This window comes from Streptococcus sp. 2_1_36FAA (assembly GCF_000161955.2).
GTDB lineage: Bacteria > Bacillota > Bacilli > Lactobacillales > Streptococcaceae > Streptococcus > Streptococcus gordonii.
Genome location: NZ_KI391976.1, coordinates 466,256 through 652,197 on the forward strand (window position 1 = coordinate 466,256; position 185,942 = coordinate 652,197).

A 185,942-nucleotide genomic window follows, 5' to 3' on the forward strand; every position below is an offset into this window, starting at 1 on the left:
CAATGTGCCATACTGTCCAGTACCATGAGTTTGGATCATAAGTAGCAGTTTGAGGTTTAAAGGCTTGATAAGTATCTTGAACGTTACCATAGAAAGGTACATATGGTGTGTTACGTGATGGTCCTAAACCGAGCCATACTTTACCACCAAAAGATTTTGGCAACTTCGGATCAATTTGATAAACATGGGCATCGATAACATTTTCATTACCAAGAGCATATTTGTATTGATCTTTCCGAACAGCATCATTTGCCCCATTGTCGCCTTGTTTCTTGACCCCAATTTGATCATCAGGTATAAAACGACCATTCAAGTGTTCAAAGCGGTTCCGTTGCAAAGCAAAGGCATCTTCAAGAGTAAATCTCTTGTTTGGATCAGTTGGAGAGCGGAAGAGTTCATACTCATCATCTTCGTAAGTAATTTTAGATTTAGGATCAAGAAGTGTAATTCCTGCATATGTACGAGAACGATCCCCTTCTGCGTATTTTTCAGGTCCATATGATTTAGCAATGTGGAAATTACCATCTTTATCTGTCTTGTAGTTTCCTGCTTCTTGGGCTACTTTTTCTACATCTTTAGAAGCAATAACATTTTCTTTGTCATTCAAATCAACATGACCAAGGTAATAGGTATTAGCAAAAACTGCGTATTTATCTTCTGGTACCTTCACTGCTACATATTGGTGGCCAGATAAGATTTCCATGTACCAAGTTTCTTTTTGGTCTGCAACAACAACAGTATTTCCTTCAGCAGATCCCTTTTCTTCGATGACTTTTGCAAGCAACTCAATTGCTTCACGAGCTGTTTTTGCACGAGGCAAAATAACATCCAGCATCGCAGCTTCTGGAAGACCATCTGCCTTCAGAGGATCTTTTGCAAGTACTTTTTTATTTGGAATTGCTGTAACTGTAGATGTCATTGAAACACCTGCTTCATTAAAGCCATGTTCCCCGAAAGCACCGTTACTACCATCGCCACGAGCAGAATCATAAGTTGCAGTATATTTCATTTCGTTGGCAGCATGTGGATAAGTGAAACCATTAGATTCATCTACAATCTGGTCTCCTTCCTTATAGTTCTTTCCTTCCACAACAACATAGTTTTTATTGTGTTTCCCACCATTGGGATAGTAAGGATAGTCTTCCGTACGGCCAAACATGGTTGAACCGTCAGCTGTCAACTGGCGACCAAAAATAAAACCACAACAAGCTTGAACCGCTTGGATAGGCAACATGAGGATCGCCATCACAGCAATGACAACTTTGAATGTTAACTTCTTCATCGCTAACTCCTTTTTATTTTTTTTGAAAGTCCTAGACTCCCTATATTTACAACCATAGTATACTCCTTTGATCCCGTATTTGCAAGCGCTTTCAAAATTGTTTATTTATACGTTTTACAGATGTAAAATAGGGAAAACATACACCTAGAAATATAAACATTTTAGAAGTTTACTAATTTATTTCTGCTAAAACTAATTAAGAGTCCATTTTATAAAATATTGATACATCAAATTATTGAAATTCCTTATTTCATCAAAAGTTATAATTATAAAAAAACACCGCTATTTAAAGCGGTACTTAGCTTAATTTTCTTAAAAAATTGGTCTTTGAAAAGTCATAAAAATCAAAATGGCTACTAATCCCAGATAGACTATTAGGGCTAAAAATCTTTGTGGCTTACTAAATGCATTGCGTTCGCCTGAAACTGGTAGAATCACCGCACCTAAAGCTCCACCAACAAGACCACCTAAGTGACCAGAAAGACTGATTCCTGGTAAGAAACTCATGATTAGATTGACAGCCAGTAGGCTCATATAGGATTGCCCCAACTGCTGAAGATAGTGGTTTCGTGTGGCATAGCGCAGAACGACGACTGACGCAAAGAGACCGAAAAGCGATGTAGAGGCTCCTGCAGCCAGACTGTTTGGTGAAAAATATACGACGAATAGATTCCCCATCACCCCAGACATGAGATAGAGCATTAAGAATTTCCATGGTCCGAAAATATCTTCTATCTGACGGCCAAGGAAATACAGAGTAAGCATATTGACCACAAAATGCTCTAAACCAATATGGACAAAAATAGCAGCAAAAACTCGCCAAAATTCTATAGGCATCTCTTGGATTGTATAGCCATGTACTGCCCCAAAGCGATACAAGGCTTCCGTACTACTATATTGGAAACCGTAGAAAAGAAACATTAAAGCAAAGACAAGGCTCGTTATGATCAATAAAATACTTGTCACTGGGTAGTTTCTATCGTAGATTTGTTTCATATATGATTAACTCCTTTACCGAGACATCATGCAGATCCGGCTTAAAATTCGCTAGCTGAATTTGATAAAGAGTGCTGACACTAGCTCCAGCAAAATCAGCTAGATAGCGGTCATAGTAGCCACCGCCGTAACCAATCCGAAAGCCTTGAGAATTGAAGGCCACACCTGGCACATGAATCAGATCAATCTCCGTCTTATCGACAGCATCTTCGCTTATCGGCTCCATAAGCCCAAAGGAGCTTTTTTGTAGGCAACTTTCATCATAATCCACAAATATCATCCGACCCTGGCCATAGGTTTTGGGCACTAAAACCCGCTTGCCGTCCAACTGAGCCTGCTTGATAAAGTCTGCGGTAGAGACTTCATGTGGCATAGAAAGATAAGTTGCGATGACTTTAGCTTCTTGATAAGCTCTTGACTGGAGCATGTGATGGGTCAGCCAGTTATCTGCCTGCTCTTTTTCTTTTTCTGAAAGACTCTTCATCTGGTTCAGTACAGTTTGTCTCAGCTCTTTTTTCATGCAACGCGTTCCTCTTTTCTTATCTGTCATTGACTTTATAATCTAGGAATTTCCCAATCTTTTCAATAGCAAAGGGCAGTGCCGCCTCATCCGGTGTCATCTTTGGATGATGAAGGGCATAGGGACTGTCCACTCCTAGCCAGAACATGACGCCCTTGACCTTGCTGAGTAGATAGCCAAAATCCTCACCTGTCATCGCCGGAGCAATATCAATCAGCTCCACTCCGTCTTCCTTCTGGAAAAAGTCCATCAGTTCACCTGCCAGATCAGGATGATTTTCTACAGGCAGATAACCACCTTGCTTGAGCTCCAAGTCCAATTCCAGACCGAAACCTTGGGCTATGCCCTCTGCTATTTCTCGTAAGCGTTTCTGGGTCAAGAGGTTCATCTCCTGAGTCAGAGTCCGAATGGTACCATGCAAAAAGGCCGTTTCTGCGATGACATTGTTGGTTGTGCCAGCATGGAGCGAACCAAAGGTTACAACCGCTCCCTCGATAGGATCGACATTGCGGCTGACAATGGTCTGCACCTGGGTGATAAAGTAGCTAGCCGCAACCAAAGCATCATTGGCTTCATGGGGAAAAGCTGCATGGCCCCCCTTCCCCTTAAAGGTCAGCTTGACTTCACAGGTACCAGCAAAGAGGGTTCCTCTGTTAGTGGCAATATCACCAACTTTGAGATCCGGCCGCACATGAAGTCCGTAAAATTCATCTGGCAGCCAATCGCCAAAAGCATCGTCTTCATACATGAGCATTCCGCCAGCTTCATTTTCCTCAGCAGGCTGAAAGAGAAAGAGCAGATTGTGGGTAGGCTGAGCGCTCACAGCTTGTTCCAGCAGACCTAGAGCCACCGTCATGTGCATATCATGTCCGCAGGCATGCATCCGACCTTCATGAGTACTGGCAAAGTCCAGGCCTGTAGCCTCCACAATCGGTAGACCATCGATATCTGTCCGCCAGCCAATCGTCTTATCCGGTGAACTTCCCTTGATAAAGACCAAAATACCAGTCCGCCAAGTTCGGATTTCCACAAAGTCTAGACCTGCTGTCAGGCCATCAATGACCTGCATCAGGTAGGCATGAGTCTTGTATTCTTCCAGACCGATTTCTGGTATCTGGTGTAAATCACGGCGAATTTTTAGATAATCAAGCATTGTTTCTTTCCTTTATTGTCTTGTCAAACCAGATAAAATCTGACCGCACCCAATCAACTTCGGGCGCGGCACTGTTATTTATGCAATATTAAAGTGTTCGAAGAGCGTCTTCTAGAGCTGTCTTCTGCTGGGTCTTCTCATCAATGGTCTTGATAATTCGAGCTGGAACACCAGCAACCACTACATTTTCAGGAACATCCTGAGTCACAATCGCACCAGCCGCAACAACGGAGCCACTGCCAATTTGTACACCTTCAATCACAACCGCATTGGCACCAATTAGCACATTGTCTCCGACCCGAACTGGCTCTGCGCTAGCTGGTTCAATCACACCTGCTAGAACTGTACCTGCACCGACGTGGCTGTTTTTTCCGACAATAGCTCGGCCACCCAGGATAGCACCCATATCAATCATGGTTCCAGCGCCAATCTCTGCACCAATATTAATGACTGCTCCCATCATGATAACAGCATTATCCCCAATTTCGACTTGGTCACGGATAATAGCACCTGGCTCGATACGGGCATTGATGTCGCGCTTGTCCAAAAGTGGCACAGCCGAGTTACGAGCATCTTGCTCAACGACATAGGTCTTATTTTCCTCTAAGTTCACTAGGAGGGGCTTGATTTCTTCCCAGTCTCCAAAAAGAACATTGCCTAACTTCACAACAGACCAAGGAATGGTACCGTGCAATTCTCCGTTAAAGGTTACCTTGACGGGAGTCTTTTTCTTGGCGTCAGCGATAAATTTGATGATTTCTTGAGCATTCATTTTAGTAGCAGACATAATAGCACCTCTTTGTTCTTTCTATTTTTGATCTAGGAAAGAGGCAAGTCTCTCCTAGCTATCTAATGTTTTCTATTATAACATAATTCGGTCAGTCAGTTTGAACTTTACTAGACATCGAAATCGTTTTTGGATTCTTGGACCTTTTTTAAATGAAACTTTCCATCCTTGTCCCTTGCAAATTCCAAAAGGACGAAGGTTTTATCCTTTGTTTGGTAGGCCATATTCAAAATAGAGTAGCCTTCAATGTTCGATTTATAATACCTTTTGGGAACTCCCACTTGATCAACTATCTCTATATCCGTGATGCCTTTTTCTTCATCTGGGCTAATCCCTCTAAGAAAGGCAAGCCTCTCATCCGTCAGATATTCTTTTTGAGTAGTATCATAAGAAACACTGACAAGATGTGGACCAGAACCTCTGTTCCAGAATTGAATAACAGCCACGCCTCCGCCTTTTAAATTATAAGTCAGTGATAGCAATTTGTCCTTTTTGCCCACTTTCATTTCGTTGCTAGTTTGGGCTAAACCATATTGACGAACAAAATCAGAGACGTGAAGGTTTCTAGTCCCATCATTTTCAATCTTATACTTTACAAAGTCAATCCTCTCCCAATCCAAAGCCTTAGCATTTGGAGAACTATACTTTGACTCTGCTCCCATTGCCTGATCATCTTTATGAGAATTGAGTCCCTTCCCAATTAAGATAAAGAGTCCTATAACAAGCGTTAATACTGCTACAGCAATTAACTTTGAAGAGAAACGAGAAGTCGGTTTAATCCTTTGTATTCTTGCTTCTTTAGCCTTTGATTGATGATCTAAATTCCTAGAACCTAAATTTTGTTTCAGTTTCGGTTTTTGTACGTCCTTGGAATTCAATTCCGATATTGGTGTAGCTGGCTTCTCCGAAATGGCTTCATTTGTTGGTTTGGCTTCCTCATTGCGCTTTGATGCAGGTACCGAGCCAGGCATTTCATTAGAATTTCTTCTAGAAGATTCTTTTGTCTTGCCAAATCGTTCCTTATGTTCTTTTCGTAGTTTGTCTAAGTCTCTTTTTTCCATTCTCTTATCCTTTTTCTCCCTTAAACGAAATCAATATCCTTCTATCTAGTTCTCTATCTCCATATATATTCTAGTCCTTCTCAGATGCTCCAAGTAAATATCGCTTCGTTATCAACATAATTAAAAATCTATCTCAATAGTGCTACATCTCCCCTGATTGTAACATATAATCAAGGAAAGGAAAACTTCCACTTCTTAGATTTACTGGGCAGATTAGTGAATCAATTTCAACTAAACAGATAAAGACCTGGAATTTCCATTCCAGATCTTTCAAAAAATTTTATTCAAACTTTAAGCTACTCGCTCCTCATACCCTATCAGGAATCTCCAAGTGAACGAGAATAAGTCGCTTTTTAATCGGCTCCTTTTTTAGCTAAAAGGAAATCTCCATCTGCCTGTTTAACAAAGGTCAACTTGTACTCATCCGAACCCGATGAGTTGAATTGAATCCTCATTTTGGTAATTACTTCATCTGTTTCAATATCTTCCCCTGCAGACACCATCAGAGATGAGACTGCATTATCCCCGATGACTTCCTTATAGGAAACCCCGCCTTTACCTGTTTTTGGATCTCCCACTTTCAGCTTATCATAATAATCAGAGGGCATATAAGCGGCTTTAGCCTTTCTGTAATCACCTGAATAAGAAATATTTTGTAAGTAGTAGCGATCGCCTTCCTTCTTAAAAGCAAGCTCCATTTCACGAATTAAGCGATAGTAGAAACTATCTTCATCCTGGTCATAATCATCTAACTCGCCCCACTTTAAATCAATTCTATCTCTTCGAAACGAACCTTTTATAGCCTTACCATACTCATCAAGAATATCTTCTATGGGAGTTCCTAAATCTGGCTTATCGTAATAACCGAACTTAAGAGCAGCGAGATTATTGATATCCCAACTAAATTCTGACTCTTCGGGGTCGATATATTCAGCAGCCACATCTCTTTTTGATTTACCCGTATCAGCTTTTAAATTGATGATTGGATAGAGGCGCTTGGTCAGATTCATATCCCCTGTAGAATAACCAAAAATTAGACCAACTATCAGCCCCAAAACCGCAAAACCTGTGATACAAATAAGCATTCGCCTTTTTCCTGCTTTCTCTTGATCACGATTTTCAGGCACGTCAAATGGTATCTGTGATTGATTTATATTCATCTTTCATCTATCTCCTCTATCTTAATCTCGTTCTGTGCCAATGTATAAGAATTCCCCATTCGGTTGTGCTAGGAATCGTAATGTCTTATAATCATCATCAACTTCATAGAATACCCTTGCAATCACTCGATTAGAAATATACTTTTCTCCATTAGCAGTAATATCGTTTTCCGTTTCAATTTGGATAGATTGTCCATGTTTTTTCAATAATTCTGATAAAGGAGTCCCTCCCTTGCCTGTTTTTGAATCTCCTTTTTTCAGACTTTTAAACTCTTCATTTGTCAATTTATAATCTTTTGAATTGTCAGTATCCTTTTCATCTTCGTCTTCATCTTCTAGTTTCTGCTTGTCTTGGAATTCGCCTAGTGCATAAGATTGGACATGCTTTAAATAATAATTGTCACCTGATTTTTCAAAATACATAGTGACGCTTTGACTTTTTGAAGACTTCGATCTATCCCAAGAAAGTTTAATCCCCTTCTTTTCATAATCTACACCAGAAGCCAAACCATAAGTATTAACAATTTGATCTGCAGTTAATCCATGACCATCCTTATTGTTATACTTCAACAAGCCAAGATCTTTAAGAGAAAAAGTAAAAACAACCCTGTCTTTCTCTGTGATAAAGCCAGTTTCTGTATCTTTAGTTTCTGCTTTAGCTCGTTCTAGCCGTTTATATCGTCGGGTATCAGCTTCAGACTTGAATGATTGTCCCCAAAGATAGCCAACACCTCCACCAATCAGTCCAGCAACAAAAGCAGCAAGGACTGAGAAAGTGATCAACTTAATCCAACCGCGTTTAGCTTCCGATTGAAGTTCTTGATGATTTTCCTCTTGAGAAACTAAATTGTTTTCTTTCTGATCAGGCTCTTGATCGGTTTGTCCTTCTTGCGATTTAAAAGGCTTTTTGTCCTCTGTTGTCATAACATCTCCTTTGCTAGCAATTTTCGCCTATTACTCTCCTCACTTTTCGTGAATAAAGTCAGATGCGCAAAATTTAAATATAATAGTTCTAATATATCATAAAATCACAAGATTGGCCAACGCCCCAAAAGATAAAGGGTCCTATACAAAAAAGACCTCTTTCGAGGTCCTTTCATTTGTCTATTAAAGGCGTGCGTTCAATTCTTTGCTCAATTCTTCAAATCCTGGTTTACCAAGAAGGGCAAACATGTTACGTTTGTAAGCTTCAACACCTGGTTGGTCAAATGGGTTGATGGCATTCAAGTAACCTGAAAGGGCGATAGCCAATTCGAAGAAGTAGATAGTGTATCCAAGAGTGAAGGCATCTTGCTCAGGAAGAGTTACGTACATGTTTGGCACGTCACCGTCAGTGTGGGCAAGAAGAACACCATCAGTAGCTTTTTTGTTAACGAAGTCAACGTCTTTTCCTTGAAGGTAGCCAAGGCCGTCAAGGTCTTCTTCCAAAGTAGGGATGATCACGTTCTTACGTGGTTTGTCAACACGAACAACTGTTTCAAACATGATACGAGTTCCTTCTTGGATAAATTGACCCAATGAGTGTAGGTCTGTTGAGAAGTTAGCTGAAGTTGGGTAAATACCTTTTTGGTCTTTTCCTTCTGTTCAGGCACACCTTATGGATGCATCTGCTGGAAATTCCCTTGCACTGGCTGGCTAGTTTGATTGACTTCAAGCTCTTTGCGCTTGACCTTGACCGTCTTTTTCTGGCATGCTTTTATCCTTATAAATTTTGTTGATTTGTCATATTGCGAAAACATTGAAAAACAATGACAAATTTTACAATATTAAAACATAAATTATTTTCCCTATCAAAAAGGGAGTGGGAAAGAACTTCAAACAAGTTAAAAAGTTCATCTTCCCACCCCCGCACAGTTGATCAGGCAATCTTTGGGGCTTAAAAAGCGAAGGAAGATGCCAATCAACCACCGCGTCATCTATTTTTTCTAATTTAGACCCAGAAGCCTGGACTTTTTGTCCAAGCTCTGAATCAATTTTTTTGACTTTTATGTTTCTAAATTGCTTGATTTTAAATTTTGTTATGGTCAAGCAGTTTCGAAAATCTGAATGGTAGAGTCCTTTTCAATTACTACTGCTTGGTCTGCTGCAACATGGAGAGTGCCCGGCAGGCTGCCCTCTTTTGAACCATCAAAAGAAATCGTGATATGGCCCAGTCCAGTTAAATTTTTTTCTACTACATTTCCTACGGCAGTAATCGAATATTCCTGACTATCTACCACCAGCTTTCCACCTTCTAGTATTGCACCTAGAAGATTTTTGTTATCGATTTTAAAACAATACTCTGCTAAGTCTTCCGGAGCTTCTTCTCCAAACAAAATGAGCATATTGGCATCTTGAATCATATTCTGAGCTTCAGGCCCCACTTGAATTACTTTAGCTTCAAAAATTTTCTTCATCTAATTCCTATTCATCCTTTCTCAAATCTGTCATAAACTTATGCTTATAGATAAGTTTAACATAATAGTTGCTATGTTTACGTGCATCTATCAAAGGTTTACTGATAAAGGCCAATACTAGCTATCCAAGCTACTAGCACCCGCGGAACACCATTGAGAAAGCGTGAATAAAGCACAGAAGGGACACCAACCTCAACTGTTTCAGCCTTGGCTTCAGATAGACCGAGTGCTACAGGAATGAAATCACAACCGTTTTGAGTGTTGATAGCAAATATAGCTGGCAGAGCCATTTGGGGCGGAATATTCCCTTTGCCGATTTCAACTCCAATTAAGGTTCCAATAATCTGACTGATAACAGCTCCGGGGCCTAACAAAGGAGATAGGAATGGCAAGGAACAGATAAAGCCAATCAAAATGAGTCCCCAGATGTTCCCAGCTAGGGGAACCATTAATTTTGCCAGCCAATTTCCAACACCTGAACCTTGAATAACCCCAATCAGCAAGGAAACAAAGGCCATGAAAGGAATGATCGTGTTGAGCATTGTTTGGATGGCTTCACGAGCAGCCTGGTTGAAAGTCGCAACGACCTTCCCAGCGCCCATCCCAATTCTTGCTACAATACTTGTTTCAGCTTTTTGCTCTGTAATTTTTTTACTAGTATCGTAAGTTGGCTTTTCTGTTACCACAGTTGTCGCTTTTTCGTCTTCATTAGCAGCAGAAATTTGATTAAGGCCAACTGCTGACACATAGATTTCCTCGGTTATATATTGAGCTAGAGGCCCACTTTTCCCTGTAGCTACAATATTTATTGTAGGGATCCCCTTTTTAGGATAAATACCACAGCGAAGAGTACCGCCACAATCCACGATTGCTAAAGCAATTTCCTCATCTGGGATAGAAGTTTTAAACCCATTAACAGCTTCCATACCGGTCAAATCAGCAATTTTATCCACAATATCTGGCTTTTCTCCTCCGCCAGTGATATAGATGAATTTATGCTTAGCTTCACTAGGTGTAATGACCAAAGGTCCTCCGAAACCGCCATTTCCTTTAACAACTTTTATACTCTTATATGACATAATTTCACTCTTTCTATAAATCAAATGTTTTACTCAAGGTAACACCTTGCTGTTTTGCTACATAAGCAGTTGTAAAATCGGTCACCCAACCGCCTACAAAGTTCATGACAAGCCCAACAAGCATGTAACGAATGGCTAAGTCCATTTGACTTAAACCTAAAGTTTGAATTCCTGTTGCAATTCCCATCCATACAAACAATTCCCCAGGATTGATATGCGGAAATACACCATTTGAAGTATGGCAGAACTGCATCTGAGCTGCTACAAAACTAGGTTTATAATATTCTGGTAAGAAACGTCCCATACTGATTGCCATCGGATTCCCCAGCATAAAGGCTGAAATGAAAGGTAAAATCATATACCGGCTAACAGGATTTTTGGCAGAAATCTTAGCCAGGGAATTGACCTTCTCTTCTCCCAAGAAAGCGATAAGGGTATTCATTGCAATCAATAGCATTAAGACAAGCGGTACAATATTTGTCATCCAGCTAATAAAGGTTTCTCCACCTAATTGGAAGAGTTTCATAAAACTCTCTGCAAAATTTGTAATGTGATTCATAAGGAACTCCCTTTCTTATTTTTTTTAAATAACTGTTTAATAGATAATTGTAAGTAATTCGCATAAAAGCCGAATCCCAGAAAAGAATCAGATGAACTTGTCTCTTTCTCAATACCTGCCTCATGCCAAAGATAGACTTTTCTAGCATCTTCTATGGCTGATTGCATCAACTTATTTTCTTTTCTCACAAGAGGATTATACTTGTCAAAATAATGGATGTCTTCTCCAACATAATCGTCCATATTTTGAAAACGTGCTAAGATTGTGACTCCTTGCATTTTGCTAGCTTTAAGAACCCGACCGTTTTCATCAACCGCGAACATGACAATCGTACCGGATTTGATTCTTCCGGACTTCCTGCCAATCGCTACGCGCCCCAGTCTTCGGAGCATCGTATAGGTCTTATTGAAGTCTTTGAGTTGCTGCCAGCCGAGGAACATTTGAAATATATAAGCTGCCATGACAAATACAGCGAAAATTATTAGCGAATTCATTAAAATACTCCTTTGCTCTTAGAAAATGATAGAAACTCTGTCTCTGTTTCTACAGCCCTCAAAGCTTCTTTTAGAGAAGGCTCTCCTGCAATTCGAAAAATGTCGTCATACAATTCCAGCAATTCACTCTCCATTTTGCTTTCAATTTCTGAGGGAATGGCGACTAGAAAGATAAATTCAATCCAATCATCTCCTTTTTGATAAGGCTCTTCTAGCTTTCCAAACATTAAAATAGTCTTTGCATAACCCTGGTTAATTGTATGGGGGAAGGCAATTCCTCCACCAAAAATGGTTGATTGTTTTTTCTCCCTATCAATTATCCGATTTCTAAAACCTTCATCAATCATCTGAAGTTTCTCTAACAATGCAACCATATTTAGCAAGTATTGCTGATAGGTTTTTTGGGGACTCAACCGAAGAAAACGTAAGCTGACTGTTTCTAGATTTTTTTGATGAAAAGCATTGGCCCTCTGCCATTCTTCCCGCAGCCATTGATCATCAAAAAGATGATTAACTTGAATGACTGGAGATTTAGAATCTTTATATTTTAGAGGAACTGTCGTAAAAATCGCGAAATAGTCCTGATTCAAATCCAGATTAAAATCCTCTTCAGAATACTGAGTAATGTCTACATCATTTCCAAGGATTCGTCTGAGTTGCTGAATAATCATCGCAGCAGTTCCTCTTCCTGTTGTGCAAACTACTGCTATCTGCTTGCGAGAACCATTTACAACAGAGTTTTGCTTTCTTAAAATCATTTCAAAATACAAAGCCAGATATCCGATTTCAGATAATTCCAATTCAGAACCAAAAATTGCAGACAGTTCTTCTCCAGCAATTTTCGCCATTTCAAAAGCAAAAGGATATTGAGTTTGAACCTCGCCATGGAATATATCATTAGCTTGCACATGGAAAATCAGTCGATTGATTAAGGGGCCTAGATGAGACTTGATTTCTTCAAATAATTCTTCATCATCAAAGTTAACCAACATTGTTTCTTTGACTTTCTTGACAATCCCTTGAAAAATGTTTGCAAGCTGTTCAGATTGATAAGACGGCTTGCTTAAAGTGTCAATAAAACGGATATTAAACGGAAAACACAAAAAGTCTATTTCAAACTGACTGAGGGAAATCTTATAAGTCATCTCAATATGATAGATTAATTTTTCAACCAAAGGTGTCTCTGTTAAATCATTCCTATAGTAAGGAATAGGGCAACTCAACACCCTAGATGCATAAATACGCTCCACCATAATTGAAATTGTCTTTCGAAGGAGTTCCTTTGTTTCTTTCGGGATTTTATACTCCTGGAGTAGCGTCTCCAGAAAAGAAGATGTTGCCTCGGTGAGTGTCTTTCCTTCAAAGTAAGGGGCCACTTGGTGAATATAGAGCAAGCGCAAATTCAGCTCGGACCCCAAGACCTCCAGCCCACGGTTGGGCTTTCCTGAAATAGTGATAGAGTAACTCTCTGCCAAAGATTTTACTTGTTTTAAATCCTTATTAAGGGTACTTCTACTAACACCTGCCTCCTCAGCCAAGTCGTCAATAAGAAGAGGGGAGGTTGACTTAATTAAACGTTTTAGTAAATAGGCAATTCTTTTACTGGAAGAATTGAAGTCACTCTCCCGTTTTAAACTACCAGATAAAATCCTTTCCAACTCAGTATAGTCATACACCTCTAACATTAACTTATCATCTTGTGAGATAATCTGGATACTCGGAGCCAAAACATCATTTAATTGTTGGATACTCTTTTGCAAGGTTTGCATACTAATATCCAGCTCTGAGCGCATATCTACCAAGGAATAAGTTGGCTGTGAGACCATTTTTTCTAAAATGTTATACCATCGATTTACTATGGTCAACTCTCTTCCTCACCTTCATTTTTTTAACCGCGAGTTTTCCCCCCGGCAATATTTGTAGTGACTCCAGTTATATAGCTAGAACGGTCTGAAATATAGAATGCTACAAGGTCAGCTACTTCCCGTAGTTTACCACTTCGTCCCAAAGGAGTTGTTGAAGTTGAAGCATAACCAGCTCGAATATCTTCTACCGTCTTTCCACGGGTATAAGCAAGAGCTTCCTCATAAGAAAGAGTTCGAAGTCCCGTAGCTTCCATAATTCCTGGAGCAATTCCAACCACACGTACACCATGCTTACCCAGCTCTTTTGCCCATGAACGAGTGTAACTATAGACTGCTGCTTTTGTGGCAGCATAGGCACTTTGTCCTTCAGAACCTTCCAAGCCTGCTTCTGAAGCCATGTTCACAATTACACCTTTTCCATTTTTCACTAAAATACGTCCCACTGCCTGACTAACCAGATACAAACCTTTTTGATTAATCATCGTTACTTTTTCGAACGTCTCATCGTCCAATTCGTAAGGACCTTTAGGATTTTCTGCATCGATTAATAATCTAGGGATATTAATCCCTGCATTATTGACCACTGCATCAATATTGCCAAATCTTTCAACTATTTTGGCAACACCCTCTTCTACTTCAGAGCGAGAAGTTACATCAACTTTTACAAATAATAGATTTGGATGACGCAAATCGTTGTCGCTAAGATCGAAATTCGCTACATTGACACCTAATTCCAGCAATTCTTCAACGATTGCCTTACCGATCCCAGATGACGCGCCAGTCACAAGAACTGTTTTGCCTTTTATGTTTAACCAATCATTCATTTTGATACCTCTCAAATTTTATTTACAAGGCAATTATACAGCGCTTTCATAAAAGAATTAAGACACTCTTTTTTATACTGTTCAAAAAAATAATAAACTAATTATGAGGCTTGTACTAAAAAATCCACAAGAAATGAACTTGTGGATCTCTTTTTATACTCTAAATGAACTCAAGGCATATAAGAATCAAAGGCGTGCATTCAGCTCAGCACCCAGCTCTTCAAAGCCTGGTTTTCCAAGAAGGGCAAACATGTTTTTCTTATAAGCCTCAACTCCAGGCTGGTCAAATGGATTGATACCATTCAGGTAGCCAGAAAGAGCAATAGCCAACTCAAAGAAGTAAATAGTGTAGCCCAAAGTGAACTCATCTTGCTCAGGCAGTGTCACAAACATATTTGGAACTCCACCATCAGTGTGTGCTAACAGCACTCCATCTGTAGCTTTTTTATTGACAAAGTCAACATCTTTTCCTTGCAAGTAGCCAAGACCGTCCAAGTCTTCTGCCAATTCAGGAATCAGCACATTTTTGCGAGGTTTATCTACACGTACAACTGTTTCAAAGAGGATACGGGTACCTTCCTGGATAAATTGTCCCAGAGAGTGCAAGTCTGTTGAGAAGTTGGCTGAAGTTGGGTAAATCCCTTTTTGGTCTTTCCCTTCTGACTCACCAGCCAGTTGCTTCCACCACTCAGAGAAGTATTGTAGAGATGGTTCATAGTTAGCTAGAACTTCTGTCAGATAACCTTTACGGTACAAGATATTGCGTACAACTGCATATTGATATGCTTCATTTTCAGCCAACTTATCAGAAGCATAAGCCTTGCGAGCAGCATTTGCTCCTTCCATTAACTTGCTGATATCAGCCCCTGCAGCTGCGATTGGCAAGAGTCCCACTGCTGTCAATACTGTAAAACGACCACCTACACTATCAGGCACTACAAAAGTATCCCAGCCATTAGCATCTGCTTCAACCTTAACTGCACCTTTAGCGCGGTCTGTAGTTGCATAAATCCGTTTATTTGCTTCTTCCTGACCATACTTCTTAACCAAGAGTTCTTTGAAGACACGGAAAGCAATAGCAGGCTCTGTAGTCGTTCCTGACTTAGAAATAACGTTGACAGAGAAATCTTTGTCTGATACATAGTCTACCAAATCAGCCAAATAGCTTGAAGAAATAGAATTTCCAGCATAGAGGATTTGAGGTGCCTTGCGTTCTTCCTTGCTTTGTAGATTTACAAAAGAATTATTCAAGAAATCAATAGCTGCACGAGCTCCTAAATAGGAACCACCAATACCGATTACGATCAATACCTCACTATCAGATTGGATTTTAGCAGCAGCCTTTTGAATACGAGCAAATTCATCTTTGTCATATTCTTCAGGCAAGTTCAACCAGCCAGTCATTTCTGCCCCAGGACCTGTACCATTTCGCAGAGCAGAATCTGCAGCAGTCACTTGAGGCTGCATATAATCTAGTTCATGTGGTGCTACAAATTTATCTAACACCTTTGAGTAGTCAAATTTAATATGTGACATGTTTATCCTCCAATTGTTCTTTTCTTTTATGATAACGCTTTAAGAAAAAATAAGCAAGTGCTTTCACTATTTTAAAACGTTTACATTTTATATTCTATACTATTTTTCTAAATAAGCTAACCTTAGGACATAACCGAGAGCACTCGTTTGCGTAAGACAACAAATTTTAGGCCTATTGAGAAGAACAATTTTGATTGACAAGAAAACAAATACGCTTCTTAAGATTGGATGTCAGCTGAATTCATTTCAGGTCCGTTCAAACTAGATTCGCTGCTCCAATATTCATCTGCACCTTTTAGGCTTGATTCATTATACTTCGGAACCTAGTTCTCACTTTGTTCGAACTGCGTCAATGCACCTAAGTTCATCCGCGTCCGTTGGACTTGATTCACTAAGGGCTATCATAGGTTTACAGCTTTTTCCCTAGCGGGAAAAACTGCATCCATTGCTCTAGGATTCTTCTGCGTCCCTTGGACTTGACTCATCAAGAGCAATAGAAAAGAGCACACAGTTCACTTCGCTTAGGGCTGCTGGATTCCTCCCCTGACCCGCTTCACGCAGAACTGTTGCTCCATGAATAGTATATCATATTTTTTTACTTTTGGCGACGATTTCTGAAAAAATCTTGCATGATTTGAGCGCACTCTTCTTGGAGAACACCTGTCTCCACCTCCACTCGGTGGTTTAGTCGTTCATCCGTTAAAATATCATACAGGCTACCAGCTGCACCAAACTTTTGATTTGATGCTCCGTAGACAACATGGGGTATGCGCGCTAAACCGATTGCTCCGCTACACATGACACAAGGTTCAATGGTCACAAAAAGTGTTGTATCCAGCAAGCGCCAGCTATTCTCATGCTGATTTGCCTCTTCAATAGCCATGATTTCCGCATGCATGACCGCCCGTTGCAATTCCTCACGTGCATTATGCCCGCGACCAATAATCTGACCGTCTCTAACAATGACACATCCGATTGGAATTTCATCATTTTCCAAAGCAATTCTGGCCTCTTTTAAGGCCTCTAGCATAAAATATTCTTTTTCCTCTTTACTATAGTTCATAAGTTTTTTCTTATCTTTCAGATTCTCTTTTGCTCTATTATAATGTTTAGAACCAAAAAAAGCCACCAAGAATCTTGGGGGCTTTTTAGGAGATTATGAAAAATTTTAGGATAGGTATATCATAAACTCCCTTACTTAAAGAAAACTTAAAGTTTTTTAGAAATTATCAAAAGCAGTCGCTTCTATATTTTTTTGTTTTTCTACTAGAAAATAATCATCGGATTGATTAATAAGTAAATCCGCATCTTTTTCATAGATCTGATAAAAGCGCCTATATTGCTCTCGCCGAGCTAGATGCGTCTGCTTTATCCAATCTGGTCTGCGCTCTCGAACAGCCACATCACGAGCCAAGCGACGCTTTAACTCAGTCTGATCATCTGTGTAAAAGCAAATCGATAAATCAAACAAACTTTCAGGCAAAAAGGCAGCCGACATCCCTTCTACTATTAGAATTGGCTTTTGAGCTGATAAACGCAAACTGGATGACCAAGTTGTACCAATGGTCAGAATATCCAGACCAGACTGCAAGGCGCAAATATCTCGCTCCAGACTGCTTAGTTCATGAACCGCAGGGAGACAGGCTGTTACTTTTTGATGAGGAAAATCTTTGGAACTGAGCAAATCTCGATAGTCTCCAGTAATTACATAAGGATCTGTTTCCAGCAGATTGGCTCGTTCCTCACCCAAGGCTAGTTGGAGTTTTCGAGCAAAAGTTGACTTGCCTGAAGCACCATGACCATATATACGTATAGTATGTTTTTGATCTGCTATCAGATACGCTGTCAAGCTTTCCAGCAATTTTTCTTCATCTGACATGACCTCTCCTTTCAAATGGAGATTTTAGAAATTTCGATTGGATCGATTATAGCCGTAGCGTTCCATAAAATCTTCACGGAATTCTAACAAATTATCATCCATAATAGCTTGGCGAACTTTCTTCATAAGGTTTACTAAGAAGTAAAGATTGTGGTAACTTGTCAAGCGAAGACCAAATGTTTCGTCAGCCTTGAGCAGATGGCGGATATAAGCCCGCGTGTAATTGGTACAAGTGTAGCAATCACAGTTATGATCCAATGGCGTGAAATCTTCTTCAAACTGGGCATTTTTGACGACTAGGCGTCCTTCACTAGTCATACAAGTGCCGTTTCGGGCAATGCGAGTCGGCAAAACGCAGTCAAACATATCCACACCACGGATAACACCATCGATCAAGCTATCTGGCGCACCTACTCCCATAAGATAGCGGGGTTTGTTTTCAGGTAGTAGAGGAGTTGTGAAGTCCAGCACCGCATTCATCTCTTCGTGAGACTCACCAACAGCCAAACCTCCAATAGAGTAGCCTGGGAAATCCATGCTGACCAAGTCTTGAGCAGATTGGCGGCGCAAATCTTCAAAGCCAGCTCCTTGAACAATACCAAAAAGACCCTGATCATGAGGACGGCTGTGGGCCTTGAGTCCACGCTCAGCCCAACGGCTGGTCCGCTCAATAGACTTCTTGACATAGTCATAAGGCTGGTAGAACTGCGGGCATTCGTCAAAGGACATCATAATGTCACTGCCTAGATTATTCTGAATAGAGATAGCCTTTTCTGGTGAGAGAAACATCTTGGAACCGTTGAGGTGGTTTTTGAAGGTTACCCCTTCTTCTGTGATATTGCGACTATCAGCTAGAGAATAGACCTGGAAACCACCGCTATCGGTCAGAATAGGCTGGTCCCAGTTCATGAACTTGTGCAGACCACCTGCACGGGCAATCAGTTCATCGCCCGGCCGTAGCCAGAGATGGTAAGTATTGGCCAAGATAATACCCGACCCCATTTGCTTGAGCTCTTCAGGGGACTGAGTCTTGACTGTCGCCTGAGTGCCAACCGGCATAAACATAGGCGTCGGAAAGGTCCCGTGAGGTGTAATAATCTCTCCCAGACGGGCACCTGTGTGCTTTTCTTTTTTGATCAATCGATATTGAATCGGTGAATCTGACATTTTTACCTCCGATGCTGGGAAAGACAGTCCCAGATCTTATTTTCTGTGGAAAATTCCACAAGATACTGTATGATTTTATCAAAAAAAGCCCTGTCTGTCACGGGGTATGATATAATAGATAGCATTACTGGAGGTTTTTATGAATTTACGTCAACTGAGGGCTGAAGCCCGTCTCCTACAGAGGAAAATACCAGGACTCCTACTTCTCTTTTTCATCCCGATTATGATCTTGTTGCTGAGCAACTTTTTGGGTGATTCGCAAGAGGATTTGATGGAATATTTCGCGTCGATAGATCTAAAACAGGCTTTCTATCTTGAAGTCAGTCGCGGTCTTTTCTCTCAAGTAATCAATTTCGTCATCTCTCTTTTTATCATTTCAGCGTCCTATGCTTTAATTGATTTGTTGCGCAGACAAACTGAACAATTGAAGTTTTCGGACTCTCTGCGTGCTTTTTCCAATCAAATCTTTACTCCCCTTGTACTTACTTTGTTTTGCAAGCGTCTGATTTTGTTTTGTTGGAGTATTTTACTTTGGGTTGGCTCTGTCATTTCTATATTTACGAGCTACCGCATCCTCTATATCTACAATCAAGCTCCTAATAATCAACTGTCTGATCAAGCTATTCAGCAGATTAGCAACTACTCGCCTTCTCTGTTTCTGGGCTTGCTTCTCGTTACTCTAGGATTGATTATCTCCCTTCCTCAGCGTTATGCTTATTCGCAAGCTGAGTTTATTCTTTACGATCAACTTAAAGAAGGAACTTACCAAGGTCCGCTTCAAGTCCTTCGTCAAAGCCGGCTTATGATGAAGGGATACAAAGACAAACGTTTTATGCTGGATGTGAGCTTTATCGGCTGGCAGGTTTTAATGTTTCTGACCCTTGGTCTTGCTGGAATCTATGTTATCCCCTATATCCATACTAGCTCCGTCCTCTTTTATGAGCAATTAAAAGCCCTAAAAAAATAAAAGCAACTCTGCTTGAGTGTACTGACCCCAAAAAGTTAGACAGTAAATCTAACCGATTAGGGATAGTTCATCAGGCAGAAGTGCTTTTTGTTTGTACGCTATTTTAAGCCAGCTCGACTTTAAAGACCAGTGGCAGGTTAGTCTCAACTTCAGACAAGAATATCCGTAAACCTTGAGAAGTTTGCTCCCATTTCAGTGCTTTTTCATAGCCCAGCAAGGAGACACTTTTTATAATACCGTGGAAACGAGAGGCGGGATTTTCCCTTTCATCCGCCAAGGCTTCTACTGTCAGCCATTGATCCATAGCCGGCTCCATTGCAAATACATAAACAGAACCTCCCTTGGCTGTAAAACGGAAATCTTGATGAGTATAGGTTACGGTATCACCATCAGAAAATGGTCCACTAGCCGGCTGTGTCGGCCCTTCTCCAAATTGTCTCCAAGCATAGGAGTCATATATCGCTGGCCCATTCACCTCCAGCCAAGTCCCTATTTCCTTTAAGATAGCCTGATCTCTCTCAGGAATCGAACCGTCTCCTTTAGGTCCGATATTGAGCAGGAGATTCCCATTTTTAGAAACTACATCGATCAAGGTTTGGATGATTTCTTTAGCAGATTTATAATCCAGCTGCTCTGTGTAGCCCCAGGAATTACGTGCGATAGCTGTATCTGTCTGCCAAGTGAAAGGCTGTATCTCCGCAAAGCCACCGCGTTCCATCTCGACAATCCCAGAGCCAAAAGCCAGGGCATCGTGCTTGTAACAAATACTAGCTGGCTTACCGGTCGCAGCTCCCAAATTATAATAATAGGCCGCAAAAAGTTTCAAATATTCTTTAAAGGCTGTATGTTGAATCCACCAGTCAAAGTACAAAATCTCTGGCTGATAGTCTCGGACAAGCTCACAGGTCCGCAAGAGCCAATCATCTAAAAATTCTTGATCAGGATAGGGCTGACCAAATAAATCATGGTGATCTGGCTCTGGCATAGCTGGCCAATATAGTTCATCTCGGCTGACTTCCTTAGCGATGTCACTATCGAATTCTTTCCCATGTGAGAAGAAAAAATGATGCTCAGCCCGATGGGAAGAAGTACAGAAATGAAGATGGGCTTGATCTGTTGCCTGCTTTAACTCCTGTAAGATATCCCGCTTTGGTCCCATTTCCACACTATTAAAAGGTGATAGCTGACTTTCATAAAGCTGGAAACCATCATGATGCTCAGCTACTGGAAAAATGTAGCGCGCCCCAGCCATTTTAAAAATCTGTACCCACTCCTCCGCCTGAAATTTTTCGGCAGTAAATAGAGGAATGAAATCCTTATAACCAAAATCCTTGTGGGACCCATAGGTTTTGACGTGATGTTCAAACTCTGCTGTACCTTGGATGTACATATTACGAGAATACCACTCACTCCCAAAAGCCGGTAGACTATAAAGCCCCCAATGGATAAAAATCCCAAACTTAGCTCCTTTGAACCAGTTGGGCACCTGATAGGTCGCAAGAGAATCCCAGTCTGGATAGAAAGGCCCTTGATTGGCAACTTTTTTGATTTCTTCTAAGCTAATCTTCATTACTACTGCCTCATTAGTTTATTTTAAAACGCTTTCTTTTATTCTACCAGTTTTTTGAAGAAGAAAGAGTCATTTTACAAAAAAATAATCCAAAACAACCCTGTGAGCAAACTTTCCGCTAAAATAGAGAAAAAGGAACAGCAATCAATCCTGTCCCCTGTTGTTATATTGTCAGCAAGATGAGTATTTCGGAAAACCACTCGCACCACGATTCTCATCATTCAATACATCAATTCGCTACGCGATAATAGGGATGTTGAGATGCGTAAGTGAAATCTTGCCCAACTAAAATGCGTTCTTTCGGATTTTCATTTCCAGTATCATAAAGGCGAGCTCCTTTAGGAATGGCTGTGAAGGAGGCAATGTGATGTCCAGCTTTATTAGCTAGAATAGCTGTGTATTTGCCTTCAAAAATTTGACCATCCACTAAAGTATAGTCGCTTGACTCATTTCCTCTATAAGTATGGGACAGCAAGCCATTTGCATCAAAGACTAATTGGTTGCCTAAATCGTCTTGCCAAGTACCAGCAATACTAGAGTAATCACCGTTTGCAAGTGTTTGAATATCCATTCCTGCTATCTTTGTTTCAGAATTCGCCTGAGTCTTTGAGCTTGAAGTAACTTCTTTCTCCTCAGAAGAAGCTATATTTGCACTTGAATTGGTTTCCTTTGCTTCGTCTTTCGATTCGGAAGAGTCTGTTAAAGAGCTTTTGCTTTCTGACTTGCCTTTTGATACCGACTGGCTAACTTTGCTAGAGCTAGCTGTCTCGGACTTTTGTTGATTTCCGCAGGCACCCATAAAAACAAGTGTTCCCATTGCGAAAGTAGCACTCATGATCCATCGGATATTTTTCATAACAGTCTCCTTTTGTAACATAAGAAATATTTTGTAACATTATTGTAATCTATTGAAATAATTTTGTCAATATTTTATTTAATTTTTTCTCAAAAATTTATCTGCAATTTATGAAATACCTTTTTAATACAAAAAACAGGAGTTCCTCCTCCTGTGTTTCGTTTCAAATTTTCTCTAAATCTTGACAAATTCGCTGAAAAGCTGTCTCAAGCGAATCTTCATCTGTGAAAAAGACTTCCTCTTCCCAGCCTAAGAAGTCTCGGTCTTTCCACCAGCGCTTCATTTCGGCTGGGGTAAATTCTTCTTGTTTAGCTCTGGTCTGATGACGGCGGACCGTTTCTTCAAAAGTCAAATCATAGTAATACGCTAGAGTCTGAGAACCAAATAAATTCCGCAAACACTCTAGCATCTGTCCATAAATGTCTGTCTCATAAAACCCTTCTACCAGAACCAGCAGATCATGTTCGTAGCCGAAGTGGGCCAGTGTCTCCGTCAGGTCAATAGACAAATTTCCCGGCTCGACTTTTTCCTTGAGCATGTCCCGTCTAATCGTATCCTGCGCAATCAAGAGAGTACCTCGACCGTAGTGAGCCTGTAGTTTCTTGGTTAGGCTAGACTTGCCAGAGCCGGAATTTCCACGAATGATAACTAACTTAGCCAACTTATTCGCCCAGAATCAAGCGGGTATGCTCGCGTTTAATGCAGCGGTCCATGACAATATCATCCCGACCGGCTTTCCGTAAAATCTGCTCAGCTTCTTCATTCTCTAAGCCCAACTGAGCCCAGAAAATCTTGGCATCTGCTTCCAGAAAATCACGCGCTACATCTGGCAAAAATTCACTGCGGCGGTATACATTGACAATATCCACTGGGAAAGGAATGTCTTTGAGACTAGCATAAACGGTCTCACCAAAAATCTGACTGCCTGCTGCCCGCGGATTGACTGGGATAATGCGATAACCTCGCTCCTGCATCTCCTTGGACACACGGTTGCTGGTCGTTTCCTCACGGTCTGACAGACCAACAACAGCAATCACCTTGCTGTTTTCCAGATAATGCTTGACAATGGCATCACTGGGATTTTGAAAATGATAAGTCATAGGCTTCCTCCTTATTCATAATAAAGTTGGATAGTTTTGTCGTATTCATGTTTTAACAGAATCTAGGCTAAGTACCGTGTGAAAAAGATAAGCTTCCTCGCATTCATCGAATGCTGTGTCAGCTTTCTATTTTCACTTTGTGTTTTACGCCCTTGATATCTTATTTTGCCTCGTACCAAGTTTGGCCGGCATTTTCATCAGCCACTAGTGGAACGGCTAGCTCAATCGCGGCTTCCATGGTTTCTTTGACTAGCTGGCGGACGGCTGTTAGCTCGTCATTGGGCACTTCCAGCACGATTTCATCGTGTACCTGCAAGAGCATGCGCGACTTGAAATTCTCCTCTGTCAGAGCTCGATCCAGATTAATCATGGCGACTTTGAGAATGTCTGCGGCCGATCCTTGGATGGGGCTGTTAATGGCTGTGCGCTCCGCAAAATTTCGGATGTTAAAGTTGCGGGAATTGATGTCCGGCAAAGAGCGACGACGATGGTAAATGGTCTCTACATAGCCCTTATCACGCGCTTCACGAACGATGGTTTCCATATAATTCTTGATACCAGGGAAACGCTCAAAATAGGTCTCAATGTAGTCCTTAGCAGCCTTGCGGGAAATACCCAGATTATTGGCTAGGCCAAAGTCGGAAATTCCATAGACTACTCCGAAGTTGACAGCCTTGGCATTGCGGCGGTCATTAGGTGTCACATCCTCTGTCTTTTCAATACCAAAGACCCGCATGGCGGTAGCCGTGTGAATATCTTCTCCATGTTGAAAGGCAGCAATCAGATGCTCGTCCTGCGAAATGTGAGCCAGCACCCGCAGCTCTATCTGGGAATAATCCGAACTGAGAAGTACGCTGTCTGCCCACTCTGGCACAAAGGCCTTGCGAATGAGGCGCCCCTGCTCCAGGCGAACGGGGATATTCTGCAGGTTCGGGTCAACCGAGGACAGGCGGCCCGTCTGAGTCAAATCCTGAACATAGCGAGTGTGAATCTTACCGTCAGCCGCTATCGCCTCCTGCAATCCGATGATATAAGTGGACTGGAGCTTGCTGATTTGACGGTATTCCAGAATCTTAGACACAATCGGTGCTATCGGTGCTAAACGCTCCAGTACGTCAACCGCTGTCGAGTAGCCCGTCTTGGTCTTTTTGGTGTATTCCAGCGACAACCCCATATCTTCAAAGAGAATGGTTCCCAGCTGTTTGGGCGAGTTAATATTAAACTCCTGACCAGCCAGATCATAAATCTCCTGCGTTAGACTTTCCAGTGTCTTTTCATTTTCCACCTGCATGCCTTGCAGGGTTTCCCGCTCAACCTTGATCCCTGCAATCTCCATCTTAGCTAGGACAAAGGCCAGCGGTTGCTCCATTTCAAGCAACAAATCCAGCTGATCGTGGGAACGGAGCTGGTCTTTCATTGGCTCTTCTGTTTCCAACAACACTTGAACCTTACGAGCTAGATGCTCAAAGAGCTGCTCTTGCTCCGGCAAAGCTCGCTTGGCTCCCTTGCCATAAACCTCGTCATCAGTCGGCAGAATTGTTTGGCCGTAGAGGCGAGCAATAGTCGCCAGCTCATTATCCTCGACCGTCGAAAGCAAATACTTGGCTAGGCGCGCATCAAAGGAGGCTGCTGGTAGTTCAATGCCGTAATGACTGAGCAGTACCTTGGTCCGCTTGAGGTCGTAGGTTTTTAGAGCTGTTTTTGCCAAAAATTCTTGAAAGAGAGGCTGCTGCAGTAAATCGCTGGAACCGACATAAATCTGACGACTATCGCCCCAGGCAAGACCGACAATCTCTTCCTTATGGTAGTTGTCGCCCAAAATTTCAAAATAGAAGAATTGCTCTGGTGCCAGCATATCCGCTGTCACCTCAGTCACTTTGGTAAATTCAATTGGTTTGACTTCTACTGGTTCCTGACCAGTTCCTAGCTGAGCCTTGAGCTGCTTGAAGCCCATCTCGTCGTAGAACTTGCTCAGGGTCTCTACCTGTGGCCCCTTGTAAACCAAATCATCCAGTCCGATTTCGATCGGAGCCTGAGTATTGATGGTTGCGAGGGTCTTAGATAAGAAGGCCTTGTCCTTGTCATTAATCAGATTTTCCTTCATCTTGGAAGCCTTGAGCTGGTCGATGTTTTCATAGAGATTTTCCAAAGAGCCATACTCCAAAAGGAGCTTGAGGCCAGTCTTCTCACCGATCTTGGTCACGCCAGGGATATTATCCGACTGATCGCCCATCAACGCCTTGAGGTCAATAAACTGCTCTGGTGTGATGCCCATCTTTTCCATGAGGTAGGCTGGGGTAAATTCTTCGAACTCGGCCACACCTTTCTTGGAAATCTCCACCACTGTATTATCATCCGTCAGCTGAATCAAGTCTTTATCGCCGCTGACAATGGTCACATCGTAAGGCACAGCTGTCTTTTCAGCCATCTTGTCCAAGGTTCCGATGATGTCATCCGCCTCGTACTGAGCCAAGTCGTAGTAGTGAATGCCTAGGTGGCTCAGCATTTCACGGATAAAAGGTAGCTGCTCACGAAATTCATCCGGTGTCTTGGCCCGACCTGCCTTATAATCGGCGTACATCTCGGTCCGGAAGGTCGTCTTGCCAGCATCAAAAGCTACTAGGACATGGGTCGGCTGCACGCGCTCCAAGAGATGATTGAGCATAAGGTGGAAGCCATAAATGGCATTGGTATGCAGGCCCGATGGACTCTTGAAACGGTCAATTTGATTGTAAAGCGCAAAAAAAGCGCGAAAAGCAACGGACGAACCGTCGATTAATAATAATTTGTTCTTTTTTTCCATAGGTTTATTATAACACGAAAGGCGGACAAAGACAGAAAAGGCGGTGTGGAAAATAGAAAGTGATTTTAACTACTCCTCTGTGTTATAATAATAAAAACTAGGAGGTAAGAGATGTTTCCAATCCGTATTACAACTCTTATGACTGAAGAAGTTTATAAAAGATTTTCTTGGGCTATTCTCGTGCGACGAAAAGGATTTGTATTATACATAATCATACTGATAATCGGGCTGTTCGCCTACGTGATGTTCAGTCCGTTAGAGAAAAAGATAATATCTATCATATTGGCTCCCCCTATTTGCGCCTCTATGTACTATTTTGGCATGAATTATCAGATAAAGAGGGCCTATCAAAAAAATCCTTTATTTCAGAACATGGAGGTCACTCTGATATTTGACAGAGAGTCTTTTGTAGCTCAGAATAAGCGCAGAGAATTTCACTATACCTATGATGATATTGTCAAAGTCATTATGACAAAGCAAGATTTTTATATCTTGATAGGGGAGAACACTGGTTTTGCAATTGAAAAAAAGAACTGCACACCCGAGGCTCTTGAGTTCTTGTTAGAACTTCACATTGAAAATATGTAAAAGAAAAAGCAGGCTAGACTGACAGTAGATCAGCTCTGGTCTGCTTTTTATCTTGTAAATAATTGCTTGATCTCCACCAACTTCTCGATTTTCTGATTGATTTCTGGTCGGTAGTCACAGAAGTTAATGCTCTGGATGCCACTGTTGAATGCGACATCCACATCCAGGGTCCGGTCGCCGATATAGTAGGTTTTCTGCTTATCCAGGCCATATTTCTCGAGTAGATAGTCAACCCCTTCTGGGTGGGGCTTGCGCTCAAAGCCGTTGGCTGTTGTGATGATTTCTGTAAAATAGTCATGAATACCCAAGTCTTGTAAAATTTGATGGGCATTGAGTCCCTTGTGGGTATAGACGAACTGGGCAATGCCCTGCTCTTCAGCCCAAGCCAGTATCTCCTCAGCTCCTTCCATCAGATGGACTTGAGCATTCTTCTCTTTTAGGCTTGCTCCACGAAAGGCATTCATTTCAGCAGCATCTAGGCCCTTCTCAGATACCACTTTTTCCAAGAGCTTCTGGACAGAGTGCTTTAGGATATAGCTGTGGATACTTTCTCTATCAAAGTCCAGACCATAGTGAGCATAGGTTTCTTCAATCCCTGCCAAAATAGCATCGTAGGAATCCAGCAAGGTACCGTCCAAATCCCAAATAAACGCTGTTTTCATGTGATTTCCCTCATTTTTCTGTCAAATAAAACTTTTAAAAATAGCCAGCGGAAGCCATTGTCCAAGAGTGTCCCAGCCCAGACTCCCGGAAGGCCCAAGCCAAAGGTCACACCCAACAAATAGCCTGATATGATGCGAATCAGCCACATGCCAATAGTCGTAGCATAGAAGGGCAGTCTAGCATTGCCCAGACCCTGCCAGAGAGCTGTGTAAATCACGGTTCCCACTGCCATGGGAGTCCCCAGTAGGGAGAAGAGGATGACTAAAAGACTAGCTGTGATAGCTCCGCTATTGTCCGTATAGAGCAAGGTCAGTGGCCGACCAAAAGCAAAAATCCCTAGAGCCACGGGTAGCATACAAGCAAAAGATAGCCAGAAGGTCCGCTGACGAATTAGAGCGACCGCTCGCATATCTCCCTCACCAACCGCATGGGCGACCAGCATGACTGTTGCTGTTGCGACCCCAAAGGCAGGCATATAGTTAAACTGAGTCAGAACTTCACCAATGGCATTTCCTGCTACTGCTTCCGTGCCAAAGGCGACCACAATGGCAATAATCACCACGTCACCCGCCCGCATCATGAGACGCTCTCCTGCAGCTGGCAAAGACAGGCGTAAGAGCTCTCGATCTAAGCCCCAGCTCCAGTGGATCGCGGACAAATCCAGCTCTCGCCAGAGAATGACCACACCGATCAAACGAGCCAGCACCGTTCCCAGCGCTACACCGACAATACCAAGCTGAAAGACGTAGATCCCTAGGCCGGATAAGAGGGCATTGAGCACATTTGTTAGAAGACTGACATACATGGGAAATCTAGGATTGCGCGTGACCCGCACCAGCGCTCCAAAACTAGTCATCAAGCCTAGCAGAACAATAGTCCCACCAACCAGAGCCAGATAAAGACCCCCAGCTTCAGCCACCGCCTTTTCTGTCCCTAAAAGATCCAGCATCTGCCTGCCAAAGAGTAGAGAAATCAGCCCCAACAGAAGGCTCAAAAGCAAGGTCAGCTTGATAGCTTCAGCTGTATGATAAGCTAGATTTTCCTTGTCTCCCTGAGCCAGAGTCTTGGAAATGAGACTTGAAATAGCAGCCCCTAAAGCGATAAAAATTGCTTGATAAATAGTAATAATATTGCTGGCCACCGAGACACCAGAGATTGCAATTAGCCCAAGACTGGCTACCAGATAGTTGTCTACCATACCCATGAGCATTTGCAAAAAGTTCTCCGCCATTGCCGGCAGGGCGATATTCATGATTTTTTTATAAGTCGTCATAAAGAAAATTCTTCCTTTTAAGCATAAGCTACTTCACCTTTCCATAGGACATCTCAAGAAAAAATCAGCCAGATATCTAGCTGATTTTAGGCTTTCTAAGCAATATTTATAATCCTAAGTAATCCTCAACCGCTGCCTGCATTTGGTCTGCAGCAACCGTCGTTTTGTGGCGAACCGGTGCTGTTTCTAAGCCATCCACTGCTGGTGGAAGGGCTACGCCAGAAAGTTCGTGCAGTTGGCCCAAAGCCTCGAAGTCACTAAGTCCTGTTTGATCAGTCACAGCTTCAACGGCTACAACTGGGAACTTGTAAGGACTAGCGGTAGACGCGATAACAGTCTTGCGCTGATCACCTGTCTCTGCCAAGTATTTTTGATAGACAGCGGATGCAACGGCAGTATGTGGGTCTTCGATGTAATCAGATGCTTGATAGACCCGCTTGATTTCAGCAGCTGTTTCTTGCTCTGTCGCATAATCAGCCGCAAAGAGCTCTAAAATCTCAGCGTCAAAGTCTGTCAGTTCATACTGTCCATGCTCATTTAGGGCAGCCATCAGGGCAGCTGTTTTCTCAGCGCTATTACCAGACAGATGGAAAATCAAACGCTCCAAGTTAGAGGAAACCAGAATATCCATGGACGGACTAGACGTCACCTTGAAGCTCCGTTTCTTGTCATAAACCTGAGTCTTGAAGAAGTCCGTCAGGACATTGTTCTCATTCGAAGCACAGATTAGCTTGCCAACTGGCAGACCGATTTGCTTGGCATAGTAGGCCGCCAAGATATTACCAAAGTTCCCTGTCGGAACTGTAAAGTTAACCTGGTCGCCCGATGTGATTTCTCCCGTCTTCACTAGCTGAGCATAAGCATAGACATAGTAAACAATCTGAGGCACCAAACGGCCGATATTCATAGAGTTAGCTGATGAAAACTGGAGTTTGTGCTCCAAGAGACGAGCTCGTAGGTCTGTGTCATTGAACATATGCTTGACATTGGTCTGGGCATCGTCAAAGTTGCCGTCAATGGCCACCACATGCGTATTGGCACCTGTCTGCGTTGTCATTTGCAGCTCTTGAACCTTGCTGACACCGTCTTTGGGATAAAAGACAATAATTTCAGTCCCTGGAACGTCCGCAAAGCCTGCCATAGCCGCCTTGCCTGTGTCACCAGAAGTTGCCGTCAAAATGACAATTTTGTTTTCCAAGCCGTGCTTTTTGGCCGCGGTTGTCATCAAGTGAGGCAGGATGGACAAAGCCATGTCCTTAAAGGCAATGGTCGCTCCGTGGAAAAGTTCTAGATTATACTGACCATCCAGCTTGACCAAGGGAGCAATCGCTGCATCATCAAACTTGCTGTCGTAGGCATGGTTGATACAGTGGTCCAGCTCCGCTTCAGAAAAATCATCTAAAAAAGCAGATAAAATCAACTTGGCTACTTCCTGATAAGAAGCGTCTTTGAGCTTGGCAAAGTCCAAATCGACCTGCGGATAAGTAATAGGTGTAAAAAGGCCTCCGTCTGTTGCCAAACCTTGCAGAATCGCCTGGCTAGCTGTTACTCTATTCTTTTCGTCACGTGTTGATTGATAAACTAAAGTCATTCTTTCTTTTCCTTTATCTGTAATTCGTTTTATTATACCAAAATTTATCAGAAAATTCTCGCTTTTTCACAAAGAATATAAGAAAAAGCCCATTTCTGGGCTTTTAATTGTCTTATTTATTCATTCATAGATACGTGCACGTGGTCGTAATGGTTTTCAGTCACACTACCACGGTCTGGCATTTGGTTCCAAGTATTGGCTGGACCGTAAATGCTATCAAATGGTGCATAGAATTTCTGTTGCCAGATAACATAAGAGATTCCTCTTCCGGTCATGTTAGAAGTAACATCAGCTGCAACCTGATTTCCTAACTCAGTATTGTTGCCAACGATAAAGTCAGCTGCCAAGCCCTTACCATGATCTCCGCTATCACCTGGACGATAAAGACTGAATTCTGTAATTCCATATTTAGCTGCTATTTCTTCTTTCAAAGCAGCAGTCTGTGGTCTCAAACCTTCATTAGCAGCGTTATTGCTTGTTTGAGTTGCTACAGCTGGGGCAGTGTAGGTTGGAGATTCAATATTAGTTACATCTTGGTTAACCTGCTCTTGGTCTAATTGAGGGGCCGCTTGCGTTACAGCTTCTGCTTGAGTTGCCTCTGGCTGAGCTGGGGTCGCTGGAGCAGCTGGTTCAGTGATAGGCTCAGCAGACTGTGGTTCACTCACTTCCGCAGCAGCTGCCACTTGACTTGAAGCAGCTTCTGGAGCTGATTGAGCTTCTGCAGGAACTGCTGGTGCATCAGATGACGCTTGTTCTTCTACAGGGGCTGGAGCCACTGGAGCATCAGTTACTGGGGCTGCTGGAACTTCAGCATTTGCTTCAGTTGAAGGAGCCGTAGTTTCGGCAGGAGCTGCCTCAGGCTGAACTGGAGTTGCTGGAGCTGGCTCAGAAACAGGTCCTGTTACAGCTCTTGTTGCTTGTGGACTTGTAATTTCTACACCAGTTATTTCGTTTTTATCATTTGTCGTAATATTTAAAACCGTATTTGGATAGATTAGATCAATATTAGCAATCGCGTTAATATGAGCCAGAACATTTACATCCAAGTCAAATGCTTCCGCAATTGTTCCAAGAGTATCGCCATATTGGACTGTATAAGTCTGTTGATTTTCACTACTAGTAATGTCAGCTTTGATTTGATCAACTGTCCTAGCTGTCCAATTTTGTGATTCCTCTTCAGCATTGGCTGTTATCAATGGGAACACCGACAAAGCTACTGTTGAAGCGAATAGCATTTTTTTATTGATTTTCATATGTAAAGTACACCTTTCTTCATTCATACTACAAATCTCATCTTAACATAATTTCCCCAAGAATAAACCCTTTTTCATCCGATTTAATCGAACTGTCTGACCTTTGTAATATAGAGACGCACTTGTAACATATCCTCAATAGTTAGTAATAAATATACAAAAAATAGGACAGCTTTACTTCTTAATAAAAAGCGATTATACATTGGTATATCAAAGCATTAAAAATGATTAATAGCTTTTTATTTCAGATTTTCACATAGTCAAAGAAAGGCTAAAATAAGCCTAAAAACTCGGAAAAAAGAGAACTGGGCTTGAATTCATCGAATCCATCGTCCAGTTCCTATTTTTTTATTCAGTTTTCTTTATTTTTTTGTATTCTGCGAAACTGACCCCGACCTAAGCTCTTGGCAAAAAAGATAAAATCTCCTAGAAGCTATCGCTTCTCCGTCTATTTTTGCTGTGAATATATCTATTCACTCTGGATTATCTCAGCTAAATCGAGCTACGTCTAAAAACTCTGAAAAAAGAGAACTGGCTCGGATTCATCGAATCCATCGTCCAGTTCTTATTTTTTATTCAGTTTTCTTTATTTTTTGTATCCTGCCAAACTGAACCCGACCTAAGCTCTAGGCAAAAAAGATAAAATCTCCTAGAAGCTATCGCTTCTTCGTCTATTTTTGCTGTGAATATATCTATTCACTCTGGATTATCTCAGCTAAATCGAGCTACGTCTAAAAACTCGGAAAAAAGAGAACTGGCTCGGATTCATCGAATCCATCGTCCAGCTCCTATTTTTCAGTCGTTTTTTTAACGCCTACGCATCTTACTTCACCTTCATCATTCGGACGAGGCTGGCTCGTTCGGCTTCTTCTAGCTTCATCTCGATGTAGTAGATGGTTTCTTTGAGGTCAGGGATGGTAGCATACTCTAGTCCATTGACCCGGCGGCGGGTTTTCTCGATTTCATCCGCCATGAGCTGGCAGCTTTTCTCAATTTCAGCCAGTCGCAGCAGGTCCGGAAGCAGATCGCTCATACTTTCAATGGTTTCATCCATCTGGCTGTTAGACGCCACATAGCTATAAACCACGTCTCCCTCGTCATCACCATAGGGATTGTCAATATGGGCGTGCATCTTGGGCACGCGCACACTCATGATATTCTCAGTCTCCACATGTAGATTGACTTCCCGCATGGGCACAGCGAAAATCTCCTCGACCATGAGATCGCTCTCCAGCGCCTTTGCCATGACAAAGTCCTGCAGGTGACCGACCAGAGCGGATTCGACCTTTTGGCGGAGCTGATTGTTCTCACGGACAGACTCAATGAAGCGCCGCATCAGCTCATCCCGCTTGTCCTTGAGCAATTTATGCCCACGGACAGCCGTTTTGAGACGGGCTTTTAAGTTATTCAGCTCCATCCGAGTCGGCTTGACATTGAGTCGCGTCATCTTTCTTCCTCCTTGGTCTGTGGCAGGTATTGGTCAATCATATCGTCCTTGATCCGCTTAAGCTCTGTTCTTGGTAAGATGGATAGGAGTTCCCAGCCCAGATCCAAGCTTTCCTCGATGGTTCGGTTGGTCTGGAAACCTTGATTGATGTATTCCTGCTCGAATCGGTCGGTAAAGCGCACATAGAGCTTGTCCGTTTCGGACAGGGCAGATTCCCCCAGAACGACAGCTAGTTCCTTGGCCTGCTTACCTTGCGCATAGGCAGCAAATAGCTGGTTCATAGTTGCGGCATGGTCACCTCTGGTCTTGCCCTCACCTGAACCCTTGTCCTTGAGACGAGATAGAGATGGCAGGACATTGATGGGCGGACGATAGCCGCTGTTGTAAAGGTCGCGTGAAAGGATAATCTGACCTTCCGTAATATAACCTGTCAAGTCTGGAATCGGATGAGTAATGTCATCCTCTGGCATAGACAGGATCGGAATCTGCGTCACCGAGCCTTTCTTGCCAACTAGACGACCAGCCCGCTCATAAAGGGTGGACAGGTTAGTATAGAGGTAACCCGGATACCCACGGCGGCCCGGCACTTCACGCCGAGCTGCGGAAACTTCCCGCAGGGCTTCACAGTAGTTAGTCATGTCAGTCATGATAACCAGAACGTGCATGTCCTTTTCATAAGCCAGATACTCGGCTGCTGTCAAGGCAATCCGTGGCGTCGCAATCCGCTCAATAGCTGGGTCATTAGCTAGATTGATAAAGAGCACCGAGCGGTCAATGGCTCCTGTCTCCCGGAGGTCATTCATAAAGAACTCGGCTTCTTCAAAGGTAATCCCCATGGCAGCAAAGACCACGGCGAAGTTTTCATCGGAGTTAAGCACGGTCGCCTGACGGGCGATTTGAGCTGCTAATTCCTTGTGGGGCAGACCAGAGCCAGAGAATACTGGCAATTTTTGTCCCCGAACCAAAGTATTGAGGTGGTCGATGGCTGAAATACCGGTCTGTATAAACTCATCTGGATAATCGCGAGCTACTGGATTGATGGCTTGACCGTCAATATCCAGATATTTTTCTGGCAGGATAGCTGGGCCACCATCAATCGGCTTGCCCATCCCATTGAAAATCCTGCCCACCATGTCTTCTGACACTGGCAGCTCTAGCGGACGGCCAGTAAAGCGGACCTTGGCTTTTTCCAGATTGATACCGCTAGATCCCTCAAAAAGCTGGACCATAGCCTTGTCTTCCTGGACTTCCAGGACCTGGCCCTGACGCTTGCTACCGTCATGTAGCTGGATTTCTACCAATTCATTGAAATGCACGCCAGCGACTTGGTCGACAATCATCAGAGGGCCGACAACTTCACTGACGGTGCGGTATTCTTTAATGACGCTCATTGTCTAGTCCTCCTTGGGCAAGAATCTGGTGCAGGGTTTCCTCGATAGTCTGACTGAGGGCTTGGATTTTTTCTAGCTGGTCTTCATGTATAAACTTGCTGCGGGCAATTCGGTCACGCAGCTCCACCGTTCCTTCCATGATTTCCCGGAAATAAGCTCCCAGCTCCAAGGCACGATTGGCCTCCGCATCGAAGGTCAGGATATTGCTCAATAAAGCCACCTGCTTTTTGAAAGAAGTATAGGTGTCCACATCATCAAAGGCATTCTGCTGCAGGTAGTCCTCGCGGATCATCTTGGCTGCATTCATGGTCAGCCGGTCCTTTTCAGACAAGGAATCCAAGCCCACCAAACGCACGATTTCCTGCAGTTCACTTTCCTTTTGCAGGATATTCATGGCCTTGGTCACCTTTTCTGCCCAAGCAATCTTCTCATGCTGGTCGATATATGCTCCCACTTCGTCTAGATAGAGCGAGTAAGAGCTCAACCAGTTGATAGCTGGGAAATGCCGGCGTTGAGCCAGCTGTGCATCCAAGCCCCAGAAGACCTTGACAATCCGCAGGGTATTTTGCGTTACTGGCTCAGAAATATCTCCACCTGGAGGTGATACGGCTCCGATAGCGGTTATAGAGCCTTCGCGCGCAGTTGAACCGAGCGTCTTGACCCGGCCAGCCCGCTCGTAATACTCAGCAATCCGGCTGCCAAGATAGGCTGGATAGCCTTCGTCACCTGGCATTTCTTCCAGACGGCCGGACATTTCCCGCAGGGCTTCTGCCCAGCGAGAGGTGGAGTCCGCCATGATGGCCACGGAATAGCCCATGTCACGGAAGTATTCTGCGATCGTAATCCCTGTGTAAATCGATGCCTCCCGAGCCGCTACTGGCATATTGGAGGTGTTTGCAATCAGCACCGTCCGCTGCATGATGGATTGGCCAGTTGATGGGTCAATCAGTTCTGGAAATTCATTGAGTACATCGGTCATCTCATTGCCACGCTCACCGCAGCCGACATAGATAACGATGTCAACATTGGCAAACTTCGCCACCTGGTGCTGAACCACAGTCTTACCAGCCCCGAATGGTCCTGGTACGGCTGCTGCTCCGCCTTTGGTCACTGGGAAGAAGGTATCAATGACCCGCTGACCCGTCACCAAAGGCTCAACTGGAATCAGCTTCTGAGCAAAAGGTCGCCCACGACGGACCGGCCATTTTTGCATGAGAGTCCCTTTAAAGACAGACCCATCCGCCTGCTCAATCTCGTAAACAGTTTCTTCAACAGTGAAACTGCCAGCTGAGATATTAGCCAAGCGTCCACTGACGCCGACCGGCACCATGATGCGGTGCTCCACCAGATTGGTCTCCTGCACTGTTCCCAGAATATCGCCAGCCTCAACTGTATCTCCGACAGACAGACTTGGAACAAAGTCCCATTTAGTCTCTCGGTCTAGATTTGGCAGTTGGACACCGCGGACGAGGAAGTCACTCTTCGTGATGGTTTGGAAACGCTCCAAAGGCCGCTGAATCCCGTCAAACATCTGAGAAATCAGACCTGGTCCCAGCTCAACGGACAGAGGACTTCCAGTCGTGATGACCGGCTCTCCCGGACCCAAGCCAGAAGTTTCCTCATAAACCTGTATAGAGGCTTGGTCCCGCCGCATTTCAATAATTTCACCGATCAGCCCCAAATCGCCAACTCGGCAGATATCCTGAATATTCGCTTCCTGCATCCCTGATGCCAGCACCAGAGGACCAGAAACTTTGATAATCTTTCCTTGACTCACAATCTTCCTCCATTCTTGGGAGATTTTTCTTGCTTCTCAATAAAAATCGAAGCTTAAACTAAGTTAGATACGGACCTAGTTTGAATTTCATTTTCAAAGAGTATTATTTGATTCTTGCCGCGAATTTAAAATCTTTCTTAGCTAACTCTAGGGCAAGTATTGTTTCTTTTTATTTTAAAAATCAGATAAGGCTTTTATTTGCTGACCGTTTACGTCAAAATTGTCTGGGCTAAGCCATTTTTCTAGACGACTCTTGACGGCCGGCCAATCCGTGTCAATCATAGACAGCCAGTCCGTATCTCGGTTGCGCCCCTTATAGACAATAGCCTGACGAAACCTACCTTCATAAGTGAAACCAAGCCGCTCTGCTGCTCGCCTTGAAGGCTGATTGAGGGAGTCGCATTTCCATTCATAGCGACGATACTCCAGCTCTTCAAAGACATAGCGTGCCAGTAAGTACTGGGCTTCTGTAGCCAGTCTGGTGCGCTTCAGCTTAGGCGAATAGGTCACAGCTCCCACTTCAATGACACGGTTATTTCTGTCAATCCTCATCAAGGCAAAAGTTCCTAGAGCTTTACCGCTCTCCTTGTCCACAATCGCATAGTGAAAACGGTCCTGTGCTGCCAGCATCAGATCTAGCTTCTGTGACCATTCTGCCTGACTTTGGGCAGGAGTTTGAAAGAGATAGGTCCACATATCCACAGGAGAATCCGGACCATACACTTCATACAAATCCGTCCCATGCTTATCCTTGGACAAACGCTCGATAATAACATACTGGCCTTCGATTCGCTCCAGATTGGGCAAGTCCCCCGGCTGAAAATCCAGTAGAGCATCCCCAATGGGTTGGCCTAGTTCATTCATTCGCATAAAAACCTCACAATATATCTTGTCCGACAGCCTTTTCGACATTTTCATGAATCCGCGAAAGAGCCAGTCCCGTGCTCCCCTTATGGGTAGGAATAAGCACAAGAGCAGGAATCTCCAGCTGGTCATAGTAGGCCAGGGTTTCTGGAATATCCGCAGCCATATCCTCCGTCAGATAGATAATACCGAAATCTTCGCGAGCGAGCCGACGCAGGGTATTGACCGTCTCCTGAGCTTCTTTTACTGGAAAGGTCTGAAAACCAATCAGCTTAAATGGGAGAATAGTATCGCGATTTCCCACGACAGCAATCTTGTAGCTAGTCTTGTCCATAAATCGGTCGCATCCTTTCTCTGATAAGCTCTACTGGCAGCTGATTATCCATTCCGGTCAAAATCAACCGCAGATTCTTGACTTCCAGCTCCTTACCCAGCAAATAGCGGGCCAAAGGGAGCGGACCATCTGTCTCAAACTGACCAGCCGCCAGCAACTTAGCCTGCAAGAGGTCCGTTAGATATTCTAACTCTACTGTCGTCAAGGTCTGGTTCCGCATTTTTTCCTCATAGGCGCGAAGTTCCAGATCGTAACCGCAGGGATTGACCTGGCTAAACCAAGTCAAGAAATCCCCCTGCTCTGCCATGGCAATCCAGTTGGCAGCAGAGAGGCTCCCTTCATCAGACAGGAGCTGCCTCATAAAGCTGCGCGGTTTCTCCAAGCCAACAGCCCGCTTAACGGTGATGGCATTGTAAAAATCAATGGTCAGATTCACCAGCTGCAGCAGATAGTCATCTTCCAATTCCTGTGTCAGGCGCTTGAGATGCTGGAAATAAGCCATGTCCATGCCAATCTCCAGCACGCGCACATCCTGATAATCCTGGTATTCCTGCCAGGTCGCAAGCACCTCATCCAGCATGAAATCTGGACAATACTCAGCCGAAAAAGCCATAACTAGGTGCTCTAAAACCTCCAGAGAATAGGTCCCCACCGGCATCAGCAAATGCTCCAGGGACTGACCTGTCGCCCGACCCTTGAGAAAAACTTTGAGGTTGTGGTAAGTATAGCGGAGCGTGAAAATCTCCACTAACTCCTTACTTGGACTAATCTCAAGCGCCCAATTATAAACGGAATACAAATGCTTCATCAGTACTTGCTCAATGGCATTGAGATCCTTAATCGCTTCAGCATCCATGGCATAGACCGTTCCCTGCAGAAGAGCTGAACTGCTGTCAGCATCGTCAGCCTGCAGCAACTGTTCATATTGCTGGGGCGTCAAAAAGGAAGCCTCCTGCACACTAATGGCTGTATTGACTTGAGAGAAGCTTGTTTCACTCATGGTCCGCCTCCTATTCTGCCTGGTCTTTGAAAATATCCTGAGCCAGACGGTAGCTTTCCTCCTGCCAGACTGAGTCCAACAAGTCACGATAGAGATAACTATCATCCACCCGTCCTTGGCTCAGCACAAAGCCTGCTTGATCGGCTATAAACTGGTCTGAAAAATGCACTTGCGGAAAGACCTTTTTCAAGCCTTCCAACTGGCTGGAGTTAAATTTCTCAGCTGATAGAGCACCGAAAGTCAGTGTCAATTCTTCCTCTGGATATTTGGCCAGGACACTCTTTAGAAAATGCTCTTCTTCAGCTAGTGACCAAGCCGACATCTGAGCATAGGCTTCCTCAAAAAGCTCTCTGAGAACCCGCTGCTTGATGACCAGAGTAGACTGGCGCTTTTGATTTTCCAGCTGCTGAATATCGCGCTGACTACGCCGGCTGATTTCTTTCAGCTGCTGCTCCCGCTGTCCAAGCTTTTGCCGAACCAGCTGGGCCTCACGTTCCTTGGCTTCCTGTTCTATTTTCTCAGTAGCCTCGGCCAAAAGCAGACGCCCCTTCTCGTGAGCCTGCTCCAAGACAGAAGCTTTGAGATCTGATATGTCAGACATAAAAGCCTCCTTACTTCACATTCAGAACCATGATGAAGGAAACAACGAAGGCCAAGATGGCGTAGGTTTCAACCATGGCCGCGAGTATTACCCCTTTCATGACCTCTTCCGGACGCTTGGCCAAAATCTGAATACCAGCTGTCGCCACTCGTCCTTGATGCTTGGCTGAAAAGTAACCGACAATGGCAACTGGCAAAGCAGCTAGGAAATAAGCTACGCCTGATTGCAGAGCCAATTCTGGCTTGATATTAAAGAAGACGGTAATCCCGATAACAAAGCCGTAGAGACCTTGGGTACCTGGCAAAAGCTGTAAGATCAGAGCTTGAGCGAATTTTTCCGGCTGTTCTTTCAAGAGGGCTACTGCTGCCTGACCTGTGCTTCCAACACCCAGAGCTGAGCCCATTCCGCTGAGAAAGACCGCCAAAGCTACTCCCAGACCTGCAAAAAAGGCGCCGCCGTATGTTCCAAAATATGATGCTAAATGTTCCATGATTTACTCCTATGAAAATGCTGTAATTGTCGTAAAACCAACAGCTAGTTAAATGAATGATACTTGTTTTGATGTTTTAGAAAGTGTTTTTCTAAAGATGAGCTTCTCATCTATTACCATAGTGTCTAATCTTTATTTCTTACTTTGCTGAACGTATTTCTCACTAGGCTTGAGCGGAGTGAAAGGCTTACCGCCTCCGTCGTAGAATTTCCCGAAGAATTCCACGAAAATCAAACGCGCTCCGTGTACATAACCGGACAGAAAAGATAGAAACATATTGACCAAATGCAGGGCAATAAAGAGCAGAATGCCGATGCTAAAGCGAGCGACAGGTGGAAAGAGGCTGACAATCAAGTTAAAGGCCGAGCCAATGCTGGCTCCTGAAAGCCCCAGAGCCATCAGCCGCGTAAAGCTGACAAGATCTCCTACATAACCGCTGACATTGTAAAGATTAAAGAGACCTGACCCCAATCCTGCCAAGCTCTTAGCACTGACAATGGATACTGCCAGTATGCCCAGAGCATTGATGATAGCCAGCCACTGACCAATCGTTGCAGCAAAGGCCAAGGATGGGAAGAAATTTCCCAAGGCCAAGAGTAGCAGCCCCAGCAAAATCAGCACCCAAGCAAAGCCTGCATTATAAGCTTCTGCATAATCCTTGAGGCGGATATTTTTCAGACCGCTGAGGAAGAGGCCCGCCAGCACCGTAACAAAACCAAAGACAACCGAAATAACCAGAATCGTCATGGCATCGGAGCTGGTGCTAATCAGAGCGAAGGGCAGTTCAAAGCCAAAGAAAGAACCATAAACCAGTCCCCAAATGATGACTGCCACACCCAGCAGGCGGAAGAATCGTAGATTCTTAGCCAGTCCCGGCTTAACATGCAAGAAGTGCAGCGCCAGACTGGTGCCTACAAAGAGTAAAAGGCCGTAGCCGATGTCAGCGACCATCATGCCAAAGAATACAAAATAGAAGAGGGAAACGACAGGGGTTGGATCCTTGTCACCATACTTAGGCAGGGAATACATCTCCGTCACTAGCTCGAAGGGCTCCACCAATGCATTGTTTTTAAGCTTTGTTGGAACCTTATCTTCCTCGTCCTCTCGAATCTCTCTGACCTGAATGAGAATGCTCTGGCCAAACTGCTCTGTCAAGCAAGTCTCAAGAGCTTGCACTTGATTGCTTTCGATCCAGCCTTCCAAGGCTGCCAGATTTTGCGTACTGGCTAACTGATTTTTACTTTCTTGACGGGAGGAGAGATTGCAGAGATAATCAAGCTGAACCTTGAGCTGGTCCAACTCATTCTTGGAAGCTGCCAGACTCTTGGTCATAGCATCTGCCACTGCCTTCTGCTGTCGAATGTTGGCCTTGAGCTGGGCTACCCGCTCAGCAGGCAGTTCCGCATGGTCGTACTCAAAAGGCTTAAAGCCATACTCTTTCAAGATTTTGCGAACATCTTCCAGAGAGCCTGTCTTGTAAAAAATAAGAACCCCATGCTCTGTATCATCAGTAAAGACTTCCTGAAACTTCAGGTCGGGATGTGCTCTCAGGGTCAGGCGCAGAGCATCGTCGTCGGTATTAGGAATCGTCCCAATCAAAGCTCCCAGATGACTGAAAGTCGCAGCTGCTTGCGGTGTTAGCTCCAGCGGCTCCCACTTCTCCAGCGCAGCCACTTCCAAACGGTCTGCTTCTATCTGTTCCTTGGCCTCTTGCAAGACCTTGAGTTGCTTACTGATTCCTTCCAGCAACGCCCCCTCATCGCGAGCCTTCCCTGCCTGCTCTAAAGCAGCAAAGGACAGCTCCAAAGGCTCTTCTTTTAAGGCTTCCAGCAGTTTCTTTTTGGGCATAAAGGGCTCCAGATCTGCAATCAGTCTCTCCAGTTTTTCCTGACGACTGAGCAAATCCTGCCGAGATAGCTGCCGATCCGGCCGACCGACTAAATCCTGTTCAAAGGCTGCCTGCCAATCCTCTTCCTGCCGCAAATCATGAATCTGAACCGACTCTAAACCCTGTAGGTAAAAGAGAAGCTGGTCTAGCAGTTCCTTGGGCAGGAGCAGAGACAGTTGCCGCATTTGACTAATGGCCATAGGCTTCTACCACCTTCTCTACAATGGCTCGCGCCAAGTCTGCTTTTTTGTCTGTCAGCGCAGCCTCAACCTTGTCCTCATTTTGCTGGGTTGTCTGCTCCAAGTCTTGCTGCAGGAGCACCAACTTTTGCTGGGAACTCGCTGTTAATTCTTCTGCCAACTTCTGCGTTTCATCATCATAGGTCAGACCCAGTCGTCTGAGATTTTCATCTACTTGCTGTCGCAGCTCCTGAGCCTGCTTCCTGTAGCCCATCAAAACTTCTTCTGCAGCAGTTTCAATTTCCTGCATTTTTTCAAGTGTTTCATTGGCCATCTATTCACCCCCTCGTTTTCAAAAACCTTCGAAAACGGATTTTAAAATCTGCATTCCTGACCGACTAGCCAACCATCTGGCAAGGTTATCTTCTGGAATACTGCTTCGTACTTGCATAAATTATAACATATTCTTTCTGAAAACATCTTTTTCAAACAGAGTTTTTCTCCTGATTCAGAAAATGTCGAACAGCGCCTAATCGTCCGGCTTCATTCCCTAGGGCTGCTGCCGCCAACTCTCTAGGCAAAAAGCGCTGATCTACTACTTGCTGCTTCATCAAATTTTCAAGACGTGGCAGAATAAGCTCAGATCTAGCTAATATCCCGCCACCGACAATCAACACCTCTGGATTTAGAATATAGGACAGGGTTAAAAGACCTTTAGCTAGGCGACCCAAGAATATATCAAGTGTTTCCTGCGCCAGCTTATCTCCTTGGTCTACCGCCGCAAAAAAACTACGCCCAGTATGGCCCTGCTCGCCTGTCTTTTGGCTGTATAATGCCAACAAGGCAGTTGTTGAGGCCAGGGATTGCCAGTCCTGTCCATCTTCCATGGGCAGATAGCCTACCTCACCAGCAGTATAAGTGGATCCATTGACAATCTTTCCATCATTGATAATGCCGCCGCCAATGCCTGTACCAACAGTAATCATAACTGCAGAAGCATGACCTTTGGCAGCGCCTAGCCAAGCCTCACCTAGAGCAGCGCAATTAACATCATTTTCAATCGCAATCGGTAAACCAAATTCTTTTAAAATCCGACTACGGAAATCCGTTCCAATATAGCCTGGAATGGTATAACCGGCGTAACTGATTTTCCCAGCCTGGCTGTCAACTACACCAGCAGATGAAATCGCTACTCCATCTAGCTCAAACTTCTCCTTATAAAATGCTATTAACTGGCAAACCTGCTCTAAAATCTGATTCGTTTTCTTTTCAAAATCGATCTCAGTAGTAACTTCTCGAAATTGATTTAGACTACGTCCATCAGACTGATAGAGATCTGCTTTAATGGTTGTCCCACCGATATCTATTCCAACAATATTCACGATTCATGCTCCTTATCTTCTTGATTTTCTTCTAAAGCTGAAAGTGTATTTGTAAAGATTTGGCTGCGATGATCTCGGTCTAAATCCATATAATAGGCATAGAAAATATCCATCACAACTAAAACCGGAAACTGAGGAGAGATATTATTGCCCTGTGCCAAGTGCTTCTTGACAGCTACTAGGACCAGTTCATCACACTGTTGCCTTAAGTCGTCGCTGTTATTGGAAGTTACCAGCACAGTCTTGGCTCCGACTTTTTTGGCATTCTGAATAGCCTGCGTGATAATTTTAGTCTCACCAGATATGGAAATACCAATAACTAGACAGTCTGGATTCAGCATAACCCTATTCATCCGAATCATATGGTCGTCCGTAATGGCCTTACAAACCATTCCTAACCGCATGAAGCGAAATTCCATTTCTCGAGCTACCAAGCCTGAACTTCCCTGCCCATAGATATAGACTCGACCAGCATTGTTGAGCATATCCCCCACGCGCAGGAACTGTTCTTCATCAATCAAGGAAAAAGTCTTATTGAGCAATTCGCCATAATCAGACAAGACATTTCTGGTCAAATCCCGACTAACATTTTTACTTTCTGAACTGGATTCCTGAAATTCAAAGATAAACTGCCGATAACCTGAAAAGCCACATTTTTTAGCGAAGCGAGTCAGAGAAGGCACAGAGACATAGAGTCTCTGAGACACAGCCTGAGCCGATAGATCAGCTGTCAGCGCCTCAGCAGACAGAAAATAATCTGCAATCTTCTTTTCCAGGTGTGTCAGACTACCGTATACAGACTCAATCACTGGCAAAATGTTTTTTTCCAAAGAAACCATCAGACTTTCTCCTCCTGCAACTATTTTCTTTATTCTACCACTTTCTCAAAAGTAATTCCAACCCTTCCTTGCTAGAATTCTCCAGCAGAAAATAAAGTTCAAAGCTGACAAAAAAGCTGGGGGCAGCATGTTAAGAACAATACGTCTTTCTCATCCCGCCCGCAGCCTTTTATACAATTTTCACTTTAAAAACAACCTTACGGATGGGGCCTGCTTCTTCAGCTATCAGTCCAGTCTTATGGGCGTCATTAGGATCCAGCAAGAGCAGACTGCCAGGAGTAAATATCAGGTCAAACAAAGCTGGGCCGGACATCTGCTGCCAGTCTCCTTCTGCATCATAATCCCCTTCTTTCATATTGGACAAAAAGTTATAGTGGATGCGCTCCTTTCCTTCAAAAATCAGATGCACATCGTAAAATTCCCTATGACTTTCCCAGACCCGTTCATCGTCGGTCGTAGTCGTCATTTCAATGACATTGTAAAAGAAATCATCAGACACAGGATGGTTGCCCTTTTTATCTTGGCTTACATCATGAATCTTTAAAAATTCTAAGACTTTTTTTAAGGCAAGATGCTGAATGTCTCTCTCAACAGCTGCTCCTTTATATTGAACTAGTTCCATTAGTGACGTACCTCCCAAGATTTATCTGCGTGAATGCTTGCAATATCGTAAACTGTTGTATTCTCTGGCGCAGCCTTGCCTCCAGTTAAGACGGAAACCACATAGCCTACAACCAAAGAAACAACAATTGAAATCAATGAATAAGCCCAGATACTCACCGCTTCTGCTGGCAGAGCGTACTTAATGACTAGCAGGACAATACTGGAAGCGATCATAGCCGCATAAGCTCCCTTGAGGTTGGCACGTTTAGTAAAGATTCCCAGAATAAAGATTCCTCCCAAGACACCCAGCACCAAACCCATAAAGCCATTGAACCAGACATAGGCTGAAGAGATACCAGTATGAGCCATCACGATTGAAACTACTGTGGAGAAGATTCCTACACCCAGAGAAACATATTGAGCAATTTTAGTCCGTTTCTTGTCGTCCAGATTGCTGGACACAACATCTTGAATATCCAGAGTCCAAGAAGTCGCCACAGAATTAAGACCTGTAGAAATAGTAGACTGAGCTGCTGCATAAATTGCCGCAATCAGAACACCGGTCACTCCAACTGGAAGACCATAAGCAATAAAGTACGTGAAGATTTGGTCTTGAGGAATAGAGCTACCCTCGCTACCTGGATGCTGTACTTGATAATAGACGTATAAACCTGTACCAATCAGATAAAAGACAGAGGCGATAAAGATTGATAAAACTCCATTCGTAAACATCATTTTATTGAGTTTCTTCACATTCTGAGTTGTTGTAAAGCGCTGAACGATATCTTGCGAAGATACATAAGAGGACAAAGTATTGATACCAGAGCCCAAGATAATTAGGAAAATAGAATCTTTCAGCAAGTTAGGATTGAAAATAGTTTCTTTTCCTGAGATAAATTTACCACTGGCCAGCTCACTAGCAATATCGCCAAAGCCACCCTTTAGATTAGCAATCAGGAAGAAAAGCCCTACAACTGTACCAATCAAGAGTACTGAACCTTGGATAAAGTCTGTCCAGAGAACTGACTTGACCCCGCCAGTATAGGAGTAAACAATGGCAATCGCACCCATCGCGATAATCAAGATATTGACATCAATCTTCGTCAGAGTAGCCAGAGCCACTGAAGGTAGATACATAATGATGGACATGCGGCCGATTTGATAGATGATGAAGAAGACAGCTGACAAAGCCCGCAAGGCCTTAGAACCAAATCGTTTTTGCAGGTAGTCATAGGCTGTATCAATATCCAGACGTGCATAAATCGGCAAGAAGAAACGAATAGCCACTGGAATGGCAAAAATCATACCCAACTGGGCAAACCAGAGCAGCCAAGTCCCTGCATAAGAGTTCCCTGCCAGTGTCATAAAGGAAATCGGACTTAGCAATGTAGCAAAAATGGAAACAGATGTTACATACCAAGGCACCGTTCCATCACCTTTAAAGAACTCTTTACCCTGCATCTCCTTTTTCGAGAACAGCAAACCAGCTACCAGAACAACTAGTAAATACACAATCAGAATAATCATATCGATTGTGGTAAAACCAACATTTCCCATAGAATTTCTCCATTATTATTCATCCCCAGAGCGTGGGGTGGGCAGGCTTAGACTGCCCTAGACTCTAGTGTCACACTCTTTATATTACAAGAAGTCTTCTCTTACCTGCTTAATCATAGCGGCTGCTTCTTTAGCAATCGCATAGTCTCCCTCAGATAGAGGCTCTAACGGTGCTCGAACAGAACCAATATCCAAGTCTTCATTGAGACGAAGAATTTCTTTCATAACAGCATAGAGATTTGCTCGACCGCTGACCATCTTATAAATCACACTATTAATCGCATGTTGCAGTTCTTTAGCACGATCCAGGTCTTTGTCAATGATGAGCTGGTTAAGCTTCAGGAAGAGGTCAGGCATCACAGCATAGGTTCCACCAATTCCGGCCTTAGCACCAATAACTCGACCGCTGATAAACTGTTCGTCTGGACCATTAAAGACAATATGATCTTCCCCACCTTCTGCGACAAAGATTTGAATGTCTTGAGTCGGCATAGAAGAATTTTTAACCCCAATAACTCGTGGATTTTTACGCATTTCTGCATAGAGGGCTGGTGTCAGGGTTGTCCCAGACAGCTGCGGAATATTGTAGATGACAAAGTCAGTATTCGGAGCCGCTGCACTCATATCGTTCCAGTACTTAGCGATAGAATAGTCCGGCAAACGGAAGTAAATAGGAGGAATAGCAGCGATGGCATCAACACCCAAACTTTCAGCATGCTTAGCCAGTTCCACACTGTCCTTAGTGTTGTTGCAAGCTACATGGGCGATAACTGTCAGTTTACCCTTAGCCACTTCCATGACATTTTCTAAAATTAATTTCCGGTCTGCTACACTGAGGTAAATACACTCACCAGAAGAACCATTAACATAGACACCCTTAACTCCCTTATCAATAAAGTACTGAGTCAAAGCGCGAACACGTTCTGGGCTTACTTCCCCTGCTTCATCATAACAAGCATAAAAAGCTGGAATGACACCTTCATATTTTTCTAATTTTGACATATTCTTCCTCTTTTCTATTCTTTCGTTGCGTCTGCAAACTTCCTTGTAATCAGCTGCGGCCGTGTAATGGCAGATCCAACTACCACACTAAAGGCTCCCAGCTCTAGAACCCTTTTCACCTTTTCAGGGCTATCAATATTCCCCTCAGCAATCAGAGGGTGCTGAATCTCAGCTAAAGCTTTTCGGATGATTTCAAAGTCATTGGCTTCAATCTTATCTCCCTGGCTCTGACTAGTATAGCCCACCAAGGTTGTTCCGATAAAATCAAATCCCATTCGATCAGCTTCCAGCATCTCGTCAAGAGTTGAACAATCAGCCATCAAAAGCTGCTGAGGATATTTTTCTTTCACTTTCTGGAAAAATGCTTTTAAACTCTCTCCTTGAGGTCTACTAGAATTTGTCGCATCTAAAGCGATAATCTCCGGATGGGCTTCCATCAGCTCATCTACTTCCACCATAGTTGGTGTAATAAAAGCTTGAGCGTCTGGATAATCTCTCTTGATAATCCCAATAACTGGCAAATCCACCGCTTCTTTAATCGCCTTGATGTCTATAACCGAGTTAGCCCGAATTCCGCTAGCACCTCCTTCTTTGGCCGCCACTGCCATACGAGCCATGATAAAGTCGCTATGTAATGGTTCGTTTGGTAGAGCCTGACACGACACAATTAACTTATGTCTCAACTCTTCCATTTGATTCCTATCCTCCTTACTCATTATTTGTAAGCCCTTACATTCATTATCTTAACATTTATTGCAATTAGTTTCAATATGTTTTTATTTTTAGAAAGTACTTTCTCTTCAATCCTTCTGTATTACCATTTAATGACTAATTCATCAGAACCCAAACCACATATTCATAAATCCCTTTAAACATTTCAATATTTTTTGGAAAAACGAAAAGAACCTGATAATCGTAAAATCCTATATAGTAGCATGGTTGATAACATCTATTCTTTGAGGCTACTTGAAAATTTTTATGTTTATCTTCTTGCCTTACTTTCTATACATAACAAAGCTCAAATAAGATATTTAAATTTTTTTACTTTCTTTTTCATTTTTCTCATCTTCCTGCGAATAGTTAAGTGTAAGCAAAATCGCTTAACAAACTGTAAAGGAGTAGCAAGATGTTTTTATTACCACTTTTCTGGCCTCTATTTTTCAAAATCTAAAAGATTGGAGATAATAATGAAAGAATTCAAAGAACTAACCAAACAAGAGTTAGAAGAAACAAGTGGCGGAGTTGCCATGCCTGCCTTATGGTTTTTTAGACGCCAAGCCCCTTCAGGAAATCGACGGTCCTCTAGATTTGCACTTCTCATTCTCTAGACCATAGATGAGATAAGGCTCAACCGCTAGTCCTAAAGCTAGCTTCACTTCTACCAACTTAACAGTTGGCAACCTATATAATAAAGGAGAATATACAATGGAAAATATGACAACAATTGAAAACCACTACCTAGCCCTAACTGAAGATGAATTGATGAATGTGGAAGGGGGAGAATTCTTCACTGCTACTATTGCGGGTATTGCTGTATGGAAAATTGGAGTAGCAGCTCTATCTGGACTAAGCCTAGGTTATTTAATTAACCGCTAAAACCCTATACTTATATAAAAGGAGAATAACATGAGTAATTTCAATAGCATTGATAAATATGAAACACTAACTGAGACAAGCTTGGCAGAAATCCAAGGTGGTGATTTAGGAGTTTTAGTCGGAATTTTCGCTGCTGCATATGTTATTGGTAGTGACTTAGCTAGACGAAAAAAATAGACCATTATGTTATCTAAAAAAGAAATAGTTATAACTGTCTTGTATCTTGTCTATGTCATTTTTTATGTATTAAACGATATGCATGTTCTGAAAATTGGCAACCTTCCTAATCTATTAGTTCCAACTATCCTATTTTTCTGTCTAAGGTACGAATTCAGACGAAATAGGGAACATAAAAGAAAGCCTGTGTCCAAAGACATACAGTAAACTACTGCTGGATTTGATCCAAACACCATTTCAGTTGATGTTTGCCAATCAAAAGCCAGCCTATTAATCTAAACAAACCAGATGAGCAATATGAACTCATCTGGTTTTTAAATTCATTAACCAGGATAAAAGAAGTTACTCCATTCAGATAAAATCATCCTATTCTCAACTTTTCAACAAGCAAAACTGTCTACAAACTACCAAACAAGGGGCCAAAATCTAGATAAGATCTGCTTATTGTTATCATTCCATAAAGCCCTTTTGGGGAATATTGAAACTCTTTTGCTGATCAATATACGAAAATCCCTCACTCATGCGAGCGAGGGATTTTTTTATGATCTTTACAGGAGTTTTTCACTCCTTCAGCCATGTACTTATTTACGACGTCCTGGACGTTCTTTGTAACCGTAGTAAGAATCTTCAATGATTTCTTGCATATGGTCAACCATTGGAAGACGTGGGTTAGCTGGAGAACATTGGTCTTCATAGGCAAGGAAGGCCAATTCACGAGAATGTTTCTTCCATTCTTTTTCATCAATTCCTTGAGCCTTGAAGTTCATTTGGATACCAACGCGCTCACCAAGTTCGTAGACAGCTTTTGCGTAAGATTCCACACCTTCTTCTGGAGTTGAAGCCGGTAAGCCAAGCATGCGAGCGATATCTTGGTATTTTTCATCAGCACGGTAGTAGTTGTACTTAGGCCATGTCGCTGTCTTAGCTGGACGTGTACCATTGTAACGGATTACGTATGGCAGCAAGATAGCATTTGTACGACCGTGGATTGTATGGAATTGCGCACCAATCTTATGAGCCATTGAGTGAGAAATACCCAAGAAAGCATTGGCGAAAGCCATACCAGCAATAGTTGAAGCATTATGCATCTTTTCACGTGAATGGAAATCTGCATTCTTCACAGAGCTTTCAAGATTTTCAAAAACAAGTTTGATTGCTTGAAGGGCAAGACCATCGGTGTAGTCGCTGGCCATTTGAGATACGTATGCTTCTGTTGCATGAGTCAATACGTCCATACCAGTGTCCGCAGCAACAGATCCTGGAACTGTTAATACCAAAGCAGGGTCTACGATGGCTACAGTAGGAGTCAATGAGTAGTCAGCGATTGGGTATTTACGGTTGTTAGCCTTATCAGAGATAACTGCAAACGGTGTTACTTCAGATCCTGTACCAGATGTTGTAGGGATCGCGATAAACTTAGTCTTCTTACCAAGCAATGGGAACTTAAAGGCACGTTTACGAATATCCATGAATTTTTGAACAAGGTCACGGAAGTCAACTTCTGGTTGTTCATAGAAGAGCCACATTACTTTAGCTGCGTCCATTGGTGAACCACCACCAAGTGCGATGATTGTATCAGGTTTGAAGGCACGCATGATCTCTGTACCACGTTCAACTGTTGTGATATCTGGATCTGGTTCTACGTCTGCAAAAATTTGATAAACAACCTTATTACGACGAAGATCGAGTTGTTCGATGATGCGATCTAGGAAACCAAGCTCTACCATAGCATGGTCTGTAACGATCATGACACGCTCAACGTCACGACATTTTTGAAGGTATTGAATTGAGTCACGTTCAAAGTATGTTTTTGAAGGAAGTTTCATCCATTGCATGTTATTTCTCCGTCTTCCGACTTTTTTGATGTTCAAGAGGTTGATGGCGCTGACGTTATCTCCAACTGAGTTGTGTCCGTAAGAGCCACATCCAAGTGTCAATGATGGCAAGAAGGCATTATAAACGTCCCCAATACCACCGAAAGTAGAAGGTGAGTTACAGATAACACGAATAGCTTTAACTGCTTTACCAAATTCTTTAGTCAATTCTTCATCTGCAGTATGGATCGCTGCTGAGTGACCAAGACCATTAAATTCAACCATTTGGCGAGCCTTGTTAATTCCGTCTTCACGACTATCAGATTTCAACACAGCAATAACTGGAGATAATTTTTCACGAGTCAATGGCTCTTTTTCGCCAACTTCTTTACATTCTGCAGCAAGGATATTGGTTCCTTCAGGAACTGTAAATCCTGCTTGTTCTGCAATCCAAGCTGCTGGCTTACCTACGATATCTGCATTGAGCTTCGCACCAGCGCAGTTCTTGCTGTTGGCTTTCACACCGAAGCAGAATTCTTCAAGAAGAGCTTTTTCTTTTTTATTTACAAAATAAGTGTGGTAAGACTTGAATTCTTCTACAAATTCATCGTAAATTTCTTTGTCAATGATAACAGCTTGCTCAGATGCACAGACCATACCATTGTCAAAGGACTTAGACATCACGATATCATGAGCTGCCTGACGGATATTCGCTGATTTTTCAACATAAGCTGGTACGTTTCCGGCACCTACCCCAAGGGCTGGTTTTCCGCATGAATAGGCAGCCTTCACCATTGCGTTACCACCAGTTGCAAGGATTGTAGCCACTCCTTCATGGTTCATAAGAGCGCTAGTTGCTTCCATAGATGGTTGGGTAATCCATTGCACACAGTTTTCAGGGGCACCTGCTGCAATTGCTGCATCACGAACGATTTGAGCTGCATGTGCAGATGATTCTTGTGCAGATGGGTGGAAAGCAAAGACGATTGGATTACGAGTCTTCAATGAAATCAAAGACTTAAAGATTGCAGTTGAAGTTGGGTTGGTTGTTGGAGTAATCCCACAGATAACACCAACTGGTTCAGCAATCAAAGTCAAGCCTGTTACATCATCTTCTTCAATAACGCCAACTGTCTTCGTGTGACGCATGTTGTTTACAACGTGTTCACAGGCAAATAGATTTTTTGTCGCCTTATCTTCAAAAACTCCACGGCCAGTTTCTTCATAAGCATGAAGCGCCAATTCTCCATGGGCGTCAAGTGCTGCAACAGAAGCCTTAGCTACAATGTAGTCGATTTGTTCTTGGTCCAATTTGCGCATTTCTTCAAGAGCAACCAAGGCCTTTTGTATTAGCTCATCTACATGCTTTTCAGCTGCAAGTTTCTTTTCCTCAGGTGTCACAGTTTTTTTATCAGCCATATTTTCCTCCATAGCTTTCAAGGAATTTATCCTTTGTTAATTTTTTCACAATTTCATTATAACCCATTTGCTTTCCTTTGTAAACACTTTCGCTTACATTTCACAAACTTTTTTATTATTGTTTGTGAAATATATTTCAATCTCCATTTATTGCTGCGACTGCCTCTATTTTTTTGTGAAATCAAATTTTGTAATAATTTAATTTCACATAGATTTGTTTACATATTTTCACAGAAGCTTGTAAAAATTAGGTAAGCGCTTTCATATATTATATATAAAGAACCCGAATATCGGGCCTTTATATTCATCATTAAATTAAGGTTTGACAGGACCTTTATTAGCTTCATCAAGCGTAGCCTTGATTGTTTGAGCGTATAATTGACCACCTGCAGCAATGCTTTGTGACTCAGTGCCAAAGTGAACGTAATCCGTTCCATACCAGATAGCAGGATTATCAATAGCTGCTTGATACCAATCTGCTACGTAGACATAATCATATTTCTTCGCCAATTCCAATTGGTACTGCCGAGTTTTTACTAGATCACTATTTTCATCTCCGGCAACTCGTCCATCATATGGAGTCACTAAGATTAAACGGTGTCCTTTTGGAAGTTTTTCAACCAGTTTATTAAGCACTTCTTCGTAATTAGGAACTGTATTAGCTCCTAAAGCAAGGACTACATTTTGCAGAAGAACCTTGTTGCTAATATCTGTTTGATAAACCTCTAAACCTGATTCCAAATTTCGGCTGACAGCTGCATCCAATTGCACACCAGGAATAGCTTCTTGTAACCAGTCATTAGCTCGCAAAGCTACAGAATCACCTATCAAGGTCGTTCCAGGCGCCACATTGTAATCAGTAGCTGTTGTTTGATCCGCTTGGCTACGAGTTAATTGCATCTTACTATCCGCTTGATTTAAAGCATTAATCATTAAGTCTTCCTCAAAAGCTCCAACCTTAGGTGAAGTAAAGATGATAAAGAAGCAGATGAGTCCCAGAGGGATCAGACTATAAAAAATTGGTCTCGCAATTGATTTCACATCGAGCTTAATACCAAACAAATCTGGTTTTCTACCAGCTAATACAGGTTCTAAAATATAGAAGGAGACTGCTGCAAAGGCAAAGGATAGAAGAGTAGTTAATAATACTGCTCCTGCATTTCCCATCAGCTGACTGAAAATAATGTAAAAAGGCCAATGGAAGAGATAAACACCATAACTCGTATCAGCAATAAATGTGACCCAGATTGGCTCAGCCAGCTTCGGCGTCTTTTCATGGAGAACACGAGCTCCCAAAATCATGGCCAAGGCTGCTATCGTTGCCAGGAGAAAACCGACTAAATAAGTAAAGATATTATCAAAACGAAGCAGGAAGGTTAGAAGAATTAAGACAGCAAAACCACCACCAATAGTGGCTATCGTTTGCTTCATACTCCAAGATTGTTCTAGTTTCTTGAAATTTGCACCTACACTTTGAACACCCGAAACTGTAGCTAAAGCTGTCCCAGCAAAGAAGGGGAAGATATGTGTCCAGCTTGAAAAATAAAGAGAAGAAAAATTCTTAGTGAAAAAGCTACTTACAAACATGGACAGAAAACTAAATAAGAAAATCCCTGTCGAAATCAGAAAAATCATCCCCCGAAATTGGCCGAGGCTTCGACTTTTCTTCGCTAGGAACCAAACTGCTAATCCCCACAAAATATAATAATGCACCTCAAGTGCTAAACTCCAAGTATGTACAAATAAATGAGGTACAAACTGACTTTCGTAGCTACCGCCCGATAAAATTTCATAGAAATTTGTTACAAAACCTAGGGCACCCGCTATCTGCGTTCCAATACCAGCCACAAAATCTTTGCGAATGAAGAGGGTAAATGGCAGAGTGATCAGAATCATAAAGACCAGAGGCGGAAAAATTCTATAGAAACGTCGTCTTAGAAATCCTAAGATATCAATTTCTTGACGTTTAGCAAATTCATCAATCAGGAGTGAGGTGATCAAAAATCCAGAAAATGCGTAGAAAACGTCCACCCCAATAAAGCCTCCAGGAAACACTCCCTGGAAGAAATGATAGAGTAGAACGAGAAGCAAACCTGCTATCCTTACTAATGAAAACCATTTAATGCGCATTTTGATAAATTCCTTGTTTAAACTTTCCTTTGTAAACGACCTTTTGCTCGGTTGTTAGAGTGCCTTGGCCGTCCGCTTGGCCTTTACTAAACTCACCTTCGTACTTCCAACCGCTCTTAGAGGTAAATTTCCCCTTGCCATCAAAGATTCCATTTTTGAAATCTCCTTCGTACTTATCGCCATTTTTGAAAGTCAAAGTTCCTTGACCATCCATCTTTCCATGAACCAGACTTCCATCATACTTAATCGCTCCCTTATCAAGAGTAAGCACTCCTTTATCTGGAATATTAGAAGTAAAAACTAAAATCGCAGACAAAGCAATTAGTGTAACAGCAGCTATCTCAAAATTTGTTCTTGTCAAATAGTGCTGGTAGCGATTATAAAATTCTTTTAATTTATCCATTTTTATCCATCCAAACGTTCCAGCCAGCGCTCACATCCCGCTTGAACCAACCGGTAAGTTTCATCAAAATCATTAGTATACCAAGGATCTGGTACACTTTTATCCATAAACTGATATATCTTATCCTGATATTTCCGAGGGGCCATCTTTTTTAAATCGGCCACATTGGAAGCATCCATACCAACGATATAATCAAAGAAGGCAAAGTCCTTTTCAGACATCTGCAGAGAAGTTTTTTCAACATCAAATATAATCGCATGCTCATTCAAAGCTGCTTGAGTTCCTTGGTGAATTGGATTTCCATGTTCCCAATTAGAAGTTGCCCGACTTTCAATATGAAATTTATCAGTCAAGCTTTTCATAACAAACTCAGCCATCGGACTCCGACAGATGTTGCCCAAGCAAACAAATACAATTTTCTTCATAGAAATACCTCTTCTTAATTATATCAGAAAATGACATTAAATAGGTTGCTGACCTCCAAAAAAACTGGACGCTTTTCTGCCAATTTAGCATTTTTCTTCCTTCCAATAAGCAGCAAAAGACCACCTGATTGGGTGGTCTTTTAGGGAGATTATTATGAAAAAGAAAAGTTTTAGGAGTTCAAGCTAAGTATTCTTAACTTACGACTACAGTATACTCGAGCCAACTTAAAATTATCTTAAAGCAATTTTAAGTTTCTTTTTCTGGCAAATAAATGTCCAACCTAAGCCACTTAGATTGCCATTTTTTCTTTTCCAAACGTTCTCTATAAAGTTTGATCCGTTCCTCATCCGCTAAAAAATGCGGTGTGGGTTTGACTTGAAAGTTAACAAGATCAGTCAAGCCATAAGCTGTGAATAACTCAAGATCATCATTTTTTAATAAACGTAAACCAAGAGCGGTACAGGTTTCTGGATATTTACTCATAGCGTCCTGTGAACTAGTATAAGGCTTAGTATTAGGACTATGAATATGCATATAAACTTGATTCTTTACTTCCCAGCTATAGAGTGGATAAGCTTCTCTCAAGCGCTTCTCAATTTGTAACGTCTCCTCATAAGAGACTGTCGGATCAAAGAATATCACATCTATATCTGTTTCAAAATCAAATTTTTCCCGACCTGTCAAATGATTCCAGATGAAATTTCTAACACTTCCAGCTGCCAGCCAGCTATCTTGTAAATTTAAGTCTCGAATAATCTTTACAATAGTCATTAGATGCTGATCATCATAGAAAAGGTCTAGAAGATTTTTCTCTTCTATTTCCATAAGCCTATTTCTCCATATATTCATAACCTAAATGTTCATAGGCTTTTCTAGTCGCAACACGACCAGTTCTCGTCCTCATGATAAAGCCCTTTTGAATCAAATAAGGCTCATACATATCTTCGACAGTTTCACGCTCCTCAGCAATATTTACTGACAAGGTACCTAGACCGACTGGACCACCACCATACATCTCAATCATCGTTCTCAGAATTTTTTGATCGACATAGTCCAAACCTTCATGATCCACATCTAACATGGAAAGAGCTTGATCTGTGATCGTCTCATCAATCAAACCATTACCCATAATCTGAGCATAATCCCGAACGCGCTTCAATAGACGGTTGGCAATTCGAGGAGTACCACGACTACGCAAAGCCAGTTCTTTAGCTGCTTCATGAGTGATATCCATCTCAAAAATTTCTGCCGTTCGCTCAACAATCTCAGTCAAATCAGCTTCTTCATAGTACTCCATGTGCCCTGTGATACCAAAGCGAGCTCTCAGAGGATTGGACAACATTCCTGCACGCGTGGTGGCACCTATGAGGGTAAATGGTGGCAAATCAAGATGGACACTACGATTAGCATCCCCTGAACCAATCATGATATCGATGTAAAAATCTTCCATAGCACTGTAGAGGACTTCTTCTACTGCCATTGGCAGACGGTGTATTTCATCGATAAAAAGAACGTCACCAGGCTCTAAATCATTTAAAATAGCAACCAAATCTCCTGCTTTTTCAATAACTGGTCCCGAAGTCTGCTTGATATTCACACCCAGCTCATTGGCAATCACAAAAGCCATGGTCGTCTTCCCCAGTCCAGGAGGGCCAAATAAAAGAGCATGATCCAAAGCCTCATCCCTTAGTTTTGCTGCTTCAATAAAAATCTTCAACTGATTCTTGACCTTATCTTGGCCAATATACTCCTGCAGATATTGTGGTCGAAGCGTGCGCTCCACCATTTCTTCATCCATCATTTGTTCATTATCTAAAATTCTACTCATGTCACCATTATATCAAAATATCATAGTTTAGGACTATTTTAAATAAAAAAGAGAGCGACAAACCTTTTTAATGAAGGTTTTTCATCGCTCTCTTTCTTTTTAAACCCAAAGATTAATTAACATTTTTAGTACGATATAAGAAGACTGAAGCTGCAAGAAGCAGGAAGCCAACAAGAACAGAGAAGACTGAAAACTCAGCTGTTCCTGTCTTAGGCAATTCTTTCTTCACTTCTTTTTTAGGTTCTTCCTTCTTAGGATCTTCATGCTTATCACCTGATGGTTTTGGTTTTTCTTCAGATGATGTTGGAGGTGTTTTAGCAGCATACGTATTGGTAAAGGTTGGTCCGTTACCAGTAACGGTCGCTACAAGTTTACCATTCGTATCATAAGCAACTTCTACAGTCACTTTGTGAACTGTCTTATCATAAGTCACACCTGCTTCATTACCAGCTTTTTCAGTAATAGTGTATTCATACTTACCTGGTGAAGTGAAGCTTTGTGCTTTAAAGGTTACTGAGCCATCCGCTTTATTCTTGGCAGTATCCACTACGTTACCTTGATAAGTCAACTCAAATTCAAACTGACCATCTTTCAGCTCTTTACCAGTCAAGACTTTGTTTGCTTGAATAGTTGCAGTGGCTGGAGTTGGTTGTTGCGGATTTGGAGTTGGCGGTGGAGTTGGTGCAGTGTATTTATTCACAAATGCTGGTTTATTGCCAGTAATTGTAGATACTAACTTACCTTGGCCATTGTCTGCAACCTCTACGGTTACTGTGTGGACTGTCGTATCGTAAGTAACATTCTCTTCATTGCCAGCTTTTTCAGCAACAGTGTAGGTATGTGTACCTGCTTCTGTATATGTGATTGATGGGAATACAACTTTTCCATCTGCAGCATTTGTTGCCGTGCCGATGACTTTGTCGCCTTCCTTCAATTCAAATTCATATTTACCTGCTTCTAATTCCTTTCCAACTAAAGTTTTTGTCGCTTCAATTGTAATGGTATCAGCAGCTGGAGCTGGTTTTGTATAAGTGTTAGTGAAAACTGGTTGTTCACTAGTGATAGTTGCTACCAATTGACCTTGGCCGTTATCCGCAACCTCCACAGTTACTTCGTGAGTATTTGTATCGTAGGTAACGTTTTCTTCCTTGCCAGCTTTTTCTGACACGAGATAAGTATGAAGACCTGGTCCTTTATACTCAATTTCTTTGAAAGTAATGCTGCCATCTGCTTTGTTCTTAGCGGTATCAACAAGATTTCCTTCAGAGTCTTTCAGTTCAAACTCATACTTATCTGCTTCAAGGGCTTTACCGTTTAGAACTTTTTTAGCTTCAATTGCTTTTTTACCTGGTTTTGCAACATAATCGTTTACAAAGACTGGTTTTTCACTTGTAACAGTCGCTTCAAGCTGACCTTGACCATTGTCCACAACCTCTACAGTTACTTTGTGTGAAGTTTTGTCATAAGTCACACCGGCTTCATTACCAGCTTTTTCTGACATAGTGTAAGTATAAGTTCCTGCCTTAGTGTATTCAATTTCTGGGAAACTAATCGAACCATCTGCAGTATTCTTAGCTGTACCAACGACTTTGTCGTTTTCTTTGAGCTCGAACTCATATTTGTCGGCCTCAAGTTCTTTACCATTTAAAACTTTTTTAGCTTCAATTACTTTTTTACCTGGTTTTGCAGCATAAGTATTGGTGAAGACTGGCTTCTCAGCTGGAACAGTTGCTTCAAGCTGACCACGTCCATTATCCGCAACATCTACGGTTACTGTGTGTGAAGCCGTATCATAAGTCACACCTGGTTCATTACCAGCTTTTTCAGTAATTGTATATGTATGAGGTCCTGCAGCAGTATACTCAATTGCTGGGAAACTAATCGAACCATCTGCTTTGTTTTTAGCTGTACCAACGACTGTATCGCCTTCTTTGAGCTCGAACTCATACTTGTCAGCTTCAAGGGCTTTGCCTTTCAAAACTTTAATTGCTTCAATAGTTGCTGTAGTTGGTTTGGCAGAGTAGGAATTCACAAATACTTTGTTGTCGTATTTGACACTTGCAAACTTTTCTCCATAGACATCTGTTACTGTAACTTCAGCATTAATCGTCTTGTTATCATAAACATAGCCTGGTTCTTTCTCATCCACTTCTTTGATTTGGTATTTGAAAGTACCAGCTGTTGAAAATTTAATGGCCTTAAATTTAACTTGTCCGTCTTTGTTGTTTTTGGCAGTTTCAACTACTTTGCCATCTGGATCAATCAATTGGAAGATGAATTCATCACCTTTCAATGTTCCACCATTCAGTTGTTTTGTAACTTCAAATTCAACTTCAGAAGGGCGAGCACCTGATCCAATTCCTTCAGTAGTTGTCAGAGAGGCAAAGCCATCCACATCATAAACACCATCTGATGTTGTCACTTTCACATTGTTGAAAGCTTTCTTGGTAGTATTATCAACTGGAGCAGTCAAACGAGTACGGTACAAAACATATAGACCTTGTGTACTCAAGTCACCATTTCCATTTGGAGTGATAGTGAAAGAGTTTGCACCTGTAACATTTACATGTGAAGCATCCAGTCTTGGACGAGCCTCAGCCTTATTCCACTCAGTAAAGTAATATCCAGTAATTTCACTCGCTAAGACTTGACCTTCAGGGATTGTATCCTCAATCTTAACTCCTGTAACAGGTTTTACGTAACGATTGATACGAATACGCCAGTTAACATAATTAGGATCATCAGCATCTTGGACACCCCACTTGGTATAACCAGTAGGATCATCATCTGGTACGATACGAGTCAATCTGTATGTCCCGGCACCAGGAATATCAATGCTGTATTCCTTATTTAACTCGACATCATCCGCCCAAACTACAGTGAATAAAGCAGTCAATTCACGATCTTCTGTCAGATTTTTGAAGTATTCTTCATTAGTGATGGTCACTGTAGCAGAATTAGTTGCAGCATTTGTCTGCAGTTCTGCGATTTTAGTGGCTCCATCCTTGGCGTAGATATCTGTCGTGATGTCACGCTCAACTTTAAACTCTTTTGGCACTTTATAAACCATAAAGTCCCCGTTCTTCAAAGTGGCAGAATCATCAAACTTGTAGGTCGGATTCAGATAAAACTTTCCTTCACCATACTTGGCACCATCAACCAACCGATTATTATTAATGGTTGGAGAGGTTGTCATCGTATAGCTGTTTGACGGTAATTCTTCCGCTTTAACTGTGTAACTTGTTTTTAGTAGAGGTATGAATACCGATACTATTAACAACAGCGTCATAAATGCATGAAAGAGCTTTTTATTCATCTTTTTCACAACATTTTCCTCCTTTATATTTGGGCACAATCCCTTACTTTATATTATATATTCTTCTATAACACTGTCAAGGATATTTCATCTAATTTTTATGCAATCCATACATAATAAACACGACAAATAAATTTTATACATAAAATCAAATATAAGGTCATAAAACAGCAGAAAAATGCGACATTTCTTCCTCTTTTTCTATATGCCTACTCCCTTTAACTAGGAAGCTCATGTCTTTATCCTTCGAAAAACAAAAAACCATCAGTCAGAATCAAGGCCTAACTGATGGGGCTATCCAAAAGAATTTTTTATTTATCTAAATGCCACACTTCATCATTGTATTGTTGAATCGTACGGTCAGCTGAGAAGAAACCAGCTTTAGCAATGTTTACAATAACTTTATCCAACCATGCGTCGCGGTTTTCATAGTCAGCAAGCATTTGCTCTTTGACTTTGATGTAGTCTTCCAAGTCAAGGAGAGTCATGAACCAGTCTTTGTTGATCAATTCGTTGTAAAGACGTTCCAAGCGTTCTTTCTTACCTACTGCAAGAACAGCATCACTAACGATGAAGTCAACCAACGGTTTGATAGCTTCACGAGCGTAAAATTCACTTGATTTGTAAGCAGATTTCGCATAAAGATCGATAACAGTTTCTGAATCTTCACCGAAGATGTAAATGTTTTCGTCGCCAACCAACTCAGCGATTTCCACGTTTGCACCATCCATAGTACCAAGAGTCAAGGCTCCGTTCAACATGAATTTCATGTTACCAGTACCTGAAGCTTCTTTGGAAGCAAGTGAGATTTGTTCTGAGATATCACACGCTGGGATAAGGAAGCTTGCTGCAGTAACATTGTAGTTTTCAACCATGACTACTTGCAAGTGTGGAGCTACTGCTGGGTCGTTTGCAATGACTTCTGACAAGCAAAGGATCAAGTGGATAATATCTTGCGCAATTGTGTAAGCAGGAGCTGCTTTACCACCAAAGAAGACAGTAATTGGACGAGCAGGAATGTTTCCAGCCTTGATGTCAAGGTATTTGTGAATCACATACAAAGCGTTCATTTGTTGGCGTTTGTACTCGTGAAGACGCTTGATTTGGATGTCAAAGATAGAGTTTGGATTGATTTCCACACCTTGGTGTTCTTTCAAGTGACGAGCCAATTTACGTTTGTTGTGAGCTTTGATGCTTTCCAATTTTTCCTTGACAGCAGCTTTATCTTCATAAGACAAAAGATTTTCAAGTTCTTCTGCTTCATGGTGCCAACCATTACCAAGAATTTCATCTAAATAGTGAGAAAGGCGTGGGTTAGCATGCATAAGCCAACGACGGAAAGTAATACCGTTTGTTTTGTTGTTGAATTTTTCAGGGTAGATGTCATAGAAAGCTTTCAACTCTGAGTTCTTCAAGATCTCAGTGTGGAGAGCCGCAACCCCGTTAACACTGTATCCATAATGGATATCCATATGAGCCATATGAACACGGTCATTTTCGTCAATGATTTGGACAGCAGGATCTTTGTAAACTTCCTTGACACGTTTGTCAAGTTCCTTGATAATCGGAACAAGATGAGGAACAACTTCTTCCAAGAATTCTAGCGGCCATTTTTCAAGAGCCTCTGCAAGAATAGTGTGGTTTGTATAAGCAGTCATTGACTTGACAATGTTTACAGCTTCGTCAAATTCCAACCCACGTTCTGTCAAGAGACGGATCAACTCAGGGATAACCATTGAAGGGTGAGTATCATTGATTTGTACAACTGCATAGTCTGCAAGATCATGCAAGTTGCTTCCTTTTTCGATTGCCTCATCAATGATCAATTGCGCACCATTTGAAACCATAAAGTATTGTTGGAAGATACGAAGAAGTTCACCTTGCTTGTCACTATCATCTGGGTAAAGGAAAAGAGTCAAGTTACGAGCAATATCTGTCTTGTCAAAATCAATTCCTTCTTCAATCAAGCTAGAGTCTACAGAATCTAAATCGAAGAGGCGCAAACGGTTTTTCTTTTCTGTCTTATAACCTGGTACATCAATGTCATAGAGTGTAGAAGTTAAAGTAAAGTTTGCAAAAGGCACTTGGTAGCTACGAGTAGATTTTACCAACCAGTTTTGATCACTCAACCAGAAGTTAGGGATTGTTGTTTGCTCATTGTTTTTTAACACTTGTTGGAAGAGACCAAAGTGGTAGTTCAAACCTACGCCGTCTCCATTTAAACCAAGAGTTGCGATTGAATCAAGGAAGCAGGCAGCCAAACGGCCTAAACCACCATTACCAAGAGATGGTTCTAATTCAACTTCTTCTACTTCAATCAAATCTTTACCTGCATCAGCCAATTCTTTTTTGACATCATCATAAAGGCCGAGGTTGATCAAGTTGTTTGACAAAAGTTTACCAATCAGGAACTCAGCAGAAATATAGTACAATTTCTTCTTTGAATCATTGACAGGTTTAGTTGCACTGTATTCTTTTGTATAGTTCAAAAGAGCAGTATAGAGTTCTTCATTAGTACAATCAGCAATTGTTTTTTGATACGCGTTTTGCACGTATTGCTGTAATTTAGACATTTTTTTCTCCTTTAGAATTCTGATTTACATTATTTTTGGGTTTAAGTTTTGTATTAATTCGGCGATAAATAGTTGTTAGAGAGAGCAACTCTGCCTCTACTTCTTTAGACAGTTCGTCTTCTGTCATACGCCATTGCCAGTTGCCACCAATAGTAGATGGCAAGTTCATCCTTGCAGAACCATCTAATTCCAGTAAATCTTGCATGGTTGCAATCGCCATATAGCTAACAGAAGCAAAGATTGTACGAAGCATAGCATGAGGAACTGTTTCATATTCTTTACGGTTAGTATAAACAGCTAGGTATTCCCGTGTCGGATCGTCAATCTCATCCTTATACCAGCCAAGAACAGTATTATTATCATGAGTTCCTGTATACATTACTGAGTTATGAGGTGCCAAGTGTGGACTATCAATGCTTTCGTCATCTGGATTGAAGGCAAACTGCAAAATCTTCATTCCTGGAAAACCAGTCTTCTCACGAAGCTCAATGACTTCATCAGTCATAAAGCCTAGGTCTTCCGCAATGATATTCAGTTCTCCCAAAGCTTCTTTCACAGCTTTAAAGAGAGCATATCCAGGGCCTTTTACCCACTTACCCGTTGCAGCTGTTTCTGAATCCGCTGGGATTTCCCAATAAGATTCAAATCCGCGGAAATGGTCAATACGAACGATGTCATAAATCTTAAAGCTTTCACGCAGACGCTCAACCCACCAAGAATAGCCATCTTTATCCATAGCTTTCCAGTCATAGATTGGGTTCCCCCAAAGCTGGCCTGTTTCTGAGAATTCATCAGGCGGACATCCTGCCACGCAAGTTGGTTTACCAACAGCGTCTGTTTTAAAGAAATGTGGTTGTGCCCAAACATCAGCACTGTCTGCTGCTACATAGATTGGCATATCTCCGACAATCTCAATATGATGCTTATTCGCATAATCTTTTAAAGCTAGCCATTGTTGGAAGAAGAAGTATTGCGTAACACGATGGTATTCCATCTGTTCGCTCAGGCGCTCACGGTAATCAGCCAAGGCCTCTGGCTTACGCAGGCGAATGTCTTCATCAGACCACTCTGTCCACGCCGCCAAATCAAAGTGCTCTTTGATTGCCATGTAGTCAACATACAGATCTAACCAGTTAGCATTGTCTGCAACAAATTTTTTATAAGCTTTCAAATCAGAGCTTTGAAGGAAATTTTTAACAGCTTTTTCCAATAGTGGACGACGTGCTTCGAATATCTTAGCATAGTCAACAGCTTTTGGATCACTTCCAAAATCCACACCATCTAAATCACTTTCTTGAAGCAAACCTTCTTTTATAAGAAGATCTAAGTCAATAAAGTGAGTATTTCCTGCGAAAGCAGAAAAAGATTGGTAAGGAGAGTCTCCATAGCTAGTCGTGCCTAGTGGCAAAATCTGCCAATAGCGTTGCTTAGTTCTTACCAAGAAATCTACAAAATCATACGCACTTTTCCCAAAAGATCCAATTCCGTATTTCCCTGGCAAAGAAGAAATATGCATGAGAACACCACTTTGACGTTCTTTCATCTTGTCACCTCAATATTTTTCTTAGTTAAAATCTACGTTTTGTTCAACGAAAACGTTTGCGTAGTTCGATTATATCTGTTTTTAGTTTTCTATGCAACCATTTTATAAAAATTTTTTCAATTCTTCAAGAGAATCATCTAACTTTTCTTTTTTTCTTCTATAATATTGACAAATAATTTGTCGGATAAAAAATATTTTTTTGATTTTTTGGAAAAATATCTTGCAAACGGTTACTTTTTGTGATATAATTTTTTCAGTTTAAGAAAACGTTTGCGTAAACTTAAATGTAAATTATTACTTTTTTTATTCTTAGGAGGAATAAACATGAAAAACAAAGCTCTTAAAAGTGCTGCTGTATTGGGTACTGTTGCTGTAGCTAGCTTTATTTTAGCTGCTTGTGGTAGCAAGGCTTCTTCAACTAAATCATCTGAATCTGGTGATAAAAACGTTACTGTTTATGTTGAAGAGCAGTACAAGGCTTACATGGAGAAAGCTGCAGCAGCTTTTGAAAAAGAAACTGGTTCTAAAGTTACTATTAAAACTGGTGACCAAATGGGTGGATTGGACAACCTTTCACTCGACAACCAGTCTGGTAAAGCTCCAGACGTTTTGATGGCTCCATACGACCGCGTAGGAAGCCTCGGTACAGATGGACAATTAAACGAAGTAAAATTAAGCAAAGATAGTAAGACAGATAAAACTACTGAATCTCTAGTAACAACAGAAGGTAAAACATACGGAGCACCTGCTGTTATCGAAACTCTTGTAATGTACTACAACAAGGACTTGATTTCAAAAGCTCCAACTACTTTTGCTGAATTAGAAGAGCTTGCTAAAGACAGCAAATATGCATTTGCTGGTGAAGATGGTAAAACATCTGCCTTCCTTGCTGACTGGACAAACTTCTACTACGCTTACGGACTTCTAGCTGGTAACGGCGGTTATGTATTCGGTGACAATGGTAAAGATCCTAAAGATATCGGTCTTGCTAATGAAGGTGCAATTAAAGGTATCGAATACGCTAAAACTTGGTATGCAAAATGGCCTAAAGGAATGCAAGATACTGAAGGCGCTGGAAACTTGATCCAATCACAATTCCAAGAAGGTAAAACTGCTGCTATCATCGATGGACCATGGAAAGCATCTGCTTTGAAAGAAGCTAAAGTAAACTATGGTGTTTCAACTATCCCAACTCTTCCAAACGGAAAAGAATACGCTGCTTTCGGTGGTGGTAAAGCTTGGGTTATCCCAACTGGTGCTAAAAACCCAGAAGTTGCTCAAAAATTCGTTGACTTCTTGACTTCAACTGATCAACAAAAAGCATTTTACGATGCTACTAACGAAGTACCTGCTAACACAGAAGCTCGCGAGTACGCAGTAAGCAAGAAAGATGAACTGACAGACGCAGTTGTTAAACAGTTCCAATCAGCTCAACCAATGCCAAACATCTCTGAAATGAGTACAGTTTGGGATCCAGCTAAAACTATGTTGTTCGATGCTGTAAGCGGTAAAAAAGACGTTAAAACTGCTGCTGACGATGCAGTGAAATTAATCAAAGATACTATCGCTCAAAAATACGCTAACAAATAATAAAGAACTCTAGGGGTGGGAATTTTCCCTACCCCTTCTTTATTAAAAAGCTATTAAAACAACTACGGGTTTCTTAAAAATTTTGAAAAAAGAGAAATATTTTCTAACATTTAGTTTTATATTCTCTGCTTTCAAAATTTTTAGCCCCTCTTTGAATCTTATTCAGGAGACAAATATGACTAGACAACAGAACCCAAGTAAAGCCTTGTTGCTGTCCCTGATTCCAGGACTTGGACAAATTTATAACAAACAGAAAGCCAAGGGGTTCATCTTCTTAGGTGTGACACTGGCCTTTCTAATCTATTTCTTTGCGATCGCTTCTGGTGAGCTAGGAAATCTTATCACACTTGGTGAAATGCGCGGACGCGACAACTCCCTCTTTATGTTGATCCGTGGTGCCTTCCACTTAATTATCGTACTGGTTTACTTCCTATTTTATGCCTTCAACTTAAAGGACGCTCACACAACAGCTAAACGCTGGAATAACGGTATTCCGGTTCATACTACTCTGAAAGAAATGATTCACAGCATCTATGAGAATGGTTTCCCATACTTGCTGATCATCCCTTCTTATGTAGCTATGACCTTTGCTATCATTTTCCCTGTATTGGTAACTCTTCTGATTGCTTTTACAAACTATGATTTCAAACACCTTCCTCCAACAAAACTGCTGGACTGGGTTGGTTTGACAAACTTCAGCAACATTTGGAGTCTCAGCACCTTCCGTTCAGCCTTTGGTTCTGTCCTATCTTGGACCATCATCTGGGCTTTATGTGCTTCAACTTTACAAATTGTTATTGGTATTTTCACAGCTATTATTGCTAACCAGCCTTTCATCAAAGGAAAACGCATCTTCGGTGTTATCTTCCTACTTCCTTGGGCGGTACCAGCTTTCATTACAATCTTGACTTTCTCAAATATGTTTAATGATAGTATCGGTGCCATCAACACCCAAGTTATTCCTTTGCTTAGCAAGGTATTGCCTTTCTTGAACAATACCCTCATCCCTTGGAAAACAGATCCTACTTGTACCAAGGTTGCCTTGATTATGATGCAAGGTTGGCTAGGATTCCCATACATCTACGTCTTAACTTTGGGAATTCTGCAATCCATTCCAAATGATTTGTATGAAGCTGCTTATATTGATGGAGCAAATGCTTGGCAAAAATTCCGCAACATTACGCTACCAATGATTTTAGCTGTTGCTGCGCCAACTCTTATCAGTCAGTATACCTTCAACTTCAATAACTTCTCTATCATCTACCTCTTTAATGCGGGTGGACCTGGTAGTGTCGGTGGAGGCGCTGGTTCAACAGATATCTTGATTTCTTGGATTTATCGTTTAACTACTGGTACTGCACCTCAGTACTCAATGGCCGCAGCCGTAACCTTGATTATCTCAATTATCGTTATCGGTATTTCAATGATTGCTTTCAAGAAACTACACGCATTTGACATGGAGGACGTATAAGATGAATAATTCTGTAAAATTAAAACGTCACTTTAATCATTTTCTGACTTACCTGTATCTCGTAGTTCTGTCAGTAATCATTATTTATCCTCTATTAATTACGATTACATCAGCCTTTAAAACTGGTAACATTGTCGCCTTCAAGCTTGATTTTAATATCGATTGGAGTTTTGACAACTTCAGCAGGCTCTTCTCTGAGACACTCTACGGAACCTGGTACCTCAATACGGTCATCATTGCCGTCTTGACAATGATTGTGCAAACCAGTATAGTAGTTTTAGCTGGTTATGCATACAGCCGCTATAACTTCATCGCCCGCAAGCAAAGTTTGGTCTTCTTCTTGATTATCCAGATGGTACCAACCATTGCTGCCCTCACCGCCTTCTTCGTCATGGCTTTGATGTTGAATGCTTTGAACCAAAACTGGTTCCTCATCTTCCTTTATGTTGGTGGAGGAATTCCAATGAATGCTTGGCTGATGAAAGGTTACTTTGATACCGTTCCAATCTCTCTTGATGAGTCAGCTAAACTAGATGGTGCCGGTCATTTCCGACGCTTCTGGCAAATCGTCCTTCCTCTGGTTCGTCCAATGGTTGCTGTACAAGCACTTTGGGCATTCATGGGACCATTTGGAGACTATATCTTATCTAGTTTCCTCCTTCGGGATAAAGAATTCTTTACAGTTGCAGTCGGTCTGAGAACATTTGTCAGCGATGTTAAAAATATGAAAATCGCCTTCTTTGCCGCAGGAGCTATCTTAACAGCTCTTCCAATCTGTATCTTATTCTTCTTCCTACAAAAGAACTTTGTATCTGGTTTAACAAGCGGTGGTGACAAGGGATAATCTTGTCCCACCCTGTTTTTTGTCGAACGACTATAAAAATTAGAAAGAGCTACTATGTACCCCTACCCTTTTAATTATTTTTCAAGTATTTTTCAATTTAAAAAAGCTTTTGCTAACCGCAAGCTTTTGTCTTGGTTCCAACTGATTTTTACTAGTCTTTTCTTAATTTCTTTGACCTTGATTCCTATGGCATTGCAGACAGCTGCCAAAGAGAGCTATCCATTAGATACCTTTATCGATCAAGTTTTCCAGCCTTTAGATGAGTCTGCTATGAAAGAGCTTAGCAATCATGTTCAGATCAAAGACGGCCAACTAACTTATGATAGTCACTTTGGTGTACAAAAAAATAAAGACGGCCAGGTTATTATCGGACATCACAAGGATACCAAACCAGGGGAAAAGTTAACACTTTATTTTGATAAGGATCATCTCCTGATCAGTAAAAGCAAGAAAGAGTTAGCAGCCATTCGTTACCAGGCAATCAACCAGGAATCTTTAAAGGATAAGAAAAGCTTGAGCGAGGCCATTTCCAAAGATTGGTTCCAGCAAAACCGTTTGATTATCAGTCTATTTTTGCTTTTGGTGTCTGGCCTGCTCTTGACCTTTAACTTCTTCATTGTCACCTTTGGAGCCAGTCTCTTCCTTTATCTAACTAAAAAATCTAAACTCTTTTCATTTAAAAAGTTCAAGGAATGTTATCATTTCACTCTAAACTGTCTTGGGCTTCCGACTCTCATTGCTGTCTTCTTTGGCATATTGGGTCAGCCTTTGACTACCATGATTATGATTCAAAATATTCTCTTTGTATTATTCCTTGTTATCACCTTTTATCGTACGCATTTCCGTGATGAAAATTAGGAGGTCATCATGCCTGTTACTATTAAAGATGTTGCCAAACTAGCTGAGGTTTCGCCCTCAACTGTAACCCGTGTTATCCAGAACAAGTCTACGATTAGTGATGAGACAAAAAAACGGGTTCGCAAGGCTATGAAAGAACTGAATTACCATCCAAATCTAAATGCCCGCAGTCTGGTTAGCAGTTATACTCAGGTTATCGGCCTCGTATTGCCAGATGATTCAGATGCTTTCTATCAAAATCCATTTTTTCCATCTGTTCTGAGAGGGATCTCACAAGTAGCTTCTCAGCACCAATACGCTATTCAGATTGCTACCGGTAAAGATGAGAAAGAACGGATGACAGCCATTTCTCAAATGGTACACGGCCGTCGGGTGGACGGACTTATTTTCCTTTACGCTGAAGAAAACGATCCTCTGGTTCGGATGGCCTACGAAGAGCAATTCCCCTTCCTTATCCTAGGAAAATCTCTTTCTCCTTTTATTCCTTTGGTCGACAATGATAATATCCAAGCGGGGTTCGATGCAACTGAATATTTCATAAAAAAAGGTTGCCGCCATATTGCTTTTATCGGAGGAACTAAAAAGCTCTTTGTAACCCAAGACCGTTATACTGGCTACGAAAATGCCTTAAAAGAGCATCAGCTGGAATTAGATCCTCAGAGCACTGCCTTTGTCACAGAATTTTTGGAAGAAAAAGGTTACCAGTTTACCAAGCGTTTGCTAGCAAAAAATCCAAATATTGATGCCATCATCACTACAGATAGCTTGCTGGCATCTGGTGTTTGTGATTTTCTCTCTTCACAAAACTTAACTATCCCAGTCCTTTCTTTTGATTCGGTGGAGCCAAAGTTAGACTTGGCAGCCTATGTTGATATCAATACCCTGGAACTGGGTAGAGTGTCCTTCCAAACTATCCTCCAGATCATCAATGATAGCAAGGAAAATCGGAAAATCTGCTATCGCCAATTGATTTCCCATAAGATTATCGAACGGTAAATTGGTATTCTCATCGGATCGTAAACCGAAATGTTAAAAACACAAAAATAGGATCTCAAGCCCAGATAAAAAATGACAACCGTAGTTCCATTCAAGTTAAACTACGGTTGTACTTCTCTTTGGCCTTGCATTTTTATGTTTGTCAATTATTTATACTTACTATTAATTATTTTTACTAGTAGCCTCTGATAGTGCACGCGCTTCTGGGGCTAGCTTATCTTGTATAAAGGAGATTTATGTCTTTTAGAACCTTTCAAGCTTATTTAGATAACACACGACTGATTAATCTTCAGTTACCCATCATTTATGATGCCAAGGACCTGTCCTTCACTTTGGAATCTGACGACCAGGTGATTCCTCTGACTATTCAAACATGCAAATCTTCTACTGAACATTGCCTCTACAGCCTGACTTTGGAAGAAGATATCGATTTGGAACAGCATTATCTCGTCTACGACCAGGACCGCAATAAAACTGTTCTAGCATTCCGACATATTGTCCAAGAACCGATTTTTGATCAAACTTTTGACTACGACCAGGATGATCTTGGTGCAACTTATTCTGCGAAGGCTACTTCTTTTGCCTTCTGGGCTCCTATCTCCGAGCAAGTCCTTATCAAGTTGAGAAAAGATGGCAAAGAAACTGTCTGCCCTCTCCTTCGTCAGGAAAAAGGCGTTTGGAAAACAATGATTCCTGGTGATTGGGAGAAAGCTAGCTACACCTATCTTCACAAGGTCAATGGTCAGTGGCTGGAAGTACACGACCCTTATGCCCTCTCTTCTGAAGCCAATTCTGGTGCTAGCTTTATTATTGATCCAAAGAAACTACTCAATACAACTGGAGTTAAACGGGCCAAAACCCAGCTAAGCCCAACCAAGGCCATCATTTACGAGATGAGTGTTCGCGACTTCTCTAGCCAAAAGGATGCTGGTTTTAAAGAACCTAGCACATTCCGAGCGCTGACCGAGTCTCCCAAGCTAGGCAAACGTAAAATTGGTATGCAGCACTTGCTAGATCTGGGAATCACCCATATCCAGCTCATGCCTGTTTATGATTTTGGTAGTGTAGATGAGAAACACCCTGAACAAGTCTATAACTGGGGCTATGATCCGGTCCAGTATAACGTTCCAGAAGGCAGCTTTGCCAGTGACCCGGAGGATCCTTATGCACGCATTCTAGAATTGCAGGAAGCTATAGCAGCCTACCATGAGGCAGATATGAGTCTGATCATGGACGTTGTTTACAATCACGTTTATGATGCGGATAGCTTTGCTTTTGAAAAGATTGTTCCTGGTTATTTCTATCGCTTGGATGAGCAAAAACAACGAACTGACGGAACTTTCTGTGGTAACGATGTTGCAAGTGAGAGAGCCATGGTCCGTCGCTTCATCAAGCATTCGGTCAAGCAATGGGTGAATCTCTATGGCTTTGACGGTTTCCGTTTTGACCTCATGGGTATCTTAGATATCCAAACTATGAATGAGCTAGCAGAAGAGCTAAAAGCGAGCTACCCAAATGTCTATCTCTACGGAGAAGGCTGGAAAATGGCGACTGGTTTGGAATCAGACCTCTTGGCCCACCAGTATAATGCAGCAGAATTGACTGATTATGGCTTTTTCAGCGATAATTTCCGTGATACCATCAAAGAAACCATCTTAAACAAACAAAGACTGACTAGATCCGAATGGACTTCCAGCATGGCTAATATCCTAACAGCTAATGTCGGCTTAGAAACAGCAAACCATTTCCAAAGTCCTCAACAGGCCATTAACTACACTGAGTGTCATGACAATGCGACTGTCTTTGACTACTTTAAAATGGAAGATTCAAACATCAGTCTAAAAGAACGCTTGGCTAGTGCTCGCTTGGCCTTACACTTGGTCTTGCTTGCTCAGGGGGTCCCTTTCCTCCATAGTGGTCAAGAATTCTTCCGCCACAAAGACTTGCTAGATAATAGCTACAACATCCCAGATACTATTAATCGTCTGGACTGGCAAAGCTTACTCAACTACGAAGAAGATGTTGACTTCATTCGTGAATTAATCAGCTTCCGAAAAGAACACCCTCTACTCAGCCTCGAAAGTCGAGAAGAAATCTTGGAGGCATGCCAAGTTGAATGGCTCAATGATTCACTGGTCAGGTATCAGATTTCACAGCAAGATGAACAAATGACCATCTTGATCAACTTTGGTTCAAAAGATCAGACCTACCAAAACGAACTAGGTCAGGAAGTCTTTCTATCTTATCCAGCCATTAGTAGCCACAAGGCTATCGCTCCCTTGGCTGACAGCTATGTTGTTCCTGCTAAGCAAGTCCTAGTCCTGAAATAAATAAAAAGCACGCCTCTAATAAGAGACGTGCTTTTACTTTTCTAATGTCAGATAGTTTAAAGCTGATAGAGTTCTGCGATCTTGTCACCAACACGGCTGATATCATTTTGCAGACCACGAAGCTCAAAAGTATCTAGCAGGGGAAAGCCAAAACGCTGAGAATATTGCTTTGCTGTTAAACAATACTGGTTGTTGAAATTACGGTTGCCACTGCCTACGATACCGAAACATTTTTTATAGTTTTCTTCATATTCAATAAAGGCTGCTAAATCATTGGTTAAAATCTCAACATCACCAGAGTCCACTCCGTTTCCACCCTCTAAATAAGTCGGCAGGAAGGCTACAAACTGATTGTCCATAGCAAAGAAATCCCGGCCTTCTTTGACCAAATCCTTAATATTGACCTGTTCTACTTCAAGATCCGCGTGGCCTTCTTGCAAATAGGCCGTCAGACGCTTGATAAAGCTTGCTGTATTCCCACTTAAACTAATATAAACTAAGGAAACCTTTGCCATTCTATCCTCCTAAAACTAAAAATAACATCTATCCTTTTCTTAAAATTGTAAGACGATAAATGTTATTTGTCAAATTTTAAATAGGCTCCTTTTTCACTTCCAAGTCCTTCTGCTGACGCCAAGTATAAAAGAGGACAATAGCTAAAAAGAGGATATTCAGTAAGAGTCCGACTATGGTTACAGCCTTAGGGATCATCATGATTGATTCGCGAATCGCTGGATCACTAAAATAATGATAGAGCGACTGAGAAGACAGATAATCATAAGCCATGACAAGAATGGTAAAGACCGAGTAGACAGAGTATAGGATGTTGGCTAGAAGGAGATTCTTTTTGATCAGCAATACAAGTACTGTCGCCAATAAAAGAAGACCCACAAATAGAATCAGAACCTGACTCATACTGTGATTCAAATCAAAAACTACATCATAAAACCGATTATACTGCTGGGCTACCTCCCCTTTTAGCTGCATGACTTCTGCGGGATTCTCTAGCCTTTTTCCTGCAAGAAGGTCCCAGAGACTAAGTAGAGCACCAAAGGCTGAGATCAACCAACACACGTACAAATAAATTGCTTTCTTTTTCATATTAACCCTCTATTTCTTCTAAAATAATAGAATCCAAAGACCATCGAAAGGGGAAACTGAATGAAGTTTAGAGATTGCATTTTCAGGAGACAGGCATACTCTCAAAAAAGTTTGTGTTATGCTAAAAAGATTTTCTTGCCTTCGGATTTCTATACATTCATTATAAATAGCTTTTAAAAAAAGATGCGCTAAAACTTCTAAAATGCCTCCTATTCTTCTTCAAAAGCCTCTTTTTCAAAAACTACAGCCTCCTAGGCTGAAAAGAAAGACTTTGTGATAGAATAAAGCTATGAAACAAGATTACCAAGAGATCCAATGGCTCTTTTTTGATATAGGTTCAACTCTAGTCGATGAAGACAAAGCTTATGAAGCCAGAATAAAAACCGCCATTTCTGGAAAGAATATTTCTTATCAACTCTTCTATGACAAGATGCTCAGCTATTTTAAGGAAAATAAAAAAGGTGACTTAGAAGCACTCAGCTTCTATGGACTTGAACGACCAGCTTGGAGAACGGACTTAGAGACTCTCTATCCGCAAACCAAAGGAATATTAGAGCAACTAGGGCAAGATTATAAGTTGGGAATTATCGCTAATCAATTACCTGGCCTAGAACAGCGCTTAAAAACTTTTGGAATTTTAGACTACTTTAGCGCTATCTTCTCGTCCGCTGATCTGGGGCTGGCCAAGCCCGACCCCGCTATTTTCAGGCTGGCCTTACAAAAAACTAACTGCCTACCTCAGCAAGCCATTATGATTGGTGACCGCTTGGATAATGATATCGCTCCTGCCAAAAGAATAGGGATGAAAACTATCTGGATCAAACAAGGCTTCAGTCGCCTAGCTCAAGTTAAGAAACTTGAAGAAAGAGCGGACTGGACCGTCGAAAAACTGACTGATGTGCTTCCCATCCTCTTGTCCTAGCTGGCCTTGTCTTTCGGAACGTTCTATTGTATAATATAGTCATTTTAAACAGGAGGTCTTTCTATGAAAAAACTCACACCTGGTATGCACATTCGGGTCGTCAGCCCCTCAGCGTCAATCGAACACATCGGTGGCTTTGAGGCCAATCTAGCTGCCAAGGAGCGCTTGGAAAAGCTGGGATTTACCGTGTCTTTTTCGGAGCATTATCTGGAAAATGATATATTAGGATCTGCCTCCATCGAAAGCCGGGTGGCAGACATTCATGCTGCCTTTTTGGATGACTCCGTTGATGCTATTCTGGCTACTATCGGCGGTTTCAACTGCAATGAGCTCCTGCCCTATCTAGACTTTGAATTGATTGCTAGAAATCCTAAGATTTTCTGCGGCTACTCAGACACAACAGCCTTGCTCAACGCTATCTATAGCAAGACCGGCATGAAAACCTACATGGGACCGTCCTACTCTAGCTTTAAAATGGAAGACTTACAGGACTATCAGACCGAGAGCTGGCTCAAGGCTGTCAGCCAGACTTCTTATGAATTGACCCCTAGTGAAAAATGGGGCAGTAATGCTTGGTACCTGCCTGATGCGCCAATGACCTTCCATGAAACGGAGTGGAAGGTCTATCATCACGGACAAGCCCAAGCCACTGTTATCGGTGGCAATCTCTCCACCTTCTCACTTCTGCGTGGAACACCCTATGCCCCGACAGATGAAAACTATGTCCTCTTTGTTGAGGAAGCGGAGGAAGATGATTATGTGGAATTTGACCGCAATCTAGCAGCCCTCCTTCAGGCCTATCCTAACCCACAGGCCCTTCTCATCGGCCGCTTTCCAAAAGAATGCCAGATGACAGAGGAGCTGCTCCTTTATATCTTGGATAAACATCCGATTCTCAAACAAATTCCCGTCCTCTATGACTTGGACTTTGCCCATACTCAGCCACTCTTTACCATTACCATTACCATCGGTGCTCAGGCGACAGTAGATACGGAGACGATGTCTATCAGAATTGATGAATAGCAAAAACTCCTCATTCCAGCTGGAATGAGGAGTTTTTTATTTCTATTTGAAACTTTTATAGTTGACCTTAATGTCCACCAGGTCCGCCTCCCTGATTACCTCCTGGGGCACCACCTCCGCCAGGGCCATCAGCTGTGATTTCAGATCGAGTTTCACCATTGACTGTGATGGTTCCACCAGTATAGGTAGCTGTTCCGTCAAAGTCGAAGGCAGAGACTGTAGAAGTAATGTCTAGATTGCCTCCTGTCATAATGATATCACCATTAGAGTCAAGAGCATCAGTGTCACCTTGTCCCACTTCTACCTTGATGTCACCTCCCGTAATCTTGATAAAGATCTCTGCTCCAGTTACCTTACTAGAAGCATTGATACCATCATCAGAGGCAGAAAGATCTAATTTCCCTCCATTAATAGTCACATTGGTTCCTTCGAGTGCTTCAACACTTGACTCAATTGTAATCGTACCGCCGTCAATCACTGCTGCATTAGAAGCGTGCATTCCGTCATCACCAGCATTAATGGTGATCGTACCAGATTGAATATAAAGATTTCCAAGTGTCGTATCTTCATCATTGTCAGCGTGAAGAGCATCTTCGGTTGCCGTCAGATTCAAGGTCGCATCCTTGATATTCAACGCGTCATTGGCAGAAAGAGCATTTTTATAGCCTTTGACCGTATAGGTTCCACCTGTGATACGTAGATCATCGTTAGACTCTACTGCATTGCCGTAGTTGCCCTCAATCGTCAGACTACCAGAACCATTGAAAGTCAAGTCATCCTTACTGTAAATGGCTGCATCGTAGTCTGTATTTGTGTGGTTAGCAGAGTCAGCGATACTGTTTTTGCTTCCTTCCGCAAGGGTGATGAAGGTCTTATCCGCACTTTCTACCACAATCGCTGCGTCAGTCCCTTTCATAGTCACACCATTCAAGACGATTTGGACCTTGTCTTGGTCTCCTGCTTTCACCACGATTTGGACATTTTCGCTACTTCCAGACAATACATAGGTACCAGCAGCTGTGATTGTTACAGTTGACCCAGATACTTTCGCACCGTCTCCAGACACCTTAGCTGTTGAGCCACTTAGACTCACCTTTGTAGCACTAGATTCGTCATATGAGGCGTCTTGGTCCCGATCAGTGAAATAACTCGTTGAAGCTGTTGAGGCTTTGCTTGAGGACGTTTTACTAGTGGTTGAACTAGTAGTTGTGCTAGTGCTAGCAGCGCTGGACTTACTAATCAAGCTACAGGCTCCCAAGCTGGCTGTCAACAGAACCAGTGGGACCATCAGCTTTACTTTTCGAAATATTGTTTTTTTACTTGTTTTCATGATAGGCCTCTTTCTATTTCTTTTATAATTCATTTTCTTTTGTGATGAATCGACTGATAGCAATCTCTAGATTTCCATTGCGGGTCCGCAGAGCATCCATCAACTCTTTCTCTGTCATTTTGCCGTTGAGTTGGATGATATACTTGAGTTTAAACAAGCTACCCATGTCTGATGTTTTCACTGAGGCTAATTCCAGATGATTGGTCGCTTTATCAAAAATATCATCAAAGATAGATTCATAATCTAAACTTTCAGGAATAACAATGGTCAACTGGCGGATAGAATGTTTCATTTGTCCAAAGTTGATGGTTTCAAGAAGGACAATCGCTACAGACATGATTAGGGTAAAGGCTCCTGCAAAGACTAGGTAACCCATACCAATCGCAATCCCGATCGTCATAGCTAGGAATATAGATACCAACTCCTTGGCACCACCTGGAGCCGAACGGAAGCGAATCAAACTGAAGGCACCCATGACGGCAACCCCAGCACCCAGACTACCATTTACCAAGAAGATGACAACGGCAATCAAGGCCGGCAATAGGGCTAGACTCATGACAAAGGACTTGCTGTAGACCGTTTTATACTGGTAGACCTTGGCCACAACCAAACCCAAGACTAAGGCAACTCCAATTGCTTCTAGCATGATCAATGGTTTTACAGCCGTACTAGTAAAAACGTCATTAAATAATTGATTTAGCATGGTTTACAACTCCTTTGTAGTCTGTGGTTTTTTTATAGGCTACGCCATATTTAGAGAAGGATTTTGGAAAGACCTGATGATGGTCCAAAATCTCACTCAGCCAAAGCGGATAAGCTCCTGGAACCTTGATTTCCATAATGACATAGCCTTCTGGTAAGAGCTTGTCCCCATGTTTGCCATCTAATAAACTTAAATCCTCTGATCGATAAGTCAAATCATAGTCAATGGTAATCCGAACATTTGGATCTTCTATTCCCTTCATGGAATAACGATTATAGTAGATATGCATCATGGGCTGAACCTTTTGATAACGAGCCATGAGCCAGTCAATCTCTTCACGGATCTGAGAATCATCTGTCTGACCTCGATCACCCGCTAGATAAGACTCCGCCGCCAGCAGGTCAGTTGAAATCCGACGCTTATAGACGATTTTTCGCACTTTCTTTTTGATTTCTAGGAAAACCTGGCTGTCTTCTACTGGATTTTCATCGTAGGTCCGTACCCGCAATTTTTCTTTAAAATAAGGTTTTTCTAGAGATTCACGAATCATTTGAAAGGTAGGAGTATCGTAGTAAAGATTGCTGATGGTTGAATATGCATGGTCGTCTTCTACCATATGTTCCTCAAACTCCGTCAGCAAATTTGCTAGAACCTCCTTTGAAATAACGTATTTTGTTTCAAATCGCTGGAATTTATCTTTAAATGTTTTTTTAGCCATAGGACATCTCCCTTTCTAGCTGCTTGATTATTTACTTGGTTATTTTAAGTAGCAAAGCTTAAAAGAAATCTAAAAAAAACTTAAAGAAAACAAAACATCTCCCTTTTCAGGAGATGTTGCTTAGATAAAAAGGAAAAGAAAGACAGATCTCTCTTTTCCTCTTAGGATTCAGTCAAAAGACTAGACTCTTTCTTTGTTATCTGTTCGATAGACCAAGACTCCAGCAGCCATAAATAGCACTAAGACAAACATCAAGAAGCCGACTTGTCCCCCAATCTGTCCCCCCATAGAAATGGTTTGACGAAGACCAGATACCGAGTAACTCATCGGTAGCCAAGGATTGATGGCTTGGAAAATCTTATTGGTCAGCTCAAGCGGATAGGTCCCTGCACTAGAAGCCAGCTGCAAGAGCAAGAGAATCAACGAAGCAAAGGCTCCGAGTTTGCTATCCCATGTTACCAAGGCAGTCACAAGAGCCATGAAGGTCATGCTGGTTAAGATAATCAAACCAAGAGTTGCCAATTCATGGTTGGCAGATAATCCTATCAAATGGACAGCAGCGTAAACCAACACCCCAGCTACAACTGAAATTACACCATTTACTTCTAGACGTGCTTTGAACCATTCCCATTTGGTCTTTGGTTCTTTTCCTGAAGGAAGTGTGCTAAAGATGATATTGGTTGAAATAGCAGCTACAAAGAGGGCTACAGAAATCATATAAGGAGCCATCCCTATTCCGTTTTTCTCAACCTTATCTCGGTCTGTCTTGTGAAGGCTGAGTGGATCTGCTAGAATCTTGGCATTATCCTCCTTAGTTGTGACTGTTGATAGCTTATCACCTGCTTCTGTCAGACCACTAGCCAAGCTCTCGCTCCCACTGGTTAAGGATGATAGTTTATCCGTCAACAGACTGCTACCATCGACCAGTTTTCCTGATCCATTAGCCAATTGACTTGCTCCGTCTACTAATTTCCCGAAATTAGCTGTCAGTTCAGGGGATTTAGAGGCCAATTGACTTGCTCCAGCTGATAGAGTTGCTGAATTTGTTAGTAAGTTAGAATTGTTAGCAGCTAAACCACTAGCTCCTTCCGAAAGTTTATTGACGGCATTTGTATAATCCGTCACTCCTTGAGCCAATTGACCGGCGCCACTTGATAATTTTTCATTTAAGCTATTTACACCAGAAGCAATTTGACTGGCTCCTCCACTAGCTGTTTCAAGCCCAGCGCTAACCGTTGACAAGCCACTATAGAGACCATTGATCATGTTGGCTGCTTGTGGCAATACCTGATTAGAGACAGCCCCCAGTTGAGCCAACTGTGTTTGGCTAGCAGTCTTTCCTGCTTCCAGGCTGGTCTTCATGGTCATCACTTCTGATAAAATAGCCTGAGCAGATTGATCACTACCCGCTTGACTACCACTAACCGCCGCATCAATCTCCGCCTTGGCCTCTTCAGAAAGACTCTGATATGCACTTGTTCCTTGGACATTGGCTAGGGCAGCTGTTTTAACAGCTTGATTGTCATTGATGATATTTTGAGCAGACGCTGCTATATTCGTCAAGGATGCCTCAATATTTTCTGTTGAAGCTGAAGTTCCTGAGAGAGACGCCTGAATGCTTGCATTTAACTGGTTCAGACCAGCTGTCAGATTGCTGACGTTTTCCTGATTGCTAGTAAGGCTCATATCTACCGATTCCTTCAGAGCAGTTAAACCAGTATTGAGCTTGGACGCTCCGCTAGCCAAAGCTTGGACACCAGCACTTGATTGAGTGAGTTGTTGGACACCTCCTACTAGATCAGCTGAACGCTCCGAAAGCTGATTGGCACCCGATGCAATAGTGGCTACCCCATTTGCATAAGTTGTTAACCCTTCTGACAAGCGATTAACTCCTGCTGATACTTGTGCAACAGCTCCTGTATAGGTTTCTAAACCTGAGTTTAATTGACCTGCTCCATCTGCTAAACTGATAGTGGCCTGATTCAGAGTTTTTAAGTTATCCGTAATGGTCTGGCTACCCGCACCCAACTGCTGGCTACCCGAAGCTAATTGCTGGGCTCCATCTGAGGCCTTATTCATTCCCGTCTTTAGCTCTCCCATATTTTTAAATAAAGCACTTGTATAAGTATTGGTTACGTTTTGCGCTACTGTCTGCTTTAAAGAAGTCATGGCTGAGTCACTCATCTTACCAGCAATGAAACTCCGACCACTCGAGATCTGATAGTCGATTTTCATTTGCTTAGGTTCGCCACTTAGGACACTGGCTGCCCGTTCTGACAAGTCACTCGGCAGAGTGACCACCATATAGTAGTCACCCTTCTTCAAGCCATTTTGGGCATCCTCTTTACTGACAAAGTGGAAGTCCAGATTTTTATTCTCCTTGAGGCTGGAAACAAGGTCATCACCAATCGCTAGGGTCTTCCCTGAACTTGTCACAGCCTTATCCTGATTAACAACTGCCACCGGCAAGTTCTCTACCTGTCCGTAAGGATCCCACATAGAGCTTAAGAAAATTACATTGTACAAGGCTGGAATCAGAGAAACACCTAACATTACAATGATAAAGCTTGGTTTTTTTAAAATAGCTTTCCATTCTTTTAACATATTTACCTCCAAAAAATTATACATACTGTCTAAATTTTGATATACTAGATTATACACCAATCAAAAATTATTACAAGCTAAAGAATTCGAAAATTAGACATACTGTACAAATTTGTTCGAAAGGATGAAAAAAATGGAAAGTAATAAAAGAAAGAAAACCAAGATGACCATCGAACAAGCTATGGTCCAACTATTGAAAGAAAAGAGCTTTGAACATGTTTCAACTGTTGAGCTTGCCAAAACTGCAGGTATCAGCCGAAGCAGTTTTTATACTCATTATAAGGATAAGTACGATTTGATCGAACGTTATCAGCAAGGCCTCTTTCAAAAACTTGAAACGATTTTTGAGGAATATTACAATGACCGACAGCAGGCCATCTTAAATGTCCTCGACTTCCTGGAAAGCGAACCTCTTTTCTCTGCCCTCCTGTCGGAAAATGGGACAAGGGAAATCCAAACCTTTTTAAGACATAAGTTTCAAATGATGCTTCACCAAGAGTTGCAAGAACGCTTCAGTAATAAGGAATTCAGTCAGATTGAAAAAGAATACAATTCCGTATATCTGACCAACGCCTTGTTTGGCGTCGTGCAAATGTGGATTGCTAGAGGAAAAAAAGAAAGCCCGCAGGAAATGACGGACTTCCTTCTTAAAATGCTAGGATAAGGAATTTCTTATTCGGCCAAGGACAGACTAAAGATCTCCATGTTTCTGATGTTCATCCATGCTTTCATCGCACTCGATGGTGGCTCGAACGATACCAAAAGATTTGACTAGCTGGTGAACTGCCTGTCTGGTCTCTTGGCTTTTCTCGGTTTCTTTTAGACAAACGTGAATCATGGTGTATTTGTCAATACCGTCCGTCGTCCAAACGTTGAGTTGAGCAACAGCTTGAACATTGTCTAGGCTCCTCAGTTCTTGATAGAGCTGACCCAGATCAATATCGCTTGGAACATGATCCAGAAAGATCTTGATATTATCCCAAAACTTAGGTAGAGACTGACTGAGGATAAAGCCAGCAATCAACAGAGATAGCAAGGGATCTAGGAAATACCAATCCGTAAATCGTAAGACGATAGACACTAAAATAACCGCTAGCCAACCCAGAATATCCTCTAGAAAATGCAGACTGAGAATAGACTCATTGTGACTATGGCCGTGGCTGACCACCTTGCTGGCTGCCAAGTTGACCAAAATAGCCACAATTCCTAGGACCAGCATCCCGTTATAATCGACAGGTTCTGGGGCGAAGACCTTGGGAACATTTTCCCAGAGGACCAAGAGCGAACCTATAATCAAAATAATGGAAGTCAGAATGGCTCCCAGCAAACTGTAACGCTTGTAGCCCAATGTATAACGGCTGTCTTCTTTTTTATTGGAAATCTTTTCTAAAAGCGTTGACAGGCCAATTGCCAATGCATCCCCTGTATCATGAACGGCGTCAGCCAAGACAGCACTGGAATTGAAGGCCAAACCGAAAATAACTTCAATAATGGCGAAAGACAAATTCAAAAGAAAAGCAATCATCATTTTTTGACTTGATTTCATGGCAACCCCCTGTTACATCTGACATTTTTATAGTATAATATATTCAAAAGCAAACACTTTGTTCGATTCTATTATCCATCTTTTTAGAAAAGGAAACAAGAAGCAAATCACTAGCTTTGTCAGATAAGAGACAAAAGACTGATTTTGTTCGGAAATACTATGGACAGACGAGTAAAAAAATCACGCGCAGCCATTTACCAAGCCTTTCTCAGCCTCTTGCATCGTAAGAGCTATGAAGCCATCACTGTTCAAGAAATCATCGACCTGGCCGATGTGGGACGGTCGACTTTTTATGCTCATTTCGAGACCAAAGAAGCCCTGCTAGAGGAGCTCTGTCAGGAACTATTCCAGCACACCTTTCTTGAGCGTCCTGATGGAAAGGACCTATTTGAAGCGACCGCCCATATTTTCTATCATTTTCGGAAAAATCAGGATCGAATCGCTACACTACTTTTAGCAAAAAACACCTACTTTATCAATCGCCTAAAAATTGAGCTGGAACATTACCTGTTCCCTCTAATTCAGGAAAAAGGCTTGATGAACAAAACCCGTCTGCCACAAGATTTTTTGAAAAATCATGTAACAGCCACCTTTGTCGAGACCGTATCCTGGTGGCTACAACAAAGAAATCCCATCGATGAGGCCACGATCAGCCAATATTTTTTAGACTTGATGAAGTAAAAACTTTGTATTAAAAACATAGAAAACTATCGTTTGAGGAGAATTTTATGAAAAAACACTCTGCATTTTTTGTCCCAGGCATTATCATGGTTGGGCTTGTTTTACGGACACCTTTTGCCGTTTTGCCGATTGTCCTATCGGATATCGCTGATGGCCTCCACATTTCACTCAGCTCACTCGGGCTCTTGACCAGTTTACCTCTAGTCATGTTTGCCCTCTGTTCCTCTTTCTCTCCTCGCTTAGCGCAAAAATTTGGGCTTGAAAAACTCTTTACAATGGTCCTAATCATCTTGACAACCGGATCACTTATTCGGATCATTAATCTCCCCTTCCTTTATGTAGGAACTATTATCCTAGGAGCAGCCATTGCTTTACTAAACGTTCTGCTGCCTAGCATCATTCAAGCCAATCAGCCCGAACGCATCGGTCTTTTAACGACCTTTTACATCTCCGCTATGAGCCTATCGATTACAGTGGCTTCTGCTCTGGTTGTTCCGATCGTTAGTGCCACCTCTTGGCAAGGATTAATTTTAGCTTTAAGTGCCATTTGTCTCTTGGCACTCTTGGTATGGCTCCCTAATACTAAACACAATCACTTCCTAGCAAGAAAAGGCAAAAATCATCCAATCGGCGCCCTGCTGCAAAATAAAAAGGTCTTAGCCCTCATCGTATTTTGTGGCTTGCAATCCCTACTCTTTTACACAGCAGTAACCTGGTTACCAACCTTGGCCTTGCAAGCTGGTCTATCAAAAGATGCAACGGGTATTCTCGCTTCGATCTTCTCTTTGATTAGCCTGCCATTTTCTATGACAATACCAAGCCTCACAGCTCGTTTATCCGCTCGTGGACGCCTCATCATGATATCTTGCGTTGCAGCTTCTGGACTTATTGGTGTCTCTATGTTGCTGATTCCGACCGATAATTTCTTTTACTGGTTAATCCTCAATCTCCTGCTTGGAGCTGCAGTCAGCGCTCTATTCCCTTATCTTATGGTAACCTTCTCTCTTAAGACTAGCACTCCTGAACAAACAGCCCAATTATCTGGTTTGGCTCAAACAGGTGGTTATATCCTGGCGGCATTAGGTCCTAGTCTTTTTGGTTTCAGCTTTGACCTCTTCCAATCTTGGACACCTGCCATTATCGGTCTTTTGATTCTAACGTTGATTATGACTGCTTCTCTTTTCTATATTGAGAAATTCGATAAGATTTTGTAACATCTAAAACCGCTTAGTTAACCTAGGCGGTTTTACAATTTGTAGACTAAGTTACCAGCCAACACTTACCTCTCAACGCTCCAAACAACTTTTTTCACCCTGATAAATATTTATATCTGTTACAAAAACATTATATAGACAAACAAAGAGCAAACAAGTCAAACCCTTGATAGCGATGTCTTTTCTCTGTTTTTCCTATGTATTTTATGTAACGAAACTATTAAGCGGGTATGATAATTCAATGTCATATCCATTTTTTTATTGCGTCAAAAGCTTGAATCATATACTATGTAAGTAGAAGGAGGGATATGATGAAAAAATCAACAATTTATTTATCTCTAATTACACTAGTTTCACTCTTCTTTTTGGCTGCCTGCGGAAATTCTGCAGACAAGGATACAAAAGAAAGCTCAAGCGTATCTTCTTCATCTAAGGCCAGCTCTTCAAACAAAGAAGAAAGCTCAGCATCCTCTGAAAGCGGCAAAGCTAAAGTTAAGGTTAACGGAGGCCAAAACGGTGGTAGCGTTAACGTAGAAACTGATGACGCTAAAGTAGAAGCTGACGGCGATGGCTCAGCTACTGTTGAAGCTGGCAATGAAAATGCTAATAGCAATGGAAATGTTAACGTAAACGAAGACGGCGTTCATGTACAAGGTGGCGGTGTCGATGTTAAAGTTGGAAGCGACGGAACAGTTAACGTCCAAACTCCATAATCACAAAGCTATTTCGAACATTATAATATCAAAAAAGCCAAGCACTGCTTGGTTTTTTTGATTGTTCATTTTATACTCCGCTCCGAGCCAAAAGACTTACAAAGCATTAAATAAACTTGAAAACACTTAATATCTGTGCTATACTCTTTTTAGACAAACAGGGAGGGACTAGTATGTACCAAGAACAACGCTTAGCTGAAATCTTAGAGCTCTTGGCTGAGAAAAAACAGCTGTCAGCCAAGGATATGATTGAGCATTTTCAGGTTTCTAAAGATACCATCCGAAGAGATTTTTCGATTTTGAGCGAGCGTAAGCTTGTGCAGCGCACTCATGGAGGTATTATCCCGCTGGACACTAGCCGGCAAATCCCCTCCTTTAACGACCGTCTCAAGCAGCTGAGCCAAGAAAAAAAGGATATAGCGCGAAAAGCCCATGACTTTCTCAAGCCGGGACAGATTGCCTTCTTTGATGTCTCAACCATCGTTCTCCATCTGGCACAGCGCATCAAGGAGCCTATGACAATCTACTCTCACTCGCTGGATAATGCCATCATGCTGAGCAGTCAGGACAAAGTGGACTTTCACCTCTTAGGTGGAAAATTTTATTCCAAAAACCGCTTCTACTACGCGCTCAATGAAGCAGAGCTGTTAGAGCAAGTTTCCTTTGACATTGCCTTTATCGGGGCAGCCAGTGTCTCTGATGGTCTAGTCAGCTTTGAAGATGAGGCTGATGCTCACCTGAAAAGACTGGCTTTGAAACACGCCAAGACTAAGATTCTACTGGCCGAGCAAGACAAGTGGCAGAAAGAGTCCAAGTACATCCTGGGGCCTGTTAGCGACTTTGACTACTGGATCACGGACCAAGAGCCCAGCCCTGAAGTCCAAGATAAGCTAGGAGACAAGCTTCAGATCATTTATTAAATCAGTTATTCGATACAAAGGAGGAAGAGCTATGACAAAACAACCGATTCGCCTGATTATCAGCGACATTGACGGTACCATTTTGGACAACCAGCACCAAGTAGATCCTGAGCTCAAAGACATCATTCCCCTGCTAAACCGAGAACAAATCCCTTTCGTCCTCGCTTCTGCCCGCTCTCCTCTGGGTATGGAACCGATTGCCCGTGAGCTTGGGCTAGGAGATAATCCGCTGGCCTGCTACAACGGTGCTCTGGTCATCAAGGGTGACCCGCAAGCTTACGAGACCATTATCGAGCACCCTCTAGACAAGAAAGAGATCCGCACTTTTCTGGAACTAGTCAAAGCTGAATTTCCTAGTGTGTCCATCAATCTCTACTCTGGCAAGGATTGGATTGCTGATCGTCTGGATAAGTGGGTGCAGATAGAGGCAGCTATTACAGGTGAGCAGCCAGTCATTCAGAATATTCTTCTGCCAGTGCTGGATGCGCTAATCCCTATCCATAAGCTACTTCTTATCGATGAAGCGCCTGTCATCCAGAAACTCCATGACTACCTACAGACCTTAGACTTCTCCAAGACAGCCTTCTATCTCTCTAAGGACAACTACATGGAAGTCACAGCCAAGCATGTCTCCAAGGAGCAAGCCTTGTACGAACTTGCCCAGCACTACCAAGTGCCACTAGAAGAGGTCATGACAGTCGGAGACAACTTCAATGACCTTCCTATGTTGCGACTGGCAGGACTCGGCGTCGCTATGGACAATGCCCCTGAAGCAGTCAAAAACGAAGCCAAAGCCGTCACCAAAAGCAACAATGAGCACGGAGTCGCAGAAGCCATCAAAGAGTATGTCCTCGGCTGAGTTTGCGAAATAGTAGAAATTGGAAAACTACATTCAAGTAAAAAGCCACCCCAAAAGGTGGTTTTTCTATCAATCGTCCATTACTCCGCCTGTAAGCTGGTACATGAGGTAAATATGCTCCAAGGTTTTTACCTTATCCATATGTTCCACATCTTTCACGCCTCCCATGGCTAGTAAAGGAACAAAACCGAAACACTCATCATAGGCCAATTGACCATGTTTGGCGACAGCTTTTTTATATAACTTTTGATCAAAATATCTTAAAACATATTCATCGTCCAAAAAATTCAAAAAATGTGACAGACGCTTAATTATAATGTTACAATCCTGAATATTGTATTGGACAATCAATACATAGGCATTCTCCTCCCAAGTAATAATATCTCCAAATGCTGTTACGAACATAGGAATAGCGATGTCTCCTCTGAAATAACTATCTTGGAGAAGTTCAAGATAGTCATCTGGATTGATGACTTTTAGATAACCATCTAAAAAGGTTCCCAAGCCATCCTCCTGCCAAATTTGAACTAACTCAGCTGAAACTTGATCCTTGTATTTTTCAATAACTTCTTGGGGCATATCCGCCACTTTTACAAAGTTTTCTAACATTTTTTCCTCTTTCTAGTTAATAACTTAGGTTAATATTGAGATAGGTAGTCTTAAGCTCTTCCGGAGATAGACCTGCAGCTAGTTTTCGTATTTGTTCGTCCATGGCATCAATTCGCGTTTTCCACTGAGAGCCCAGTGAAGAATTGACACGACGATCACCCATACCTGAAATTTTTGTTGGATCTCCACCAGCAATTTGATCTGGATCATGAAGAGCTGCCTGTTCTTTCATCCATTCCTTAGCTTCCTTTTTTGCAACATCAGGCGCCTTTCCTTCTTTCATTAATTCAAAAATTTTAGCATCTAACGCTTCTTTTCTAGCTAATTTCTGAGCCTTACTACCCTCTTTAGAACGCCCTTCCTTCAAGTAGCGCTCACGATTATCAAAGTATTCTTGAACGGTCAAATCATTCAACCCATCTTGTTGACCTTTTAATTGACGAGAAAATTCTTTTTTATCAAATTTATCTTTATATTTAAATTCAACAGAAACCTCATCCAAGCGGGGAATCTCTTCCCCAATATCATCAGCAAAATTATCGGCTACTCGTTTTCCTGTTTCTGCAGTCTCTTCTAAGCCTTTGGCTACATCATCACCATGGCGTGCGAACTCTTCTCCCGCCTCAGACGCAAATTCTGAGCCGGCTCGACCTCCGCCACCTGTGTGTCTCAAACCACGGGAGACATCATCCCCGTGTTTGGCAAGGCTCTCACTTGCCTGTGAACTGAACTCCCGGCCCACACGACTGGCTGCGCCACCACTAACTGCTTCTAAACCTCTCGCTACATCATCTCCATGCTGAGCAAAGGCTTGACCAGACTCGGCACTGGCACGAGCTCCTGCTCCTACCAACTCCCGTTCTAGATTAGCTGCATTCTCTGCTTGACGCGCAAAAGCTTCTTCTAACTCAGGCTTAATGCTCAGATTTTCTCAACTCCCAAGCCAGTCTAAAGATACGTCTTTCGTTTTCTTTAAATTCTGAAATAGGAATACTATATTGCTTTGGTATATAGAGATTGTAGATATACTCATCTTTCCCTTCTTCATTAAAGAAATAATAAACTCCTCCTCCATCAGAAGCAAGATTTATACCAATATAAAGATTATCCCAAACTACTGGTATTGTCTCATTGACACTCTGTGCGATCTCACGAATTTTTTCTTTAATTTGTTTTTCCATTTTATTATCCGATTTGATTCTATCAGTGTTCCACTACAATCCCAGTATACCACAAAACCTATGGACCAGAGTTTGTCAAATCACAAAAGACCACCATTAAGGCGGTCTTTTACCATTAGTTCTCCAAGTAAACTATTTGCCATTATGTTCCTGCTGGAAGGCTTCCATGGCCTTGAACTGTTCAAGCTCTTTTTCGTTTCGAGGCTCAAAACCAAGGTATTTATACTTGAAATATTTTAAAAGAGAACTTGGTCCAAAGCCACTTTCATTCCATGGTGCATAGTCAAACTCAGCAGATAATTTCGTGCCAAGAACCTTTATCGTACAAGAAGTCCACAAAGGTTGTTCTTCTTTCTTAAAAATTTCTCTCAACTCCCAAGCCAGTCTAAAGATACGTCTTTCGTTTTCTTTAAATTCTGAAATAGGAATACTATATTGCTTTGGTACATAGAGATTGTAGATATACTCATTTTTCCCTTCTTCATTAAAGAAATAATAAACTCCTCCTCCATCAGAAGCAAGATTTATACCAATATAAAGATTATCCCAGGCTACTGGTATTGCTTCATTGACGCTCTGTGCGATCTCACGAATTTTTTCATTAATTTGTTTTTCCATTTTATCCTCCGATTTGATTTAAAATTGTCCGGCTTATTGGATCATCATCCCCAATTTGATACATGACTTCAAATGAATCTGGTCTCAGTGAGTTACCTGAGTAGACTGGCTGGATATCTACCGTGACTTTTCTAGGTGGCACTTCCTTAAGTGCACTCGCCCATTCTTCTTCCATGCTGTACCAAGTTCCACCAGAACGGTTGATTTCACGGTTCATAGCGACAAGGTTATCTAGATCACCTGAGCCGTTAAACTGAGTCCCAATCAAGTGTCCACCATCATCCAGGCCTGCCTTAAGCTCTGCCTCAGTAATCCGGTATTCTCGACCAGCCACACGTTGGCTATGAACATTCCGCTTCCCTTTCTTGAGAACCAAATCATCCACTTCAACACGAGAAATACGGCCAAACTCGTCTGTCGTATAGCGGTAGCCATTCTCTGTCACATACTGAACGTTTGGTAAGAGCTCCTTACGACCATTGACACCTTTGGTAAATTGTTCACCGTATTCGACTTCCCGAACAGTTTTCTTAGCATTTTCTGCAGTCTCTTCTAAGCCTTTGGCTACGTCATCGCTATGCTTAGCCAACTGCTCACTGGCTTCTTCACTAAACTCTTGACTGGCTTTCTTGCCGACTTGTTCTGCAGTTTCTTTCACGCCTTTAGCCACGTCATCGCTATGTTTGGCCAATTGCTCGCTAGCTTCTTTGCCAAACTCTTGACTGGCTTTCTTGCCGACTTGTTCTGCAGTCTCTTTCGCGCCTTTTGCCACGTCATCACTATGTTTGGCCAATTGCTCGCTAGCTTCTTCGCCAAACTCTTGACTGGCTTTCTTGCTGACTTGTTCTGCAGTCTCTTTCGCGCCTTTAGCTACGTCATCGCTATGCTTAGCTAACTGCTCACTGGCTTCTTTGCCGAACTCTTGGGTCACTTCCTTACCAGCTTGTTCTGCGGTTTCTTTCACGCCTCTGGCTACGTCATCGCTATGTTTAGCCAGTTGTTCACTAGTCTCTTGGGTAAACTCACTAGCTGCTGTTCGACCAGCTCCTGTCTTAGCAAAGCCTTCAGCAGTTTCATTACCCACATTGTAAACTCTAGCCCCATGTTCTGCGAAGTCGTCACCATAATGTGCTGTAGCAGTGGCCAATTCATCACCACTACTCATTAAACGCTGACGTAATTTATCAAAAGTCGGGAAACGCTCGGCCATATTATCACCAAATTTGCCAGCCGCATCCCAAACATTATCACCCCAACGGGCCATTGTAGCGGCTGGGTCATCAATCAGATTCATCATTCCACGAGCTGCGCCACGCATAGCATCGTCACCTTTGGTTGCCAGGCGTCCGATACTTCTAGCCATATCGTCAGCATTGTGTAGTGCTGCCTTCCCAACCGTACTGCCAAAGGCTCGAATCCCTTGCAAGAATGTTTCAGCTCCTTTGGCTGCCGTCAAACCAGCTTTTACTTCACCTACACCAACAAACCAAGAAGCAACCTCAAATGCTACACCACCTGCATTATACCATGGATCTGACCAAAAGTCATCCCACATCTTGACTGCGCCATTCTTAACTCCTTCCCAAGCTTCTGCCCGAGTTTTCTCATCTGTCGCAAAGCGAACAGCATAATCACTAGCGCCTTTGACAGTTTCCCAGGCACCATTGACATCATCTTCCATCCACTTAGGAGCGATATCTACACCAGTAATACCCTCAATTGCTACAAAAGTTAAGGAGCTCATGAGATCATTAAGTTCACTAGCCATAATTGCAACAGAGCTTACCAAAGAGCCAGCTGCCCCGAGAACACCTTCCCCGAAGAGTAAGACTTCACGTAAGACAGGAATGTCCAAGTCTTTTGTCCCTTGCTTGACTCCATTCCACCAGTTTCCTATTCCCTCGCTCGTATTCTTCAACCAAGCTGTGACTGGGTGATTTTTCTCCCACTCTTCCTTGGCTTTCTTGGCTGCTTCTTCAGCTTCTTTCTTAGCCTGTTCTTTGGCCTCTGTAATCTTAGTATCCAATTGCTGAATACCATCTCCCAATTGAGTAAAGGCAGCAAAATCTACAAAGCGTGGATCTGTGTAGGACAGTGCCTGCGCTTGATTACCCACTTCTATCTGCTTACCAAGAGCCGTCACAATGTTATCTGTTTGTAAAGGCGCATCTGCAGTATCAAACTTATTTACATTATTTATAGCATCCTGGAGGATTTTATTAGCTGATGTAATAGAGCTTGAAACTGAACTGCTAGGGCAACTCAAGCTGATTAAATCATTAATATCCGAATAAATCTTGCCAATCTTTGTCTCGTATTCTGTATGCTTGGTATCCGCATTGGTCATTTTAGTTTTAGTTTGAGTAAGAACTTCTTCATCCAAAATAGCACTTTCAGAATTTTCACCAACAGTTGATTGAAAATCACTTAAAGTCTTTTGAAAGTCTACTCCCATCAAGGTATAGCTATTTTTCAGTCCTACAATAATCGGATTATGACTGTTATTGATCTCATTGTTAATCGCCTTACCGACTTCTCCATACATGGAATTACTCGTAATAATACCATTCATCCCGTTTTTGGCCGTGTCTAACTCACCTTCTACTTTTTCAGCAGACTCTAGATAAGCATCACGGAGCTTAATAAGCTCGGCTACATCTACGTGGAATCCCATTACTTCACCTCTTTCTCTAAAAGATCAATGCCAAACAAGTCTTTTGCATAATGTTTATAATAGGCTAAGCCATCCTTAGAAGGCATATAGGCTGTCGAAATCTGTTCTTTGGCCAATTGCGTTGCTCGAAGAACATCAAGTGAAAACGTCTCGTCCAATGGATGACTCAAGCCTTGATGTACAACTCTCTTAATCATCATATTAGAAATGAACATTGGGCGAGTAGCCGGAAGTTGACCTATAGGCCAGACATAGGCGTAATAGTCAACAATATACTTGTCAAAAGGAGCCTGCAAAGGAAGTTTTCGTCCAGTAATAACCACTAGTTCACTTACTCCTGAATACTCCAACTGATTTTTAATAGCTGCCGGCAACATTTCCTCATCTAGCTCAACAATTGAACCAACAGGCAAAATCTCTGTATAAATAGCATCGATCTTGGCCATAAAAATCAGAAAATCAGCTTCCAAAAAACGAAGCTTAATCTGTTGACGTGAAAAAGTGACTGAGCGTTCTTTCCCATAATCAAACTCTACATGAATAGTTGCTCCAATCTTAGGCTTATATGTAAACTCCGAATCCAGCTTCCGATAAGCTTTGTAAATTGAACGCAGAATTTGAGGATGATTTCCTAAGAAATTTGCAATAAGCAGAACCTCGTCGGTTACCTCAAAAGAAATTTGAGAGTCATTGTGAAAGATGCTATATAAGATTTTACTTTTATCTACTTCTTGTTCCATTATTTAAACCTCAAATTCGCTGTCTTCTTATCAAAATCTGCACCAAACTGTGCATCTTCTTCAACAATTTTTTGGGCCACTTCTTTCATCTTATTGGTGCTGGTCACTGCATAAGTTGTCTTATAATTCGTCAAAGTGGTTTCAATTTTTTTCTCCATTTCAATCAAGGCCTTAAAGCGTGCTAAAGTTGTCTTTCCTAACTCTTGAACAGTCACACCTGAGACGCTCGATACATTATTAGCAGCAATTGTCACTGCGCTGTTCCATTCATCAGGAGATACTCCGATTCTTCCCATAATTTCCTCCTAGACCAATGATTTGAAAAAGTTTGCTGCTGTATCCCACGCATTAGCAGCCCAACTAAGAAGGTTTCCTTGCTCAAGCTCTAATCCGGCAATTTTCCCAGAAAGGCTTGATAAATTTGCTTGGTGTTTATTAATATCCGAATTAATATCTTTTGTAACTGTTTTAACAGACGTTTTAAATTTATTTCGAATATCTCCTTTAAAATCTGACTCAGAAATATCAGACTCTATTTTCTCAGTATTCTTCTTAAAAGTATCATAATCTGTAATAGCAGTCTCTAATTTCTTTTTAGCTTCTCGCAAACGTCTAAGTTTTTCTTCATTTGCAGCATGCTTAGCTTCATATTCTCGAGCTTGCGCTTGATATTTTTGCCCTTGTGCACGATTGTAAGCATTATTTTTAGCCTTATCGTTAGCCATAGCTATCCTCCTTTATTCTTTATTGATTAAGCTTAATATGCTTAATATCTCGAATTTCAAAATAATAAGCTTCATCAAGAGCTACAATTGGCTCTCCAATGCGAATTTTAACATTGACTAAGTTTTGGTCAGTAACACGCGTTCCAAATATACCAGCTGGAATGTTGCTCCGAAGACGCTTATTAAACTCATCAAAGCCAGATTCTATAGAACGCTGGACACCTTGGAATATGATATAAATACCATTACGTGCCCCCTGTCCCAGTACCTTCTTAAATAGTTCAAGAGCCGTTAAAATATGATTATTAAGCAAATGTGCTTCTGGTATGTAAACGAATGTGGCAATGTCCCAACCATGTTCTTGACGCTCATCTATTTCTGTAGATAATTCCGTCAAAAAGCTTACATATTCTGATTCATCTATCAATTCACCATAGTCTTTTTCATATTGCGTAAATCTGCCACCTGCATTAAAGATATATTTATTTACTCGATCACCTAAATATTTAAATCCTTCTAAAACAGTACGTGTCAAACTCTCTGACTGTTGAACAGTATCTTCTGCAATCAGGAAATAGCCATGCTTTTTAGGTATAAAACCAACTACATTCGTTGTTTCTTTGTCTAAAGCTAGAGGAAGTTCTAATTTATGAAGCATAGCTTGAACTCCCTTCTTTTGGTAAAACGCTGATAATTCTACAACGTTCGGAAGCATTGGAATAGCAGATGGTACCTCTCCATCCCATTCTTCAGCCATGGCTTTAATTTCTTCTTCCATTGCAGTCAAACGCTCAATATCATTGCTTCCTGAACTTGGAAGATAAATTTGGAACTCATGGACACCTTCTTCAGTCTTGATTTGTCCACGGCCAATGACTTCTTGCGCAATTAAGGCTTCTCGGCCCACTACCTCACGAACACCATTATCTTCTACTAAAAACAGGGCCATTCTGGTAGGCAGGTTACTGTTAATTGCCAGCTTGAAACTATTTGCTCTAAGAGCAGTCATCGTTAGATAGATTCCCAAACTAGCACCTTCACGTAGCACTTGAGAAACAATTGACTCGATAGACTCTGTTAAGTTGCTTTCTTGAATCGAATCAAAGGAGTCTAGAATAATCGAAATAACAGGTAAGGAATTGCCTGATTTAGCTTCATACTGTGCCAAACTGGCCACACCATGTTCTGACAATAAATCTTTTCGAGTTTGAATCTCTTGTCTAATTTTCTTTATAAACTTCACAAGTTTTTCTTCTTCTTGCAAAGTTACGATATCAGCCACGTGTGGTAAGTCTCTTAAAGGAAGCAAACCATTTGTTCCAAAATCAAATAGATAGAAATGGACTTGCTCTGGAGAATTCATCCGAGCCATATTTAAAACAAATGTTTGCAAAGCCGTAGACTTACCGAAGCCTGCTGAGCCTAAAATAGCAAAATGGCTATATTCTTCTAAGTCAAAATCAAAGACAACCTGTTCTTGCTTTTCTGGTATATCTAAAAGAGCAAAAGGAACGGATAGTTTACGAGGCTCTTTCCATTGAAGCTGATAATCTATGCTTGGTGTCAGTATCTCTGTAGCAAGTGGCGGCAACCATGGCTTATCTGGAAGAATCACGTCATTCTCAGTAGCAAAATCAGAAATTTCATCGATTACTGCAGTCAATTCTGTACGCTCATCGTCTGAAGTCTCTTGATAGTCTTCCCCAGCAGACAGGTCAGAACTTAATAGCTCCGCTTGTCCTAAATCATTGATAAGCCAAATCCGTTCATCTATTTTCTTTTCAGTCGAGCTATTTGGTTGGTAATTTGCACCACTCCAAGCAGATTGGAATAATTCGTAAATTTCGTTATTACCAACTTGTAGATAAGCACGTCCCGGCTGAATGATACTTGCAGCATCTGGTGTCTTAATAATTTCTTTTGAATCGGACTCATCTGCTACTTTAAGAGCTAGTTTAAAGCGAGAGTTGGACCAAATCTGATCGTCTACTACCCCGCTAGGCTTCTGTGTAGCCAAGATTAAATGAACCCCAAGTGATCGACCGATACGAGCAGTCGATACTAATTCTGCCATGAATTCTGGTTCATTTTGTTTCAATTCAGCAAATTCATCTGAAATCAAGAACAGATGAGGAATAGGCTTTTGAGGATAATCTTTCGCTTCTTGTGTCCCAGACAATCTCTTGCCTTCTTTATACAGTTTTGTATAAGCATTGATATGATTGACCCCAAAGCGACCAAACTCCCGTTGACGCTTTTGAAGTTCCGCACGAATACTCTTCAGAGCACGCGCAGATGCCGCTCCGTCCAGATTCGTGATGGCTCCCATCAAGTGAGGTAATTTAGCAAAAAGATTCGCCATCCCCCCACCTTTAAAGTCAATCGGTAAAAATCCGACATCTTCAGGTGCAAAGTTAACAGCTAAACTCAAAATATAACTTTGTAAGATTTCAGATTTCCCTGAACCTGTCGTACCTGCTACCAGACCATGAGGGCCATGAGCTCTTTCATGTAAATTTAGGTAAACAATATCATCTTTTCCACGTAACCCAAGTGGGACTGCTAGAGTTTTTGAAGTATCTGCTACAGACCAACGGCTAGGAATATTAAGATCATCGACTGTTTTTACATTATACAATCCTAAAAAGCTAATTGCCTCAGGAATGGAATTTTTTTCAACCTCAACGTGATTTAGATTGGCTAGTTTATGAATGGCGTCATTGATTCTATCGTCCCATTTATTTGGAACAAACACCTGGTTCACATATTCTCGGTTATCATTCACCAATGTAGCTGTTTCGTTATTCTGGTATTCAATAACCGCTGTAGCCGTCTCAGGGAGCATTGATAGATTTTCTTTCCCCCAAATGACTGTCACTCCGTATTGAGTCATGTCTTCTGCTAAAAACTCATTAAGACCGTGACCAAGCAAATATGAATCATCCAAAATTGTCAGCACATAATGAGGGCTAAAGTTTAACGCTGCAGATTTAGAAGCATTTTCTCTAACCATCTGACGTCTTTTTACAATAATCTGATAAAAAGAATTTAAAACAACATCTCTTGTCTGTTCATTGTGGATTAAACCTCTTAAATTCAGATTGTGGAGCTGGAAGTGTGGCAACCATCTCCAAGCCTCCCAAGATTTCTTATAATCCTCATCAGATAATAAAGAGACAAACTGAACATCATGATAAGAATGCATTGCAGCTATTTGAAAGAGAATCGTTTGGATTGCAGTATTGAGATAAACTAGCGAACCCGCTAAACCTAAGGTTTGGTCACGTAAAGAAATAATGATAGGAGATTGAGCAATGTGTTTATACTTCTCTACTATCTCTTTTTTTACAAATTGTTCCCATTCGTCTGTCTGCTCTCGCTCTGAAAAATCTACACTAAAACTACTTTTTACATCTCCAATCCCCAATCGAATATTTAAAAAATCTTCATGACTAGGCATTTTCTCATAGATTCTAGAACGATAAGAACAAAGTAGGGAAATCAAATCTGCCACTGAAGGATAATTATACTCCAGTGCTTCTTTCTGTTTCCCGGCCAGCTTTGCTAACTCGGATTCTTTTTCTACCAAATAGTTTTGATAGTTCTCTTCCTGTATTTTATTTTCTTTTTCAGTTTCTTTCTTAGACGTCCAATAACTAGACACAGAAAAAGCTGCTGTTAGAAGACTGGCTCCTCCCATACTTAAAAGCATAATTGGATTTCGTCGACTGATAATAGTAACTGCACCCGTCATCACTAACATTCCTAGAGGCGGAACAATTGTTCTAAGTATTTCTCCACGTTTTTTCTCTTTCCTCCCTTTAGGTGAGTTGAGCCTAACTCTATCCTCAGAAGGTCTTAAGAAAATCCGTGGACTACGTCTATAATCGGGGAAATCAACAGGATACTCCTCTAGTAAAGCTTCTTCAATAAATAGCTTCGAATTTAAATAAAATTCTTGTAACAGTCCAATCATCTTGAACTGATCTGGACGTCTTTCTATTACTACGCCATCTATTACAAGCCTATCTCCTATTTTGAAATGACCATCAAAATCGGCTACTTTTTCTCCATTAATGTATACTTTGGCCCCATTAGAAAAGACTTGTAAATGATGGTAGTTTTTTGCTTCTGGTTTGAAGCGAGCCAAAACAGTCGTATTAAATTTAATAGCTGAAGAAGCTAAGTCCGAAATAATAAACTCATTTCGTGGGATATTGGTATACACAATATCCAACTTACCTTTAGGATAGGCTATGCAATGCTGTAATAATTCTCCTGACCATACTTGCCCATTAAATAACAGCTGATTGTTTTCATCTAAGCAAATAAGGCCGTTCTCTGTTTGAATCTGGCGAAGGTTTTCTGAAATCTCAAGGTGTTTAAACTGATTCCCAAATAAAAATACGTCATAAAAAACTTCTGAATGGGTTCTTCTATTGCTATCAAAAATTTGGTTGGAATTATTTTTGTTCTTCATGAGCATCCTTTCCTTCCAAAAGTTCTTCGTAATTTTTAATTTGTTCCTTATATTCTTTCAGTTTTTCTTGTTTTTCAGATCCTTTCATTTTAGAATCTCCACTAACATGACTGTACAATTTTCTATAGGCGTATAAAATCAATTGATTATCTCCTATATTTTGAGCAGCATCTAGCGTTTTTTCATAGTCTCCAAATCCAATATAAATCCAATACAGAAGAATAGTTTCATTAGTCTTCATAGAAATATTTTTTAAGATATTTTCCTTCTGATCACTACTAAGATTATCTTCTTTAATGGCACTAACAGCTAAAGCATACTGTGTCCCTTTAGGAAAGTTCTTTGGATTATCTTTTTCTAAAGTTTCTAAAGCCTTAGAATATTCATGATTTGTATAATAAATCTCACTTGAAATGATTCTATCTTTATAAGGAATTGTGTTTACTAGATAAAAGCCAGATACCACAGCAAGAACTAAGAACAAAATTCCAAACGAGATCATTCCCCATTTATATATCTTAAATTCATTTTTAGGCGTGTAGATATTCTCTTCTAATCTTTTTTGAACCTGTATTGCAACTTGTTGATTCAACGATTCATTTAATTCAGTAAAATTCTGTGCTTGTTGAATCTCTTGAGAAAATGGATTCTTAAGAGCACTCGAGCCATTAATTAAATCGTAGAAATCCAATCTCGGATTGATAATGTAAAGAATGAGGGCTCGATATGATTTAAAATAGTCCTCATTTTCTACAAAGGGCATCACAGCTGTAGAGAAGCCTCTATGAGCAACTTTAACATATTCACCTAAAACAAAAAAGTTATTCGGATGAATGTATGGCACCGTCAAAGTCTGTGAATAACGAGATAAAAATTGCATCTTTTGAGCTAAGACTAATCTATCAATTAAAGACAGCTTTTCCAGAGCGGTAACTAGTGGAATAGAAGAAGTTTCAATCTCATACGTAACCCGAAGTTCCTCTTCGGTCACCTCCGACACCTCTCCCGCTAAAAAGTGTACATCTTTCTCTAAGAATGTTTGATATTGTGGCAATTCATTTATTTTAAATTGATTGGCCTTCAAACGGACGTCCAGTCTGTCATCCTCAACATTTATATCTAACTCAGGATAATATTCTTTCATCTGCGCCACAGGTCTACCTCTCTATTCTACGCGTGTAACAACTTCAAGTTGGTCACCATTCCCAACGGGATATTCAGACAAAACAGCTGAAGGAGCTAATAAAAATGGTTTATTCTTTAAAACTAAATCAAATTGCTCTGGCAAAACGACTTTCTTCAAAACTAACGCCTCTCTAAGTAAGTCTTTTAAACGATTAGTTGTCACTGCCATTGGAACCATCACATCATAAGTTTGATTTCTATATTCAAGTTCTACTGTAATTGTTGGGGGATTCATCAAGATTGCTCCTTATTTTGTAACTGAAAATTAGAGAATACGCTCCCTAGCTTCCAACCAATGAATACTATCAAGGTTGATCCTAGCAAAAGTAAGCTAGTATACAAAGCTTTTATCAATGAATCCGATGTAGCTTCAGAATCATTTGTTATAAACTCTGGAAAAGAATAATTTTCCTGAAATAATTGATCTTTTGATGGAGCATCACTTTTATTTTGGTTCCACTCCTCCCGAAACATCTTATCAGTCAATTCATTAAATTGACGCTTTTCTTCCTTTTTGAAGGCCTTGTTTTGTTCTTCCTTTTTCCCAAGAAACAAATCAGCCTGGTTTCCATAGTATTCATACTGTTTTTGTTCTTGATCGCCACCATAAATTACATCATTATGAATTTCAAGAGATGATTTATCATCTGCAAAAGCAGACTCAATAGTAATTGCTAGTCCTATTATAACTAAGAGAGTATAGAAAGTTATTGTAATTTTATTTCTAGACACTGCTATCTCCTAAACTGATGCCACCTTGTTCGGCTTGATAAATAAATTTAATAGTATTACGGCTACAGCGGATAAGAATAAAATGAAAATTGTAAAGAATCCAATTCCTATGCCATTCATCAATGCAACATATCCATTTTCAATATTTTGAAACGGTGAAAAACGATAGAGCAATGAAACAAATGTTCCAGGTTTTGTAGATGAACCTATGATTGGCATCAATAGTAAATAAATTCCTAACAAGAAAGTAAAACAATATAAAGTTATTGTTCTCTCAAATTTGCGTAACAGAAATACAAACAGATTAATCAAAATGAATAATAGTAAGAAGGTATAAAGAACCCATACTAATTTTGAAACAGAATGAAGCATTGATGATGTTATCAAAGCAAAGGCCAAAGATGATACTACAGCAATGGATGCAATCTTAGCCGTATTAGGTAGGTTGTACCAGATGCGTGACGGGGTCTGTAGTTTATCTCCTTCACTAATGCTACGAGGTCTCATCAAATAAATCGTAAAGAAACTGATTGAGATAGTAAGTAAAGCACTCACAATAGTCATATAGTAAGGGATGATGGAAACTTTTGCTGTTGATCCCCGAATTGCGCTTACCTCAATCGGAGAAGATAGGAAATTAAAGACTTTTGCATTATCTCCTCCACCGTTCTTAGTATTAGCTAGCACCTTATTGAAAGCCTCAGCATATTTTTGATTATCAGACAAACTAGAATCCGTATTAGATGCATACTTATTGACATTTTCCAATACGCCATTAACTTCTTGCTCTAATTGATTTGCATCAGTTGTAAAACTCTTCACAAGGTCATCCATTTTAGGTAGACCATCTGCAGTAGCCTCTGTTTGTTTCGAGATATCTTTTGCTGATTTTTGGATATTTCTCAGTTGTGTAGCAATTCCTTCCAACTTGGAAGTGTTAGCAATCTCTTGTTCAGCTCTAGAAGCTGTATCTGACTTATAAAAGTCATCTAACGTTTCCTTCGCAGTATCATACCATTTTCCTAATTCTAAAACTAAATCATAATACTCATTTTTATCTGGAATAGATTTCAATAAACCATACAAACTCAATTCTTTCTCGGAATCTTCTGTTGAGTCAGGAGATCCTAGAACAGTAGAAATATCTGATATCCTCTTGTTTAATTCAGAATATAAATAATCTCCGTCTTTTTTATAAGCTTCAGCAAATTCATCCGAAACAGATTTAGCCAAGTCTTTTTTATCAATATTATTGTAGCGGTAATAGATTGAATTTGGACTAGCCAAATCTCCTAATGAAACATTGCTATTTTGAACACGTTGTGCAAAGGTCGCAATCGAATCTGAGGGATCCGAAAAAATTGTTGTAATTTGTTGAGCAGCCTTATCTAAAGATGAGAAGTTATTAAGAATTACTGGTAAGTCTTGAACAAGTGTATCATTTTTAGCATCGAATACTGCTAACTTCCCAGAAGCAACGCTGCCATTACTATTCGCCCATTGATAATCGACTTCCTGATAAGAACGCTTCTCTGTTTGTTGTGGCGACCAAGATAGACCTACAGTTACCGTAACTGGCAAAGAACTTGGAACTACAGGTTCCTTCACCTCTTGGTTCTGCACTTTATCATCACGGTTAGAATCTTTGTCCTGAGTATCCTCAGTTTGTTTATCTGACCCTTGGTTTGCTGGCTTGTCTTCAACAGCAGTGTTTACAACTGCTGTATTATGAATCGAAACAGCAAAACCATTAGAAGATCCTGAAACAACAGCCTCTTTACCAAATGGTGCGAGTTGCTGATTTAAACTTGCTTGAATTTGAGACGCAACAGCTCCACCGTTTGAAATTGCAACTCCTTCACCACTTAAAGAAATGGTATCCCCGCTAGTTGCAATATTAAAGGTAGCAGTTGTTTGGAACACATCAGATTGAGTAGCTTCTCCACGGTTCATAAAATTATATGAAGTGGTCGTGCCTGTCCCTACACCAAAATCAGTTGAATAACGATTGACTAGAGTCAATTCTGTTTTATAGAGGTTTGCTTGGTCTTCACTAATTACATTTTTAGAGACAAGAGCATCTATCAACGAAGATAGTGAAGATGCTGGAGTAGCACTTACTTCTGCATTAAGTTTTGCTAAATAGTCCTTATCTAGCTTAGATCCCTTATCTGGATTCATTAAAGCAGCGATTGCTTCTTTTACATTGTCAATACTTGCTGTATCAGGAGTTAATTTACTATCTCCATAATATTTTGAAGCAATCACCTGTTGTAAATTTTGAAGATCCGTAATTTGGCCCTCTAATTTTTTAATATTGGCTTCTACTGATGTTCGAGCTATCGCCTGAGCTTTTTCGTATTGTTTCGAATTTTCCAAAAAACGTTCATAGATACTGGCGTTTGGAGTTCTTTCGTTTTCTGAATCTTGAGGCAATAAGGGTCCCTGAATTTTGGGAGAGGAATCTTTTGCTTTATCTTGACCTAACTCTGATAACTCTTTCCCTCCTAATGTTGCGAACTGTTTTGTCATTTTAGAATAATAATTATCTAAACCACTCAATTGATAATTATCCTTGTTCGAGTTTGAGTTTGTTCCTTTATCCTCAGGTTGAATTGAATCTGCAATTCCTCCAACTTCCTCAGCGTTTCCATTCACCAGCGATGTAACTGAAGATACAAAACCTTTCTGTTCAGACTCTACAGCTGTACTACTTGATTGTAAGGAGTTAGCTAAAGCTGATGCACTACTGATAGATTGCGGTAAAGTCTGAAATGGTGTCTGAATTTTCGACTTCAAATAATTTGAATGCTGAGATTCTATCTCCACCATACCAGTGACATTTTGTTGTGCATCTGAAAGACTAGCAACGATACTTGAAAAGTACATTTGTACAATTCTTGTATTAAAATTGTATAAAATGCTATTGATATTTTTTTCAATAACTTGCTGAGTTACTTGGTTTTGTCCATTCCTAATCCGATATTCTATATTAGCCTTTTGTGGATTGATACTTTGGAGAGACAGCACTGTTTGAGAAAAATTTTTAGGAATAACAATCATTGCATCGTATTCTCCACTCTCAATGCCTGCTTTGGCTTGACTACGATTTGATGTCGCCCACTTATTCTGTTCATCCTGAGAAATAAAAGTGACAAAATCACGCCCTAGTTGATAATTTTTATTCTCAAATTCCCAGCCGTCATCTTCATTTACCAAAACATATCGCGCTTCTGAAGATTCCTTCCCTACAACTTGAGTCACAGAAGGGTCTTTAAAAGCTATGTAAATAAAGCTTCCTGCCATCACTATTAAAGTTATTAATACAACAGAAATTGAGATTATTTTTCTATGTTTTTCACTCAAACGGGACATTTTCACTCCTAAAAATTTTATTAAAATAGCCAGCACTCAACATAGAGCACTGGCAATGATTAGTTTCTTTTAAAAACCGAATGATGCTTTATCAGCTGCATCACGCTCTTCTACAGTATTAGCATAAGCAACAAGTTGTTGGTTTACACTCACAAGGAGTTCTTCCATTTGTTTTACGTTTGCTCTCAATTGTTCAAACTGTTCAAGATATGCGTTAAATGCTTGACCTTGCCATGTTGATGCAATTGTATCATTAGTGCTTGACACTTTTTGAATCTCTGCTTCAATGCTGCTTGCAGCTGAGGTATAAACGTTCGCTTGTGAACGTAGTTCTTCTGGGGTAAGTGAAATAGCTCCTGCCATATCTTTTCTCCTTTGTTTTTTAAAGACTAATACACTTAAACAGTATATTTATACTTATGTTATACTAAAACCCTCTTTACGTCAATTACAAATATATGTGTTATGTTACATTTCTACAACAATAATTCTGATTTCCTATACTTCTATTTATTTTCTAATGCTATGGTCCTTGTTTTTAAAGCTTTTTATGCTATTTCGTGAACGTAACAAAACTGTAAAATAACATCTGATTTATTTTATCTACTATTAAAAAACAAATTTTTAATTGAGCTATTTTATCGTGTTTACCACACTAATTTTCTTAATGATTAACGATATTAAATCCCATTTATAAATCAATATTTTTTTATAAGCACTTACAAAAAAGACATTCTGGTACACTTTTTAGTTGGATACCCTTTACTTTTCACCCATATTATTTCCGAATTTTCTCTCCCTTTTATCCTATTTTCTTTCTTAAAGTAACAGGTATTTATCTCCCTAACTTAAGGTCCGCCGGTGAACATTTTTAAAGAATGAGAAGAAAAGTGCTAAAGATTGGTTTAAAAATATTTGAAAAACTGAAAGTTTGCTATATAACCAATTCTCTTTCTTGAAAAAAACATCTGCTCCTCAGCAGATGCCTTCATTTACCGATAGTAATCATAAGCTAACCGAGGACTTCCGTCTGCAACATAAATGATGCCACACTCAGTAAAGCCATAAGACAAGATAGCTGCTTGCATGGGCTTATTATCTGCATGAGTATCGATCCGTAGATGGGGGATCTCCTGATAGCAGAAATCAAAAACCTGATGAGCCAGACCTTTTACTTGGCCGTTTGAAGCGATACGATGGATAGTTCCATAAGGCGCTGTCGAACGCCAGGTTCCCTTTTCAATGACTTGATAAGTTGGATCCTCTCCTATGATAAAAGCGAAAGTCCCAACTATCTTTCCATCCTCCTCTACAACAAAGGACTGACGAGAGCTTATGTCTGCTTCTATTAAAAGTTTGCTAGGATAATACTCTCCCCACTGGGTCGGATTCCCTTGTTCTCTCATAAACTTGCGGGCCAGAGCATAGATCTCCATGATGGCTTTTAGATCTTCTTCTTTGGATAGGCGTATCTTCATCTTTTCCTCCTTTACCGGATAATGACTAGCTTCTTGATCCTTTCCAATCATTATATTATAAGAAAAGAGACTGAAACACTCTTGTCCCAGTCCCCATCTTGAAAGAATACTATTTAAATTCTTCTGGTTCACCAGTATACTGGGCCCATTCCTGGCTAAAGAAACGGTCATTGAGCTTGTATGCCGGCGCAGGCTGTGGATTTGCCACAAATGGATCCACCACCTTATCAAAAGCAAGCCAACCTAGCCAACCCATATGGATGGTATCCTGCATAAAGTAAGACTTATCGCCATCCTTCGAAAAATCAGCAATGTTATTAAAACCTTGTTCAGTCAGCTGATATTTGATTTTCTCAACAGCCTGCTGATACTTTTCTTGACTCAGCCCCGTATATTCCATCCATTTGGCATTGACTGGAGGAATAACAAAGAGAACATTGGTCTTAGATTTAGCAAACTGATCCAGAGCTAATTGCAAATCATTGTATTCAGGAGATTGCACATAGGACAAATTCCGCTGAGAACCCTTGAGGCGTTTCAAGGCTCTTTTTAGACGATTCTTATAGAATTTGTTTTCAATTCCAAGATCATTGCTACTAGTGTTTTTCTTAGCCTCTTCTGTTCCGACCTCTTCCAAGGCATCATAAGAAAATTTGTCTGGCAGATTCTTCAGCTTAGACAATACAAATTTTTCATAATTGTCGTTATTAGCTGCGACAAAATTGCTGAAAAAAGCATCTTCTCGCCGATTGATCCGTGCCATAAAACGGATGAAAGAACGATCAAAGCTCGTCAATTTTTGCCGATTAGCCAATTTTTGAACATTATCTTTCATAGCAATGTTAGGATATAGTTGCAAGAGACGCTGCGCCGCGTATTGGGCGGCACGATCTCCGCTCTGTTGCCTCAAAAAACTGGTCAGCTGATCACTATTAAAGTATTGCTGGAAAGCCGAAGCATCATATCCCTTCTTGGTAAACCACTGGGGGGATACCACATAGACAGCTGTTTTATTTTCCAGTTGTGGCAGAATCTGCTGCATACCAAAGTACTGATTGAGAGAGGCCGCGCCACGCTGACCTAGGAAATAAGGTCGGTAAGAACGGTCATATTTTTCTGCTAAAACAGCCGGGTGCAGACTGTCAAAGCGTAGCCATTCACTCGAACCAAAGAAAGGGACAAAACGATGTTCCTCATCTGTCAAAGCCTTACTCTTTTGGGTTCGATTTTTGAAATTTTCTGCCGTTAAAGTGACGGCTGAACGCTTTTCACTTTCATAATTATGATTGTAGTTTATCGGATAGAAAAATAGCAAGGCAACTACCATCAGTAGAGCACAAAAAACTGGCCCCAAAATCAGCCATAATCGTTTAAGCATTACGAAGCTCCGTTACACCTTCAACGATTTTATTGGCCGTATTCCAGTCATCGCGACCAAATTCAGAAACAGGTACACGAATATCAAAACGATTTTCCAATTCTACAATCAATTCAACTGTTCCCATGCTATCTAGGACACCTGCATCGAACAAATCTTCATCCATCATGTCAGAGACATCTTCCATAAATAATTCATCGATAATTTCGATTACTTCTGCTTTTACATCCATTGTATTTTCCTCATTTATTTTTATTTTTTAAACCAAAGATCATTCAAAAATCCTGAGAAGATTAAGAATGACAGCATAACAACATGGAAGGTAATAACCATACCCAGAGCTTGAGTCCATTTGTTATCCGGTAAAGGTGCTAAGCCCTTGGCCTTTCGTTCTTTATTGATGGTCTTTTTCTTGCGAATCCAAGCATCATTAATAATCAGACCAAAGCCATGGAAAACTCCATAAGCTACATAGTACCAGGTTACACCATGCCAAAAGCCCATGATGGTCATGTTGATCAAATAAGCCACTCCCGAGGTAACGTTGCGGTTCTTAAAGACCTTATTGCGCATCAGGACCATGACTATTCGCATAAAGACAAAGTCACGGAACCAGAAGGACAGACTCATATGCCAACGATTCCAAAATTCCTTTAAATCCCGAGAGAGAAATGGTTTGTCGAAGTTAATCGGACTCTTAATCCCCATCAGATAGGAAATGGCCACTGCAAACATAGAATAGCCTGCAAAGTCGAAAAAGAGATCCAAACCAAAGACATACATAACGCCCAGTGTTCCTAAGTTGAAGAAACCGCCTGTATAAAGTGCATAGGTCTTGACATGTCCCAAAAGCAAATGTCCAAAGATATGAGCCAGAACAAACTTATACAAGAAACCTAGCATGATATAGTGCACGGCTTTCTCAAGCATATTAAGAAGTTCTTCTCGGTCAGGAATCTGAACATAATCTTCATTAAACCGTTTGAAGCGATCAATCGGCCCACTAGAGAAGGTGGGCATAAAGAGCATGAAGCGCAAAAACTCCCAAAGACTAAAGTCTGTCAAAGCCCCATCGCGTAGCTCCATCATCATACCAACAGATCGGAAGGTCAGATAGGAAATCCCCAGAAAACCTAGCAAGGACTGATGGTGATCTTGAATAGCTGGTGTAACTTTCACAATCGTTAAGGGCAAAATTGCCAAGAAAACATGCAGATAGAATACCCACTTATTATCCCATCTTTTCCGATAAAACTTGTAAAGAAAGAGCCAGAAGGTCTGCCAAACTACGTAAAAGATAAAGGCAAGAAACTGAGTCAGGTCGGGTCCTACCAACATAAAGATGATGAAGGCTAGACTTACCAAGACTTCATAAAGCGGAAATCTTTTTTTAAAGAAGAGCCCGATGAAGATAGGTAGAACTGCTAAGATAATATATACAAAATATTGGGGATCGCCATAAGGTTCCAGGTGAGGAAGTTGTTTTAAAATTTCCATCATCGGTTATTGACCTCGCTGATTAAGCCCTTGATATCGATCTTACCATTAGGTGTCAGAGGTAAAGATTCACGATAAAGGAATTTAGATGGCATCATATAAGACATCATGATATCTTCCAAGTCTTCCTTAATAGCTTTTGTAATATCAATCTCACGCTCAAACTGTTCTGCCACCCCATCTTTTAAGATAACATAGGCCAAAAGATTTTGTACCTTGTGGTCCTTGTTATAGCGAGGCACAGCCACTGCCGAATCAATGTATTTTGATTTATTAAGATTTTGTGAAACATCCTCCAGCTCGATGCGGTAGCCATTAAACTTAATCTGGAAATCCATCCGTCCGCCGTAAAGCAAGAGTCCTTCATCAGTCATGGAACCCACATCTCCAGTATGATAAGCAGGCAAGCCTTCAAATTCAAAGAAAGCCTCTGCTGTTTTTTCTGGATTGTTCATATAACCCTTAGAAACTGCTGGACCAGAAACGATGATTTCTCCTTGCTCACCATTTGGAAGCTTCTGGCCGTTTTCATCAATAATAAAAGTCGGAGAATCTTCCTTAGTGTAGCCGATTGGCAGACGTTTCATGGTTGCTAACATCTCATCTGTAACAGCTACAGCTGATAAAGCCACTGTCGCTTCCGTCGGTCCATAGGCATTGATGATACGAGCATTTGGGAAACGGTCGCGCAATTTTTGAGCTGTCTTGACCGTCAACTCTTCTCCATCAAAATAGAAATGAGTCAGTCCTGGCATCTTTTGGCTATTGAAATCATCTGAAAGCATGGCCATATCAGCAAAAGATGGTGTTGAGGTCCAGATAGCAATTGGCAAGCTCAAAATAGTTTCAAAGAGTTGCTTAAAGTCTTGCGTAATAGCACTTGGAAGGGCGAACAGCGTTCCTCCCAAAGCCAGAGTTGGCGCCCAGTACATCACAGACAAGTCAAAAGAGTAAGGTGGCTGAGCCAACATTTGCGGTTGCGCAGGCGTTGCGAACTCTTTATCCGTAATCATCCAGTTGGTAAAACTCAGCAAATTGTCATGGGAAATTTGAACACCCTTGGGTTTTCCTGTTGTTCCAGAGGTAAAGATGATGTAGTAATTATCATCTCCCTTGACAGAATGAGTGATTTCATAAGCTGTCTTTTGAGCAAAGCTTGCCTGTAATTCTGTTAAACTCAGGCTTGGAACAGCTACTTCCATAGGAAAGTCTGCAATTGCAATGATCAAGCTTGGCTCAGCAACTTCTACAATCGCTGCCACGCGCTCCAAAGCTGAATGACTATCAATCGGAATATAAGCATGACCTGACTTGGTCAAGGCTACAAAGGTCGCAAGCATCTCATACTCTTGGCCACCATAGACCACGACAGGAGATTTAGCAGGCAGGCCAAGACTGTCAATCTTAGCTGCTAGCGAATCTGAATCAGCCTTCAAGTCAGCATATGTATGAACCTCCCCCAATACATTGTAAACAGGGAAGTCTGGTTGAGTCTGAGCATAATGCTCAATTGTTTCGATCATATCGTTAATGGTCGTATTCGTCACGAAAGGATACCTCTTTTAATCTTAAAATTCATTGTAAATAAAGCCACCCTGGCCTTGCCCCAGGTAACTAAAGAAATAGAGAAGTGCTAAAAAGATAACAAAATAAAGCAGGGTTCTCCACAAAAAAGTGTAAATTGTTTGATGTTTTTTCATTCTTCATTCCAAATCATTCAATAAATATACTCTATTTTACCATTTTATTCACTCAGTTTTCAATCCCAAATCTATTTTGTTTCTAAGTGAAAAAAATTATATATAAAATTTTTATATATTTTCTTGACAAGTCATTTTATTATGTATATAATTTATATATAAAATAATTATATATAAATGTTTTTTATATTGATAAAGGAGGAAAAAAATGTGTATTACTTCCCAACCTCATCAGCCCTAATTGAGTTTCTCATTTTGGCCCTCGTAGAAAAAGAAGATTCCTATGGTTATGAAATCAGTCAGACCATTAAACTATTAGCCAATATCAAAGAGTCCACTCTTTACCCAATTCTGAAAAAATTAGAAAAGAATAGTTACCTAACCACCTACTCACAAGAGTTTCAAGGTCGTAAAAGAAAATATTATTCTCTCACAGGTGCGGGGCTCGACCAGCTCAATAAGCTCAGAGAAGAATGGAGTCAGTATATTAGTACAATCAACAATATTATAGAAGGGAACATCCATCATGACAAGAACTGAATATCTCGCTCAGTTAGATAAATATCTGAAGAAACTCCCCAGACACGATTACCAAGAAGCTATGGACTACTTTGTTGAATATTTTGATGAAGCAGGCCCTGAAAACGAAGCCCAAGTCATAGCCGAACTCGGCAGTCCTCGTGAAGCTGCACATGAAATCATGGTCAACCTCTTAGATAAGATCATAGAAGAAGACGAGCCAAAGAATACTAAGAATGTTATTCAAATTGCTATCCTATCTATTCTAGCAGCACCTCTAGCTATTCCGCTAGCTCTGGTCGTCGCTATTTTAGTCTTCGTCTTCTTCTTCTTGATTGGAGTCTTTGCTTTTGTCCTAGCTGTCGGCTCCTTCGCCTTTTTTGTCTTTGGTATCAGCTCGATCTGGGACAGCCTGACCATCTCACTAGGAGTTTCGATTCCTAGCTTCCTACTTACTATTGGAATCAGCCTCCTAGGTTTTGGACTATCCGCTTTCTGCGCTTTAGGTGTTTCACCACTCATACAGTTCACCAAAAACAACTTTATCAAGCTAGCGAAACGACTTTCAAAGAAAGGAGCACGCCATGCCTAACTGGAGAAAAACATTACTAACTGTCGGAATCTCAACTTGCCTACTAGGAGGTGCACTGATTGCTACAGGAACTGCAACTGGTGGCATAAACCACTTATTGCAAGCCAATCATACCAAATACAGTAAAAAGAGCGAGGCCTTCTCCGATATTTCTGCTCTGGATATCGATCTTGGAAATCGAAACCTAGTCATTGAAGAATCAGAAGATAATAAAACTCATTTGACCTATTATCAAGGCAAGGAAGCTTCTGAGCGGATTGTTACCTCAGCCAATCAAGGAACCCTAAAGATTCAGCAACCAAGGCCCCTGATAACTTTCGGCTGGAGCAGTGGCATCCGTTCTATCTTGAACTTTTTTGACAACGAAGGAGGACGTTCAACAGTTTCCCTCAGCCTACCTAAGGGAACAAAACTTTCAACCCTTAAAGGCAACAGCAGTTTAGGTGATGTTACCCTATCTGGCTTGACCGTTCAAAAATTAGACCTCAGTCTTTCAGCAGGTAGCCTAACCGTCAAAAACAGTACGATTTCCACGGGAGACTTATCGAATTCTCTTGGAGACGTTTCCTTATCTGATCTGGCCATCCAAAAATTAGATCTTAAGCTCTCATCAGGCAGTGTGACTATCGATAACACTACTGTTGAAAAAGGGTATTTAGCAAGTTCTCTAGGGGATATCAACCTAAATAAAAGTAAGCTATCAGATAGCACAATTAAGCTTTCATCAGGTAGCATTAACTCTCAGCAACTCACTCTGTCAGGCGATATCAATATTGACAATAGCTTGGGTGATATTCAGCTAAACTTAGTCAAAGAAAGCCTTGAAACTCTTTCATTCGATATAGAAACAAGCATGGGTAGCATCACTGTCCCCCACAATTTTCAATCTATCACAGGTGAAAATGACGAGGTTGGTTCTATACTGAAACGCCAACTGGATAAGAGTAGCGGAAAAGTTTTTGTGAGAGATAGCGCTGGAAGTATTGAGCTATCTGTTGCTGAGTAAAATTATTTTAACACTTCCACCAAAAACTGCATCCGTCTGTGGATGGATATGAATACATAAAAAATAGGCCGGGATATCTATCCCAGCCTATTTTTTATTTAGCAATTGCATGATAAATGGTTGTGCTGGTAAACTCCTGACCAGCCCTAACAATGACCTGGTCTTTCTGAAGGCTATGTATAGCATCAGGAAGAGCCTGCATTTCAAGGGTTCTTAATTTTTATATAATCTTATCATATTCATCTGTTTTTTCCTGTGTCACTTGCTCAATCTTCTTTCTCACTTGCCCTTGAATAGCCGTATCTATCTGGGAGATTATCCCCTCGATAGCTGTTTTTGTTTCATCAGCAGTCACTTTGATCTTATCCTTAGAGCTTGAACACAGAGAAGCTTTTTCTTTCAAAATGATACTCGCCATAGCTCTAATGCGATTACGTTCCATGATACGATACATTTGTCTCACAACATACTCGTATTCTTCATCTGTATAGTATTCATTTAGTGGTGCTAGCATATAACCTCCTTAATTTGTCTATGGAATTTTCCAAATCATTTCGTTGTTTCCAATAATTTTTATCTAATATTTCTTCCCGTTGTCGCAGTGAATCATTTCTATGTTGATAAGCAATTTGTGATTCTTCCATTAGCTGATGCAAACTTCTATAAAAATCCTCAGCATCTTGATACGTTTGCTGAACTTGATGCAGGAAAATATCCATTTTACTAGCTTCTTCATCGACTATTCGTGACAATCTTTCCCTGCGCTCATACATTTCATTATAAGCCTCAGATAATTTAGCTTTTTTAAAACGATAATCATCTTCTAATTCATTGTACTCTCTTTGTTTGATTTTTAAATTCTGTAAAATCACATCTGACCTATCCATTTTTTAAAGTCTCCTGCTAATTCTTGGTCTGAGCTAATTTTTTTATCAATCATTTGATGAATTTGTTGATTTAGTGTACTAAAATCTAAAGCTAAAGCACCTGACTTCTGATTGGCTTGATCAAATTCTCGTTCAACTGCTCCTACAACAGAATCATATGTGACACCCGCCGCCGCAAAGGCGGTGACTACTTCATCATGACTGAGATATTGAAAGTTGCTAAAATCAATCTGTTCCCATAAATTCTGCGCTTTTGAAACCGCCTCATCTCGAATCGTTTTTATCTCCTCTGCTCCTACCTTTGCAACATTTTCCATTCCATCTCCTAGCATCATGCCTTGCAAACTATCTAGGAAAATACGCTCATTGCTTGAAAGACCGCCTGAGGATAAGCGATTTTTCAACTTCTGATAACGGTACATCTTAGCTGTCGTTTCCGCAAAAGAGGCAACCACCGGATTGGAGATTATTTTCCCATCCAAATCCACCAGCTGACCTTTTTCATTAAAGATCCATTCCGTTAGATAATGATATTGGATTGTGTCAAATAGATTTCTTTCTTTTGGATAAATTTTAGGATAGATAGCTGTCTTGGTCTCATTACCTGTAATATTACCAATCACATCATACTTGTGGCGGTAGTTGCGAAACTGTTCGGGGTGCTGTTTCATATAAGAGACTTCTTCTTCCGAAATCAAATATTGAATATCTGGTCCATTGAAGCCAATATTGGAATATCCTTGCTTTAAGGCAACATACATAGCCAGGGATTCACCCAAAGAATGACCTGCCGTCGTGATTTTGGCATTGGGATTGATTTTTTTGATTTCTGCTTCAACATCTTTCGCAAATTCTAGTGCGGTTTGAAATTGTGATTTTCGAAAAGTTTTTGTGCGAATATCTGCTAGAACCTGATTATCTCCAATTCCCACTGATTGTAAATCAGTTTGCAAATCAAGAAAGTCTGCAAAATTCGTCCCCGCATAAGCAATCACTACTTGACTGTAGTCCACCTTACCTGTCGCTTTATCAATCGGAGCAACCGCCATCGCCTGCATACCGTTGGCGGTGTTGTCTTTTGCACTAAGAACTCGAAAAGATTGCGAATCCTTTCTTAACTCATCTCCTGCTTTCCATGGAGTTGAATTTTTATTTTTATCAACTTCATATACTTGATCAACTAAATAATTAAAACTTTTATCCGTAATCATATTATCTCACCCAATAAATAACTGTTATATTTGACATAAGTGAATCGCTATTTATTACTTCCGGATTCTCTCTTTCTATTAATTTATTCCCATTACTTTGACTAATATGCTGTCCAAAACCTATTTCATCCTCTGTCATCAAGTTTTGAACAGAAAAAGTGACAAATATTTCGTCATTGACAATGGCATTAGAAGTCCAAGTTCCTGTTAATTTATTCTGTTGAAAACTTGTGAACTCAATCTTCTCAACCTTTTCATAATGACTAACTAAGTATAACGCCATCCTATCCTGTTCGATTCTCATTTTCTCTTCCAATGTTTTTTCTTTTTGTTGATTCAAACTAAACATTATAACTCCTCCTATAATACAGATTACTAAAGCAATAATACCCCATTTTTTACGCTTATTCATTAACACACCTCCTTATATTATATTATTCTATAAAGTAACTGGCCTCAATTACCTTATAGTATAACATAAATGGCTATTTTAATTAACATTAGCATACCCTCGTTTTAAAGCAACATACATGGCCAGTGACTCACCTAATGAATGCCCTGCCGTCGTGATTTTGGCATTGGGATTGATTTTTTTGATTTCTGCTTCAACATCTTTCGCAAATTCTAGTGCGGTTTGAAATTGTGATTTTCGAAAAGTTTTTGTGCGAATATCTGCTAGAACCTGATTATCTCCAATTCCCACTGATTGTAAATCAGTTTGCAAATCAAGAAAGTCTGCAAAATTCGTCCCCGCATAAGCAATCACTACTTGACTGTAGTCCACCTTACCTGTCGCTTTATCAATCGGAGCAATCGCCATCGCCTGCATACCGTTAGAGGTGTTGTCAACAGGAGGTGCTATAATTTTAAATTTCCCTTGTGCCACTATTGCCCCTTCTTTTAAAGGAACTTTCACTTTAAGAGAATCTACAGCATAAACATCATCAACAATATATCTAAAATCTCTCTCAGTCGTCATCCTTAGTTTCCCCCGGATAGCTAATTTTTATATTATCAATTGTCTTTGTATAGGGAACATCCGTCTCGTCAACAGACATGTCTTCTATATAATATCCCGATGTCCGTATAACATCCCCAAAAGCATCCTCTGATAGGGATATCGTTGCCACTCCATTAATTACAAGTGTTATTCGCCAGGTTCCTGTTGTTTCATTTTTTCTGAATTCTATAAATTCTATAGTTTCAATCGGATTCTGTGTTTTTAATTTTACTCTATTAACTACAAATAGTGCAATCCTATCCTGTTCAATTCTCATTTTCTCTTCCACCGTTTTTTCTTTTTGGTGATTCAAACTAAACATTACAATCCCTCCTATAATACAGATTACTAAAGCTACAATACTCCATTTTTTACGCTTATTCATTGACACACCTCCTTATATTATTCTATAAAGCAACTTGGTCTTAATTACCTTATAGTATAACTTAAATGGCTATTTTAATTAACATCGGCATAATTCAAGGCTGTTACAAACTGAGAATCTACTACTTTCGCAGAATTTAGGCCTGAACGAGACTGTAGTTTATCCCTCCCAAGCCCTAAAGACTGTACATCCGTACCAAGATCCTTTATATCCGAACTATTCGTCCCAGCATAAGAAATCACTACATGGCTATGATCCACATTCCCATTTTTATCCACAGGAGCAACTGCCATCGCCTGCATACCGTTGGCGGTGTTGTCAACAGGAGCTGTTATAATTCTAAATTTCCCCTGTGCTACTACTGCCCCTTCTTTTAAAGGAACTTTCACTTTATGAGAATCTACAGCATAAACATCATCAACAATATATCTATAATCTTTTTCAGTTATCATTTTAATTTACAATATCTTACATCTATGTCCAAGTCTGATTTACTATCAATCTGTTTTCTCTTCTCTAAAACTTCGCCTGAATTTCTAGATGTTAGTTGGGACATGCTAATCTCACCACCTAGATTCCATAATGTGAATCTAACATAGTACTTATCATTAACAAGCGCATCACCACTCCATGTCCCTGTTATATTATCCTTAGAGAAAGATTCGAATTCTACCATGCGAACTCCTTCGTAATGATTAACTAGGTATAACGCCATCCTATTATTAATACCACTATAGCTACAAGGCCCCATTTGATTTGTTTTTTCATAATAAGTCCTTATCTAAATCTTCTTTTTTTAGTAGTGCTAAAATAAAATTTTTATAAAATCCTAAGGTAGCAACGAATAAAAATATAATATCAAATATAATAATTGCAACAGAAAGGATACTATACTCTGCCGTATCCGTAATTCCCGCTAAATGAAAATCTTTAAAAATTGGCAAAAGATAAAAAACGTTTAATAAACTAGCAAGATAGCCAATTAAAACTAAAGATTTTAATCTTGTAAAAATCCATATGCCTAACCAAGGGATACTTATTAAAAGCAATGGAACTCCACCAAAAATCACACACAGAAAAACAAAATTCGAACCGTACAATATCCAAAGACAAACAAGAAGACATAGATAAGAAAACGTAAAAATGAACCCTAATATTTCATTACTTATTTTAGCCATTATGCCCTCCCAAAATTTTATCACTACGAATGTCATTGTAAAATGTCTTAGTCAATGCTATTGTCCCTATTTTAGCATATTTATCATGAAAAAAAGCGTCAAATTCTCTTGACGCTCCTTAAATTTCATACAAACCAAATCAATATTTATATCTAAAATTCTTCCGACCTGTATTAGTTACCTATCTAAATATTCTTCGATTTTATTTAGCAATTGCATGATAAGTGGTTGTGCTAGTAAACTCATGGCCAGCCCTAACAATGACCTGGTCTTTCTGATGGCTATGTATAGCATCAGGAAGAGCCTGCATTTCAAGAGCTACTCCATTGTGCTGTTTCATTGTTTGACCAGCAAAGCGGATTGCTTCATCAACACAATTTGCGGTATAAACTACCAAACATGGTGCTTCTGTCTTAAAGGTCAAGAAACGCCCAGATTCCTGATGATAGAGGAAGCCTGCCGTTTCATGTTCTGGTTTTAGTGCAAAAGGATGATCTAGGCCTGACACCAATCGAACCTGCTCATCCTTTTCAGCAAAGAGGTCCTTCAGGAGCATCGCTTGCTGCAGATGCTTTACAAAATCACTTGTTTCTACCTCTTTAGCTGGTACTCCATCCGCCGCAATTGGATAAACCCCCAGGCTATCTACCTGAAAGACATGGTCATCAATGGTCTGAGCAAAATCAGCTGAAAGATTAAAATAGCTATGGTTGGTTGGATTGATAAGGGTATCTCGGTCAGTTTGTACCTGATAAGAAATTTCCAGCTCCCCTTTTTCAGAAAGTGTATAAGAAATCCAAACCTTGAGATGGCCTGGAAAACCTCCAGTCCCATCTGCTCTTTCTGTAAAAAGAACTAGGCCTTCGTCAGTGACTTCTTCCACTTGAAAAACAGCACTGTCCCAACCAGTCGATCCACTGTGATTGCAGTTTTGACCATTGTTGGCTTCCAGTTGATAGGTTTCTCCACCCAATTCAAAACTTGCCCCGGCAATACGACCAGCTACAGGTCCAATACTTGCTCCATGTTTAGGGCTATTGCCAATATAATCTTCAAATTGATCAAATCCTAAAATAACATTAGCAAACTGGCCTTTTTTATCTGGTGTTTGGTATTCCAGGATTGTCGCTCCATAGTTCATAACACTGAGACGATAGCCCAGATCGTTTTCAAAGGTGAAGCGAAAAATGTTTTGCCCTTGAAACTCTCCAAATATAGTTTTTTGATACGATTTCATAGATAACTCCTTGTGATGAAAATGTAAAAGAGGGAAATCAGAATCTTCTTTAGCAATTCCTATCCCATACTTCTTTTACTATAACACAGTACCCATCCTAAAAACACCTACTTATTAAAGAGTTTCTTCTACTTTATCAAACCAGCAATGGGCACTTTTCGAAAGAATCTTGTTCGCTTAAATCCTATTGAGTAGAGCCAAGCACTACAACTAATCCTCTTTTCCTATTTAGCAAAGGGATGAATAACAACTCCCTGCACAACACGGTTAACTGTACCAGTTGGCGAAGGTGTATCTGGTCGATTTTTAACTTTCAAAGAAGTAAGCAAAGCAAAAAGCTGGCCATAAATGATATAAGGGAAGGTCCGATAGATATCATCCAGTAATTCACTTGCCATTTCTACTTCTTCTACTTTTGCCAATCCTTCTGCCTTGTCTGTCAGCAAAATGACCTTGCGGGCAATCTCATCCCCAGCAACTTCCCTGACTAAATCTAGGTCGTATTGCTTAGTATATGGATCTGTCGATCCAAAGATCAGGAGAATTGTCTGCTCGTTGACCAAAGATTTTGGTCCATGTCGGAAGCCGACTGGACTTTCATACATTGTAGCCACTTGGCCGGCCGTTAATTCTAGAATCTTCAATTGAGCCTCATGGGCTAGACCAAAGAAGGGACCTGCTCCCAGGTAGATAACACGATTGAAGTCTAGATTTACCAAATCCTGAATCTCATCAACTCGGTTTAAGGTTTGCTGGCTTAAGGCAATCAAAGACGCAACTTTTTCCTCTTTTACTGCAAGTTCGGATTTATCAAAGACCAGTAATGCCGTTAGCATCATAGAAGTGAAGCTTGATGTCATAGCAAAACCAGCATCGTTGGATGGAGAAGGTTGGAGCAAGAGCAGGTTTCTCTCGTCCCCATGAGCCTGCTGGGCTAATTTCCCTTCTGCTGCGCAGGTAATTGTTACCTGATAAAGCTCATCTACCAACTGTTTAGCTAAATCGACTGTTGCTACACTCTCAGGAGAATTACCACTACGGGCAAAGGAAACCAAGACTGTCGGAACATCCTTACGCAAATGAGTCAAAGGATTGGCCACAATATCCGTTGTCGCAACCGAGTTGAAATTCCATTTTCGCTCATCGTAAATACTTCTGAGATAGGGAATCAAAGTATCCCCCACATAGGCTGAAGTACCCGCCCCGGTAAAGATAACCTTTACATAGTCGTATTTACCATCAATCGAGTCTATGAAAGCCTCAATTTCAGTTTGGTGAGCTCTATAAGCATCAAAGGCTGCCTGCCAAACTTGTGGTTGTTGGTGGATTTCGCGCGTGGTAATTTCAGCTCCTAAGTCTACCAATTGCTCTCTTGAATAATTTAGCATTTTCTTTTTTGTTTCCTTTCTATTTTATTCGAATGTTTTCAAACATTTATTTTTAAAAAAGAGGAGAGGAAAAGCTCCCTCTCCCCTCATTTGTAGTCTATAAAGCCCTAAATAGTGACTGGTGTCTACAAGACTTTTTTACGACACCTACCTACTCGTCTTCATCATCGTCAGCAAGTCCTGCCAAGAGGTCGTTGACTTTAACAATGCTTTCGGCCGCTTTTTCTTGATAGTTGCTGTCGGCGCCGATCAAGGAAGAATTGATAAACTCAATCACCATTGGTAAATTCATACCAGCATAGAGTTCAATTTCTTTACCTTCCATAATCAAGCGACTAACAACATTACATGGTGTGCCTCCCAAAAGATCTGCAAATACCAGATAGTCATCAAAATCTTTGATAGTATCTAAAAATTTTGCCAAAAAATCGTCTGGTCCTTCTTCTGGAAGCAAGGCAACACTATGGATGGACTCTTGTGGGCCCATTATCATCTCTGTACTGTGTTTTAACTCTTCACAGAAACGACCGTGGCTAATTAATACTAATTGCTTACTCATAAATTACTCCATTACGCCATTCCAAAGAAGAAATGACCGAATGCTGAGAAAGCAACTGCTGCAAGAATGATGAGCAAGATAGCTTTTGTAGAGTTCATACCCTTACGTCCAAGCAACCAATAGATTACACCTGTGATGATAGCTGGAACCAAACGTGGGAAGATCAAGTTAAGCATGTCTTGGATATCGATAGCTTTGTCCCCGATGTGTGGCATCCATGATACATCGACATTGATCATAGACGCGATCAAGGCACCGACCATGAAGATACCAAGTACAGAAGCAGCTTCGATCAAAGCTGTCAAGGTACTTTGCATGTTGTTGATTAAGTTGGTACCTTCTTTATAAGCAAATTCCAACTGTTTCCAACGGAAGATATCATAGGCTACTGCTACCGCGATCCAAAGGAAAATACCCCATGGTTGACCTTGTGACGCGATTGTTGCTGCGATAGATCCCATAATAGCTGGAACCAAAGATCCAAAGATAGAGTCTCCAAGAGGGGCAAATGGTCCCATGAGACCTGTCTTGATCCCGTTAACTGCATCTTTAGAGTTGACACCGTCTTTTTCTTCCAAGGCCAAATCAAAACCAGTGATAATGGTGTGGAAGAATGGTGAAGTATTGAAGAATTGCGTATGCAATTTCATCATTTCTTTCAATTCTGGAGTGCCATCACCGTACATTTTACGTAACTGAGGCAAGAGCATATAAAGGTAACCAGAAGCCTGCATCCGTTCGTAGTTCCAACCCAATTGGAAGGTGAAAAGGCTACGTTTGTTGATTTGTTTGAAATCCTCTTTAGTGAGTTTGTAGTTCTTAGAATTCGTCATCTTCAATTTCCCCGCTTTCTACATTGCTTGCTGGAGCAGCTACAACCGTACGTTGGTTGTTTTTAAAGTGTTGCACTGCAAGGAAGATACCAATGATGGCAACCCCGATCATAGATACAGATTTGAAGTTGTTTGTGAAGGCAACCATTTGTTCTTTTGGAAGTTTTGCAAAAGCATCTGTTCCAAGCATTGCTGAAACGGCAGTACCAACACTTTGAACGTTGCTGTAGAGCACTGTTAACATTGCTGTCAAGCCAAAACCAAGAGCAAGATAGTGAAGGTGACGTTTCACAGGCAAGTAGTGAAGCAAGATGGCGAATCCAAGACCTGGAAGCATACGTCCTGCAAGGGTCAAACCATTCGCAATCCATTTATATTGTTCAACAAAGTCTACAATAGATTGAACAAAAGCACCACCAAAAGCAAGAGCTAAGAAGACTGGAAGGGCACGAGAGAGAGCCCAAGGAAGAGCACCAAGGAGATAGTTGCGTTCAATTCCTTTATAGTCAAAGCGTTCGATTGCAGCATCAATACGGTGTGCAAAGGCAGTTGTACTCATCCGACCAAGGATATCCGCATAAGTCAAAAGACCTGCTACTGGAACGGCAATAGTTGAAATCGCAATTTCTGGTTTGATACCTTGTGCTACTGAGAAGGCAGTTGCAAGAACGGCACCAGAAGTCGCGTCAATACGAGAAGCTCCACCGAAAGTACCAACACCGAGTACTGTCAATTGAAGAGAAGCTCCGATAACGAGACCTGTCCCTAAATCTCCCATGACAAGTCCTGTAATGAAACCAGCAAAGACTGGTGAGCCTGCTGATGAAACGATCGTCAACTCATCGCAGATTTGATAAGCTGAGTACAGAGTGAGTAGTAAAATTTGCCACCATTGTATCATGACAAAGACCTCCTAAAAATTTTTCCTTATTTTAACAAATTCATAAAATCCGCAACCGGATCATTTGGAACCATCTGAGCTGTCAGCTTCACGCCTTTTTCATGCAGTTTGTGGAAAGCTTCCACATCCGCATCAACCACATTGATGGAGCGAGTGATTGGACGAGTTTCGTCTGACTGAGACATATTTCCGACATTAAGTGTTTCTAGTGGCACACCAGCCTCTACCAAACGAAGGAAACGGTCTGGTTTACGAGCAACGATAAAGAGTCGTTGTGAGTCATATTTTCCAGCCAAGATATTTTCTGCTGCTTTAGCGATTGGCAGAATGCTGAGCTTCACTCCTGGCGGTGTTGCCAACTTGAGCCCGCTCTTTTCAATATCATTTTGTGCCACTTCGTCATCAATTACCATGATGCGTGTCACATTAAGCTTAGTAGTCCAAAGATTGGCTACTTGTCCATGAATCAGACGTCCGTCGATTCGATTCCCTACGATTGTCATAAATTTTCCCCCTTTATATTTTTAAATGTAGGTTGGTTAACAAGATGAATAGAATCTTTAAATTCCCCTTCCGTCTCAAAAATAATGATACGGTTTGCTCCTTCCTTTAGAAGGCCATGAGGAATATAAAGAGATAAGGTTGGCCCGACATTCCAGAAACGCCCAATATTGACTCCATTGATAAAAGCGACGCCTTTCCCAAAGTCTGTCAAATCAAGATAGGCGTCTTTAAGCGCTTTCATTTCTAGGTTAAAATCAAAGGCATAGAAAGCTGGATGCCCCGGGTACCATTCTTTTGAAAAGTCAATCTTTTCAGGTTGATCTAAAGTAAGGCAGTAATGTTGCCAATCTAGCATGAAGTGTAAGTCCTTGCAGATTCCTGTTCGGATACCTTTTCTCTGAGTATCTGCCAAGAGTTTATGGCCGTAGTTGACTCGACCCATATTTTCTACGAGGATGTCAATACTATGCTTCGTTTTGACCTGTCTATCGACAAAGATATCTGCACCAATTTCAGTTTGATATTGGGTAGCAATATGTTCTTGGTCTACAAAAAGTTGCATCCGATCGCGACCGTCAATAATACGAATCTTTTCTTGATCTGCATCCCAGTCAGCTTCTGTATGATAGAGTAGATAACCGTAGTTCTGTCCTAGTTCCTCCATCTTTTTAGGATAGAGACTTTGAACAGGTTCTGCCAAATCCGCCAAAGTTTCAAACAAACTAACCTTGTCGCTCAAGGAAATATTTTTTTGTTCAAAGCTGCCTTTCACCAGAGGTTCCATTTGTGGGAATTCTGGGTAATAAGTCTTTAACATCTTTTGAACTGCAAAATACTTGGGTGTTGGATTTCCAGCTTCATTTAGCAAGGCATCGTAGTCATAGGAAGTGACTTGTGGGAGATCAATTGTTCCACGCGCTGAACAACCATTCATGAAACCAAAGTTGGTTCCCCCATGAAACATATAAAGATTGATCGAACCTTGCTTGAGAACCTCATGAACGGCTTCTGCTAATTCCTCAGGATCCCTTGTAATAATAGGTTCCTTCCAACGATTAAACCAGCCGTCCCAAAATTCCATACACATGAGTGGCCACTTCTTGTCATGCTCTTGGAAAAATTCTTTCATCGAAGCAAAATTTTCATCTGCTCGAGAACCAAAGTTTCCAGTAACCAACAAATCCTCATCAATCAGTGTACCTGCTTCTAAAGTTGCTCGCCAAGGGCCATCTGAGGTAAAGAGTGGACAGGTTACGCCTCGCTCTATCATTAGGTCTCTGACAGCTCTGAGATAAGCTTTATCCTCACCATAGGAACCATACTCATTCTCAACCTGCATCATGAGAATATTGCCACCCCGATCCAATAATCTAGGCGTTAAGCGAGGAAGCAGTTCATCGTAGTAAGCCGCTACAGCCTCAATAAATCTGGGATCAGATGAACGAATCCTCATGTCTTCTGTCAAGAGCCAAGCTGGTAAGCCACCAAACTCCCACTCTGCACAGATGAAAGGCGACGGTCGAACAATAGCGTAAAGTCCTAAGTCTTGAGCTATCTGCAAGAACCTTTCTAAGTCCAACTGTCCTTGAAAATTGAACCGTCCCTTCTCGGGCTCATGTACATTCCAAGGAACATAAGTCTCAACCGTATTAAATCCTAAAGCTTTTAAGTTGTAAAGCGAATGATGCCAGTCATCTGGATGCACTCGAAAGTAGTGGATTGCACCCGATAAAATCTTAAATGGCTTCTGATCTAGTAGAAAATTATCAGACACTTCAAATCTTTCCAAACGCCCACCCTCTTTCAAAGAAAACTCTTTCATTAATTAATATAATAACATTTTGAAAAAAAGTCAATAGTTTTGAACTATTTTTTAGAAAATATGGTAAAATTCTAGTAAGAGGGAATAGAAGTGAGGTGAAAAAATAATGGCAATCCCTAAATACCAATACATAAAAGATGAACTAAAACAAAAAATCATTTCTGGTCAATTTGAAAATGGTGATAAGTTTTACACTGAGGCTGAATTGATACAGATGTATGATGTTAGTTCTATCACTGTCGTCAGAGCACTAAACGATCTTGCCAACGACGGATATATTATCCGCCAGCAAGGAAAAGGCACCTTCGTATCTAGAGCCCGTAAGCATAAACTAGTCGAATTTTCTGATGTAGAGGTTTTTCCATCCCAAAGTGACCATGTCACTGTCCTATCCATTGAGCGTGGAAATGATGGAGCCATTCTAGACAAACTCGGTCTAAAGAGCAACCAATTCTATTATAGGATCGAACGGGTCAGAGAAACCAATGGTGTGACCTATATCTATCAGCAATCCTATATCCCAGAACAATATGTAAATGCGAACTATCCAAACTTAGAGTACTATAGTTCTATTTATGGTCGCTTCAAAGCAGATTATCATATTCATATGAACGATGAACCCTTTGAAGAAATCAACGAAATTGTTTTCCCAACACCTAAGCATGTAGCTGAAAAACTAGGAATCGATCCTCAATTTCCTTCTGTACATCAAGTGAAAACTACTCAGCTTGAAAGTACTGGACAAATCCTGGAATATGTTGAGAGTTACAAACGCGGAGACTTTTATAAAATCAAGTTTATTGCCTCTGATAAAAGTCGTTAATAGTAGTAAAAAACGAACTTTATCAAGCACTTACACCCTTTTATAAAAGCGCTTTCATTGATGTTTATATTATATCGTGTTTTACCTAAAATGAAAAGTTATTTTGTTAGATACCTTTAATTTGTTTGCTAAAATATATAATATGAACACTTATTTAAACAAAAAGCTATCGATTAACTGAATCGATAGCTTTTTTGGTTTTTGTTTTATGGAAAGTATGTTGACTCACTTTAGCCAAACAAACAAATTTCCTGACTAACTAAGCCATTTCTTCCTTTACCCGGAAGTCTTTAAAAGGAAAAACATATCGAAAATGGACAGGTCGGTTATCAATGTCTAAAATGTCTCACGCCTGTGAAGACCATGGTCAAGCCATATTTGTCCGCAGCTTCGATAGACTCTTGGCTACTCATTAACCCGTTATATCAGAAAGGTTAAAAAGTAGCTCTCATTTAATCGTTTTTCATTTCGCATATTTTTCTAGATATGTTTGGATTTTTGGCATGATGAGATGCATTATTTTAAGATTCGTAAAAGCTATTATCATGGCTAATAAAAGATAGACAAAGACTGATAACAAAGGAACGTCAGAGGGCCAATAGTGGGAAATAATCATTAGAACCATTGGCAATTCTAGGGTTACTGTGACGACTCCAGGAACATAACCCCTAAATTGCATGCACATGATATAATGTATTATGAAATGAGATGTATAAGCTATTACAAAAGATAAATAGAGTAAAGTGTTGTGAGTTATTTGGCAGAATCCAGAAATAAACATCAGGATAATAAATTCCTCCAACACACCTACTGCAAAAGCGGAGCCTTGCGTAACGGAACCAAAGAACGGTTTCTTAAAAGTTTCTAATTTTTGATGATGCCGTGTTTTCCACAAGGGCATAAAAATCATTTCTTCAAAATCGTGTAAAATAAATAAAATTGGTAGCATCCAAACATTAAAAAGAATGCTCATATCTTTACCTCCTTAATAACAACTAACAATTGTACAATGTTAAGAATAAATGATAATCATATATCACTCGCAACACTTTTAGTATAAAGATAAACTGTTACAAAAACAAGAGGTTAAGAGAAATTGGCACAGTTTGACCAAAAGTGTGACAGGAAAGGAAAAATATCATGGAATATCAAACGCGGCAATGGCTGGAAGAAGCCTTGTTCGATTTATTAGCAACTAAGAAGTCTCTCCAAAATATCAGCATTGCTGAACTCAGCGAGCATGCTCAAATTGCTAGACGAACGTTTTATCGTTATTACCATTCAAAAGAGGAAGTTCTTACGAACTATTTAGACCGCTTAATCCAAGACTATATTATCGAACTTCAAACAGCAGAACTGACTAATTTTGAAGATTTGGTGAACCTTTTCTTTCAGTATTGGAGCCAGTACACTGAGCCATTAAAAATTTTGCAAGACGCAAACTTACTCGTGCTTATCTTGCAAAGGTCTTATGATAAGCTTCCTGCTGCTTATACCACTGTCATGGCACCTTGGCACATCACAAATAGTGATCAAAGACAAATCACTTATGATAGTAGATTCATTACCAGCGGTCTCTACAATATTTTTGATGAATGGTTAAAAGGAGATTATAAAGCCATGCCTGTTAACGAGCTAGTCACAACAACCTTAAACACCATAAAACGTATGAAAAATAGTTAAGTGAGAAACTGAGTTTTTCGAGATTAGTCATGAACAGCTCTAACAAATCATTTTAATAATTTCTAACACTAAAATGCTTATTGTTTTAGACATACAAAAAGAGAAGACAACTTACGTCTTCTCTCGTTGTTAGCGATAAATCATTTATCACAGTTGATAATGAGCTAATTTTTAAATACCCATCAATGTCTAAAATGTCTCACACCTGTGAAGACCATGGTCAAGCCATATTTGTCCGCAGCTTCGATAGACTCTTGGTCACGAACCGAGCCACCCGGCTGGATGATGGCCTTAATTCCTGCTTTGGCGATTTCTTCCACGTTATCCGCGAATGGGAAGAAGGCATCGGAAGCAAGTACAGCACCGTCAAGGCGGTCGTTGGCTTGTTCAATGGCGATGCGGACAGATGCCACACGATTGGTTTGTCCTGGGCCGACACCCAGTGTCATGTGGTCGTTGGTTACGATGATTCCGTTTGATTTGACGTACTTGATAGCTTTCCAAGCAAACTCAAGAGCAGTCGCCTCTGTCTCGGTTGGCTGGCGTTTGGTCACCACTTGCCAGTCAGCTGGGCTTTCCTTGACCACGTCTTGGTTTTGCACGAGAAGTCCACCAACAACACCTGTGTATTCTGCTTCCACTTCACTAGCCTCTTGAGCGTCAAATGGCAAGGCAAGGATGCGCAAGTTTTTCTTTTTGTTGGTCAAAATGGCTAGCGCTTCATCCGTATAGCTCGGTGCGATGATGATCTCAAGGAAAACGCCGTGCATCTTCTCAGCAGTCGCAGCATCCACCTCACGGTTGAGAACGACAATCCCACCGAAGATAGACACTGGATCAGACTCATAAGCATAATCCCAAGCAGTTTCGATGTCATCTGCCTGACCGATACCGCATGGGTTCATGTGTTTGAGAGCCACAACGGTTGGGCGTTCTTTGAAATCGCGAATAATACGGATAGCAGCATCAGCATCGCGGATATTGTTGAAGGACAATTCCTTCCCATTTAGCTGTTTGGCTGAAGCAATGGAGTAGTCTGTCGGCAAGGCTTTTTGGTAGAAGTCTGCATCCTGCTGAGGATTTTCCCCATAGCGCATAGCTTGCTTGAGGTCATAAGTCAAAGTGAGTTTTTCAGGCTTGCTTTCTCCGACTTGAGCTGTGAAGTATTCTGCAATCAAAGCATCATAAGCCGCAGTGTGACGGAAAACCTTGGCTGCCAAACGTTGGCGAGTTTCGTAAGTCGTTTCACCATTGGCTGACAACTCGTCCAAAACCACAGCGTAGTCAGTAGGATCTACCACAACTGTCACGCTGGCATGGTTTTTAGCTGCTGAACGAAGCATAGACGGCCCACCGATATCGATGTTCTCCACCGCATCAGCGTACGTCACATCTGGTTTGAGAATCGTTTCCTTGAAAGGATAGAGATTGACCACCACAAGGTCAATGAGCTCAATCTGATTGTCCTTGGCTGCTTCCAAGTGGCTATCCAAATCACGACGAGCCAAGAGCCCACCATGGATATTTGGGTGAAGGGTCTTGACACGACCGTCCATCATTTCTGGGAAGCCAGTCACGTCGTCAATAGCAATGGTCTCTACCCCAGCACTATCGAGGGCAACCTTTGTTCCACCTGTCGAGATGATCTCCCAACCGAGTTTTTTGAGTTCTTGGGCAAATTCAACAATGCCTGCTTTGTCTGAGACGCTGATTAAGGCTTTTTTCGTCATTCTATTCCTCTTTCTTTAGATCCAAACGCATAGCGACTTCGTTATTTTCTTCTATAAATTCCGTTTCCTGAAAACCCAGACTAGTCAACAGGTGCTTCATTTTTTCATTTCCAACCACATAATCTGCGGTAATATGACTGCAAGCTCTATCCATCTGAGCCTCTTTGATTAGAACTTCCAAGGCTTTTCGACCATAACCTCTTCCTTGGTACTGCTGACCAATCATTATCCGCCAGATAAAGTATTCCGCTTCATCCTTGTCTATTTCTAGCAGGAGAAAGCCAACCACTTGCTTATCCCAATAGATTGCCATCGGAAACACATCTTCGTTTTTCCGGTAGAGCCATGCATCAGCTAAAGAGCGCACATTTGGAGCTACGAAACGTGCTCGTTCATCAGCTTCTGATATTTTCAAATCCAGCACTGCCTGAAAACTGCTCTCATCTACCAATTTCAGTTCAATCATTTTTTCTCCTAGCAAGATTGCGCAATCAAAACTTGATTTACTTCTTACCTTCTCTCCACTCCCAAACTATCCAACACTTCTGGATACAACTTGTACTCCGCCTCATGAATCCGAGCTTCAAAGTTTTCGATAGTATCATCTGCTAGACGTGGCACACGGACTTGTTTGATGACCTTGCCTGTATCCACACCGGAATCCACCCAGTGAATGGTCACGCCGCTCTCAGCAACCCCAGCATTCCAAGCGTCCTCAATCCCATGAGCTCCTGGAAATTCTGGAAGGTAGGCTGGATGAATGTTAATGATCCGACCCTCGTAAGCAGCGAGCAAAGTTGGCCCGACGATTTTCATATAACCCGCCAAACAAACCAAGTCAATCTGGTGTTCTTCCAAGAGCTCGACAAGAGCTGCTTCGTAGTCCGCCTTGTTCTCAAACTCCTTGAGTTCAAAAGCATAGGACAGGACGCCGAGCTTGTCTGCACGTTCCAGCACATAGGCGTCACGATGGTCTGAAAAAACAAACTCCACCGGAAATTCTTCGGCAATCACCTGAAAATTTGAGCCATTACCAGAGGCAAAAACCGCTATTTTTTTCATTTGATGATGACACTTTCGTTTTCTTTCTTGACGATGCGACCAATTTCATAGACTGGTTCATCCAACAATTCCTTGACGCGACCTACATTTTCAGGGCTAACTGCCAGCATGAGTCCCACACCCATATTGAAGATTTCAAACATTTCTTCGTGCTTGATTTCACCGTATTTTTCAAGGGCTTTGAAAATCGGGAGGACTGGAACCTTGTCTTCTTCAATTTCCGCAGCTAGGTCAGCCGCAAACATCCGTGGGACATTTTCGATGAAACCACCGCCTGTGATGTGGGCAATCCCGTTAACCAATTCTTCTTTGATGAGTGGCAAGACAGCCTTGACATAGATACGAGTCGGCTCAAGAAGGACCTCCTTGAGTTTCTTGCCTTCCAATTCTGGCAAGACTTCTTCACCTGAGTAGTCGGCAAAGACACGACGAACGAGTGAGTAACCATTTGAGTGAATCCCACTTGAAGCAAGTCCGAGAAGAACATCGCCTTCAGCTACTCTTGAACCGTCTATGATTTGAGATTTTTCAGCCACACCGACTGCAAAACCAGCCAGATCGTAGTCATCTTCGCCATACATACCAGGCATTTCAGCCGTTTCCCCACCGATGAGGGCAGCGCCTGCCTGCACACAACCTTCTGCCACACCAGCAACGACTTGTTCTAGCTTGGCTGGTTCATTCTTCCCTGTCGCTACGTAGTCAAGGAAGTAAAGAGGCTCAGCTCCTGCAGCGATGATATCATTGACACACATGGCCACACAGTCCTGCCCAATCGTGTCGTGCTTGTCATACTTGATAGCCAGCATGAGCTTGGTGCCGACACCGTCCGTTCCTGAGATCAAGACAGGCTCTTTAACACCTGTCTTTGAAAGGTCAAACATGCCACCAAAGCCACCAAGAGCTCCCATGACACCTGCACGCTCCGTACGAGCCACGTGCTTTTTGATCCGCTCAACAACTTCATAACCCGCTTCAACATCCACACCTGATTGAGCGTATGCATTCTTATTTGTCATTTTGTCTCCTCTTCCTTTTCTTTCATGGAAAATCTCATCCGTCTATTTGTAAAAACTCGTCTTATCCCCTAAGCTTCTACGATATTCTTCTTCATAGTCGTAGAGAGGAGTTGGGTAGTCACCGTCAAAGTAAGCGACACAGAGACCACCATTCGGTGCATCTGTTTCAATCCCGATAGAGTTAATCAAACCATCAATCGAAAGATAGGTCAGGCTATCTGCACCAATAATTTGGCAGGTTTCTTCAACTGTATGATTGGCAGCGATTAGTTCCTGACGCGTCTGGATATCAATCCCATAGAAACATGGATAAGCTAGCGCTGGGCTTCCAATAGCAACGTGAACCTCGGACGCACCTGCTTCTTTCAAAAGCTGAACGATGCGACGAGAGGTTGTCCCCCGAACAATGGAATCATCAATCATAACCACACGTTTGCCTTTGACAACGCCTGAAACAGCGGACAATTTCATCCGTACACCTTGCTCCCGCAATTCTTGGGTTGGTTGGATAAAGGTACGTTGCGTGTATTGGTTTTTGATCAGCCCCATTTCGTTTGGCAGACCAGATTCTTCTGCAAAGCCCATGGCTGCGCTCAGTGAGGAATTTGGCACACCAACCACGATATCCGCCTCATGTTTGAATTCACGCGCCAATTGAGCCCCCATTCTCTTGCGGGCTGTATGGACGTTGACACCATGGATATTGGAGTCAGGACGCGCAAAATAGATATACTCCATAGAGCAAATCGCCAACTGGGTATCATTCGTATAACTATCGTACTGGATGCCACTGTCATCAATGATGACAATCTCCCCTGGCTTCACATCACGAATCCACTCAGCACCAATCACTTCAAAAGCACAAGTTTCAGAAGAAACCACAACTGCTCCATTGCTCATTTTCCCAATAGAAAGCGGACGGAATCCATTTGGGTCAAGCGCCGCAATCAACTTGTCTTCAAAAAGTAGAATATAAGCAAACCCACCTTTGACAAGACTGAGTGCCTCCTTGATTTTACCCATGAGACTAGGATTGTGACTACGGCGAATCAGGTGAGCCAAGATTTCAGAATCAGATGTTGAGCTGAAAATAGCGCCTCTTTGTTCCAATTCTTTCTTAAGAGATTCGGCATTAGTTAGGTTCCCATTATGAGCAAGTCCAAACTGCATATCATGAAAACGAAAAATGAAAGGCTGGATATTATCCGCAGAAGCTTCTCCTGCAGTCGCATAACGAACGTGCCCAATCGCACTCGTTCCAGTCAGTTTATCCAAATTAGCTGGATTTCTGAACACTTCTGATAGAAGTCCCATATCACGATGGCGCTTTAGTTGTCCTTGGTCATTGGAGAGGATTCCTGCCCCCTCCTGACCGCGGTGCTGAAGACTATGGAGCCCAAAATAGGTCAATTTAGCCGCATCCGGATGTCCCCAAATACCGAAAACACCACATTCTTCATTAAGTGACTTTACTTCGTATGTCATTTTTTTACCTAAATTCTTTTATCCTGAAAAGGGAGAAAACCTGGCCTTTCAGACCAAGTAGACTCCTTTTTGATTACTTTCTATTACAAGCCAGTGTTATCTTGACCCGCTTGGAAATAACGAACAGCACTTTCAAATAATTTCTGGTCTTTCTGGCCTGGAATATTTTGGAAAAGACCGTCTTCATAACGTTCTGAGTGACCCATTTTACCAATGATTTGGCCGTTTTTACTTGTAATCCCTTCGATAGCGTAGAGGGAGCCATTTGGATTATACTTACTATCCATGCTTGGCTGACCATCAAAGTCTACGTACTGGCTCCAAATCTGACCATTGTCACGCAGTTCAGCAAACTCTTCAGCTGTCACGACAAATTTCCCTTCACCATGTGAAACCGGAATGGCATGAATATCTCCTACTTGCACACCAGCCAGCCAAGGCGAGTTAGTATTGGCAATACGGGTTTCAACCATCTTAGCCACGTGCTGATTAGCATCATTGTAAAAGAGAGTTGGGCTACTATCCTCTACTTCTTCAAAGTTTCCATATGGAAGAAGACCAGATTTGACTAAAGCCTGGAATCCATTACAGATACCAATGATAAGACCGCCACGAGCGATGAAAGCATCAATGGCTTTCTTGACCTTCTCGTTGAGAAGAATGTTGATGATAAATTTAGCTGACCCATCTGGCTCGTCTGCAGCAGAGAAACCACCTGCAAAGAAGATGATATTCGCCTTGTCAATATTGTCAACCATTGTGTCAACGGACTTGACAATAGTCGCTTCGTCTAAAGTAACAAATGGAACTAGATTGACCTTGGCTCCAGCTGCTTCAAAGGCTTTAGCTGAGTCGTATTCTGAGTTGGTCCCAGGAAAGACTGGGATGTAAACCAGTGGCTCAGCTACTGTATCCTTGGCTTTTATCACTGTATCAGAGACTAGTGCAGGGACATCCTCTAAAACTTTAGATTGTTCAAATTCAGTTGGGTAAACTGCTTCTAATTTTCCTTCAAAAGCATTGAGCAGATTTAAACCATTTATGTCAATATCGTTTACGGTCAATGTAAACAATTGGGTTGTTTGTCCAATCTTAGCTACATTTGGAATATCCTCTTTAGATGTAAAGACAAAGCCACCTAGCTGACCAGTTAAACAAGTTGACAGATCTGTTAAGTTCACTTTTGCTCCTATACGATTCCCCAGACTCATAAGAGCTAAGCTTTCAAGTACTCCACCATATTTAACTGCTGATGCCGCACTGATTTTATGTTCTTTTTGAAGACTTGCAAACTGTGTAAAGTTTGCCTTTACAGTATCGAAATCAATTTCTTGAGATAGGGCTGGTCCTGGAATATAGTAAATCCACTCTCCCACTGCCTTAAACTCTGGAGATAGGACTTTTCTGCTGTCTGCAGTTGTTACACCAAATGCAACTAGAGTTGGAGGCACTGTCAATTCTTCGAAGGTACCTGACATAGAGTCCTTACCACCAATAGACGGGAGTCCTAGCTGAATCTGTGCTTCAATAGAACCTAGAAGGGCAGATACAGGCTGACCAAAACGTTCAGTTTTCTTATCCATTCGCTCAAAGTACTCTTGGTATGAGAAACGAGCCTTAGACCATTCTCCACCAGCGGCAACCAATCGAGCAGTTGCTTCGATCACTGCATATGCTGCCCCATGGTAAGGTGACCACTCAGCCAAATACGGATGGAAGCCCTGAGCTATCACAGATGCAGTATTCGTAAAACCAGACTGAACAGGTAATTTTTGAACAGAAGCTTCTGTTGGAGTTATTTGATAACGGCCTCCCAGTGGATGATTTACAGTTGAACGTCCTACAGAACTGTCAAAAATCGTCTGTAAACCTTTTTGGCTAGCATGATTCAGATCAGATAGAAGAGCTAACAGGTCTGTTTCAAGACTTTCAGCTGATGTTGTCCTTTCTTCAGGTAGCTTGACATCCTTGTCAACCACCTTGGCATCAACAACAACACGAACACCATTTGTATCAAGGAAAGAACGCTCCAAGTCGACAATTGTTTCACCATTCCAGTGCATAACCAGATTTGGTTTTTCAGTCACTGTCGCAACGACAACAGCGTCAATATTTTCTTTGTTACATTCCGAAATAAAGGCAGCTACATCCTCAGGACGAACAACAACAGCCATTCGTTCCTGAGACTCAGAAATAGCGATTTCTGTTCCATTGAGCCCTTGGTATTTAAGAGGTACCTTGTCAAGGTCAATTTCCAATCCGTCTGCCAATTCACCAATGGCCACACAGACACCGCCAGCTCCAAAGTCATTTGATTTCTTAATAAGTCGAGTCACATTTCCATTACGGAAAAGGCGTTGAATCTTGCGTTCTTCAATGGCATTCCCTTTTTGAACTTCAGCACCAGCTGTCTCTACAGATTCGACAGTTTGTACTTTTGAAGAGCCTGTTGCTCCACCAACTCCGTCACGCCCTGTCTTTCCACCTAATAAGATAACCACATCACCCGCTACTGGTTTTTCACGAACAACATTTTCTTTAGGAGCCGCTCCGACAACCGCTCCAAGCTCCATCCTCTTAGCTACAAAACCTGGGTGGAAGTACTCACGAACATAAGTCGTTGCCAAACCAATTTGATTACCGTAAGAAGAATAGCCATGCGCTGCTGTTTTAGAAATGATCTGCTGAGGAAGCTTTCCAGCTCGCGTTTCAGCAATTGGCTGGGTAATATCGCCCGCACCAGAAATCCGCATTGCTTGATAAACATAAGAACGACCAGAGAGTGGATCACGAATAGCTCCACCAATACAAGTCGCAGCGCCACCAAAAGGCTCAATTTCTGTTGGATGGTTGTGGGTTTCATTTTTAAACATCAGCAGCCAAGGCTCCTTGACACCATCCACATCCACTTCAATCTCTACTGAGCAGGCATTGATCTCATCAGACACTTCCATGTCATCCAGACGGCCATTAGCTCGCTCGTAGCGACCAAAAATAGTCGCCATATCCATGAGGGTCTGCGGTTTGTCCCCACGACCCAGCTCATCGCGCATAGCCAAGTATTTATCATAAGTAGCCTGCAATTGTTTTTCGAACTTAGAGGCTGAAAAATCAATCGTTTTCAACTCAGTCTCAAAGGTTGTATGACGGCAATGATCAGACCAATAAGTATCTAGGACCTTTAGCTCTGTCTCTGTTGGCACGCGCCCAATGGATTTGAAATAATCCTGAATAAATAGGAGGTCATCGACTTCCATAGCTAAGCCTTGTTCAGACTTGTAAAGCAAAAAATCTTCTGCCGAATAGCTTTCAAAGAGGTCTAGATTTGGAATTTCCTTGTCAGAGCTTGAAAATTCCTGAGGACGGAGACCCGAGAGAATATCTTTAAAGCGAGAATCCACAGGATTTAGAAGATAATGCTTAATCGCCTCCAGTTCATTGGCATCAATATTTTTGTTGACTAAATAAAGTTGAGCTGTATTTACAATTACATTGCTATCACTGCCCAAGAGCAATAAAGCCTCCTGAGCGCTAGCTGAGCGTTGGTCAAACTGACCCGGCAGAGCTTCGATAGCAAAAAACGCTGTTTCTGCAAGTGCAACCTCTACTTCCTCTTCTGTCAGCAATCTATCTGTTACTTGCTCAGAGAAAATATGTTTTTCGGCTCGAGTATACAAGTCTTCTGCCAGATGAAAAATATCGTAAACCTGGATTATCCGAAGATCTGATAATGTTTTCAGCTGGAGATTATAAGTCAGCTCTTTCATTAAACTATGTGACTTGATACCAAAGTTATTTTTCTTCTCTACAAAAATACGCTTGTCCATGACTTTTTACACCCGTCCTTACTTAATCGCCTGCAACTTCTCCCAAACAACTTGGTAAACATCCGTTAATTCACCAAGACCACGTCGGAAAACATCTTTATCCATGTGGTGTCCTTCTGCGTCCCAGAGACGGCAGTTATCAGGTGAAAACTCATCCGCCAGAATAATCTTGCCATCTTTGTCAAAGCCGAACTCTAACTTGAAATCAATCAATCTCAATCCAATTTGGCGGAACCAGTCTGATAAAAGCTCATTGATCCGACGAGTCTCCTCTTTCAAAAAAGTAATTTCTTCGTCGCTGGCAATCTTCAAGAATTTTACATGCTCATCATTGATGAAAGGATCATCCAAATCATCATTCTTGTAGTAAAATTCTACAATCGGAGTTTCAAGTGCAATACCTTCTTCGACTCCAAAACGCTTAGAGAAAGATCCTGCTGTATAGTTCCGAAGCACTACTTCTAACGGAATAATCTTTACTTTTTTGTTGAGTTGATCTGTATCTGAAATCTTTTCAATAAAATGCGTGGCTACACCCGCAGCATTTAATTTTTCAAAAATAAATGATGAAATCTGATTATTGAGCACTCCCTTGCCAACAATCTGTTCTTTCTTAACCCCATTAAAAGCAGTAGCTTGATCCTTATAATGTGCTACAATCACATCCTCATCATCTGTAGCAAGAATATCTTTGGCTTTTCCCGAATATATCAATTTATTTGACATTTTAATGTTCGCCTTTCGTAATTTTATGCCTTCATTTTACCATACAAACTTAATATTTACAAGCTGTATCCGTATTTTTGTATCCTGCTTCTCTTGATCTTTTATAAAAAATATCTTCCCTATTAAAACATAGAAAAAAGTAGGTCAAGACCTACTTTGTTTTTTTCTCAATATATGCTACTACATCTGCAACACTGCATAGACGATCAATATCTTCATCTAAAATATCAATTCCAAATTCGTCTTCTAAAGTCAGAATAAACTCCATCATATCAACAGAATCTGCCCCAAGATTATCCTTAAAGCTTAATTCCGGAGTTACCTCAAAACTTTTACCTTGGCGTTCTTGAATAATAGATACGATCTTTTGGTAGATTGTTTCCTGCGTCATTGTGTTTCCTCCTTTGAGAATTCTGTAACTGATTTACCAACCACATCAGTATGTAGCATTGTTCGAATTTGACGAATCGTACTGCAAACAGTTTTTGCATCACTTGAGCCGTGAGTCTTAACAACTGGCGCTTTTAGACCAAATAATACGGCTCCTCCAGCATCAGAATAATCTAGTCTAGATTTTAGTTCCTTCAGGCTATCTTTTAAAAGTAAGGCACCCAACTTGGCCTTAAGACCACCACCTAAAATACTCTTCTTAAGCTGCCCCATAATGCTGAGCGCTGTTCCTTCAATAGACTTTAAGACTGCGTTTCCTGTGAATCCATCTGTCACTACAACATCAGCTACACCATTCATCAACTCACGCGCTTCCACATTACCAATAAAATTAAGAGAAGAATCTGCAGCAAGTAGTTCATAGGTCTCCTTGCGTAAAGGATCACCCTTGCTACTTTCTGTCCCGTTGTTCAAAAGACCTACACGCGGTTTCTTAATTCCTCTCACGCTCTCAGCATAAAAAGATCCTAACTTGGCGTACTGATACAAATGATGAGCGGTATTTTCTGCATTTGCTCCTAAGTCCAGCATATCAAATCCCTGACCATCAATGGTTGGTAGAGTTGACAACAGACCTGGTCGATCAATATTTTTAATTCGACCTACGATAAAGAAGCCTGCCGCTAAAAGTGCACCTGTATTCCCAGCAGAAAGAACAGCATCTGCTTCTCCTGCTTTAACAGCCTTAGCAGCTAAGACCATACTAGAGTTCTTCTTTTGACGAATGGCCTTGGTTGGCTCATCATCAGAATTAATCTTTTCATCTGTGTGGACAATGCTGACTCGCTCACTTGCAGTCAAATACTGCTTGATTTTGGCCTCATCTCCATATAAAATCAGCTCGATATCTGAAAACTCTTGAAGAGCTTGATTAGCTCCTTCTACCAAGGCTTGGGGGGCAAAATCGCCTCCCATAGCATCAATGGCAATTTTTTTCATATTGACTCCTTATTTTCTTTATCTTTTAAAATACTTCCCCAGTCTCCTAGAGAATCAATGAATTTCTTTGATTTCAAATGAATTCCAACATAATCGTCGTAAATTTGATCTATAAATTCGCGTAGTTGTTGCTTAATTTCTGATTTTAGTGAAATAGTTTCCAGAGTGCTATATTCCACTGCCTGAAATTGATCAAGTAAAAATGGGATGTTGGGATGAAGATGACAACGACGATCGTCCTCACGATAGTGATCTGGACAGAGGACACCACTGAATTTAAAGGAAAAATCAAAAGGTAATCCAGTTCGATGACAAAAGACACATTCGTGGAAATTCAGAGAAACACCAAAACGGGACAAAATCTGAACTTCAAAAATATTTGTTAAAATCTCATGGTCTAAGCCTTCTTCCATTAGCTCCAAGGTTTTTGTCAGAAAAGCAAAAAGAGCAGCATCTGGTTGACTGTCTGGAATACTAGCGTCTGCCAAGGCAGCGACATAGGTCGCATAGGCCATGATGAACAAATCACTATTAATTCGAGTAAAAGGCTGGACATCCTGGTAATCCTGAATATAACTCAGACCATCATCATTCACCTTCATAAGCAGATTTGCCAAGGTAAGGGGCTGAATAACAGGACTCAGCTTAGAGTTGGTGGCATGTTTCACGAAAAACATACGCTTGCCAGCCTGTTCTGTAAATATTTTTACTAATTTGTCATCTTCACGAAAGTTTCGATTATAGAGTACTAGCGCCTTACTCGTGATGGACTGCATCATATTCTTCCATGTACTCCTTGAGTCGCTTCATAGCCTCTTGAATGACCTCCATACTAGCTGCATAAGAAAGCCGAATATAGCCTTCCCCATACTGGCCAAAAGCTGCACCTGGAATAAAAGCAACTGCTTTTTTCTCAGCAAAATCTTTCAGAAAAGCAAACGAATCCTGCGTAAACCCATCCGGAATCTTAGCAAAGATATAAAAAGCACCGTCCGGTTTTATAATTTTAAAGCCCAAGTCCCTCATCTTTTCTAAGATAAAATCTCGCCTTATGATGTATTCCTTCTTCATAGAAAGAGCATCGTCTTTTCCAGCTGATAAGGCTTCTACCCCTGCAAATTGTGCCATAGTATTTGCAGCTGTTACCAAATATTGGTGGCTCTTGATGATCTGAGCGGTAAACTCAGCAGGCGCAAAGATAAAGCCTAATCGCCAACCAGTCATAGCATGAGATTTGGAAAGACCATTGATAACAATGGCTTGCTTAGGTAGGTACTGACCGATGGAAACATGAGCCTCTTCTCTGTAAGTCAACTCCGAATAAACTTCATCACAGACAACAAAGACTGGATATTTACTCAACACTGCTGCTAATTCCTGGATTTGCTCCCTAGAATAGGTCACACCAGTTGGATTGGCTGGATAGTTCAGGATGACAGCCTTGACTTTTTCACCTTGCTCCAAAATAGCCTTTTCTAGCATTTCAGGAGTCAAGACAAAATCATTTTCTGTTGTATCAATCTCGACAATTTTAGCTCCTACAAGATTAACAATCGGCTCATATCCTGGATAAGCAGGTGCAGGAAGTAAAACAACATCATCTTCTTCTAAGATAGCTGTCAAGGTTGCAGACAAAGCTTCTGTTGCACCAATAGTCACCAACACTTCGCTTTCTGGTTTATAGTCTAAATTATATTTTTCTTTAACAAACTCGCTGGCTGCCTGTCTTAGCTCAAGCAAGCCACTCATACCAGTATAATGACTCTGATCGGCATCAATTGCAGCCTTAGCCGCTTCTTTTACATGGTTCGGAGTTATAAAATCTGGCTCACCTAAAGTTAGGCGTAAAACCCCGGGAATACTTGATATGGACTGATCAAACTGACGAATCATCGATACTTCAATTTTATCTAAATTCTTATTAAAACGTTTCGTTAAATCCATACATTGCCTCCATATCTTTATCTTTTCAAATATTATACTACAAATAAAAGACCGTCGCAAAAACTGACTGTAATCATACAAAAGGAAAAAGATTGCAGCTCAAGCCCAATCTTGTATCCTTTCTTTATTGTTCTTCGCTTTCATCATCAAAATAGCGAATCAAGTTCTTTTCTGTCAAAATATCTGAGTAAGTATAAGATTCTACATAAGTACTTGCAGAGTCTCCAACTGGAACATTGTCATTTGTATATTCTACTATAAATAAAGAAGGATAAACCTCAATCAAACGTCCTTTTTTATCCTTTTGACGCTTCCGCCCATTTTCCAGAGTCATCTCGACAATCTGCCCCTCATGTGCCTTGATGTCTTCTTTAATTTTTTTCATTTTTGCTACATCTGTAAATGCATCACTCATTTTATACTTCCTCCCTTTTAGAAATACTTGAGAACTTGTTGTATTCTTTTTGGAAAATCAATTCTACCGTACCACGCGCACCGCTACGGTTTTTCTCGATAATAACTTCCACCTTGTTATTTGGAATACCTTCTTCTTCCTCGCCAGCACGATCATAATAATCATCCCGATAGAGAAAGGCTACGATATCCGCATCCTGCTCGATAGATCCAGATTCCCGGATATCAGACAGCACTGGCCGTTTATCTTGTCGTTGCTCTACTCCACGAGAGAGCTGACTCAAGGCGATTACTGGTACTTTTAACTCTTTGGCTAAAATCTTCAGCTGACGAGAAATTTCTGATACCTCTTGCTGACGATTTTCGCGTCCGGTTCCTGTGATCAACTGCAGGTAGTCAATCAAAATTAGGCCTAAATTGCCCGTTTCTTGAGCCAACTTTCTTGCCCGCGAGCGAATTTCTGTAATCCGAATCCCTGGTGTATCGTCAATATAAATGCTAGCTTGTGCCAGATTTGCTTGAGCAATGGTTACTTTTTGCCATTCTTCATCGCTTAGTTGTCCTGTACGGATAGAATGCGAATTGATAACTCCTTCAGAAGCCAACATCCGGTCTACCAAGCTCTCTGCCCCCATTTCCAAAGAGAAAATAGCGACAGTCTTATCTAGTTTGGTCCCAATATTCTGAGCAATGTTAAGGGCAAAAGCAGTTTTTCCGACCGCAGGACGTGCTGCCAAGATAATCAATTCTTCCTCATGTAAACCTGTAGTCATCTTATCCAACTCAGGATAGCCGGTCGCAATCCCCGTAATATGAGAAGTTTGCTGGGAACGAACTTCCAAATTTTCAAAGTTGATATTCAAGATATCCTTAATATTTTTAAAACCACTACGGTTGGCATTCTCACTGACATCAATGAGCGCCTTCTCCGCCCCAGCAATAATTTCATCTGCTGGGCTTGCTCCATCGTAAGCTTGATTGATAGAGTCTGTCAACCGAGCAATTAAGCGACGCAAAATAGCTTTTTCAGCTACGATTTTAGCATAATATTCCGCATTGGCAGAGGTTGGCACTGAGTTAACCACTTCAACCAAATAGCTGAGTCCACCAATGTTCTGTAAATCATCCTGGCTATCCAGAATATTGCGAACAGTCGTCGCATCAATCGCATCACCACGATCAGCCAGATCAATCATGGCTTTGAAAATCAAACGATTGGCATACTTAAAGAAGTCAGCTGGCTCGATATATTCACGAACGAAAACGAGCTTGCTCTCATCAAGAAAAATAGCTCCCAGAACAGACTGCTCAGCTAAAATATCTTGAGGCTGTGCTCGTAATTCATCAATCTCTGCCATAAAGAACTCCTCTCTCCCTTACTTATCCTTCCTTGACACGCAGATTGATGACACCTGTGATATCTTGGTAAATCTTCACTGGAACATCAATCAGACCTACTGAACGAATCGGTGAATCCACTTTGATATTGCGTTTGTCCAACTTAATACCAAATTGTTTTTCTAACTCTTCTGCAATTTTTTTGCTGGTAATAGAACCAAATGTCCGACCGTCAGGACCAACTTTTTCAGTAAATTCAACCAAAGTCGCTTCTTCTGCTAATTTGGCCTGAATTGCTTGAGCTTCTGCCACTAATTCAGCATGAGCTTTTTCTTCAGATTTCTGTTTACCCCGCAACTCACCAATTGCTTGAGCAGTTGCTTCTTTTGCTAGTTTTTTCTTAATCAAAAAGTTTTGAGCATATCCTGTAGGAACTTCTTTTACTTCCCCTTTTTTCCCCTTACCTTTCACATCTGCTAAAAAGATTACTTTCATTCTACTATCTCCTCTTCTTTTTTGATCACTTCATCAATAATTTCTTGGTTTAATTTCCGGGTAACCTCTGCAACCGTAAGGTCTTTAATCTGAGCAGCTGCTAGATTAAAGTGGCCACCACCACCCATATTTTCCATAATACGTTGGACATTAATCTTACTGCGACTTCGAGCTGAAATCGAAACATAACCTTGCGTATTTTTACTTACAACAAAGGTTGCTTCGATCCCCGACATAGCAAGCATAGTGTCCGCTGCCTTACTGATTGCGACCGTCTGATAACTCTTATCTTCTGGTCCACTAGCTACAATGACGTTTGGTAATATCTTATTACCTCGTAGGATCAGCTCGTTGACCGCCCGATATTCATCAAAATCAGTTGCAGAAATATCTTGAATGGTCACACTATCACTGCCCCGTGTCCGTAAATAACTAGCCACATCAAATGTCCGACTAGTAACGCGAGATGTGAAATTCTTAGTATCCAACATCATTCCAGCCATCAAAACACTGGCCTGCATCTTACTTAATCTATTTTTCTTAGAATTTTGGAACTGAAGCAATTCCGTCACAAGCTCACTAGCACTGCTGGCCCCACTTTCAATATAAGTAATGACAGCATTTTCTGGGAAGTCATCATCCCGTCGATGATGATCAATTACAATAGTCTGATAAAACTGTTTATAAAAATCCTTAGATAGGGTCAAGCTGAGCTTAGAATGGTCAACCATAATGAGTAAGGAGTTTCCCGTCACCATCGTCATAGCTTCTGCAACAGTTACCAAATTAGTCTGACCTTCGTCTTGGAGTTTAGTAACAGCTCTCTCAATATCTGCAGCAGTTTGATACTGATCATAGACAACATACGTCTTATCAATTAAATTGCTTGCAAAAAGTTGCATTCCAACTGCCGAACCCAAGGCATCCATATCCAAATTCTTATGACCCACAACAAAAACTTGATCAACACTACGGATTTTATCCGAAATAGCTGTCATCATGGCCCGAGTACGTGTACGTGTACGCTTCACAGCCGCAGCAGAGCCACCTCCAAAGAAGATAGGATTCTTGCCATCAGCATTTTCTTTTACAACAGCCTGATCTCCTCCACGAACCTCAGCTAGGTTTAGATTTAACAAAGCCGTTTTACCAATTTGATCGTGGTCTCCATCCCCATAAGCAAAGCCCATACTGAGAGTCAGAGGAATTTCACGATTCTTGGCTTCAATTCTAAATTGATCAATAACTGAAAATTTATCCTGCATTAATTGATCTAGTACTGTAAAATCTGTAAACAGATAAAAACGGTCCATACCTACACGACGATAAAACATCCGATGGCGATCAGAGAATTCTGCAATGTAATTGGCAACAAAACTATTAATCTGGCTGATATCCGAATCTGATACAACATCTTCTAAATCATCATAGTTATCAACAGATATGATACCAATAACAGGTCGTGTAGTTGCTAATTCTGCAGTTGCATCATACTCATTAGAAGCATCAAAAAAGTAGAAAACATTAGAGGAACGATCCAGATAAATCGAATATTTCTTGTCACCAATTGTCATGTAGCGACCAGAACCTTCTAAACCTGTCTCCATCATCTGCTGCAGCATTTGTGTATCAAAATCCCCATCTTCCGTTGTACAAAGCAACTCAGCATAGGGATTAAACCACTCAACTTCGCCAGTTTCTTCTTTAATTTTAATAACTCCAACGGGCATTTTGTCTAGTAAAGACGCCAAACTATTTTCTGCATGGTGATTAACATACTGAATTTGTTCAAATTCTGCTGTTTCAAAAAATTTTTGTTGATAAATTAGAAGAGAAACCAAAAAGGCCACCACCAAGAAGGCAGCAAGCAAAACAAGCGTTCCTTCACCAAACGCTCGCAGTAAAACTGCTAAGATTCCAAAAGAAATAACGCCCAGCATTACAAAGTGAATTGGGGCAAAATGAAATTTTTTCATCACAAACCTCTTATCCGCCATTTTACCATAAATTCAAGAAAAAAGCGAGTTTCTACTGATTCTAAGCTTATTTGTGATAGTTAATTTTTTTTGTAAACTTAGTGATTATTTCTCAATAGATTGCATCATCCTATAGTTGATTGTTTGTTGTCACAGTTGTATAGTTTGTTTACAACAAAGTAAATATATTGGTGAGTTTGCTCAAGAAAATAGTTGTCTTAATGTATTTTAATAAATAAAATAATTTCCAAAACAAACCTATGCCAGACAAGTTATTTTTACACTATATTTACAATATTGTAAATATAGTGTAAAAACCACGTTTTTTATCAAACGTGGTTTTGTTTTTCTTTATTTTTCGAAATACTACGTGCTTTTCCTTCCAAATAAACCATCAAAATAGAAATATCTGCTGGATTGACACCAGAAATACGACTCGCCTGACCAATTGTTTCTGGATTGATTTTCTTAAACTTCTGTCTTGCTTCTGTCGCAATCGAATCAATATCATCCCAGTCAATATTAGCTGGAATGCGCTTCTCTTCCATGCGCTTCATCTTTTCAACCTGATCAAGAGCTTTGGAAATATAGCCTTCATACTTAATCTCTGTTTCAATTAGCTCGATAATCTTTTCATCAAGTTCCTCTGCCGCCGGACCAATGAACTGAACCACATCTTGGTAAGATACTTCTGGCCGTCGCATAAATTCTTTGGCAGTTACTGCATCTGTCAGAGGCTTAAAGCCTAGCGCTTCTACCTTAGCGTTTGTTTCCTTAACAGGTTTTAGCTTGATAGATTCCAATCGCTTCATCTCATTATCAAATTGATTCTTTTTAATCTCGAAACGAGCCCAACGCTCATCATCTACCAGACCAATTTCCCGTCCCATCTCTGTCAAACGCATATCAGCATTGTCATGACGGAGAATCAAACGGTATTCAGCTCGGCTGGTTAAAAGTCGATAGGGTTCTACGGTCCCCTTGGTCACCAAATCATCAATCATGACTCCAATGTAACCATCACTGCGCTTCAAGATCAACTCTGGCTTACCTTGGATTTTCAAGGCCGCATTAATCCCAGCGATAATCCCTTGACCTGCAGCTTCTTCATAGCCAGAAGTCCCATTTGTCTGACCTGCTGTAAAGAGACCTGAAATTTTCTTGGTTTCCAAGGTTGCCCGCAACTGGTGAGGCATAATCATATCGTACTCAATGGCATAGCCTGTCCGCATCATTTCGGCATTTTCTAGACCCTTGATAGAGTGAACCAAGTCCTTCTGCACATCTTCTGGCAAACTAGTTGACAGCCCTTGCACATAAACCTCTTCTGTATCACGACCCTCAGGTTCTAAGAAAAGCTGGTGGCGTTCCTTGTCCGCAAAACGGACAATCTTATCCTCAATTGACGGGCAATAGCGAGGACCCACACCCTTAACGATACCTGAAAACATAGGAGCACGATGCAGGTTATTTTGAATAATTTCATGACTTTCTGGATTGGTATAAGTCAACCAGCAAGGCACTTGATCTTTCACATAGTCTTCATCACGAGATGTGTAAGAGAAATGATTGGCTTTTTCATCACCTGGCTGAATCTCAGTCACGTCATAATTGATAGATGACGCCTTAACACGTGGAGGAGTTCCAGTTTTAAAACGACCAATTTCAAATCCTAGGTCACGCAGATTATCTGCCAAAGGAATTGCTGCTAAGCTATGGTTTGGACCAGATGAATACTTGAGATCACCAATAATAATTTCTCCCCGCAAAGCTGTTCCAGTCGTAACAATGACGGCTTTAGCTGCATACTCCTGATGAGTTGCCGTTTTAACCCCAATGACCTTACCATCTTCTACCAAGATTTCATTAATCATGGTTTGCCGCAAGGTCAGATTTTCTTGATTTTCAACAGTCTTCCGCATTTCTTTGGAATAAAGCTCTTTATCCGCCTGGGCCCTAAGAGCCCGAACTGCAGGGCCTTTGCCGGTATTAAGCATTTTCATCTGGATATAGCTCTTGTCAATATTCTTGGCCATTTCTCCGCCCAATGCATCTACTTCACGGACAACAATCCCTTTAGCAGACCCTCCGATAGAGGGATTACAAGGCATAAAGGCCAGCATCTCAATATTGATGGTTGCTAAAAGAACCTTGCAACCCATTCGACTAGCAGCCAGCGATGCCTCAACCCCAGCATGCCCTGCTCCAATCACGATAATATCATAACTTTCAGTAAAATTGTGTGACATTTCTTTTTCCTTCGTTTTTTCACCAAAAAAGGCCAAGTCTCCAGAAGTGCAGGACAAAAAAGCCTGCAACATCCATGAGCTTTGACCATCATAGGTATTGCTTATCTTATTTTAGCAGATTGTACTGAATTGTCAATCTAAATGTACTGCAAGACTTGACCATTCTTATAAGCTTTGTCAATTAAGCCTCCACCTAGGCACTCATCCCCATCATAGAAGACGACTGCTTGACCTGGTGTAACTGCCCTTTGAGGCTGATCAAAGTTGACAACTGCCTTGTCACCCTTTACAGTAACTGTCACCTTAGAATCTGGCTGACGATAACGGAACTTAGCTGTACATTCCATAGTAAATTCTTCTGGCATTTCTTTTGTGAAATGAACCTGACTAGCGTCAAGGCTGGTTGACATTAAGTTGTCATGATAAAAACCTTGACCTACATAAAGAATATTTTGGCTGAGATCTTTTCCAACCACAAACCAAGGCTCATTATCACCGCCATGTTGTCCACCAATTCCAAGACCACCCCGCTGGCCAATGGTATAATACATCAACCCAGCATGCTGGCCCATATCTCGGCCTTCTAAGGTCATCATGCGACCAGGCTGGGCTGGTAAATATTGACTCAGAAATTCTTTAAAATTCTTCTCACCAATAAAGCAAATGCCAGTCGAATCTTTTTTCTTGGCTGTAGCTAAACCAGCTCTTTCAGCAATTGCTCGAACTTCTGGCTTTTCTAAATGACCCAGAGGAAACATGGTCTTTTGCAGTTGTTCTTGTGACAGTTGACTCAAAAAGTAAGTCTGATCCTTATTGTTGTCCTTGCCACGCAGCATGTGAACTAGGCCGTCTTGGTCTCTCTTCACCTGAGCATAGTGACCTGTTGCAACGTAATCTGCACCCAGTGTCAAGGCATAGTCAAGGAAGGCTTTAAACTTGATTTCCTTGTTACACATGACATCTGGATTCGGAGTTCTACCAGCTCGGTATTCCGCCAAGAAGTATTCAAAAACGCGATCCCAATACTCTTTTTCAAAGTTGACAGAGTAGTAAGGAATGCCAATCTGGTCTGCAACAGCTGCCACATCCTTGTAGTCTTCTGTGGCTGTACAGACACCAAATTCATCTGTGTCGTCCCAGTTTTTCATGAAGATGCCAATTACATCATAACCTTGCTCTTTTAATAGCAAGGCAGTTACTGATGAATCGACACCTCCGCTCATACCAACAACGACACGAGTCTTAGAGTTATCACTCATTGTGTTCTCCCATCTTTTCGTTATTTCACGATTGAAGGTCGTGCTGTGCTTTCAACGATTGAAGGTCGCTTGAGCAAGCTCTATTATAGCACGAAATTTTTATAAGAACAAACAAATAGAGAATGCTTCCTTCTACTAGCCCAGTTAACTTTTTGTCAAGAATGTTTACAATAGTGTAAAGAAAAACTCTCAAAATTGAGAGTTTCCTTTTAATACCAGCCATTTGCTAACCAAAAGTTTTTAGCAGCTGACCATGAACCATATCGACTCGTTACATATTCATTCGCCACTTTTTCTTGATTTTCAGGCGAGAGATCTCCATTTAAGTATGTAATAGTTAATTGATATCGACCATAATATTGACCATTTTGAGCAGTGTAACTACCACTTGATTCCTTTTGAGCGATAAATTCTTTAGCTTCTGCATCTTCCGCACTTAAACCTGAAGAAGCATTTGCTGTGTTTGTACTTGTATTATTAGTCTCAGGCGTTGTTGTAGTTGGTGCAGTTTCTGTCTTGTTTTCCTTCTGTCCTCCTACTTCTAGGACTTGTCCAACATGGATAAGATTTACATCAGAAATTTTATTCAGTTCAGCTAGCTTTTCAACACTTGTATTATTAGCTGACGCAATAGCAGAAAGTGTATCTCCTGACTTCACGGTATAACTATCAGCGTTTGCTATTACTGGTAGGAATAAAGCTAAAGCTGCTAAGCTTACTACACCTGTCTTTACTGTATTTTTTTTATTTTTTAAAAATGTCTTTACTTGCATTTTATTCTCCTTTTCTTGTAACTAGCAAAACGAGATACAAGAAGTTCATAATTTTTTCTTGGTCTCATATTTATCATTTTGCTATACTCCTATCATACAGATTCTATGTTACCTTTATTTTTAAAGTATATGATAAATGTTACAAAATTGTTTAAATTAGAAAAAGAAAGCTTATAAAAGGCTTAAAATAAGAAATTTTATTTTGGTTTTCAAATGATTATCCTAATTTATAGGATTTGTTATTTTATAATTTTTTATTTAAAAATGAAGCAGATACCCCCTAACTTTGTTATAATGAAGATAGAACTTTACACGAGGAGAAATCATGACATCATTAAGATTTCAATCTGTTTTTGATATTATTGGCCCTGTAATGATTGGACCATCTAGTAGCCATACAGCAGGAGCCGTTCGTATTGGAAAAATAGTCTATTCTATATTTAACGATGAACCTACTGAAGTGGAATTTCAGCTTTTTAATTCTTTTGCTAAAACATATCGAGGACACGGAACTGATTTAGCTCTTGTAGCAGGAATCTTAGGAATGGATACGGATGATCCAGAGATTCCCAATAGTCTAGAAATAGCCCATAAACGAGGTATCAAAGTTGTCTGGTCTATTCAAAAAGATAGTAATGCTCCACATCCCAATACAACAAAAATTACAATAAAAAACGATCATAAAACAATCAGTGTTACTGGAGTATCTATTGGTGGGGGCAATATTCAAGTAACAGAGCTGAATGGTTTTTCAGTTTCACTCAGTATGAATACACCTACTATCATCATTGTTCATCAAGATGTCCCTGGTATGATTGCTCACGTTACAGATGCCCTCTCACGTTACAATATCAACATTGCTCAAATGAATGTCACACGTGAAAAAGCTGGCGAGAAAGCCATAATGATTATTGAGGTTGACAGCCGTAGCTGTGAAGAAGCTGTCGAAGAAATTCGAAATATTCCTCATCTGCATAATGTAAATTTCTTTAAGTAGGAGAAAATATGTTTTATTCCATCAAAGAATTAGTAGAGCAAGCTGACTTGGATTACCAAGGAAATGTTGCAGAACTAATGATTGCTACTGAGTATGAATTGACTGGTCGTGAAAGAGATGAAGTTTTGAGACTGATGGGTCGCAATCTGGAAGTCATGAAAGCCTCTGTCCTTCTTGGACTTGATGAGAGCAAGTCTCGTAGCGGATTGACTGGCGGAGACGCAGCAAAACTTGACCACTATATCCGGTCTGGAAAAACATTGTCAGATCACACTGTACTGACAGCAGCAAAAAATGCTATTGCTGTCAATGAGCATAATGCTAAAATGGGCTTGGTTTGTGCAACACCAACTGCCGGTAGTGCTGGCTGTCTACCTGCTGTCCTTACATCTGCTACTGAAAAATTAGGACTCTCAGAAGAAGAACAGCTGAACTTTCTGTTAGCTGCAGGTGCTTTCGGCCTAGTCATTGCCAATAACGCCTCAATTTCAGGCGCTGAAGGTGGCTGTCAAGCTGAGGTTGGCTCTGCTTCTGCTATGAGTGCAGCTGCTTTAGTTCTGGCTGCTGGAGGTTCACCTTTTCAAGCCAGTCAAGCTATTTGTTTTGTCATCAAAAACATGCTGGGGTTAATTTGTGACCCTGTGGCTGGCCTAGTAGAAGTGCCATGTGTCAAGCGAAATGCTATGGGAGCCAGTTACGCTTTTATTGCAGCTGATATGGCTCTTGCTGGAATCGAATCTAAAATTCCTGTTGACGAAGTCATTGACGCCATGTATCAAGTAGGGTCAAGTCTGCCAACTGCATTCCGAGAAACGGCTGAAGGTGGTTTAGCTACAACACCTACAGGTCGCAGACTTTCAAAAGAGATATTTGGAGAATAAAATAGATTGACAAATGTGTCAACCTGTTGATATTTATAATATAAAAAAAAACGGCTCAAAGCCGTTTTTAATTTTATATTAATAATTCCAAGCTGATAAACCTTGAGCATTATAGGCATTGTATGCAGATTGGATTTGATCTTCAACAGTTGCTGTAGAACCCCATCCTGGCATAGTTTGGAATAATCCACTAGCACCTGAAGCATTATAGGCGTTTACTTGACCATTTGATTCACGAGCAATAATTGCTTCCCAAGTTGAAGCAGAAACTCCTGTCAACTCAGCCATACGAGCCGCTGCGTAAGTACCAGTCTCACCTGCTGTATTACCGTTGGAAAGAACAGGTGTAGAATTATAGGTAGTATAGTTAGCTGATGGTGCAGGAACTGTAATAGTTGCCACTGGTGCAGGTGCTGCTTGATTAGTTTGTGTAGCTGGTCCTGGTGCTGCAGCAACAGCTGGAGCCTTTTTATTAGCTTTTGTATCACCAAGTTCTAGCACTTGATTTTCAAAAATTAAATCTGGATTTTCAAGCTTGTTTAATTTAATTAAGCTTTCAACAGTTGTGGATTTTTCTTTTGCAATTTTTGACAAAGTGTCGCCAGCTTTTACTGTATATGTGTCTGCCTTAGCTACAACTCCTGTCAAAAATAGGGTAGCTGCTGTAGCAACAAATGCGAAGGCACCTTTCATTGGTTGTAATTTCATTATAATTCTGGTTCTCCTTTTCACTGATAGTTCCATCATACACTTTAAATATTACAGGTCATTTAAAATAGGATTACAAAAATTACAAATGTATTTTATTTAAACACCAACATTGCCTTATCCATCGTATTTCTACATATTATTTTAAAATAATATGTGAAATTAACACAAAAATCAGACTTGACATTAATTTTTTAGCAGATATAATATAGCTCCTAAAATTATCAAGACAAGAATCGCATAGGAATCTTTATTTTGCCACTTTAACTGTCTATAACGACTTCTCTGATTTCCTCCTTGATAACCACGCGCCTCCATTGCAATAGCTAAAGCATCCGCTCTTTTAAAGCTAGAAGCAAATAAAGGAATCAAAATCGGTATAATGGATTTCACTTTTTGTACAATGTTTCCCTCACCAAAATCCACTCCTCGAGCTCGCTGAGCGTTCATAATTCGAACAGTATCATCCATTAGAGTTGGTACAAATCGCAAACTCATTGATAACATCAATCCTACCTCATGCACTGGGAATTTAAAAACAGTAAGAGGTTTTAAGAGAGCTTCTACCGCATCCGCCAAACTTAAAGGCATTGTAGTCAAACTGAGTAATGTTGAGAAAAAAATAATCAAAACGAATCGACTAAAAATAATTCCTGCTTGTGCCAAGCCTATATCTGTAATGCGAATAAAGGAAAATTGAACAAGAGTATTTCCCGTTGTAGTAAATAAGAGCTGAAAAATAGTCGTAAAGGCAACCAAGAAAAGCATAGATTGGAGACCTTTTACAAAAAATCCGATAGGGACTCTAGAAAGAAAAACTAAAAAAAATGTAAAAACAAAAAGCAAAAGGTTTGTTGCTAAATTATTTGCCCAAAAAATAATTAAAACAAACAAGAACATAGATAATAGTTTACTTCTAGGATCCAAACGGTGGATCAGAGAATTACCTGGAATATACCGGCCTAAAATCATCTTATCCATGCAGTATCTCCTTAAATTCAGTGATTGTAATTGGCAAATTAGGTAAATTTAATCCTTTTTCTACCAAACCTTGCGCAAATTTTGTAATCTTAGGGACTCCCAGTTGGATTTTTTCCATAAATTCCACATCTTGAAAGATATCCTTGGGAGAACCACTTTTCACTAAATGTCCTTTCTCCAGCACATACGCAGTATCAGCAAAATTTGCCACATCATCCATTAAATGAGTTACCAGCACAATAGTCATACCATCCTCATGTAATCCTTGGAAGATTTCCATTAGTTCCTTACGACCTGCTGGGTCTAACCCAGCTGTCGGCTCATCAAGAACTAAAACTTCTGGTTCCATTGCTAGAATTCCAGCAATAGCTACTCGTCTCATTTGTCCTCCTGAAAGCTCAAAAGGACTACGTGAGAATAAGTCCTCAGAAATTCCCACCAAAAGAAGTTTTTCACGAGCCAAACGTTCCGCTTCTTCTTTAGAAACTCCGAAATTTTGAGGACCAAAAGCCACATCATCTAAGACTGTTTCTGCAAACACCTGGCTTTCTGCAAATTGAAACACCAAACCGACTTTTTTTCTTACTTGCTTTATATCTTTATTAACAGAAGTAGCTGTAATTTCTATATCATTAACAGTGACACTTCCTACAGAAGGTGTCAATAAACCATTTAAAAGTTGCAAAATAGTAGATTTTCCACTACCAGTATGACCAATTAGAGCAGTGTAAGAGCCATCTTTAATTTCCAAATTCACATCAAAAAGGGCAGGCCCTTCAAATGGTGTGCCTGCTTGATAAGTATAACTAACATTCTTTAAAGTAATTCCCATAAAGATTCCTGCAATTCTTTTTCTGTTAGATAATCAGCTGGCAAATCAAAATCTTCATTCAAGGTTGCCTTGACTTGATTTGAAAAGGGTTCATCAAGTCCTAATTCCTGTAAATCTGATCTTGAAAACAGCTCTCTAGCTGTACTGCTTGATTCTACTTTTCCTTTTTTCATGACCAAAACACGGTCACTAAGTGCAACTTCATCCAAGTCATGTGTAATCGAAATGACCGTCATTTGATTCTCATCTTTGATGCGTTTCACTGTTTGAATCAAGTCTAAACGTCCTTCTGGATCCAACATACTAGTCGCTTCATCCAAAATAATAATATCCGGACGAAGAGCCACTATTCCTGCGATAGCAACCCTCTGTTTTTGCCCTCCTGAAAGACGAGCTGGTTCTCGATTTTTAAAGTCTTGCATCCCTACGATCTCAAGCGCTTCATTTACTCGCTCAACCATAGTTTCATGATCCATTCCCTGATTTTCCAAACCAAAAGCCACATCGTCTTCTACAGTTGCTCCAACAAATTGATTGTCTGGATTTTGAAAAACCATTCCAATGTGACGACGTTTTTCCCAAACATTTTCTGGAGTCAGTCGATCACCTAAGATAAAAATTTCTCCACTTTCAGCTTCTAAAAGGCCATCAATCAAACGAATCGTAGTCGATTTACCACTCCCATTATGACCAACAATGGACAACCATTCACCTTGTTTCACGTGAAACGTTACATCATTTAAAATGTATTCTTCAGCATCGTTATCGTATTTATATTTGAGGTTGTGTACTTCGATAATATTTTTCATCATTTATTTAAAGGTATCTTTAAAGAGATAGGCGCTCCCTTTGAAATAGTCATAACCAGAATATATTGTAAAGATTAAAGCGATATACAGACAGATTTGTCCTAAAAGCGTCCAATGGATTAGTAGGAAGATAATAGCAAACATCTGTGTAAATGTTTTAATCTTACCGGGCATCGCTGCAGCTAAAACAGTTCCTCCCGTTTCTACCAACAAAAGACGCAATCCGGTCACAGCTAATTCTCGACAAATTATCACAGCTACCACCCAGGCAGGTGCCATTTTCATTTCAATCAGCATGATAAATGCTGACATAACTAAAAGTTTGTCTGCCATCGGATCAGCAAACTTCCCAAAATTAGTAACAACTTTCCATTTACGAGCTAAATATCCATCCAAATAATCAGTAATGCTGGCCACCGCAAAGATAATCGCAGCAATGACATGAGCAGTCTTAGATGAACCAAGGGTTAGTAATAGGATAAAAATTGGGATTAACGCCACTCTCAGGAGCGTCAAAGCATTTGGAATATTTTCTTTTTTCATAAGCATTCTCAATTATTGATTGTTAAAGTAATCGTTCCCGATTGGGTATTGATTGCAGACGTATTAAGGATCTGATCATTTACAGAGACCGTTACACCCTCTACAACACCTAAGGTGATAACTGTAGATGAACCAGGAGACACAGTAGTTGTTACACTTGGATTTTCTGGAGATAAAACAACCCCATTGTCCAAATCTGTTCCTGACAAACTGACCCAACTGGTTGCAGATGTGACGGATAATTTGATGGTTACAGGATCTTTTGCCCCAGAATAAGTAGCTGTAATATTCTGTCCACTACCAGAAACTGTCAAAGCATTGCTACTAGATGATGTGGTTGAGGAAGAACTAGTCTGATTAGAGCTACTTGAAGCGGATTCTGAAGATCCTTCACTTTTAACCACACTATAACTTGAAGAGGCTGAATTCTCAGTTTCCGTCTCCATCTGGTTAACATACTGCCAGACATAATAAGTTACAAAGGCAATGATTGCCAACGATATGACAGAAAAATAGAAAAGTGGCAAATAAGATGTTTTTTGTCTGTTGCTTCTTCTTCTCCCCATATTTTCTTCATCAACATCTACTTCATCATAAGTAACCATACTACCTGATTCGTAGGCGTCTAAAATGATTTTTTCGTCTAAGTCTACAGCCCAAGCATACTTACGGAGAAAAGATTTGGCATAAAAACTACTAGGTAGTTTATCAAAATCATCTGCTTCTAAAGCCTCTAATAAATCTAACTGAATATCTGTTTTTTGTTGTAAATCTTCTAGGCTTAGTCCCTGATTAATTCGAGCTAACCTTAATACCTCACCTATCGTTTTTTTTCTCATACGTTCAAATTCCTCTAAAAAATACTAGAAAAAGCTGTGCCAAAGACAGATGTCACAAGCTTTAAAGTTTATCATATTTATAAAATCTAGATTTCATAGCTAATAACATGAATCAGCCTTACAAAGATAATACTAGGGACTAGATCTTTGTTTCATTTTTTGTGTTTTATATCCTCTTTTCTGAAAACATCTTCTATCATTTTTTTACAGACTATTGTACCAAATTTTTCTCTTCTTTTGTTAGGATTATTTTGGAAAAATTGTAAAATCTATCATGTCACAGTGATCAATAAACTCATGACCAACTTCTAAAATATCTTCTAAGTGAATATCCTGTAAAATTTTTGGCAAGTCAAAAAGATTTTCTCCATCTATAAGGGTTTCATACTGCGTTGCCATATATTCTAACGAATTTAGACCATGCATCAAATCACCATACATTTCACTTTTAACAATATCTAAATGCTCTTCTGTTACATCCATATCTTGAGCGAATTCTTTAATTGCTGTACGGATTTGATGAGATAGGGCTACTGGCTCCTGGGTATCCATCGTCAGCATAACAAAGTGGAAGCGTTCTTCTACTTCAACTTCCAGAGTCAAAGAAGCATCAATTTTCCCATTTTCATACATTTTTTGATAACGTTTAGAAGTCCAGCCAAACATCATATCAAATAATAATTTCAAAATAAGTTTATAGCGAAATAATTTTCTCTTTGAAATTTTGTCATTTCCTCGCATAGCAACAGCTAATTTAGGTCGGCTGACTTCCATCCTCATACTAGCAGTTGGAACTACAGGAGATAATTTTAATGAACGCCTTTTGATGGATGATTTTTCATCCTCTATTTCATACGAATTTTGTTGTTCACTAATAGTAGCTACCGTTTTATCCAGATCAAAATTTCCAACTAAAAATAAACTCATATTAGACGGATGGTAAAAAGTTTCAAAGTTTTCATCCAAATCTTCCACTGTGATTTCAGCAATCGACTCGCGATTCCCAGCTATATCTTGTGCCAGAGCTGTCCCTGGGTATAGATTTGCTAAAGCGCTAAAAAACAAACGATAATCTGGATTATCCTGGTACATTTCTATTTCTTGCTGGATAATTCCTTGTTCTCTCTGAACAGATTCTTCTGTAAAATAAGCTTCCCCAATCAAATCCTGTAGTAATTCCAAACATTCTTCTACATTCTCAGTTGTTGAAAACAGGTAACTTGTCTTTGTGAAACTGGTAAAGGCGTTACTTTCTGCTCCTAAGTCTACAAATTCCTGCAAAAGATCATTGCCATTTTCATCTTCAAATAATTTATGTTCTAAAAAATGAGCAATTCCAGCTGGATAATGGATAGCTTGCTTGGTCCCTCTTGGTACAAAATAAGTATCCACTGACCCAAAATTCACTGTCATAATACCATATGTCTCATGAAAATTTGTTTTAGGAAGTAAAAAAAGTCGCAATCCATTTGGTAAAATTACCCGATAAAGACTTTCTCCAATAGCTGTATATTCTATTTTTTTCAGCGCTAAATTCTGCATTATTTCCCTTCCATAAAGTACACCGCTTGAAGTTTTAAGGTATTCGCTGCTAAAACAATATCTTCCTTCTTAACATTTTCCATAACTTCTAACCATTCATCGACTCTTAAAAATTTCTTGCCTAAAACAGCCGACAAATAAGTTGTTTCCAGTAAAGCATTTTGACGATCTTGAGATAAGAGAGCACTGTTTTTAAGCATATTTTTTGTCTGTTGAAGCTCTTCTTCAGAAAATTTTCCTCTTTTTAGATCAGCTACTTGTCGGTTAATTAAAGTCATCGCTTTATTACGATTTTTTCTATCAATTCCAGCATATACTCGTAACATTCCTGAAAAAATATCCATAGTGCTAGAAACAGTATAGGCCAGACTTGCTTTCTCACGAACTTCTACAAATAATTTTGAGTGTGCATAACCACCCAGAAGACCATTCATTACAATCAAAGGGATATGACTAGTATCTCCATATTGAATAGGGAAATGATATCCCATTTCTAAAATGGATTGATTAGCTTCCTTTTGTTCAATCCCTTCTCGTAAAATTTTTGAAAAAGGTTGCTGATAATCCAATAGTAAATCCTGTTCACGATCCGTGAAGCCAAATTGAGAAAATTGTTCCTGCATAGCCACTTCATTAAAATCACCGATAAAAAAGATATCAATCTTATCTTCCTTCAGCATTTTTTGAAAAACTGCAAGACTAGTCTCAGGTGTCACTTGTTTCATTAAGTCAAGTCTTGAGACCCGAGGAAGTTGCATTTCTTCACTTAAATAAAATAACTTATTCAATTCCAAATGAGCGTGGTAAAAATGGTTTTCTATTTCAGATTCCAACTCATGAATAATATTTTTCTTTTCAATTTCAAAGATAGAGGAATCAAAACCTTTCTGGTCAACTAAAGGAGATAAGAGACTTGCTTTGATAAATTCAACCACCTCCGTTGTTAGGGCGTTTTTCCTACTTAAAAAAGAATCTCTAACAAAGGAAACATTTATATCTACATAATGAACCAAACCTCTTTTTGAAACACTGGTTGAATAATTTGATCCATATAAACTAGCTAAACGCTCACGAAATAGCTGAGAAGTTGGATAAACAGCATTTGCCGTTTCTAAAATACTAGAAACCAAAACTCGCTCAGCAACAGTAGCCGGACTCATTGGTGCAGAAAAACGAAGTTTTATTTTATTTGTTTTAAATTTCGTTGATTTAATAAAATGGAGATTGACTCCTTTTGCTAATTCCATAAGGTTCCTCTTGCTTCCTAATATGAATTCTATTATATCACGAAATGATGTGAAATTGGTGTTCCTTATAACAGATTAAAACGTTTTCTTCCCTGGATATTTTATACACTTTGAGTCTTAAAATATGGTATAATAACAAGGATTGAGGTGAAATATGGATTATAAATTATTTGATGAATATATCACACTCCAAGCTCTCCTGAAAGAGATTGGAGTAATCCAAAGTGGCGGTGCTATTAAGGCATTTTTAGCTGAAAATGATGTTTTTTTCAATGGCGAATTAGAAATAAGACGAGGAAAAAAAGTCCGAGTTGGAGACCAAATAACAATTCCTGCAGAAAACCTAACTCTATCCATTCTTGAACCAAGTGCAGACGAAAAAATTCAGCATACAGAAGAAATAGCTGAAAAACAACGTATTGCTAATATGGTTAAAGAAATGAATAAAAATCTTAAAAAAAATACTACTCCCAAAAAGAATAACAGAAAGCAAACAGGTATAAAGCAAGAGAAAAAAGCTCCTGTACGCTTCCCAGGAACATAATATGTGGCTAAAATCACTGACTCTTAAACATTTTCGTAATTATCAAGACGCGGAAATCAACTTTCACTCTGGTCTAAACGTTTTTCTTGGTCAAAATGCACAAGGAAAAACAAATATTCTAGAATCAATTTATTTCTTAGCATTGACTCGTAGTCATCGAACTAGATCAGATAAAGATTTTATTCATTTTCAAGAAAAAGATCTCAAAGTATCAGGTATCCTTGAAAAAAAGACAGGAACAATTCCTCTTGACATCGAGTTGACAGCTAAGGGACGTATTACTAAAATCAACCATCTCAAGCAAAATAGACTTTCCGACTATATTGGGACAATGAATGTTGTTCTGTTTGCGCCAGAAGATTTACAACTTATTAAAGGTTCGCCTTCATTAAGACGAAAATTTATAGACATTGAATTGGGGCAAATCAAGCCTCTTTATCTAGCAGATCTTTCCAATTACAATCATGTTCTTAAACAAAGAAATTCTTATCTAAAGAACAGTCAAAAAATTGATGAGAATTTTCTATCTGTTTTAGATGAACAGCTTATTGAATATGGTTGTCGTGTGGTCAAACATCGCTTAGACTTCTTAAAAAAACTCGAAATATTCGCCCAGGAAAAACACCTTGATATCTCACAAAAAAAAGAAACTCTAACTATTGACTATCTATCCTCTGTACCTTTACAAGATATTGACAGTATTGAAGAAAGTTTTAGACAAAGCCTAAGTAAAAATCGAAAAAGAGATTTATTTAAACAAAATACTGGTGTAGGTCCTCATCGAGATGATATAGCTTTCTTTATCAATCAAATGGATGCTAATTATGGAAGTCAGGGGCAACACAGAAGTGTGGTACTCTCTCTTAAATTAGCAGAAATAAAATTGATTGAAAATATAACAAAAGAATCTCCTATCCTCCTGCTTGACGATGTGATGAGTGAACTTGACAATGATCGTCAACTTAAATTGCTAGAAACAATTTCTCAAGAAATACAAACTTTTATTACCACAACTACTTTGGAACACCTAAAAAACCTACCTAAAGATATCAAGATTTTTGAAATTTCAAATGGAAATATAAAATAGAGTTTACAATATTGTAAACTCTATTTTTACAACCTTTACATATAATGTAAAGATTTCTATATCCATTGTAAAATAAAAATGCACCAAAATATAGCGCATTTTTTATTGTACTGAATAGTTAGGAGCTTCGTTTGTAATTTGAACATCATGAGGATGACTTTCCTTCAATCCAGCACCACTCATTTCAATAAATTGAGCATTTTCGTGTAGTTCTTGTAGATTTGCAGCTCCAACATAACCCATACCAGAGCGAATCCCACCAAGCATTTGGAAGACAATATCAGCTGCAGCACCCTTGTATGCTACACGGCCTTCAATTCCTTCTGGAACTAACTTATTAGCTTCGTTGACAGAACCTTGGAAGTAACGGTCACTTGAACCTTTTTTCATTGCTGCAATAGATCCCATACCTCGATATGTTTTGAACTTACGTCCTTGGAAAATTTCGGTTTCCCCAGGAGCTTCATCAGTTCCTGCAAACATAGAACCTAACATAACAGCATTTCCACCTGCTGCTAGAGCTTTGACAATATCACCTGAGTATTTAATACCACCATCAGCAATGATTGTTTTACCATATTCGCGCGCAACAGCTGCTGCATCATAAATAGCAGTCACTTGAGGGACACCAACACCAGCAATCACACGAGTGGTACAGATAGAACCTGGGCCAATACCAACCTTGACAACGTCTACACCTGCTTCATAAAGGGCACGCGCACCTTCAGCAGTTGCAATATTTCCTGCGATTAAAGTACGATCTGGGAAATGAGCACGAATTTCAGCAATCTTACGCAGAACTCCTGCAGAATGTCCATGAGCAGTATCAATAACAATCGCATCAGCTCCTGCCTCAAAAAGGGCTTCGGCACGTTCAAATGTATCTGAAGTAACACCAACTGCACCTGCAACTAGGAGACGACCGAACTCATCTTTAGCAGCATTTGGAAATTCAATTACTTTTTCAATATCCTTAATCGTGATTAAACCTGAAAGACGACCATCTTCATCAACTAGAGGAAGTTTTTCAATACGGTGTTCCTGAAGAATACGCTCAGCAGTTTCTAAATCTGTTCCAACCGGAGCTGTAACCAAATTTTCGCTAGTCATATGATTAGAAATAGGTTGATTAAAATCAGAAATGAAACGCAAATCTCGATTGGTCAATATACCAACCAACTTACGGTTTTCTAATGTTTCAACAACTGGAACACCACTAATACGATAACGTCCCATCAATTCATCTGCTTCAGCAATTGTATGTTCTGGTGTTAAGAAGAAGGGATCAATAATGACACCATTTTCAGAACGTTTTACCTTACGGACTTCGTCTGCTTGTTGCGCAATAGACATATTTTTATGGATTACTCCAAGACCACCTGCACGCGCGATAGCAATGGCCATTTGACTTTCTGTTACGGTATCCATTGCCGCTGTAATAATTGGGATATTTAAAGTCAAATTATCTGCCAATTTCGTAGTTAAATCAGCATCGTTAGGCAACACATGACTTTCAGCTGGAATCAACAATACATCATCAAAGGTAAAACCTTTTTTCAAAAATTTAGTGTCCCAATTAGACATTCGAAGTTTCCTCTTTTCTATTTTCATCTATATAGTAGAACCATGTTCTAGACCAACATAATTTATAATATAATACCACTCTGTTATGATTTGTCAATCATCTATTAAAAATAATTAATCCCCATCGCTGATTTCACTTCAGAAAGAGTCTGGCTAGCTTTTTGACGTGCTTTTTCACTTCCTTTTCTAAGCATATCATAGACTTGTCCCATATCTTTAGCAAACTCTATGCGACGCTCACGAATAGGGCCCAACTCTCTTTCTAAAATTTCCAATAGATATCGTTTTGTTTTTACATCTCCTAAGCCGCCTCTTTGATAATGTTCTTTCATAGCAGCAATTTCTGCTTGATCTTCTGGTCTTCCAAAAACATCCAGATAATGAAAAACCATATTACCTTCGATTTTTCCCGGATCTTCTACTCTAATATGATTAGGGTCTGTGTACATTCCCATCACTTTTTTCTTAAGTGTGTCCATATCATCAGCAAGGTAGATTCCATTATTTAATGATTTAGACATTTTAGCATTTCCATCCAACCCTGGTAATCGTCCTGCAGCTTCATTCTCAGGATAAATCCCCTCCGGTTCAACTAAGACATCTTTTTGATAAGCATTGTTAAAAGAACGAACTATTTCTCTAGTTTGCTCAATCATTGGCTTTTGATCAGTCCCAACTGGTACATAATTCGCCTTAAAAGCTGTAATATCAGCCGCCTGAGAAATTGGATAAACCAAAAATCCTGTAGGAATGCTTTGACCAAAGCCCTTTTGAGCTATTTCTGTCTTGACAGTTGGATTTCTTTCCAACCGAGCTAAAGAGACTAGATTCATGTAGTACATTGTTAATTCAGCAAGTTCAGGAATTTGACTCTGAATAAAAATGGTAACCTTTTCTGGATCCAAACCAGCAGCTAAATAATCCAAAGCTACATTTCCAATTGATTCAATAATTGTTTGTGGGTCCTTAGCATGATCTGTCAAGGCTTGTTGATCAGCTAAAAAAACAAATAAATCATATTTTCCTTCATTTTGTAAAAGAACTCGATTCCGTAAACTTCCTACATAATGGCCAATATGTAATTTTCCAGTTGGCCGATCTCCTGTTAAAATAATAGGCTTTGTCATCTATTTCTCCTCAATTAATGTTGAATTCATTATAACATTTTCAATAAAAATGAGAAAGGAGATTGGATAAATTTCTATATAAAAATAACTTTTACACCTTTGTCAATTTAATTGACAACAAGTTGACGGAAATTTTACAATTAAAAACAAGAGTTTCTTCTTGAATCATTTGAAATATGGCGATTTTTCTAGTAAAATAGTACTAGATATATTAAAGAGGAGAATTATATTGCTTACAGTATCAGATGTTTCATTACGTTTCAGCGACCGCAAATTATTTGATGAAGTCAACATCAAATTTACAGCTGGTAATACCTATGGTTTAATTGGTGCCAATGGTGCTGGAAAATCAACATTTTTAAAAATATTAGCTGGAGATATTGAACCAACTACGGGGCATATTTCTTTAGGACCCAATGAGCGTCTTTCAGTTCTTCGCCAGAATCACTTTGACTACGAAGATGAAAGAGTCATTGATGTTGTTATTATGGGAAATGACCTACTTTACAGTATCATGAAAGAAAAAGATGCTATCTACATGAAGCCAGATTTTTCAGATGAAGATGGTGTTCGTGCGGCTGAACTTGAAGGAGAGTTTGCTGAACTAGGTGGCTGGGAAGCAGAAAGTGAAGCTTCTCAACTCTTACAAAATCTAAATATTCCAGAAGATCTTCACTACCAAAATATGAGTGAGCTCTCTAACGGAGACAAGGTAAAAGTACTCTTAGCCAAAGCCCTTTTTGGTAAACCTGATGTCTTGCTTTTGGACGAGCCAACTAACGGTTTAGATATTCAGTCTATTACTTGGTTGGAAGATTTTCTTATCGATTTTGATAATACAGTTATTGTTGTATCTCACGACCGTCACTTTTTAAATAAAGTCTGCACTCATATGGCCGACCTTGACTTTGGAAAAATCAAGCTCTATGTTGGAAACTATGATTTCTGGAAAGAATCAAGCGAACTAGCGGCTAAACTACTCGCTGACCGAAATGCCAAAGCAGAAGAAAAAATTAAGCAACTTCAAGAATTTGTTGCTCGTTTCTCTGCCAATGCTTCAAAATCAAAACAGGCAACTTCCCGTAAAAAGATGCTTGACAAGATAGAGTTAGAAGAAATTGTCCCATCTAGCCGCAAATACCCATTTATCAGCTTCAAAGCAGAACGTGAAATTGGTAATGACCTCTTGACAGTAGAAAATCTTTCAGTCAAGATTGACGGAGAAACTATTTTGGATAATATCAGTTTCATCTTACGTCCAGGTGACAAGACAGCTCTGATTGGTCAAAATGATATTCAAACAACAGCCTTAATTCGTGCTTTAATGGGTGATATTGAATACGAAGGGACTGTCAAGTGGGGTGTGACAACTAGTCAATCTTATTTACCTAAAGATAATTCTCGTGATTTTGCTGGTGGTGAATCAATCCTTGACTGGTTGCGTCAATTTGCAAGTAAAGAAGAAGATGACAATACTTTCCTCCGAGGTTTTCTTGGGCGTATGCTTTTCTCTGGAGATGAGGTTAACAAGTCTGTAAACGTCTTGTCAGGTGGAGAAAAAGTTCGTGTTATGCTTTCTAAATTGATGTTGCTTAAATCCAATGTCTTAGTATTGGATGATCCAACAAATCACTTAGATTTGGAATCAATTTCCAGCTTAAATGATGGATTGAAAAACTTCAAAGAGTCCATTATTTTTGCTAGCCATGACCATGAATTTATTCAAACATTAGCAAATCATATTATTGTGTTATCTAAAAATGGTGTGATTGATCGTATTGATGAAACTTATGATGAATTCTTAGAAAATCAAGAAATTCAGCAAAAAGTAAAAGAATTATGGAAAGACTAAAAAGCGAATGAATATTCGCTTTTTAGCTATATATAGTTTATGAAAAAAATAAAGAATTATTTTAAAAATTATTGGGTTTACTTTGCAGCATTTTTAATTCCTTTTTTAATTATGTTCATTGTATATCTTTCCCAAGGTATTTATTGGAATAGTGATACATCTCCTTTACTAGGAGATGGCTTTCATCAGTATGTTATCTTTGATACTACGCTCAGAAATATTCTTCATGGCAGTGATAGTCTTTTTTATACCTTTACAAGTGGATTAGGTTTAAACTTTTATGCTCTGACTAGTTACTATTTAGGAAGTTTTTTATCTCCTTTTGTTTATTTCTTCAATCTAGAAAATATGCCAGATGCTGTCTATCTCTTTACCTTGATTAAATTTGGATTAATTGGATTAACAGCTGCTATCAGTTTAAAAGGGATATTTAAAAAAATACCAAACTTTCTTATTTTAATGCTGTCAACCTGCTATTCTCTTATGAGTTTTGCAACTAGTCAAATTGAAATCAAAACTTGGCTAGATGTCTTTATTATTGCTCCTCTAATTCTCTATGGTTTACACCTTTTACTCATAAAAAGAAATCGAGTATTATACTTTACGAGTTTGTCAATTCTCTTTATCCAGAATTACTATTTTGGATATATGATGGCAATATTTTTAATTTTTTGGTTTTTTGTTCAAACAACATGGGATTTTAAAAATAGAATTAAAACTTTTTTAGACTTTACAATTGTGTCAATATTATCTGGCGTCACAAGTCTAATTATGATTTTGCCAACATTTTTGGATTTAAAAACTCATGGAGAAAAATTAACTTCAGTTGATAGACTGTTTACAGAAAAAACTTGGTTTTTAGATATTTTTGCTAAAAATTTTATTGGAAGCTTTGATACAACTAAATATGGATCAATTCCAATGATTTATGTTGGAATAGTTCCACTCTTGCTAGCTATCTTGTTTTTTACATTAAAATCGATTAAGTTTCACGTGAAACTTTCCTATTTTTTTCTAATTATAATATTTATTGCAAGTTTTTCTCTTGAAAGATTAGACTTGTTTTGGCAAGGGATGCACGCGCCTAATATGTTTTTACATCGCTATTCCTGGCTCTTCTCTCTTTTCATTATCTTTTTAGCAGCAGAAACCTTACAACGTCTTAAACAAATTAAATTTAAGAATCTAATCATATCTTTCACGATTTTATCCATTGGATTTATTTTAGTTTTTGTTTTTAGAAAACATTATGATTTTTTAGGACCTGTAAACTTTATTTTAACTTTAGAATTTTTACTAGCCTACTTATTAATATTTGGTACTTTTACTAAATCTTTTATTTCAAAAAGAGTATTTTATATTACAACATTAGCTTTTGTTTGCTTTGAAGTTTCTTTAAATGCCTTTTACCAAGTTGATGGCATTGCTAAAGAATGGGTATTTGCTAGTCGTTCTTCCTATGCTAAAAATTTAAAACAAATTGACAATCTTATAAAGTATTCAAAAGACAATAATACAGAATTTTTTCGTACAGAGACATTGGATCCTCAAACAGGAAATGATAGTATGAAATATAACTACAATGGTATTTCACAATTTTCTTCTGTTCGAAATACAATGACAAGTTCAACTTTAGATAAACTTGGTTATAAATCAACTGGAACTAATCTTAATCTACGATATCAAAACAATAGCATTTTAATGGATGCTATCTTCTCACTTGCTTATAATATTTCTGAAGTAAATCCTCAAAAATATGGATTCACTCCAATTAAAACAGAAAAAAATTTAACCCTATATCAAAACAAAAATGCAACTTCCTTAGCTTTTTTAACTAATAAAGTTTACAAGGATGTAAAGTTTAATAATTTAACTCTTGATAATCAAACAAAATTTCTAAATCAATTATCAGGTTTAAACTATAAATATTTTCAAAAAATTTATCCAATAAACTCTCACAATATTATTGAAAATAATGATCATATCACTGTAAATGTTGACAAAGAGGATAATGAGAGCTTTGCTAGTATGACTTATACACTAGATGTTCCTGAAAATAGTCAAGTTTATGTCAGCCTTCCAAATATTCATTTTTCTAATGATGATCAGACTGTTGTTGATATTTCGATAGGAAACGAAACAAGACGCTTTACAACAAATAATGTCTTTACATTTTTTAATCTTGGTCATTTTATGGATAAACAAACAGTAACTGTTCGCTTTACATTTCCTGATAATTCTCAAGTTTCTTTTGATAAACCTGAATTTTATAAAGTAAATATCAATCACTTTCAAGAAGCAATAGATAAAATTCATTCTCAAAAAGTCGAAGTTACTACAAAAAATAGCCAAATAACTGTAGATTATCATGCTCAAAAAGATTCCTCTCTCTTCTTAACTTTACCTTACGATAAGGGATGGAGCGCAACACAAAATGGTCATCCAGTTACTATCTATAAGGCTCAAGATGGCTTCATGAAGGTTGATGTAAAAAAAGGATCAGGAAGAGTTATCCTAAAATTTATTCCTAGAGGTTTTAAGGAAGGGATAGGATGTTTTATTTTTGGAATTGCTCTTTTTACACTTTATAATTACAAAAAAAGATGATAATTCAAAAAAAATATTTGAATTTTAAAGAATTTATTTTATAATATTTGTATATGAAGGAGGTTTCCATGATGAAAAAAAATCATTTATTAAAATTGTCCCTTACTATACTTACAGTATGTTTTGCTTTTCTTTTAGTAGCTTGTGGTCAAAAAGAAGAAGTTACTTATTACCAAAGAATTGATCAATCAAATCAATTTGATATGCGTTTGACCTATTATCATAAAGGTGACGTAGTTACCAAACAAACTACTGAAAACTTCATTTCTTATAAGTCTTTAGGAATCGATGAAAGCCAAGAAGAGCAAAAAAATGCTGCTAAAGCTAAAATAGAAGAACTTTCAAAACAATATCAAACAGTCAAAGGAATTAAAGAAAAAGTCTCCTTTGATAAAAACGGTATTAAAGAAAATATAGAAATTGATTACGACAAAGCTGATTTAAAAGAATTAGCCTCTCTTCCAGGTATGATGATTTCTAACGAAAAAAATGCTAAAAAAATTAGTATGAAAGCTAGTGGAGAAGCGCTTGAAAAAAGTGGCTTCAAAAAAGTCGAAAATGGTAAATTTGAAGAACTAAAAAAATAAAAAGAATAATAAAAAGTCTTAAGTTTCATCACTTAAGACTTTTTTCATTTTTCTCTCAAAGTCATAACGGCTCATCATGACAACATGATCACAATTAGTGCAACGAATTTTGATATCCGCTCCAACTCTCGTGATTTCCCAACGATTTGCCTTTTTACCTGTTGACTTAATCGTACAGGCATGTGGCTTTTTCATTTCAACATAACTTCCTTTATCATACATTAGTTTGTTCTCACTGGAGTAATTAATTGAATGAAATCTTCTTCTTGATCACTAGGCACAAGAGTAAATGGGCGAACAGCTGAGATAAAGCTAATAGTTACTTTTTCACTATTAACAGCTTTTAAAGCTTCAATAAGATAAGTTGGGTTAAAGCTAATAGTTAGATTGTCTCCTGAAACATTTTCAGCATCAATTTCTTCATTCACTCGTCCAACTTCTGGAGAATTAACATGAGCACTTACAACGCCACCTTCAATCTCTAGTTTTACAGTTCCATTCTGTGTGGCATTAGATAATAGTCTAGCGCGTTCCATCGCAGCACGTAAAGCAGATGTAGCAAAAGTAACAACTGTTGAAAACTCTGTGGGAATAAGACGATCCGTATCTGGGTAATTTCCTTCTAATAGACGTGTATAGAAGCTAATATTTTCGCTTCTAAAAAGAATTTGATGATTAGCAAAGAAAACCTCAACTGTCTCAATTTCATCGCTAAAAACAGCTGTAAATTCGCGTAAAGAACGACTTGGAATAACAACGTCAAAGTTATCCCCATTTTTTTCTAGAATAATTTTCTTTTGACTGAGTCGATGGGAATCAGTAGCAACTGTTTTAAGATTCTTATGATCCGTTAAAACAAAGTGTACACCAGTTAAAATAGGACGACTCTCTTGTAAGCTAGCTGCAAATGCTGTTTCATTAATTAAATCCTTCAAAATCTTTGTTTCAAGAACCAATGGATTAGAAGTTGGTACATCTTGAATACGTGGATATTGATCAGCATCTTTTCCTTTTAGAGTAATTTCTGATTTTCCACTAGTCAGTACGATTTGCTTTTGCTCAATTTCTTTAAAATCAAGAGTCACATCTGGAAGACTAGAAACAACATTAATAAAGAAAGTAGCTTCAAGAAGGATTGAACCTAAGGAAGTAACTAAGAGACCTGCATTTTCATTATTTATAGAAATAAAATTTTCAATCGAAATTTGTCCATTAGAACCAATTAAGGTAATTCCTTCGTTAGTAACATCAATTTTAATCGTTGAAAGAATAGGAATGGCATTTTTATGACTAATAGCTCGTTTGGTTGTGTTCAAGGCTTGTAAAAATAAATTTTTATTAATAGAAAAGTTAATCATGAAAACTCCTTTTATTATTTATGATTATAAGGTTAATAGTAATAGTAGGCTATGTGGATAATGTGGAAAAATAGTTCAATCATAGTTACAGCAAGTATTTTTACTTGTGCACAATTTGTGGATTAATTTCCATATTTTTGAAAACTTATCCACAACTATTTTATTTTATTTTTTATCGATTCAATTTCTAAACGTAGATTATCATCTTCTTCTAGCATACTTTTTATTTTTCCATGGGCATGAATTACAGTTGTATGGTCTTTTCCTCCAAATTCACGTCCAATCTTTGGTAAGCTATTATCTGTTAATTCTCTGGTCAAGTACATGGCAACCTGACGAGCTAATACAATATTTTGAACTCGCCTAGTCCCTTTCATTTCTTTGACACTAACTCCGTAAAAATTCCCAACTTCAGTTTGGATACGATCAATTGGGATGACTAATAGTTGACTTCCTGCTTGTTTACGAGAGCGAATAGCTTCAGCTGCAATATCGATAGTAATCTCTTTAATTTGCTTCATACTAGCAAGTAAATTGATATCTTTTAGAGCACCTTCAAGATCACGTACATTTGAATCAAATTGTCCAGCTAAATATTCAATTGTCTCATTTGGGAAAATAAGATCAAATTCTTCGATTTTATTTCGCAAAATAGCAATCCTGGTTTCAAAATTTGGAGGAGTGATATCACTAGTTAATCCCCACTTGAAGCGCGTGACTAGTCTTTCTTCCAAATTTTCTAAGTAGTCTGGACTACGGTCACTGGTCAAAACAATTTGTTTATTTTCTCCATGCAAGGCATTAAAAGTGTTAAAGAATTCTTCTTGAGTAGATACTTTTTTACTAAGTGCTTGAATATCATCGATTAATAATAAATCAAGACTGCGATAGATTTTCTTAAAACTATCCATTTCTCCTAAGCGAAGATGTTCCAGAAAATCATTAATAAAGGTCTCAGCAGGAACATATTTTATCCGAGCATCAGGTGTATTTTCTAATACTTCGTTTCCAATAGCATTTAATAAATGTGTCTTTCCTAAACCTGGTCCACCATAAATGAATAAGGGATTATAGATACCTCCCAGATTATCAGCGACAGCTAAGGCAGCTGCTTTTGCCCACTGATTTCCATCTCCTTGTACGAAGTTTTCAAAAGTATATTTTGCTTTTAAGCCAGTAGCTAGTGGAGGAGATTTTTTCTTTTCAGTTAAATCAGGCTGCTGTGAAGTTAAATAAACTGGTTCTTCTTTAACTCTGTCTTCTGTTTCAAATACGTATAAGGCAGTAATTTGATCATTGTAGATTTCGAAACCAGCCGTTAGGATAATATCTGCTAAATTTTGCTCCCAGAAAAGCTTTTTGACAGGACTATCTAAGTGAATTGTCGCCTGATTATTTTCAATTTTAATCAATTTGGCTTCTGCTACAAAAAAGTCAAAGGTTGTTTTTTTTAGCTGAGTGTGAGCTAACTCTAATACACGCGCCCAAAATTCTTGTTCCTGAGCCATTATTTCTCCCTTCTACTTATAATATTCTTCAATATTTTAACATAAACTTAAAAAGTTTTCCACAACTGTGAATAGAAATCCACAATGTTTATCAAAGTTTTCCACAAGTTGTGGAAAGTTAAGGTTTTTCTTGCTATATAAAGTTTTCTGGATACTATATTTTGTGGAAATGCTTGTGAAATGATAAAAGAAAAATAACAGTACTATTTAAGACTGTTAATAATTCTTTCATATTCTTCCTGATTAGAAAAAGAAATTGAGATTTTGCCAGTTTGTTTCTTAGAGAGACTAATCTTTACATCAACTCCCAATAATTTCTTTAGATTTTCTTCTTCTTCTTCGATAAAAATTTTTTGGACATTTTCAGACTTAGGCTTAGTAGTAGAAGTTTGTAATAATTTCTCTAATTTTCTAACAGAAATATCTGAAGAAATAATTTTTTCAAGCCATTTTTTCTGGTCTTTTTCCTTAAGTTTTATTAGTAATCGAGCATGAGCCTGAGAAATACGACCTTCTTTTACAGCTTTTAAGACAAAATCAGGTAACTGTAGCAAGCGAACAAGATTTGTAATATAAGGCCTTGATTTCCCCATAATCTGAGCGATTTCATCATGCGTTAACCCCTTGTAAATAAGATGTTGATAAGATTCAGCTTCTTCTATTGGATTGAGATCCTCTCTTTGAAGATTTTCAATAATAGCCTGCTTCATCATTTCATCATCGCTTAGTGATTTGACTAAGGCAGGAATTTCAGTTAAGCCTGCTATTTTAGCTGCCCTAAATCTTCTTTCCCCAGCTAAAAGTTCGTATCCAATGATAGATGATTTCCTGACGATAATAGGCTGAATTAATCCGTTTTCTTTAATAGAATTTGCTAACTCGTTTAATTTCTCTATTGAAAAATCTTTTCTTGGTTGATAGGGGTTGGTGTGAATATCTTTAATTAAAATATATTGATAATTTTCCATTTGTATATAGCATAACACACCTTTACGAAAGAGTAAAGGTGTGTTGACAGTCTTGTAAATGGTATTTATTCAGAACTTAAATCATCAGTTGATTTAGTTAGTTTAATAGTTGTTGTTTGCTCTTTTCCATCACGATAATAAGTAACTTTAATTTCTTCATTAATTGAATGTTTATAAAGAGCTGATTGGATATCGCTAGCAGATGATATTTCTGTATCATCAATTTTTGTAATCACATCATATTTTTGTAACTTACCATCAGCAGGCATTCCAGTTTGTGTGGAACGAACAACGACACCATTTTTAACATTGTCTGGAAGTTTTAATCGATCAGAGCTTGAAGAAGACAAACTACTTAAGTTGACCATTTGAATTCCTAGAGCTGGTCGAATGACTTTACCATTCTTTTCTAATTGTTCAATGATATTTACAACATCATTGGATGGGATTGCAAATCCCATACCTTCAACAGAAGTACTACCATTATTGGTGTTAGCAATTTTACTAGAGGTAATACCAATAACTTGACCTTGAATGTTTACAAGAGGACCACCAGAGTTACCTGGATTAATTGCTGCATCAGTTTGAATAGCTTGGGTAGCAATTGTCTGACCATCTTCTGATCGTGAAGAAACATTACGGCTTAGACTAGAAACAATTCCCTGAGTTACTGTATTAGCATAATCAGAACCAAGAGGACTTCCGATTGCAATGGCAGTTTCTCCAACGGTTAATTTACTAGAATCTCCAAATTCTGCTACATTTTTAACCTTATCGGCAGGAATTCTGACTACAGAAATATCAGAATATGTATCAGTCCCGACTATTTCACCAGGAACCTTATTCCCATCAGCAAGACGGATATCAACTTTTTTTGCACCATTGATAACGTGTGTATTGGTAACTAAGTAAGCATAGTCTTTATCTTTTCTATAGATAACACCAGATCCTTCGCTAGCTACCTGATCATTTTCATTTCCTGAATTATTGTTGTCAAAAATAGTATCCGAATTAGATTCAGAATATGTAATGACAGAGACAACAGCATCTTTTACTTTATCAACAGCCTTTGTTGTAGAATTACTATTTTTATAGGATGTTGTTACTGTAGTCGCTGTTTTCTGATTATTATTTGTGGCTGAATGAGGTGTTGAAAAATAAGAAAATCCCCATGTTCCAGCAACACCACCTATAAAACCAACTAACAAAACAATGAAAATTTGCAATGTTTTTTTGAAGAAATTTGAAGAGTTTTTCATATCTTCCTCCTAATATTTCAAATTGCTGTAAGTATAGAACCGATAACTTAATTATATCTTAAAAATAATCACTTTTCCACAGTTTGTGGAAAACTTAGAAAAAACGTTAATTTTTATTAGAAAATCTATAGATGAGGTAAAAATTTCTCATTGAAATGGTGTGAATAAAGTGTGAATATGATAAAATGAAATTATGAAAATAAAGCTTGTAACAGTTGGAAAACTAAAAGAGAAATACCTTAAAGAAGGGATTGCAGAATACTCAAAACGACTCAGTCGTTTTACGAAAGTAGAGATAATTGAATTAGCTGATGAAAAAACACCAGATAAAGCAAGTCCATTAGAGAACCAACAAATTCTGTCGAAAGAAGGGGAACGAATTTTATCTAAAGTATTAGATCGTGAATTTGTTATTGTTTTAGCTATTGAAGGTCAGCAATTTCCTTCTGAAAAATTTAGTAAAGTTATTGAAGATGCTTCAGTTCGAGGTTTTTCAGATATCACTTTTATTATTGGTGGTAGCTTAGGCTTATCTCCTAAAGTAAAAGAAAGAGCAAATCTTTTGATGAGTTTTGGTCAATTAACCCTACCTCATCAATTAATGCGTTTAGTTTTAATGGAGCAAATTTATCGTGCTTTTATGATTCAGCAAGGAAGTCCTTATCATAAATGAATCTTGACGCTATACGGTCTTTTTGTTACAATAATAAAGTATGGTCCCATAGCTCAGCTGGATAGAGCATTCGCCTTCTAAGCGAACGGTCGCAAGTTCGAATCTTGCTGGGATCAGATAAGATTGAGGGTGCGCTCAAGCGCACTCTTTTTTTAATAAAATTTTTAAAAATGACATTTCAGTTATATTTACTTGCATATGAAGCTGATTTTCTATATTTGGGAAATCTCCCTGTATAATAATCTTGTAAGTTAACTTTACAAAAAATTATTAGGAGATATTTTTATGAAAAAGAAAAACAAACAAAATTTATTGCCAAAAGAGTTACAACAATTTGAAATTTTGACAGAAAGAAAATTAGAGCAAGTTACTGGTGGAGATATTCGACATAGGATTAATAATTCAATTTGGAGAGATATTTTTTTAAAAAGAAAATAATTTTAGGGGTTAAAGATGATTTTGAAGATAATAATTGCATTTTTTCCAACTATTATACAAGTTGTTTCTTATGAGATATTTCATAAGAAAATTATGCAGAGTAAAAAGATAGATATAAAATTTATTGGTTTATTCTTTAGTATTGTTTTTGGAATTTCAATTATTTCTTCAATTCTTATTGAAATTCCAAGTTTTGGAGATGTAATAAGTAGTATTTTCCACTATATTTTCCTATTTATTCAACCCCTTATTTTCTACAAATATTTTCTTAAAAGAAAAGAGTATGATAATTACTTGAATTTGTTTTTATCATTTGTCATCTATTTATCTGTGGAGACATCAGAAACTTTTTTCTCTGTCATTATTTCTTCAATAACAGGAGATTCTTTTGTAAAACAACATTATGATATTTTTTACATTATAATTAATCTTTTATCTTTGTTTATTATTTTAAAGGTTGTTGATTTTTTTGACTTTTATTTTGAGTACTATAAAGAACCAATTTATAAAAAAGATCTATATAATGTTAATAAGTCATATATAGTAATCCATATCTTATTAAATATTTCTCATTGGTTCAGCGAAAATGCACATCTTAATAGCTTTGCTAGTATGATTGCAACTATAGGATTTATTATGTTTTTGTCGACCTTATTTTATCTGAAGTCTGCTCGTGAACAATATGAAAAAGCTAAAGAAATTCAGCAAAAAAAGGAAGAACAAAGACAACTACAACTTTATACAGATGAAATTGTAGGTCTTTATAACGAAATTCGAGGTTTTCGTCACGATTATGCTGGTATGTTAACAAGTTTGCAAACCGGAATTAACTCAGGTGATATGAAAGAAGTAGAGCGAATCTTTCATAATGTTTTAAGTCAAGCTAATATTTCCCTTCGATCAGATGACTATACTTTTTTTGAGGTAAATAATGTTCAAGACACTGCCTTGAGAAGTGTGTTAATTCAAACTATATTTAAGGCTCGAGAGTGTGGAGTAGAGATCGTATTTGAAATGAAGGATGTTATTGAGACATTACCTATGAAACTTTTAGATTTAGTTCGAGTAGCTAGTGTATTGCTCAATAATGCGGTTGAAGGGGCAGCTGAAAGTCCCTCAAAAACAATGAACGTGTCTTTAGTAAAGCTAGATAAAGAAATTGTTTTTGTAATTCAGAATTCTCGTCAAAGCCGTTACATTAATTTAGAAGAAATTTATGAAGTAGGCTTCTCAACAAAAGGAGAAAATCGAGGATTAGGTTTAAATAATGTCAAAGAAATTATTGACAAATATGATGAAGTTATTCTGGAAACAGATATAGAAACAAATTATTTTATACAAGTTGTAAGATTTAAAAGAAAGGAACAAATATGAAAGTATTAGTGCTAGAGGATACTATTGAACATCAAGTTAGAATTGAAAATGTCTTCGAAGAAATTTCTCGCGAACTAAATCTTGAAATTAAAGCAAAAGTAACAGGAAAAATTCATGAATTTAAAGAATATGTTGAGTCAGACGAGGTAAATCAACTCTATTTCTTAGATATAGATATCAAAGGAGAAGAACAAAAAGGTCTAGAAATGGCGCAATTTATACGCCAACATAATCCCTATGCTATCATTGTTTTTGTCACGAGTCATTCAGAATTTGCGACTTTAACTTTTAAGTATAAAGTATCAGCGTTAGATTTTATAGATAAAGACATAAATGATAATTCTTTTAAGAAAAGAGTTAAAGATTGCATCGTTTATACACGAAATAATTTAATTGAAAATACAGATATTGTTGACTTTTTTGAGTATAGTTTTAGAGGAAACGAAATTCGAATTCCTTTTAGGGATATTCTATATATTGAGACGACAGGAAGTCCTTATAAATTAAGAGTTGTTGGAAAAAATTTCTTTAAGGAATTTTATGGGACTATAGCAGAAATTCAAGAACAAGATAAAGAACTTGGATATTTTTTCTCACCACATAAGTCATACCTATCTAATATTAGCAACATTAGTGGATACGACAAAAAGACAAAAGATGTTTTATATTATGATGGTCATCGCTCACCAATTTCTCGATTACGTGTCAGATACTTGAAAGAAATACTGAAAGCTAAAAGTAAAAAAGAAGAAAATAAAAAATAAAACTGTTGACAAAGCGAGATAAACTGGTATAATAAAATATGTCTTCTTGCAAGACATATATGGTCCGTTGGTCAAGGGGTTAAGACACCGCCTTTTCACGGCGGTAACACGGGTTCGAATCCCGTACGGACTATATTATCCGGCATAGCTCAGTTGGTAGTAGCGCATGACTGTTAATCATGATGTCGTAGGTTCGAGTCCTACTGCCGGAGTCGTTAACACTCAATTAATTGAGTGTTTTTTTGTTTATATTTTCCTCTACAGACTTAGCCTGTTTTATGGTATAATAATTTGAATTGAAAAGATGAAAGGAAGAGCTAAATGGCTTTAACAGCAGGAATTGTCGGATTACCTAATGTCGGCAAATCAACTTTATTTAATGCAATTACAAAAGCGGGGGCAGAAGCAGCAAACTATCCTTTTGCAACAATTGACCCTAATGTTGGAAGAGTGGAAGTTCCGGATGCACGTCTTGATAAATTAACAGAGCTCATCAAACCACAGAAAAAAGTTCCAACAACTTTTGAATTTACAGATATTGCTGGAATTGTGAAAGGTGCTTCAAAAGGAGAAGGACTTGGAAATAAATTCTTGGCCAATATCCGCGAAGTAGATGCTATTGTCCACGTTGTACGAGCTTTTGATGATGAAAATGTCATGAGGGAACAGGGTCGTGAGTCTGATTTTGTTGATCCAATGGCAGATATTGAAACAATCAATTTAGAATTGATTTTAGCAGACTTAGAAAGTATCAACAAACGTTATGCGCGTGTAGAGAAGATGGCAAGAACTCAAAAAGATAAGGATTCTGTGGCGGAATTTAATGTGTTACAGAAAATTAAGCCAGTTCTCGAAGATGGTATCTCAGCTCGGACAATTGAGTTTACAGAAGAAGAACAGAAGATCGTTAAAGGGCTCTTTCTCTTAACGACTAAACCTGTGCTTTATGTGGCCAATGTCAGTGAAGATGAGGTGGCTGATCCAGATAATATTGACTATGTAAAGCAAATTCGGGAATTTGCAGCAACAGAAAATGCAGAAGTTGTAGTCATTTCAGCGCGTGCTGAAGAGGAAATTTCTGAATTGGATGATGAAGATAAATCAGAATTTTTAGAAGCTATTGGCTTGACTGAATCAGGTGTGGATAAACTGACCAGAGCAGCTTACCACCTGTTGGGACTTGGAACATACTTTACAGCTGGTGAAAAAGAAGTTCGCGCTTGGACCTTCAAACGTGGAATGAAAGCCCCTCAAGCAGCAGGCATCATCCACTCAGATTTTGAGAAAGGTTTCATCCGAGCGGTAACCATGTCTTATGATGATTTACTGCATTATGGAAGTGAAAAAGCAGTGAAAGAAGCTGGTCGTTTACGTGAAGAAGGAAAAGAATATATCGTTCAAGATGGCGATATTATGGAATTCCGATTTAATGTGTAAAAGAAAGTATAAATGGAATAAAGAGTAGGTTGGAAAAAAATTTCCAACCCTTTTAAGCTTTGAAAGGATAAGAATGACAAAATTAATTGTTGGATTAGGAAATCCGGGAGAAAAATATTTTGAAACGAAACACAATGTTGGTTTTATGCTAGTTGACAAGTTATGTAAAGATTTAAATTTAAAGTTTACAGTTGATAAAATTTTTCAGTCAGAAATCGCTTCAACATTCTTAAATGGTGAAAAGGTATATTTTATCAAACCAACAACTTTTATGAATGAAAGTGGAAAAGCAGTTCATGCTTTGTTAACATATTACGGTTTAGAAGTTGAAGATTTACTTGTAATATATGATGATTTAGATATGGAAGTTGGTAAGATTCGTTTACGTGCAAAAGGTTCAGCAGGCGGCCATAATGGGATTAAATCAATTATTAAACATATAGGTACTCAAGATTTTAAACGAGTTAAAATAGGTATTGGTCGTCCCAAAGAAGGTATGACAGTGGTTCATCATGTTTTAGGAAAATTCGATAGAGATGATTATATAACTATTTTGAACACTCTTGATAAGGTTGACAATGCTGTAAATTATTATTTACAATCAGGCAATTTTGAACAAGCAATGCAGAAGTATAATGGATAATAAAATGAACTTGATTGATTTATTTTGTCAAAACCAGCAAATTTTAGATTGGAAAAAAAATCTAAATCAAAAGACTAGACAGTTACTAATGGGGTTGTCTGGTTCCACTAAGGCACTTGCAATAGCCTCTGCTCTTGATGAACATCAAAAAATTCTCGTTATGACATCAGGTTATAGTGAAGCAGAAAAGTTATCTAGTGACTTGATTTCTTTGTTAGGTGAGGAAAAAGTATATAATTTTTTAGCTGACGATGCACCTATGGCTGAATTTATCTTCTCGTCTCAAGAGAAAATATATACTCGGATTGGAGCATTAAATTTTTTATTAGATGACAATGAGTCAGGTATTCTAGTCACAAATCTTTCAGCTAGTCGCCTTTTTTTGCCAAATCCAAATGAATTAAAATCTTCAATTATAGAACTAAAAGTTGGTCAAGAATATAACCTTGATACCCTTGTAAACTTTTTGATTAAGATTGGTTATAGAAAAGAATCACAAGTTTTTAATCAGGGTGAGTTCAGTTTAAGAGGTGATATCCTAGATATTTTTGATAAAGATAGTATTTCTCCTTACCGCTTAGAATTTTTCGGAGATGAGATTGATGGAATACGTATTTTTGATTCAGAAAGCCAAACTTCTATTGAAAATTTAAATCAAGTTTTAATTCATCCTGCAAACGATATATTGTTATCGGATGAAGATTATCTAAGAGCTCAGAAAAAAATAGAAGAGGCAGTAAAAGCAAGTCAAGATAACCATCTAAAATCTTATCTTGAAGAGATCTTACAGGATGTTAAAAAACGTCAACTTCATCCAGATTCTCGAAAATTTTTATCCTATTTTTATGAGAAAGAATGGACTATTCTAGATTATCTTCCAAAACATACTCCTATTTTCTTTGATGATTTTCAAAAAATCATGGAGCGAAATGCACAATTTGAAATGGAAGCTGCAACTATTTTGACAGAAGGTTTACAATCTAGTAAAGCTGTTTCAAATCAGAAATATTTTGTTAATGCTTATCCAGATTTTAGAAATTACAAACCTTCTACTTTTCTTTCAAATTTTCACAAAGGCTTAGGTAACTTAAAATTTGATTTTCTTTATCAATTTAATCAATACCCTATGCAGGAATTTTTTAGTCAATTTCTTTTATTGAAAGATGAAATTGACCGCTATAAAAAGGCAGGTTCTACAGTAATCCTGCAAGCATCTTCATTATCTTCTTTACAATCTTTACATAAAACTTTACAAGAATACGATATTCAAGTAGAGTATATAAATGATAAAGAAATCCATAAAAATTCAGTGCAACTTATACAAGGAAATTTAAACCAGGGATTTAATTTTGTTGATCAAAAGCTTGTATTAATTACAGAATATGAAATTTTCCAAAAGAAAGTTAAAAGACGTGTAAGACGGCAAAATATATCTAATGCAGAGCGATTAAAGGATTATAATGAGTTAGAAAAAGGAGATTATGTTGTCCATAACATACATGGTATTGGGCGATATCTAGGAATTGAAACCATTGAAATTTCTGGTATTCATCGAGATTACGTAACCATTCAATACCAAAATGCTGATCGAGTATCGATTCCAGTTGACCAAATCCAACTCTTATCAAAATATGTAGCAAGTGACGGAAAGACACCAAAAGTCAATAAGTTAAATGATGGTCGTTTTCAAAAGACAAAACAAAAAGTTCAGCATCAAGTGGAAGATATTGCAGATGATTTAATTAAATTGTATGCCGAGAGGAGCCAGCTAGAAGGTTTTTCCTTTTCTAGTGATGACGAAAATCAGATTGAATTTGATAATGATTTTCCTTATGTTGAAACAGAGGATCAATTACGAAGTATTCAAGAAATAAAAAAGGACATGGAAAGCAAGCAACCAATGGATCGCCTATTGGTAGGAGATGTTGGTTTTGGTAAAACTGAAGTAGCAATGCGGGCGGCTTTTAAAGCTGTTAATGATCATAAGCAGGTTGCAATTTTGGTGCCAACAACTGTACTTGCTCAGCAACATTATACAAATTTTAAAGAACGTTTTAATGACTTTGCTGTTAATGTTGATGTTCTAAGTCGCTTTAGGACAAAGGCAGAGCAGAATGAGACTTTAGAAGGTTTGAAAAAAGGTCAAGTGGATATCATTATTGGGACTCACAGGCTCTTATCACAGGATGTTGAATTTGCAGATTTAGGTCTGATAGTTATTGATGAGGAACAGCGTTTTGGAGTTAAGCATAAGGAGAAACTAAAAGAATTAAAAACAAAAGTTGATGTCTTAACTTTAACTGCTACTCCTATTCCTCGTACCTTACACATGTCAATGTTAGGTATTCGAGACTTATCAGTCATTGAAACTCCTCCGACCAATCGTTATCCAGTTCAAACTTATGTTTTAGAAAGTAATCCAACTATCATTCGAGATGCAATTTTAAGAGAAATAGATCGTGGAGGACAAGTTTACTATCTTTACAATAAAGTTGACACAATTGAGCAAAAAGTAGCTGAATTAAAAGAGTTAATTCCAGAAGCCAATATTGGTTACGTTCATGGTCAGATGAGTGAAATTCGCTTGGAGAATACTCTAATTGACTTTATAAATGGAGAATATGATGTCTTGGTTACAACTACCATTATTGAAACAGGAGTTGATATTCCAAATGCAAATACTTTATTTATAGAAAATGCTGATCATATGGGTCTGTCAACCTTGTATCAACTTAGGGGAAGAGTAGGTCGGAGTAATCGTATTGCCTATGCTTATTTTATGTATCGTCCAGATAAAAATTTGACTGAGGTGGCTGAAAAACGTTTAGAAGCAATTAAAGGTTTTACAGAGCTAGGTTCAGGATTTAAAATTGCAATGCGAGATTTATCCATTAGAGGAGCAGGAAACATTCTTGGATCTTCTCAATCAGGATTTATTGATTCAGTAGGGTTTGAAATGTATTCTCAACTTTTAGAAGAGGCAATTGCCAAGAAACAAGGTAAAGAGCAAAAAAGACAAAAAAGTAATGCAGAAATTAATCTCCAAATTGATGCCTATTTACCAAGTGACTATATATCAGATGAACGCCAAAAAATTGAGATTTACAAACGTATTCGTGAAATTGACAACAGTGTAAATTATGAAGATTTACAGGAAGAATTGATAGATCGTTTTGGAGAGTATCCAGATGTTGTCGCCTATTTATTAGAAATTGGTCTGTTGAAATCATATTTGGATAAATCCTTTGTTTCTTTAGTAGAACGCAGACAGCAGACCGTAGTTGTTAGATTTGAAAAGATGTCACAGCAAATATTCTTGACCCAGGATTATTTTGAAGCTTTGGCTGCAACAACTTTAAAAGCTCGTATAGGAGAAAGCGACAAACTAATTGAAGTTATTTTTGATGTTCGTCAGAAAAAGGATTACGAAATCTTAGAAAATTTAATTCAGTTTGGTCAAAAGTTGGTGGAGATAAAACAAAGAAAAGAGGATTGAGAGGATTTTGTTTTTTCATTTTCTTTAAAACATGGTAGAATATTAAGAGAATTGAGGTAAGGAATATGAGATTAGACAAGTATCTAAAAGTATCAAGAATTATTAAAAGGCGAACTGTTGCAAAAGAAGTTGCAGATAAAGGACGAATAAAAGTAAATGGAATTCTAGCCAAGAGTTCAACAGACTTAAAAACAGATGATATTGTTGAAATTCGTTTTGGTAATAAACTACTCACTGTGAAAGTATTAGAAATGAAAGATAGTACCAAAAAAGAAGATGCAGCAAGTATGTATGAAATTGTCAGTGAAACAAGGATAGAAGAAAATGTCTAAAAATATTGTTCAATTAAATAATCAGTACATTCAGGATGAAAATCAGCGTCGACGCTACTTAGAAGAAGAACGTCGCAAAAAAAATCGTTTTATGGGCTGGGTTTTAATTTTAGTTATGCTTTTGTTCATTTTACCAACTTATAATTTAGTACAATCCTATCAAACCCTTCTAGAACGCCGGCAAAAGCTTGTTGAGTTACAAGAAAAATATGATGAGTTGAGTAGGGAAAAAGAATATCAGGAAAACTTATCTAAGCGTTTAAAGGATGATGACTATGCCGCTAAATACGCTCGAGCAAAATATTTCTATGCTAAAGAAGGAGAGACAATCTATAATATACCAGATTTGTTACCACAGTAATCATGGATAATATTGTTAAAACAGTGGAGAAATTTTTAACTTTCTCAGAGGAGAAATTGGAAGAACTTTCACAAAAGAATCAAGAATTGAGAGAAGAAAAAAATACAGAAAGGAAGGATTGATGAGGAAATACTTAGCTTTATTGTTGTTACCGGCTTTCTTTTGCAGTAATATAGTCATTAGCACAGAAAAAGATATTCCATTGACAACAAGTCAACAGTATGAATTGACCAATACAAGCTACAGCAATTATTATCAAACACTTCCTACCAATCCAAATGTTTATGAAGAAGTTTTAACTTTTTCTTCTGCAGAACTAGATAAGATTTCTGGGAAGATATCTCCAAATCAGCCTTTCAAGTTGACTGAATTAGTAGTCAATTCTCAAGGGTTACCTCTCTTTAAGTTATCCAATGGTCAGTTTGTAGTTGCTGATAAACGTTCCATTTATGATGATACTGTCTTGGCTTTGGAGGATACAAATCAAACAGTGTGGCTGAAACCAGGTTTTACAGTTTATGAAAAAGCTTATGTAAATGGTGTCAAAAAAATTAATAGTAATAAATCAGCCTATACTTCTGTAAAAATCACTCAACTAGCTACAACACCAACAGCCCAATATGCAAAAATTGAAAATAGTGGTTGGGTAAGAGCGGATTATCTTTCAGATACAGATAATCGCATCGAAAAAGTTCAAGAAATCTTAACTAGTCGATATAATCAGGCGGACTTTTCTATTTATGTCAAACAGTTGAATACAGGAAAAACGGCAGGAATTAATCAAGATACAGAGATGTATTCTGCCAGTGTAACTAAATTGCCAATTCTTTATTATGCTCAAGAAGAATTAAATAAAGGGAAATTTACACTTGCACAAGGACTAAAATATATTCAGGATGTTAATGATTATTCTGGAGCTTATGATACGGAAGGAAGTGGGAGTTTACCCAAAGAAGCGGATAATAAAGAATACAGTGTACAGGATCTCATTAATCATATTGCCAAAGAATCTGATAACGCCGCAACCAATATTTTAGGTTACTATGTTACAGATAAATCAAGCTCGACCTACCGTTCCACTATTGAAAACATTGCAGGTAGAAAATGGGATGTGGAAGAAAGAAATGCCTCTGCTAAAATGGCAGGAAATGTAATGGAAGCTATTTATTATCAAAATGGTTCTATTATTGACACTCTTTCGCAGACCAACTTTGATAATCAGAGGATTTCTAAGGATATTCCAGTGAAGGTTGCTCATAAGATTGGTGATGCTTATGATTTCAAACATGACGTTGCCATTGTTTACAGTGAATCACCTTTTATCATATCGGTGTTCACTAATCATTCAAACTATGACACTATTTCAAAAATAGCCAATGATGTCTATGAGGTGCTGAAATGATTGAGCAGCAATTTTTGAAACAGTGTAAAGAAAAAGCTTATTTTATTGAACATCAAAGAGTTTTGTTGGCCATTTCTGGTGGCCTTGATTCTATGACCTTATTGAACCTTTTATATAAGTATCAAAAAGAGTTGGATATAGAACTTATCTTGGCTCATATCAACCATAAACAACGAATTGAAGCTGATCAAGAAGAAAAACAATTAAAAGAAATTGCTCAAAAACTTGGTGTAAAGATTCTTACATCAAGTTTTTCTGGAGTTTTTTCAGAAAAATCAGCTAGAGATTTTCGTTATAATTTTTTCAAAAAAGTCATGCAAGAAGAAGATTGTACTGCCTTGGTGACAGCCCATCATGCAGACGATCAAGCAGAAACGATTTTTATGCGGATTCTACGTGGAAGTCGCTTACGTTATTTGTCTGGTATGAAAGATAGGCAGCCTTTTGGTGGTGGCGAGTTAATTAGACCCTTGTTGGAATTTTCTAAAACTGATTTTCCGACGGTTTTTCATTTTGAAGATGCCTCAAATTTTGAAAATACTTATTTTAGAAATCGTGTAAGAAACCAATATTTCCCGCTTTTAGAAACAGAAAACCCCAGAATCAAACAAGCTATTATAGGTTTAGGTTTAGAAATTGCTCAATTACAAAAAGCTCTTTCCGGCTTAACAAAAGACTTAAATCTGACGGATTTACAGACGTTTAGGAAGCAAAAAAGAGAAGTTCAAGTTTTTTTATTGCAGGAATATCTTGAAAAATTTCCTGATTTACAACTAAGTAAAGCACAGTTTGATGATATTTTACATATTGTAAATACTAAAACCAACTATCACCATTATCTTAAAAATCAATATGAGCTCATCCAAGACTATCAAACCTTTAAAATTAAGAAAATCGGTCCTAAGTCTGATTCAAAAAAGGGAGCTATTTTGCTACAATTTGAAGATATTATTGAACTAGGTGGTTATTGTTTCTCTTTTGGGAAAGAATTAATTGGTGGAGAGGTTCAGATGATTCCTGTTTCACGTAAAACTTCTATTGTGCTCCGTCACCGACAGTCTGGAGATAGAATTTTATTAAATGGTCACCATAAAAAACTAGCTCGCTATTTTATAGATGAAAAATACTCTCTTAAAGAAAGAGATGAAGCTGTCATTGTGGAACAATTTAATGAAATTTTAGGGATTGCTGGAATCGTAACAAGTGATTTGAGTAAGAACTCGAAACGTGATATAATGAAAGATGTTCTTTATATTAAAAAAATAGATAGGTAAGATTATGTTAGAAAAAGACATTAAAAAAGTACTGATTTCGCACGATGAGATAGTTGCTGCTGCTAAAAAACTAGGTGCTCAATTAACAGAAGATTATCATGGGAAGAATCCTATTCTAGTTGGTGTTTTAAAAGGTTCGGTTCCTTTTATGGCTGAGTTGATCAAGCATATTGATACTCATATTGAATTGGATTTCATGATTGTGTCTAGCTATCATGGTGGAACTTCTAGCAGTGGTGTAATTAACATTAAAAAAGATGTTGACCAAGATGTTGCTGGTCGCGATATTCTTTTTATTGAAGATATCATTGATACTGGAAAGACCTTAAAAAGCCTTTGTGAAATGTTCAAAGATAGAAATGCGGCATCAGTTAAAATTGCTACACTCTTGGATAAGCCAGAAGGACGCCTCGTTGAAATTGAGGCGGATTATACCTGTTTCACAATTCCAAATGAATTTGTAGTTGGCTATGGATTGGACTATGTTGAAAACTATCGCAATTTACCTTATGTAGGTATCTTGAAGGAAGAAGTATATACAAAATAAAAGGTTTACTATATATAAATGAAAAATAAGCAAAATAATGGATTAGTAAAAAATCCACTTCTGTACATTCTAGTTGTGATTGCCTTGGTAACAGGTTTTCAGTATTTGATGGCTGGAAATTCTGTCAACCGCAGTCAACAGATTAATTACACAGAATTAGTTAAAGAAATTGAAAAAGGTAACGTAAAAGATATTAGTTACCAGCCAAATGGAAGTGTTGTTGAGATTTCCGGAACGTATAAAAAATCTAAGGAAGTGAAAGATACAACAGGCATTCAATTTTTCCCATCCCCTTCATTATCAGTTAAAAAATTCACCAGCATCATATTGCCGGCGGATTCAACTATTTCTGAGTTACAAAATTTAGCAGCTAAAAACAAGACAGAGATTAGCATCAAGCGTGAAAGCTCAAGTGGAATGTGGCTTAATATTTTAATTTCTGCCTTTCCACTTGTTATTGTCGGATTCTTCTTCTTTTCAATGATGAATCAAAGTGGTGGCGGTGGAGCCCGTGGTGCGATGAATTTTGGTCGCAACAAAGCGCGTGCTGCTAGCAAAGAATCAATCAAAGTACGTTTTTCTGATGTTGCTGGTGCTGAAGAAGAAAAGCAAGAATTGGTTGAAGTAGTTGAATTTCTTAAAGATCCTAAACGTTATACCAAGCTTGGAGCACGTATCCCTGCTGGTGTTCTACTTGAAGGACCTCCAGGGACAGGTAAAACTCTTCTTGCTAAAGCAGTTGCAGGAGAAGCTGGCGTTCCTTTCTTCAGTATTTCAGGTTCAGATTTTGTAGAAATGTTTGTTGGTGTTGGTGCTAGTCGTGTTCGCTCATTATTTGAAGATGCTAAAAAAGCAGCTCCAGCAATCATCTTTATTGATGAAATTGATGCAGTCGGTCGTCAGCGTGGTGTTGGTCTTGGCGGTGGTAATGATGAGAGAGAACAAACTTTAAACCAACTTCTTATTGAAATGGATGGTTTTGAAGGAAATGAAGGCATTATCGTTATCGCTGCAACAAACCGTTCAGATGTGCTGGATCCTGCACTTCTTCGTCCTGGACGTTTTGACAGAAAAGTTTTAGTCGGTCGTCCAGATGTCAAAGGTCGTGAAGCTATCTTACGTGTTCATGCTAAAAACAAACCTTTGGCTACAGATGTTGATTTGAAATTAGTTGCTCAGCAGACCCCAGGATTTGTTGGTGCAGATCTTGAGAATGTCCTAAATGAAGCAGCCTTGGTAGCAGCTCGCCGCAATAAGAAAGTAATCGACGCTTCTGATATCGATGAAGCTGAAGATAGAGTTATCGCTGGACCGTCTAAAAAAGATAAGACAGTTTCAGAACGTGACCGCCAAATCGTTGCGTATCATGAAGCAGGTCATACAATTGTTGGTTTGGTTCTTTCAAATGCTCGTGTTGTGCATAAGGTAACCATCGTACCTCGTGGTCGTGCGGGAGGATACATGATTGCCTTGCCTAAGGAAGATCAAATGCTTCTATCTAAAGAAGATATGAAAGAGCAATTAGCAGGTCTCATGGGTGGACGGGTTGCAGAAGAAATCATCTTTAATGTTCAAACAACAGGGGCTTCTAATGACTTCGAACAGGCAACACAAATGGCTCGAAGTATGGTTACAGAATATGGTATGAGCGACAAACTTGGTCCCGTACAGTATGAAGGAAATCATGCTATGATTCCAGGTGCTTATAATCCACCAAAATCTATCTCTGAGCAGACTGCCTATGAAGTTGATGCTGAAGTACGCGACCTCTTAAATGAAGCACGTAACAAAGCAGCAGAAATCATTCAATCAAATCGTGAAACTCATAAATTGATAGCTGAAGCGCTTCTGAAATATGAAACGTTGGATAGTAATCAAATTAAATCTATTTATGAAACCGGGAAAATATCTGAAGATCAATTGGATGAAGATAAAGAGTCACACGCTCTTTCATATGATGAAATTAAATCAAAAATGGAAGAAAACAAATCAGCTGAATAAAATCAAAAAGAATCTCATTTTGGGATTCTTTTTTTTGAGAAGTTAGCCATAAATCAAACTCATTTGATACATATAACTAAATTACTAGATTACCAATAAAAGATGATTAAAAAAATAAATAGAAAAGTATTGACAAAACGAAAGGAACTGATATAATGTTCTATGTTGTGTGTTTATGGTCCGTTGGTCAAGGGGTTAAGACACCGCCTTTTCACGGCGGTAACACGGGTTCGAATCCCGTACGGACTATATTATCCGGCATAGCTCAGTTGGTAGTAGCGCATGACTGTTAATCATGATGTCGTAGGTTCGAGTCCTACTGCCGGAGTT

At 39.6% G+C, this 185,942-nt stretch carries 172 protein-coding genes, 5 tRNA genes, 1 other RNA gene and 4 pseudogenes (1 of these 182 cut by a window edge); 49 read left to right on the forward strand and 133 right to left on the reverse strand.

Annotation, left to right across the window (positions count from 1 at the left end):
• The 20 genes and pseudogenes from abpB to tgt form a co-directional block, all read right to left on the reverse strand.
• Positions 1 to 1,282, reverse strand: the 5' portion of a protein-coding gene (abpB, locus tag HMPREF0847_RS10045; RefSeq protein WP_008808186.1) for a C69 family dipeptidase AbpB. 671 nt of this gene lie to the left of the window's left edge; the window shows 1,282 of its 1,953 coding nt (coding positions 1-1,282); the start codon lies at positions 1,280 to 1,282; its stop codon lies beyond the left edge, outside the window.
• 312 nt (positions 1,283 to 1,594) lie between these two features.
• A complete protein-coding gene (locus HMPREF0847_RS10050) occupies positions 1,595 to 2,278 on the reverse strand; it encodes a rhomboid family intramembrane serine protease (protein WP_008808185.1) in 684 nt (227 codons plus the stop codon).
• The gene (locus HMPREF0847_RS10055; protein WP_008808184.1) at positions 2,259 to 2,798 is read right to left on the reverse strand and encodes a 5-formyltetrahydrofolate cyclo-ligase; all 540 of its coding nucleotides are present in this window, start codon (positions 2,796 to 2,798) and stop codon (positions 2,259 to 2,261) included. The genes HMPREF0847_RS10050 and HMPREF0847_RS10055 overlap by 20 nt, the downstream gene beginning before the upstream one ends.
• Positions 2,799 to 2,817: 19 nt before the next feature.
• On the reverse strand, positions 2,818 to 3,951 hold the full coding sequence (locus HMPREF0847_RS10060) for an N-acetyldiaminopimelate deacetylase (RefSeq protein ID WP_008808183.1): 1,134 nt from the start codon (positions 3,949 to 3,951) through the stop codon (positions 2,818 to 2,820).
• A gap of 88 nt (positions 3,952 to 4,039) precedes the next feature.
• Positions 4,040 to 4,738: a 2,3,4,5-tetrahydropyridine-2,6-dicarboxylate N-acetyltransferase gene (gene dapD, locus HMPREF0847_RS10065; protein WP_008808182.1), complete on the reverse strand. Its 699-nt coding sequence runs from the start codon at positions 4,736 to 4,738 to the stop codon at positions 4,040 to 4,042.
• 110 nt (positions 4,739 to 4,848) lie between these two features.
• Complete coding sequence (locus HMPREF0847_RS10070; protein ID WP_008808181.1) at positions 4,849 to 5,799, reverse strand: hypothetical protein; 951 nt, start codon at positions 5,797 to 5,799, stop codon at positions 4,849 to 4,851.
• Positions 5,800 to 6,152: 353 nt separating this feature from the next.
• Positions 6,153 to 6,959, reverse strand: a complete 807-nt coding sequence (locus HMPREF0847_RS10075) for a hypothetical protein (RefSeq protein WP_008808180.1) — start codon at positions 6,957 to 6,959, stop codon at positions 6,153 to 6,155.
• A 21-nt stretch (positions 6,960 to 6,980) separates the two neighbouring features.
• Entirely contained in the window at positions 6,981 to 7,883 is a 903-nt protein-coding gene (locus tag HMPREF0847_RS10080) for a hypothetical protein (RefSeq protein WP_008808179.1), read from the reverse strand.
• Between the two features lie 183 nt (positions 7,884 to 8,066).
• Positions 8,067 to 8,543, reverse strand: a pseudogene (gene pgi / locus HMPREF0847_RS10085) (glucose-6-phosphate isomerase); the annotation flags it as partial.
• Between the two features lie 440 nt (positions 8,544 to 8,983).
• Positions 8,984 to 9,355, reverse strand: a complete 372-nt coding sequence (locus HMPREF0847_RS10095) for a PTS glucitol/sorbitol transporter subunit IIA (RefSeq protein ID WP_008808177.1) — start codon at positions 9,353 to 9,355, stop codon at positions 8,984 to 8,986.
• Between the two features lie 98 nt (positions 9,356 to 9,453).
• On the reverse strand, positions 9,454 to 10,434 hold the full coding sequence (srlE, locus tag HMPREF0847_RS10100) for a PTS glucitol/sorbitol transporter subunit IIB (protein ID WP_020992831.1): 981 nt from the start codon (positions 10,432 to 10,434) through the stop codon (positions 9,454 to 9,456).
• Positions 10,435 to 10,447: 13 nt separating this feature from the next.
• Complete coding sequence (gene srlA / locus HMPREF0847_RS10105; protein WP_001015684.1) at positions 10,448 to 10,993, reverse strand: PTS glucitol/sorbitol transporter subunit IIC; 546 nt, start codon at positions 10,991 to 10,993, stop codon at positions 10,448 to 10,450.
• Entirely contained in the window at positions 10,990 to 11,487 is a 498-nt protein-coding gene (locus tag HMPREF0847_RS10110) for a transcriptional regulator GutM (RefSeq protein ID WP_001086645.1), read from the reverse strand. Before HMPREF0847_RS10110 ends, srlA begins: the two co-directional genes overlap by 4 nt.
• Positions 11,487 to 13,313: a BglG family transcription antiterminator gene (locus HMPREF0847_RS10115; RefSeq protein ID WP_080982554.1), complete on the reverse strand. Its 1,827-nt coding sequence runs from the start codon at positions 13,311 to 13,313 to the stop codon at positions 11,487 to 11,489. Before HMPREF0847_RS10115 ends, HMPREF0847_RS10110 begins: the two co-directional genes overlap by 1 nt.
• Positions 13,314 to 13,375: 62 nt before the next feature.
• Complete coding sequence (locus HMPREF0847_RS10120) at positions 13,376 to 14,176, reverse strand: SDR family oxidoreductase (protein ID WP_001000837.1); 801 nt, start codon at positions 14,174 to 14,176, stop codon at positions 13,376 to 13,378.
• Positions 14,177 to 14,362: 186 nt separating this feature from the next.
• The gene (locus HMPREF0847_RS10125) at positions 14,363 to 15,712 is read right to left on the reverse strand and encodes a glucose-6-phosphate isomerase (RefSeq protein ID WP_008808173.1); all 1,350 of its coding nucleotides are present in this window, start codon (positions 15,710 to 15,712) and stop codon (positions 14,363 to 14,365) included.
• Positions 15,713 to 16,197: 485 nt separating this feature from the next.
• Positions 16,198 to 16,295, reverse strand: an RNA gene (gene ffs / locus HMPREF0847_RS11170) — signal recognition particle sRNA small type.
• A 12-nt stretch (positions 16,296 to 16,307) separates the two neighbouring features.
• Entirely contained in the window at positions 16,308 to 16,775 is a 468-nt protein-coding gene (gene tadA, locus HMPREF0847_RS10130; RefSeq protein WP_020992832.1) for a tRNA adenosine(34) deaminase TadA, read from the reverse strand.
• Between the two features lie 156 nt (positions 16,776 to 16,931).
• Entirely contained in the window at positions 16,932 to 17,591 is a 660-nt protein-coding gene (locus HMPREF0847_RS10135) for a uridine kinase family protein (RefSeq protein WP_008808171.1), read from the reverse strand.
• Positions 17,592 to 17,615: 24 nt separating this feature from the next.
• Positions 17,616 to 18,758, reverse strand: a complete 1,143-nt coding sequence (gene tgt, locus HMPREF0847_RS10140; RefSeq protein ID WP_008808170.1) for a tRNA guanosine(34) transglycosylase Tgt — start codon at positions 18,756 to 18,758, stop codon at positions 17,616 to 17,618.
• A gap of 139 nt (positions 18,759 to 18,897) precedes the next feature.
• Between tgt and HMPREF0847_RS10145 the strand changes: the two genes are divergently transcribed.
• Positions 18,898 to 19,725, forward strand: coding sequence for a DUF975 family protein (locus HMPREF0847_RS10145; protein WP_008808169.1), 828 nt, complete (start codon positions 18,898 to 18,900; stop codon positions 19,723 to 19,725).
• Positions 19,726 to 19,828: 103 nt separating this feature from the next.
• Here HMPREF0847_RS10145 and HMPREF0847_RS10150 read toward each other — a convergent pair whose 3' ends face one another.
• The 5 genes from HMPREF0847_RS10150 to polA all read right to left on the reverse strand — a co-directional run bounded on the left by HMPREF0847_RS10150 (position 19,829) and on the right by polA (position 26,054).
• Positions 19,829 to 21,295: an alpha-L-fucosidase gene (locus HMPREF0847_RS10150; RefSeq protein WP_008808168.1), complete on the reverse strand. Its 1,467-nt coding sequence runs from the start codon at positions 21,293 to 21,295 to the stop codon at positions 19,829 to 19,831.
• Between the two features lie 229 nt (positions 21,296 to 21,524).
• A complete protein-coding gene (locus HMPREF0847_RS10155; protein WP_020992833.1) occupies positions 21,525 to 22,151 on the reverse strand; it encodes a DUF6287 domain-containing protein in 627 nt (208 codons plus the stop codon).
• A 163-nt stretch (positions 22,152 to 22,314) separates the two neighbouring features.
• Entirely contained in the window at positions 22,315 to 22,812 is a 498-nt protein-coding gene (locus tag HMPREF0847_RS10160; RefSeq protein ID WP_008808166.1) for a kinase, read from the reverse strand.
• Between the two features lies 1 nt (position 22,813).
• A complete protein-coding gene (locus HMPREF0847_RS10165) occupies positions 22,814 to 23,251 on the reverse strand; it encodes a CoA-binding protein (RefSeq protein ID WP_008808165.1) in 438 nt (145 codons plus the stop codon).
• A gap of 160 nt (positions 23,252 to 23,411) precedes the next feature.
• A complete protein-coding gene (gene polA, locus HMPREF0847_RS10170; RefSeq protein ID WP_008808164.1) occupies positions 23,412 to 26,054 on the reverse strand; it encodes a DNA polymerase I in 2,643 nt (880 codons plus the stop codon).
• A gap of 111 nt (positions 26,055 to 26,165) precedes the next feature.
• On the opposite strand from polA, the gene HMPREF0847_RS10175 reads away from it, so the two are divergent.
• The gene (locus HMPREF0847_RS10175) at positions 26,166 to 26,642 is read left to right on the forward strand and encodes a YcxB family protein (RefSeq protein ID WP_008808163.1); all 477 of its coding nucleotides are present in this window, start codon (positions 26,166 to 26,168) and stop codon (positions 26,640 to 26,642) included.
• Between the two features lie 47 nt (positions 26,643 to 26,689).
• On the opposite strand, the gene HMPREF0847_RS10180 is transcribed toward HMPREF0847_RS10175, so the two are convergent.
• The 20 genes from HMPREF0847_RS10180 to HMPREF0847_RS10275 all read right to left on the reverse strand — a co-directional run bounded on the left by HMPREF0847_RS10180 (position 26,690) and on the right by HMPREF0847_RS10275 (position 47,492).
• Positions 26,690 to 27,304, reverse strand: a complete 615-nt coding sequence (locus HMPREF0847_RS10180; protein WP_008808162.1) for an HAD-IA family hydrolase — start codon at positions 27,302 to 27,304, stop codon at positions 26,690 to 26,692.
• Entirely contained in the window at positions 27,301 to 28,578 is a 1,278-nt protein-coding gene (locus HMPREF0847_RS10185) for an MATE family efflux transporter (RefSeq protein ID WP_008808161.1), read from the reverse strand. Before HMPREF0847_RS10185 ends, HMPREF0847_RS10180 begins: the two co-directional genes overlap by 4 nt.
• Before the next feature lie 106 nt (positions 28,579 to 28,684).
• Positions 28,685 to 30,169 carry a threonine synthase gene (gene thrC / locus HMPREF0847_RS10190; RefSeq protein ID WP_008808160.1) on the reverse strand — a complete coding sequence of 495 codons (1,485 nt, stop codon included), beginning with the start codon at positions 30,167 to 30,169 and terminating at the stop codon, positions 28,685 to 28,687.
• 116 nt (positions 30,170 to 30,285) lie between these two features.
• Entirely contained in the window at positions 30,286 to 31,422 is a 1,137-nt protein-coding gene (locus HMPREF0847_RS10195) for a LysM peptidoglycan-binding domain-containing protein (protein ID WP_008808159.1), read from the reverse strand.
• Positions 31,423 to 32,245: 823 nt separating this feature from the next.
• On the reverse strand, positions 32,246 to 32,869 hold the full coding sequence (locus tag HMPREF0847_RS10200) for a V-type ATP synthase subunit D (protein WP_004192619.1): 624 nt from the start codon (positions 32,867 to 32,869) through the stop codon (positions 32,246 to 32,248).
• Positions 32,866 to 34,260, reverse strand: coding sequence for a V-type ATP synthase subunit B (locus HMPREF0847_RS10205; protein ID WP_002902006.1), 1,395 nt, complete (start codon positions 34,258 to 34,260; stop codon positions 32,866 to 32,868). The genes HMPREF0847_RS10200 and HMPREF0847_RS10205 overlap by 4 nt, the downstream gene beginning before the upstream one ends.
• A complete protein-coding gene (locus HMPREF0847_RS10210; protein ID WP_008808158.1) occupies positions 34,247 to 36,037 on the reverse strand; it encodes a V-type ATP synthase subunit A in 1,791 nt (596 codons plus the stop codon). The genes HMPREF0847_RS10205 and HMPREF0847_RS10210 overlap by 14 nt, the downstream gene beginning before the upstream one ends.
• A 174-nt stretch (positions 36,038 to 36,211) precedes the next feature.
• The gene (locus tag HMPREF0847_RS10215; protein WP_008808157.1) at positions 36,212 to 36,907 is read right to left on the reverse strand and encodes a GNAT family N-acetyltransferase; all 696 of its coding nucleotides are present in this window, start codon (positions 36,905 to 36,907) and stop codon (positions 36,212 to 36,214) included.
• A 7-nt stretch (positions 36,908 to 36,914) separates the two neighbouring features.
• Complete coding sequence (locus HMPREF0847_RS10220) at positions 36,915 to 37,235, reverse strand: V-type ATP synthase subunit F (RefSeq protein WP_002894448.1); 321 nt, start codon at positions 37,233 to 37,235, stop codon at positions 36,915 to 36,917.
• Complete coding sequence (locus HMPREF0847_RS10225; protein WP_008808156.1) at positions 37,222 to 38,235, reverse strand: V-type ATPase subunit; 1,014 nt, start codon at positions 38,233 to 38,235, stop codon at positions 37,222 to 37,224. Before HMPREF0847_RS10225 ends, HMPREF0847_RS10220 begins: the two co-directional genes overlap by 14 nt.
• A gap of 10 nt (positions 38,236 to 38,245) precedes the next feature.
• Positions 38,246 to 38,836: a hypothetical protein gene (locus HMPREF0847_RS10230; protein ID WP_008808155.1), complete on the reverse strand. Its 591-nt coding sequence runs from the start codon at positions 38,834 to 38,836 to the stop codon at positions 38,246 to 38,248.
• Positions 38,837 to 38,846: 10 nt separating this feature from the next.
• The gene (locus HMPREF0847_RS10235; RefSeq protein WP_008808154.1) at positions 38,847 to 39,326 is read right to left on the reverse strand and encodes a V-type ATP synthase subunit K; all 480 of its coding nucleotides are present in this window, start codon (positions 39,324 to 39,326) and stop codon (positions 38,847 to 38,849) included.
• Between the two features lie 132 nt (positions 39,327 to 39,458).
• Positions 39,459 to 41,414: a V-type ATP synthase subunit I gene (locus HMPREF0847_RS10240; protein WP_008808153.1), complete on the reverse strand. Its 1,956-nt coding sequence runs from the start codon at positions 41,412 to 41,414 to the stop codon at positions 39,459 to 39,461.
• Positions 41,404 to 41,727, reverse strand: coding sequence for a hypothetical protein (locus HMPREF0847_RS10245; protein ID WP_008808152.1), 324 nt, complete (start codon positions 41,725 to 41,727; stop codon positions 41,404 to 41,406). Before HMPREF0847_RS10245 ends, HMPREF0847_RS10240 begins: the two co-directional genes overlap by 11 nt.
• 151 nt (positions 41,728 to 41,878) lie before the next feature.
• Positions 41,879 to 42,775: an ROK family protein gene (locus HMPREF0847_RS10250; RefSeq protein ID WP_008808151.1), complete on the reverse strand. Its 897-nt coding sequence runs from the start codon at positions 42,773 to 42,775 to the stop codon at positions 41,879 to 41,881.
• Positions 42,772 to 43,614, reverse strand: a complete 843-nt coding sequence (locus HMPREF0847_RS10255; protein ID WP_020992835.1) for a MurR/RpiR family transcriptional regulator — start codon at positions 43,612 to 43,614, stop codon at positions 42,772 to 42,774. The genes HMPREF0847_RS10250 and HMPREF0847_RS10255 overlap by 4 nt, the downstream gene beginning before the upstream one ends.
• A gap of 169 nt (positions 43,615 to 43,783) precedes the next feature.
• Positions 43,784 to 44,236: a YhcH/YjgK/YiaL family protein gene (locus HMPREF0847_RS10260; protein ID WP_008808149.1), complete on the reverse strand. Its 453-nt coding sequence runs from the start codon at positions 44,234 to 44,236 to the stop codon at positions 43,784 to 43,786.
• Positions 44,236 to 45,774 carry a sodium:solute symporter gene (locus tag HMPREF0847_RS10265; protein WP_008808148.1) on the reverse strand — a complete coding sequence of 513 codons (1,539 nt, stop codon included), beginning with the start codon at positions 45,772 to 45,774 and terminating at the stop codon, positions 44,236 to 44,238. Before HMPREF0847_RS10265 ends, HMPREF0847_RS10260 begins: the two co-directional genes overlap by 1 nt.
• An 84-nt stretch (positions 45,775 to 45,858) precedes the next feature.
• Complete coding sequence (locus HMPREF0847_RS10270; protein WP_002908446.1) at positions 45,859 to 46,776, reverse strand: dihydrodipicolinate synthase family protein; 918 nt, start codon at positions 46,774 to 46,776, stop codon at positions 45,859 to 45,861.
• Positions 46,777 to 46,790: 14 nt separating this feature from the next.
• Positions 46,791 to 47,492: an N-acetylmannosamine-6-phosphate 2-epimerase gene (locus HMPREF0847_RS10275; RefSeq protein WP_008808147.1), complete on the reverse strand. Its 702-nt coding sequence runs from the start codon at positions 47,490 to 47,492 to the stop codon at positions 46,791 to 46,793.
• Positions 47,493 to 48,201: 709 nt separating this feature from the next.
• On the opposite strand from HMPREF0847_RS10275, the gene HMPREF0847_RS11295 reads away from it, so the two are divergent.
• Both HMPREF0847_RS11295 and HMPREF0847_RS11300 read left to right on the forward strand, forming a co-directional pair.
• Positions 48,202 to 48,372, forward strand: coding sequence for a hypothetical protein (locus tag HMPREF0847_RS11295; RefSeq protein ID WP_008808145.1), 171 nt, complete (start codon positions 48,202 to 48,204; stop codon positions 48,370 to 48,372).
• Positions 48,373 to 48,402: 30 nt separating this feature from the next.
• Complete coding sequence (locus HMPREF0847_RS11300) at positions 48,403 to 48,549, forward strand: hypothetical protein (protein ID WP_020992837.1); 147 nt, start codon at positions 48,403 to 48,405, stop codon at positions 48,547 to 48,549.
• A 581-nt stretch (positions 48,550 to 49,130) separates the two neighbouring features.
• On the opposite strand, the gene adhE is transcribed toward HMPREF0847_RS11300, so the two are convergent.
• From adhE to malQ, 9 genes are all read right to left on the reverse strand, one after another.
• On the reverse strand, positions 49,131 to 51,782 hold the full coding sequence (gene adhE / locus HMPREF0847_RS10280; protein WP_020992838.1) for a bifunctional acetaldehyde-CoA/alcohol dehydrogenase: 2,652 nt from the start codon (positions 51,780 to 51,782) through the stop codon (positions 49,131 to 49,133).
• A gap of 315 nt (positions 51,783 to 52,097) precedes the next feature.
• A complete protein-coding gene (locus tag HMPREF0847_RS10285) occupies positions 52,098 to 53,912 on the reverse strand; it encodes an acyltransferase family protein (protein ID WP_008808142.1) in 1,815 nt (604 codons plus the stop codon).
• Complete coding sequence (locus tag HMPREF0847_RS10290; RefSeq protein ID WP_008808141.1) at positions 53,902 to 54,315, reverse strand: hypothetical protein; 414 nt, start codon at positions 54,313 to 54,315, stop codon at positions 53,902 to 53,904. The genes HMPREF0847_RS10285 and HMPREF0847_RS10290 overlap by 11 nt, the downstream gene beginning before the upstream one ends.
• Before the next feature lie 2 nt (positions 54,316 to 54,317).
• Positions 54,318 to 54,740 (reverse strand): low molecular weight protein-tyrosine-phosphatase, encoded by a 423-nt coding sequence (locus HMPREF0847_RS10295; RefSeq protein ID WP_008808140.1) that lies wholly within the window; start codon positions 54,738 to 54,740, stop codon positions 54,318 to 54,320.
• Between the two features lie 247 nt (positions 54,741 to 54,987).
• The gene (locus tag HMPREF0847_RS10300; protein ID WP_008808139.1) at positions 54,988 to 55,566 is read right to left on the reverse strand and encodes a nucleotidyltransferase family protein; all 579 of its coding nucleotides are present in this window, start codon (positions 55,564 to 55,566) and stop codon (positions 54,988 to 54,990) included.
• A 4-nt stretch (positions 55,567 to 55,570) separates the two neighbouring features.
• On the reverse strand, positions 55,571 to 56,569 hold the full coding sequence (gene ruvB / locus HMPREF0847_RS10305) for a Holliday junction branch migration DNA helicase RuvB (RefSeq protein ID WP_008808138.1): 999 nt from the start codon (positions 56,567 to 56,569) through the stop codon (positions 55,571 to 55,573).
• A 112-nt stretch (positions 56,570 to 56,681) separates the two neighbouring features.
• Positions 56,682 to 59,894: an SGO_0107 family LPXTG-anchored pilin-like protein gene (locus HMPREF0847_RS10310; protein ID WP_008808137.1), complete on the reverse strand. Its 3,213-nt coding sequence runs from the start codon at positions 59,892 to 59,894 to the stop codon at positions 56,682 to 56,684.
• 302 nt (positions 59,895 to 60,196) lie between these two features.
• Positions 60,197 to 62,458, reverse strand: a complete 2,262-nt coding sequence (gene glgP, locus HMPREF0847_RS10315; RefSeq protein ID WP_008808136.1) for a glycogen/starch/alpha-glucan family phosphorylase — start codon at positions 62,456 to 62,458, stop codon at positions 60,197 to 60,199.
• Positions 62,451 to 64,001, reverse strand: a complete 1,551-nt coding sequence (malQ, locus tag HMPREF0847_RS10320) for a 4-alpha-glucanotransferase (protein WP_008808135.1) — start codon at positions 63,999 to 64,001, stop codon at positions 62,451 to 62,453. The genes glgP and malQ overlap by 8 nt, the downstream gene beginning before the upstream one ends.
• Before the next feature lie 324 nt (positions 64,002 to 64,325).
• Between malQ and HMPREF0847_RS10325 the strand changes: the two genes are divergently transcribed.
• From HMPREF0847_RS10325 to pulA, 6 genes are all read left to right on the forward strand, one after another.
• Positions 64,326 to 65,591, forward strand: coding sequence for an extracellular solute-binding protein (locus tag HMPREF0847_RS10325; protein WP_008808134.1), 1,266 nt, complete (start codon positions 64,326 to 64,328; stop codon positions 65,589 to 65,591).
• A gap of 175 nt (positions 65,592 to 65,766) precedes the next feature.
• Positions 65,767 to 67,062 carry a sugar ABC transporter permease gene (locus HMPREF0847_RS10330; RefSeq protein ID WP_008808133.1) on the forward strand — a complete coding sequence of 432 codons (1,296 nt, stop codon included), beginning with the start codon at positions 65,767 to 65,769 and terminating at the stop codon, positions 67,060 to 67,062.
• 1 nt (position 67,063) lies between these two features.
• On the forward strand, positions 67,064 to 67,906 hold the full coding sequence (locus HMPREF0847_RS10335) for a sugar ABC transporter permease (protein WP_011999651.1): 843 nt from the start codon (positions 67,064 to 67,066) through the stop codon (positions 67,904 to 67,906).
• A 54-nt stretch (positions 67,907 to 67,960) separates the two neighbouring features.
• Complete coding sequence (locus HMPREF0847_RS10340) at positions 67,961 to 68,764, forward strand: DUF1189 family protein (protein ID WP_008808131.1); 804 nt, start codon at positions 67,961 to 67,963, stop codon at positions 68,762 to 68,764.
• A 9-nt stretch (positions 68,765 to 68,773) separates the two neighbouring features.
• The gene (locus HMPREF0847_RS10345; RefSeq protein ID WP_008808130.1) at positions 68,774 to 69,760 is read left to right on the forward strand and encodes a LacI family DNA-binding transcriptional regulator; all 987 of its coding nucleotides are present in this window, start codon (positions 68,774 to 68,776) and stop codon (positions 69,758 to 69,760) included.
• A gap of 236 nt (positions 69,761 to 69,996) precedes the next feature.
• Positions 69,997 to 72,090, forward strand: a complete 2,094-nt coding sequence (pulA, locus tag HMPREF0847_RS10350) for a type I pullulanase (RefSeq protein ID WP_008808129.1) — start codon at positions 69,997 to 69,999, stop codon at positions 72,088 to 72,090.
• Between the two features lie 56 nt (positions 72,091 to 72,146).
• Here the strand turns inward: pulA and nrdI are convergent, their stop codons facing one another.
• Both nrdI and HMPREF0847_RS10360 read right to left on the reverse strand, forming a co-directional pair.
• A complete protein-coding gene (gene nrdI / locus HMPREF0847_RS10355) occupies positions 72,147 to 72,605 on the reverse strand; it encodes a class Ib ribonucleoside-diphosphate reductase assembly flavoprotein NrdI (RefSeq protein WP_008808128.1) in 459 nt (152 codons plus the stop codon).
• A 76-nt stretch (positions 72,606 to 72,681) separates the two neighbouring features.
• Positions 72,682 to 73,191, reverse strand: coding sequence for an ABC transporter permease (locus HMPREF0847_RS10360; RefSeq protein WP_008808127.1), 510 nt, complete (start codon positions 73,189 to 73,191; stop codon positions 72,682 to 72,684).
• A gap of 289 nt (positions 73,192 to 73,480) precedes the next feature.
• Between HMPREF0847_RS10360 and HMPREF0847_RS10365 the strand changes: the two genes are divergently transcribed.
• A complete protein-coding gene (locus HMPREF0847_RS10365; RefSeq protein ID WP_008808126.1) occupies positions 73,481 to 74,113 on the forward strand; it encodes an HAD family hydrolase in 633 nt (210 codons plus the stop codon).
• Positions 74,114 to 74,176: 63 nt separating this feature from the next.
• Positions 74,177 to 75,136 carry a S66 family peptidase gene (locus HMPREF0847_RS10370; protein ID WP_008808125.1) on the forward strand — a complete coding sequence of 320 codons (960 nt, stop codon included), beginning with the start codon at positions 74,177 to 74,179 and terminating at the stop codon, positions 75,134 to 75,136.
• 67 nt (positions 75,137 to 75,203) lie between these two features.
• On the opposite strand, the gene HMPREF0847_RS10375 is transcribed toward HMPREF0847_RS10370, so the two are convergent.
• The 4 genes from HMPREF0847_RS10375 to HMPREF0847_RS10390 all read right to left on the reverse strand — a co-directional run bounded on the left by HMPREF0847_RS10375 (position 75,204) and on the right by HMPREF0847_RS10390 (position 80,491).
• Entirely contained in the window at positions 75,204 to 76,466 is a 1,263-nt protein-coding gene (locus HMPREF0847_RS10375; protein ID WP_020992839.1) for a carbohydrate-binding domain-containing protein, read from the reverse strand.
• Positions 76,467 to 76,488: 22 nt separating this feature from the next.
• Positions 76,489 to 77,169, reverse strand: a complete 681-nt coding sequence (locus HMPREF0847_RS10380) for a DUF4956 domain-containing protein (protein ID WP_008808123.1) — start codon at positions 77,167 to 77,169, stop codon at positions 76,489 to 76,491.
• Entirely contained in the window at positions 77,150 to 77,887 is a 738-nt protein-coding gene (locus tag HMPREF0847_RS10385; RefSeq protein WP_008808122.1) for a polyphosphate polymerase domain-containing protein, read from the reverse strand. Before HMPREF0847_RS10385 ends, HMPREF0847_RS10380 begins: the two co-directional genes overlap by 20 nt.
• 180 nt (positions 77,888 to 78,067) lie before the next feature.
• Entirely contained in the window at positions 78,068 to 80,491 is a 2,424-nt protein-coding gene (locus HMPREF0847_RS10390; RefSeq protein ID WP_008808121.1) for a YhgE/Pip domain-containing protein, read from the reverse strand.
• A gap of 133 nt (positions 80,492 to 80,624) precedes the next feature.
• On the opposite strand from HMPREF0847_RS10390, the gene HMPREF0847_RS10395 reads away from it, so the two are divergent.
• The gene (locus HMPREF0847_RS10395; protein WP_020992840.1) at positions 80,625 to 81,155 is read left to right on the forward strand and encodes a TetR/AcrR family transcriptional regulator; all 531 of its coding nucleotides are present in this window, start codon (positions 80,625 to 80,627) and stop codon (positions 81,153 to 81,155) included.
• 27 nt (positions 81,156 to 81,182) lie between these two features.
• On the opposite strand, the gene HMPREF0847_RS10400 is transcribed toward HMPREF0847_RS10395, so the two are convergent.
• Positions 81,183 to 82,037, reverse strand: coding sequence for a cation diffusion facilitator family transporter (locus tag HMPREF0847_RS10400; protein WP_008808119.1), 855 nt, complete (start codon positions 82,035 to 82,037; stop codon positions 81,183 to 81,185).
• A 159-nt stretch (positions 82,038 to 82,196) separates the two neighbouring features.
• Here HMPREF0847_RS10400 and HMPREF0847_RS10405 point away from each other — a divergent pair, with 159 nt between their 5' ends.
• From HMPREF0847_RS10405 to HMPREF0847_RS10425, 5 genes are all read left to right on the forward strand, one after another.
• Positions 82,197 to 82,718: a TetR/AcrR family transcriptional regulator gene (locus HMPREF0847_RS10405; protein ID WP_008808118.1), complete on the forward strand. Its 522-nt coding sequence runs from the start codon at positions 82,197 to 82,199 to the stop codon at positions 82,716 to 82,718.
• A gap of 47 nt (positions 82,719 to 82,765) precedes the next feature.
• Positions 82,766 to 83,932, forward strand: coding sequence for an MFS transporter (locus tag HMPREF0847_RS10410; RefSeq protein WP_008808117.1), 1,167 nt, complete (start codon positions 82,766 to 82,768; stop codon positions 83,930 to 83,932).
• Positions 83,933 to 84,240: 308 nt separating this feature from the next.
• Positions 84,241 to 84,645 (forward strand): hypothetical protein, encoded by a 405-nt coding sequence (locus HMPREF0847_RS10415; protein WP_008808116.1) that lies wholly within the window; start codon positions 84,241 to 84,243, stop codon positions 84,643 to 84,645.
• A 173-nt stretch (positions 84,646 to 84,818) separates the two neighbouring features.
• Positions 84,819 to 85,565: a DeoR/GlpR family DNA-binding transcription regulator gene (locus HMPREF0847_RS10420; RefSeq protein ID WP_008808115.1), complete on the forward strand. Its 747-nt coding sequence runs from the start codon at positions 84,819 to 84,821 to the stop codon at positions 85,563 to 85,565.
• 31 nt (positions 85,566 to 85,596) lie between these two features.
• The gene (locus HMPREF0847_RS10425) at positions 85,597 to 86,424 is read left to right on the forward strand and encodes a Cof-type HAD-IIB family hydrolase (protein ID WP_008808114.1); all 828 of its coding nucleotides are present in this window, start codon (positions 85,597 to 85,599) and stop codon (positions 86,422 to 86,424) included.
• A gap of 69 nt (positions 86,425 to 86,493) precedes the next feature.
• Here HMPREF0847_RS10425 and HMPREF0847_RS10430 read toward each other — a convergent pair whose 3' ends face one another.
• From HMPREF0847_RS10430 to HMPREF0847_RS10525, 20 genes and pseudogenes are all read right to left on the reverse strand, one after another.
• Positions 86,494 to 87,033, reverse strand: coding sequence for a T6SS immunity protein Tdi1 domain-containing protein (locus tag HMPREF0847_RS10430; protein ID WP_020992842.1), 540 nt, complete (start codon positions 87,031 to 87,033; stop codon positions 86,494 to 86,496).
• Between the two features lie 16 nt (positions 87,034 to 87,049).
• Positions 87,050 to 87,886 (reverse strand): polymorphic toxin type 15 domain-containing protein, encoded by an 837-nt coding sequence (locus tag HMPREF0847_RS10435; RefSeq protein WP_020992843.1) that lies wholly within the window; start codon positions 87,884 to 87,886, stop codon positions 87,050 to 87,052.
• Between the two features lie 73 nt (positions 87,887 to 87,959).
• A pseudogene (locus HMPREF0847_RS10440) lies at positions 87,960 to 88,214 on the reverse strand (immunity protein YezG family protein); the annotation flags it as partial.
• Positions 88,215 to 88,346: 132 nt separating this feature from the next.
• On the reverse strand, positions 88,347 to 88,832 hold the full coding sequence (locus tag HMPREF0847_RS10445; RefSeq protein WP_037622616.1) for an immunity protein YezG family protein: 486 nt from the start codon (positions 88,830 to 88,832) through the stop codon (positions 88,347 to 88,349).
• A gap of 1 nt (position 88,833) precedes the next feature.
• Complete coding sequence (locus HMPREF0847_RS11490) at positions 88,834 to 91,506, reverse strand: DNA/RNA non-specific endonuclease (RefSeq protein WP_232205101.1); 2,673 nt, start codon at positions 91,504 to 91,506, stop codon at positions 88,834 to 88,836.
• Positions 91,506 to 92,246, reverse strand: a complete 741-nt coding sequence (locus tag HMPREF0847_RS10455) for a DUF4176 domain-containing protein (protein WP_008808107.1) — start codon at positions 92,244 to 92,246, stop codon at positions 91,506 to 91,508. The genes HMPREF0847_RS11490 and HMPREF0847_RS10455 overlap by 1 nt, the downstream gene beginning before the upstream one ends.
• Entirely contained in the window at positions 92,246 to 92,542 is a 297-nt protein-coding gene (locus HMPREF0847_RS10460) for a hypothetical protein (RefSeq protein ID WP_008808106.1), read from the reverse strand. Before HMPREF0847_RS10460 ends, HMPREF0847_RS10455 begins: the two co-directional genes overlap by 1 nt.
• Positions 92,543 to 92,551: 9 nt before the next feature.
• Positions 92,552 to 92,971 (reverse strand): hypothetical protein, encoded by a 420-nt coding sequence (locus HMPREF0847_RS10465; protein ID WP_008808105.1) that lies wholly within the window; start codon positions 92,969 to 92,971, stop codon positions 92,552 to 92,554.
• Between the two features lie 19 nt (positions 92,972 to 92,990).
• Positions 92,991 to 97,457, reverse strand: a complete 4,467-nt coding sequence (gene essC, locus HMPREF0847_RS10470; RefSeq protein ID WP_008808104.1) for a type VII secretion protein EssC — start codon at positions 97,455 to 97,457, stop codon at positions 92,991 to 92,993.
• Positions 97,435 to 98,595 carry a type VII secretion protein EssB gene (essB, locus tag HMPREF0847_RS10475; RefSeq protein WP_008808103.1) on the reverse strand — a complete coding sequence of 387 codons (1,161 nt, stop codon included), beginning with the start codon at positions 98,593 to 98,595 and terminating at the stop codon, positions 97,435 to 97,437. The genes essC and essB overlap by 23 nt, the downstream gene beginning before the upstream one ends.
• Before the next feature lie 21 nt (positions 98,596 to 98,616).
• A complete protein-coding gene (locus HMPREF0847_RS10480) occupies positions 98,617 to 98,871 on the reverse strand; it encodes an EsaB/YukD family protein (RefSeq protein WP_008808102.1) in 255 nt (84 codons plus the stop codon).
• A complete protein-coding gene (locus HMPREF0847_RS10485) occupies positions 98,871 to 99,368 on the reverse strand; it encodes a type VII secretion EssA family protein (RefSeq protein ID WP_008808101.1) in 498 nt (165 codons plus the stop codon). The genes HMPREF0847_RS10480 and HMPREF0847_RS10485 overlap by 1 nt, the downstream gene beginning before the upstream one ends.
• A gap of 9 nt (positions 99,369 to 99,377) precedes the next feature.
• A complete protein-coding gene (gene esaA / locus HMPREF0847_RS10490; RefSeq protein ID WP_020992846.1) occupies positions 99,378 to 102,743 on the reverse strand; it encodes a type VII secretion protein EsaA in 3,366 nt (1,121 codons plus the stop codon).
• Positions 102,744 to 102,812: 69 nt separating this feature from the next.
• Positions 102,813 to 103,106 (reverse strand): WXG100 family type VII secretion target, encoded by a 294-nt coding sequence (locus HMPREF0847_RS10495; protein ID WP_008808099.1) that lies wholly within the window; start codon positions 103,104 to 103,106, stop codon positions 102,813 to 102,815.
• Positions 103,107 to 103,735: 629 nt separating this feature from the next.
• Complete coding sequence (locus HMPREF0847_RS10500) at positions 103,736 to 104,221, reverse strand: GNAT family N-acetyltransferase (protein WP_008808098.1); 486 nt, start codon at positions 104,219 to 104,221, stop codon at positions 103,736 to 103,738.
• Between the two features lie 109 nt (positions 104,222 to 104,330).
• Positions 104,331 to 105,599, reverse strand: a complete 1,269-nt coding sequence (dltD, locus tag HMPREF0847_RS10505; protein ID WP_008808097.1) for a D-alanyl-lipoteichoic acid biosynthesis protein DltD — start codon at positions 105,597 to 105,599, stop codon at positions 104,331 to 104,333.
• A complete protein-coding gene (gene dltC / locus HMPREF0847_RS10510) occupies positions 105,592 to 105,831 on the reverse strand; it encodes a D-alanine--poly(phosphoribitol) ligase subunit DltC (protein ID WP_005591431.1) in 240 nt (79 codons plus the stop codon). The genes dltD and dltC overlap by 8 nt, the downstream gene beginning before the upstream one ends.
• Before the next feature lie 20 nt (positions 105,832 to 105,851).
• Complete coding sequence (gene dltB / locus HMPREF0847_RS10515; protein WP_008808096.1) at positions 105,852 to 107,099, reverse strand: D-alanyl-lipoteichoic acid biosynthesis protein DltB; 1,248 nt, start codon at positions 107,097 to 107,099, stop codon at positions 105,852 to 105,854.
• On the reverse strand, positions 107,096 to 108,619 hold the full coding sequence (gene dltA / locus HMPREF0847_RS10520) for a D-alanine--poly(phosphoribitol) ligase subunit DltA (RefSeq protein WP_376739321.1): 1,524 nt from the start codon (positions 108,617 to 108,619) through the stop codon (positions 107,096 to 107,098). The genes dltB and dltA overlap by 4 nt, the downstream gene beginning before the upstream one ends.
• 45 nt (positions 108,620 to 108,664) lie before the next feature.
• Positions 108,665 to 108,796 carry a teichoic acid D-Ala incorporation-associated protein DltX gene (locus tag HMPREF0847_RS10525; protein WP_011999604.1) on the reverse strand — a complete coding sequence of 44 codons (132 nt, stop codon included), beginning with the start codon at positions 108,794 to 108,796 and terminating at the stop codon, positions 108,665 to 108,667.
• Positions 108,797 to 108,973: 177 nt separating this feature from the next.
• Here HMPREF0847_RS10525 and HMPREF0847_RS10530 point away from each other — a divergent pair, with 177 nt between their 5' ends.
• The 3 genes from HMPREF0847_RS10530 to HMPREF0847_RS10540 are packed head-to-tail and all read left to right on the forward strand — an operon-like array spanning position 108,974 to position 110,913.
• The gene (locus HMPREF0847_RS10530; RefSeq protein WP_051312047.1) at positions 108,974 to 109,336 is read left to right on the forward strand and encodes a PadR family transcriptional regulator; all 363 of its coding nucleotides are present in this window, start codon (positions 108,974 to 108,976) and stop codon (positions 109,334 to 109,336) included.
• Positions 109,323 to 109,907 (forward strand): DUF1700 domain-containing protein, encoded by a 585-nt coding sequence (locus HMPREF0847_RS10535; protein WP_008808093.1) that lies wholly within the window; start codon positions 109,323 to 109,325, stop codon positions 109,905 to 109,907. The genes HMPREF0847_RS10530 and HMPREF0847_RS10535 overlap by 14 nt, the downstream gene beginning before the upstream one ends.
• The gene (locus HMPREF0847_RS10540; protein ID WP_008808092.1) at positions 109,900 to 110,913 is read left to right on the forward strand and encodes a DUF4097 family beta strand repeat-containing protein; all 1,014 of its coding nucleotides are present in this window, start codon (positions 109,900 to 109,902) and stop codon (positions 110,911 to 110,913) included. Before HMPREF0847_RS10535 ends, HMPREF0847_RS10540 begins: the two co-directional genes overlap by 8 nt.
• A gap of 94 nt (positions 110,914 to 111,007) precedes the next feature.
• Here the strand turns inward: HMPREF0847_RS10540 and HMPREF0847_RS11495 are convergent.
• From HMPREF0847_RS11495 to HMPREF0847_RS10620, 17 genes and pseudogenes are all read right to left on the reverse strand, one after another.
• Positions 111,008 to 111,121 (reverse strand): annotated as a pseudogene (locus HMPREF0847_RS11495) (aldose epimerase family protein); the annotation flags it as partial.
• Between the two features lie 12 nt (positions 111,122 to 111,133).
• A complete protein-coding gene (locus HMPREF0847_RS10545; RefSeq protein WP_008808091.1) occupies positions 111,134 to 111,427 on the reverse strand; it encodes a hypothetical protein in 294 nt (97 codons plus the stop codon).
• Complete coding sequence (locus tag HMPREF0847_RS10960; protein WP_008808090.1) at positions 111,408 to 111,800, reverse strand: hypothetical protein; 393 nt, start codon at positions 111,798 to 111,800, stop codon at positions 111,408 to 111,410. The genes HMPREF0847_RS10545 and HMPREF0847_RS10960 overlap by 20 nt, the downstream gene beginning before the upstream one ends.
• Positions 111,782 to 113,011: a hypothetical protein gene (locus tag HMPREF0847_RS10555; RefSeq protein ID WP_020992847.1), complete on the reverse strand. Its 1,230-nt coding sequence runs from the start codon at positions 113,009 to 113,011 to the stop codon at positions 111,782 to 111,784. The genes HMPREF0847_RS10960 and HMPREF0847_RS10555 overlap by 19 nt, the downstream gene beginning before the upstream one ends.
• 1 nt (position 113,012) lies before the next feature.
• Positions 113,013 to 113,423 carry a hypothetical protein gene (locus HMPREF0847_RS10560; RefSeq protein WP_008810084.1) on the reverse strand — a complete coding sequence of 137 codons (411 nt, stop codon included), beginning with the start codon at positions 113,421 to 113,423 and terminating at the stop codon, positions 113,013 to 113,015.
• A gap of 78 nt (positions 113,424 to 113,501) precedes the next feature.
• On the reverse strand, positions 113,502 to 113,990 hold the full coding sequence (locus HMPREF0847_RS10565) for a hypothetical protein (RefSeq protein WP_020992848.1): 489 nt from the start codon (positions 113,988 to 113,990) through the stop codon (positions 113,502 to 113,504).
• On the reverse strand, positions 113,980 to 114,396 hold the full coding sequence (locus tag HMPREF0847_RS10570) for a hypothetical protein (RefSeq protein WP_008808088.1): 417 nt from the start codon (positions 114,394 to 114,396) through the stop codon (positions 113,980 to 113,982). Before HMPREF0847_RS10570 ends, HMPREF0847_RS10565 begins: the two co-directional genes overlap by 11 nt.
• 74 nt (positions 114,397 to 114,470) lie before the next feature.
• Positions 114,471 to 114,848, reverse strand: a complete 378-nt coding sequence (locus HMPREF0847_RS10575; protein WP_008808087.1) for a hypothetical protein — start codon at positions 114,846 to 114,848, stop codon at positions 114,471 to 114,473.
• On the reverse strand, positions 114,845 to 115,072 hold the full coding sequence (locus HMPREF0847_RS10580; RefSeq protein ID WP_020992849.1) for a hypothetical protein: 228 nt from the start codon (positions 115,070 to 115,072) through the stop codon (positions 114,845 to 114,847). The genes HMPREF0847_RS10575 and HMPREF0847_RS10580 overlap by 4 nt, the downstream gene beginning before the upstream one ends.
• An 88-nt stretch (positions 115,073 to 115,160) precedes the next feature.
• A complete protein-coding gene (locus tag HMPREF0847_RS10585; protein WP_020992850.1) occupies positions 115,161 to 115,574 on the reverse strand; it encodes a hypothetical protein in 414 nt (137 codons plus the stop codon).
• A 202-nt stretch (positions 115,575 to 115,776) separates the two neighbouring features.
• Positions 115,777 to 116,811: an aldose epimerase family protein gene (locus HMPREF0847_RS10590; RefSeq protein ID WP_008808084.1), complete on the reverse strand. Its 1,035-nt coding sequence runs from the start codon at positions 116,809 to 116,811 to the stop codon at positions 115,777 to 115,779.
• 224 nt (positions 116,812 to 117,035) lie between these two features.
• Positions 117,036 to 118,199, reverse strand: a complete 1,164-nt coding sequence (locus HMPREF0847_RS10595) for an SIS domain-containing protein (RefSeq protein ID WP_008808083.1) — start codon at positions 118,197 to 118,199, stop codon at positions 117,036 to 117,038.
• Between the two features lie 151 nt (positions 118,200 to 118,350).
• Positions 118,351 to 118,758 carry a PTS sugar transporter subunit IIA gene (locus tag HMPREF0847_RS10600; RefSeq protein ID WP_008808082.1) on the reverse strand — a complete coding sequence of 136 codons (408 nt, stop codon included), beginning with the start codon at positions 118,756 to 118,758 and terminating at the stop codon, positions 118,351 to 118,353.
• A gap of 11 nt (positions 118,759 to 118,769) precedes the next feature.
• Positions 118,770 to 119,591, reverse strand: a complete 822-nt coding sequence (locus tag HMPREF0847_RS10605) for a PTS system mannose/fructose/sorbose family transporter subunit IID (RefSeq protein ID WP_008808081.1) — start codon at positions 119,589 to 119,591, stop codon at positions 118,770 to 118,772.
• Complete coding sequence (locus HMPREF0847_RS10610) at positions 119,578 to 120,492, reverse strand: PTS mannose/fructose/sorbose/N-acetylgalactosamine transporter subunit IIC (RefSeq protein ID WP_008808080.1); 915 nt, start codon at positions 120,490 to 120,492, stop codon at positions 119,578 to 119,580. The genes HMPREF0847_RS10605 and HMPREF0847_RS10610 overlap by 14 nt, the downstream gene beginning before the upstream one ends.
• Before the next feature lie 26 nt (positions 120,493 to 120,518).
• Positions 120,519 to 120,995, reverse strand: a complete 477-nt coding sequence (locus tag HMPREF0847_RS10615; RefSeq protein ID WP_008808079.1) for a PTS system mannose/fructose/N-acetylgalactosamine-transporter subunit IIB — start codon at positions 120,993 to 120,995, stop codon at positions 120,519 to 120,521.
• Complete coding sequence (locus HMPREF0847_RS10620; protein WP_020992851.1) at positions 120,992 to 122,818, reverse strand: glycoside hydrolase family 35 protein; 1,827 nt, start codon at positions 122,816 to 122,818, stop codon at positions 120,992 to 120,994. Before HMPREF0847_RS10620 ends, HMPREF0847_RS10615 begins: the two co-directional genes overlap by 4 nt.
• Before the next feature lie 106 nt (positions 122,819 to 122,924).
• On the opposite strand from HMPREF0847_RS10620, the gene HMPREF0847_RS10625 reads away from it, so the two are divergent.
• Positions 122,925 to 123,641 carry a GntR family transcriptional regulator gene (locus HMPREF0847_RS10625; protein ID WP_008808077.1) on the forward strand — a complete coding sequence of 239 codons (717 nt, stop codon included), beginning with the start codon at positions 122,925 to 122,927 and terminating at the stop codon, positions 123,639 to 123,641.
• Between the two features lie 329 nt (positions 123,642 to 123,970).
• On the opposite strand, the pseudogene HMPREF0847_RS11535 reads toward HMPREF0847_RS10625, so the two are convergent.
• Both HMPREF0847_RS11535 and HMPREF0847_RS10630 read right to left on the reverse strand, forming a co-directional pair.
• Positions 123,971 to 124,060: pseudogene (locus HMPREF0847_RS11535) on the reverse strand (IMP cyclohydrolase); the annotation flags it as partial.
• 44 nt (positions 124,061 to 124,104) lie between these two features.
• Entirely contained in the window at positions 124,105 to 124,614 is a 510-nt protein-coding gene (locus tag HMPREF0847_RS10630; RefSeq protein WP_008808076.1) for an HXXEE domain-containing protein, read from the reverse strand.
• A gap of 167 nt (positions 124,615 to 124,781) precedes the next feature.
• Here HMPREF0847_RS10630 and HMPREF0847_RS10635 point away from each other — a divergent pair, with 167 nt between their 5' ends.
• Complete coding sequence (locus HMPREF0847_RS10635) at positions 124,782 to 125,324, forward strand: TetR/AcrR family transcriptional regulator (protein ID WP_008808075.1); 543 nt, start codon at positions 124,782 to 124,784, stop codon at positions 125,322 to 125,324.
• 182 nt (positions 125,325 to 125,506) lie between these two features.
• Here the strand turns inward: HMPREF0847_RS10635 and purH are convergent, their stop codons facing one another.
• The 18 genes from purH to HMPREF0847_RS10725 form a co-directional block, all read right to left on the reverse strand.
• Positions 125,507 to 127,054, reverse strand: a complete 1,548-nt coding sequence (purH, locus tag HMPREF0847_RS10640; protein WP_008808074.1) for a bifunctional phosphoribosylaminoimidazolecarboxamide formyltransferase/IMP cyclohydrolase — start codon at positions 127,052 to 127,054, stop codon at positions 125,507 to 125,509.
• 1 nt (position 127,055) lies between these two features.
• Positions 127,056 to 127,520, reverse strand: coding sequence for a GNAT family N-acetyltransferase (locus HMPREF0847_RS10645; RefSeq protein ID WP_020992852.1), 465 nt, complete (start codon positions 127,518 to 127,520; stop codon positions 127,056 to 127,058).
• 44 nt (positions 127,521 to 127,564) lie between these two features.
• Positions 127,565 to 128,116: a phosphoribosylglycinamide formyltransferase gene (gene purN, locus HMPREF0847_RS10650; protein WP_008808072.1), complete on the reverse strand. Its 552-nt coding sequence runs from the start codon at positions 128,114 to 128,116 to the stop codon at positions 127,565 to 127,567.
• Positions 128,113 to 129,135: a phosphoribosylformylglycinamidine cyclo-ligase gene (purM, locus tag HMPREF0847_RS10655; protein ID WP_008808071.1), complete on the reverse strand. Its 1,023-nt coding sequence runs from the start codon at positions 129,133 to 129,135 to the stop codon at positions 128,113 to 128,115. Before purM ends, purN begins: the two co-directional genes overlap by 4 nt.
• Positions 129,136 to 129,177: 42 nt before the next feature.
• Positions 129,178 to 130,620: an amidophosphoribosyltransferase gene (gene purF / locus HMPREF0847_RS10660; protein WP_008808070.1), complete on the reverse strand. Its 1,443-nt coding sequence runs from the start codon at positions 130,618 to 130,620 to the stop codon at positions 129,178 to 129,180.
• An 83-nt stretch (positions 130,621 to 130,703) separates the two neighbouring features.
• Complete coding sequence (locus tag HMPREF0847_RS10665; protein WP_008808069.1) at positions 130,704 to 134,447, reverse strand: phosphoribosylformylglycinamidine synthase; 3,744 nt, start codon at positions 134,445 to 134,447, stop codon at positions 130,704 to 130,706.
• Positions 134,448 to 134,465: 18 nt separating this feature from the next.
• Positions 134,466 to 135,173: a phosphoribosylaminoimidazolesuccinocarboxamide synthase gene (gene purC, locus HMPREF0847_RS10670; RefSeq protein WP_008808068.1), complete on the reverse strand. Its 708-nt coding sequence runs from the start codon at positions 135,171 to 135,173 to the stop codon at positions 134,466 to 134,468.
• 151 nt (positions 135,174 to 135,324) lie between these two features.
• Entirely contained in the window at positions 135,325 to 135,564 is a 240-nt protein-coding gene (locus tag HMPREF0847_RS10675; RefSeq protein ID WP_008808067.1) for an acyl carrier protein, read from the reverse strand.
• Positions 135,561 to 136,562 carry a phosphate acyltransferase PlsX gene (gene plsX, locus HMPREF0847_RS10680; protein ID WP_008808066.1) on the reverse strand — a complete coding sequence of 334 codons (1,002 nt, stop codon included), beginning with the start codon at positions 136,560 to 136,562 and terminating at the stop codon, positions 135,561 to 135,563. The genes HMPREF0847_RS10675 and plsX overlap by 4 nt, the downstream gene beginning before the upstream one ends.
• The gene (gene recO / locus HMPREF0847_RS10685; protein WP_020992853.1) at positions 136,559 to 137,341 is read right to left on the reverse strand and encodes a DNA repair protein RecO; all 783 of its coding nucleotides are present in this window, start codon (positions 137,339 to 137,341) and stop codon (positions 136,559 to 136,561) included. The genes plsX and recO overlap by 4 nt, the downstream gene beginning before the upstream one ends.
• Positions 137,319 to 138,506 carry a pyridoxal phosphate-dependent aminotransferase gene (locus HMPREF0847_RS10690; protein WP_008808064.1) on the reverse strand — a complete coding sequence of 396 codons (1,188 nt, stop codon included), beginning with the start codon at positions 138,504 to 138,506 and terminating at the stop codon, positions 137,319 to 137,321. Before HMPREF0847_RS10690 ends, recO begins: the two co-directional genes overlap by 23 nt.
• A gap of 124 nt (positions 138,507 to 138,630) precedes the next feature.
• A complete protein-coding gene (locus HMPREF0847_RS10695) occupies positions 138,631 to 138,921 on the reverse strand; it encodes a Veg family protein (protein ID WP_008808063.1) in 291 nt (96 codons plus the stop codon).
• Position 138,922: 1 nt separating this feature from the next.
• Positions 138,923 to 140,278, reverse strand: coding sequence for a replicative DNA helicase (dnaB, locus tag HMPREF0847_RS10700; RefSeq protein ID WP_008808062.1), 1,356 nt, complete (start codon positions 140,276 to 140,278; stop codon positions 138,923 to 138,925).
• Between the two features lie 22 nt (positions 140,279 to 140,300).
• Entirely contained in the window at positions 140,301 to 140,753 is a 453-nt protein-coding gene (gene rplI, locus HMPREF0847_RS10705; protein WP_008808061.1) for a 50S ribosomal protein L9, read from the reverse strand.
• The gene (locus HMPREF0847_RS10710) at positions 140,750 to 142,729 is read right to left on the reverse strand and encodes a DHH family phosphoesterase (protein ID WP_020992854.1); all 1,980 of its coding nucleotides are present in this window, start codon (positions 142,727 to 142,729) and stop codon (positions 140,750 to 140,752) included. Before HMPREF0847_RS10710 ends, rplI begins: the two co-directional genes overlap by 4 nt.
• A 329-nt stretch (positions 142,730 to 143,058) precedes the next feature.
• Entirely contained in the window at positions 143,059 to 144,978 is a 1,920-nt protein-coding gene (gene mnmG, locus HMPREF0847_RS10715) for a tRNA uridine-5-carboxymethylaminomethyl(34) synthesis enzyme MnmG (protein ID WP_008808059.1), read from the reverse strand.
• A 137-nt stretch (positions 144,979 to 145,115) separates the two neighbouring features.
• A complete protein-coding gene (gene mnmA / locus HMPREF0847_RS10720) occupies positions 145,116 to 146,261 on the reverse strand; it encodes a tRNA 2-thiouridine(34) synthase MnmA (RefSeq protein WP_223352299.1) in 1,146 nt (381 codons plus the stop codon).
• 185 nt (positions 146,262 to 146,446) lie between these two features.
• Positions 146,447 to 147,010, reverse strand: coding sequence for a LysM peptidoglycan-binding domain-containing protein (locus HMPREF0847_RS10725; RefSeq protein WP_008808057.1), 564 nt, complete (start codon positions 147,008 to 147,010; stop codon positions 146,447 to 146,449).
• Positions 147,011 to 147,335: 325 nt separating this feature from the next.
• Between HMPREF0847_RS10725 and sdaAB the strand changes: the two genes are divergently transcribed.
• Complete coding sequence (gene sdaAB / locus HMPREF0847_RS10730; RefSeq protein ID WP_008808056.1) at positions 147,336 to 148,007, forward strand: L-serine ammonia-lyase, iron-sulfur-dependent subunit beta; 672 nt, start codon at positions 147,336 to 147,338, stop codon at positions 148,005 to 148,007.
• Between the two features lie 8 nt (positions 148,008 to 148,015).
• Positions 148,016 to 148,888 (forward strand): L-serine ammonia-lyase, iron-sulfur-dependent, subunit alpha, encoded by an 873-nt coding sequence (gene sdaAA / locus HMPREF0847_RS10735; protein WP_008808055.1) that lies wholly within the window; start codon positions 148,016 to 148,018, stop codon positions 148,886 to 148,888.
• A gap of 78 nt (positions 148,889 to 148,966) precedes the next feature.
• On the opposite strand, the gene HMPREF0847_RS10740 is transcribed toward sdaAA, so the two are convergent.
• From HMPREF0847_RS10740 to yfmF, 8 genes are all read right to left on the reverse strand, one after another.
• Positions 148,967 to 149,596: a LysM peptidoglycan-binding domain-containing protein gene (locus HMPREF0847_RS10740; protein WP_020992855.1), complete on the reverse strand. Its 630-nt coding sequence runs from the start codon at positions 149,594 to 149,596 to the stop codon at positions 148,967 to 148,969.
• A 186-nt stretch (positions 149,597 to 149,782) separates the two neighbouring features.
• A complete protein-coding gene (locus tag HMPREF0847_RS10745) occupies positions 149,783 to 150,577 on the reverse strand; it encodes an energy-coupling factor transporter transmembrane component T family protein (protein WP_008808053.1) in 795 nt (264 codons plus the stop codon).
• Complete coding sequence (locus HMPREF0847_RS10750) at positions 150,570 to 151,409, reverse strand: energy-coupling factor transporter ATPase (protein WP_008808052.1); 840 nt, start codon at positions 151,407 to 151,409, stop codon at positions 150,570 to 150,572. The genes HMPREF0847_RS10745 and HMPREF0847_RS10750 overlap by 8 nt, the downstream gene beginning before the upstream one ends.
• Positions 151,394 to 152,218 (reverse strand): energy-coupling factor ABC transporter ATP-binding protein, encoded by an 825-nt coding sequence (locus tag HMPREF0847_RS10755; RefSeq protein WP_037622666.1) that lies wholly within the window; start codon positions 152,216 to 152,218, stop codon positions 151,394 to 151,396. Before HMPREF0847_RS10755 ends, HMPREF0847_RS10750 begins: the two co-directional genes overlap by 16 nt.
• A 3-nt stretch (positions 152,219 to 152,221) precedes the next feature.
• Positions 152,222 to 152,761 carry a CDP-diacylglycerol--glycerol-3-phosphate 3-phosphatidyltransferase gene (gene pgsA, locus HMPREF0847_RS10760; RefSeq protein WP_008808050.1) on the reverse strand — a complete coding sequence of 180 codons (540 nt, stop codon included), beginning with the start codon at positions 152,759 to 152,761 and terminating at the stop codon, positions 152,222 to 152,224.
• Between the two features lie 8 nt (positions 152,762 to 152,769).
• Positions 152,770 to 153,600 carry a cytoskeleton protein RodZ gene (rodZ, locus tag HMPREF0847_RS10765; RefSeq protein ID WP_008808049.1) on the reverse strand — a complete coding sequence of 277 codons (831 nt, stop codon included), beginning with the start codon at positions 153,598 to 153,600 and terminating at the stop codon, positions 152,770 to 152,772.
• A 246-nt stretch (positions 153,601 to 153,846) separates the two neighbouring features.
• The gene (yfmH, locus tag HMPREF0847_RS10770) at positions 153,847 to 155,142 is read right to left on the reverse strand and encodes an EF-P 5-aminopentanol modification-associated protein YfmH (protein WP_008808048.1); all 1,296 of its coding nucleotides are present in this window, start codon (positions 155,140 to 155,142) and stop codon (positions 153,847 to 153,849) included.
• Positions 155,142 to 156,389 (reverse strand): EF-P 5-aminopentanol modification-associated protein YfmF, encoded by a 1,248-nt coding sequence (gene yfmF, locus HMPREF0847_RS10775; RefSeq protein WP_008808047.1) that lies wholly within the window; start codon positions 156,387 to 156,389, stop codon positions 155,142 to 155,144. Before yfmF ends, yfmH begins: the two co-directional genes overlap by 1 nt.
• A 154-nt stretch (positions 156,390 to 156,543) precedes the next feature.
• Here yfmF and yaaA point away from each other — a divergent pair, with 154 nt between their 5' ends.
• Both yaaA and recF read left to right on the forward strand, forming a co-directional pair.
• Positions 156,544 to 156,933 (forward strand): S4 domain-containing protein YaaA, encoded by a 390-nt coding sequence (gene yaaA, locus HMPREF0847_RS10780; RefSeq protein WP_008808046.1) that lies wholly within the window; start codon positions 156,544 to 156,546, stop codon positions 156,931 to 156,933.
• A gap of 1 nt (position 156,934) precedes the next feature.
• Positions 156,935 to 158,020 carry a DNA replication/repair protein RecF gene (gene recF, locus HMPREF0847_RS10785; protein ID WP_008808045.1) on the forward strand — a complete coding sequence of 362 codons (1,086 nt, stop codon included), beginning with the start codon at positions 156,935 to 156,937 and terminating at the stop codon, positions 158,018 to 158,020.
• A 102-nt stretch (positions 158,021 to 158,122) separates the two neighbouring features.
• Here the strand turns inward: recF and guaB are convergent, their stop codons facing one another.
• Both guaB and trpS read right to left on the reverse strand, forming a co-directional pair.
• The gene (gene guaB, locus HMPREF0847_RS10790; protein WP_008808044.1) at positions 158,123 to 159,604 is read right to left on the reverse strand and encodes an IMP dehydrogenase; all 1,482 of its coding nucleotides are present in this window, start codon (positions 159,602 to 159,604) and stop codon (positions 158,123 to 158,125) included.
• 104 nt (positions 159,605 to 159,708) lie between these two features.
• Positions 159,709 to 160,731, reverse strand: coding sequence for a tryptophan--tRNA ligase (trpS, locus tag HMPREF0847_RS10795; RefSeq protein ID WP_008808043.1), 1,023 nt, complete (start codon positions 160,729 to 160,731; stop codon positions 159,709 to 159,711).
• 229 nt (positions 160,732 to 160,960) lie between these two features.
• Between trpS and HMPREF0847_RS10800 the strand changes: the two genes are divergently transcribed.
• The 3 genes from HMPREF0847_RS10800 (at position 160,961) to HMPREF0847_RS10810 (ending at position 165,777) form a co-directional block, all read left to right on the forward strand.
• Entirely contained in the window at positions 160,961 to 162,583 is a 1,623-nt protein-coding gene (locus tag HMPREF0847_RS10800) for an ATP-binding cassette domain-containing protein (protein ID WP_008808042.1), read from the forward strand.
• Between the two features lie 39 nt (positions 162,584 to 162,622).
• Positions 162,623 to 165,190: a YfhO family protein gene (locus HMPREF0847_RS10805; RefSeq protein WP_008808041.1), complete on the forward strand. Its 2,568-nt coding sequence runs from the start codon at positions 162,623 to 162,625 to the stop codon at positions 165,188 to 165,190.
• A gap of 68 nt (positions 165,191 to 165,258) precedes the next feature.
• A complete protein-coding gene (locus HMPREF0847_RS10810; protein WP_020992856.1) occupies positions 165,259 to 165,777 on the forward strand; it encodes a YehR family protein in 519 nt (172 codons plus the stop codon).
• Between the two features lie 18 nt (positions 165,778 to 165,795).
• On the opposite strand, the gene HMPREF0847_RS10815 is transcribed toward HMPREF0847_RS10810, so the two are convergent.
• The 5 genes from HMPREF0847_RS10815 to HMPREF0847_RS10835 form a co-directional block, all read right to left on the reverse strand.
• Entirely contained in the window at positions 165,796 to 165,999 is a 204-nt protein-coding gene (locus HMPREF0847_RS10815; protein WP_008808039.1) for a DUF951 domain-containing protein, read from the reverse strand.
• The gene (gene dnaN / locus HMPREF0847_RS10820; protein WP_008808038.1) at positions 165,999 to 167,135 is read right to left on the reverse strand and encodes a DNA polymerase III subunit beta; all 1,137 of its coding nucleotides are present in this window, start codon (positions 167,133 to 167,135) and stop codon (positions 165,999 to 166,001) included. Before dnaN ends, HMPREF0847_RS10815 begins: the two co-directional genes overlap by 1 nt.
• A 155-nt stretch (positions 167,136 to 167,290) precedes the next feature.
• A complete protein-coding gene (gene dnaA, locus HMPREF0847_RS10825) occupies positions 167,291 to 168,643 on the reverse strand; it encodes a chromosomal replication initiator protein DnaA (RefSeq protein WP_008808037.1) in 1,353 nt (450 codons plus the stop codon).
• Between the two features lie 203 nt (positions 168,644 to 168,846).
• Complete coding sequence (locus HMPREF0847_RS10830) at positions 168,847 to 169,611, reverse strand: ParB/RepB/Spo0J family partition protein (protein WP_008808036.1); 765 nt, start codon at positions 169,609 to 169,611, stop codon at positions 168,847 to 168,849.
• Positions 169,612 to 169,676: 65 nt separating this feature from the next.
• Positions 169,677 to 170,870, reverse strand: coding sequence for a S1C family serine protease (locus HMPREF0847_RS10835; protein WP_008808035.1), 1,194 nt, complete (start codon positions 170,868 to 170,870; stop codon positions 169,677 to 169,679).
• A 193-nt stretch (positions 170,871 to 171,063) separates the two neighbouring features.
• Here HMPREF0847_RS10835 and rlmH point away from each other — a divergent pair, with 193 nt between their 5' ends.
• From rlmH to HMPREF0847_RS10930, 19 genes are all read left to right on the forward strand, one after another.
• Entirely contained in the window at positions 171,064 to 171,543 is a 480-nt protein-coding gene (gene rlmH, locus HMPREF0847_RS10840; RefSeq protein WP_008808034.1) for a 23S rRNA (pseudouridine(1915)-N(3))-methyltransferase RlmH, read from the forward strand.
• 42 nt (positions 171,544 to 171,585) lie between these two features.
• Positions 171,586 to 171,659, forward strand: a tRNA-Arg gene (locus HMPREF0847_RS10845).
• 169 nt (positions 171,660 to 171,828) lie between these two features.
• Positions 171,829 to 171,981 carry a bacteriocin gene (locus HMPREF0847_RS10850; protein ID WP_008808033.1) on the forward strand — a complete coding sequence of 51 codons (153 nt, stop codon included), beginning with the start codon at positions 171,829 to 171,831 and terminating at the stop codon, positions 171,979 to 171,981.
• 15 nt (positions 171,982 to 171,996) lie between these two features.
• Entirely contained in the window at positions 171,997 to 173,355 is a 1,359-nt protein-coding gene (comD, locus tag HMPREF0847_RS10855; RefSeq protein ID WP_008808032.1) for a competence system sensor histidine kinase ComD, read from the forward strand.
• Positions 173,352 to 174,119: a competence system response regulator transcription factor ComE gene (gene comE, locus HMPREF0847_RS10860; RefSeq protein ID WP_008808031.1), complete on the forward strand. Its 768-nt coding sequence runs from the start codon at positions 173,352 to 173,354 to the stop codon at positions 174,117 to 174,119. Before comD ends, comE begins: the two co-directional genes overlap by 4 nt.
• A gap of 61 nt (positions 174,120 to 174,180) precedes the next feature.
• Positions 174,181 to 174,252 (forward strand) — tRNA-Glu (locus HMPREF0847_RS10865).
• Positions 174,253 to 174,257: 5 nt separating this feature from the next.
• Positions 174,258 to 174,331: transfer RNA gene (locus HMPREF0847_RS10870), tRNA-Asn, on the forward strand.
• A gap of 109 nt (positions 174,332 to 174,440) precedes the next feature.
• Complete coding sequence (ychF, locus tag HMPREF0847_RS10875; RefSeq protein WP_008808030.1) at positions 174,441 to 175,556, forward strand: redox-regulated ATPase YchF; 1,116 nt, start codon at positions 174,441 to 174,443, stop codon at positions 175,554 to 175,556.
• 73 nt (positions 175,557 to 175,629) lie between these two features.
• The gene (gene pth, locus HMPREF0847_RS10880; RefSeq protein ID WP_008808029.1) at positions 175,630 to 176,199 is read left to right on the forward strand and encodes an aminoacyl-tRNA hydrolase; all 570 of its coding nucleotides are present in this window, start codon (positions 175,630 to 175,632) and stop codon (positions 176,197 to 176,199) included.
• Complete coding sequence (mfd, locus tag HMPREF0847_RS10885; RefSeq protein WP_008808028.1) at positions 176,192 to 179,695, forward strand: transcription-repair coupling factor; 3,504 nt, start codon at positions 176,192 to 176,194, stop codon at positions 179,693 to 179,695. The genes pth and mfd overlap by 8 nt, the downstream gene beginning before the upstream one ends.
• A 65-nt stretch (positions 179,696 to 179,760) precedes the next feature.
• Positions 179,761 to 180,027, forward strand: coding sequence for an RNA-binding S4 domain-containing protein (locus HMPREF0847_RS10890; RefSeq protein WP_008808027.1), 267 nt, complete (start codon positions 179,761 to 179,763; stop codon positions 180,025 to 180,027).
• Entirely contained in the window at positions 180,020 to 180,388 is a 369-nt protein-coding gene (locus HMPREF0847_RS10895) for an FtsB family cell division protein (protein ID WP_008808026.1), read from the forward strand. Before HMPREF0847_RS10890 ends, HMPREF0847_RS10895 begins: the two co-directional genes overlap by 8 nt.
• A 2-nt stretch (positions 180,389 to 180,390) precedes the next feature.
• The gene (locus HMPREF0847_RS11400; RefSeq protein WP_037622626.1) at positions 180,391 to 180,510 is read left to right on the forward strand and encodes an SP_0009 family protein; all 120 of its coding nucleotides are present in this window, start codon (positions 180,391 to 180,393) and stop codon (positions 180,508 to 180,510) included.
• Positions 180,510 to 181,790 (forward strand): serine hydrolase, encoded by a 1,281-nt coding sequence (locus HMPREF0847_RS10905; RefSeq protein ID WP_008808025.1) that lies wholly within the window; start codon positions 180,510 to 180,512, stop codon positions 181,788 to 181,790. Before HMPREF0847_RS11400 ends, HMPREF0847_RS10905 begins: the two co-directional genes overlap by 1 nt.
• Positions 181,787 to 183,064 (forward strand): tRNA lysidine(34) synthetase TilS, encoded by a 1,278-nt coding sequence (gene tilS / locus HMPREF0847_RS10910; protein WP_008808024.1) that lies wholly within the window; start codon positions 181,787 to 181,789, stop codon positions 183,062 to 183,064. The genes HMPREF0847_RS10905 and tilS overlap by 4 nt, the downstream gene beginning before the upstream one ends.
• Positions 183,065 to 183,068: 4 nt before the next feature.
• On the forward strand, positions 183,069 to 183,611 hold the full coding sequence (gene hpt, locus HMPREF0847_RS10915) for a hypoxanthine phosphoribosyltransferase (protein WP_008808023.1): 543 nt from the start codon (positions 183,069 to 183,071) through the stop codon (positions 183,609 to 183,611).
• Positions 183,612 to 183,629: 18 nt separating this feature from the next.
• Complete coding sequence (gene ftsH / locus HMPREF0847_RS10920) at positions 183,630 to 185,612, forward strand: ATP-dependent zinc metalloprotease FtsH (RefSeq protein WP_008808022.1); 1,983 nt, start codon at positions 183,630 to 183,632, stop codon at positions 185,610 to 185,612.
• Positions 185,613 to 185,789: 177 nt separating this feature from the next.
• A tRNA-Glu gene (locus HMPREF0847_RS10925) sits at positions 185,790 to 185,861 on the forward strand.
• A gap of 5 nt (positions 185,862 to 185,866) precedes the next feature.
• Positions 185,867 to 185,940: transfer RNA gene (locus HMPREF0847_RS10930), tRNA-Asn, on the forward strand.
• The last annotated feature ends 2 nt before the right edge of the window (positions 185,941 to 185,942 follow it).

Excerpts from the sequence above, each read along its gene's own strand:
- HMPREF0847_RS10050 (WP_008808185.1), bottom strand. The coding sequence starts at position 2,278 with ATGAAACAAATCTACGATAGAAACTACCCAGTGACAAGTATTTTATTG.
- HMPREF0847_RS10055 (WP_008808184.1), bottom strand. The coding sequence starts at position 2,798 with ATGAAAAAAGAGCTGAGACAAACTGTACTGAACCAGATGAAGAGTCTT.
- HMPREF0847_RS10060 (WP_008808183.1), bottom strand. The coding sequence starts at position 3,951 with ATGCTTGATTATCTAAAAATTCGCCGTGATTTACACCAGATACCAGAA.
- dapD (WP_008808182.1), bottom strand. The coding sequence starts at position 4,738 with ATGTCTGCTACTAAAATGAATGCTCAAGAAATCATCAAATTTATCGCT.
- HMPREF0847_RS10070 (WP_008808181.1), bottom strand. The coding sequence starts at position 5,799 with ATGGAAAAAAGAGACTTAGACAAACTACGAAAAGAACATAAGGAACGA.
- HMPREF0847_RS10075 (WP_008808180.1), bottom strand. The coding sequence starts at position 6,959 with ATGAATATAAATCAATCACAGATACCATTTGACGTGCCTGAAAATCGT.
- HMPREF0847_RS10080 (WP_008808179.1), bottom strand. The coding sequence starts at position 7,883 with ATGACAACAGAGGACAAAAAGCCTTTTAAATCGCAAGAAGGACAAACC.
- HMPREF0847_RS10095 (WP_008808177.1), bottom strand. The coding sequence starts at position 9,355 with ATGAAGAAAATTTTTGAAGCTAAAGTAATTCAAGTGGGGCCTGAAGCT.
- srlE (WP_020992831.1), bottom strand. The coding sequence starts at position 10,434 with ATGTCATATAAGAGTATAAAAGTTGTTAAAGGAAATGGCGGTTTCGGA.
- srlA (WP_001015684.1), bottom strand. The coding sequence starts at position 10,993 with ATGAATCACATTACAAATTTTGCAGAGAGTTTTATGAAACTCTTCCAA.
- HMPREF0847_RS10110 (WP_001086645.1), bottom strand. The coding sequence starts at position 11,487 with ATGAATTCGCTAATAATTTTCGCTGTATTTGTCATGGCAGCTTATATA.
- HMPREF0847_RS10115 (WP_080982554.1), bottom strand. The coding sequence starts at position 13,313 with ATGGTCTCACAGCCAACTTATTCCTTGGTAGATATGCGCTCAGAGCTG.
- HMPREF0847_RS10120 (WP_001000837.1), bottom strand. The coding sequence starts at position 14,176 with ATGAATGATTGGTTAAACATAAAAGGCAAAACAGTTCTTGTGACTGGC.
- HMPREF0847_RS10125 (WP_008808173.1), bottom strand. The coding sequence starts at position 15,712 with ATGTCACATATTAAATTTGACTACTCAAAGGTGTTAGATAAATTTGTA.
- tadA (WP_020992832.1), bottom strand. The coding sequence starts at position 16,775 with ATGAACTATAGTAAAGAGGAAAAAGAATATTTTATGCTAGAGGCCTTA.
- HMPREF0847_RS10135 (WP_008808171.1), bottom strand. The coding sequence starts at position 17,591 with ATGTCAGATGAAGAAAAATTGCTGGAAAGCTTGACAGCGTATCTGATA.
- tgt (WP_008808170.1), bottom strand. The coding sequence starts at position 18,758 with ATGTCAGATTCACCGATTCAATATCGATTGATCAAAAAAGAAAAGCAC.
- HMPREF0847_RS10145 (WP_008808169.1), top strand. The coding sequence starts at position 18,898 with ATGAATTTACGTCAACTGAGGGCTGAAGCCCGTCTCCTACAGAGGAAA.
- HMPREF0847_RS10150 (WP_008808168.1), bottom strand. The coding sequence starts at position 21,295 with ATGAAGATTAGCTTAGAAGAAATCAAAAAAGTTGCCAATCAAGGGCCT.
- HMPREF0847_RS10155 (WP_020992833.1), bottom strand. The coding sequence starts at position 22,151 with ATGAAAAATATCCGATGGATCATGAGTGCTACTTTCGCAATGGGAACA.
- HMPREF0847_RS10165 (WP_008808165.1), bottom strand. The coding sequence starts at position 23,251 with ATGACTTATCATTTTCAAAATCCCAGTGATGCCATTGTCAAGCATTAT.
- polA (WP_008808164.1), bottom strand. The coding sequence starts at position 26,054 with ATGGAAAAAAAGAACAAATTATTATTAATCGACGGTTCGTCCGTTGCT.
- HMPREF0847_RS10175 (WP_008808163.1), top strand. The coding sequence starts at position 26,166 with ATGTTTCCAATCCGTATTACAACTCTTATGACTGAAGAAGTTTATAAA.
- HMPREF0847_RS10180 (WP_008808162.1), bottom strand. The coding sequence starts at position 27,304 with ATGAAAACAGCGTTTATTTGGGATTTGGACGGTACCTTGCTGGATTCC.
- HMPREF0847_RS10185 (WP_008808161.1), bottom strand. The coding sequence starts at position 28,578 with ATGACGACTTATAAAAAAATCATGAATATCGCCCTGCCGGCAATGGCG.
- thrC (WP_008808160.1), bottom strand. The coding sequence starts at position 30,169 with ATGACTTTAGTTTATCAATCAACACGTGACGAAAAGAATAGAGTAACA.
- HMPREF0847_RS10195 (WP_008808159.1), bottom strand. The coding sequence starts at position 31,422 with ATGAAAATCAATAAAAAAATGCTATTCGCTTCAACAGTAGCTTTGTCG.
- HMPREF0847_RS10200 (WP_004192619.1), bottom strand. The coding sequence starts at position 32,869 with ATGACGCGACTCAATGTCAAGCCGACTCGGATGGAGCTGAATAACTTA.
- HMPREF0847_RS10205 (WP_002902006.1), bottom strand. The coding sequence starts at position 34,260 with ATGAGCGTCATTAAAGAATACCGCACCGTCAGTGAAGTTGTCGGCCCT.
- HMPREF0847_RS10215 (WP_008808157.1), bottom strand. The coding sequence starts at position 36,907 with ATGCGAATGAATGAACTAGGCCAACCCATTGGGGATGCTCTACTGGAT.
- HMPREF0847_RS10220 (WP_002894448.1), bottom strand. The coding sequence starts at position 37,235 with ATGGACAAGACTAGCTACAAGATTGCTGTCGTGGGAAATCGCGATACT.
- HMPREF0847_RS10225 (WP_008808156.1), bottom strand. The coding sequence starts at position 38,235 with ATGAGTGAAACAAGCTTCTCTCAAGTCAATACAGCCATTAGTGTGCAG.
- HMPREF0847_RS10230 (WP_008808155.1), bottom strand. The coding sequence starts at position 38,836 with ATGTCTGACATATCAGATCTCAAAGCTTCTGTCTTGGAGCAGGCTCAC.
- HMPREF0847_RS10235 (WP_008808154.1), bottom strand. The coding sequence starts at position 39,326 with ATGGAACATTTAGCATCATATTTTGGAACATACGGCGGCGCCTTTTTT.
- HMPREF0847_RS10240 (WP_008808153.1), bottom strand. The coding sequence starts at position 41,414 with ATGGCCATTAGTCAAATGCGGCAACTGTCTCTGCTCCTGCCCAAGGAA.
- HMPREF0847_RS10245 (WP_008808152.1), bottom strand. The coding sequence starts at position 41,727 with ATGGCCAATGAAACACTTGAAAAAATGCAGGAAATTGAAACTGCTGCA.
- HMPREF0847_RS10255 (WP_020992835.1), bottom strand. The coding sequence starts at position 43,614 with ATGGTTTCTTTGGAAAAAAACATTTTGCCAGTGATTGAGTCTGTATAC.
- HMPREF0847_RS10260 (WP_008808149.1), bottom strand. The coding sequence starts at position 44,236 with ATGGAACTAGTTCAATATAAAGGAGCAGCTGTTGAGAGAGACATTCAG.
- HMPREF0847_RS10265 (WP_008808148.1), bottom strand. The coding sequence starts at position 45,774 with ATGGGAAATGTTGGTTTTACCACAATCGATATGATTATTCTGATTGTG.
- HMPREF0847_RS10270 (WP_002908446.1), bottom strand. The coding sequence starts at position 46,776 with ATGTCAAAATTAGAAAAATATGAAGGTGTCATTCCAGCTTTTTATGCT.
- HMPREF0847_RS10275 (WP_008808147.1), bottom strand. The coding sequence starts at position 47,492 with ATGAGTAAGGAGGATAGGAATCAAATGGAAGAGTTGAGACATAAGTTA.
- HMPREF0847_RS11295 (WP_008808145.1), top strand. The coding sequence starts at position 48,202 with ATGGAAAATATGACAACAATTGAAAACCACTACCTAGCCCTAACTGAA.
- HMPREF0847_RS11300 (WP_020992837.1), top strand. The coding sequence starts at position 48,403 with ATGAGTAATTTCAATAGCATTGATAAATATGAAACACTAACTGAGACA.
- adhE (WP_020992838.1), bottom strand. The coding sequence starts at position 51,782 with ATGGCTGATAAAAAAACTGTGACACCTGAGGAAAAGAAACTTGCAGCT.
- HMPREF0847_RS10285 (WP_008808142.1), bottom strand. The coding sequence starts at position 53,912 with ATGCGCATTAAATGGTTTTCATTAGTAAGGATAGCAGGTTTGCTTCTC.
- HMPREF0847_RS10290 (WP_008808141.1), bottom strand. The coding sequence starts at position 54,315 with ATGGATAAATTAAAAGAATTTTATAATCGCTACCAGCACTATTTGACA.
- HMPREF0847_RS10295 (WP_008808140.1), bottom strand. The coding sequence starts at position 54,740 with ATGAAGAAAATTGTATTTGTTTGCTTGGGCAACATCTGTCGGAGTCCG.
- HMPREF0847_RS10300 (WP_008808139.1), bottom strand. The coding sequence starts at position 55,566 with ATGGAAATAGAAGAGAAAAATCTTCTAGACCTTTTCTATGATGATCAG.
- ruvB (WP_008808138.1), bottom strand. The coding sequence starts at position 56,569 with ATGAGTAGAATTTTAGATAATGAACAAATGATGGATGAAGAAATGGTG.
- glgP (WP_008808136.1), bottom strand. The coding sequence starts at position 62,458 with ATGTCTAAATTACAGCAATACGTGCAAAACGCGTATCAAAAAACAATT.
- malQ (WP_008808135.1), bottom strand. The coding sequence starts at position 64,001 with ATGAAAGAACGTCAAAGTGGTGTTCTCATGCATATTTCTTCTTTGCCA.
- HMPREF0847_RS10325 (WP_008808134.1), top strand. The coding sequence starts at position 64,326 with ATGAAAAACAAAGCTCTTAAAAGTGCTGCTGTATTGGGTACTGTTGCT.
- HMPREF0847_RS10330 (WP_008808133.1), top strand. The coding sequence starts at position 65,767 with ATGACTAGACAACAGAACCCAAGTAAAGCCTTGTTGCTGTCCCTGATT.
- HMPREF0847_RS10335 (WP_011999651.1), top strand. The coding sequence starts at position 67,064 with ATGAATAATTCTGTAAAATTAAAACGTCACTTTAATCATTTTCTGACT.
- HMPREF0847_RS10340 (WP_008808131.1), top strand. The coding sequence starts at position 67,961 with ATGTACCCCTACCCTTTTAATTATTTTTCAAGTATTTTTCAATTTAAA.
- HMPREF0847_RS10345 (WP_008808130.1), top strand. The coding sequence starts at position 68,774 with ATGCCTGTTACTATTAAAGATGTTGCCAAACTAGCTGAGGTTTCGCCC.
- pulA (WP_008808129.1), top strand. The coding sequence starts at position 69,997 with ATGTCTTTTAGAACCTTTCAAGCTTATTTAGATAACACACGACTGATT.
- nrdI (WP_008808128.1), bottom strand. The coding sequence starts at position 72,605 with ATGGCAAAGGTTTCCTTAGTTTATATTAGTTTAAGTGGGAATACAGCA.
- HMPREF0847_RS10360 (WP_008808127.1), bottom strand. The coding sequence starts at position 73,191 with ATGAAAAAGAAAGCAATTTATTTGTACGTGTGTTGGTTGATCTCAGCC.
- HMPREF0847_RS10365 (WP_008808126.1), top strand. The coding sequence starts at position 73,481 with ATGAAACAAGATTACCAAGAGATCCAATGGCTCTTTTTTGATATAGGT.
- HMPREF0847_RS10370 (WP_008808125.1), top strand. The coding sequence starts at position 74,177 with ATGAAAAAACTCACACCTGGTATGCACATTCGGGTCGTCAGCCCCTCA.
- HMPREF0847_RS10375 (WP_020992839.1), bottom strand. The coding sequence starts at position 76,466 with ATGAAAACAAGTAAAAAAACAATATTTCGAAAAGTAAAGCTGATGGTC.
- HMPREF0847_RS10380 (WP_008808123.1), bottom strand. The coding sequence starts at position 77,169 with ATGCTAAATCAATTATTTAATGACGTTTTTACTAGTACGGCTGTAAAA.
- HMPREF0847_RS10385 (WP_008808122.1), bottom strand. The coding sequence starts at position 77,887 with ATGGCTAAAAAAACATTTAAAGATAAATTCCAGCGATTTGAAACAAAA.
- HMPREF0847_RS10390 (WP_008808121.1), bottom strand. The coding sequence starts at position 80,491 with ATGTTAAAAGAATGGAAAGCTATTTTAAAAAAACCAAGCTTTATCATT.
- HMPREF0847_RS10395 (WP_020992840.1), top strand. The coding sequence starts at position 80,625 with ATGGAAAGTAATAAAAGAAAGAAAACCAAGATGACCATCGAACAAGCT.
- HMPREF0847_RS10400 (WP_008808119.1), bottom strand. The coding sequence starts at position 82,037 with ATGAAATCAAGTCAAAAAATGATGATTGCTTTTCTTTTGAATTTGTCT.
- HMPREF0847_RS10405 (WP_008808118.1), top strand. The coding sequence starts at position 82,197 with ATGGACAGACGAGTAAAAAAATCACGCGCAGCCATTTACCAAGCCTTT.
- HMPREF0847_RS10410 (WP_008808117.1), top strand. The coding sequence starts at position 82,766 with ATGAAAAAACACTCTGCATTTTTTGTCCCAGGCATTATCATGGTTGGG.
- HMPREF0847_RS10415 (WP_008808116.1), top strand. The coding sequence starts at position 84,241 with ATGATGAAAAAATCAACAATTTATTTATCTCTAATTACACTAGTTTCA.
- HMPREF0847_RS10420 (WP_008808115.1), top strand. The coding sequence starts at position 84,819 with ATGTACCAAGAACAACGCTTAGCTGAAATCTTAGAGCTCTTGGCTGAG.
- HMPREF0847_RS10425 (WP_008808114.1), top strand. The coding sequence starts at position 85,597 with ATGACAAAACAACCGATTCGCCTGATTATCAGCGACATTGACGGTACC.
- HMPREF0847_RS10430 (WP_020992842.1), bottom strand. The coding sequence starts at position 87,033 with ATGTTAGAAAACTTTGTAAAAGTGGCGGATATGCCCCAAGAAGTTATT.
- HMPREF0847_RS10445 (WP_037622616.1), bottom strand. The coding sequence starts at position 88,832 with ATGGAAAAACAAATTAATGAAAAAATTCGTGAGATCGCACAGAGCGTC.
- HMPREF0847_RS11490 (WP_232205101.1), bottom strand. The coding sequence starts at position 91,506 with ATGGGATTCCACGTAGATGTAGCCGAGCTTATTAAGCTCCGTGATGCT.
- HMPREF0847_RS10455 (WP_008808107.1), bottom strand. The coding sequence starts at position 92,246 with ATGGAACAAGAAGTAGATAAAAGTAAAATCTTATATAGCATCTTTCAC.
- HMPREF0847_RS10460 (WP_008808106.1), bottom strand. The coding sequence starts at position 92,542 with ATGGGAAGAATCGGAGTATCTCCTGATGAATGGAACAGCGCAGTGACA.
- HMPREF0847_RS10465 (WP_008808105.1), bottom strand. The coding sequence starts at position 92,971 with ATGGCTAACGATAAGGCTAAAAATAATGCTTACAATCGTGCACAAGGG.
- essC (WP_008808104.1), bottom strand. The coding sequence starts at position 97,457 with ATGCTCATGAAGAACAAAAATAATTCCAACCAAATTTTTGATAGCAAT.
- essB (WP_008808103.1), bottom strand. The coding sequence starts at position 98,595 with ATGAAAGAATATTATCCTGAGTTAGATATAAATGTTGAGGATGACAGA.
- HMPREF0847_RS10480 (WP_008808102.1), bottom strand. The coding sequence starts at position 98,871 with ATGAATCCCCCAACAATTACAGTAGAACTTGAATATAGAAATCAAACT.
- esaA (WP_020992846.1), bottom strand. The coding sequence starts at position 102,743 with ATGTCCCGTTTGAGTGAAAAACATAGAAAAATAATCTCAATTTCTGTT.
- HMPREF0847_RS10495 (WP_008808099.1), bottom strand. The coding sequence starts at position 103,106 with ATGGCAGGAGCTATTTCACTTACCCCAGAAGAACTACGTTCACAAGCG.
- HMPREF0847_RS10500 (WP_008808098.1), bottom strand. The coding sequence starts at position 104,221 with ATGAAGATACGCCTATCCAAAGAAGAAGATCTAAAAGCCATCATGGAG.
- dltD (WP_008808097.1), bottom strand. The coding sequence starts at position 105,599 with ATGCTTAAACGATTATGGCTGATTTTGGGGCCAGTTTTTTGTGCTCTA.
- dltC (WP_005591431.1), bottom strand. The coding sequence starts at position 105,831 with ATGGATGTAAAAGCAGAAGTAATCGAAATTATCGATGAATTATTTATG.
- dltB (WP_008808096.1), bottom strand. The coding sequence starts at position 107,099 with ATGATGGAAATTTTAAAACAACTTCCTCACCTGGAACCTTATGGCGAT.
- dltA (WP_376739321.1), bottom strand. The coding sequence starts at position 108,619 with ATGATCGAAACAATTGAGCATTATGCTCAGACTCAACCAGACTTCCCT.
- HMPREF0847_RS10525 (WP_011999604.1), bottom strand. The coding sequence starts at position 108,796 with ATGAAAAAACATCAAACAATTTACACTTTTTTGTGGAGAACCCTGCTT.
- HMPREF0847_RS10530 (WP_051312047.1), top strand. The coding sequence starts at position 108,974 with ATGTTTTTTATATTGATAAAGGAGGAAAAAAATGTGTATTACTTCCCA.
- HMPREF0847_RS10535 (WP_008808093.1), top strand. The coding sequence starts at position 109,323 with ATGACAAGAACTGAATATCTCGCTCAGTTAGATAAATATCTGAAGAAA.
- HMPREF0847_RS10540 (WP_008808092.1), top strand. The coding sequence starts at position 109,900 with ATGCCTAACTGGAGAAAAACATTACTAACTGTCGGAATCTCAACTTGC.
- HMPREF0847_RS10545 (WP_008808091.1), bottom strand. The coding sequence starts at position 111,427 with ATGCTAGCACCACTAAATGAATACTATACAGATGAAGAATACGAGTAT.
- HMPREF0847_RS10960 (WP_008808090.1), bottom strand. The coding sequence starts at position 111,800 with ATGGATAGGTCAGATGTGATTTTACAGAATTTAAAAATCAAACAAAGA.
- HMPREF0847_RS10555 (WP_020992847.1), bottom strand. The coding sequence starts at position 113,011 with ATGATTACGGATAAAAGTTTTAATTATTTAGTTGATCAAGTATATGAA.
- HMPREF0847_RS10560 (WP_008810084.1), bottom strand. The coding sequence starts at position 113,423 with ATGAATAAGCGTAAAAAATGGGGTATTATTGCTTTAGTAATCTGTATT.
- HMPREF0847_RS10565 (WP_020992848.1), bottom strand. The coding sequence starts at position 113,990 with ATGACGACTGAGAGAGATTTTAGATATATTGTTGATGATGTTTATGCT.
- HMPREF0847_RS10570 (WP_008808088.1), bottom strand. The coding sequence starts at position 114,396 with ATGAATAAGCGTAAAAAATGGAGTATTGTAGCTTTAGTAATCTGTATT.
- HMPREF0847_RS10575 (WP_008808087.1), bottom strand. The coding sequence starts at position 114,848 with ATGATAACTGAAAAAGATTATAGATATATTGTTGATGATGTTTATGCT.
- HMPREF0847_RS10580 (WP_020992849.1), bottom strand. The coding sequence starts at position 115,072 with ATGGTAGAATTCGAATCTTTCTCTAAGGATAATATAACAGGGACATGG.
- HMPREF0847_RS10585 (WP_020992850.1), bottom strand. The coding sequence starts at position 115,574 with ATGGCTAAAATAAGTAATGAAATATTAGGGTTCATTTTTACGTTTTCT.
- HMPREF0847_RS10590 (WP_008808084.1), bottom strand. The coding sequence starts at position 116,811 with ATGAAATCGTATCAAAAAACTATATTTGGAGAGTTTCAAGGGCAAAAC.
- HMPREF0847_RS10595 (WP_008808083.1), bottom strand. The coding sequence starts at position 118,199 with ATGCTAAATTATTCAAGAGAGCAATTGGTAGACTTAGGAGCTGAAATT.
- HMPREF0847_RS10600 (WP_008808082.1), bottom strand. The coding sequence starts at position 118,758 with ATGAGTAAGCAATTAGTATTAATTAGCCACGGTCGTTTCTGTGAAGAG.
- HMPREF0847_RS10605 (WP_008808081.1), bottom strand. The coding sequence starts at position 119,591 with ATGACGAATTCTAAGAACTACAAACTCACTAAAGAGGATTTCAAACAA.
- HMPREF0847_RS10610 (WP_008808080.1), bottom strand. The coding sequence starts at position 120,492 with ATGATACAATGGTGGCAAATTTTACTACTCACTCTGTACTCAGCTTAT.
- HMPREF0847_RS10615 (WP_008808079.1), bottom strand. The coding sequence starts at position 120,995 with ATGACAATCGTAGGGAATCGAATCGACGGACGTCTGATTCATGGACAA.
- HMPREF0847_RS10620 (WP_020992851.1), bottom strand. The coding sequence starts at position 122,818 with ATGAAAGAGTTTTCTTTGAAAGAGGGTGGGCGTTTGGAAAGATTTGAA.
- HMPREF0847_RS10625 (WP_008808077.1), top strand. The coding sequence starts at position 122,925 with ATGGCAATCCCTAAATACCAATACATAAAAGATGAACTAAAACAAAAA.
- HMPREF0847_RS10630 (WP_008808076.1), bottom strand. The coding sequence starts at position 124,614 with ATGAGCATTCTTTTTAATGTTTGGATGCTACCAATTTTATTTATTTTA.
- HMPREF0847_RS10635 (WP_008808075.1), top strand. The coding sequence starts at position 124,782 with ATGGAATATCAAACGCGGCAATGGCTGGAAGAAGCCTTGTTCGATTTA.
- purH (WP_008808074.1), bottom strand. The coding sequence starts at position 127,054 with ATGACGAAAAAAGCCTTAATCAGCGTCTCAGACAAAGCAGGCATTGTT.
- HMPREF0847_RS10645 (WP_020992852.1), bottom strand. The coding sequence starts at position 127,520 with ATGATTGAACTGAAATTGGTAGATGAGAGCAGTTTTCAGGCAGTGCTG.
- purN (WP_008808072.1), bottom strand. The coding sequence starts at position 128,116 with ATGAAAAAAATAGCGGTTTTTGCCTCTGGTAATGGCTCAAATTTTCAG.
- purM (WP_008808071.1), bottom strand. The coding sequence starts at position 129,135 with ATGACAAATAAGAATGCATACGCTCAATCAGGTGTGGATGTTGAAGCG.
- purF (WP_008808070.1), bottom strand. The coding sequence starts at position 130,620 with ATGACATACGAAGTAAAGTCACTTAATGAAGAATGTGGTGTTTTCGGT.
- HMPREF0847_RS10665 (WP_008808069.1), bottom strand. The coding sequence starts at position 134,447 with ATGGACAAGCGTATTTTTGTAGAGAAGAAAAATAACTTTGGTATCAAG.
- purC (WP_008808068.1), bottom strand. The coding sequence starts at position 135,173 with ATGTCAAATAAATTGATATATTCGGGAAAAGCCAAAGATATTCTTGCT.
- HMPREF0847_RS10675 (WP_008808067.1), bottom strand. The coding sequence starts at position 135,564 with ATGACGCAGGAAACAATCTACCAAAAGATCGTATCTATTATTCAAGAA.
- plsX (WP_008808066.1), bottom strand. The coding sequence starts at position 136,562 with ATGAAAAAAATTGCCATTGATGCTATGGGAGGCGATTTTGCCCCCCAA.
- recO (WP_020992853.1), bottom strand. The coding sequence starts at position 137,341 with ATGATGCAGTCCATCACGAGTAAGGCGCTAGTACTCTATAATCGAAAC.
- HMPREF0847_RS10690 (WP_008808064.1), bottom strand. The coding sequence starts at position 138,506 with ATGGATTTAACGAAACGTTTTAATAAGAATTTAGATAAAATTGAAGTA.
- HMPREF0847_RS10695 (WP_008808063.1), bottom strand. The coding sequence starts at position 138,921 with ATGAGTGATGCATTTACAGATGTAGCAAAAATGAAAAAAATTAAAGAA.
- dnaB (WP_008808062.1), bottom strand. The coding sequence starts at position 140,278 with ATGGCAGAGATTGATGAATTACGAGCACAGCCTCAAGATATTTTAGCT.
- rplI (WP_008808061.1), bottom strand. The coding sequence starts at position 140,753 with ATGAAAGTAATCTTTTTAGCAGATGTGAAAGGTAAGGGGAAAAAAGGG.
- HMPREF0847_RS10710 (WP_020992854.1), bottom strand. The coding sequence starts at position 142,729 with ATGAAAAAATTTCATTTTGCCCCAATTCACTTTGTAATGCTGGGCGTT.
- mnmG (WP_008808059.1), bottom strand. The coding sequence starts at position 144,978 with ATGTCACACAATTTTACTGAAAGTTATGATATTATCGTGATTGGAGCA.
- HMPREF0847_RS10725 (WP_008808057.1), bottom strand. The coding sequence starts at position 147,010 with ATGCAAGTAAAGACATTTTTAAAAAATAAAAAAAATACAGTAAAGACA.
- sdaAB (WP_008808056.1), top strand. The coding sequence starts at position 147,336 with ATGACATCATTAAGATTTCAATCTGTTTTTGATATTATTGGCCCTGTA.
- sdaAA (WP_008808055.1), top strand. The coding sequence starts at position 148,016 with ATGTTTTATTCCATCAAAGAATTAGTAGAGCAAGCTGACTTGGATTAC.
- HMPREF0847_RS10740 (WP_020992855.1), bottom strand. The coding sequence starts at position 149,596 with ATGAAATTACAACCAATGAAAGGTGCCTTCGCATTTGTTGCTACAGCA.
- HMPREF0847_RS10745 (WP_008808053.1), bottom strand. The coding sequence starts at position 150,577 with ATGGATAAGATGATTTTAGGCCGGTATATTCCAGGTAATTCTCTGATC.
- HMPREF0847_RS10750 (WP_008808052.1), bottom strand. The coding sequence starts at position 151,409 with ATGGGAATTACTTTAAAGAATGTTAGTTATACTTATCAAGCAGGCACA.
- HMPREF0847_RS10755 (WP_037622666.1), bottom strand. The coding sequence starts at position 152,218 with ATGAAAAATATTATCGAAGTACACAACCTCAAATATAAATACGATAAC.
- pgsA (WP_008808050.1), bottom strand. The coding sequence starts at position 152,761 with ATGAAAAAAGAAAATATTCCAAATGCTTTGACGCTCCTGAGAGTGGCG.
- rodZ (WP_008808049.1), bottom strand. The coding sequence starts at position 153,600 with ATGAGAAAAAAAACGATAGGTGAGGTATTAAGGTTAGCTCGAATTAAT.
- yfmH (WP_008808048.1), bottom strand. The coding sequence starts at position 155,142 with ATGCAGAATTTAGCGCTGAAAAAAATAGAATATACAGCTATTGGAGAA.
- yfmF (WP_008808047.1), bottom strand. The coding sequence starts at position 156,389 with ATGGAATTAGCAAAAGGAGTCAATCTCCATTTTATTAAATCAACGAAA.
- yaaA (WP_008808046.1), top strand. The coding sequence starts at position 156,544 with ATGGATTATAAATTATTTGATGAATATATCACACTCCAAGCTCTCCTG.
- recF (WP_008808045.1), top strand. The coding sequence starts at position 156,935 with ATGTGGCTAAAATCACTGACTCTTAAACATTTTCGTAATTATCAAGAC.
- guaB (WP_008808044.1), bottom strand. The coding sequence starts at position 159,604 with ATGTCTAATTGGGACACTAAATTTTTGAAAAAAGGTTTTACCTTTGAT.
- trpS (WP_008808043.1), bottom strand. The coding sequence starts at position 160,731 with ATGACAAAGCCTATTATTTTAACAGGAGATCGGCCAACTGGAAAATTA.
- HMPREF0847_RS10805 (WP_008808041.1), top strand. The coding sequence starts at position 162,623 with ATGAAAAAAATAAAGAATTATTTTAAAAATTATTGGGTTTACTTTGCA.
- HMPREF0847_RS10810 (WP_020992856.1), top strand. The coding sequence starts at position 165,259 with ATGATGAAAAAAAATCATTTATTAAAATTGTCCCTTACTATACTTACA.
- HMPREF0847_RS10815 (WP_008808039.1), bottom strand. The coding sequence starts at position 165,999 with ATGTATGATAAAGGAAGTTATGTTGAAATGAAAAAGCCACATGCCTGT.
- dnaN (WP_008808038.1), bottom strand. The coding sequence starts at position 167,135 with ATGATTAACTTTTCTATTAATAAAAATTTATTTTTACAAGCCTTGAAC.
- dnaA (WP_008808037.1), bottom strand. The coding sequence starts at position 168,643 with ATGGCTCAGGAACAAGAATTTTGGGCGCGTGTATTAGAGTTAGCTCAC.
- HMPREF0847_RS10830 (WP_008808036.1), bottom strand. The coding sequence starts at position 169,611 with ATGGAAAATTATCAATATATTTTAATTAAAGATATTCACACCAACCCC.
- HMPREF0847_RS10835 (WP_008808035.1), bottom strand. The coding sequence starts at position 170,870 with ATGAAAAACTCTTCAAATTTCTTCAAAAAAACATTGCAAATTTTCATT.
- rlmH (WP_008808034.1), top strand. The coding sequence starts at position 171,064 with ATGAAAATAAAGCTTGTAACAGTTGGAAAACTAAAAGAGAAATACCTT.
- HMPREF0847_RS10850 (WP_008808033.1), top strand. The coding sequence starts at position 171,829 with ATGAAAAAGAAAAACAAACAAAATTTATTGCCAAAAGAGTTACAACAA.
- comD (WP_008808032.1), top strand. The coding sequence starts at position 171,997 with ATGATTTTGAAGATAATAATTGCATTTTTTCCAACTATTATACAAGTT.
- comE (WP_008808031.1), top strand. The coding sequence starts at position 173,352 with ATGAAAGTATTAGTGCTAGAGGATACTATTGAACATCAAGTTAGAATT.
- ychF (WP_008808030.1), top strand. The coding sequence starts at position 174,441 with ATGGCTTTAACAGCAGGAATTGTCGGATTACCTAATGTCGGCAAATCA.
- pth (WP_008808029.1), top strand. The coding sequence starts at position 175,630 with ATGACAAAATTAATTGTTGGATTAGGAAATCCGGGAGAAAAATATTTT.
- mfd (WP_008808028.1), top strand. The coding sequence starts at position 176,192 with ATGGATAATAAAATGAACTTGATTGATTTATTTTGTCAAAACCAGCAA.
- HMPREF0847_RS10890 (WP_008808027.1), top strand. The coding sequence starts at position 179,761 with ATGAGATTAGACAAGTATCTAAAAGTATCAAGAATTATTAAAAGGCGA.
- HMPREF0847_RS10895 (WP_008808026.1), top strand. The coding sequence starts at position 180,020 with ATGTCTAAAAATATTGTTCAATTAAATAATCAGTACATTCAGGATGAA.
- HMPREF0847_RS11400 (WP_037622626.1), top strand. The coding sequence starts at position 180,391 with ATGGATAATATTGTTAAAACAGTGGAGAAATTTTTAACTTTCTCAGAG.
- HMPREF0847_RS10905 (WP_008808025.1), top strand. The coding sequence starts at position 180,510 with ATGAGGAAATACTTAGCTTTATTGTTGTTACCGGCTTTCTTTTGCAGT.
- tilS (WP_008808024.1), top strand. The coding sequence starts at position 181,787 with ATGATTGAGCAGCAATTTTTGAAACAGTGTAAAGAAAAAGCTTATTTT.
- hpt (WP_008808023.1), top strand. The coding sequence starts at position 183,069 with ATGTTAGAAAAAGACATTAAAAAAGTACTGATTTCGCACGATGAGATA.
- ftsH (WP_008808022.1), top strand. The coding sequence starts at position 183,630 with ATGAAAAATAAGCAAAATAATGGATTAGTAAAAAATCCACTTCTGTAC.